This is a genomic window from Sphingomonas sp. (genome assembly GCF_029239295.1).
GTDB lineage: Bacteria > Pseudomonadota > Alphaproteobacteria > Sphingomonadales > Sphingomonadaceae > Sphingomonas.
Genome location: NZ_JAQZBC010000005.1, coordinates 52,168 through 250,040, shown reverse-complemented (window position 1 = coordinate 250,040; position 197,873 = coordinate 52,168). Strand labels below are relative to the sequence as shown.

General features: G+C 66.4%; 192 protein-coding genes, 3 tRNA genes and 2 pseudogenes (1 of these 197 running past the window's edge). 111 read left to right on the top strand and 86 right to left on the bottom strand.

What is annotated here, in order from left to right; translation table 11 throughout:
* Window positions 1-197: 197 nt before the first annotated feature.
* From K0S66_RS07185 to K0S66_RS07175, 3 genes and pseudogenes are all read right to left on the bottom strand, one after another.
* Window positions 198-326, bottom strand: a pseudogene (locus K0S66_RS07185) (tRNA preQ1(34) S-adenosylmethionine ribosyltransferase-isomerase QueA); the annotation flags it as partial.
* 6 nt (window positions 327-332) lie between these two features.
* On the bottom strand, window positions 333-1,088 hold the full coding sequence (locus tag K0S66_RS07180; RefSeq protein WP_301074654.1) for an NYN domain-containing protein: 756 nt from the start codon (window positions 1,086-1,088) through the stop codon (window positions 333-335).
* A 195-nt stretch (window positions 1,089-1,283) separates the two neighbouring features.
* Window positions 1,284-1,359 (bottom strand) — tRNA-Thr (locus K0S66_RS07175).
* Between the two features lie 160 nt (window positions 1,360-1,519).
* Between K0S66_RS07175 and K0S66_RS07170 the strand changes: the two are divergent.
* A pseudogene (locus tag K0S66_RS07170) lies at window positions 1,520-2,140 on the top strand (hypothetical protein); the annotation flags it as partial.
* A gap of 282 nt (window positions 2,141-2,422) precedes the next feature.
* Window positions 2,423-7,042, top strand: coding sequence for an NAD-glutamate dehydrogenase domain-containing protein (locus K0S66_RS07165; RefSeq protein WP_301074653.1), 4,620 nt, complete (start codon window positions 2,423-2,425; stop codon window positions 7,040-7,042).
* 119 nt (window positions 7,043-7,161) lie between these two features.
* Here the strand turns inward: K0S66_RS07165 and K0S66_RS07160 are convergent, their stop codons facing one another.
* The 8 genes from K0S66_RS07160 to K0S66_RS07125 all read right to left on the bottom strand — a co-directional run bounded on the left by K0S66_RS07160 (window position 7,162) and on the right by K0S66_RS07125 (window position 14,810).
* Window positions 7,162-8,163 carry an NADPH:quinone oxidoreductase family protein gene (locus K0S66_RS07160; protein ID WP_301074651.1) on the bottom strand — a complete coding sequence of 334 codons (1,002 nt, stop codon included), beginning with the start codon at window positions 8,161-8,163 and terminating at the stop codon, window positions 7,162-7,164.
* Entirely contained in the window at window positions 8,126-8,752 is a 627-nt protein-coding gene (gene leuD, locus K0S66_RS07155; RefSeq protein WP_301074650.1) for a 3-isopropylmalate dehydratase small subunit, read from the bottom strand. Before leuD ends, K0S66_RS07160 begins: the two co-directional genes overlap by 38 nt.
* 124 nt (window positions 8,753-8,876) lie before the next feature.
* Window positions 8,877-10,307: a 3-isopropylmalate dehydratase large subunit gene (leuC, locus tag K0S66_RS07150; protein WP_301074649.1), complete on the bottom strand. Its 1,431-nt coding sequence runs from the start codon at window positions 10,305-10,307 to the stop codon at window positions 8,877-8,879.
* Between the two features lie 109 nt (window positions 10,308-10,416).
* On the bottom strand, window positions 10,417-11,058 hold the full coding sequence (locus K0S66_RS07145) for a CoA transferase subunit B (protein ID WP_301074648.1): 642 nt from the start codon (window positions 11,056-11,058) through the stop codon (window positions 10,417-10,419).
* Window positions 11,058-11,912: an HAD family acid phosphatase gene (locus K0S66_RS07140; protein WP_301074647.1), complete on the bottom strand. Its 855-nt coding sequence runs from the start codon at window positions 11,910-11,912 to the stop codon at window positions 11,058-11,060. Before K0S66_RS07140 ends, K0S66_RS07145 begins: the two co-directional genes overlap by 1 nt.
* A complete protein-coding gene (locus tag K0S66_RS07135) occupies window positions 11,909-12,637 on the bottom strand; it encodes a CoA transferase subunit A (protein WP_301074646.1) in 729 nt (242 codons plus the stop codon). Before K0S66_RS07135 ends, K0S66_RS07140 begins: the two co-directional genes overlap by 4 nt.
* A 154-nt stretch (window positions 12,638-12,791) precedes the next feature.
* Complete coding sequence (locus K0S66_RS07130) at window positions 12,792-13,442, bottom strand: HAD-IA family hydrolase (RefSeq protein WP_301074645.1); 651 nt, start codon at window positions 13,440-13,442, stop codon at window positions 12,792-12,794.
* 72 nt (window positions 13,443-13,514) lie between these two features.
* Entirely contained in the window at window positions 13,515-14,810 is a 1,296-nt protein-coding gene (locus K0S66_RS07125; RefSeq protein ID WP_301074644.1) for a M20/M25/M40 family metallo-hydrolase, read from the bottom strand.
* A gap of 172 nt (window positions 14,811-14,982) precedes the next feature.
* Between K0S66_RS07125 and K0S66_RS07120 the strand changes: the two genes are divergently transcribed.
* The 4 genes from K0S66_RS07120 to K0S66_RS07105 all read left to right on the top strand — a co-directional run bounded on the left by K0S66_RS07120 (window position 14,983) and on the right by K0S66_RS07105 (window position 18,389).
* Window positions 14,983-15,414 carry a hypothetical protein gene (locus K0S66_RS07120; protein WP_301074643.1) on the top strand — a complete coding sequence of 144 codons (432 nt, stop codon included), beginning with the start codon at window positions 14,983-14,985 and terminating at the stop codon, window positions 15,412-15,414.
* The gene (locus tag K0S66_RS07115; protein WP_301074642.1) at window positions 15,415-16,155 is read left to right on the top strand and encodes a TorF family putative porin; all 741 of its coding nucleotides are present in this window, start codon (window positions 15,415-15,417) and stop codon (window positions 16,153-16,155) included. It abuts the gene before it with no gap.
* Window positions 16,156-16,279: 124 nt separating this feature from the next.
* Entirely contained in the window at window positions 16,280-17,413 is a 1,134-nt protein-coding gene (locus K0S66_RS07110) for a nitronate monooxygenase (protein WP_301074640.1), read from the top strand.
* 190 nt (window positions 17,414-17,603) lie between these two features.
* Window positions 17,604-18,389 carry a GGDEF domain-containing protein gene (locus K0S66_RS07105; protein ID WP_301074639.1) on the top strand — a complete coding sequence of 262 codons (786 nt, stop codon included), beginning with the start codon at window positions 17,604-17,606 and terminating at the stop codon, window positions 18,387-18,389.
* A 13-nt stretch (window positions 18,390-18,402) separates the two neighbouring features.
* Here the strand turns inward: K0S66_RS07105 and K0S66_RS07100 are convergent, their stop codons facing one another.
* Window positions 18,403-19,161, bottom strand: coding sequence for a molybdopterin-binding protein (locus K0S66_RS07100; RefSeq protein ID WP_301074638.1), 759 nt, complete (start codon window positions 19,159-19,161; stop codon window positions 18,403-18,405).
* Between the two features lie 53 nt (window positions 19,162-19,214).
* Here K0S66_RS07100 and map point away from each other — a divergent pair, with 53 nt between their 5' ends.
* The 4 genes from map to glnA all read left to right on the top strand — a co-directional run bounded on the left by map (window position 19,215) and on the right by glnA (window position 24,448).
* A complete protein-coding gene (map, locus tag K0S66_RS07095; RefSeq protein WP_301074637.1) occupies window positions 19,215-20,042 on the top strand; it encodes a type I methionyl aminopeptidase in 828 nt (275 codons plus the stop codon).
* Window positions 20,043-20,187: 145 nt separating this feature from the next.
* A complete protein-coding gene (locus K0S66_RS07090; protein ID WP_301074635.1) occupies window positions 20,188-22,401 on the top strand; it encodes a PQQ-dependent dehydrogenase, methanol/ethanol family in 2,214 nt (737 codons plus the stop codon).
* A 204-nt stretch (window positions 22,402-22,605) separates the two neighbouring features.
* Window positions 22,606-22,944, top strand: a complete 339-nt coding sequence (locus K0S66_RS07085; RefSeq protein ID WP_301074633.1) for a P-II family nitrogen regulator — start codon at window positions 22,606-22,608, stop codon at window positions 22,942-22,944.
* 91 nt (window positions 22,945-23,035) lie between these two features.
* The gene (glnA, locus tag K0S66_RS07080; protein WP_301074632.1) at window positions 23,036-24,448 is read left to right on the top strand and encodes a type I glutamate--ammonia ligase; all 1,413 of its coding nucleotides are present in this window, start codon (window positions 23,036-23,038) and stop codon (window positions 24,446-24,448) included.
* 118 nt (window positions 24,449-24,566) lie between these two features.
* Here glnA and K0S66_RS07075 read toward each other — a convergent pair whose 3' ends face one another.
* The 4 genes from K0S66_RS07075 to K0S66_RS07060 all read right to left on the bottom strand — a co-directional run bounded on the left by K0S66_RS07075 (window position 24,567) and on the right by K0S66_RS07060 (window position 29,937).
* On the bottom strand, window positions 24,567-26,177 hold the full coding sequence (locus tag K0S66_RS07075; protein WP_301074631.1) for a helicase HerA-like domain-containing protein: 1,611 nt from the start codon (window positions 26,175-26,177) through the stop codon (window positions 24,567-24,569).
* A 123-nt stretch (window positions 26,178-26,300) separates the two neighbouring features.
* Window positions 26,301-27,839, bottom strand: coding sequence for a Do family serine endopeptidase (locus K0S66_RS07070; protein ID WP_301074675.1), 1,539 nt, complete (start codon window positions 27,837-27,839; stop codon window positions 26,301-26,303).
* Between the two features lie 125 nt (window positions 27,840-27,964).
* Entirely contained in the window at window positions 27,965-28,834 is an 870-nt protein-coding gene (locus tag K0S66_RS07065; RefSeq protein ID WP_301074630.1) for a protease modulator HflC, read from the bottom strand.
* Window positions 28,831-29,937: a protease modulator HflK gene (locus K0S66_RS07060; RefSeq protein ID WP_301074629.1), complete on the bottom strand. Its 1,107-nt coding sequence runs from the start codon at window positions 29,935-29,937 to the stop codon at window positions 28,831-28,833. Before K0S66_RS07060 ends, K0S66_RS07065 begins: the two co-directional genes overlap by 4 nt.
* 71 nt (window positions 29,938-30,008) lie before the next feature.
* Here K0S66_RS07060 and K0S66_RS07055 point away from each other — a divergent pair, with 71 nt between their 5' ends.
* The 3 genes from K0S66_RS07055 (at window position 30,009) to K0S66_RS07045 (ending at window position 33,099) form a co-directional block, all read left to right on the top strand.
* Entirely contained in the window at window positions 30,009-30,959 is a 951-nt protein-coding gene (locus tag K0S66_RS07055) for an Mrp/NBP35 family ATP-binding protein (RefSeq protein WP_301074674.1), read from the top strand.
* Between the two features lie 69 nt (window positions 30,960-31,028).
* The gene (locus tag K0S66_RS07050) at window positions 31,029-31,463 is read left to right on the top strand and encodes a CoA-binding protein (protein WP_301074628.1); all 435 of its coding nucleotides are present in this window, start codon (window positions 31,029-31,031) and stop codon (window positions 31,461-31,463) included.
* A gap of 172 nt (window positions 31,464-31,635) precedes the next feature.
* Window positions 31,636-33,099 (top strand): MATE family efflux transporter, encoded by a 1,464-nt coding sequence (locus K0S66_RS07045; protein WP_301074673.1) that lies wholly within the window; start codon window positions 31,636-31,638, stop codon window positions 33,097-33,099.
* A 67-nt stretch (window positions 33,100-33,166) separates the two neighbouring features.
* On the opposite strand, the gene K0S66_RS07040 is transcribed toward K0S66_RS07045, so the two are convergent.
* Window positions 33,167-34,066: a YegS/Rv2252/BmrU family lipid kinase gene (locus tag K0S66_RS07040; protein ID WP_301074627.1), complete on the bottom strand. Its 900-nt coding sequence runs from the start codon at window positions 34,064-34,066 to the stop codon at window positions 33,167-33,169.
* A 79-nt stretch (window positions 34,067-34,145) separates the two neighbouring features.
* On the opposite strand from K0S66_RS07040, the gene hemB reads away from it, so the two are divergent.
* Genes hemB through K0S66_RS07025 form a run of 3 tightly spaced genes read left to right on the top strand, consistent with a single transcriptional unit; the run spans window position 34,146 to window position 37,858 of the window.
* Window positions 34,146-35,138: a porphobilinogen synthase gene (hemB, locus tag K0S66_RS07035; protein WP_301074626.1), complete on the top strand. Its 993-nt coding sequence runs from the start codon at window positions 34,146-34,148 to the stop codon at window positions 35,136-35,138.
* The gene (locus K0S66_RS07030; protein WP_301074624.1) at window positions 35,135-35,656 is read left to right on the top strand and encodes a GNAT family N-acetyltransferase; all 522 of its coding nucleotides are present in this window, start codon (window positions 35,135-35,137) and stop codon (window positions 35,654-35,656) included. Before hemB ends, K0S66_RS07030 begins: the two co-directional genes overlap by 4 nt.
* A gap of 15 nt (window positions 35,657-35,671) precedes the next feature.
* On the top strand, window positions 35,672-37,858 hold the full coding sequence (locus tag K0S66_RS07025) for a fused MFS/spermidine synthase (RefSeq protein ID WP_301074623.1): 2,187 nt from the start codon (window positions 35,672-35,674) through the stop codon (window positions 37,856-37,858).
* A gap of 7 nt (window positions 37,859-37,865) precedes the next feature.
* Here the strand turns inward: K0S66_RS07025 and K0S66_RS07020 are convergent, their stop codons facing one another.
* The 4 genes from K0S66_RS07020 to K0S66_RS07005 all read right to left on the bottom strand — a co-directional run bounded on the left by K0S66_RS07020 (window position 37,866) and on the right by K0S66_RS07005 (window position 41,630).
* Complete coding sequence (locus tag K0S66_RS07020; protein ID WP_046409928.1) at window positions 37,866-38,081, bottom strand: hypothetical protein; 216 nt, start codon at window positions 38,079-38,081, stop codon at window positions 37,866-37,868.
* Between the two features lie 66 nt (window positions 38,082-38,147).
* Window positions 38,148-39,401 carry an N-succinylarginine dihydrolase gene (locus K0S66_RS07015; protein WP_301074622.1) on the bottom strand — a complete coding sequence of 418 codons (1,254 nt, stop codon included), beginning with the start codon at window positions 39,399-39,401 and terminating at the stop codon, window positions 38,148-38,150.
* A gap of 16 nt (window positions 39,402-39,417) precedes the next feature.
* Window positions 39,418-40,434 carry an arginine N-succinyltransferase gene (locus K0S66_RS07010; protein ID WP_301074621.1) on the bottom strand — a complete coding sequence of 339 codons (1,017 nt, stop codon included), beginning with the start codon at window positions 40,432-40,434 and terminating at the stop codon, window positions 39,418-39,420.
* Window positions 40,431-41,630, bottom strand: coding sequence for a hydrolase (locus tag K0S66_RS07005; protein WP_301074620.1), 1,200 nt, complete (start codon window positions 41,628-41,630; stop codon window positions 40,431-40,433). The genes K0S66_RS07010 and K0S66_RS07005 overlap by 4 nt, the downstream gene beginning before the upstream one ends.
* A gap of 154 nt (window positions 41,631-41,784) precedes the next feature.
* Here K0S66_RS07005 and ndhC point away from each other — a divergent pair, with 154 nt between their 5' ends.
* From ndhC to K0S66_RS06915, 18 genes are all read left to right on the top strand, one after another.
* A complete protein-coding gene (gene ndhC / locus K0S66_RS07000; RefSeq protein WP_301074619.1) occupies window positions 41,785-42,159 on the top strand; it encodes an NADH-quinone oxidoreductase subunit A in 375 nt (124 codons plus the stop codon).
* Between the two features lie 2 nt (window positions 42,160-42,161).
* Window positions 42,162-42,728, top strand: a complete 567-nt coding sequence (locus tag K0S66_RS06995) for an NADH-quinone oxidoreductase subunit B (protein WP_046410043.1) — start codon at window positions 42,162-42,164, stop codon at window positions 42,726-42,728.
* Entirely contained in the window at window positions 42,725-43,576 is an 852-nt protein-coding gene (locus tag K0S66_RS06990; RefSeq protein ID WP_301074618.1) for an NADH-quinone oxidoreductase subunit C, read from the top strand. The genes K0S66_RS06995 and K0S66_RS06990 overlap by 4 nt, the downstream gene beginning before the upstream one ends.
* On the top strand, window positions 43,573-44,850 hold the full coding sequence (locus tag K0S66_RS06985) for an NADH-quinone oxidoreductase subunit D (protein ID WP_301074617.1): 1,278 nt from the start codon (window positions 43,573-43,575) through the stop codon (window positions 44,848-44,850). Before K0S66_RS06990 ends, K0S66_RS06985 begins: the two co-directional genes overlap by 4 nt.
* Complete coding sequence (locus K0S66_RS06980) at window positions 44,850-45,545, top strand: NAD(P)H-dependent oxidoreductase subunit E (RefSeq protein ID WP_301074616.1); 696 nt, start codon at window positions 44,850-44,852, stop codon at window positions 45,543-45,545. The genes K0S66_RS06985 and K0S66_RS06980 overlap by 1 nt, the downstream gene beginning before the upstream one ends.
* Window positions 45,542-46,861 (top strand): NADH-quinone oxidoreductase subunit NuoF, encoded by a 1,320-nt coding sequence (nuoF, locus tag K0S66_RS06975; RefSeq protein WP_301074615.1) that lies wholly within the window; start codon window positions 45,542-45,544, stop codon window positions 46,859-46,861. Before K0S66_RS06980 ends, nuoF begins: the two co-directional genes overlap by 4 nt.
* On the top strand, window positions 46,861-48,861 hold the full coding sequence (gene nuoG / locus K0S66_RS06970) for an NADH-quinone oxidoreductase subunit NuoG (protein WP_301074614.1): 2,001 nt from the start codon (window positions 46,861-46,863) through the stop codon (window positions 48,859-48,861). The genes nuoF and nuoG overlap by 1 nt, the downstream gene beginning before the upstream one ends.
* Window positions 48,858-49,907: an NADH-quinone oxidoreductase subunit NuoH gene (gene nuoH / locus K0S66_RS06965; RefSeq protein ID WP_301074613.1), complete on the top strand. Its 1,050-nt coding sequence runs from the start codon at window positions 48,858-48,860 to the stop codon at window positions 49,905-49,907. The genes nuoG and nuoH overlap by 4 nt, the downstream gene beginning before the upstream one ends.
* A 2-nt stretch (window positions 49,908-49,909) precedes the next feature.
* On the top strand, window positions 49,910-50,395 hold the full coding sequence (gene nuoI / locus K0S66_RS06960) for an NADH-quinone oxidoreductase subunit NuoI (RefSeq protein ID WP_301074612.1): 486 nt from the start codon (window positions 49,910-49,912) through the stop codon (window positions 50,393-50,395).
* 39 nt (window positions 50,396-50,434) lie between these two features.
* Complete coding sequence (locus K0S66_RS06955) at window positions 50,435-51,046, top strand: NADH-quinone oxidoreductase subunit J (protein WP_301074611.1); 612 nt, start codon at window positions 50,435-50,437, stop codon at window positions 51,044-51,046.
* Entirely contained in the window at window positions 51,043-51,357 is a 315-nt protein-coding gene (gene nuoK, locus K0S66_RS06950) for an NADH-quinone oxidoreductase subunit NuoK (protein WP_301074610.1), read from the top strand. Before K0S66_RS06955 ends, nuoK begins: the two co-directional genes overlap by 4 nt.
* Window positions 51,358-51,364: 7 nt before the next feature.
* On the top strand, window positions 51,365-53,464 hold the full coding sequence (nuoL, locus tag K0S66_RS06945; RefSeq protein ID WP_301074609.1) for an NADH-quinone oxidoreductase subunit L: 2,100 nt from the start codon (window positions 51,365-51,367) through the stop codon (window positions 53,462-53,464).
* Window positions 53,465-53,582: 118 nt separating this feature from the next.
* Entirely contained in the window at window positions 53,583-55,157 is a 1,575-nt protein-coding gene (locus K0S66_RS06940) for an NADH-quinone oxidoreductase subunit M (protein WP_301074608.1), read from the top strand.
* On the top strand, window positions 55,157-56,617 hold the full coding sequence (gene nuoN / locus K0S66_RS06935; RefSeq protein ID WP_301074607.1) for an NADH-quinone oxidoreductase subunit NuoN: 1,461 nt from the start codon (window positions 55,157-55,159) through the stop codon (window positions 56,615-56,617). Before K0S66_RS06940 ends, nuoN begins: the two co-directional genes overlap by 1 nt.
* Entirely contained in the window at window positions 56,584-57,363 is a 780-nt protein-coding gene (locus tag K0S66_RS06930; protein ID WP_366520788.1) for a biotin--[acetyl-CoA-carboxylase] ligase, read from the top strand. The genes nuoN and K0S66_RS06930 overlap by 34 nt, the downstream gene beginning before the upstream one ends.
* 11 nt (window positions 57,364-57,374) lie before the next feature.
* Entirely contained in the window at window positions 57,375-58,175 is an 801-nt protein-coding gene (locus tag K0S66_RS06925) for a type III pantothenate kinase (protein WP_301074606.1), read from the top strand.
* A gap of 219 nt (window positions 58,176-58,394) precedes the next feature.
* Window positions 58,395-60,032: a ribonuclease J gene (locus tag K0S66_RS06920; RefSeq protein ID WP_301074670.1), complete on the top strand. Its 1,638-nt coding sequence runs from the start codon at window positions 58,395-58,397 to the stop codon at window positions 60,030-60,032.
* A gap of 6 nt (window positions 60,033-60,038) precedes the next feature.
* On the top strand, window positions 60,039-60,326 hold the full coding sequence (locus tag K0S66_RS06915) for a DUF1467 family protein (protein WP_301074605.1): 288 nt from the start codon (window positions 60,039-60,041) through the stop codon (window positions 60,324-60,326).
* 91 nt (window positions 60,327-60,417) lie between these two features.
* Here the strand turns inward: K0S66_RS06915 and K0S66_RS06910 are convergent, their stop codons facing one another.
* Window positions 60,418-62,724, bottom strand: a complete 2,307-nt coding sequence (locus tag K0S66_RS06910) for a hypothetical protein (protein WP_301074604.1) — start codon at window positions 62,722-62,724, stop codon at window positions 60,418-60,420.
* An 84-nt stretch (window positions 62,725-62,808) separates the two neighbouring features.
* On the opposite strand from K0S66_RS06910, the gene K0S66_RS06905 reads away from it, so the two are divergent.
* The 4 genes from K0S66_RS06905 to K0S66_RS06890 all read left to right on the top strand — a co-directional run bounded on the left by K0S66_RS06905 (window position 62,809) and on the right by K0S66_RS06890 (window position 66,793).
* Complete coding sequence (locus K0S66_RS06905; RefSeq protein WP_301074603.1) at window positions 62,809-63,102, top strand: Hpt domain-containing protein; 294 nt, start codon at window positions 62,809-62,811, stop codon at window positions 63,100-63,102.
* 65 nt (window positions 63,103-63,167) lie between these two features.
* Entirely contained in the window at window positions 63,168-64,355 is a 1,188-nt protein-coding gene (locus K0S66_RS06900) for a hypothetical protein (protein WP_301074602.1), read from the top strand.
* A gap of 24 nt (window positions 64,356-64,379) precedes the next feature.
* Window positions 64,380-65,453: a hypothetical protein gene (locus K0S66_RS06895; RefSeq protein WP_301074601.1), complete on the top strand. Its 1,074-nt coding sequence runs from the start codon at window positions 64,380-64,382 to the stop codon at window positions 65,451-65,453.
* Complete coding sequence (locus K0S66_RS06890; RefSeq protein ID WP_301074600.1) at window positions 65,450-66,793, top strand: HAMP domain-containing sensor histidine kinase; 1,344 nt, start codon at window positions 65,450-65,452, stop codon at window positions 66,791-66,793. The genes K0S66_RS06895 and K0S66_RS06890 overlap by 4 nt, the downstream gene beginning before the upstream one ends.
* 32 nt (window positions 66,794-66,825) lie before the next feature.
* Here K0S66_RS06890 and K0S66_RS06885 read toward each other — a convergent pair whose 3' ends face one another.
* The gene (locus K0S66_RS06885) at window positions 66,826-68,604 is read right to left on the bottom strand and encodes an AcrB/AcrD/AcrF family protein (RefSeq protein ID WP_301074599.1); all 1,779 of its coding nucleotides are present in this window, start codon (window positions 68,602-68,604) and stop codon (window positions 66,826-66,828) included.
* 114 nt (window positions 68,605-68,718) lie between these two features.
* Between K0S66_RS06885 and K0S66_RS06880 the strand changes: the two genes are divergently transcribed.
* Together K0S66_RS06880 and K0S66_RS06875 are read left to right on the top strand one after the other, a co-directional pair.
* The gene (locus K0S66_RS06880; RefSeq protein ID WP_301074598.1) at window positions 68,719-69,141 is read left to right on the top strand and encodes a GtrA family protein; all 423 of its coding nucleotides are present in this window, start codon (window positions 68,719-68,721) and stop codon (window positions 69,139-69,141) included.
* A 1-nt stretch (window position 69,142) separates the two neighbouring features.
* Window positions 69,143-69,871, top strand: coding sequence for a class I SAM-dependent methyltransferase (locus K0S66_RS06875; RefSeq protein WP_301074597.1), 729 nt, complete (start codon window positions 69,143-69,145; stop codon window positions 69,869-69,871).
* A gap of 62 nt (window positions 69,872-69,933) precedes the next feature.
* On the opposite strand, the gene K0S66_RS06870 is transcribed toward K0S66_RS06875, so the two are convergent.
* On the bottom strand, window positions 69,934-70,377 hold the full coding sequence (locus K0S66_RS06870) for a hypothetical protein (protein ID WP_301074596.1): 444 nt from the start codon (window positions 70,375-70,377) through the stop codon (window positions 69,934-69,936).
* Between the two features lie 194 nt (window positions 70,378-70,571).
* Here K0S66_RS06870 and K0S66_RS06865 point away from each other — a divergent pair, with 194 nt between their 5' ends.
* Window positions 70,572-71,738 carry an iron-containing alcohol dehydrogenase gene (locus tag K0S66_RS06865; protein ID WP_301074595.1) on the top strand — a complete coding sequence of 389 codons (1,167 nt, stop codon included), beginning with the start codon at window positions 70,572-70,574 and terminating at the stop codon, window positions 71,736-71,738.
* Window positions 71,739-71,766: 28 nt separating this feature from the next.
* Here the strand turns inward: K0S66_RS06865 and K0S66_RS06860 are convergent, their stop codons facing one another.
* The 6 genes from K0S66_RS06860 to K0S66_RS06835 form a co-directional block, all read right to left on the bottom strand.
* Window positions 71,767-73,026: an MFS transporter gene (locus K0S66_RS06860; protein WP_301074594.1), complete on the bottom strand. Its 1,260-nt coding sequence runs from the start codon at window positions 73,024-73,026 to the stop codon at window positions 71,767-71,769.
* 100 nt (window positions 73,027-73,126) lie between these two features.
* Window positions 73,127-74,143, bottom strand: a complete 1,017-nt coding sequence (locus K0S66_RS06855; RefSeq protein ID WP_301074593.1) for a glycosyltransferase family 2 protein — start codon at window positions 74,141-74,143, stop codon at window positions 73,127-73,129.
* A gap of 21 nt (window positions 74,144-74,164) precedes the next feature.
* Window positions 74,165-75,607: a M48 family metalloprotease gene (locus K0S66_RS06850; protein WP_301074592.1), complete on the bottom strand. Its 1,443-nt coding sequence runs from the start codon at window positions 75,605-75,607 to the stop codon at window positions 74,165-74,167.
* A gap of 86 nt (window positions 75,608-75,693) precedes the next feature.
* The gene (locus K0S66_RS06845) at window positions 75,694-77,514 is read right to left on the bottom strand and encodes a DUF885 family protein (RefSeq protein WP_301074591.1); all 1,821 of its coding nucleotides are present in this window, start codon (window positions 77,512-77,514) and stop codon (window positions 75,694-75,696) included.
* A 106-nt stretch (window positions 77,515-77,620) separates the two neighbouring features.
* A complete protein-coding gene (locus K0S66_RS06840; RefSeq protein ID WP_301074669.1) occupies window positions 77,621-79,726 on the bottom strand; it encodes a bifunctional (p)ppGpp synthetase/guanosine-3',5'-bis(diphosphate) 3'-pyrophosphohydrolase in 2,106 nt (701 codons plus the stop codon).
* A 112-nt stretch (window positions 79,727-79,838) separates the two neighbouring features.
* Window positions 79,839-80,198, bottom strand: coding sequence for a hypothetical protein (locus K0S66_RS06835; RefSeq protein WP_301074590.1), 360 nt, complete (start codon window positions 80,196-80,198; stop codon window positions 79,839-79,841).
* 157 nt (window positions 80,199-80,355) lie between these two features.
* Here K0S66_RS06835 and K0S66_RS06830 point away from each other — a divergent pair, with 157 nt between their 5' ends.
* Window positions 80,356-80,829: a helix-turn-helix domain-containing protein gene (locus tag K0S66_RS06830; RefSeq protein WP_301074589.1), complete on the top strand. Its 474-nt coding sequence runs from the start codon at window positions 80,356-80,358 to the stop codon at window positions 80,827-80,829.
* Between the two features lie 24 nt (window positions 80,830-80,853).
* Here K0S66_RS06830 and K0S66_RS06825 read toward each other — a convergent pair whose 3' ends face one another.
* The gene (locus K0S66_RS06825; RefSeq protein WP_301074588.1) at window positions 80,854-81,579 is read right to left on the bottom strand and encodes a dienelactone hydrolase family protein; all 726 of its coding nucleotides are present in this window, start codon (window positions 81,577-81,579) and stop codon (window positions 80,854-80,856) included.
* Between the two features lie 114 nt (window positions 81,580-81,693).
* Here K0S66_RS06825 and gpmA point away from each other — a divergent pair, with 114 nt between their 5' ends.
* The 3 genes from gpmA (at window position 81,694) to K0S66_RS06810 (ending at window position 84,090) form a co-directional block, all read left to right on the top strand.
* Window positions 81,694-82,380, top strand: coding sequence for a 2,3-diphosphoglycerate-dependent phosphoglycerate mutase (gene gpmA, locus K0S66_RS06820; RefSeq protein WP_301074587.1), 687 nt, complete (start codon window positions 81,694-81,696; stop codon window positions 82,378-82,380).
* A gap of 34 nt (window positions 82,381-82,414) precedes the next feature.
* A complete protein-coding gene (gene rarD / locus K0S66_RS06815) occupies window positions 82,415-83,332 on the top strand; it encodes an EamA family transporter RarD (protein WP_301074586.1) in 918 nt (305 codons plus the stop codon).
* 83 nt (window positions 83,333-83,415) lie between these two features.
* A complete protein-coding gene (locus tag K0S66_RS06810) occupies window positions 83,416-84,090 on the top strand; it encodes an NAD(P)H-dependent oxidoreductase (RefSeq protein ID WP_301074585.1) in 675 nt (224 codons plus the stop codon).
* A 36-nt stretch (window positions 84,091-84,126) separates the two neighbouring features.
* Here K0S66_RS06810 and K0S66_RS06805 read toward each other — a convergent pair whose 3' ends face one another.
* Window positions 84,127-85,374 (bottom strand): putative DNA modification/repair radical SAM protein, encoded by a 1,248-nt coding sequence (locus K0S66_RS06805; protein WP_301074584.1) that lies wholly within the window; start codon window positions 85,372-85,374, stop codon window positions 84,127-84,129.
* Window positions 85,375-85,451: 77 nt separating this feature from the next.
* Between K0S66_RS06805 and K0S66_RS06800 the strand changes: the two genes are divergently transcribed.
* Complete coding sequence (locus tag K0S66_RS06800; protein ID WP_301074583.1) at window positions 85,452-86,705, top strand: hypothetical protein; 1,254 nt, start codon at window positions 85,452-85,454, stop codon at window positions 86,703-86,705.
* Here K0S66_RS06800 and smc read toward each other — a convergent pair.
* From smc to ispG, 4 genes are all read right to left on the bottom strand, one after another.
* Window positions 86,647-90,045 carry a chromosome segregation protein SMC gene (gene smc, locus K0S66_RS06795; RefSeq protein WP_301074582.1) on the bottom strand — a complete coding sequence of 1,133 codons (3,399 nt, stop codon included), beginning with the start codon at window positions 90,043-90,045 and terminating at the stop codon, window positions 86,647-86,649. The two genes, K0S66_RS06800 and smc, sit on opposite strands and share 59 nt — an antisense overlap.
* Window positions 90,046-90,091: 46 nt before the next feature.
* Entirely contained in the window at window positions 90,092-91,687 is a 1,596-nt protein-coding gene (locus K0S66_RS06790; RefSeq protein WP_301074668.1) for an acyl-CoA dehydrogenase family protein, read from the bottom strand.
* Window positions 91,687-92,910 (bottom strand): acetyl-CoA C-acetyltransferase, encoded by a 1,224-nt coding sequence (locus tag K0S66_RS06785; RefSeq protein ID WP_301074581.1) that lies wholly within the window; start codon window positions 92,908-92,910, stop codon window positions 91,687-91,689. The genes K0S66_RS06790 and K0S66_RS06785 overlap by 1 nt, the downstream gene beginning before the upstream one ends.
* A gap of 247 nt (window positions 92,911-93,157) precedes the next feature.
* Window positions 93,158-94,282: a flavodoxin-dependent (E)-4-hydroxy-3-methylbut-2-enyl-diphosphate synthase gene (ispG, locus tag K0S66_RS06780; protein WP_301074580.1), complete on the bottom strand. Its 1,125-nt coding sequence runs from the start codon at window positions 94,280-94,282 to the stop codon at window positions 93,158-93,160.
* Between the two features lie 71 nt (window positions 94,283-94,353).
* On the opposite strand from ispG, the gene K0S66_RS06775 reads away from it, so the two are divergent.
* The 4 genes from K0S66_RS06775 to K0S66_RS06760 all read left to right on the top strand — a co-directional run bounded on the left by K0S66_RS06775 (window position 94,354) and on the right by K0S66_RS06760 (window position 98,310).
* Complete coding sequence (locus K0S66_RS06775; RefSeq protein ID WP_301074579.1) at window positions 94,354-94,875, top strand: DUF1993 family protein; 522 nt, start codon at window positions 94,354-94,356, stop codon at window positions 94,873-94,875.
* A gap of 73 nt (window positions 94,876-94,948) precedes the next feature.
* Entirely contained in the window at window positions 94,949-96,112 is a 1,164-nt protein-coding gene (locus tag K0S66_RS06770; protein ID WP_301074578.1) for an acyltransferase family protein, read from the top strand.
* A 28-nt stretch (window positions 96,113-96,140) separates the two neighbouring features.
* Window positions 96,141-97,310, top strand: a complete 1,170-nt coding sequence (locus K0S66_RS06765) for an acyltransferase (protein WP_301074577.1) — start codon at window positions 96,141-96,143, stop codon at window positions 97,308-97,310.
* Between the two features lie 64 nt (window positions 97,311-97,374).
* Entirely contained in the window at window positions 97,375-98,310 is a 936-nt protein-coding gene (locus tag K0S66_RS06760) for an isoaspartyl peptidase/L-asparaginase family protein (protein WP_301074667.1), read from the top strand.
* Window positions 98,311-98,349: 39 nt separating this feature from the next.
* Here the strand turns inward: K0S66_RS06760 and K0S66_RS06755 are convergent, their stop codons facing one another.
* The 13 genes from K0S66_RS06755 to K0S66_RS06695 all read right to left on the bottom strand — a co-directional run bounded on the left by K0S66_RS06755 (window position 98,350) and on the right by K0S66_RS06695 (window position 109,069).
* Entirely contained in the window at window positions 98,350-99,255 is a 906-nt protein-coding gene (locus K0S66_RS06755) for a flagellar motor protein MotB (RefSeq protein WP_301074576.1), read from the bottom strand.
* Between the two features lie 3 nt (window positions 99,256-99,258).
* On the bottom strand, window positions 99,259-100,122 hold the full coding sequence (motA, locus tag K0S66_RS06750) for a flagellar motor stator protein MotA (protein ID WP_301074574.1): 864 nt from the start codon (window positions 100,120-100,122) through the stop codon (window positions 99,259-99,261).
* 97 nt (window positions 100,123-100,219) lie between these two features.
* Window positions 100,220-101,113 (bottom strand): flagellin, encoded by an 894-nt coding sequence (locus tag K0S66_RS06745; protein WP_301074573.1) that lies wholly within the window; start codon window positions 101,111-101,113, stop codon window positions 100,220-100,222.
* Window positions 101,113-102,450 (bottom strand): flagellar hook-associated protein FlgK, encoded by a 1,338-nt coding sequence (gene flgK / locus K0S66_RS06740; RefSeq protein ID WP_301074570.1) that lies wholly within the window; start codon window positions 102,448-102,450, stop codon window positions 101,113-101,115. Before flgK ends, K0S66_RS06745 begins: the two co-directional genes overlap by 1 nt.
* A 14-nt stretch (window positions 102,451-102,464) precedes the next feature.
* On the bottom strand, window positions 102,465-102,845 hold the full coding sequence (locus K0S66_RS06735; protein ID WP_301074568.1) for a rod-binding protein: 381 nt from the start codon (window positions 102,843-102,845) through the stop codon (window positions 102,465-102,467).
* A complete protein-coding gene (locus K0S66_RS06730) occupies window positions 102,842-103,954 on the bottom strand; it encodes a flagellar basal body P-ring protein FlgI (RefSeq protein ID WP_301074566.1) in 1,113 nt (370 codons plus the stop codon). Before K0S66_RS06730 ends, K0S66_RS06735 begins: the two co-directional genes overlap by 4 nt.
* Window positions 103,955-104,005: 51 nt before the next feature.
* The gene (locus tag K0S66_RS06725; protein WP_301074666.1) at window positions 104,006-104,692 is read right to left on the bottom strand and encodes a flagellar basal body L-ring protein FlgH; all 687 of its coding nucleotides are present in this window, start codon (window positions 104,690-104,692) and stop codon (window positions 104,006-104,008) included.
* Between the two features lie 14 nt (window positions 104,693-104,706).
* Complete coding sequence (gene flgG / locus K0S66_RS06720) at window positions 104,707-105,495, bottom strand: flagellar basal-body rod protein FlgG (protein WP_301074564.1); 789 nt, start codon at window positions 105,493-105,495, stop codon at window positions 104,707-104,709.
* Between the two features lie 30 nt (window positions 105,496-105,525).
* The gene (flgF, locus tag K0S66_RS06715; RefSeq protein ID WP_046407769.1) at window positions 105,526-106,278 is read right to left on the bottom strand and encodes a flagellar basal body rod protein FlgF; all 753 of its coding nucleotides are present in this window, start codon (window positions 106,276-106,278) and stop codon (window positions 105,526-105,528) included.
* A 71-nt stretch (window positions 106,279-106,349) separates the two neighbouring features.
* A complete protein-coding gene (locus K0S66_RS06710; protein WP_301074560.1) occupies window positions 106,350-107,594 on the bottom strand; it encodes a flagellar hook protein FlgE in 1,245 nt (414 codons plus the stop codon).
* Window positions 107,595-107,635: 41 nt separating this feature from the next.
* Window positions 107,636-108,313, bottom strand: coding sequence for a flagellar hook capping FlgD N-terminal domain-containing protein (locus tag K0S66_RS06705; RefSeq protein WP_301074557.1), 678 nt, complete (start codon window positions 108,311-108,313; stop codon window positions 107,636-107,638).
* A gap of 3 nt (window positions 108,314-108,316) precedes the next feature.
* Entirely contained in the window at window positions 108,317-108,727 is a 411-nt protein-coding gene (gene flgC, locus K0S66_RS06700; RefSeq protein ID WP_301074555.1) for a flagellar basal body rod protein FlgC, read from the bottom strand.
* Window positions 108,728-108,730: 3 nt separating this feature from the next.
* Window positions 108,731-109,069, bottom strand: a complete 339-nt coding sequence (locus K0S66_RS06695; RefSeq protein WP_301074553.1) for a flagellar basal body protein — start codon at window positions 109,067-109,069, stop codon at window positions 108,731-108,733.
* Between the two features lie 249 nt (window positions 109,070-109,318).
* Between K0S66_RS06695 and K0S66_RS06690 the strand changes: the two genes are divergently transcribed.
* From K0S66_RS06690 to K0S66_RS06645, 10 genes are all read left to right on the top strand, one after another.
* Complete coding sequence (locus K0S66_RS06690) at window positions 109,319-109,984, top strand: MotA/TolQ/ExbB proton channel family protein (RefSeq protein ID WP_301074551.1); 666 nt, start codon at window positions 109,319-109,321, stop codon at window positions 109,982-109,984.
* Entirely contained in the window at window positions 109,981-110,499 is a 519-nt protein-coding gene (locus tag K0S66_RS06685) for a flagellar motor protein MotB (protein WP_301074550.1), read from the top strand. The genes K0S66_RS06690 and K0S66_RS06685 overlap by 4 nt, the downstream gene beginning before the upstream one ends.
* On the top strand, window positions 110,496-111,014 hold the full coding sequence (locus tag K0S66_RS06680; protein ID WP_301074548.1) for a flagella basal body P-ring formation protein FlgA: 519 nt from the start codon (window positions 110,496-110,498) through the stop codon (window positions 111,012-111,014). Before K0S66_RS06685 ends, K0S66_RS06680 begins: the two co-directional genes overlap by 4 nt.
* Window positions 111,015-111,128: 114 nt before the next feature.
* The gene (gene flgM, locus K0S66_RS06675) at window positions 111,129-111,359 is read left to right on the top strand and encodes a flagellar biosynthesis anti-sigma factor FlgM (protein WP_301074546.1); all 231 of its coding nucleotides are present in this window, start codon (window positions 111,129-111,131) and stop codon (window positions 111,357-111,359) included.
* Window positions 111,346-111,654, top strand: coding sequence for a flagellar protein FlgN (locus tag K0S66_RS06670; protein WP_301074544.1), 309 nt, complete (start codon window positions 111,346-111,348; stop codon window positions 111,652-111,654). The genes flgM and K0S66_RS06670 overlap by 14 nt, the downstream gene beginning before the upstream one ends.
* Before the next feature lie 151 nt (window positions 111,655-111,805).
* Window positions 111,806-112,675 carry a transglycosylase SLT domain-containing protein gene (locus K0S66_RS06665; protein ID WP_301074543.1) on the top strand — a complete coding sequence of 290 codons (870 nt, stop codon included), beginning with the start codon at window positions 111,806-111,808 and terminating at the stop codon, window positions 112,673-112,675.
* A gap of 5 nt (window positions 112,676-112,680) precedes the next feature.
* On the top strand, window positions 112,681-114,780 hold the full coding sequence (gene flhA / locus K0S66_RS06660) for a flagellar biosynthesis protein FlhA (RefSeq protein ID WP_301074541.1): 2,100 nt from the start codon (window positions 112,681-112,683) through the stop codon (window positions 114,778-114,780).
* Complete coding sequence (locus tag K0S66_RS06655; RefSeq protein WP_301074539.1) at window positions 114,777-115,523, top strand: FliA/WhiG family RNA polymerase sigma factor; 747 nt, start codon at window positions 114,777-114,779, stop codon at window positions 115,521-115,523. The genes flhA and K0S66_RS06655 overlap by 4 nt, the downstream gene beginning before the upstream one ends.
* A gap of 139 nt (window positions 115,524-115,662) precedes the next feature.
* Window positions 115,663-116,370, top strand: coding sequence for a guanitoxin biosynthesis heme-dependent pre-guanitoxin N-hydroxylase GntA (gntA, locus tag K0S66_RS06650; protein WP_301074537.1), 708 nt, complete (start codon window positions 115,663-115,665; stop codon window positions 116,368-116,370).
* Window positions 116,363-116,953, top strand: a complete 591-nt coding sequence (locus K0S66_RS06645) for an urea carboxylase-associated family protein (protein ID WP_301074535.1) — start codon at window positions 116,363-116,365, stop codon at window positions 116,951-116,953. The genes gntA and K0S66_RS06645 overlap by 8 nt, the downstream gene beginning before the upstream one ends.
* A gap of 132 nt (window positions 116,954-117,085) precedes the next feature.
* Here the strand turns inward: K0S66_RS06645 and K0S66_RS06640 are convergent, their stop codons facing one another.
* On the bottom strand, window positions 117,086-118,093 hold the full coding sequence (locus tag K0S66_RS06640) for a flagellin (RefSeq protein WP_301074533.1): 1,008 nt from the start codon (window positions 118,091-118,093) through the stop codon (window positions 117,086-117,088).
* A 415-nt stretch (window positions 118,094-118,508) separates the two neighbouring features.
* Between K0S66_RS06640 and K0S66_RS06635 the strand changes: the two genes are divergently transcribed.
* The 18 genes from K0S66_RS06635 to fliS all read left to right on the top strand — a co-directional run bounded on the left by K0S66_RS06635 (window position 118,509) and on the right by fliS (window position 134,926).
* On the top strand, window positions 118,509-119,789 hold the full coding sequence (locus K0S66_RS06635; protein WP_301074532.1) for a sigma 54-interacting transcriptional regulator: 1,281 nt from the start codon (window positions 118,509-118,511) through the stop codon (window positions 119,787-119,789).
* Window positions 119,786-120,151, top strand: a complete 366-nt coding sequence (fliE, locus tag K0S66_RS06630) for a flagellar hook-basal body complex protein FliE (RefSeq protein WP_301074530.1) — start codon at window positions 119,786-119,788, stop codon at window positions 120,149-120,151. The genes K0S66_RS06635 and fliE overlap by 4 nt, the downstream gene beginning before the upstream one ends.
* A 1-nt stretch (window position 120,152) precedes the next feature.
* Entirely contained in the window at window positions 120,153-121,847 is a 1,695-nt protein-coding gene (gene fliF, locus K0S66_RS06625) for a flagellar basal-body MS-ring/collar protein FliF (RefSeq protein WP_301074528.1), read from the top strand.
* Window positions 121,844-122,854 carry a flagellar motor switch protein FliG gene (gene fliG, locus K0S66_RS06620; protein ID WP_301074526.1) on the top strand — a complete coding sequence of 337 codons (1,011 nt, stop codon included), beginning with the start codon at window positions 121,844-121,846 and terminating at the stop codon, window positions 122,852-122,854. Before fliF ends, fliG begins: the two co-directional genes overlap by 4 nt.
* Complete coding sequence (locus K0S66_RS06615; protein ID WP_301074524.1) at window positions 122,847-123,581, top strand: FliH/SctL family protein; 735 nt, start codon at window positions 122,847-122,849, stop codon at window positions 123,579-123,581. Before fliG ends, K0S66_RS06615 begins: the two co-directional genes overlap by 8 nt.
* A 57-nt stretch (window positions 123,582-123,638) precedes the next feature.
* The gene (locus K0S66_RS06610; protein ID WP_301074523.1) at window positions 123,639-124,967 is read left to right on the top strand and encodes a FliI/YscN family ATPase; all 1,329 of its coding nucleotides are present in this window, start codon (window positions 123,639-123,641) and stop codon (window positions 124,965-124,967) included.
* Window positions 124,960-125,376 (top strand): hypothetical protein, encoded by a 417-nt coding sequence (locus tag K0S66_RS06605; RefSeq protein ID WP_301074521.1) that lies wholly within the window; start codon window positions 124,960-124,962, stop codon window positions 125,374-125,376. Before K0S66_RS06610 ends, K0S66_RS06605 begins: the two co-directional genes overlap by 8 nt.
* 42 nt (window positions 125,377-125,418) lie before the next feature.
* The gene (locus K0S66_RS06600) at window positions 125,419-127,611 is read left to right on the top strand and encodes a flagellar hook-length control protein FliK (RefSeq protein ID WP_301074519.1); all 2,193 of its coding nucleotides are present in this window, start codon (window positions 125,419-125,421) and stop codon (window positions 127,609-127,611) included.
* A 20-nt stretch (window positions 127,612-127,631) separates the two neighbouring features.
* Window positions 127,632-128,246: a flagellar basal body-associated FliL family protein gene (locus K0S66_RS06595; RefSeq protein ID WP_301074518.1), complete on the top strand. Its 615-nt coding sequence runs from the start codon at window positions 127,632-127,634 to the stop codon at window positions 128,244-128,246.
* Window positions 128,247-128,306: 60 nt separating this feature from the next.
* Window positions 128,307-129,191, top strand: coding sequence for a flagellar motor switch protein FliM (locus tag K0S66_RS06590; protein ID WP_301074516.1), 885 nt, complete (start codon window positions 128,307-128,309; stop codon window positions 129,189-129,191).
* On the top strand, window positions 129,188-129,490 hold the full coding sequence (fliN, locus tag K0S66_RS06585) for a flagellar motor switch protein FliN (protein WP_046407812.1): 303 nt from the start codon (window positions 129,188-129,190) through the stop codon (window positions 129,488-129,490). The genes K0S66_RS06590 and fliN overlap by 4 nt, the downstream gene beginning before the upstream one ends.
* 9 nt (window positions 129,491-129,499) lie before the next feature.
* The gene (locus K0S66_RS06580) at window positions 129,500-129,769 is read left to right on the top strand and encodes a flagellar biosynthetic protein FliO (protein ID WP_046407814.1); all 270 of its coding nucleotides are present in this window, start codon (window positions 129,500-129,502) and stop codon (window positions 129,767-129,769) included.
* Window positions 129,770-129,885: 116 nt separating this feature from the next.
* Complete coding sequence (fliP, locus tag K0S66_RS06575; protein ID WP_301074665.1) at window positions 129,886-130,647, top strand: flagellar type III secretion system pore protein FliP; 762 nt, start codon at window positions 129,886-129,888, stop codon at window positions 130,645-130,647.
* Window positions 130,648-130,716: 69 nt separating this feature from the next.
* Window positions 130,717-130,989 carry a flagellar biosynthesis protein FliQ gene (gene fliQ, locus K0S66_RS06570; RefSeq protein ID WP_046407818.1) on the top strand — a complete coding sequence of 91 codons (273 nt, stop codon included), beginning with the start codon at window positions 130,717-130,719 and terminating at the stop codon, window positions 130,987-130,989.
* A gap of 69 nt (window positions 130,990-131,058) precedes the next feature.
* The gene (fliR, locus tag K0S66_RS06565; RefSeq protein ID WP_301074511.1) at window positions 131,059-131,832 is read left to right on the top strand and encodes a flagellar biosynthetic protein FliR; all 774 of its coding nucleotides are present in this window, start codon (window positions 131,059-131,061) and stop codon (window positions 131,830-131,832) included.
* Window positions 131,825-132,958, top strand: coding sequence for a flagellar type III secretion system protein FlhB (locus K0S66_RS06560; protein ID WP_301074510.1), 1,134 nt, complete (start codon window positions 131,825-131,827; stop codon window positions 132,956-132,958). Before fliR ends, K0S66_RS06560 begins: the two co-directional genes overlap by 8 nt.
* 70 nt (window positions 132,959-133,028) lie before the next feature.
* The gene (gene fliD / locus K0S66_RS06555; RefSeq protein ID WP_301074508.1) at window positions 133,029-134,528 is read left to right on the top strand and encodes a flagellar filament capping protein FliD; all 1,500 of its coding nucleotides are present in this window, start codon (window positions 133,029-133,031) and stop codon (window positions 134,526-134,528) included.
* Window positions 134,528-134,926: a flagellar export chaperone FliS gene (gene fliS, locus K0S66_RS06550; RefSeq protein ID WP_301074506.1), complete on the top strand. Its 399-nt coding sequence runs from the start codon at window positions 134,528-134,530 to the stop codon at window positions 134,924-134,926. Before fliD ends, fliS begins: the two co-directional genes overlap by 1 nt.
* A gap of 30 nt (window positions 134,927-134,956) precedes the next feature.
* Here fliS and K0S66_RS06545 read toward each other — a convergent pair whose 3' ends face one another.
* The 5 genes from K0S66_RS06545 to argH are packed head-to-tail and all read right to left on the bottom strand — an operon-like array spanning window position 134,957 to window position 139,537.
* A complete protein-coding gene (locus K0S66_RS06545; RefSeq protein WP_301074504.1) occupies window positions 134,957-135,907 on the bottom strand; it encodes a CorA family divalent cation transporter in 951 nt (316 codons plus the stop codon).
* Window positions 135,904-136,683, bottom strand: coding sequence for an NAD(P)-dependent oxidoreductase (locus K0S66_RS06540; RefSeq protein WP_301074502.1), 780 nt, complete (start codon window positions 136,681-136,683; stop codon window positions 135,904-135,906). Before K0S66_RS06540 ends, K0S66_RS06545 begins: the two co-directional genes overlap by 4 nt.
* Window positions 136,680-137,936, bottom strand: coding sequence for a diaminopimelate decarboxylase (lysA, locus tag K0S66_RS06535; RefSeq protein WP_301074501.1), 1,257 nt, complete (start codon window positions 137,934-137,936; stop codon window positions 136,680-136,682). The genes K0S66_RS06540 and lysA overlap by 4 nt, the downstream gene beginning before the upstream one ends.
* Window positions 137,937-137,939: 3 nt before the next feature.
* A complete protein-coding gene (locus tag K0S66_RS06530; RefSeq protein WP_301074499.1) occupies window positions 137,940-138,173 on the bottom strand; it encodes a hypothetical protein in 234 nt (77 codons plus the stop codon).
* Entirely contained in the window at window positions 138,170-139,537 is a 1,368-nt protein-coding gene (gene argH, locus K0S66_RS06525; protein ID WP_301074664.1) for an argininosuccinate lyase, read from the bottom strand. The genes K0S66_RS06530 and argH overlap by 4 nt, the downstream gene beginning before the upstream one ends.
* Window positions 139,538-139,664: 127 nt before the next feature.
* Between argH and K0S66_RS06520 the strand changes: the two genes are divergently transcribed.
* Entirely contained in the window at window positions 139,665-140,159 is a 495-nt protein-coding gene (locus tag K0S66_RS06520; RefSeq protein ID WP_301074497.1) for a TlpA disulfide reductase family protein, read from the top strand.
* 12 nt (window positions 140,160-140,171) lie between these two features.
* Here K0S66_RS06520 and queA read toward each other — a convergent pair whose 3' ends face one another.
* From queA to K0S66_RS06500, 4 genes are all read right to left on the bottom strand, one after another.
* Complete coding sequence (gene queA, locus K0S66_RS06515; protein ID WP_301074496.1) at window positions 140,172-141,197, bottom strand: tRNA preQ1(34) S-adenosylmethionine ribosyltransferase-isomerase QueA; 1,026 nt, start codon at window positions 141,195-141,197, stop codon at window positions 140,172-140,174.
* A gap of 178 nt (window positions 141,198-141,375) precedes the next feature.
* Window positions 141,376-143,121 carry an amidohydrolase family protein gene (locus tag K0S66_RS06510; protein WP_301074494.1) on the bottom strand — a complete coding sequence of 582 codons (1,746 nt, stop codon included), beginning with the start codon at window positions 143,119-143,121 and terminating at the stop codon, window positions 141,376-141,378.
* A gap of 101 nt (window positions 143,122-143,222) precedes the next feature.
* Window positions 143,223-144,125, bottom strand: coding sequence for a 3-keto-5-aminohexanoate cleavage protein (locus K0S66_RS06505; protein ID WP_301074493.1), 903 nt, complete (start codon window positions 144,123-144,125; stop codon window positions 143,223-143,225).
* A gap of 75 nt (window positions 144,126-144,200) precedes the next feature.
* Window positions 144,201-145,952 (bottom strand): amidohydrolase family protein, encoded by a 1,752-nt coding sequence (locus K0S66_RS06500; protein WP_301074491.1) that lies wholly within the window; start codon window positions 145,950-145,952, stop codon window positions 144,201-144,203.
* Between the two features lie 94 nt (window positions 145,953-146,046).
* On the opposite strand from K0S66_RS06500, the gene K0S66_RS06495 reads away from it, so the two are divergent.
* From K0S66_RS06495 to K0S66_RS06435, 13 genes are all read left to right on the top strand, one after another.
* Window positions 146,047-146,766 carry a nitroreductase family protein gene (locus K0S66_RS06495; protein WP_301074489.1) on the top strand — a complete coding sequence of 240 codons (720 nt, stop codon included), beginning with the start codon at window positions 146,047-146,049 and terminating at the stop codon, window positions 146,764-146,766.
* A gap of 68 nt (window positions 146,767-146,834) precedes the next feature.
* Window positions 146,835-147,737, top strand: coding sequence for a heme o synthase (locus tag K0S66_RS06490; protein ID WP_301074487.1), 903 nt, complete (start codon window positions 146,835-146,837; stop codon window positions 147,735-147,737).
* Window positions 147,734-147,868 carry a hypothetical protein gene (locus K0S66_RS06485; protein ID WP_301074486.1) on the top strand — a complete coding sequence of 45 codons (135 nt, stop codon included), beginning with the start codon at window positions 147,734-147,736 and terminating at the stop codon, window positions 147,866-147,868. The genes K0S66_RS06490 and K0S66_RS06485 overlap by 4 nt, the downstream gene beginning before the upstream one ends.
* Window positions 147,868-148,413 carry a cytochrome c oxidase assembly protein gene (locus K0S66_RS06480; RefSeq protein ID WP_301074485.1) on the top strand — a complete coding sequence of 182 codons (546 nt, stop codon included), beginning with the start codon at window positions 147,868-147,870 and terminating at the stop codon, window positions 148,411-148,413. The genes K0S66_RS06485 and K0S66_RS06480 overlap by 1 nt, the downstream gene beginning before the upstream one ends.
* Before the next feature lie 40 nt (window positions 148,414-148,453).
* Entirely contained in the window at window positions 148,454-149,374 is a 921-nt protein-coding gene (locus K0S66_RS06475) for a cytochrome c oxidase subunit 3 (RefSeq protein ID WP_301074483.1), read from the top strand.
* A 142-nt stretch (window positions 149,375-149,516) separates the two neighbouring features.
* Window positions 149,517-150,125: an SURF1 family cytochrome oxidase biogenesis protein gene (locus K0S66_RS06470; protein ID WP_301074481.1), complete on the top strand. Its 609-nt coding sequence runs from the start codon at window positions 149,517-149,519 to the stop codon at window positions 150,123-150,125.
* Between the two features lie 139 nt (window positions 150,126-150,264).
* The gene (thrC, locus tag K0S66_RS06465; RefSeq protein ID WP_301074479.1) at window positions 150,265-151,662 is read left to right on the top strand and encodes a threonine synthase; all 1,398 of its coding nucleotides are present in this window, start codon (window positions 150,265-150,267) and stop codon (window positions 151,660-151,662) included.
* 120 nt (window positions 151,663-151,782) lie between these two features.
* Complete coding sequence (locus tag K0S66_RS06460) at window positions 151,783-153,309, top strand: peptide chain release factor 3 (protein WP_301074478.1); 1,527 nt, start codon at window positions 151,783-151,785, stop codon at window positions 153,307-153,309.
* A 61-nt stretch (window positions 153,310-153,370) separates the two neighbouring features.
* Window positions 153,371-153,550: a hypothetical protein gene (locus K0S66_RS06455; RefSeq protein ID WP_301074476.1), complete on the top strand. Its 180-nt coding sequence runs from the start codon at window positions 153,371-153,373 to the stop codon at window positions 153,548-153,550.
* 6 nt (window positions 153,551-153,556) lie between these two features.
* Window positions 153,557-154,741 carry an NAD(P)/FAD-dependent oxidoreductase gene (locus K0S66_RS06450; RefSeq protein WP_301074473.1) on the top strand — a complete coding sequence of 395 codons (1,185 nt, stop codon included), beginning with the start codon at window positions 153,557-153,559 and terminating at the stop codon, window positions 154,739-154,741.
* A 112-nt stretch (window positions 154,742-154,853) separates the two neighbouring features.
* Window positions 154,854-156,728 (top strand): signal peptide peptidase SppA, encoded by a 1,875-nt coding sequence (gene sppA, locus K0S66_RS06445; protein WP_301074663.1) that lies wholly within the window; start codon window positions 154,854-154,856, stop codon window positions 156,726-156,728.
* A complete protein-coding gene (locus K0S66_RS06440; RefSeq protein WP_301074472.1) occupies window positions 156,725-157,153 on the top strand; it encodes a hypothetical protein in 429 nt (142 codons plus the stop codon). The genes sppA and K0S66_RS06440 overlap by 4 nt, the downstream gene beginning before the upstream one ends.
* Window positions 157,150-157,758 carry a GNAT family N-acetyltransferase gene (locus tag K0S66_RS06435; RefSeq protein WP_301074470.1) on the top strand — a complete coding sequence of 203 codons (609 nt, stop codon included), beginning with the start codon at window positions 157,150-157,152 and terminating at the stop codon, window positions 157,756-157,758. Before K0S66_RS06440 ends, K0S66_RS06435 begins: the two co-directional genes overlap by 4 nt.
* Before the next feature lie 15 nt (window positions 157,759-157,773).
* Here K0S66_RS06435 and K0S66_RS06430 read toward each other — a convergent pair whose 3' ends face one another.
* Both K0S66_RS06430 and K0S66_RS06425 read right to left on the bottom strand, forming a co-directional pair.
* The gene (locus tag K0S66_RS06430) at window positions 157,774-158,400 is read right to left on the bottom strand and encodes a trimeric intracellular cation channel family protein (protein WP_301074468.1); all 627 of its coding nucleotides are present in this window, start codon (window positions 158,398-158,400) and stop codon (window positions 157,774-157,776) included.
* A 98-nt stretch (window positions 158,401-158,498) separates the two neighbouring features.
* Window positions 158,499-159,107: a hypothetical protein gene (locus tag K0S66_RS06425; RefSeq protein ID WP_301074467.1), complete on the bottom strand. Its 609-nt coding sequence runs from the start codon at window positions 159,105-159,107 to the stop codon at window positions 158,499-158,501.
* A 105-nt stretch (window positions 159,108-159,212) separates the two neighbouring features.
* On the opposite strand from K0S66_RS06425, the gene glpX reads away from it, so the two are divergent.
* Window positions 159,213-160,184 (top strand): class II fructose-bisphosphatase, encoded by a 972-nt coding sequence (gene glpX, locus K0S66_RS06420; protein ID WP_301074465.1) that lies wholly within the window; start codon window positions 159,213-159,215, stop codon window positions 160,182-160,184.
* 41 nt (window positions 160,185-160,225) lie between these two features.
* Window positions 160,226-160,960, top strand: a complete 735-nt coding sequence (locus K0S66_RS06415) for a CPBP family intramembrane glutamic endopeptidase (RefSeq protein WP_301074463.1) — start codon at window positions 160,226-160,228, stop codon at window positions 160,958-160,960.
* An 88-nt stretch (window positions 160,961-161,048) separates the two neighbouring features.
* Here the strand turns inward: K0S66_RS06415 and nusG are convergent, their stop codons facing one another.
* From nusG to K0S66_RS06390, 5 genes are all read right to left on the bottom strand, one after another.
* Window positions 161,049-161,585, bottom strand: coding sequence for a transcription termination/antitermination protein NusG (gene nusG, locus K0S66_RS06410; RefSeq protein ID WP_301074461.1), 537 nt, complete (start codon window positions 161,583-161,585; stop codon window positions 161,049-161,051).
* A gap of 22 nt (window positions 161,586-161,607) precedes the next feature.
* Complete coding sequence (gene secE, locus K0S66_RS06405; RefSeq protein ID WP_301074459.1) at window positions 161,608-161,805, bottom strand: preprotein translocase subunit SecE; 198 nt, start codon at window positions 161,803-161,805, stop codon at window positions 161,608-161,610.
* Window positions 161,806-162,029: 224 nt separating this feature from the next.
* A tRNA-Trp gene (locus tag K0S66_RS06400) sits at window positions 162,030-162,106 on the bottom strand.
* Between the two features lie 37 nt (window positions 162,107-162,143).
* Window positions 162,144-164,492 (bottom strand): EAL domain-containing protein, encoded by a 2,349-nt coding sequence (locus K0S66_RS06395; RefSeq protein ID WP_301074458.1) that lies wholly within the window; start codon window positions 164,490-164,492, stop codon window positions 162,144-162,146.
* A gap of 92 nt (window positions 164,493-164,584) precedes the next feature.
* Window positions 164,585-165,496 (bottom strand): glutathione S-transferase family protein, encoded by a 912-nt coding sequence (locus K0S66_RS06390; protein WP_301074456.1) that lies wholly within the window; start codon window positions 165,494-165,496, stop codon window positions 164,585-164,587.
* 125 nt (window positions 165,497-165,621) lie between these two features.
* On the opposite strand from K0S66_RS06390, the gene K0S66_RS06385 reads away from it, so the two are divergent.
* The gene (locus K0S66_RS06385) at window positions 165,622-166,782 is read left to right on the top strand and encodes a serine hydrolase domain-containing protein (protein WP_301074454.1); all 1,161 of its coding nucleotides are present in this window, start codon (window positions 165,622-165,624) and stop codon (window positions 166,780-166,782) included.
* Between the two features lie 6 nt (window positions 166,783-166,788).
* On the opposite strand, the gene K0S66_RS06380 is transcribed toward K0S66_RS06385, so the two are convergent.
* Window positions 166,789-167,874 (bottom strand): phosphotransferase family protein, encoded by a 1,086-nt coding sequence (locus tag K0S66_RS06380; protein ID WP_301074453.1) that lies wholly within the window; start codon window positions 167,872-167,874, stop codon window positions 166,789-166,791.
* Between the two features lie 99 nt (window positions 167,875-167,973).
* Here K0S66_RS06380 and K0S66_RS06375 point away from each other — a divergent pair, with 99 nt between their 5' ends.
* Window positions 167,974-168,681 carry a TetR/AcrR family transcriptional regulator gene (locus K0S66_RS06375; protein WP_301074451.1) on the top strand — a complete coding sequence of 236 codons (708 nt, stop codon included), beginning with the start codon at window positions 167,974-167,976 and terminating at the stop codon, window positions 168,679-168,681.
* On the opposite strand, the gene K0S66_RS06370 is transcribed toward K0S66_RS06375, so the two are convergent.
* On the bottom strand, window positions 168,656-169,735 hold the full coding sequence (locus K0S66_RS06370) for a GNAT family N-acetyltransferase (RefSeq protein ID WP_301074447.1): 1,080 nt from the start codon (window positions 169,733-169,735) through the stop codon (window positions 168,656-168,658). The two genes, K0S66_RS06375 and K0S66_RS06370, sit on opposite strands and share 26 nt — an antisense overlap.
* Before the next feature lie 78 nt (window positions 169,736-169,813).
* Between K0S66_RS06370 and K0S66_RS06365 the strand changes: the two genes are divergently transcribed.
* The 4 genes from K0S66_RS06365 to K0S66_RS06350 are packed head-to-tail and all read left to right on the top strand — an operon-like array spanning window position 169,814 to window position 174,187.
* On the top strand, window positions 169,814-170,263 hold the full coding sequence (locus K0S66_RS06365) for a DUF2721 domain-containing protein (RefSeq protein ID WP_301074445.1): 450 nt from the start codon (window positions 169,814-169,816) through the stop codon (window positions 170,261-170,263).
* Between the two features lie 21 nt (window positions 170,264-170,284).
* Window positions 170,285-171,445, top strand: coding sequence for an MBL fold metallo-hydrolase (locus tag K0S66_RS06360; protein WP_301074662.1), 1,161 nt, complete (start codon window positions 170,285-170,287; stop codon window positions 171,443-171,445).
* Window positions 171,445-173,895 (top strand): ATP-dependent helicase HrpB, encoded by a 2,451-nt coding sequence (gene hrpB, locus K0S66_RS06355; RefSeq protein ID WP_301074444.1) that lies wholly within the window; start codon window positions 171,445-171,447, stop codon window positions 173,893-173,895. Before K0S66_RS06360 ends, hrpB begins: the two co-directional genes overlap by 1 nt.
* 10 nt (window positions 173,896-173,905) lie before the next feature.
* Window positions 173,906-174,187, top strand: coding sequence for an ETC complex I subunit (locus K0S66_RS06350; RefSeq protein ID WP_301074443.1), 282 nt, complete (start codon window positions 173,906-173,908; stop codon window positions 174,185-174,187).
* Between the two features lie 104 nt (window positions 174,188-174,291).
* On the opposite strand, the gene K0S66_RS06345 is transcribed toward K0S66_RS06350, so the two are convergent.
* The 7 genes from K0S66_RS06345 to thpR form a co-directional block, all read right to left on the bottom strand.
* Window positions 174,292-175,197, bottom strand: a complete 906-nt coding sequence (locus K0S66_RS06345; protein WP_301074441.1) for a hemolysin family protein — start codon at window positions 175,195-175,197, stop codon at window positions 174,292-174,294.
* Window positions 175,198-175,707: an rRNA maturation RNase YbeY gene (gene ybeY / locus K0S66_RS06340; RefSeq protein WP_301074439.1), complete on the bottom strand. Its 510-nt coding sequence runs from the start codon at window positions 175,705-175,707 to the stop codon at window positions 175,198-175,200.
* 57 nt (window positions 175,708-175,764) lie between these two features.
* Window positions 175,765-176,787, bottom strand: a complete 1,023-nt coding sequence (locus tag K0S66_RS06335) for a PhoH family protein (protein WP_301074436.1) — start codon at window positions 176,785-176,787, stop codon at window positions 175,765-175,767.
* A 124-nt stretch (window positions 176,788-176,911) separates the two neighbouring features.
* The gene (miaB, locus tag K0S66_RS06330) at window positions 176,912-178,234 is read right to left on the bottom strand and encodes a tRNA (N6-isopentenyl adenosine(37)-C2)-methylthiotransferase MiaB (protein WP_301074433.1); all 1,323 of its coding nucleotides are present in this window, start codon (window positions 178,232-178,234) and stop codon (window positions 176,912-176,914) included.
* Between the two features lie 10 nt (window positions 178,235-178,244).
* Entirely contained in the window at window positions 178,245-178,979 is a 735-nt protein-coding gene (locus tag K0S66_RS06325) for a lysophospholipid acyltransferase family protein (RefSeq protein ID WP_301074431.1), read from the bottom strand.
* Entirely contained in the window at window positions 178,976-180,535 is a 1,560-nt protein-coding gene (locus tag K0S66_RS06320) for an MFS transporter (protein ID WP_301074428.1), read from the bottom strand. The genes K0S66_RS06325 and K0S66_RS06320 overlap by 4 nt, the downstream gene beginning before the upstream one ends.
* A 55-nt stretch (window positions 180,536-180,590) precedes the next feature.
* Window positions 180,591-181,133 (bottom strand): RNA 2',3'-cyclic phosphodiesterase, encoded by a 543-nt coding sequence (thpR, locus tag K0S66_RS06315; RefSeq protein WP_301074425.1) that lies wholly within the window; start codon window positions 181,131-181,133, stop codon window positions 180,591-180,593.
* A gap of 132 nt (window positions 181,134-181,265) precedes the next feature.
* Between thpR and K0S66_RS06310 the strand changes: the two genes are divergently transcribed.
* The 4 genes from K0S66_RS06310 to K0S66_RS06295 all read left to right on the top strand — a co-directional run bounded on the left by K0S66_RS06310 (window position 181,266) and on the right by K0S66_RS06295 (window position 183,911).
* Window positions 181,266-182,012: a Bax inhibitor-1/YccA family protein gene (locus K0S66_RS06310; RefSeq protein ID WP_301074423.1), complete on the top strand. Its 747-nt coding sequence runs from the start codon at window positions 181,266-181,268 to the stop codon at window positions 182,010-182,012.
* Window positions 182,013-182,115: 103 nt separating this feature from the next.
* Window positions 182,116-182,925 (top strand): transglutaminase family protein, encoded by an 810-nt coding sequence (locus K0S66_RS06305; protein ID WP_301074422.1) that lies wholly within the window; start codon window positions 182,116-182,118, stop codon window positions 182,923-182,925.
* Between the two features lie 40 nt (window positions 182,926-182,965).
* Entirely contained in the window at window positions 182,966-183,187 is a 222-nt protein-coding gene (locus tag K0S66_RS06300; RefSeq protein ID WP_366520786.1) for a hypothetical protein, read from the top strand.
* Between the two features lie 172 nt (window positions 183,188-183,359).
* The gene (locus tag K0S66_RS06295) at window positions 183,360-183,911 is read left to right on the top strand and encodes a hypothetical protein (protein ID WP_301074661.1); all 552 of its coding nucleotides are present in this window, start codon (window positions 183,360-183,362) and stop codon (window positions 183,909-183,911) included.
* A 16-nt stretch (window positions 183,912-183,927) separates the two neighbouring features.
* Here K0S66_RS06295 and K0S66_RS06290 read toward each other — a convergent pair whose 3' ends face one another.
* The 3 genes from K0S66_RS06290 to K0S66_RS06280 form a co-directional block, all read right to left on the bottom strand.
* The gene (locus K0S66_RS06290) at window positions 183,928-184,680 is read right to left on the bottom strand and encodes an extensin family protein (RefSeq protein ID WP_301074420.1); all 753 of its coding nucleotides are present in this window, start codon (window positions 184,678-184,680) and stop codon (window positions 183,928-183,930) included.
* Window positions 184,680-185,438, bottom strand: a complete 759-nt coding sequence (locus K0S66_RS06285) for an NUDIX domain-containing protein (RefSeq protein WP_301074419.1) — start codon at window positions 185,436-185,438, stop codon at window positions 184,680-184,682. Before K0S66_RS06285 ends, K0S66_RS06290 begins: the two co-directional genes overlap by 1 nt.
* 146 nt (window positions 185,439-185,584) lie before the next feature.
* Window positions 185,585-185,660 (bottom strand) — tRNA-Ala (locus tag K0S66_RS06280).
* A gap of 276 nt (window positions 185,661-185,936) precedes the next feature.
* Here K0S66_RS06280 and K0S66_RS06275 point away from each other — a divergent pair.
* From K0S66_RS06275 to K0S66_RS06265, 3 genes are all read left to right on the top strand, one after another.
* Entirely contained in the window at window positions 185,937-186,782 is an 846-nt protein-coding gene (locus tag K0S66_RS06275) for an SWFGD domain-containing protein (RefSeq protein WP_301074417.1), read from the top strand.
* Complete coding sequence (locus K0S66_RS06270; RefSeq protein WP_301074415.1) at window positions 186,749-187,060, top strand: DUF2171 domain-containing protein; 312 nt, start codon at window positions 186,749-186,751, stop codon at window positions 187,058-187,060. Before K0S66_RS06275 ends, K0S66_RS06270 begins: the two co-directional genes overlap by 34 nt.
* 131 nt (window positions 187,061-187,191) lie before the next feature.
* Window positions 187,192-188,178 carry an NADP-dependent oxidoreductase gene (locus K0S66_RS06265; RefSeq protein ID WP_301074414.1) on the top strand — a complete coding sequence of 329 codons (987 nt, stop codon included), beginning with the start codon at window positions 187,192-187,194 and terminating at the stop codon, window positions 188,176-188,178.
* Window positions 188,179-188,282: 104 nt separating this feature from the next.
* Here the strand turns inward: K0S66_RS06265 and K0S66_RS06260 are convergent, their stop codons facing one another.
* Window positions 188,283-189,200, bottom strand: a complete 918-nt coding sequence (locus K0S66_RS06260) for a neutral zinc metallopeptidase (protein ID WP_301074412.1) — start codon at window positions 189,198-189,200, stop codon at window positions 188,283-188,285.
* A 153-nt stretch (window positions 189,201-189,353) separates the two neighbouring features.
* Between K0S66_RS06260 and K0S66_RS06255 the strand changes: the two genes are divergently transcribed.
* Entirely contained in the window at window positions 189,354-190,139 is a 786-nt protein-coding gene (locus K0S66_RS06255) for a 3-hydroxybutyrate dehydrogenase (protein WP_301074409.1), read from the top strand.
* A 42-nt stretch (window positions 190,140-190,181) separates the two neighbouring features.
* The gene (locus K0S66_RS06250; protein ID WP_301074407.1) at window positions 190,182-190,814 is read left to right on the top strand and encodes a DUF4893 domain-containing protein; all 633 of its coding nucleotides are present in this window, start codon (window positions 190,182-190,184) and stop codon (window positions 190,812-190,814) included.
* A gap of 18 nt (window positions 190,815-190,832) precedes the next feature.
* Here K0S66_RS06250 and K0S66_RS06245 read toward each other — a convergent pair whose 3' ends face one another.
* The 3 genes from K0S66_RS06245 to K0S66_RS06235 all read right to left on the bottom strand — a co-directional run bounded on the left by K0S66_RS06245 (window position 190,833) and on the right by K0S66_RS06235 (window position 193,502).
* Window positions 190,833-191,489, bottom strand: a complete 657-nt coding sequence (locus tag K0S66_RS06245) for a hypothetical protein (RefSeq protein ID WP_301074404.1) — start codon at window positions 191,487-191,489, stop codon at window positions 190,833-190,835.
* A gap of 190 nt (window positions 191,490-191,679) precedes the next feature.
* Window positions 191,680-193,275, bottom strand: a complete 1,596-nt coding sequence (locus tag K0S66_RS06240; protein ID WP_301074402.1) for an isocitrate lyase — start codon at window positions 193,273-193,275, stop codon at window positions 191,680-191,682.
* A 71-nt stretch (window positions 193,276-193,346) separates the two neighbouring features.
* Window positions 193,347-193,502, bottom strand: coding sequence for a hypothetical protein (locus K0S66_RS06235; RefSeq protein WP_164518819.1), 156 nt, complete (start codon window positions 193,500-193,502; stop codon window positions 193,347-193,349).
* A 172-nt stretch (window positions 193,503-193,674) separates the two neighbouring features.
* On the opposite strand from K0S66_RS06235, the gene K0S66_RS06230 reads away from it, so the two are divergent.
* The gene (locus tag K0S66_RS06230; RefSeq protein ID WP_301074400.1) at window positions 193,675-195,060 is read left to right on the top strand and encodes a short-chain fatty acyl-CoA regulator family protein; all 1,386 of its coding nucleotides are present in this window, start codon (window positions 193,675-193,677) and stop codon (window positions 195,058-195,060) included.
* Between the two features lie 28 nt (window positions 195,061-195,088).
* Here the strand turns inward: K0S66_RS06230 and K0S66_RS06225 are convergent, their stop codons facing one another.
* From K0S66_RS06225 to K0S66_RS06210, 4 genes are all read right to left on the bottom strand, one after another.
* Window positions 195,089-195,730: a L,D-transpeptidase family protein gene (locus K0S66_RS06225; protein WP_301074399.1), complete on the bottom strand. Its 642-nt coding sequence runs from the start codon at window positions 195,728-195,730 to the stop codon at window positions 195,089-195,091.
* An 82-nt stretch (window positions 195,731-195,812) separates the two neighbouring features.
* Entirely contained in the window at window positions 195,813-196,757 is a 945-nt protein-coding gene (locus K0S66_RS06220; RefSeq protein WP_301074398.1) for an aldo/keto reductase, read from the bottom strand.
* A complete protein-coding gene (locus K0S66_RS06215; protein ID WP_301074397.1) occupies window positions 196,754-196,948 on the bottom strand; it encodes a hypothetical protein in 195 nt (64 codons plus the stop codon). The genes K0S66_RS06220 and K0S66_RS06215 overlap by 4 nt, the downstream gene beginning before the upstream one ends.
* Entirely contained in the window at window positions 196,948-197,301 is a 354-nt protein-coding gene (locus K0S66_RS06210) for a hypothetical protein (protein WP_301074396.1), read from the bottom strand. Before K0S66_RS06210 ends, K0S66_RS06215 begins: the two co-directional genes overlap by 1 nt.
* A 160-nt stretch (window positions 197,302-197,461) precedes the next feature.
* Between K0S66_RS06210 and K0S66_RS06205 the strand changes: the two genes are divergently transcribed.
* On the top strand, window positions 197,462-197,873 hold the beginning of the coding sequence (locus K0S66_RS06205) for a metalloregulator ArsR/SmtB family transcription factor (protein WP_301074395.1). It continues 572 nt past the right edge of the window; 412 of the gene's 984 nt are visible here — the first part of the coding sequence; the start codon lies at window positions 197,462-197,464; its stop codon lies off the right edge, out of view.

Here is a 197,873-nt window from a genome sequence, read left to right as displayed (position 1 = left end):
GTCGATGCTGCCAGGCGGGTTGTGCAACACCGCCCCGAGGGGCACCATACCAACCCCGGACTCCAGTTATGACTGGTAGAGCTTTGGGGAGCACGTCATAGACTACCGGCCCACTCCCGGCCATCGTCCCAAGTCTGACACGCTAGAAGGGAAGGCTCTTCCGGAAGTCACCCGCCGGCTACCCACTGGAAGGTACGCTATCGAAAGAGCAGCGACGCGTAGCTGCAAGAGTAGAAACACGAGCCATTATCGATGGCGTGGGCGTAGGCGTCTTTTATCCTATCGAGCCCCATAAGGGTCGATACCATCACGAACAACGTCGATCTTCGCTATCAGGACTCCGGGAATCCCTTTGCGCGTATGTAAACAACTAGGTTGTCTCGCCTGACTTCGAATGTGCCGAGTTTCTCGATCAACGTCACCAGCTTCGAACAACCGTAAGTTCTAGGATCGAAGTCAGGCATCAGCGCGCAAACGCGCGCGCCGACTGCCCCGAGAGAGTACCAGCCATTCATATCTTCCAGTTGGCTCAACGCGGTCCGGATGTGGCCGGCGGCAGCGCTAGGAGGCTGCTTCGACGATGCAGGCTCTGCCGCTGCCGTGTTCTCAACCGAAGGTAGGGGCGTCTCCGGCTTCACCACCGGAGCAAGGTTCTCTGTGTAGATGAAGCGCTTGCACGCCTTCCGAAAGCTCTCCGGCGTTTTTCGCTCGCCGAAGCCGTAGACATCAACGCCCTGTTCGCGAATGCGGGAAGCCAACCTCGTGAAGTCGCTGTCTGATGAGACGAGGCAGAAGCCATCAAAGCGACCCGTGTGAAGCAGGTCCATCGCATCGATGACCAGGGCGATGTCGGACGCATTCTTCCCCGTTGTGTTTGCGAAGTTCTGGTGAGGCACGATGGCGTAGGAGGACAGAACGTCGGACCACCCTTTCAACCGCATGCCCGAGAAATCGCCGTAGATGCGGCGGACGCTCGCCTCGCCGATGGACGCCACCTCCTCAAACAGCCCCTGCAGGACCCGCGGCGATGCGTTGTCGGCATCGATCAGGATCGCGAGCTTCAGAGGACGGTCATGTTCACTTGCCATGCCGCGTCTTAGAAGCGTCGAACTAACGACCGGTTTCGATTGTGCGCGCATAATCAATGCGACGGTCAGGTGCCCTTACTGGCGCTGGTCCATCCTACTGAAAGACGTCCCAGCGAGGACCCACGTGGGCTCCCAAGCCAAAGCGCTTTCGCTTCAGTCGCCGCCGTTTCCCTTGTGGAAGTGCCATAAAGAAGGTGGTGCCGCTTACAGGACTCGAACCTGTGACCCCCGCATTACGAATGCGATGCTCTACCAGCTGAGCTAAAGCGGCACGGCGCTCTGGCGAGCGCGCTGGAAGCGGGCGCCTAGCAGGGGTTGCCGCATGGCGCAAGTGGCCGTCGCGGCGGGCATGTGTTGCGGCGTATTTACGCCCTCTTTACCATGGTCGGGGCACAATGATGGTCGGACAACAGGTCCAAAGGGATGGTGGCATGGATATCCGCGGCGTGGATCGGTCTGGCGCAGATCGGGGCAATGATCCCACCGATGGCGGGATCGGCGAAGCGACGATCGCGATCGGCGCTGATGAGCGGCGCATGCATGTGCGCGCCTACAATCACTGGGTGTCGCTGCTGAAGGGTAGCGCCTATCCGCTGATCGATGCGCTCGATCCGGCCGGCAACATGGATTTCGGCGCGCATGGCGTGCTTCTGGATTTTACCAGCGGGCTCGATGATCCCGTCATCACCTTCCTGGGCGACGCGCTGCGTGAGGAATGCGGCGTCGACCGCGCGATCACCCGAATCGGCCAGGTGCCGGCGCGCTCGCTGCTGTCGCGCCTGACCGACCATTATCTGAAGATCATCGCGAACCGCGCGCCGATCGGCTTCGAGGCCGAATTCGTCAGCACGCGCGGCCACAACACGCTGTATCGTGGCATCCTGATGCCCTTCTCCTCCAACGGCGACACGATCGATTTCGTGTACGGCGTGATCAACTGGAAGGAGATCGTCGGCGCCGAGGAGCAGGCGATGCTCGCCGCGGAGCTCGACGCCGCCGTGCGATCGGCGCCGCGCCACGAGGTGATCGGTGCTGTGTGGGCGGACGGGCCGGGTGCCTCGCGTGGCGGCGAGATGGAGGCGACGGCCACTCGCGCGCCGCTCGCGACGCTGGCGCTCGATCTTCCTTCCGCCGCGGACCAGATGGTCGTGCTGCTGGCCAAGGCGCGCGGTGATGGCATGTTCGACGTGGTCGGCGGCGTGGGCGATGACGCCGACCTGATCGGCCGCGTGTCGGCGGCGATCGGCTGAGCTTTCCTCCCGAAGCTGTTGATAACGCCTTTAGCGGCTTAACTGGGGTTGAGCCATTCGGCGGGGCGGCGCATAGGCCCGGCCATGTCGAAAGCTTCGATGAAGGCGCTGACGCAAGCGCTAGCCGAGCAGCTCACAAAGGGCGCTCTCCCCGGGGAACTGGACGGGTTCGGTCCTGACGAGCAGATGGAGGCGGCCGCCTTCCTTGCCGCGACCGCGCAGACCCGCGCGGCGGGGACTGCGGCGGTCACGCTGGAGCAGCTGCCGGGCGAGGGTCCGCAACGGCGGATGCGGCTGGCCATCGTCAATGACGACATGCCCTTCCTGGTCGATTCCATCGCCGCGATGATCGGCGCGCATGGACTGGCGATCGACCGGATCATTCACCCGGTGGTGCCGGTGCGGCGCGACGCCGATGGCGTGCTGGAAAGCGTGGACGACGCGGGCAACCGCGAATCCATGATCTATATCGAAACCGAGCGTGCCGATGCGCGCGAGCGACGTGAACTGGTAGACGATCTGACGGCCGCGCTGGCCGATGTACGAGCAGCAGTGGCCGATTGGCGCCGCATGCAGGCAACGCTGGCGGCCGACGCCGCCAGCATCGAGGATACCGGCGGCGATTCGGAAGGCGCCGCGCTGATCCGCTGGTTCCTGGACCGACATTTCACTCTGCTGGGCCACGAACGCTGGCTGGCGGACGGCGGCACCGATGGCGAGCCGCTGGGCATCAGCCGTAACGATCATGAGCCGCCGCTGCTGGCGGAGCGATCGCGGCGCTTGGCGATGGACTATTTCACCAGCGGCAAATCAGCGCCGCTGATGCTGAAATCCAGCCTGCTGTCGCCGGTGCACCGGCGTGTGCCGCTTGACCTGATGGTGGTCCCGATCCGGCGCGGCGCGGCGGTTATCGGCCTGTCGATCCATGCCGGCCTGTGGACGTCGGCTGCGCTCAACGCGCCGCCGCGCAGCGTGCCCGTTCTGCGGCAGCGATTGTCCGACCTGGAGGCAAAGCTGGGCTTCGATCCGCTCGGCCACACCGGCAAGGCATTGACCCATGCGCTGGCGACGCTGCCGCATGATCTGGTCACCGCCGTGGCGGCGGAATCGGTGGAGGAACTGGCGCTCGCGGCGATGAGCCTTGCCGATCGGCCACGGCCGAAGCTGGTGCTGGTCCGCTCGGCGCTGGGGCGGCATCTGTTCGCCTTCGCCTGGGTGCCGCGCGACGATCTGTCGACCGCCCGCCGAGTCGCGATCGGTGACATGCTGGCGGAGGCGGCGAACGGGTCGATCCTGAACTGGTCGATCGCGCTGGAGGACGGCCACGTCGCGCTGCTCCGCTACACGATCGACCTGCGCCAGGCAGGTGTCGTTCCCGACGTCGCCCCGCTCGACATCCGGCTCGAGAAGATGGTGCGCGGCTGGGAGCGTGATGTGGAGGCCGCGCTGGCCGAGCGGATCGCCCCTGCGCGGGCGGCCCGGCTCGCCATCCGGTGGGCCGGTGCCTTCCCGCCCAACTACCGTAACCTGTCGACCGCGGAGGAAGCGGCGGAGGACGTGCTGCGCGTCTCCGATCTGGCGGACGAGCACGACCGTGGGGTGCACATCTATCCACCGGCACCCGGCGACGATCACCGGCTGAAGATCTACAAGTCGCACGGCGCGCTTTCGCTTTCCGAGGCCGTGCCGGTGCTGGAGAATTTCGGCTACCGCGTCATCGGCGAGCTGCCGACCCGCCTGCGCGACGACAGCGACAGCTTCGTTCACGACTTCATGGTCCAGCCGCAGGGCGATGTCGCGAACATCGATCGAGCGGTGCTGGAAGGTGCGATCACCGCGGTGCTGAAGGGCGCGGCCGAGAATGATGCGTTCAACCGGCTGATGCTGGTGGCGGGCCTGACCCCGTCGGCCGTGCTGCTGTACCGCGCCTGGTTCCGCTATCTGCGGCAGGCGGGCATGGCTTACGGCCTGACGACGGTGGCCGACGCGCTGGGCCGGGCACCCGTGCTGGCGAAGGCGCTGATCGATCGCTTCACGCTGGCGCATGATCCCGCCGCGACTGGCGATGTCGAGGCGATCGACGCGGAGATTGCCGCCGGTCTCGACGCGATCGTGGCGATCGACGACGATCGTATCCTGCGCGCGTTCAAGGCAGTGATCGCGGCAACGCTGCGCACCAACGCCTTTGCGCCGGCAGCGGCCGAGGCGCTCGCGTTCAAGCTCGACAGCAGCCGTATTCCGGGTCTCCCGGCGCCGCTGCCGTGGCGCGAAGTGTGGGTCTATTCGCCGCGGGTGGAGGGTATCCACCTGCGTTCCGGCCCGGTCGCGCGTGGCGGCCTGCGCTGGTCCGACCGGCGCGACGACTTCCGCACCGAGATCCTGGGTCTGATGAAGGCGCAGCGGGTGAAGAATGCCGTCATCGTGCCGACCGGCGCGAAGGGTGGCTTCTATCCAAAGCAGCTGCCCAACCCGGCGGCGGACCGCGATGCATGGCTGGCGGAAGGCACCGAAAGCTACCGCATCTTCATCCGCACGCTGCTGTCGATCACCGACAACATCGTGGCCGGCAAGGTGGTGCATCCCGAGGGCGTGCGCGTCCATGACGGCGAGGATCCGTATTTCGTCGTCGCCGCCGACAAGGGCACCGCGACCTTCAGCGACGTTGCCAATGCGATCGCGCAGGAACGTGGCTTCTGGCTGGGCGACGCTTTCGCCAGCGGCGGCAGCCACGGCTATGACCACAAGGCGATGGGCATCACGGCGCGCGGCGCCTGGATATCGGTGCAGCGGCACTTCGCGGAGCGCGGCGTCGACGTGCAGAGCCAGTCGATCCGCGTGGTCGGCTGCGGCGACATGTCGGGCGACGTGTTCGGCAACGGCATGCTGCTGTCGAAAACGCTGAAGATCGTGGCGGCGTTCGATCACCGGCACATCTTCCTTGATCCCGATCCCGATCCGGCAGCCAGCTGGGCAGAGCGGGACCGGCTGTTCAAGCTGCCACGATCGAGCTGGGAGGATTACGACAAGGGTCTGATCTCGGCCGGCGGCGGTGTCTTCTCGCGCAACGCCAAGACGATCCGCCTGACGCCCGAGGTAAAGGCCGCGCTCGACATCACCGTCGACGAGATTGATCCGACGGCGCTGATCTCGGCGATCCTGAAGGCGCCCGTCGACCTTATCTGGTTCGGCGGCATCGGCACCTATGTGAAGGCCGCGGCGGAGAACAATGCCACCGTCGGTGACCCTGCCAATGATCGGCTGCGCGTCGATGCGGAGGATCTGCGCGCGACGGCGATCGGCGAGGGGGCCAATCTTGGCGTCACACAGGCCGCGCGTATCGCGTTTGCGGCCAAGGGTGGCCGGATCAACACCGACTTCATCGACAATTCGGCCGGCGTCGATTGTTCGGATAACGAGGTGAACATCAAGATCGCGCTGAACCGCGAGATGGCCGAAGGGCGCCTGACGTTCGACGATCGCAACACGCTGCTGGGTGCAATGACCGACGATGTCGCGCACCTCGTGCTGGAGGATAACCGCCTCCAGACGCTAGCATTGTCGATCGCCGAGCGCGGCGGCGTGCGCGCCATTCCCAGCTACGTCCGCGCGATCGAGATCTTCGAAGCGGCAGGCCGGCTGGACCGCCGCGTCGAGGGGCTGGCCGCGAATGCCGACCTGCTGCGGCGCGCGGCCGAAGGCGCCGGGCTGACCCGCCCGGAGCTGGCGGTGCTTCTGTCGACGGCGAAGCTCGCGCTTCAGGATGCGATCGAACAGGCAGGGCTGGGCGCGGACGCGCTGCTCGAGCCGGATCTGCGTGCCGCCTTCCCGGCGGCGATGCAGGAGCAGTTCGGCAAGGCGATCGACGAGCATCAGCTGCGCGGTGAGATCGTCGCCACGAAGCTGGCCAACCGCATGGTGAACCGCATCGGCCTGCTCAATCCGTTCGAGCTGGCGGAAGAGGAGGGCGCGGCGCTCAGCGACGTGGCGGCCATGTTCGTTGTCGTGGAACGGTTGTTTGACCTGGGCACGCTGTGGCGCGACATCGAGACCACGGCTATGTCGGAGGACGGCCGCCTCGCGCTGTTCGAAGGTGTGGCGCGTGCCGTCCGGTCACAGATCGCCGACCTGCTGCGCGTGGTCGATCCGGGTACGCTGCCCGGCGACGTGCTTCAGCGGATCGGCGGCGGCGTCGCCAAGCTGGAGGGACAGGCCGGCGAACTGCTGCTGCAGGAGGCGCGCGCCGCCAGTGCACGGATGGCGGAATCACTGGCGGCAGTGGGTGCGCCTGCCACGCTGGCGGCGCGGGTCGTCCGGTTGCACGAGATGGACGGCGCGATTGGCCTCGTCGATCTCAGCGGCCGGAACCGTACCGACGAGACGAACCTGACCCGCGCTTACACGCGGCTCGGCGCGGCACTGGGCATCGACTGGGCGCAGGCAATGGCGGCGCGGCTGGTGCCGGCGGACCCGTGGGAACGCCTGCTGGTGGCTGGCCTCGTCCGCGATTTCGAGCAGATGCGGCTCGATTTCCTGGCGCGGGAAGGCCGCAGTGATGCCGACGCGGTGGACGCATGGCTGGCGGAGAACGAAGCGCCTGTCGCCCGCTTCTCCGCGGTGGTGAGCCGTGCCCGTGGTGCCGCTGCGCCAAGCGCGGCGATGCTGGCTCAGGTCGCCAGCCAAGCCCGCGTTCTGCTGGGTCGCTGATCCGCAAAAAAAGCCCCTCCTCTTCGTGAGGAGGGGCTTTTCAATGCCGTGGCAGCATCAAGGGTGCCTGGATGCGCGACATGCCAGCGCACCGTTGCTGATGCGCGGGCGCGTCGGCCCTAGTCGGCGACGCGAACCACCAGCTTGCCGATCGCAGCGCGGCCTTCCATCTTGGCAATCGCATCACCACCGCGGTCGAACGGGAACACTTCCGTCACCTTGGGTGCGATCTTGCCCTCGGCCCAAAGGTCGAACAACTGCTTGATGCTGGCGCGGTTCTTCACCGGCTCGCGCGCGGCATGGGCGCCCCAGAAAACGCCGCGGATGTCGCAGCTTTTCAGCAGCGTCAGGTTCAGCGCGATCTTCGGAATGCCAGCCGGGAAGCCGATCACCAGATAACGGCCCTCCCATGCGATCGAGCGTAGTGCGGGCTCGGCATAATCGCCGCCCACCGCGTCATAGATCACGTCGAAGCCGTTCTTGCCGGCCTTTTCCTTGAACACATCGGCCAGCGCCTTGCTCTCGTCCTTGGAGAAGGGCGCACGGCCGTAGATGATCACATCATCGGCGCCGGCATCGCGCACTGCCTGGGCCTTCTCCTCGCTCGAGACCGCGCCGACGACACGGGCGCCGAATGCCTTGCCGAGTTCAACGGCCGCCAGACCGACGCCGCCGGCGGCGCCCAGAACAAGCAGGTTGTCGCCGGCCTTGATGTTGCCGCGGTCGACCAATGCATGGATCGTCGTGCCATAGGTCAGCAGCATCGCGGCGCCTTCCTCGAACGAGCGCGCGTCGGGAATGGCATAGATGTTGTCGGCCTTCAGCGCGATCTTCTCGACGAGGCCGCCGTTGCCGGTGTTACCCATCACGCGGTCGCCGGGCTTCCATGCGGTCACGCCCTCGCCGACGCTCTCCACGACACCCGACACCTCGCCACCCGGCGCGAATGGGCGGGGCGGCTTGAACTGATATTTGTCCTGGATGATCAGCACATCGGGATAGTTGATCGCGCAGGCCTTCACCGCAACGATCACTTCACCAGCCTTGGCGACGGGATCGGGAAGCTCCCCGATCTCCAGCGTTTCAGGTCCGCCTGGCGCCCTCGACAGCAATGCTCGCATTCGTCTCTCCCGCAATCCACGGACGATGCTCATCAAGCATCGTCTCGTATTTCGAAATCGCGGTATCCCTTGCCAGCGTCAGGCCGACCTCGTCCAGCCCCTCCATCAGGCACTGGCGACGGAATGGGTCGAGTTCAAAGGTGAAACGATCCTGAAAGGGCGTAGTCACGGTCATCGTTTCAAGATCGATGGTGATCTCTTGCGTCTTCGCAACCTCGATCAGTCGGTCCACCGCCTCCTGCGGCAGAACAACGGGTACGATTCCGTTCTTGAACGCGTTGCCGGAAAAGATGTCCGAAAAGCTCGGCGCGATCACAGCCTTGATGCCCATGTCGCCCAATGCCCAGGCGGCGTGTTCGCGGCTGGACCCGCAGCCGAAATTGTCACCCGCGATCAGGATCGGGCTGCCGGCGTAGGCTGGATCGTCGAAGATGTTCCCCGGCTGCGCTCGCACCGTTTCGAACGCGCCGCGGCCAAGGCCGGCGCGTGTGATGGTTTTCAGCCAGTGAGCGGGGATGATGACATCGGTATCGATGTTCTTTGCGCCCCACGGATAGGCTTTGCCTGAAACGGTACGAACGGGCTCCATCAGCGCTGCTGTACCTTCACCAGCGCGCTTGGCTTGGCGATCGCGGTATAGGCTGCGACCCCGCTAAGCAGTGATCCTGCGATCAACAGGACGAATACCTTCTTCATGTAACCAAGCCCCTGTTTTAACCCATCAACTCGCGAACGTCGGCGAGGTGCCCCGTGACTGCTGCCGCGGCGGCCATTGCGGGGGATAGCAGATGTGTACGCGCGCCGGGCCCCTGTCGGCCAACGAAATTGCGATTGGACGTGGAGGCGCATCGCTCGCCCGGTGGCACCTTGTCAGGGTTCATCGCTAGGCACATCGAACAGCCCGGCTCGCGCCATTCGAAGCCAGCGGCGGTGAAGATGCGGTCGAGGCCTTCCGCTTCGGCCTGCCGCTTCACCAGCCCCGATCCGGGGACGACCATCGCGCGCACGCCCGCCGCCACGCTACGCCCCTGCGCGACCGCCGCGGCGGCCCGCAAATCCTCGATCCGGCTGTTGGTGCATGAACCGATGAAGACGTGCTGGACCGGCACGTCCTGCAGGCGGGTGCCCGGCGTCAGCCCCATATAGTCAAGCGACTTGCGCGCCGCCTCTCGCTTCGATGGATCGGCGAAGCTGTCGGGTTCAGGCACGGTGTCAGTGATCGAGACCACATCCTCCGGGCTGGTGCCCCAGGTCAGCGCAGGCGCGATCTGAGAGGCGTCGATCACGACGGTGCGATCGTAGGTTGCGCCGGGATCTGTGACGAGCGTGCGCCACCATGCCACTGCCTTGTCCCAGTCCGCGCCCTTCGGCGCCTTCGGCCTGCCCTCGATATAAGCGAAGGTGGCGTCGTCAGGTGCGATCATGCCAGCGCGCGCACCCGCCTCGATCGACATGTTGGCGACGGTCAGCCGGCCCTCGATCGACATCTCGCGGATAACGTTGCCGGTATATTCGATGACATAGCCGGTGCCGCCGGCCGCACCGATCCGGCCGATGATTGCCAGAATGACATCCTTGGGCGTCACGCCAAAGCCGAGCGTGCCCTCGACACGGACTTCCATCGTCTTGGACGGGCTGAGCAGCAGCGTCTGAGTGGCGAGCACATGCTCCACTTCGCTGGTGCCGATGCCGAACGCGAGTGCGCCCAGCGCACCATGCGCGGAGGTGTGGCTGTCACCACAGACGACGGTGGTGCCGGGCAGGGTGAAGCCTTGCTCAGGCCCGACCACATGGACAATGCCCTGCTCGGCGGCGAGCGCATCGATGTAAGGCACGCCAAACTCCGCGACATTGCGGCGCAGCGCGCTCAATTGTGTCGCGCTGTCGGCATCAGCGATCGGCAGCTCACGCCCCTGATCGTCCACTCGCGCCGTAGTGGGCAGGTTATGATCGGGAACCGCGAGCGTCAGATCCGGGCGACGCACCTGCCGCCCAGCAACGCGCAGCCCCTCGAACGCCTGTGGACTGGTAACCTCATGAACGAGGTGGCGATCGATATAGATCAGGCACGTGCCGTCGCCGCGACGTTCGACGACGTGTGCAGCCCATACCTTTTCGTACAATGTTTGTGGACGACTGGCCATGACGGGCGGCCTTTAGCCGCAGTGGCGCAACAAATGGAAGAGCGAACGGGGCTGTTCTGCACAAAGATTGCGCAGAACGGACCGCTGTTCGCCAGCCAAACGTCGCGGATCAGAGGCCGACGTCGTAGCCAGCAGTCGTTTTCTGCGCGATTTCCTCAACCGTCACGCCCGGTGCCAGCTCCACCAACCGGAAGCGGCTCTGATGGTCAGGGCGCTGGAATACGGCGAGGTCCGTGACGATCATATCGACCACATTCTTGCCCGTCAGTGGCAGCGTGCAGGCTGGGATGAACTTGGGGCTGCCATCCTTCGCCACATGCTCCATCACCACAATGATCTTCTTCACGCCGGCCACCAGGTCCATGGCGCCGCCCATCCCCTTGATCATCTTGCCGGGAATCATCCAGTTGGCGATGTCGCCATTCTCCGCCACTTCCATGGCGCCCAGCACGGTCAGGTCGATGTGGCCGCCGCGGATCATGGCGAAGCTTTGATCGGAGCCGAAATAGACGCTGCTGGGTAACTCGCTGATCGTCTGCTTGCCCGCGTTGATCAGGTCAGGATCCTCGTCTCCCTCGTAAGGGAAGGGACCGATACCGAGCATCCCGTTCTCGCTCTGCAGCGTCACGGTCATGCCATCGGGTATGTTGTTGGCGACCAGCGTCGGAATCCCGATGCCCAGGTTCACATAATAGCCGTCGCGCAATTCCTTTGCGGCGCGCGCCGCCATCTGATTGCGATCCCACGCCATTACTTCGCTCCTTGCATGTCGGTCCAGCGCTTGCCGGCCGGAAACGTGTCGTCCCAGTTGCTGCCCAGGCCAGTGCCATAGACAGGATTGGGGAGGATGAACCAGCTTCTGCCCCAGCGGCCCGCATAGGCCGGCGACGAGGCGGCGGCGCGTCGTGCCGCTGCCGTTCCGTCCAGCGCGTCGGTGAAATCGCCGATCTGGTCGCCGCCCAGCGCCAGAACGCACCAGCGCGCGGCGATGGCACGGCGGCGGCCGTCCTTTGCCGATTTGTCGTTCACATCGCCCTTGAGGAACAGGGTCTCGCCATGGCGGAATGCGCCAAGTCCAACGTTCGCAAGCGCCTCTGCGGTCGGCCCGGCAGATGCGGCGTTTCGGTTGCTGTTGATGATCGGGGTCACACCCATCGCGCGCAAGGACGCAAAGGCACTGGCGGCGCCCGGCGCCGCCGCTATCTTGTCAGCGCCGCTTGCCTCCCACCTGGTCCAGCGTGCGGCGTCGAATGGGGCGCCGGTCACCGCATCGTTATATTCATAGCCCAGGTTCAGGATCGCCGTTTCATCCATGTCGAACACGGCGGCATAGGGCTTGTCACCGCAGGGCGCCGGCGTGGGCGTACCGGCCGAGTTCGGCAGCAGGATGGCGGATTCGGCTGGGCGCCGGCCGGCGACGCGCACCCGAACGTTGTCGACCAGCGCATTATAGGCCTGTTCGCTGAGCGCGGCGGCCTCCGCCGAGCCATAGAGATATTGCATTGCGCCCGGCACCGCGCCCGGCCGTGGGTCGCCGGCCGGCGCAGGCACGGTCGCGCATCCTGCCAGCGATGCGGCAGCGACAAGCGCCAGGATTTTCTTCACGCCGCGGCGCCAGCGGGGCGCGGCCGAGTCATCAGGAACTCGATCTTCTTGTCATAAGGGGCGCCGACGATCAGGCGATTGACGTAGATGCCGGGCAGGTGGGTCGCATCGGGATCAAGACTTCCGACGGGCACGATCTCCTCCACTTCGGCGATGCACACGCGGCCAGCGGTGGCCATCGGCTGATTGAAGTTGCGCGCCGTCTTTCGGAAGATGAGGTTGCCGCTTTCGTCGGCTTTCCACCCCTTGATGATGCTGAGATCGGCATTGATCCCCCGCTCAAGAATGAACTCCTCAGGCCCGTTCGGGCCGTCGAAGAGCTTCACTTCCTTGCCCTCGGCAACCAGCGTGCCGACGCCGGTCTTGGTGTAGAAGCCAGGAATCCCCGCGCCGCCAGCACGGCACCGCTCGGCCAGCGTTCCCTGGGGGCAGAATTCCACTTCCAGTTCGCCCGACAGATACTGACGTTCGAACTCCTTGTTCTCGCCGACGTAGCTGGAGATCATCTTCTTGATCTGGCGCGTGCGCAGCAGCTTGCCGAGCCCTTCGCCATCAATGCCGGCATTGTTGCTGGCGACGACGAGATCCTTCACGCCGGACGCCTGAATAGCGTCGATCAGGCGTTCTGGTATGCCGCAGAGGCCAAAGCCGCCAGCGCAGATCAACATCCCGTCATGCAGCAAACCATCGAGGGCCGCCGCGGCATCGGGATAGAGCTTTTTCATGACACGCCGCCTCTTTTCGCTGGTGTGCGCCGGTTAGCGTCTGGGTGAAGGGGCTTCAAGGCGAGCCGCCCGTCAGGGGGTGCAGAAAAGGCGGCTCCGGGCCGGTCGATCAAGGCAATCGATGCCCGACCGAACGGCACACAGAAGCTGTTTATCAGAACACCGCGCGATCGACGCCCAGGGCGTCCGCCAGATCGGTCAGCGCCTGCGATTCATCGTTCACCTTGATGGCGTGAATGCCGAGCGCGGCCGCCGGCTTGCAGTTGATGCCCAAGTCATCGAGGTACACGCAGTTTTCCGCCGGCTTGCCCAGCGTATCCAGCATCATCTCGTAGATGCGCGGATCAGGTTTGCGAATACCGACCTTGCTGGATTCGATCACGTGATCGAAGCGCGCCATGATCTCGGCAACCTTTGCCGCCTTCTCGGCGCTGCGCGACATGCCGGCACCTTCGCCTGCAGGCACGTTGTTGGTGATGCAGCCAAGGCGATAACCGTTACGCTTCAGCCAATCGAGCGCATGCACCATGCGCGGCCGAATGTCGCCAGAGAGCAGGAGGAGCACATCCTCACCGCGCAGTTCATGGCCCAGCGCCATTGCCTCTTCCGCAAACTTTGCGTCAAAGCCCGTCGCGTCGATCTCCGCCCGTTCGAACAAGGCCCAGGCATTTTCATCAGGGTTGGTCGAGTTGATCTGCCGGATCAGATCATGCGGCAGCCCCCGCTCACGCTCGAGACGATTGAAGGCCTCGAACGGCGAAGAGGTGATCACCCCGCCGAAATCAAAGATGACGGTATCGCGCATGAAGTGGTCCTTAGCGGTGGTGAAGAGAGATCGAAGGGTGGCCAGCGGGTCGCTAACGCGGCGACGCCCCGCTTATTTCCCGCGTGGCTGCGCCGCGAGCCGGGAGATCAACACGGCGCTGCGCAGCGCCTGACGGGGCAAGCTGCTGAGGTCGACCCATTCGCCGACCGCATGCGCACCTCCCCCGGCGACCCCCATGCCGCCCAACGTGACAGCGTCGGCCGCGACAAAGCTGGAATCCGCCGCACCCCTTTTGGCAGGGTCCATCTCCAGCATCTCCGCCAGGCCGAGGTCACGATTGACGCCGTTCAGCTGGTTCATCAGCGCGCGGTTCGCCTCGGTCGGCGGCATTGAGGGATAGCCTTCGAAGAAGCGGATCGATGCGTCGGTTCCGGGCAGGTGACGTGCCACGATCGCCGTCATCGCCGCCTTTGCCTTTGCATCCTGCTGCGGGGTGAGGCTGCGCAGATCGCCTCGCGCCACGGCACGGGCGGGGATTACATTGGTCTTCCCCTCTGCTGTACCTTTAACGCCAGCGTCATCGAGGGCGGCAGGGGTGCCGCCGACGACAACACTGGCATTGTAGGTGAGGTTCGGTTCAGCCAGCGTCCGCCGGAACTCGTCCAGGATCCGCGCCATCTCGTACACCGCGCCATAACCCATCGACGCGTTGAAGATGCCGCTGGAATGGCCGGTCGTTCCCGTCGTGACCAGCTCCCAATTGGTGGAGCTTCGCCGTGCCGTCGTGGCATATTCCTGCGTGCCATCGCGCGCGACATTCTCATATTCCAGCGCGATATCGGCCCATTTTCCGGCGTCGATCAGATCACGTCGGGCGTCCTCCAGCGGGGCGCCGGTCTTCTCCTCATCGCCGGTCAGCACGATCTTGATATCGGCGTTCCGAAGCGTGCCCGCGGCCTGCATCGCGCGCAGCGCCGCGACGATCACGACCAGCCCGCCCTTGTCGTCCCCGACGCCGGGACCGGTGACCCGATCGCCCTCGCGCTGCCAGCCGGTGAACGGGCTGTCCGGTTCGAACACGGTGTCGAGATGGCCGATCAGTAGGATGCGCTTGCCGCGGGCATTCCCCTTGTGTGTCGCGACGATGTGGCCCGCGCGCCCGGTCTTCGTCATATCCACCCAGTCGACGGTGAAGCCGAGTGGTGTCAGTTCGGCGCGCATCATCTCGCCGACCGCCTTTACCCCCGCAAGATTGAGGCTGCCGGAATTCTGCCGAACCAGCTTTTCCAGCAGAGCCTCGTGGCGAGGCGCTTCGCCGGCAACGACATCCTGCATCCGTTTTTCGGGTGCGCTGGTCGCGGCGGTGGCAAGAAGGGCGAGGGCGGAGACGGCGATGCGCAGGATCATGGACGGGGGCTAACAAAGCGGCCGCGCCGTGAACAGGGTGGGTGTATCAATTCGTTGCAGAGGGACCGGTCCATTGAACCGCCGGCTGCGCTGGGTCATTGGAGCCGTGCCGCGCAGGTCGGTGCGGCAGTACGATCGGGCACAAAGCCCGACGCACCGCAGGAGACCGAACATGAATGTTGCCATCCTTGCCGGGCTGTTGCTCGGCTCGCCTCAGGCAGAGGCACACCGTATCGAGATCGACCATCGCGGACAGCGAGTCGAGGTGACGTATCAGGGCACCGCCGACGTCTCGCACAAGCAGATCGGCACCGTGGGCGCTGCCGGGCGCGCAAGTACGCTGCGTTGTGCGTGGCGCGCGAACGTCAGCGTTGCACGTGAGGCGCGTAGCGCCGCCGGGCATGTGCTGGCGCGATCGATCACCGCCGAGGCGCCGATAGCCGGAAGCCGTCCGGGCTGGTGTTCGGGCCAGCGCGACGCCATCGCACAGGAAGTTGCAGCGCGCCGTGGTGAGGTACGCGAACATGTGCTCGCGGTGGCCGAGCGGGATCGCGAGATGCTCGCGCTTGAGCTCGACACGGCCCACGCTGCGGGGCGCAGCTAAATGCGGGCAGTCGGGATCATCACGGCCGCTGGCCTGTGTGCCGCGGCCGCACCCGCCTTTGCCCAGACAGGGTTCGGCGGAAGCGTCGAGATTGCGACGGACGAGCGGCGTCGCGGCATCAGTTGGAGCGATGGAGAGGTGGCGCCGGCAGCTAGCGTGCGCGCCGGCATTCCGTTCGGACTGGATCTGGGCGTGCGGGCCACCGCGACGCGGGGCGATCCGCGGCATGGCGGCGCGGATGCGGTCTTCGACGTCACTGGCGGGTTCACGCGGGACATCGGCGGCGGGCTGCGGCTCGACGGCTTTGTGGCCGGCCACCTGTTCGCCGGAGCCAGAGGCGGGATGGATTATGTGGAAGGCGGGCTTGGTGCCAGCTACGCGCTTGGCCCGGCAGAGATCGGTGTCGATGCGCGTTATGCGCCCAGCCAATCGGCGATCGGCGGCGACAACCTGTGGATCGGCGCGCGGGCCCGTCTCGGCATTCCGGCGACGCCCTTCACCGTGAACGCTTCGCTCGGGCATTCCTCGGGCAGCGTCGATGACTGGCACCGCGCCGCGCGGCTGCGGCCCGGCGGCGACTATACCGACTGGTCGCTGGGCGTCGATCACATCACAGGGCCATTTAGCGTCGGCGTGCTGTATACCGGCACCGACATCGATGATCGCACACTGGCGTCACCGTTCGCCAATCCGCGTCATACCGGCGACAAGGTGAGCGCGCGGGTGGCGTTCAGCTTCTGACATCGTGCGCGGGTCTTCAGCCTGCTGAATGGCGGCTGCATTCCCGCGCAGGAATCGCATCGAAGACCTTTTCTTCCCCGGCCGAAACGGCAACAAAGCTGCAAAACACCGTGGGAGAAGATGAATGAAATCGCCAATCTGCGCGATGCTGGGCGTCGATTTTCCGCTGCTCGCCTTCAGCCATTGTCGCGATGTGGTGGCGGCGGTCAGCCGGGCGGGTGGCTTTGGCGTTCTGGGCGCAACCGGGCACACACTGGAAAGCCTAGAGACCGAGCTCGCGTGGATCGACGCGCATGTCGACGGCAAGCCTTACGGTCTCGATGTCCTGATTCCGGAGAACCTCGCGACGGGTGGGGCGAAGGGGCTGACCCGGGCCTCGATCATGGACAAGGTGCCGGCCGAGCATCGCGCCTTTGTCGGCGAACTGGCGCAAAAGCATCATTTCTCGATGCCGGAGGAGCGTTCCGACAGCAACGCGCCGGCCCCGTTCGACCCCAACCTGGCGCTGGCGATGCTCGATGTCGCGTTCCGCCATCCGATCAAGCTGATCGCCAATGCGCTGGGCGTTCCGCCGCAGGCGATGATCGACATGGGACGCGAGCGCGGCGTTCCCGTCGCGGCGTTGGTCGGTGCGAAGGAACATGCGCTGCGACAGGTGGAGGCCGGGGTCGATATCCTGGTGGTTCAGGGCGGCGAGGCGGGCGGCCATTGCGGCGAGGTGTCAACCATGGTGCTCGTGCCGGAGGTGATCCGCGCGCTGGAGGCGCAAGGAAAGCGTGTGCCGATCCTCGCGGCCGGTGGGATCATGACGGGGGCACAGATGGCCGGCGCCATGGCGATGGGGGCGGACGGCGTGTGGACCGGATCGGTCTGGCTCGCGACGCCGGAGAGCGAATGCTCCGACGTCTTCCGGGAGAAAATGGTTGCCGCCACGTCGCGCGATACAGTGCGGTCGAAGAGCCGCACGGGTAAGCCGTCGCGCCAGTTGCGCTCGGCATGGACGGATGCATGGGATGGGCCGAATTCACCTGGCCCGCTGCCGATGCCGTATCAAAGCCTGATTAGCGAGCCAGCGATCCGCGCCTGTGACGTCGCCGCGCAAAAAGGCGATCCGGCGGCCCGCGACATGGTCACCTATTTCGTCGGGCAGGGTGTGGGCCTGGTCGATCAGGTCCGGCCTGCCGGACAGGTGGTGCAGGACTTCAAGCTGGAGTTTGCCGAATCGGTTGAGCGGATGATGGGCCTGATCGACGGCTGACTCGGCCGGTCGTATTCGGCTGTATCCTCGTCCGGTCGTCAATCTTTGAGTAAGGTGCGCGTTGCCAAGGCTGATTGGCGACGCTGATGCCGGCGTCCGGACGGAGGATAGGGCCCGTATGCGCTTGTACCAGGCAAGCTCATTCATTTTCCCGCGAAGCCTGCAACTGCGGATTTTCGCGGTCTGCTTCGTGTCGACTCACCTGCCGCTCCTGGGCTTTGTTGCCTGGGCGGCGGTGACTCACCGCCTCGACCTGACGGGATTGCTGGTCGTGATCGGGGCGACGGTGCTGGGGCTGGCAATGGCGTTGGCTGGCATCTTCGCATTGCTCGCCCCCATTCACCTCGCGGCCAAGGCACTGGACGACGCCGAAGAAGGACAAGTGCCAAGCGTGCCATTGGTGTCGGGAAACGATCTTGCGGCGCGGCTGCTCGCCGGCATCAACCGCGCGGCGCAGGCGACGGCGGAGCGGATGCGCTCGCTCAATCGGGAGGCTAGCCAGGATCCGCTGACCAGCGTGCTCAACCGGCGTGGCCTGTTGGCGCAACTCGACGCGATGCCGGAGCATCATACGGCTGGTGCGTTGGCGCTGGTGGACCTCGACCATTTCAAGCTGGTCAACGACTTGCTGGGGCACGAGACGGGAGATCGGGTGCTGCACGATTTCGCGCACATGCTGGTTGCCGCGGTGAGGCGGACGGACATGGTCGCACGGTGGGGCGGCGAAGAATTCCTGATCTACTTTCCGGGCGCGACAGAGGCGGTCGCACAGGCCGTGCTGATGCGGATCGCGGAGCGGCTGCGCGCCGATCCGCTGGCGCATGTCGGCGATCGGCCGCTCAGCTTTTCCGCCGGTACCACCGCTGTCTCTCGCTCTACGTTCGAGGAAGCGACACGGCGCGCTGACGCCGCGTTGTACGAGGCGAAGCATCGCGGGCGCGCGCGCATTCTGAGCAGTGCCGAACTGCGCGGCTGATCCGCGCCGTTTTTTAGATCCCGTCCGGAAAGACGGTGTGGCCGGCTGCTTCGAGCGCCGCTGTCAGATCCATGATGCAGGCATCGACCGCGGCCGGGTCTGACGAGCGCACCACGAAATTGGCGCCGGTACGCCCGTCGCGGAAGAAGGGATAGCTGCCGATCGCCACGCCGGCATGGGCCCGCTCCGCGGCGCTCAACAGGTCTGCAATCTCGCTCTCGGCGACCCAGCAGCCGATCTGCCGGCTAACGACGGGCCTGCCTCCCTCAAGCGTGCCGGTCAGCGCGTCGAGCATCCCCGCCGTTATGTTGGGCACACCGGCCATGATGAAAATGTTGGCGACGTGGATGCCGGGTGCGCCCGACATGCGGTTCTCGATCAGGCTGGCGCCTTCCGGCACGCGCGCCATGCGCAGCCGCGCGTCGCTGATACCGCCGCGCGCGGCATAATAGCGTTCCAGCACAGCCACAGCCTTGGGGTGATGGATGACACCTACGCCCAGCGCGGCGGCGATCGCGTCCACCGTGATGTCGTCATGGGTCGGCCCGATGCCGCCGGTGGTGAACAGATAGTCGTTGCGAGCGCGCAGCGTGTTCACTGCCTCCACGATCGCGTCCTGCCGGTCGGGCACCACGCGAACCTCGACCAAGCGAATGCCCTGAACGTTGAGCCATTGCGCGATCTGCGCGACATTCTTGTCCTGCGTGCGCCCGGAGAGAATCTCGTCCCCGATCACCACAAGAGCGGCGGTCCAGATGCGTTCGCTGTTCATGCGGTACGGGCATAGCCTCGCAAAAGTGCGCCCGTCACGCTATATCCGCGGGCATGACCGAATATGTGACCGTGACCAGCGATGCGCCGCTGGGACGCAATGGAGCGATCAAGCTTCATGGACCCGACGCCTTCGCCGGCATGCACGCCGCAGGCAGGCTGGCCGCTGAAACCCTGGACATGATCGTGCCGCACATGGTGCCCGGCGTGACCACGGCGGAGATCGACCGGCTGGTGTATGACTTCATCACCAGCCGCGGGGCGGTGCCGGCGACGCTTGGCTATCGCGGCTACACGCATAGCTGCTGCATCTCGATCAACCATGTCGTGTGCCACGGCATCCCTAGCGAAAAGACGCTGAAGTCGGGCGATGTCGTCAATGTCGACGTGACCCCGATCGTCGATGGCTGGCATGGCGATTCGTCGCGCATGTACCTGATCGGTGACGTGCCGCTGAAGGCCCGGCGCCTGGTTGACGTCACCTACGAGTGCCTGATGCTCGGCATCGAGCAGGCCAAGCCCGGCAACACCATGGGCGACGTCGCCCATGTGATCCAGCGTTATGCCGAATCTCACCGCTATGGCGTCGTGCGCGATTTCTGCGGGCACGGCTTGGGCCGCCTGTTCCATGATGCGCCGGAGGTGGTGCATGTTGGCCGCCCGGGTACCGGCCCCGAACTGAAGCCCGGCATGATCTTCACGATCGAGCCAATGATCAACATCGGCCGCCCCGACGTGAAGCTGCTCGACGATGGCTGGACGGCCGTGACGCGCGATCGGTCGTTGTCGGCGCAGTTCGAGCATTCGATCGGCATTACCGAGGACGGGTGCGAGATCTTCACCGTCTCCCCCGCCGGCCTGCATAAGCCACCCTACTTCTGACCTGACGATAGCGCCGCACCTTTCGGGCCGGCGCCGCCTGGCCGTGATCACCTGTCCATTGTGACAGGTGATCGCCACTTCCCTTCCGAACCAACCTGCGTCAGTCTCCCGTCCAAAGCCTCAGCGAGGGGCGGGGGAGAGGAAGATGCGGCTTGGTTATGCGCTGATCGCGGCGCTCGCGCTGTCTGCGTGCAAGGCGGGGACACCCACCGAGAAAGCACCCGATCGCGCTGCTACCACTGGGGTGGGCAAGGTCGACGCCGCGCTGCTGACTACCGGTGGCGACGGCCGCGACTGGGCAATGGCTGGCTTCAACTATCAGGAGCAGCGCTTCTCCCCGCTGACGCAGATCAACGCCGGCAATGTCGGGCAGTTAGGTCTCGCCTGGTATGCCGACATGCCCGATGCGCGTGGACAGGAAGCGACGCCCGTCGTCATCGACGGCAAGCTCTTCGTCACGGGGCCCTGGTCGAAGGTATTCGCCTATGACGCCGGCACCGGACAGAAATTGTGGGAATATGATCCGGGTGTCGACAAGCAGAAGGGCGTGGAAGCGTGCTGTGATGTCGTCAATCGCGGCGTCGCGGCTTGGAAGGGGCGCTTGTACGTCGGGACGATCGACGGGCGGCTGATCGCGCTGGACGCTGCGACGGGCAAGCCTGACTGGTCGGTCCAGACCACCGACAATTCAAAGCCGTACACCATCACGGGCGCGCCGCGCGTCGTGAAGGGGATGGTGATGATCGGCAACGGCGGCGCCGAGTTTGGCGTACGCGGCTACGTCACCGCCTATAACGCCGCGACGGGCGCGAAGAAGTGGCGCTTCTACACCGTTCCCAACCCGACCGGCGCGCCCGATGGCGAGGCGAGCGACGCGGCGATGGCAAAGGTCGCACCGACCTGGTCCGAAAACGGTCAGTGGAAGCAGTCCGGCGGCGGCGGCACGGTGTGGGATTCGATCGTTTATGACGCCGAGCTCGATCAGCTGTATCTTGGCGTCGGTAATGGCTCACCCTGGAACCACGGCCTGCGGAGCGAGGGGAAGGGTGACAACCTCTTCCTGTCCTCGATCGTCGCGCTGAAGCCCGATACCGGCGAATATGTCTGGCACTATCAGGAGACGCCGGGCGAGACGTGGGATTTCACCGCGACGCAGCCGATCAATCTCGCCACGCTCAACATCGGCGGCCAGCAACGCCGCGTGTTGATGCAGGCGCCCAAGAACGGATTCTTCTATGTCGTCGACCGGACGAACGGGAAGCTGATCAACGCCGGCCAGTTTATCCCCGGCGTCAATTGGGCGACCGGTTATGACCTGAAGTCCGGGCGTCCGATCGAGAACCCGGAGGCGCGCTATTACAAGACGGGCAAGCCGTTCGTGGCGACGCCCAGTGCCATCGCCGCGCACAATTGGCAGCCGATGAGTTTCAACCCGAACGTCGGCCTCGCCTATATCCCGGCGCAGATCGTCGGATCGGCCTATCTCAATCCTTCATCGCCGCTCGATCAAGCCAAGCCGCTCGGTTTCAATGTCGGCCAGGATCTTGGCAATGCGATGTACCCGCGTGATGCGGCGGCGGTAAAGCAGGCGATCGCCGGTGCCACCGGCCGTCTCGTCGCCTGGGACCCGGTCGCCAACAAGGCGCGCTGGACCGTCGATTATGCGACGCCGTGGAACGGCGGCACGATGACGACCGCGGGCAATCTCGTCTTCCAGGGGACGGCCTTGGGCGAGTTCCGCGCCTATGCCGCAGATACCGGCAAGCAGCTTTTCTCCTATCCGGTCGGCACCGGAATCATGGCGGGCGCCTCCACCTTCATGATCGGTAACGACCAATATGTCGCGGTGCTTGCCGGGCGGGGTGGCGCGCTGCCGCTGTCGATCGGCTATGCGATCGGCAAGGCGCGGGACGTGCCCAACGTGCCGCGCCTCTTGGTGTTCAAGCTGGGCGGCAAGGTTCAGTTGCCTGGCACCCAGCCGCAGGATTCGACGCCGGTGACGTTACCCGAGAACAAGGCAACGCCGCAGCAGGTGGCGCAGGGGCAGGCGCTGTTCGGTCGCTATTGTCAGGTCTGCCACGGCGCCAGCGCGGGAGGCGGCGGGGTGCTGCCGAACCTGCAGCGTTCGGCCACGCTCGGCGACCCGGACACGTGGAAGGCGATCCTGATCGACGGGATGCTGAAGGACCGCGGCATGGTGAGCTTCGCCAAGGTGCTGACGCCGGAACAGGCGCAGTTGATCCGCCTCTATGTCATCGATGAGGCGCATTGGGCGCAGCAGAACCTCGCCAATACGACCAAGGCCGTTACGCCCAAGCCGGGAGCTGGCGCGTCGCCGGTTCCGACCGGGGTTCGCTGACGGGACGGCTGCCGCGGCGCAAAGGCGTGCGCGGCGGCAGTGCCTTGGAAAGCAGCAATTTTCGCCGCCTGCCTGATTATTGGGCGGCGTTTCTCGAGGATGCGGGCCGAGTCGCTGCCTTGCCCTTCGTGGCTCCGGCTGGCACGTTCGATGCAAGCACCAGACATCGGGGCGAGGGTTCTAACCAGGGGTGGACGTTTCCGCGTGAAGAAGATCGAAGCGATCATCAAGCCGTTCAAGCTCGATGAGGTGAAGGAAGCGCTGCACGAAGTGGGCGTGTCCGGAATCACGGTGACCGAGGCCAAGGGATTCGGACGGCAGAAGGGCCACACCGAATTGTATCGCGGCGCCGAATATGTCGTCGACTTCCTGCCCAAGGTGAAGCTCGAGGTCGTCGTCGAGGATGGCCTAGTCGAACGCGTGGTGGAGGCGATCGCCCATGCCGCGCAGACGGGCCGTATTGGCGACGGGAAGATCTTCGTCATCCCGGTCGAGACGGCGATGCGCATCCGCACTGGCGAGCGCAACGACGACGCGATCTGAACCCTTTTCAACCAGTCCGGCGTAGAATCGGACTGCCCCGGCATCGAAAAAGTCCTGGCCAGCCAGGAACCCGCAGAGGAAGATCAGAGCAATGGCAACGACCGCCGCAGACGTCATCAAGCGTATCAAGGAAGAAGAGATCGAGTGGGTCGATCTTCGCTTCACCGACCCCAAGGGCAAGTGGCAGCACCTGACCATGGTCGCCAGCGTGATGGGCGAGGACGAGTGGACGGACGGCCTGATGTTCGACGGATCGTCGATCGAAGGCTGGAAGGCGATTAACGAGAGCGACATGATCCTGAAGCCGGATCTGGACGCGATCTACACCGATCCGTTCTCGGCAACGCCAATGCTGATCGTGTTCTGCGACATTCTCGAGCCGTCGACCGGCGAGGGCTACACCCGTGACCCGCGCACGACGGCGAAGCGTGCGGAGGCCTATGTCGCCTCCACCGGGATCGGCGACACGGTCTATGTCGGTCCGGAAGCCGAGTTCTTCATGTTCGACAACGTGCAGTTCGATACGAACTACGCCGAGTCCTACTTCAAGATCGACGATATCGAGCTGCCGACCAACACGGGCCGCGCTTATGAGGGCGGCAACCTGGCACACCGGCCGCGGGCCAAGGGCGGCTATTTCCCGGTTGCGCCGGTCGACAGCGCTGTCGATATCCGCGGCGAGATGGTATCGACCATGCTCGAAATGGGCCTGCCGTGCGACAAGCACCACCATGAGGTGGCGGCTGCGCAGCACGAACTGGGGCTCACCTTCGGCACGCTGACCACCACCGCCGACCGCATGCAGATCTACAAGTATGTCGTGCACCAGGTTGCGCATGCCTATGGCAAGTCGGCGACCTTCATGCCCAAGCCGATCAAGGAAGATAACGGCTCTGGCATGCACACGCACTTCTCAATCTGGGAGAAGGGCAACCCGCTGTTTGCCGGCAATGGTTATGCCGGGCTGAGCGATACCTGCCTCTATTTCATCGGCGGCATCATCAAGCATGCCAAGGCGATCAACGCCTTCACCAACCCGACCACCAACAGCTACAAGCGGCTGGTGCCGGGCTATGAGGCGCCGGTCCTGCTCGCCTATTCGAGCCGCAACCGCTCGGCCTCCTGCCGTATTCCGTACGGCACGGGCGCGAAGTCGAAGCGCGTCGAGGTGCGCTTCCCCGACGCGATGGCGAACCCGTATCTGGCTTATGCCGCGCTGCTGATGGCGGGCCTGGACGGTATCCAGAACAAGATCCATCCCGGCGATGCGATGGACAAGAACCTGTACGATCTGCCGCCGGCCGAACTGGCCGAGGTGCCGACGGTCTGCGCTTCGCTGCGTGAAGCACTCGACAGCCTGCTGGCAGATCACGACTTCCTGCTCAAGGGCGACGTGTTCACCAAGGATCAGATCGAGGCGTATGTCGAGCTGAAGTGGGCCGAAGTTGCACGTTGGGAAATGACCCCCAGCCCGGTCGAATACGACATGTATTACAGCGCATAAGGACCCGGCCGCCGCTCATTCCCAACTGGAATGGGCGGCGGCTAAGTTCCTGATTGTGTAACGAATAAAGGGCGTCCGACAGCACCGGGCGCCCCTTTTCGTGAGCTCGCGGCGGGGGCTAGCCCCGGAACAGTCCGCCGAGTACGCCGCGCAGCACCGACCCCACCAGATTGCCGGACGACTTGCGCCGCGTGCTGCCGCCGAACACTTGCTTGCCGATCTCATTCGCCACTTGCCGGCCGATCGACGAGCCCGCGGCGCGGGTCGCGGAGTCCATGGCGCGGCCCCAGGGCGATGATCCGGCCGCCCGCTGTTCCGCGATCCGGGCCCGTTCGGCGGCCTTCGCAGCACGTGCCTCGTCCTTGGCGCGGATCGCTTCAGCCCTTTTCATGTCACTTTCGGCCTTGGCCTGCGCTGCTGCGGCCGCAGCCTCCGCGCCCTTTGCAGCGAGCAATTCTTCCGCTGACTCACGGTCGATGAGCGTGTCGTAACGGTCGCCGATCGCATCGGTCGTGACAATCATTTCACGTTCGTTGGACGCGAGCGGTCCGACCCGGGTCTGGGGCGGACGGATCAGCGTGCGGGTGACGGGGGAGGGCGCGCCATCGGGCTGGAGGAGCGACACCAATGCCTCGCCGATCTGCAATTCGGTGATCGCAGCGGCAACATCGACGCCTGGATTGGCGCGGAAGGTCTCAGCGGCGCTTCGCACCGCCTTTTGATCGCGCGGGGTGAAGGCGTTCAGCTTGTGCTGGATGCGGTTGTTGAGCTGCCCTGCGACGGCGTCGGGGATGTCGATCGGGTTCTGGGTGATAAAATAGACGCCGACCCCCTTGGAGCGGATCAGGCGCACGACCTGTTCGATCTTGTCGACCAGCGACGAAGGCGCGTCATCGAACAGCAGATGCGCTTCGTCGAAGAAGAAGCAGAGCACGGGACGGTCGGGATCGCCGATCTCCGGCAGCGTCTCGAACAGCTCCGACAAGAGCCACAGGAGGAAGGTCGCGTAGAGCTTGGGCGCGGCCATCAGTTTGTCGGCGGCGAGCACGTTGACGACACCGCGCCCGCGATCATCGGTACGCATGAAATCGGCGAGGTCGAGCGCCGGTTCGCCGAAGAAGCGATCGGCGCCCTGGCTGCGCAATTGCATCAGCGAACGCTGGATCGCGCCGATCGATTGCTTGGAAACATTGCCATAGCGGGTGGTGAGTTCCGCCGACCGATCGGCGCAATGGACCAGCATGGCCTGAAGGTCATCGAGATCGAGGAGGAGCAGACCATCCTCATCGGCGAGGTGGAAGGCGATCGTCATCACGCCTTCCTGCACCTCGTTCAGGCCGAGCAACCGGGCGAACAAGAGCGGGCCCATTTCCGAGATGGTCGTGCGAACAGCGTGACCCTGTTCCCCGTACAGATCCCAGAGCTGAACCGGCCGGTCGTCATAGGCCCAGCTTGTGTCGCCGATCGCCGCCGCGCGTGCGGCAAAGGCGGCGTGTGTCTTGCCCTGCGGTGAGCCAGGCATCGCCAGGCCGGCGAGATCGCCCTTCACATCGGCGACGAAGCAGGGGACGCCGGCGGCGGAAAAGCCCTCAATGATGCCCTGCACCGTCACGGTCTTGCCCGTGCCCGTCGCGCCGGCGATCAGGCCGTGCCGGTTGGCGCGCCTGAGGTTCAGATATTGGGGCGCCTCGCCGCCCTGACCAGCGCCAATGAAGATGCCGTCGCTCATGCTGCCTTCCGATCCTGCCGCGGGGTATGTAGCCCAAGTGCCGGGACGCGCGCGAGCGCCGTCCAAACAAAAGGGGCCCCGCACCATGGTGCGAGGCCCCGGATATTCATTCGACGGCTTAGGTTACTTGACCTTCACCGCGATAAAGGCCGGCGGGTTGCGCCCGCGGACGACCGACAGAAGCACCTGCGGGCGATTGGCCGACTTGGCCGCCTGAACGCCGCGGGCAAGATCAGCCGCCGTGCGCACCGGCGTCGAATTGATCGACACGATCACGTCGCCGCGGCGCAGCTTGCGGCCCGCGTCGCTGGACGGATCAACAGCCGAGATCACGGCGCCCTGCACCGTCGAGTCAACGCCGACCTGACGCGCGATCGCCGGGGTTAACGGCTGAACCGTCACGCCGATGCCGTTCGAGGCCGGAACGGCGGCGCCATCCTCCGAATCCTCGCCGAAGGTGTCGTCACCGCCGCCGAGCTGCTGAGCGAGCTGCTCCTCGTTCGGACGCACCGTCGTGGTCACCGTGACCGTGGTCGGCTTTCCGTCACGGATCACATCGAGCCGTGCCTGCTGGCCCGGTGCGACATTGGCGACGAGATAGGACAGCGTCGTTTCCGGCGTGACCTGCTCACCGTTTACGCGCGTCACGACGTCGCCGGCGCGCAGACCGCCCTTGGCAGCCGGACCACCCGGTTCGGCGCGAGCGATGATCTCACCCGAGTTCTTCGGCAGGCCGAGCGCTGCGGCGATATCGTCGTTCAGCGGCTGGATCGTCACGCCGATATAGCCACGCTGAACGGGCTTGCCCTTCATCAGCGTGTCGATGATCGGCTTGGCGTCCTCCGCCGGGATGGCGAAGCCGATGCCGATGTTGCCGCCCGACTGCGAGAAGATCTGGCTGTTGATGCCGATCACTTCGCCGTTGAGGTTGAACATCGGGCCACCCGAGTTGCCCTGGTTGATCGAGGCATCGGTCTGGATGAAGCGATCATTGGCGCCGCCCTGGCCGGTGACGCGATGCACCGCCGAGACGATGCCGGCAGTGACCGTGCCGCCCAGGCCGAACGGATTGCCGATCGCGACGACCCAGTCGCCGACGCGGGCGCGAGCCGAATCGCCGAACTTCACATAGGGCAGCGGACCCGGCGCATCGATCTTCAGCAGCGCGAGATCGGACGCGGTATCGCGGCCAACCAGCTTCGCCACATATTCCTTGCGGTCCGGCAGCGTGACGCGGATCGCCTCAACGGTTGCCTGCCGGTTGCCCGGAGCGACGACGTGGTTGTTGGTGACGACATAGCCGTCCGGCGAGATGATGAAGCCCGAGCCGAGCGACTGCGCCTCACGCGTGATCGGCGCGCCATTCTGCCCGCCACCACGACCACCGAACTGCCCGAACAGTTCGGCGAACGGCGTGCCGGCGAACGGATTGGTGGGCTGCGCCACCGTCACCTTTTGGTCGGTCGAAATGTTGACAACCGCCGGCTGAAGCTTCGCGACCAGGTCGGCAAAGCTCATCGGCGCCCCGGCACGCGGTGCCGATGCCTGCATCGTCCCCGGCTCGTTCTGCGCGCTCTGCGCAGAGGCAGGGTGCTGCAAGGCAAGCGAAGCGGCAGTGCCGCCGAGGAGAAGAGCGCCAGTAAGCGCATAGGCGTAACGCACGATCGTCATGTTCCTCTCGTTTGTCCGGCGCGACCGGACCCAAAATCTCAATGCCGCCAAAACCATGAACGGCGTTTGAATATGAACGAACCGGACGCTTTCCCGTTGCGCGCGGGCAAACAGGGTTAGCGGCCGTTGAATTCCTTCAGATAGGCATTGTCGCGGCTCATTATAATATTGGTCGAACCTTCCGGACGCGCGCCACCGTCAGCACCGAAGGTATGACGATAGGACTGCATTGCGCGATAGAAGTCGTAGAACTTGGGATCCTTGCTGAACGCCTCAGCATAGATCTTGGCCGCACGCGCGTCGGCCTCGGCGCGTACGATCTGTGCCTGCTTCTGGCCCTGGGCGCGAATGGTGTTCGCTTCCTGCTGACGCGCGGTGCGCATCCGCTGCAACGCGCTGTCGAGCGGGCTGCCGTCGGGCAGGTCGGCGTGCTTGATCCGCACATCGACGATCGCCGCGCCATATTGGCGTGCGTCGCGCTGTAACGAGGCCTGGATCGCGTCCATCACCTTGCCACGTTCAGGGCTGAGCAGGACGGAGAAGGGCACCTTGCCCAATTCGTTGCGCAGCGCCGTGCCGAGCAGCGGGCGAAGCTGATCTGCCACCCGCTCCTCGGTGTTCGACGTGCTGCCGGTGGAAGTGACGGCGCGCAGCGGATCGACGATGCGGAAGCGCGCGAAGGCGTCCACGTTCAGCCGCAGCTGATCGGTCGACAGCACCAGCGTATTGTCGAGATCGGCGTCGAGCACGCGCTTGTCGATCCAGACGATCTTGTCGATGAACGGCACGCGCGCGATCAGGCCGGCGCCGGTGCGGCCGATGACCTGATCGTTCTGCCACTGGTTCACCAGCCGGATCGGATTGTTGAGGCGAAGGATCACCGCCTGCTTCGTTTCCGGCACGATCGCGAAGCTGGCGGCCCCGACGATCACCGCACCGAGCGCGGCGAACCCGACCGCGACGGGATTGCGGAACAGCGTGCTCATCGGCCAGCCTCCGCCGTCGGGGCGGGCGTGGGCTGCGTCACTTCGGTCTGCGGCTCGGTCAGCTTGCGCGCGCGGTCGAGCGGCAGCAGCGGCGCCACGCCGGGAGTTTCAACAATCGTCTTGTCAGTCTTGGCCAGCACGGCCTCCATGGTTTCGTAATACATGCGGCGGCGGGTAACCTCGGGCGCGAGGCGATATTCCTCGAACACCTTGTCGAAGGCAGCGGCCTCACCCTGGGCGCGGGCGATCACCTGCTCCGAATAGCTGCGCGCATTGTTGAGATTGCCGACCGCTTCCTGCTGGGCCGCGGTGACGGCGTTGAAATCGTCGATCAGGCTGGCGGGCGCAGCGGCCTGACGGATCGACACGCCCTGGACGCGGACGCCGGCGTGATATTCGTTCAGGATCTGCTGCATCATCTGGGCGACGCGCGCCTCGATGTTGGTACGGCCGGCACCGATCGCCTCGTTCAGCGTGGTGGTGGCCAGCACCGCGCGCATCGCGCTTTCGGCGGTAGCGCGAACGGTTTCCTCGGGATCCTTGATCTCGAACACGAAGTCGCGCGGATTATCGACGCGCCAACGCACAGTGTAGGCGAGGTCGAGGATGTTCTGATCGCCGGTCAGCACATTCTCGCTGCCGTCGCGCGGGAATTCGTCGACACGGACCGCCTCCACGTCGACCTTCTGCACCGACACGAGCGGTGCGGGCAGGGTGAGGCGAATGCCCGGATCAAGTTCACCCGAATAGCGGCCCAGGAACGTCACGACGCCGCGCTGCTGCGGGCCGATCTGGTGGACCGAGGTGAAAAGGATCCATGCGGTCACGATCAGCACAGCGCCGATCATCCACAGGCTGCGCGGGTTGGCGCCGAGCGGCATCTGCGGGCCGTTGCCGCCGCCCGAGCCACCGCCGCGCGCGCGCTTCAGAAACTCGTCAAGCGCGGTCGCTTTTGGTGCGCCCTTGCGGCCGCCGGGCGGCACTGCCCAAGGGTTCCGGGCGCCACCATTGGTGTCGTCGTTGCCGCCGTTGCCCCATGGGCCGTTGGAGGAATCGTTCATCAGGATCGGCGGTCGGCGCAGCCACTGCGGCATCATGGTCATAGTGTCTTTATAGGTGCGCGACGCGCGAAAAACAGTGCCCAGCGGCCATGAAGGGCGTATCGGCCGCCGCCATGGACGAGAATGAGGCAAAACAGGCCGTTGCGGCCGTGGCCGGCAATCGGGCGAGCGTACGGGTCGAAGGCGAGCGGATCGGCGTCGTGCTGGACGCAACGGGGCTCGATGCGAAAGCGCGCGATGCGATGGAGGCGGCGGTGCGCATGGCGATCGGCCCCAACGGCCGCGTCGTGGTGACGGCAGAACGCGCCGCACGCCGGCTGATCGCGGTGGCGAGCGGCAAGGGCGGGGTCGGCAAGTCGACGGTCGCTGCCAATCTGGCGATCGCGCTGCGCGGGGCAGGGCGGCGCGTCGGGCTGGTCGATGCGGACATCTATGGCCCGTCGCAGCCGCGGCTGATGGGCGCGGAGGGCGAGCGGCCGCAGGCGAAGGACAAGGTGCTGCTGCCGGTGCCGACCCCTTATGGCGTGCCGATGCTGTCGATGGGGCAGCTGATCGAGCCGGGCAAGGCGATCGCGTGGCGCGGGCCGATGGCGGCGGGCGCGCTTGGCCAATTGGTCGAGGCGGACTGGGGCGCCACCGACACGCTGGTACTGGATCTGCCGCCCGGTACCGGCGACGTCCAGCTGACGATGATCCAGAAATATCGTCCGGCCGGCGCCGTGATCGTGTCCACGCCGCAGGACCTGGCGCTGATCGATGCGACACGCGCGATCGATTTGTTCAACAAGGCGGGCATCCCGATCATCGGCCTGATCGAGAACATGGCCGGCTATATCTGTCCGCATTGCGGGGAGATTTCGGATCCGTTCGGCCGCGGCGGGGCGGAAACAGCCGCGCGTGACCTGGGCGTGCCGTTCCTGGGCCGTATCCCGCTGACGATCGATATCCGCACCGCTTCCGACGCGGGCCAGCCGCCGGCGGTGCGACCGGACGACACGGTGTTCCGCCCATTGGCGGAGGCAGTGGTGCAGTGGCTGGAAACCAGCGGCGGCGGCGGGCGTTAGAAAGGGACCGATCGTGCCGTATGCATCCTGGCTGCGGCACGAGCGGACCATCCCACGAAAGGCCGTTTCATGCCGCTGACCGCCGATTCCGACATCAAGGCGCTGCTCGAAGAAACCCGCACCATCGCGCTGGTCGGTGCCTCCGACCGGCCGGATCGGCCAAGCTATGACGTGATGAAGAAGCTGCAGGATCACGGCTATCGCGTGATCCCGGTGAACCCACAGATCACCGGCGAGCATGTGCATGGCGAATATGTCTTTCGCGAGCTGTCGCAGATCGGCGAGCCGATCGACATCGTCGATATCTTCCGCCGACCGGAAGCGGCGGGCGAGGCGGTGGACCAGGCGATTGCGGCAGGGGCCAAGGCGGTTTGGATGCAATTGGGCGTGGTAAACCATGAAGCCGCCGCGCGCGCCGAAAAGGCGGGGCTGATGGTGGTCATGGACCGGTGCCCGGCGATCGACATTCCCCGCCTGGGCGTGGCGCCAATCACCACCGACTGACCGGGCGGCTGCCGGCGGGTCAGCACACCCATGGCGGCGAGTGATATCAGACACCGGTATCGCTGATCGTCGTTTCAGCGCCGCTGCGGGCTTGTCGCGCGGCGCGTGATACCGCAAGAGATAGGACATGACCGGCGACAAGCCGGCGCCAGCGTTGAGGGAGCGGGGCGAGATGGATGAACCGGTCGCCCATGTGCACGGCCGCCCCGGTCAGCGTGATCTGACGACCGGGCCGATCGGATCGGCGCTGCTGATGTTCGCGCTGCCGACGCTGGCCTCCAACGTCCTGCAATCACTGAACGGATCGATCAACGCGATCTGGGTCGGCCGTTTCCTGGGCGAAGGCGCGCTGGCCGCGACGTCGAACGCCAATATCATCATGTTCCTGATGTTCGGCGCGGTTTTTGGCTTCGGCATGGCTGCGACGATCATCGTCGGGCAAAGCTGGGGCCGCCGCGATGTCGATGCCGCGCGCCGCGCGTTCGGCTCGGCGATCGGACTGGTGCTGCTGGGGTCGATCACGGTGGGCGCGCTGGGCTGGGTCTATGCGCCGCAGATCCTGATGGCGCTGGCAACACCGACTGACGCGTTCGAGCCGGCGCTGGATTACCTGCGCGTCATCTTCCTCGCGCTGCCGCCGTCGATGCTGCTGGTGCTGATGTTCATGGGGCTGCGCGGCACCGGGGATTCGGTGACGCCATTGTGGTTCATGGGGCTGGCGGTGCTGATCGACGCGGCGATGAACCCGCTGCTGATCGCCGGGATGGGCCCGTTCCCGCGCATGGGGATCGCAGGTTCTGCCACCGCGACGCTGATCGCCAACATCGTGGCGCTGGGCGCGCTGGTGGCGTGGATTGCGTGGCGCGACCTGCCGCTGCGGCTGAAGGGGGCGGAGATCCGCTATATCCTGCCCGAGCCGACGCTGGTGCGCACAATCGTCGGCAAGGGCGTGCCGATCGGTGCGCAGATGCTGGTGCTGTCGGTCTCGGCGCTCGCCATGGTCGGGCTGGTCAATCGCAACGGGATCGACACCGTCGCCGCCTATGGCATCGTTCAGCAACTGTGGGGCTATGTGCAGATGCCGGCGATGGCGATCGGCGCCGCCGTGTCGGCGATGGCCGCGCAGAACATCGGCGCCGGGCGGTGGGACCGGGTCGCCCGGATCACGCGCGCCGGGATCATCTACAACGTCGCGATCACCGGGATCACCGTGGCGCTGGTGCTGTCGCTGGACACCGTCATCATCGGGCTGTTCATTCCGGGCGCAAGCGCAGTGCTGCCGATCGCGCAGCATATCAACCTGCTGGCGACCTGGGGCTTCATCATGTTCGGCGGCACGATGGTGCTGTTCGGCGTGATCCGCGCCAATGGTGCGGTGTGGGGCCCGTTGGCGATCATGACCATCGCCATGTTCCCGGTGCGCCTCGGCGTCGCCTTCGCACTGTTGCCGATCATCGGTTCGGACGCCTTGTGGTGGAGCTTCCCGGTGGGGTCGGGCGCCAATCTGATCCTGGCGGCGCTGTATTATCGTTTTGGCCGGTGGCGTGAGGGCGGGTTGCTGGTGCCGGAAAGCCATTCGGACGAGCGCAGCCATGCGGATATCGAGCCCGCCGGCAGCCTGAAGCCGGTTCCCTGACGTTCGTTCCCTGAAGTGCGTTCTCTGGAGGGCGTTCCCCGGCGCTGATCCGCTTGGCCTGGGGCGGTCAGCCGTGCGGCGTATCGGGATCGCGCGGCGCCATGACACGGATCACCCCGGCCGCGATCCTGGCCCGCACCGGCGTATGCGCCAGCACCTCGCCGTCGATCGAGATCGGCAGGCTGGGGCGCGTTTCCACCTTCAGATCCTTGCCGCTGAAGGTGATCGTGTCCTGATGCCGCGCCTCCATCCCGAAGAAGCTGGTAAACCAGTTCTTGAGCAGCGTGCGGCGGTAGCGCCCGGTGACCGCCTGGACGACGATCTGCCCCGAATCTACATGCGCCTCGTCCACCAGCCAGGTGCCGCCGTGATAAGGGCCATTGGAGATGCGCACTTCGACGACGCGCATCCGTTTTTCCTCCACCCCGTCGTCGACGGTGAGGATGAACGGGCGGAAGCGCAGATATTGCAGCGCTGCCCAGCCGAGATAACCAACGCGGCCGAGGAACTTCTTCAGATGATGCGGCACCGTCTCGGCAATCTGCGGCGACAGCCCCATTGCTGCGCAATTGGCGAAATAATCATTGTCGATCATGCCAAGGTCGATCCGCCGCGGTGTGCCGTTCGCCAGCACCTCGATCGCGCCGTCGATATCGAGCGGCAGGCCGAGAGTACGGGCAAAGCTGTTGGCGGTGCCGAGCGGCAGCACGCCCAGGATCACATCCTCGCCGACCAGTCGGTCCACCAGCCCGCTGACCGTGCCGTCGCCGCCGCCCAAAATTACCAGATCGGGCTTTTTCGCCAGCGCGGCGTCAATCGTCTGCTCCAGTTTGTCGGGATCCTCCACGGCATGCGCATCGACCGGATAGGGAAGCGCCTCCAGTCGCTTGCAGGCACGTCGGAACAGTTTCTGTCCCTTGCGTGACTTGGCGTTGACGATCAGGGCGGCGGACCGAACTTCGCTCATCACGCCGCAAACGCACGACTTGCGGTTTCGCCCCCGTAACACTTGCACAGCCAGTCGGCGCGGCGCACATGCCGTGGCCATGCACGCCTCCTTTCCCGCTCTTCGCCTTCGTCGTACCCGCGCCGCCGACTGGAGCCGCCGCCTGCATCGCGAGACGACGCTGACCCCGGCCGACCTGATCTGGCCGCTGTTCATCGCCGACGGGGAAGGCGTCGAGGAGCCGATCGCGAGCCTGCCGGGCGTGTCGCGCTGGTCGGTGGACCTGATCGTTGAGCGCGCCCGCGAGGCGCAGGCGCTGGGCATCCCGTGCCTAGCCTTCTTCCCCAACACGCCGGCGCATCTGCGCAGCGAGGACGGGCGCGAGGCGCTCAATCCCGACAATCTGATGTGCCGCGCGATCCGTGCAGTGAAAGACGCGGTCCCCGATATCGGCATCCTGACCGATGTCGCGCTGGATCCTTATACCGCGCACGGCCATGACGGACTGATCGATGCGGCGGGTTATGTGCTGAACGATGCCACGGTGGAACTGCTGGTCGGCCAGTCGCTGAACCAGGCCGCGGCGGGCGCCGATATCATTGCGCCGTCGGACATGATGGACGGACGCATCGGCACGATCCGCACCGCGCTGGAGGCCACGGGGCACGCCAATGTCCAGATCATGGCCTATGCCGCCAAATATGCCAGCGCCTTCTACGGTCCGTTCCGTGACGCGGTGGGCAGCCGGGGGCTGCTGAAGGGCGACAAGAAAACGTACCAAATGGATTACGCCAACGCCGAGGAGGCGCTGCGCGAGGTGGCGCTGGATCTGGCCGAGGGGGCGGACAGCGTGATGGTGAAGCCGGGGCTGCCGTATCTCGATATCGCGCGGCGGGTGAAGGAACGCTTCGAAGTGCCGGTGTTCGCGTACCAGGTGTCGGGCGAATATGCGATGATCGAGGCGGCGGTCGCGGCTGGCGCGGCGGATCGCGACGCGATGGTGATCGAAACGCTGACTGCCTTCAAGCGCGCGGGCTGTTCCGGGGTGCTGACCTATCATGCCGTTCATGCCGCGAGGCTCCTCGCCGCGTGATCGAAACCGATCGCCTGATCCTTCGCGTGCCGGAGGCGCGCGACCGTGCGCCGCTGCATGCGATGTGGGCGGATCCGGCGGTGATGGCCGATCTTGGCCCGGTGAAGTCCGAAGCCGACAGCGATGCCGCGCTGCGCAGGCATGCGAGCTACGCGCCGCTCGGCTTTCTCGCGGTGGTGCATCGCGATCATCAGGAGACGATCGGCTTTTGCGGGCTGAAGCCGGGCGCGCCCGACACGCCGATCGCCGGCATGCTCGAAATCGGGTGGATGCTGGCGACGCCATATTGGGGCGCGGGCTATGCGTTGGAGGCGGCGAGCGCGGTCATCGCCTGGGGCTGGCGCGAGCGGCACGAGGACGCGATCGTGGCGATCACCGCACGGCAGAATGACAAGAGCCGCGCGCTGATGACCCGGCTGGGCATGGCGCACGACCCCGCGCTGGATTTCGACCATCCGCTGTTCGCGGCGGAGGATCCGCGGCGTGACAGCGTGACCTATCGGATCACGCGACCGTGATCGATCGTCCGCACCATGGCTGAGCCGCAGCGCACAGGACGTGCGCTTTATGTCCTGACAATCCTGGCGGGATCATTTCTGCTTTTCCTCGTTCAGCCGATGGTGGCGCGGATCGCGCTGCCGCGGCTCGGCGGGGCGCCGGCGGTGTGGAATTCGGCGATGCTGGTGTACCAGGCGCTGCTGCTCGCCGGCTATGGCTATGCCCATGCGCTGGGCAGGTTGCCGGTGCGACGGCAGGCGGCGGTTCACCTGGGCTTGCTGGCGCTGGCCAGCCTGTGGCTGCCGATCGGGGTGCTTGGCTGGGCGCTGCCGAGTGGCACCGCGCCCGAACTGTGGGTGCCCTGGCTTCTGGCTGCCTCGATCGGGCCGCTGTTCGTGGCGGTATCGGCGCAGGCGCCGCTGATCCAGCGCTGGTTCGCGGCGGCGCGGCCGAGCGAGGACCCCTATCGGCTGTATGCCGCGTCCAACCTTGGCAGTTTTGCTGGCCTGCTCGCCTATCCGCTGCTTGTCGAGCCGCTCGTGTCGGTCGCTGGCCAGCGCTGGCTGTGGACCGCGGGATATCTGCTGCTGATCGCGCTGGTTGCCTCAATCGGCTGGCGCCTGCCCGACGCGGCGGCGCAGCGCGCGACGGCGGTGGCGGACGAGGGGCGGCCCGGCTGGCGACGCGTGGCGCTGTGGATCGCGCTGGCGCTGGTCCCGTCAGGGCTGATGCTGGCGACATCGACCTATATCACCACTGACATCGTGGCGATGCCGCTGCTGTGGGTGCTGCCGCTGGGGTTGTACCTGCTGAGCTTCAGCATCGCCTTCGCCGATCGACGCGAGCCCGCCGACTTCATCACGCGGATCGCGCCGATCACGATCATCCTGTTCGGCGGGGTGATGATCGGCGGATTTCAGCTGCAGCCGGCGTTCGGCCTGCTGCTGGCGCTGACGCTGCTGTTCATGGTCGCGGTGGCGCTGCACACCGCCATGTACCGGCTGCGCCCGGCGCCCGAGCGGCTGACCGGTTTCTACCTCGCCATGTCGGTGGGCGGTGCGCTCGGCGGATTGTTCGCCGGATTGATCGCGCCCGCGCTGTTCGACTGGACGTGGGAATATCCGCTGCTGATCCTGGCCGCCGGCGCGCTGGTGCCGCAGGCGTTCCTGCTGCCGGGGCTGCAGGGACTGTGGCGGCGGGGCCGGGGAGTGCCGGCGCTGGTCGTCGTGGCGGCGGTCTGCGCGTTGCTGCTGATGCTGCGCCAATGGGGGCCGACGGCGTGGTTTGGTGAGCATCGTACGGGATTGATGTTTGCTGCCATCGCGGTGCTAGGGCTTGCATCGATCGGTGCACGGTCGGCCTACGTCACCGTGCTGGGGATATCGCTGCTGCTGTTCGGCGGGATCAACGCGCTGCGCATCACCCTGGCCGGCGATATCCGCACGCGCAGCTATTTCGGCGTTTATACGCTGTCGGAGCAAAACGGCGAGCGGACGCTGGCGCATGGCACGACGGTGCACGGGGTGCAGCTGCTGGGATCGCCCGAGCGCGAGCAGCAGCCGACGACCTATTACACGCCATCCTCGGGCGTCGGCCGGGCGCTGACCATCGCGCCCGCGCTGTACGGCCTCGAGGGACGGATCGGCGTGGTCGGATTGGGGACAGGGACGCTCGCCTGCTATGCGCTGCCGACGCAATATTGGACGTTCTTCGAGATCGATCCGGTTGTCGCCGACTTGGCGCGTACGCGCTTCTCCTTCCTGCGCACCTGTACGCCCGATGCCAAGACCGTCATCGGCGACGCGCGCGTGTCGATCGCCGCGGCCAAGCCGCAATCGTTCGACCTTCTGGCGCTGGACGCCTTTTCATCCGACGCGGTGCCGATCCACCTGCTGACCAAGGAAGCCTTCGCCGATTACGGCCGGGCGCTGCAGCGACGCGGCCTGCTGCTGGTCCATATCTCCAACCGGTACATGGACCTGACCCCGATCGTGGCCGCCGCCGCGCGTGCGGGAGGGTGGCAGGCAATCGAGCTGATGGACCGGCCGCCGCTGAACGAGGACGAGGCGTCGCTGTCACACTGGATCGCCCTGTCGCGCGACCCAGCGGTGCTGCGCGCGCTGAAGGGCTATGGCACTGGCTGGGTGGCGATCGACCAGGCCGGCGCGGACCAAGGGTGGACCGACGATTATGCGTCGATCCTGCCGCTGCTTCACCCCTGAGGCGGAATTATTCGGCGCTCCGTTCGACCGAGTCGAGGATCCGCGCGCCGGCCATGAAGACGGCGATCGGGCAGACCGAGAAGAGCAGCCAGCCGGCGGGGCCGGGATAATCCTGCAGGTAGTGAACGCCGCGTTCGGTGGCGCCGAGGCCCAGGCCGTAAATGACGACAAAGGCTTCGAATTTGGTCTTGATCGTGAAGAGGCGAGCGAGACGAGCGAACATGGCGGCTGTAGCAGCAAGAACCGGACCAGCGGCGGAAAACCGCCAAATCCGGCGTCGACACAAAGGTTAATTGTCAATTAACCTTACAAGATCGAGCGCTTCATGAAGCGCGCGATGCGCCTGATCGACTTGGCGGAGCAGCGCGGGGTCGCCGATCCGGTCGAACGCAATCGCCTCTGGCCAATCAGTGGAAACGACATCGGCGATCAGGTCCAGCTTTGCTGCGTCGACCATGAAGCGCGGATCGACTGTCGCGGGATCGCACACCACCCGCAGCCGTAGACAGGCCGGGCCGCCGCCATTGGCCATGGATTCGCGGACATCGACCACCTCCACGGCACGGATCGGGCCATTGCTGGCGAGGTGATCCTGCAACCACGACCAGACGGGGGCGCTATCGCGCGCCTCGCCGGGCACGATCAGCGTCTGCGATCCGCCCGGCACGCTGACGAGCTGCGCGTTGAAGATATACGATTGGATGGCCTCGGCCAGACTCACCTTGGCGTCTGCCACCTCGACGATCTCCACCTCCGGCATCAGGCGGCGCAGGTCCGCGTAGAAGGAGGCGGGGTCGGCGAAGGCACGTTCATGCGTGAAGAGCGTGCGTTCGTTGGCGACGGCGACGACATCGTTATGAAACGCGCCGGCGGCGATCGCCTCCTCCGATTGCTGGACGAACAGGGTGCGCGCGGGATCAAGGCCATGGCCGCGTGCGATCGCCTCACTTGCTTCGCGGTGTTGCCGCGCGGGAAAGGGGCCGCCTGTCTCGCCATAGACGAAGACCTCAACGCCGGGCGCGTCGTGCGTGGTGCACAGCCGCATGTGGTTGGCCGCGCCCTCATCCCCAAACGGCGCGGGGACGGGTGGGTGAACGAAAAAGTCGCTCGCGGCAAAAGCAAGGCGAAGCTGCGCCAGCGTCGTCGGCCATTCGTGGCTGCGGTGGGGCATGGTGACGAGGTTGGCGACGGTCAGATGACAGCGGCGGTCGGCGCAGTCGGCCGCCGGCGAGACGGTGGCGGCATTGGCCGCCCACATCGGCGAGGCGGAGAAGGCGCGCGCCTGGAGATGCGGCGCGGCGTGGCCATAGTCGCTGTTAAGTGAGCCGAGCCAGCGGTGGTTGGGGCGAGGGTGCGGCAACAGCACGCCCTGTGCCAGCCCGAGCGCCAGATTGCGGCGCATTTTCTCTATCCCCTGCAGCGCGGCGGCGCGGGGGTGCGAGGTGGCGCCGGCGTTCCGCGAGGCGGCGAGATTGCCGGGGCTGAGGCCGGCGTAATTGTGGCTGGGGCCGACGATGCCGTCGAAGTTGACCTCCTGGATCATGCGCGGGCCGCCCTGATCAGATCCGCGCGACGTGCAGAACGCGCGCGCACTCCTGCGCATCGATCGCCGTCGCGCAGGCGGTGTCGAGCATCACGCCCGCATCGTGCGGCGCAACCGAACCAAAGGCGCAGCGAAAATCGGACAGGCGGCCAGTCGCCACCAGTGATTCGGTGCCGCCGACGACATCGCTGCCGACCACGGTCGCCTCCGCTGCCTCCCGCACAGAGCGTACCGCGTCGATCCGCGCCGTCATGGTCGGTCCGCCATCGAAGATGTCGATATATTTTTCGAACGCGAACCCTTCATTCTCGAGCATCCGCATCGCGGCGCGGCCGGAGGGGTGGGGCAGGCCAATCGCGGCACGCGCGCTTTCGGAAAGCATCGCGGTATAGATGGGGTGCTTGGGCATCAGATCGGCGATGAACTGGTGCCCGTTGATCGCATTGAAGGCGTCCGCCTCCTGGAAATTCATCCCGAAGAAACGCCCGGCGAGCCCGTCCCAGAAGGGCGAGCCCCCGGCTTCGTCGATGACGCCGCGCAGTTCCGCGAGCACGCGATCGCCGAAGCGCGCGCGATGCGCCTTGATGAAGAGGTAGCGGCTGCGCGCGAGCAGCAGTCCGAGGCCGCCGGCGCGTTCGCCCGGGTGGAGGAAGAGGCCGCCGACCTCGCTCGATCCCTCGAGATCGGTGGTGAGCGCCAGCATCTCCGCACGGAAGGTGCGGTCGAGTTCGCGGCTATGCTGGGTCAGCGTGCTGATCCGGTAGCTGTAGAAGGGATGCTTCTGGCCGACCTGCGTGAAGATCTGGCAGGTTCCGCGCACGTCGCCGGTGGCGGTATTTTCCAGGATCAGGACGAAGAGTTCGTCCTCCACCGTCGGTTCGTCGCGTGCGAAGGCGGCGTGGCTGCGATCCAGCTTCATCTTCAGGGCGCGTCGGTCGGGAGGCAGGTTGGTGAATCCGCCGCCGGTCAGCTTCGCCATCTCATAGAGATGCGCAAGATCCTCATCACGTGCTGCCCGGACAACAAACGTCACAAACCCTCCTTCGCCAGTCGCAAGATGGTGACGGCCGACAGCGCGGCGCGTTCGGCCAGGCTGTCGACGATCAGGAATTCATCGGCGGAGTGAATTGCGCCCCCGCGCACCCCCATGGTGTCGATGACGGGCGTTCCCGTCGCCGCGATATTGTTGCCGTCGCACACCCCGCCGGTGTCGCGCCAGGCAATCGGCAGGTCGAGATCGGCGCCGCTCCGCCGCACCAGTTCGAACAGGCGCGCCGCCTGCGGGTCGATCGGCTTGGGCGGGCGATTGAAGCTGCCGTGCACCTCGACCCGAACGTCGTGAGCTGCACTGACCGTCGCGACCGCGGCGTCGATCGCCTGCCGGGCGCGCGTGATCTCCTCCGCATCGCGGGGGCGGAAATTGACGCGCAGGACGGCGAGGTCGGGCACGACATTGTTGGGGCCGCCGCCATCGATGCGCGCCGGATTGACCGACAGCCGCGGACCTTTCGCCGCGTCCAGCGCGAGCGCGATGGCGGCGGCGGCGACGATGGCGTTGCGGCCATCCTCCGGATTGCGACCGGCATGCGCCGCGCGGCCCCGCACGACGATGGAGAAATTGCCCGTGCCGCCCCGCGCGCCGGCGAGCGTGCCATCGGGCAGGGCGGGCTCATAGGTCAGCGCGGCGAGCTTCCCTCGTGCGGCCTGCTCGATCAGCGGAGCCGAGGAGAAAGAGCCGGTTTCCTCGTCCGAATTGATGACGACATCATAGCCGATCGGGCAGCCGACCGCCTCGATCGCCTCCAGCGCCGCGATCATCACCGCGAGGCCGCCCTTCATGTCGGCGACGCCGGGGCCGTTGATCGTGCCGTCAGGCCGGTCGACCAAGGTCTGGAACGGGTGATCGGCGGGATAAACCGTGTCCATATGCCCGGTCAGGAGCAGTCGCCGGGGGGCATCCGGCCGCACGACGAAGTGAAGATGCCGGCCGTGCACGACCGGGCAGACGCCGCCGTCGATCGCCACGCGCTCTGCCAGGGCAGGTTCCACCACCGTCAATGTACCGGGCAGGCCAGACAGCGCGTCGGCGAGCAGATCGGCGACGATCGCCAGCCCCGCCAGGTTTCCCGTGCCGCTGTTCACCGCCGCCCACTGCCGGGTGCGCGCGAGCATCGGCGACTGAGCGGCACGCCGCACCGCTTGTTCCTCGACCGGGGTCAGCATTGTCATCAATTGCGGCTGCTAGCGGATGCAGCGAGCATCGACCACCCCGGCAACCTGCGAGTGATTCTCAAGGGTCCACGCCTTGCCCCGAGGGGCTGCCGGGCCTAAAGCGGCGGCGAATTTTTCATTCGCACGTGCGAGAGCAGCCTGAGAAAGCGCCATGGTCGACCTGTCGCAATATCTGCCTATTTTGATGTTCCTGGCGATTGCGCTGCTTTTGTCGGCGGCGTTCGTCTTCCTGCCGATGGCGGTGTCGCGAGTCACCGGATCGTACAAGCCATCGGTCGAAAAGCTCAGCGAATATGAGTGCGGCTTTCCCGCGTTCGAGGATAGCCGCGCGCAATTTGACGTGCGTTTTTATCTAGTTGCGATCCTTTTTATCATCTTTGATCTCGAAGCCGCGTTCCTATTTCCCTGGGCGGTAAGCGTGTTCGATCTCGGCTGGACCGCCTGGATCAGCATGATGATCTTCATTGGCGAGCTCGCCCTCGGGCTCGTCTACGCCTGGAAGACAGGCGCACTGGATTGGGAATGACCATGCACTCCGGCCCCGTTGAATTGCCGCGCGACGCTCGCGCGATCTCCAGTGGGACGGGCCTCGTTCAGCCCGATCCCGGCTTCTTCAACGATCTGAATGGCGAGCTGACCGACAAGGGCTTCCTTGTCACGTCCACGGAAGAGCTGTTCCAGTGGGCGCGTACCGGCTCGCTGTGGTGGATGACGTTCGGTCTCGCCTGCTGCGCGGTGGAAATGATCCACGTCAACATGCCGCGCTATGACCTGGAGCGTTTTGGCGCCGCGCCGCGCGCGTCCCCGCGCCAGTCGGACGTGATGATCGTCGCCGGCACGCTGTGCAACAAGATGGCCCCGGCGCTGCGCCGCGTGTACGATCAGATGTCGGAGCCGAAATACGTCATCTCGATGGGCTCGTGCGCCAATGGTGGCGGCTATTACCATTATAGCTACAGCGTCGTGCGCGGCTGCGATCGCGTGGTGCCGGTCGACATCTATGTCCCGGGCTGCCCGCCGACCGCCGAGGCGCTGCTGTATGGCATCATGCAGCTGCAGCGGAAGATCCGCCGATCGGGGAGCATCGAACGGTGAGGGCGCCCGCACCCCGCTGGGCGGCCGAGCTCAACGGCGCGACGCTGGAGGCGGCGCGTGCCGCCATTCCGCAGGGGCTGGTCGATGCGTTCGAGCATGTCGGCGAGATCCAGCTGCACGTTCACCGCGACTATCTGGTCGCGGCGCTGACCGCGCTGCGCGACACGCCGGGCCTTGAATATCAGCAGCTGATGGACATCGCCGGGGTGGATTATCCCGATCGCGGCGAGGAGCGGTTCGAGGTGGTCTATTGCCTCCTCTCGCTGACCCGCAACCATCGGCTGCACGTCCATGTCGCCGCCAGCGAGGACACGCCAGTGCCGACGGTGACCGACCTGTGGCCGGTTGCTGGCTGGTATGAGCGCGAAGTGTACGACATGTACGGCGTGCTGTTCGCCGGCAATCGCGACCTGCGCCGGATCCTGACCGATTATGGCTTCCGCGGGCATCCGCAGCGCAAGGACTTCCCGCTGACCGGGTTCGTCGAGATGCGCTATTCGGAAGAGGCGAAGCGGGTGGTGTACGAGCCGGTGAAGCTGGCGCAGGATTTCCGCACGTTCGATTTCACCAGTCCCTGGGAAGGCGCCGAATACGTCCTGCCGGGTGACGAGAAGGGCGCTGCGCTGCCCGAGGCGAAGGGTGCGCCGACGCCGCTCAACGCCGATGCGATCCGCAAGGCCGACGACAATCAGAGCGCTACCAAGCCGGCGCAGGCGCCGAGCGAGCCCTACGCCAAGAAGGATGCGACGAGCACCGCCCAGACCGGTGCCGGCAACCCGCATCCGCACGCGACTCCGAAGCCATCCGACCCCGACGTCGTTCCCGGCAAGGGAGGGCAGAACCAATGACCGATTTCCCAACGCTCGATAAGGTCGTCGACGCCGAGGTCGATCCCGCCGTCGCCAAGGCGGTCGGCGTGCTTGACGGCGCACATGACACGCACGGCGACGTCGCGATCCAGAACTACACCATCAACTTCGGCCCGCAGCATCCCGCGGCGCACGGCGTGCTTCGGCTCGTCATGGAGCTGGACGGCGAGATCGTCGAGCGGATCGATCCGCACGTCGGCCTGCTTCACCGGGGCACCGAGAAGCTGATCGAGTACAAGACCTACGCACAGGCGATCCCGTACTTCGATCGCCTCGATTACTGTTCGCCAATGTGCATGGAGCACACCTTCGTGCTCGCGATCGAGAAGCTGCTCGATCTCGAAGTGCCGATCCGCGCGCAATATCTTCGCGTGTTCTTCGCCGAGCTGACGCGCATCAAGAACCACATGCTGAACCTGGGCAGCCATGTGATGGACGTCGGCGCGATGACGCCGAACCTGTGGCTGTTCGAGCTGCGCGAAGATTGCATGAACTTCTATGAGCGTGCGTCGGGCGCGCGCATGCACGCGAATTACTTCCGCCCGGGCGGCGTTCACCAGGACGTGCCGCTGAAGCTGCTGACCGACATTGCCGAATGGCTCGACACGCGCCTGCCGCAATTGTTCGAGGACGCGATCAGCCTCGTCGCCGACAACCGCATCTTCAAGCAGCGCAACGTCGATATCGGCGTGGTGTCGCGCGATGACGCGATCCGCTGGGGCTTCTCGGGTCCGATGATCCGTGGCGCTGGCGTGCCATGGGATCTGCGCAAGTCGCAGCCGTATGACGTGTACGACCGGATGGATTTCGACATCCCCGTCGGCACCAAGGGCGATTGCTACGATCGCTTCATGGTGCGCGTCGAGGAGGTCCGTCAGTCCGCGCGGATCATGAAGCAGTGCCTGGCGGAAATGCCCGAGGGGCCGATCGCCAGTCTCGATCGCAAGGTCGTGCCGCCCAAGCGTGGCGAGATGAAGCAATCGATGGAAGCGCTGATCCATCACTTCAAGCTCTACACCGAAGGCTATCACGTGCCGGCGGGCGAAGTGTACGTCGCGACGGAAAGCCCGAAGGGTGAGTTCGGTGTCTACCTGGTGTCCGATGGCACCAACAAGCCGTACCGCTGCAAAATCCGTCCGACCGCCTTCAGCCACCTGCAGGCAATGGATTTCATGAGCCGCGGCCACATGCTCGCGGACACCACCGCGATCCTGGGCGCGATGGATATCGTTTTTGGTGAATGTGACCGCTGATGGCTGACGCACCCCAGATCCCTGACGAGGCAGAGGTTCGCGCCCGCTGGAACAATTTCCAGTGGACCGACGAAAACCGCGAGAAGCGCAACGCCATTCTCGCCCGCTACCCGGCCGGCCGTGAACAGTCCGCATCGATCCCGCTGCTTGATCTGGCGCAGCGCCAGGTCGGGGCGGAGACGAATACGCAAGGCTGGTTGCCGATCCCGGTGATCGAGTACGTCGCACGCGAGATCGGCGTGCCGTATATCCGCGTGCTCGAGGTCGCGACCTTCTACACCATGTTCAATCTGGCACCGGTTGGCCGTTTCCACGTGCAGGTGTGCGGCACGACCCCGTGTATGCTGCGCGGGTCGGATGATGTGCTGGCGGCATGCAAGAACAAGGGCCTGATCAAGGGCAAGACCACGCCCGATGGCCTGTTCACGCTGACTGAGGTCGAGTGCATGGGCAATTGCGCCTCTGCCCCGATGGTCCAGATCAACGACGATAATTTCGAGGATCTTGACTACGATCGCACCGTCGCGATCCTTGATGCGCTGGCGCGCGGCGAGCAGCCGAAGGCGGGCACGCAGGAGCCCGGCCGTCACACGGTCGAGCCGCTGGGCGGGCCGACGACGCTGACCGCAATGGTCAACGAAAACCACGATTACCGCAACGAGTGGAACACGTCGTCGGTGGGAGCGAGCGCATGAGCGTGATCACGTCCCTGACGGACAAGGACCGGATCTTCACCAACCTGTACGGCTATCAGCCGTGGACGTTGCAGGCGGCGCGCGGCCGCGGCGATTGGGACAATACCAAGGCGCTGCTGGAGCTTGGCCAAGACAAGATCATCGACGTGATCAAGGCGTCCGGCCTGCGCGGTCGTGGCGGCGCCGGCTTCCCGACCGGCACGAAGTGGTCGTTCATGCCCAAGACGCCGAGCCCCGAGCGGCCTAGCTTCCTGGTCATCAACGCCGACGAATCCGAGCCGGGTTCGTGCAAGGACCGCGAGATCATCCGCCACGATCCGCACAAGCTGATCGAAGGCGCGCTGGTCGCCGGTTTCGCGATGCGCGCGCGTGCGGCGTACATCTACATCCGCGGTGAATATATCCGCGAGGCAGAGACGCTCTTCGCCGCGGTGCAGGAAGCGTATGACGCCGGCCTCGTCGGCAAGAACGCCTGCGGTTCGGGCTACGACTTCGACGTCTTCGTCCACCGTGGCGCTGGCGCGTACATCTGCGGCGAAGAAACCGCGATGATCGAAAGCCTGGAAGGCAAGAAGGGTCAGCCGCGCCTGAAGCCGCCATTCCCGGCCGGGGCCGGCCTTTATGGCTGCCCGACAACGGTCAACAACGTTGAAAGCATCGCGGTTGCGCCGACGATCCTGCGGCGCGGCGCTGAATGGTTCGCCAGCTTTGGCGCGGAGAACAACCGCGGCACCAAGCTGTTCCAGATCAGCGGCCATGTCGAAAAGCCCTGCGTCGTCGAGGAATCGATGAGCATCCCGTTCCGCGAGCTGATCGAGAAGCATTGTGGCGGCATTCGCGGCGGGTGGGACAATCTGCTCGCGGTTATTCCGGGTGGTTCGTCGGTGCCATTGGTGCCAGCGAAGGACATCATGGATGCGCCGATGGACTTCGACGGCCTGAAAGCGGTGGGCTCCGGCCTCGGCACGGCGGCGATCATCGTCATGGACAAGTCGACCGACATCGTCCGCGCGATCAGCCGCATCTCGTACTTCTACAAGCACGAGAGCTGCGGCCAGTGCACGCCGTGCCGTGAGGGTACCGGCTGGATGTGGCGTGTGATGGAGCGGCTGCGCACCGGTGACGCCGAGATCGGCGAGATCGACATGCTGCAGCAGGTCACCAAGCAGGTCGAAGGTCACACCATCTGCGCGCTGGGCGACGCGGCTGCCTGGCCGATCCAGGGTCTCATCCGCCACTTCCGCCCCGAGCTGGAACGCCGCATCACCGAACGTAAGGGCGGCGATCTCGCCCCCATGCAGGAAGCTGCAGAGTAATGCCAAAGCTGAAGGTAGACGGGATCGAAGTCGAGGTGCCGCAGGGCGCCACGGTGCTGCAGGCGTGCGAGATCGCCGGCAAGGAAATCCCGCGTTTCTGTTATCACGAGCGGCTGTCGATCGCCGGCAACTGCCGCATGTGCCTGGTCGAGGTGAAGCCCGGACCGCCCAAGCCGCAGGCGTCGTGCGCGCTGCCGGCGGCGGACAATCAGGAAGTCTTCACCAACACGCCGATGGTGAAGCACGCCCGCGAGGGCGTGATGGAATTCCTGCTGATCAACCACCCGCTCGATTGCCCGATCTGCGATCAGGGCGGCGAGTGCGATCTGCAGGACCAGGCGGTCGCTTATGGACGTGGTCACAGCCGCTTCCAGGAGAACAAGCGCGCCGTCACCGAGAAGTACATGGGTCCGATCGTGAAGACGGTGATGACCCGGTGCATCCAGTGCACGCGCTGCGTCCGCTTCGCCGAGGAAGTGTCGGGCGTGGAAGAGATCGGCGCGCTGTACCGCGGCGAGAACATGCAGATCACCTCCTACCTCGAGAAGGCGGTGACGAGCGAGCTGAGTGGCAACGTCGTCGACCTGTGCCCGGTCGGGGCACTGACGTCGAAGCCCTATGCGTTCGAAGCGCGCCCGTGGGAGCTGAAGAAGACGCTGACGATCGACGTCATGGACGCGGTCGGCACCAACATCCGCCTCGACAGCCGTGGCCGGCAGGTGCTGCGCGCGCTGCCGCGGGTGAATGACGACGTCAACGAGGAGTGGGCGACCGACAAGACCCGCCATGCGGTGGACGGCCTGGTGCGTCGCCGGCTCGACCGCCCCTATGTACGGCGCGACGGCAAGCTCGTTCCGGTCACCTGGGACGAGGCATTTGCCGCGATCGCCGAGGTCGCGAAGACGGCGGGAAGCAGCGTTGCGGCAGTCGCCGGTGATATTGTCGATTGCGAGACGATGTTCGCGGCCAAGGCGCTGCTGGGATCAATGGGCTCGTCGCTTCTCGAAGGACGGCAGACAGGCATGGACTACGACACGTCCAGCCTGGCGGCGGTGAATTTCAACACCACCATCGCCAGCATGGAGCGTGCCGACGCGATCCTGCTGGTGGGCACGAACCTTCGCTGGGAAGCCAGCCTGGTCAACACGCGCGTGCGCAAGGCGATCAAGCGCGGCGCGAAGGTGTTTGCGATCGGCCCGGAAACGGACCTGTCGTACAAGGTCGAGTGGCTGGGCCAGGATCTGTCTATCCTCGCCAACCTGCCTGAGGCCGTGACCGAAGCATTCGGCAAGGCCGAGCGGCCGGCGTTGATCGTCGGCGGCGGCGCGCTGAAGCATGCGCATGGCGCAACGCTGGAGCTTGCCAAGTCGCTGAACCTCGTACGCGACGGCTGGAATGGCTATAATGTCGTGCATTTCTCGGCCGCGCGGATGGGCGGCCTGATGCTCGGCTATGCACAGAAGGCCGGTATTTCGGCGCTTTACGACGCAAAGCTCGCCTTCTTCCTCGGTGCCGACGAGTGCGATTTCACGCGCTTCACCGGCTTCAAGGTCTATGTCGGCCATCATGGCGACAAGGGTGCAGCAGCGGCGGATGTCGTTCTGCCGGGCGCGAGCTATGCCGAAAAGTCGGGCACTTATGTGAACCTGGAGGGCCGCGTTCAGCGTGGTAATCGCGCGGTGTTCGCACCGGGCGATGCACGCGAGGACTGGACGATCTTCCGCGCGCTTTCGGAAAAGCTCGGCTCGGTGCTGCCGTTCGATACGATGGACGAACTGCGCGCCGCGATGGCGCTGGATTGCCCGGAACTCGCCAATGAGGGCCTGGTGACCTTTCCCTGGTCGCCGCCGTCGCTCGATACCGCTGCACAGGGCGTGCTTGAGGGATATCCGATCAAGGATTTCTACCTCACCAACGCAATCTGCCGCGCGTCGCCGACGATGCAGCGTTGCTCGGCTGAACTGGTGCACGGCGAAACCTTCGCGGAGGCCGCGGAATGACCGCCTTCTTCAACACCACGCTGGGCCTTTCGTACGACTGGGCCTGGTTCCTGGCGACGCTGGTCGGCATTCTCGTGATTGCGCTGCCGCTGATGCTGGCCGTCGCGATGATCATCTACGCCGATCGCAAGATCTGGGCGGCGATGGCGCTGCGTCGCGGCCCTAACGTAGTCGGTCCCTTCGGCTTGCTGCAGTCGTTTGCCGACGGCCTGAAGGTGTTCCTGCAGGAAACGATCGTACCGGCAGCGGCCAATCGCGGCCTCTTCATCCTGGCGCCGATCATCACCTTCACCGTGGCGCTGATCGTCTGGGCGGTGGTGCCGTTCGACCTGGGCGTCGTGCTGGCGGACATCAACGTCGGCCTGCTGTACGTTCTCGCAGCCTCGTCGCTCGGCGTATACGGGATCATCCTGGCGGGCTGGTCGTCCAATTCGAAATATCCATTCTTCTCCGCCATCCGCGCCGCGGCGCAGATGGTGAGCTATGAAGTCGCGATCGGCTTCGTGCTGATCTCGGTCATCCTGTGGGCGGGTACGTTCAACCTGACCGGGATCGTCGAGGCGCAGCGCGGCGTGCTGGGAACGCCGATCAACGGCTTCTTCCTCAATCCGCTGCTGTTCCCGATGGCGATCGTGTTCTTCATCTCGGCGCTGGCCGAGACGCAGCGCGCGCCGTTCGATCTGACCGAGGCGGAATCGGAACTCGTCGCCGGTTACCAGACCGAATATTCGTCGATGAGCTTCGCGCTCTACTGGCTCGGCGAATATGCCAATGTGATCCTGATGTGCGTGCTGAACGCGACGCTGTTCTGGGGCGGTTATCTGCCGCCGTTCGACTGGGCGCCGCTTTACTACGTGCCGGGTATCATCTGGCTGTTTGCCAAGACGCTGTTCTTCTTCTTCTGCTTCAGCTGGGTGAAGGCGACGGTGCCCAGGTACCGTTATGACCAGCTGATGCGGCTGGGCTGGAAGGTGTTCCTTCCGCTGTCACTGTTCTGGGTATTTCTCGTGTCGGGCGTGCTGATGCTCTACCGGGTTGGGATCTGACGATGGGTATCGCTTCGACGATCAAAGCCTTCACACTCTGGGAGTTCGTGAAGGCTCACGCCTTGACCTTGAAGTATTTCTTCAAGCCGAAGGCGACGATCAACTATCCGTTTGAGCGCAACCCGCTCTCGCCGCGGTTCCGCGGGGAGCACGCGCTGCGTCGCTATCCCAATGGCGAGGAACGCTGCATCGCGTGCAAGCTGTGCGAGGCGGTCTGCCCCGCGCAGGCGATCACGATCGAGGCCGAGCCGCGCGACGACGGTAGCCGCCGTACGACGCGCTACGACATCGACATGACCAAGTGCATCTACTGCGGGCTGTGCCAGGAGGCCTGCCCGGTGGACGCGATCGTCGAGGGGCCGAACTACGAATTCTCGACCGAGACCCGCGAGGAGCTGATCTACGACAAGGCAAAGCTGCTCGATAACGGTGATCGCTGGGAAAGCGCGATTGCGGCAAACATTGCCGCGGACGCGGCATATCGATAGGCGGCGCGCGATGATTCAACGGCTTTTCCAGGTGTCGGCATGATCCAGGCCCTCGCCTTCTACCTTTTCGCGATCGTGGTGCTCACGTCGGGCGTGATGACGATTGCCTCGCGCAATCCGGTGCACAGCGTGCTGTGGCTGATCCTGGCGTTCTTCAACGCCGCCGGCCTGACGGTGCTGGTCGGTGCCGAGTTCATCGCGATGCTGCTGGTCATCGTGTACGTCGGCGCGGTCGCCGTGCTGTTCCTGTTCGTCGTCATGATGCTTGACATCGACTTCGCCGAGCTGCGCGCTGGTTTCGTGCGCTATTTCGGCATCGGCCTGATCCTGGCGGTGGCGCTGGTGTGCGAGATCATCATCGGGATCGGCGCGTGGAGCGAGGGCGGCGTCGACCTGGCCCGTCGCGGCGCGCCGATTGACCCGACGATCCCGAACATCCAGGCGATCGGAAACCTGCTGTACACCCGCTACCTCTTCGTCTTCGAAGCGGCCGGCCTGGTGCTGCTGGTTGCCATGATCGGTGCGATCGTGCTGACCCATCGTCAGCGCCAGGGAGTTCGCCCGCAGAATATCGCGCAGCAGATCGCGCGCCGTCCGCAGGACGCGACGCGCAATGTGCGGCCGGAAATCGGACAGGGGGTGCAGCTGTGAGTGGCGGAGTTGGTCTGGTCCACTATCTCGTCGTGGCAGCACTGCTGTTCACGACCGGGGTGCTGGGCATCTTCCTCAACCGGAAGAACATCATCGTCATTCTGATGGCGATCGAGCTCATCCTGCTGGCGGTGAACATCAACCTGGTCGCCTTCTCCTCAGCGTTGGGCGATCTGGTCGGTCAGGTCTTTGCGATGTTCGTGCTGACGGTTGCTGCCGGTGAGGCGGCGATCGGTCTGGCGATCCTCGTCATTTTCTTCCGAGGCCGGGGCTCTATCTCGGTTGATGATCCCAGCCGGATGAAGGGCTGAACGACCCGTGACATCGATCCTCTTCATCGTATTCCTGCCGCTGCTTGCGGCGATCATCGCTGGCTTCGGCAACAAGTCGATCCCAGGCGCGGTTGCCAAGGGCGTGACCACTGGCGCACTGTTCATTTCGTGCGCGTTGTCGTGGCCGATCTTCCTCGGCTTCATGTCGGGTGGGCTCAGCGCCAGCGTCACGCCGGTGCTGCACTTTCTCACCTCTGGTACGTTTGACGCGTCGTGGACGCTCCGCGTCGATGCGCTGACCAGCGTGATGCTGGTGGTGATCACCAGCGTCTCTGCGCTCGTTCACCTTTATAGCTGGGGCTATATGAGCGAGGACCCGGATCAGCCGCGGTTCTTCGCCTATCTGTCGCTGTTCACTTTCGCGATGCTGATGCTGGTGACGGCGGACAACCTGATCCAGATGTTCTTCGGTTGGGAAGGCGTCGGCCTCGCCAGCTACCTGCTGATCGGTTTCTGGTTCAAGAAGCCGAGCGCGCAGGCCGCTGCGATCAAGGCGTTCGTCGTCAACCGCGTCGGTGACCTTGGCTTTATGCTGGGTATCTTCGCAACCTATCTGGTGTTCGACACGGTTTCGATCCCCGCCATTCTGGAGATGGCGCCGGGCATGGCCGGATCGACGATCGGCTTCCTTGGCTATCGTTTCGACACCATGACGGTGATCTGTTTGCTGCTGTTCGTCGGCGCGATGGGCAAGTCGGCACAGCTCGGCCTCCACACCTGGCTGCCGGACGCGATGGAAGGCCCGACCCCGGTGTCGGCGCTGATCCACGCGGCGACGATGGTCACCGCTGGTGTCTTCATGGTCTGCCGCCTGTCGCCGATGTTCGAAGCATCGCCGACAGCGCTGTTGGTGGTCACCGGTGTTGGCGCGGCGACCTGCCTGTTCGCTGCAACGGTCGGCACCACGCAGACCGACATCAAGCGCGTGATCGCTTATTCGACCTGTTCGCAGCTGGGCTACATGTTCTTCGCCGCGGGCGTCGGCGCCTATGGCGCGGCGATGTTCCACCTGTTCACGCATGCCTTCTTCAAAGCGCTGCTGTTCCTCGGCGCCGGCTCGGTCATCCATGCGATGCACCATGAGCAGGACATGCGGTTCTACGGTGGGCTGCGGAAGCATATCCCGATCACCTTCTGGGCGATGATGCTGGGCACGCTCGCCATCACCGGCGTGGGCATCTACGGGATCGGCGGCTTCGCCGGCTTCCACTCGAAGGATGCGATCCTTGAAGTGGCCTGGGCATCGGGCCGCGGGCAGGGCGCCTTCTGGGTGGGCACGTTCGCTGCGCTGCTGACGAGCTTCTACTCGTGGCGGCTGATGTTCCTGACCTTCTGGGGCAAGCCGCGCTGGGCCGGGTCGGAGCATATCCAGCACGCCGTGCACGACCATCACCACGATCATCCGGTCCATGACGCGGACGATCACGGTGCCGAGGCGCATGGCGGCGGCGTTGCGCACGAGGATGCCGGCCATTCGCCGCATGCCCACGGCGCGGACGCTGAAGAAGTGCCCACCGGTACCGCTGGCTATCATCCGCATGAAAGCCCGCTGTTCATGCTGATCCCGCTGATTGTCCTATCGATCGGCGCGGTGTTCGCCGGCTTCGTGTTCCATTACTGGTTCATCGAACCGGAGGCGGGCGAAGCGTTCTGGCGTGGCTCGATCGCGTTCAACGAGCATCTGGCGCATGAAATGCACCAGGTTCCGTTGCTGGTGAAGTTGGCGGCGACCATCGTCATGATCATCGGTTTGGCCCTCGCGTGGACCGCCTACATCTGGCGGACGGACATCCCGAAGCGCTTCACCACGACGTTCGACGTGCTGTACAACTTCATCGCTCACAAATGGTATTTCGACGAACTGTACGACCTGTTGTTCGTGCGCCCGTCCTTCGCCATCGGCCGCTTCCTGTGGCACAAGGGTGATGAAGGGACGATCGACCGGTTCGGTCCGAACGGATCGGCGTGGATCGTGGCTCAGTCGAGCCGCGTCGCGGGCCGGATCCAGACGGGATACGTCTATACCTATGCGTTCGTGATGCTGATCGGCCTTACCGCCGCTGCAACCTGGGTGATCGCAGGATGACCCAGCACGCTTCTTTCGTTCGCGCTGAGCCTGGCGAAGCGCTGTACTTCTTCACCCCGTTCGAAGGGGCAGGGCTGGGCGTCGTAGCGTCTCGCCCGAACGGTCTGTTGGGGGCGAAGTGACCGGTTTCCCGATCCTTTCCATGATGCTTGCGATCCCGGCCCTTGCAGCGATCGCCTGCTTCTTCCTGTCCGCTCAGAGTGCGCGCTGGCTCGCCCTGGCGGCGACGCTCGCCGATCTCGCCTTGGGCGTGATCCTGTGGCTGAGCTTCGACATCGGCGGAGCACAGTGGCAGTTCGTCGAATATGCGCCGGTGTTCGGGCGGTTCGCCTGGGCGCTGGGCATCGACGGGTATGCCCTGCTGCTCATCATGCTGAGCGTGTTCCTGATGCCGATCTGCATCGGGGCGTCGTGGCAGGCGATCGAGAAGCGCGTGCCGGAATATATGGCGATGTTCCTGCTGACCGAGGTGCTGATGATCGGCACCTTCGCGGCGCAAGATATTTTCCTGTTCTACATCTTCTTCGAAGCCGGCCTGATCCCGATGTTCCTGATCATCGGCATCTGGGGTGGCGCGAACCGCATCTACGCGTCGTACAAGTTCTTCCTGTACACGCTGCTCGGCTCGCTGCTGATGTTCATCGCGATGCTTTACATGAGCATCACCGCCGACACGACGTCGATCCCGGCGCTGATGAACTATGACTTCCCACCGGATGTTCAGACGTGGCTGTGGCTGGCGTTCTTCGCCTCCTTCGCGGTGAAGATGCCGATGTGGCCAGTTCACACCTGGCTTCCCGACGCACACGTTCAGGCGCCGACCGCCGGCTCCGTGATCCTGGCGGGCGTGCTGCTGAAGCTGGGCGGCTATGGCTTCCTGCGCTTCAGCCTGCCGATGTTCCCGGAGGCGTCCGAATCGCTGGTGTGGCTGGTGTTCGGCCTCAGCGCCGTGGCGGTGATCTACACCAGCCTCGTCGCGCTGGTGCAGTCCGACATGAAGAAGCTGATCGCTTATTCGTCGGTCGCGCACATGGCGATCGTGACGATCGGCCTGTTCGCGTTCAACGCGCAGGGCATCGAGGGCGCAATGCTGGTGATGCTGGGCCACGGCCTTGTATCGGCCGCATTGTTCCTGTGTGTTGGGGTCATCTATGACCGCCTGCATACCCGTGAGATTTCGCGCTACGGCGGCCTCGCCAACAACATGCCGCGTTACGCGGTCCTGTTCCTGCTGTTCACCATGGCCTCGATCGGTCTGCCGGGCACCAGCAACTTCCCGGGCGAACTGCTGGCGCTGATGGGCACGTACCAGGTGTCGACCACGATCGCCCTGCTGTGCACCACCGGCATCATCCTGGGTGCAGCGTACATGCTGTACCTGTACCGCCGGGTGGTGTGGGGTGAGATCAAGTCGGAGGAGGTTCGCGCGATGCCGGACCTGTCGACGCGCGAACTGTGGTTGCTGGCCCCGATCGCTGCCGTCGTCCTGTGGATGGGCGTATATCCGGAAAGCTTCATCGCCCCGATGCGCGCCGACACCGAGCGGCTGATGGCGCGCATCGAGCGTGCGAAGCCGGCCGGTGATTCACTGCCGACGCCGGGCACCGGTGTGGCGCCTGCCGCGCATGGTGCCGGCCATGCGGCCACTGGTTCTTCTGCTGCTGTATCTGACGCCCATGGGGAGGCGCATTGATGGACTACGCATCGCAGGTCGCGATGACCCTTCCCGAGATCGTGCTGGCGCTGGGTGCGTTGGCATTGATGCTGGTGGCTGCGTGGGGCGGCCCGGCGTCGACGCGCGCGGTGTCGTGGACGGCCGTGGCAATCTTGGGCGGCGCATGCCTGGCGCTGATCGGGCCGGCCACCAACGGCGGCTCCGCATTCGACGGCATGTATCGCGCCGACGCCTTTGCCGGTTTCTCCAAGGTGCTGATCTATCTGACGGCAGCGGTTGCCATCCTGCTGGCCCCGCGTTTCTTCGAGCGCACGGCCGGTGATGACTTGCGTCCGGAATATCCGGTCCTGATCCTGCTGTCGGCGATCGGCATGGGCGTGATGGTGTCGGCGGGCGACCTGCTGACGCTGTACATCGGCCTCGAGCTGCAGAGCCTGGCGGCCTATGTTCTCGCCAGCTTCATGCGGCAGGACCAGCGGTCGGCAGAAGCAGGCCTCAAGTATTTCGTCCTGGGCGCACTGGCGAGCGGGATCCTGCTCTATGGCATCAGCCTGGTGTACGGCTTCACCGGTTCGACCATGTTCGACGAGATTGCAGGCGCCTATGCGTCGGCGCCGTTGAGCGGCGATGGCCGATCGATCGGTCTGATGTTCGGCCTGGTGTTCGTCTTTGCGGGCATCGCCTTCAAGATCAGCGCCGTGCCGTTCCACATGTGGACGCCGGATGTCTATGAAGGCGCCCCGACGCCGGTCACCGCATTCTTCGCATCCGCGCCGAAGGTTGCCGCCATGGGCCTCGCGGTCCGTGTCGCGATCGAAGCGATGGGCCCGGCGGAGGACCAGTGGCGCCAGATCGTGATCTTCGCCGCGCTGGCCTCGATCATCTTCGGTGCGGTTGCTGCTATCGGTCAGAGCAACATCAAGCGGCTGTTGGCCTACTCGTCGATCAACAACGTGGGCTTCGCACTGATCGGTCTGGCTGCGGCCACGCCTGAAGGTGTCGCTGCGGTCCTGACCTATATGACGATCTACGTCATCATGACGCTGGGCTCGTTCCTTGTCGTGCTTCAAATGCGCACGCCTGAGGGGCAACCGGTAGAGACGCTCGAGTCGCTGGCGGGTCTGTCGCGCACGCGGCCGTGGCTTGCGGCTGGCCTAGCGATCTTCATGTTCAGCCTGGCGGGTATTCCGCCGCTGTTCGGCTTCTGGGCGAAGTTTGCGGTGTTCGATGCGGCGGTTCGCGCCGGCCTGTTCCCGCTGGCCGTCATCGGCATCGCGGCGAGCACGATTGGCGCCTATTACTACCTGCGCGTCGTCAAGACGATGTACTTCGACGAGCCCACCGTGCCGTTTGGCGAGGGTGATAAGCTGGAAGGTGGCATGATCGCCTTCGCCGCTGTGGCGGTGTCGCCGCTAGGCTATCTGGCGATCCCGCTGCTGAGCGCGTGGACGATGAACGCGGCGCAGGCACTGTTCTGACGGTCACAGACCGTGAGGGCGGGGTGGTGAGCGCCGCGGACAAGGGACTCGTTCGGACGATCGCCGAGACGGGTTCCACCAACGCCGACGTACTCGCCCTCGCCGCGGCCGGCGCCCCGGAAGGGAGCTGGCTGCGGGCTGAGCGGCAGACCGCCGGGCGCGGCCGACAGGGGAAGCCATGGAGCTCCCCGATCGGCAATCTCTACGCGAGTACGCTGGTTCGGGCGCGACCGGGTGATCCGCCCGCCGCTTCGCTTGCGCTGGTATGTGCGGTGGCGCTGGCGGAGACGATCACGTCGCTGGGGTGCCCAGCGGTCACGATCAAATGGCCCAACGACCTGCTGTTGGATAACGCCAAGCTGGCGGGCATCCTGCTGGAGCGGCATGGCGATGCTATCGTCGCCGGCTTTGGCGTGAACCTCGCCAGCCATCCGTCGATCGAGGGGCGGGCGACCGCGAGCCTTGCCGGGCGCCTGTGGGTCCATTCCGCGGCCGAGCTTTACGAGCATCTCGTTGCTGACTTCGCGACCTGGCTGGATATCTGGCGCCGCGAAGGACTGGCGCCCGTCATCTCCCGCTGGGAGCGGCAGGCGCATCCGAGCGGTACGCCGCTGATCGCCAATCTGTCGGACGGCTCCTCCGTACCCGGCAAATATGATGGTCTGGCGAGTGACGGCGCGTTACGGCTGCGCTTGGCGGACGGTACCGCGCGTGTCATTCACGCGGCCGACGTGTTCCTGGTGTAGGAGAGGGAATAATGCTGCTCGCGGTGGATGCGGGAAATACCAACGTGGTGTTCGCGCTGATCGCGTCGCGGCCGCAAGGCGGGCGTGAAATCCGTGCCCGGTGGCGCATCGCGACCGATCCGCGCCGCACCGCAGATGAATATGCGGTCTGGCTGAGCCAGCTGCTGGCGCTCGAAGGGTATCAGCGTAGCGACGTCGACGGGGTGATCATTTCCACCGTCGTGCCGCGCGCGCTCCACAACCTGGAAGTGCTGTCGACCAAATATTTCGGCACCGACGCGTTGATCGCTGGCCGGGCGCCGGTTGAATGGGGCGTCGCGCTGGACGTGGACGAACCGCAGAGCCTGGGCGCCGACCGAGCGGTCAACACGATCGCCGCCCATGCGCTGCATCCTGGTGACCTGATCGTGATCGACTTCGGCACCGCGACGACGCTGGACGTGTCCGATTTCAACGGGGCGTATAAGGGTGGCATCATCGCACCCGGGATCAACCTGTCGCTCGACGCGCTGGTCAACGCTGCCGCGAAGCTGCCGCGGATCGCGATCGAGGCGCCGAAGGGCAACGTCGGGGTGATCGGCCGCAACACCGTCGATCAGATGAATATCGGCATCTATTGGGGCTATATCGCGATGATCGAGGGGCTGGTCGATCGGATGAAGGCGGAGATCGGCCGGCCGGCAAAGGTGATCGCGACCGGCGGCCTAGCCACCTTGTTCGAGCAGCACACTGATGTGTTCGACGCGATCGAGCCCGATCTGACGATCCAGGGGCTGGCGATCATGTGGGAGCGCGCCCATATCGCTGCCTGAGCTTTTTGGCGGCTGAGGGGATCGTTGCCCGCCTGGCGAGACGCCGGTGGTGAGACGATGATCCCTTCTGGGCTGCACGGTTACGGCGCTTTCGACACCGGTCGGAGCGCCACGAGATTGGGGAAGGCCTCCCCCAGATTTGAAGGCCATTTGAAACAGGCGTGCATGGCGCGCCTACCCGTCGGGCGAAGGCCCGAGGGGCAGTGAAGGATTGAGACCATTTCCAAGAAGAACGAACTGCTGTTCTGCGCCCTCGGCGGCTCAGGCGAAATCGGAATGAACGTGAACCTGTACGGCCATGATGGCCGGTGGGTGATGGTGGATTGCGGCGTTACCTTTGCCGACCATCAATATCCGGGGATCGACCTGGTCCTCCCGGACCTGGGCTTCATCGAGGATCAGCTCGATACCCTCGACGGCATCGTGATCACCCATGGGCATGAAGATCACATCGGGGCGCTGCCGTACCTCGCCGATGATCTGGGCGTGCCGATCTATGCCACGCCGTTCACCGCGGGCCTGATCCGGCACAAGCTGGAGGAGGAGCGGATCGCGGATCGCGTGAAGCTGCGTGTGATTCAGCCGGGCAACGCCTTTCGCGTCGGACCGTTCGGGTTCGAATTCGTCCCGATGTCGCATTCGATCCCCGAAGCCAATGCGCTGGTGATCGATACGCCGGCAGGCCGGGTGTTCCACACCGGCGATTGGAAGCTGGATGCAGCCCCCGTCATCGGCACGCCTGCCTCACCCGAAGAGCTGAAGGCGATCGGTGATCGCGGCATCGACGTACTGGTGTGCGATTCCACCAATGTCCTCAATGCCGAGGCGTCGGGGTCGGAAAGTACCGTCCAGACCGGCCTGATGGAGGCGATCTCCAGTGCGCGTGGCCGGGTGGTCGTGACCACCTTCGCCTCCAACGCGGCGCGCCTGCACACGCTGGGCCAGGTGGCCGTGGAAACCGGACGTGCGCTTTGTGTCGCCGGCCGCTCGCTCGACCGGATCATCAAGGTGGCGCGCGCCTGCGGCTATCTGAAGCAGTTTCCGGACACGGTTACCCCGGATGTGGCGATGCGCCTGCCGCGCGATAAGGTGCTGATCGTGGCGACCGGCGGGCAGGGCGAGGATCGCGCCGCGCTGGCGCGTATCGCGACCGGCAACCATCCGATCCGGCTCGATTCCGGCGATACGGTCGTCTTTTCGTCCAAGCAGATCCCCGGCAACGAAGTGGCGATCGGCCGGATCCAGAACGCGCTGGCAGGGCGCGGCGTGAAGATGGTCACGGAGAAGCAGGCGCACGTCCATGTTTCCGGCCATCCGGGTCAGCCCGAGCTGGAGGCGCTATATGGCTGGCTCCGCCCGCGGATTCTGGTGCCGGTGCATGGCGAGATGCGCCACCTGATGGAGCAGGCGCGCTTCGGCTTGTCGAAGGGGATTCCAGAGGCAGTCGTGCAGACCGATGGCGACATCGTCCGGCTGGCGCCGGGCAAGCCCACGAAGATCGGCAATGCGCCGGTCGGCCGCCTGGTGTTGGACGGTGATGTCATCCTTCCCGCCGATGGGGGCACGATCAACGAGCGCCGCCGGATCAGCCTTCACGGCCAAATCTCGGTTGCGGTAGCCGTGGGCAAGAACCGCCGCCTCGCCGGCGCGCCGAGGGTCAGCCTGCAGGGCATTCCGGTCGAAGAGGAGCGCGCGGCGTTCATCGCCGACGCCGAAGATGCTGCCGCGGAGGCAGTATCGGGCAATGCGCGCGACCTGGATCGCCTGCGGGAAGACGTCCGTCTGGCGGTGCGCCGCTGCGCCACGCGCTGGACCGGCAAGAAGCCCGTCGTAGATGTCATGGTGCTGGAGGTCTGACGAGCGATGAACTGGACGTCGGCCCTGGCGATCTACATCCTGTTCTGGGCCTTTTCCGTCTTTCTCGTGCTTCCCTTTGGTGTTCGCACCAGTGAGGAGGCCGGGCAGGATCATGTGCCCGGGCAGGCGGAGAGTGCACCACATGAGTTCGCCGCCGCCCGCACGGCGATCCGCGTGACGATCGTGGCGACGGTGCTGTTCGTGTTGTTCTACGCCAACTATCTGTTTGGGTGGATCACGCCCGACATGGTCGACATGACCAAATACGGCATCGGCACCTCGACCGTCGATTGACATAGAAAAGCCCAGGAGCGGATCGCCGCTCCTGGGCTTTTTCATGATCCCTGCCGGTTAGCCTGTCTGCCTAGTCGGGCAGGCGCCGGTCTCAGCGAAGTCGTTCGATCGCCTGCGCGAGCGCGACGTAGAGCTTGCCCATGTCGGACGAGAGCAACGTCACACCCAGCGGCGAGCCGTCGCGCTGCGCCAGGATGATGCGCAGCATGGCCTCGAAATCGTGGATGTAACGGTTCACCTGATCGCGGAACTCGGCGTCCTCGTCATACAGGGCAGCGATTTCACGGTGTTCGACGTCGCCCAGCAGGCGGACAGCACGACGGGTGAAGACGCCCCGGTCGCCCTTCAGATAAGCGGCCCATGCGCTGTCGGCGACGTCCGTGGCGAAGTTGCGCGTGATGTCGATCGCTGCCGAGTTGAGCGCGTCAATCAGCACCGCGGCACGCCGCGCGAAGCTTTCCTGTTCCTGCTGCTCACGCTCGGTACGCGCGGTATCGATCCGCTCGTCCACCGCGACGGTCAGCGCATGGATCGCCTGCAACTGCTGGTCGAGACGGGCCGCGGCCTGCGTCGCGGCACCGACGGCGGCGTCCGCGGTCGTTGCGATCTGTGCGATCTGCTTGTCCAGGCCAGCGTCGACGGCACGACGCAGCGCTGCGGCGCCAGACTTTTCGAGCGCGTCAGCGGCCTCGGGAACGACGCGGGCGAGCACTTCGCGCGCATGCTCGGCCGCCTGCGTCGCCGTGTCGCGGACGCGCAGCAGCATTTCGATCAGGCGCGGCGCTGCCTCTTCGGCGAAGCGGTTCGCACGATCGGCGGCTTCGTCGACCATCTGCCCCATGGCATCGGCCTTCGCGCGGCCGGTATTCAGCGTATCGAGCAACGTTCCAGTGATCGAATCAACGTTGCTACGCTGTTCGGCGATCACCTGGGCAATCGCCTCAATCGCCTCGTGCGTGCTTTCGGCCGCAGTGACGAGCGCGAGCAGCTCGGGCTTGGCCGCGACCACCACCGCTTTCGCGGCAACGACGCGGTCGTCGAGGCGGTCGACCGCTGCGGGCAGCGTCTCGTCGATCTCGCGCGCGGCTGAATCGAGTGCAAGCAGCAAGGTCTCGGTCGTCTCGATAGCGCGGCCCGCCATCGCGTCGCCCGCCGCCAGCGCCTGTGTCATGGCATCGGCAGAGCCGCCGAGTGCGGAGATCGACGCGGCCAGCATCTGCGAGCGTTCAACACCCTGCTGATGCAGGCGCGCGAGCCGATCCTCGATGCCGCCAAGCGCCGCCTGAAGATCGCCGATCAACCCGTCGCTGGCGTGCCGCTGCTTGTCCAGCCGTTCGGTGATGCGGTCGATCACGACTTCGATCACCCCGATCCGCTCAGCCAGCGATTCAGCGCTTTCGCGCGCTGCGGTGTCCAGCGCGGCCTGGTTGGTGCCGACCATCGCCAGCATGGCGTCGGCCTGCGCCGCAATCCCCTTGCGCGATTCGTCGATTGCCTGCGCCGTGCGGTCGAGAAGGGCGTCCACGGCGGACGACATCTCACCGGTGACAGCTTCCAATCGCGCACCGGCGGTTTCGCTGGTCGCCTCCATCCGGCCGATATGCGCCGCGAGCTTCTGCGCCGCTCCGCCGGCGACCGCCTCCGCCTCACGCCCACGTTCGGTCAGCGCCACGATCTGTGCGTCGAGTGCTGCGGCCTGCTGCCCGGCGGCAAGCCCGGCATTCTCGATCCGTGTGGTCAGCCCTTCGGCCTCACTCTGCGCCTTGGGCATGGTGGCGAGCAGCACCGAGAGGCTGTTCTGAGCAGTCGTCGCCGCCTCCGCCAGCGAGCGGGCGTGGACGTCGGCCTGGTCGATCTCTTCGGAAAGACCGCGCCCGATCGAGGAAAGACGCGCGGTGGCGCTGTCGCCCAGGGCGCTCAACTGACGCGCCTGTTCGGCCAGCTTGTCACGATTGGCATCAAGCGCCGCCGACAGCGAGGCGACGGTGCGTTCCAGCGCAGCGGCCTCTTCGCGCATCGCAGCAGCGGTTGCACCGAACCGGTCGGCCTCGGCGCGGCTCGTGCGTAGCGCCAACAGCCAGACGATCCCTGCGAGTGCCGGGACCGAGACAAGCGCCGCGCCGAATTGCGCCAGGTCGAGCGCAGACATGCCCGCCAAGTCATTGCGGGCCAGCCACAGCACCAGCGCGACCCAGACCAGCGATCCGCCGACCAGCGCGGCCGGCCCGATCGTCCGCCAGGGCGATACAGGCTCCACCCCATCGGGCAGATACGTTTCTTGTTGATCTTCCACGGCGACCTGCTCGGCGATCACGGCTGGAGCTTCCTCCATGTTGTGCATTGCTGCATCGCTGGGTTTACGCGTGCGCATGTCGATGATCGTCGGGCCCCCGGTCATTCCCGCAGGTGTATCACGAATTCATGTCGCTCAAAGCAAATAGCGGCAACCTGCGATTAAGCGTTGCATGCTAGCGGCCTGTGCATGGCCGTTGATCCCGGAGCTATCGATGCCGCGCTTGCCGCAGCGGTCGGCGACGATCCGGTGCTGATCGCCGAACTGCGCGCTGCCTTCGTTGATAGCGCGCGAGCCGGGCTGACCGCCATAGAGGCGGCAGAGGATGACGGGACGTGGCGTGCAGCGGCATGGCGGCTGAAGGGGCTGGCGGCGAGTTTCGGTGCGATCCGCCTGGCGGCGCTGGCGACTGAGGCTGCGGGCAAGCCCGCTGGTGATGGGCAGATGGTCAAGCAACTGCGCCAGCTGATTGCGCGATTGTGAGCCGCGCAGCGTAACCCGCGCGGTTGGCGATTGCCCCGATCCGGTACTGACCGTAACAGCGCCCGATGCTCACAGGGCTGATCTTCGCCGTACAGGAAGCCGACGACCGGCCCGGCACGCTTGCCGCAACCTTGCCCTTCGCCGGCATGACCGTTGTGGAATATCAGGCGCGCCTGCTGATCGCCGCCGGCGCGGCGCAGATCGTGGTGGTCGTTGCGCGTGTTACCCCGGAGTTGCTCGGCGCAGTGGCGCGGATCGGCCGTCGGGGCGTCACGGTGGATACGGTGCGCAGCGCAGCCGAAGCTGCCGCTCGCCTCCATCCGCTGTCTCACCTGCTGGTGCTGGCCGATGGGTTGGTCACGACCGAAGCGATTCTTCATCCAATCGCGCGCGAGGCCGGCGATGTTCTGCTGGTGGCGGCGGAAGACGAGGCCGACCCTGCTTATGAGCTGATCGGCGGCGGGGACGCCTGGGCCGGGATCGCCCGATTAGATAGCCGGCACTTGGGCGACGTAGCGGCGATGCCGCGCGACTATGACGTGCAATCTGCGCTGCTGCGTGTGGTAGCACAGTCAGGCGCCCTTCGCCTGCAGATGCCCGATGATGAGCGCGGCAACGGTCATGGCATCGAGCGTCGCCGTGACACGCTGGAAACGCGGAGCCGGTCGGTGGTGAGTGCGGCGATCGCCGCGCGCTCCGGCTGGTTCCAGCGGTGGATCGTGCGGCCGGTTGCCCGCGCCTGCTTGCCCGCCCTGATGCGCCGCCATGTGCCGAGCGCCGCGATGGTAGCGGGCGCGGCGCTTGTGTCGGGGGGTGGGCTCGGGGCGCTCGGCGCGGGGCACGCGAGCGTGGGCCTGCTGCTGTCGTTGCTGGGCGTGATCGCGGCCACGATCGCCTCGAGTTTTGCCTGGTTACGGGATGAAGAGATGCTGGCGCGCGTCGCCAATGCGCTGGCGCTGGGTGTGCCTGCAATAGCGGCGCTGGTGCTGGGGCGAGCGATCGATGCCGAAACGGGGGAGATGACGGCGCTGATCGTCGCCCTGGCGCTGGTCACCGCGGGTGCATTGGGCGCCCGGGCGATTTCGGAGCATCGCCCGCTGTTCTGGGGTGATCCGTCGGCCTATCTTCTGGTGCTGGCGATTTGCACCGTACCGGGATGGCCGATGATCGGGCTTGTCCTGGCGGCGATATACGCCACGGCGACGCTGGCGATGGCAATCGAAACATTACGCGCGCGCTTAGCAGCGCCTTAACGTCGCCCGCGCTAGGGGAGACGCATGTCGGTCGATTCTCTTGAAGGCGCGCCGGGCCTGACGTCGGATGCCGCTGCCCTGCTCGCGCGCGCCGCGATGGCCGACCGTGCCGCTGGCGGGCATCTCGCCGCAACGATCGACGACCTGTTTCTGCCTGACGAGCAACGGCTGGATGACCGCAGCCGCGCTCGACTAGGCGCGCTGCTGCGCTCCACGATCGAGGCGACCGGCGCTGCAATTCACACGCGATGGTGCTCCGAACGGGGCGTGCCGCGCGATGTGGTGTTCGATCCTGCGAAGGTGCTGGAGCGCCTGGTTGTATCGGGCGTTCTGCGAGATCCCGAACTGATCGATGAACTGCTCGGACGTGCGCGCCAGGATCTGCTGGGGGAGGCGTTGCGCGCCAATCGGCCGCCGGGCGCGCAGGCCGCGCTGTTGAGCCAGCTCGCGGAGAGTGACGATCAGGCGACCGCCGCGGCGGCCCAGGCCTATCGGCTGGCCGAACATCGATCCCGCCAATGCGAGACGTCGCCGGGCGAGATGCTGCCGCCAGCGCTGAACCGGCGCGTTACGTGGTATGTCGCCGCCGCTTTGCGCCCGGATCTGAGTGGGGAGGCGAGCGCCACCGATCGATCGGTCGCCGACGCTGCGGAGCACCATCTGCGCTCCTGCGAGACGGCAGTGGGCCTGGACGCGAGAGCCGCGGACCTGGGGCGGTTGATCGATCACGACCCGGACGCAACGGCGGTTTTGCTGGCGGCAGCGATCGAGGATGGGGCCGTGGCGCTATTCGTCGCGTTGCTCGCGAACCGGACGGGGATCAGCCAGCGTGACATCCGCGCGCTTACGCTGGACCGGGCGGGCGAGCGATTGTGGCTCGCGCTTCGATCGCTCGACATCGACCGTCCCGGACTTGCGCGCATCGGTTATGCGCTCGGGGAGGCGGATCCGCGCCGCGACCTGGAGACGTTTGCCAGCGCGCTCGACACGATCGTGGCCGTTCCTGCTTCGGTTGCTCACGCAGCGATCGCGCATCTCGCGCTCCCGGCGGACTATCAGGCTGCGCTTCGCCTGATCGATGGCAGGGAGCTGCCGTGATCGAAGGCATCACCATGTCCGCCCGGGTTGATGCGGCCGATCGGTTGATCGACGCCGATCCCGAGTTCGCGACGCTGAACGAGCGCGCAGGTGGCGCGCTGGGGCGTCCGCCTGCCAATCCGCAGATTGCCGCGATGGTGCGATTGTCACGGCGGCTGCAGATCCCGCTCGCCCGCGCCGTGACCATTGCCGACATGGACGTCGATCTCGATTGCTGGGTTCGCGTCGCGCCGGGCGAAGGCGAGACGAGGCTGACCATTTCGCCGATGCGCGAACGGGCGGCGTGGCGCCCGGTGCAGCCGGTGATGGCGGTTCCGCCGCCCGCCGGAGCGGATTGGACGTGGGATGTCGATGCCGGCCTTCGGCTTCAGCGATTGGCCAGCGAGGCAGCGCAGCGGCACGGCATCGATATGGCCATGGCGCTGGGCCAGCCGCTGACCCGGCTATTCACGCTGGAAAGCGATCCGCACGGGGCCCTGCCCCTGCTGGAGGCGGTAGCCTCTGTCGATGACTTTGCGGACCAGCCGGCAGTGCTGACGACGAGTGGCGACCGGGTCATCCTTGCCGGACATGTACGGCGGGATCGTGGCGGCGCCTTTGCCGGGTTCGCAGGCGCGACGTTCCTGTGCGGTGCCAAGCCGAGTGCCAGCGGAGCAGCCAACGCGGGCATGGATGGCGCGTTCAACCACCGGCTCGATCGTATCCTGCGCGCGCCGCTTGGCCGGATCGTCGCCAATGCGGACAGCATCAACGCCGGCATCGAGGGTCCTATCGACCCGCAATATGCCGATTACGCCGCCGATATCGCGAGCGCGGGGCGGCATTTGATGGGACTGATCGACGATCTTGCCGATATCGAGGCGATCGAACGAGCGGACTTTACGGCCGAGGCCGGCACCGTCGACCTGGCCGATGTGGTGCGCCGCGCCGCCGGGCTGCTGGCGGTTCGCGCCGCTGACGCCGGCGTTACGATCGATCGGGCAGGCCTGGATCAGCCGCAACATGTGCGTGGCGAGTTCCGGCGCATCTTGCAGATCATGGTCAACCTGATCGGCAACGCGGTTCGCTATTCACCGCGTGATGCCACCATCTGGCTTCGCCTGCAGCGCGATGGCGATCATGTATTCGCGATCGTTGCGGATCAGGGGAAGGGCATCGCCGTCGAGGACCACGAGCGGGTCTTCGCCAAATTCGAACGGGTTGACACGAGCGAGCCGGGCGGCAGCGGGCTTGGCCTCTACATCGCCCGCCGCTTAGCCCGCGTGATGGGGGGCGACCTGACCGTAGACAGCGCACCCTGCGAGGGCGCCCGCTTCGTACTGAGCCTTCCGGCGGTCTAACGAGGCGCGCGCCGGACGCGGCATGAGACAGCTTAGCTGATGCGGAACAGCCGCAGCGGGGAGCCCTTGGGCATCGGCACGGGGGTCAACCAGTCGAATGTCTCGCCATGTGCCAGTCGGTCGTAGAAGCCGCCGGGCGCACGATCGCGATAGACCGTCGATTCCGCCATGTTCGGGCAGACGAGCATCAACGTCGCGCCATGCCGCTTCATGATCGCGCGCGCTTCCTCAGGGGAGCGTTTGAAGGCGTGGTGGACGTCGAGGATCGCGTCCCCATTGCGATGATAGGGCCCGGCGATTGCATTGTGGTGCGTCAGCGTGATCAGCCGCGGCCCTAGATCGACAAAGGTGAAGATCGTCGTCGGCGGAAGACGATTGAGCGGGTTCATTGCCGGCATGGTGAGGCACAGGCCGGTCGCGCGATTAACACGCTTCACATAAGGCTTCGGCACGTCGATCGGCAGCGTGCGCAGTAGCAAGGAGGCGAACATGCCCGAGATGACGACAAAGACCGCGCCCGTGGCAAACAGCCGGACGAACATCGAACGCTGCCCCAGCAACCAGGGCAGCACGATCCAGGCAAGCGCGGTGACGCCCGGGATCGCCATCAGCTGGGCAGCCGGGCCGCTGCGCACCTGCCACAGCAGCATCATGACGGAGAATAGTGCAAACAGGCCAACGCAGGCCCAGCCGATCAACGTCGGGCTGCGTCGAGCGCGCCAGATGGCGATTCCGGCACCGATCAGACCCATCGTAGGCAAGGCAGCAAGCGGGAAGCCGGTGCGGAAGGAATGCCGGTAAATCGGCTTCGCCTCCCGCACGTTGCTGAGCCAGCTGGCGTAAAGTTCGTCCGAGACCTGTTCGGGACGTTGCAGGCATTGGGGGAACAGACCCGCGAAGCCGCCAGCGATCACCGCACCGGCGACCGCTGCCATGGTGAAGCGGATCGCGCGTTTTTCGGGTGAGACGATAGCGAGCAATGTCAGCAGCGCGCCAGCGGCAACAAAGACGCTGAGCCAGATTGGGGTGAGCGCGTCGCAGCGCATCACCCGGTTCGCCTCGGATGCGAAAAGAAGATAACCAGCACCGCATCCGCCGCCGAGCGCAATGGCGTACCCCAGCAGGCGACGCCGCTCATCGGCGTCCCACACCCAGCGCAAGGTGATGATCGCGCCTGCCATCGCGCAATAGGGCAGCATTTCCAGTCCGATGGTGAGCGACAGCGCGCTTGCCAGACCGACGGTGATGCCGCCGCGCGGGCCGTCGGGGTCGCACAGGCCGGCGACCGTCAGGCTCAACATCGCCAGCTGCCAGCCGTGATGATCGATGCGGTCGGGCATGAACATCATCAGCGCGACCGTCGATCCCATCAGGAACACGATCGCCAGTGGCCAAGCAACGGGGGAGACGAGGCGCCGCACCGTCGCGCCTAGACCGATCAGCGTGATGCCCAAAGGCAGCAGCGGGGCGATGCCACACGCCAGCTTTTCCGCCTCGGCCACGCCGACGAAGGGACGCAGCAGCAGGATCAGACCCGCGATCGGCAGGTCGACGATCCGCGACCAGTGAATGTCGAAGCCGACCGGCGGGTTGAGGCGGTAGTTGCGCAGATCGTACCAGCCCTGGCCATCAATCAGCGCGCGGACCTGCATCAGCCGCATATTGTCGTCGGTATCGCCCAGCGACAGCCAGTGGATCGCCGCCCAGCGCTTCCACACATAGAACACCGCGATCACGATCCAGGCGATCGTGGTCAGCTTGATCCAGTGCCGGTCCAATTCGGCGGACAGGGAGGGGGGCAATCTGTTCACGGGGCTTTCCTCGCCGACCGCAGGCCATTAGACGCCCGCGACATTCTTCCGGTTCGGCCCGGGCGGGCGATCGGTGGCGCCCGCCTCTACCCGAGGCGGCACAAAGGGCAAGGCGTGGACGCTGTTCGCAACAAGTTCGGCTCGGCAGGAATGCGCGAAACCTTCTGGCAGCTGGTGCGGTTCGGCATCGCTGGCGGATTGGCGACGGCGCTATATGCCGTCGTCTATTCGCCGCTCGCTGCGTTCAAGATCACGTCCGAACAGGTCGCCAACATCGCCGGTTACATGGTGGCAATGCTGTCGGGATATGTGCTGCACAGCAAATGGAGCTTTCGCGGGCATGGTGCCTCGGCGAAGGCATCAGCGCCCAAGTTTTTCGCGGTCTCGCTGGTCAGCTTTGCGGTCAACACCTTCTGGGTGTGGTTGCTGACTGACGATGCGATCCTGGCTGGGCCGTGGTGGTGGCCGTTGATCCCTATCGTGCTGGTGACCCCGCTGGTCACCTTCTCACTCAACCGTCTGTGGGTATTTTCCTGATATGGATCGCCGCGTCTACGACCGCATGGCCGAACATGATTCCACCCACTGGTGGTATCGCGCGCGCCGCGACATCCTGGCCGATTATCTGACGCGCGAGGGGCGGCTGCCAAAGGACGCTCGGATCCTGGAGATCGGGTGCGGCACGGGGCACAATTTGCCAATGCTGGCGCAGTTCGGCCGCGTCGACGCGATCGAGATCGATCCGGCGGCGCGCGACGTGGCGAGCCAGCGGCTGGGCAAGCCCGTTGGCGAGTCGCCCTTGCCGGCGCTCCCTGGCGTGCCGGACGCGCATTACGACCTGATCGCCGTGCTGGACGTCGTCGAGCATATCGAGGACGACGTCGCCGCCTTGCGCGCGATGCGGGCGCGGCTGGCGCCGGGCGGCAAGATCCTGATCACCGTCCCGGCCCATCAATGGATGTGGAGCGCGCATGACGTGGTGAACCACCACCACCGCCGCTATTCCAAGACGACGCTGGCCAAGGCGATTGAGGACGCGGGGCTTCGGCCACGCACGCTGGGCTATTTTAACTCGCTGCTGTTCCCGCTCGCCGCCGGCGCGCGGATCATGGGCCGGCTGACGGGGCGCGAGGACAGCGACGATACGCCGCCTGCCGCGCCGCTGAACGCGCTGTTCGAGAAAATCTTCCGGTTGGAGCGGCACATGGTCGGCCGGGTGCCGATGCCGCCGGGCGTCTCGATCATTACCTTGGCGGAACCGGCCTGAGAGCCGGCCTGGCGGCATCATCACCCCGGGTACTGCGCCGGGGTGATGATGGCCATCTCACCTCACCGCGGCGGTGTTGCATCCTGCGGATCGGACGTGGTGGTCGTTCCCTGCGGGCTTGCCGTCGTGGTGCCGCCGGCGCGCGGCCGTGACTGTGGCGACATCGTCGTCGGCGTGCGACGGCTGGTGCCGGTCTGCACCGCTGGCGTGTCGCTGGTCGCGTCCGGCATCGACTGACGATCGGTCGTGCTGCCGGGGACGCGACCCGGCGCGCTGCCCTGCGGCCCCATCATGCCGCCATGCTGCCCATGCTGATCCATGCTGCCGCCGGTCGTCCCGCCCGCGCTGGTGCTAGGCGTTCCCGTCTGGCCCGTCATCGTACCGCCCGGTGACGTCGTCTGGCCGGCGGTGCCGCCAGCGAATCCGCCCTGCGCGGTGGATGATTGTGCCGTCGCCGTGGTGGGCAGCAACAGCGCTGCTGCGCCAAGCATTCCCAAGTAACGCATTGTGCCTCTCCTTATAGATCACGCTTCAACGGGAGGGAGGTCGATGACGTTCCTGTGGAGCAAAGGTAAATCGTCTTGATCCATTTGTAGTTATGCCGTTGGATCAGGCTGTAGGTAGCGCAGAGCGCGCTGCGTTCCTGCGGCTGCATGTCCTATTCGCGGGAACATTGCTGTGCCGGGCAAGGAGAGGCAAGATGACGATCGCCGCCATAGCATTACCCCGCCTGCTGCATGTCGGGGGTGGTGCTTCGGGTCGACTGCCGGAGGTGCTGGCGACGCTTGGGCTCTCCCGGCCGCTGATCGTCACTGATCCCTGGCTGCTGGAATCGGGCGCGGTTGGCAGATTGGTCTCGGGTCTGGACAGCGCCGGCATCGCACACCGCCTGTTCGCGGACACCGTCCCGGACCCGACAGTGGCATCGGTGCAGGCGGGGCTCGGCTGTCTTAATGCCGGTGATCACGACTGCGTGGTCGGGTTTGGCGGCGGCAGCCCGATCGACACGGCCAAGGCGATCGCGCTGCTGGCGAGACACGGCGGGGCCATGGCGGATTACAAGGCGCCGCATGTGCAGGACGCGCCCGGCCTGCCGATCATCGCCATTCCGACAACGGCGGGCACGGGGTCGGAAGCCACCCGCTTCACCATCATCACCGACGAAAGCACCGACGAGAAGATGCTGTGCGCAGGGCTGGCGTACCTGCCCATTGCTGCGCTTGTCGATTACGAGCTGACGTTCAGCATGCCGGCGCGATTAACCGCCGACACCGGGATCGATTCACTGACCCATGCGATCGAGGCCTTTGTCTCGCGCCGGGCGAATCCGTTCAGCGACGGCATCGCGCTGCTTGCGATGCGCGCGATCTCGCCCAACCTGCGCCGTGTCTATGCCGATCCCGGCGATGGACCAGCGCGCGAGGCGATGATGCTCGGCGCGACGCAGGCGGGGATCGCGTTTTCCAACAGTTCGGTCGCGCTGGTGCATGGCATGAGCCGGCCGATCGGAGCGCATTTCCAAGTGCCGCATGGCTTGTCGAACGCGATGCTGCTGCCGGCGGTCACCCGATGGTCGGCGCCAGCGGCGCTGGGCCGCTATGCCGCCTGTGCCCGGACGATGGGCGTCGCCGACGATGGTGAGGGCGACCAGTTGGCGGTCGCTCGGCTGCTGGAGGAGCTTGCCGCGCTCAACCGTGATCTGGCGGTGCCGGGGCCGGCGGCCTGGGGCATTGATGCCGACCGCTGGCATGTGTTGGTGCCGACGATGTGCGCGCAGGCGGCAGCATCAGGATCGCCAGCCAACAATCCGCGCGTGCCCGATGCCGATGCAATGGCGGAGCTTTTTGCGGAGGTGTGGGCCAGCTGATCGCGTGGACCAGCCGGCCGCCCTGCCATCAGTGGGCGAGCACCGGCGGCGCGGTGCCATCGTCTGCCTTGTCCTCATCGATCGCCACGACGCGCGGCAGGATCAGCTGGATCGCGGCGAGCGCGACCAGATAGGTCAGCGAGCAGACGAGGAACATCGGCAGATAGCCACGACCGGTGTCGAGGGACCAGCCGGCGAACTCGATCATCGCCATGCCCGACAGATTGCCCGCAAAGGCGCCAATGCCGATCGCCGAGCCGACGATGCGGGCCGGGAAGATGTCCGTCGTCAGGCCGAACAGATTGGTCGAGAACCCCTGGTGCGCAAAGAGGCCGAGGCCCAGGATTCCCGCTGCGACCCAAGCGCTGTCGACACCCACCAGCAGCGGGATCGGGACGATCAGCAGCGCATAAACGAGCATCGACGTCTTGCGTGCGGCATTGACGCTCCACCCGCGGCGCATCAGCCGTGAGGGAAGGAAGCCGCCGCTGAGCCCGCCTAGTGCTGCCATGAAGTAAACAAACGCGACCGGCAGCCCCAACGTGCCCTGCGACAGGCCGAACGTGCGGTGGAACATGTCGGGCATGAAGAACAGGAGGAACCACCAGACCTGATCCGTCAGCGCCTTGCCAAGGATCACAGCCCATTGACGGCGATCCTTCAGTAGGCTGCTCCAGGCGATCTTGGGCGCCGCAGCATCGCGCGCGGCGTTGGGCTGCTCCGGAATGCGCATCATCAGCCAGGCGACGACCCAGATGAGGCCGAGGCCGCCGGCGATCAGGAACGTCGCCTGCCAGCCCCACATCAGCGCCATGACCGGGATCAACAGCGGTGTCAGGATCGCGCCGACGTTGGGCGCGATGCCGACCAGGCCCAAGGCAACGGAGCGATCCTTCGCCCCGAAATAGGTCGCCGCGGTCTTCACCGCGGCCGGGGTGCCGATCGACTCCGCTGCGCCCAGGACTGCGCGCGACGTGACAAAGCCCGATACCGTCGTGGCAAAGGCGTGGGCCATGCCAGCAAGGCTCCACACGCCAACGCCGATGGCGAAGCCCCAGCGCAGGCCGATTTTATCGATGAACCAGCCAGTGCCGAGGAACGCGAGCGCCGCCGCGAACTGGAAGGCGGAGGCCATGTGGCTGTAATCGCGATCCGACCAGTCGAATTCCGCCTGAAGCGTCGGCTTCAGCAGCGCCAGGATTTGGCGGTCGACATAGTTGAGCACGATGGCGACGAACACCAGCCCAAGCACGATCCAGCGGCGCCGATCAGCGGTTGTCGTCGTCACAGGCCAGTTCCCCTCTTACCAGCCCGACCGATAGGATACCGTTGTCATATCTTCAATCGGGTAACGGCGGATCGTGGCGATCGAGCTGGCGGCCGGTCGCTCAGTCAGTTTTCTCGCCGGCGATTTCGTGCGCTGGAATGCGGGTACGTTCAGCCTGGAAACCCAGCGTGGCGCGGCGGTGCACCGTGCCGGCAATATCGGCGACCAGATAGAGCGGGCGGCGCTTCGATTCGATGTACAGGCGGCCAAGATATTCGCCGATCATGCCCAGCACGAACATCTGTACCGCGCTCAGCACTGTCACCACCAGCATGGTCGATGTCCAGCCCTGCACCGGATTGCCCTCGAAATAGCCCCAGGCAATGTAGAACAGCAGCAGCAGCGCCAACCCCGCCAGTGCGACGGAGGCATGGCTCGCGAAACGCAGCGGCGCGGTGGAGAAGCCGGTGACCGCATCGAATGCGAGCCGCAGCATCTTCGACAGCGGATAGTTGGTCTCACCCGCCAGCCGCTCCGCTCGGTCATACGGGAAGGGAACCTGTCGAAAGCCGATCCATGCGACCATGCCGCGGATGAAGCGCGCCTGCTCTGGCAACGACAGAAGCGCGTCGAGGGCGCGGCGGCTCATCAGGCGGAAATCGCCCGTGTCGAGCGGGATCGGCGTATCGGTCAGCCGATCAAGCAGACGATAAAAGGCCGCGGCGGTGGCCTTCTTGAACAACGTCTCGCCGGCGCGCTTGCGGCGAACGGCATATACGACATCGGCGTTTTCGCGCGCCATCGTGGCGCGCAGTTCCCCCAGCAGCTCGGGTGGATCCTGCAGATCGGCGTCGATGATCAGGATCTGCTCACCCGAACACAAGTCGAGGCCCGCGGTCAGCGCCAGTTGATGGCCATGATTGCGCGACAGGTTGATCGCGACGAGCCGCGGATCGGTGGTCGCCAGATATTGCATGATCGCCCAGCTGTCGTCGCGCGAGCCATCGTTCACGAGCACGATCTCGTGATCGTCGCCTACGGCGGCGTGGGCGGCAGCCGACACGCGTTGATGCAGCAGCGGCAGCGTGTCGGCTTCGTTGTAACAGGGGATGACGATCGAAAGGGCAGGGCGGTGCATGCGCGCCCCGTTACAGGATGCTCAGGCCTCCGTCACGACCTTCACGAGCATACCGGGGCGCAGCGTAGCGTCATCATCCAGTCCGTTCAGCGTGACGAACCTGTCGCGCTGGGCATCGGTATAGGCCATCTGGCGCGACAGGCTGTCGATCGTATCGCCAGCCTTCACCGTCATGATCCGCAGCTTCTTGCCGCGCACGCGCGCCGCCTCCTGTGCGGTGATCGGCGCTACACTTTCGATCAACGGCGTGAACGGCCCGATGCCGCGCCCAGCTGGCGTGACGATGGTCCAGAAGTAGGTTGCAGAGGGGAAGCGATAAGCAAGGACGGTGGCGTCGACAGCCTGGCCGTTCGCACTCGCGCGTACCGTCGAATAGGCATAATCAAGGCCATTGGCGCGGCCCGCCTGCGCCGTTGGCGCGGCGTTCGCCCCGAGGCTCCGGAATTGCTGCGCGACGAATCCGGGAAGATCGCTGGTCGCAGCCGCCGCCTTGAACTGCGCTTGTCCGCCGGTTCCTGCTACCGTGACGGCATCACTGCCGTTAGCGATGCGATAGCCGACAGGCGCGGTGAAGCGCAGGCGCATGACCGGGTGCACGAACGTCTGGCCAGTCACCACGCCCTGGCGCGGATCATCGTCATAGAGGAGGCCATCGAGCCGGCGCAGAAAGGCGGTGTCCTGTGTCATCTGGCCAGCCGCTTTGCCGGTCTGCTGCGCCAGTTGCCGCGCCCGCATGACGCGTTCCCGGCTGTTGGGGTGTGTCGATGCCCAGGTTGGGGCGCCGGTCTGTTGGCCCGACAGGCGCGCCGTGAGGCTGGTGGAAGCGCCGAGCTGCTCGAGCATGTCGGCAGCGGCATAAGGGTTGTAGCCCGCTGCCGCGATGTAGCGAACGCCGAGCGCATCGGCAGCGTATTCCTGATCGCGGCCGTATTTCAGCGTGTAAAGTTGCGCGGCGCTGCGCGCACCGGCGCCAGCAAGTTGTCCGATCGCGCTGTTGCCGGCGACTGCGCCGACCACGCCAGCCAAGATTGATCCGATGCCGGCCGTGCGCTGACGCCCCGTGGAGTGGCGGGCGGCGACATGGCCGACCTCATGCCCCATCACGCTGGCGAGCTCCGCCTCGCTGTTCATCAGCGCGAGAAGCTGGCGCGTCACGTACACATAGCCGCCGGGGATGGCGAAGGCGTTCTCGACCGGCGAGTTGAGCAGGGCGACGGTGAAATCGCCCTGTGCGTTGGACAGGCCCGATTGTACCGCGACCCGCTTGCCCACCTGTTCGACATAGGCGGCCTGTGGGCCATCATATTTGCCGCCGAACTCCGCCAGCAATTGCGGGTTCGCCTCGGCTCCCTGCGCCTTGTCGCTGGCGGAGATTGACCGTGCCTGCGCGTGGGCAGCGACAGGCACGGTGACGGCTACCGTGGCGGCGGGAAGGGCGAGGGAAACGGAAAGCAGGCGAGACATGCGGGGCAGGTTCCTTTCGGTCCTGTCCTACGCCATGATCCCTGAACGGTTCCATCGCACGCCGCCCTCCCCCGGGCGGGCGTGGCTCAGGCGGCGCGCGCCTGCTCCTCCACCAGCCGCTGCAGGATAGTCAGCGGGACCGCGCCATATTGCAGCACCTCATGGAACTGCCGCAGGTCGAACTTGTCCCCACGCAGCTTCTGCGCCGTCTCACGGGCGCGCACCCAGGCGGCGTGACCCACCTTGTAACTGCACGCCTGGCCCGGCTGGGTGCAGTAACGCTCGATCTCACGCTGCGACCGTGGACGCGCGAAGCCGACGGTTTCGACCATGTAATCGGTCGCCTGATCTCGGGTCCAACGCTTGGTGTGGATGCCTGTGTCGATGACGAGGCGCGCGGCGCGAAACAGATAGCTCTGCAGGAAGCCGGCACGCTCCAGATCGTCGGCATAGCCGCCCAGTTCGTCGGCCAGGCTTTCGGCATACAGCGCCCAGCCTTCGCTATAGCCGCTGAAGAAGCTGAGGTTGCGTAGCAGCGGCTGCGGCGCCTTTTGCGCGATCGAGATCTGCAGGTGATGGCCCGGCACGCCTTCGTGATAGGTGAGGCTGGGCAGCGAATATTTCGGCCAGTCGCCGACGTTCTTGAGGTTGATCCAGTAGATCGCCGGGCGCGACCCATCGAGCGCGGCGCGGCTGTAATAGCCGTTCGAGGCGCCGTCTTGGATGTCGACCGGCACTGCGCGAATGTCGAGCGGCTCGCTCGGCGGGTTGAGGATCGCCTGACCCAGCTTCGCCGTCATCGCGGCATTGCCCTCGTTCAAGCCCTTGATCAGCGCCGCCCGGCCTTCCGCGGTGTCAGGATAGACCTGTTCCGGCCGCACATTCAGCTCGTTCAGCCGTGCGCCGACATTGCCGCGGGTGAGGCCCTGCTTCCGCAGGATCGTGTCGAGCTGAGCGGTGATCTCGGCCACCTGGTCGAGGCCCATCTGGTGCACTTCCGCGGGCGTATATTTGGTGGTGGTCGCCTGCTCCAACGCCGCGGCGTAGATGGCGTCGCCCTGCGGCACGTCCCAAATGCCGGCAGTGCTGCGTGCCTTCGGACGCAGCGCCTTGATCAGCGCGATCTGGCGATCGAGCGCAGGATAGATGTCGGCTTCAACGATCTTGGAGGCACGCGCCTGCCAGTCACCGTTGATGTTCTTGGCCGCCGCCCGCTTCGCCACCGATTGCGCGAGGCCGCTCTCGGCCGCTGCCTGGCCGCGCAGCTTCGCCATCTGGCCGAGCGTCAGGTCGAGCGAGAAGTCGGGAGCGAGATAGCCGCGCGACGCCTCTTCCTTCTGGTTCGCCGTATCCTGATCGAGCCGCTTGGCAAAGGCGCCGAGCCGGTCGAGATAAGCCTCGCAGTCCGCCGCGTTGTTGATCGTATGCGACGAGTTCAGGAAGTCGGGCGTCGAGAAGTAGCTGCCACCCTGCTGGAAGATGGTGAAGGGGCGCTGTACCCCGTCCAGCTTGAAGCGATCATAAGGGACCGCCCGGCTTTCGAGCGAGTACAGGATCACTTCGCGGTCCAGCTTCGAGCGGGTCGACAGCGAGGCGGGATCAACGGCGCGGATCGCGGCAATCGCCTGCTTCAATTCGGTGCGCGCGGTAGCCTTGCCGGCCGCGGACTGATCGGTCAGCCGGTGCTTGAGCGCAGCGTTCGCGCCCTTGTCCATGCCGAGTGAGGTCGCGAGTTCGGGCGAGCGCTGGAGCGTCTGGGCGAACACCTTGTCAAACAGGCTGTTGAGCTGCGCATCAGCCGGGTTGGTGGCGCCGCCGGCGGCAACGGTTTGCGCGCGGAGTGCTTCTGGCACGAGGGCGAAGACGGAGGCAGCGCTTGCCGAGGCAAGGAAGGAACGACGATCCAAGTGCTTGGGCCTTTCGAGAGGAGGGCCGGCCAACCTTAAGCAAGGCAGTGATGATGCCGCAAGTGGCGGCTGCGCACCGAGAGGCGCGCGGCCGCCATTGGTGAGGTCAGACCCGCTCGGCCGCGTTCACGGCGTCGGCGGCGCGCAGCGCAGCGATCAGGCGCATCAGCTGGTGTGCGTCATGCACCTCCACATCGATGACATTGGTGTGGAACTGGGTGTCGCGTGTATCGAGGCGCAGGTTGATGATATTCGCCTTGTGCTGGCCGATGATCGTTGCAAGCACGCCCAGCGCGCCGGGCTCGTTCTTCACCTCGACCGACACGCGCGCGGTCGCGCCTTCGGTCTTGTTGCCCCATTTGACGTCGATCCAGTCGGTCTCCTCGTCGGACCGCTCGGCCAGTTCGGCCAGCGTCGGGCAATCGATGCGGTGCACCTCAATCGAGGCGTCGGGGCGGCGCAGGCCGACGATGCGATCACCCGGCACCGGGTGGCAGCACTCGCCCAGTTCATAGGCGACGCCCGGCGCCAGCCCCTCGATCGAGATCGCGGACGATTGCGGCGGCGAGTGCGCGAGGTCGGCACCCGCGGAGCCCGGCATCAACGCTTCCATTACCTGCGCATCGGTCAGCGTTCGCCTGGCGATTGCCTGCATCAGCGTCGCCTCATCAGCCAGCTTCAGGCGCGGCAAGGCGTGGCTTAACGCGTCGGCACCCAGCGGCGCGGGCAGGCGGGCGACGATATCGTCGTACAGCTTGCGGCCGAGCGCGATTGTCTGTTCGCGCTCCACCTGACGCAAGTGACGGCGGATCGCGGCCAGCGCCTTGCCCGTGATCGCAAAGTTCAGCCAATTGGGTTGGGGGGTTTGCGCTTTGGAGCGCAGCACCTGCACCTGGTCGCCATTTTCGATCACCGTGCGCAGCGGCACGACGCGTCCGTTGATCTTCGCGCCGACCGCCTGGTCGCCCAGATCGGTGTGGACAGCATAAGCGAAATCGATCGGCGTCGCGCCCTTGGGCAGCTGGATCAGCTCACCTTTCGGCGTGAAGGCGAAGATGCGATCCTGGTACATCGCCATGCGGGTATGTTCGAGCAACTCCTCTGGGCTGCCCGCCGTATCGAGGATCTCGACCAGGTCAGCGATCCAGCCCTGCTGCGTCTGCCGGCTGATCGTCTCGCCCTGCTTATATGCCCAGTGCGCGGCGAGACCGAATTCCGCCTCCGCATGCATCTGCTCGCTGCGAATCTGGATTTCCACGCGCTGGTTTTCGTCGTGGATGACGGTGGTGTGCAGCGAACGGTAGCCGTTGCGCTTGGGCGTCGAGATGTAATCCTTGAACCGCCCCGGGACCATCGGCCAGCGGCGGTGGATATGGCCAAGCGAGACGTAGCATTGGTCCTCGTCCTTCACGATGGCCCGGAAGGCCATGATGTCGGACAATTGCTCGAAGTTGATGTGGCGTTCCTGCATCTTGCGCCAGATGCTGTAGGGATGCTTTTCGCGGCCGGAGACCTCGGCTTCGATGCCGTGGCGCGCCAGCAGGTCCTTCAGGCCCCGCTTGATCTTCTCGATCCGGTCGCCGCCCCCGGCCTGGAGCTGCTGCAGGCGGCGCGTTATCGATTCATAGGCTTCCGGCTCGAGCTGCTGGAAGGCGAGCGTCTGCATCTCCTTCATGAACTCGTACATGCCGATCCGCTCGGCGAGCGGGGCGTAGATATCCATCGTCTCGCGCGCGATGCGCTTGCGCTTGTCCGGATTCTTGATGTGGTGGAGCGTGCGCATGTTGTGCAGCCGGTCGGCCAGCTTGACCAGCAGCACGCGAATGTCGCCGGACATGGCGAGAAGGAACTTGCGCAGGTTTTCCGCTGCGCGCTCGCTTTCGGTCTGCGCCTCGATCTTGGACAGCTTCGTCACGCCGTCCACCAGCCGCGCGACATTGTCGCCGAAGATCTGGCGGATCTGCTCGCTGGTGGCGACCGTGTCCTCGACGGTATCGTGAAGGATCGCGGTGGCGATCGTCTCATCATCCAGATGAAGTTCGGTCAGGATGCCGGCGACTTCGATCGGATGGCTGAAATAGGGGTCGCCGCTGGCCCTTTTTTGCGTGCCATGGGCGTTGACCGAAAACACATAGGCGCGATTAAGCAGCGCCTCGTCTGCCTCTGGGTCGTATTCAAGGACCCGGTCTACAAGTTCATATTGCCGCAACACGGCATCGACTTGAGCAGCCGCCCCGCGCTTTGCAACAGAAAACACAGGATAAACGAAAAGGGCCCACCTCAGGGGAGGCAGGCCCTTCTCCGTTTATCGGCGGGAGCGCCGATCAGTTAGCAGGAGCAGCGTTCGCGCTCGCCTTGGCAGCGACAGCCTTGCCGCCCTTCGCCTTGGCGTTGCAGGTGTCGAGCGCGGCGGCATCAAACGACTGACCGTTGGCGCTGAAGCCGCTCAGCGCGCCGGTGCTGCGGGCGACGAGCTGGCACGCCGCCATTTCACGCATCGGCGCATTGGTGGCGACATAGGCGCCGTCACGAAGCTGCCACGCGGTGTCACGGGTCATCAGCACGGTCTTGGTTGGGGTCTCGGCCGGGGTGGCGATGTAAGCGCCGTTGGGCTGCGCCTGGGCGCCGAACGCCGCCAGCAATGCTGCGGAGGCGAGAACGGACTTGGCAAGGATGCGAATCATGATGGGCTCTCCCATAAACCTAATGCGTTCCATCTAAATGCTGCGAAAGCGAGTTTCAATAGACAACTCGCATGTGCGAGTTGCGATCGGCAACTTTTATTTGGTACTCGGCTGATGGGGCGCGATGCGCTACCTTGTTGTGTGAGAAGGAGTATCAATGGCTGAGTTGCGCGAGCCGCTAGCGGAGTGCAGTCTTCCCGCCGCGCTGGAATCGATGGGAGAGCGCTGGGCGTTCCTGATCCTCCGTGCGGCCTTCAACGGATTGAAGCATTTCGAGGAGTTTCAGTCCGAACTCGGTATTGCCCGCAACATCCTTGCCAATCGCCTCGCGCGCTTCGTCGATCACGGCATTATGGAGCGTCGTTCCTTGATCGAGGATCGGCGAAAGATCGCCTACCATTTGACCGACAAGGGCTATGCGTTGCTGCCGACGATGGTCGCGCTGCGGCAATGGGGGGAGAAGTGGGAAACCGGCTGTCCGGCGTTCCCGATCCTGGTGGATGCGCGGGACAATCGGCCGATCCAGCAGGTGGCCGTGCTCAGCCACGACGGCCGCGCGCTCGGGAAGGGCGACATGCACTGGGCGCTGCCCGGCGACCTGGAAGCGCCGGAGCGTACCGCCGCCGGATGATGCCGGCGGCGCCGAGAACGCGGATTAGATAAACAGTTCGGCCAGGAAGTCGCTCATCGCCTTCCAACTGCGCCGGTCGGCATTCTCGTCATAGCCGAAGCCCGGGGTGCGGCCCGCCGGCACGGATGCATCCGTAAAGGCGTGACCGGCATGGCCATAGGCGTGGATCTGCCAATCGGCGTGGTTGTCGGTAAGCTCCCGGCCAAGTGCGACCATCGTGTCGGGCGGGCAGAGCGGGTCTTCCCAGCCATGACAGACCAACAGCTTTGCCGTGATCGGATCGGCATTGGCATAATCGGGCCGGTCATAAACGCCGTGGAAGCTGACGCCGCCCAGTATCGGTAGCCCGGCGCGCGCCATGTCGAGCACGCATTTGCCGCCAAAGCAGAAACCGATCGCCGCCAGCCGCGCCGGATCGACCGCCGCAAAGCCGCTAAGCGCCGTGAGCGAGGCGGTCAGCCGGTCGCGCAACAGGCCACGGTCGGCGTCCAACTCATCCATGAACTCCGAGACGTTGCTGCTCTCGCGTGTCTTGCGCCGACCTTGGCCGAACACGTCACAGGCGAGCGCGACATAGCCGAGCTTTGCGAGATCCTCTGCCTTTTGGTTGTCAGCTTCCTTCTGCCCCAGGATATTCGGGCAGACGAGGACGCCCGGCCGCGGCGTTTCGACCTCATCCTCCCAGGCGATCACGCCTTCGAACGGGCCACCGGGACCATCATACACCAGGGTCTGCCGCACGATCGCCATCGAGAATCTCCTTCGCGGCGAACTTAAACCTTTCCGCGCGCGCTTGTCGAAGGGCGCTTCCACTCTCTAACAGCGCGCCAAACGCACAGGCGTCATTGCCAACGGGAGATATCGATGCCCAAGCTCGTCCTGATCCGCCACGGCCAGTCGGCCTGGAACCTCGAAAACCGCTTCACCGGCTGGTGGGACGTCGACGTCACGGAGAAGGGCGCCGCAGAGGCGACTGCTGCGGGCGAGCTGATGGCCGCGAAGGGCCTCGACTTCGATCTCACCTTCACCTCGCTTCAGACGCGCGCGATCAAGACGCTGAACCTGGCGCTGGAGGCGATGGGGCGTTTGTGGCTGCCGACCGAGAAGCATTGGCGGCTGAACGAGCGGCATTATGGCGGGCTGACCGGCCTCAACAAGGCGGAGACCGCCGCCAAGCACGGGGAGGAGCAGGTGCACATCTGGCGCCGCAGCTTCGATATTCCGCCGCCCGCGGCTGAGGCAGGCAGCCCGTATGATCTCAGCAATGATCGCCGCTACGCCGGGATCGACATTCCCGCGACCGAGAGCCTGAAGGATACGATCGCCCGCGTCCTCCCCTATTGGGAAGAGCGGATCGCGCCCGCGCTGAAGGATGGGCAGCGCGTGCTGATCTCCGCGCATGGCAATTCGCTGCGTGCGCTCGTCAAGCATCTGTCGAATATTCCGGACGACGAGATCACCAGTCTGGAAATCCCGACCGGCCAGCCGATTGTCTATGACCTGGACGATGATCTGCGCGCGCTCGATCGCTACTACCTCAACGAACGCTGACCTCTACCGCCCCCAAGACAGAAGGCCGCCTCGCATGACTGACAATGGTGCGCGCGGCGGCCTGCTGCTCGGGCTGGGCGCCTACACGCTATGGGGCGTGCTACCGCTCTACTTCCGCCTGCTCGCGTCGGTGCCCGCGCTCGAAGTGCTGGCGCAGCGAGTGATATGGTCGCTGGTCCTGTTGGTGCTGGTTGTCAGCGTGATGCGTCGCTGGCGGGCGATCCGAACCGCGGTCAATGCGCGCACGGTTGCGATGCTCGTTGCCAGTGCGGTGCTGATCGGGATCAACTGGCTGATCTATATCTGGGCGGTCAACAACGGACAGACGCTGGCGGGAAGCCTCGGCTATTTCATTAACCCGCTGGTCAATGTGGCACTGGGCGTCGCCGTCCTTGGTGAGCGGCTGCGCAAGTGGCAGGGAGTCGCGATTGCGGTAGCTGCGCTCGGCGTCATCATCATGGCGGTGTTCGCGCTGAACACGCTATGGATCTCGCTGACGCTCGCGGCGTCGTTCGGCGTCTATGGCCTAGTGCGAAAGGTGGTGGCGATCGATTCGCTGGGCGGTCTGCTGATCGAGACGCTGCTGCTGGCACCACCGTCCATCGCCTATGTGCTGATCGCCGCCGCCAATGGCACCGGCGCCATGGGGCGCAGCGTGTCGATCGACGCACTGCTCGTCGTCCTCGGTGTCGTAACGGCGCTGCCGCTGCTGATGTTCGCCGCTGCCGCGCGCCGGCTGCCTTATTCGGTGCTGGCGCTGCTGCAATATGTTGCTCCGACGCTGCAGTTCATCGTTGCGGTGGCGATCTTTGGCGAGCCGCTGCGCCCGCTGCACCTGTTCGTGTTCGGCCTGATCTGGATCGGATGCGCGATCTTCGCCTGGGATAGCGTCCGGGCGAGTCGCACCGCGCGGCGCGAGGCCCGCGACCGGATCGCCGCCGCCTCTTCCTGAGCGATCGCGGACAGGCACAGGTTCGCTCGCGGGGGCTCCCGTGCTAACGGCGTGCTTCAGGCAAGCACAATGAAGGTACGGACATGAACAGCCCGGATTCGACAACGATCCGCCACCATCTGGTCTTCGCCAATCCGAACCGCACCAGCTTCGACGGCCAGATTGTCGACACCTATGTCGAAACGGCGCAGCGTCTGGGCCAGGACGTCGTGGTTCGTGACCTCTACGCCATGGGCTTCGACCCTGTGCTGCGTAACGAGGAGCGTCCGATCGAGGGCGATGGGCAAGTGGCGCCCGATGTTGCGACCGAACTCGAATATCTGGGCACCGCGGACATCCTGGTCCTGGTTTACCCGATCTGGTTCGCGCTGCCCCCCGCGATCCTGAAGGGCTATGTCGATCGCGTCCTGGGTTCCAACTACAGCTTCCGCGACGTGCAGCAGCAATCGGGGCACCCCGCGCTGAAGGGCAAGCCGCTGCTGTCGTTCAGCACGTCCGGCACCTCGCTCGCCTGGCTCCACCAGAAGGGTCAGGTCGGATCGCTGCGCGAGATCTTCGATGCCTATCTGTGGCAGGGGCTGGGCATGCAGCAGGCCGAACATATCCGGATCGACTCCGTCGTCCCGGGAATGAAGGCCGAATATGCCGCCGAACAGCTGGAACGGGTGCGCTCAACCGTTGAACGTACCTGCGCGAAGTTGCTGAGCGATCGCCACTCGGCGCGGACCGCCTCGGTGATGCAGGGCACGCGAGACTGATCGCTGCTCCTTTCCGCGGTGTAGCGGCAGGGCGGATCAGGCGGCGAACAGTTCCAGCTGTTGCTTCTTGGGGGCGACAAGCGGCTTCAACTCCGCCTTGTCGGTCAGCGCGACGGGGCGCCAATCCTCGGCGATGATGAAGGGACGAATTTTCGCGATCGACACCGTCAGCCGAGCCACGTCATCCAGCCGCAGCCGTCGCCATCTGCGGCTGGTGAGGATGTTAGCGACTGCCTTCGTCCCCAGGCCGGGAACGCGCAGCAGCATTTCGCGAGGCGCGCGGTTCACGTCAATCGGGAAGACATCGCGAAACTTGAGCGCCCAGGCGAGCTTTGGATCGATGTCGAGCGGGAGCATGCCGGTCTTGTCATCGGCTGCGGCGACCACTTCCATCGGCTTAAAACCATAGAAGCGCATCAGCCAGTCTGACTGATAAAGCCGATGCTCACGCATCAACGGCGGGCGCTGCAGTGGGAGCACGGCCGAAGCGTCCGGAATAGGGCTGAAGGCGGAATAATAAACGCGGCGCAGATCAAAGCGATCGTAGAGCGTTGCAGCCTTGGTGACGATGTCGCCATCAGTGGCGGCATCCGCGCCAACGATCATCTGGGTCGACTGACCGGCCGGCGCGAAAGTGGGGGCGGACTTATACCGCTGCTTGGCGTCGCGCGTGTCGAGAATCGATGATTTTAGCCCGTTCATGGCGCCTTCGATCCGGCCGTTGTCCTTTTCTGGCGCCAGCCGCTTCAAGCCGCTCACCGTTGGCAGCTCGACATTGATCGACATGCGGTCGGCATAGAGGCCGGCCTGATGGATCAGCTCGGGATCGGCATCCGGGATCGTTTTGAGGTGAATATAGCCGCGGAAATGGTGATCCTCGCGTAGTGACCGCGCGACCTCGACCAGTTGCTCCATTGTGTAATTGGAGGAGGCGATGATGCCCGAGGAAAGGAACAGTCCCTCGATATAGTTGCGTCGGTAGAAGGAGAGGGTGAGGTTCACGACCTCCTGCGCCGTAAAGCGCGCGCGCCGCACGTTCGAGCTCTTGCGGTTGATGCAATAATGGCAGTCGAAGATGCAGCTGTTCGTCAGGAGGATCTTCAGAAGGCTGATGCAACGGCCATCGGGCGCATAGGCGTGGCAAATGCCCATCCCCTCGGTTGATCCCAAACCCTTGCCATCGCGCGAATTGCGTTTCGTGGTTCCCGATGAGGCGCAGGAAGCATCATATTTCGCTGCATCCGCAAGGATTTCCAGCTTCTGTCGGACATCGAGCTGCGCCATCTGTTCTGTATAAGTTCCGCTTTGCCGCTTGTCGACCGGTGATCGACGCTGTCACAATCCAGGGCTACCGCATGACCATGCACTCACGTCGTCTTGAGATCTTTGGCCCGTATCTGCTGCTGCTCGCGACCTGCGTCGCCGGCTGGTGGTTCAAGGCGCATTGTGGCGCATCGTGGATCGGCGACGAGCAATATATCACCGGCTGTTATTCGGATGCGGTGCCCTTTTGGGGGCTGCGCGGCGTGGCTGCGGGGCAGATCCCCTATGTAGAGGCGCGGATTGAATATCCGGTGCTGACTGGCGCGCTGATCTGGGTGGAAGGATTGATCGCCCGCGCGATCGGCGGCGCGGGGGCGGATGCGGCGGATTTCCTGTTCGTGGTCGCTTTGGTCAACACGGTGCTGGCGTTTGCCGTGCTGCGCATGATGGAGCGGGCAGGCGTGCCGGCCAGCCGGCGTTGGTGGTGGGCGGGCGCGCCGCCGATGGTGCTGTATCTGGGACATAATTGGGACATGCTGGCGGTGGCGCTGGCGGTGGCGGCGGTGCTGGCCGCGCGCCGGGGCGAGGCGCTGAGCGCTGCTGCGCTGGCGGCGATCGGCACCGCGGCGAAGCTGTTTCCCATTTTGCTGCTGCCGTTGCTCGGCCTCCAAACGTTGCTGCGCGGGGGCGAAAGCTGGCGGGAGCGGATAAGATCGGCCTGTATCATGACCGTGGTGGCCATCAGCTTTTGGGCGATGCTCAACGTACCTGTCGCGGTGCGGTCGTTTGACCATTGGAGCGAATTCTACACGTTCAGCCGCGAACGCGGCGGGACGGCCGCCGCGGTCTGGGAGATCATGGCGGCGCAAGGCTGGTGGGCGAGCGACATCGCCGCCCGCAACCTGTGGTCGTTCGTCGCCTTTACCGGCGGCGCGGCGGCGATCGTGCTGCTCGGATGGCGGCGGCACGGCGGACAAGCCTGGGTGCTGTTCACCCCGGTGCTGGCCTGGTTCCTGCTGACCAACAAGGTCTATTCGCCGCAGTTCGACCTGTGGCTGTATCCCTTCCTGTTGCTGACATCGCGGCGGCTATGGCCCGTCGCATGGTTCGTGGCCGGCGATCTGGCGGCCTATTGGGCGGAGTTCTGGTTCTTCGCGTCGCCCGGTGGCGGCGGCATGGGGGTGACGCAGGCGCACATCGCGATCGCGGCGGCGTTCCGGGCAGCAGCGATGCTGTGGATCATCGTGGATGCGGTGCGCAGCCCGGCGCCAGAGTGGCTGACGGCGCGGGCACTTACTCCGCCGCCAGCAACGTCTCCGCAGCCTGAAGGTCGACCGAGACCAATCGGCTGACGCCGCGCTCGATCATGGTGACGCCGAACAGGCGGTGCATGCGGCTCATCGTGACGGCATTGTGGGTGACGATGAGGTATCGCGTATCCGTCTCTCGGCTCATTCGGTCGAGCAGGTCGCAGAAGCGTTCGATATTGGCGTCGTCGAGCGGGGCGTCGACTTCGTCCAGGACGCAGATTGGCGCGGGGTTGGTGAGGAACAGGCCGAAGATGAGCGCGACGGCGGTGAGCGCCTGTTCGCCGCCGGACAGTAGCGTTAGCGACTGGAGCCGCTTGCCGGGCGGTTGGGCCATGATCTCCAGCCCCGCCTCGAGCGGATCGTCCGAATCGACCAGTTCGAGATGCGCCTGCCCGCCATTGAAGAGCGTGGTGAAGAGACGGCGGAAATGGCCGTTCACTGCCTCGAACGCGGCGAGCAGGCGCTGGCGCCCCTCACGGTTCAGCGTGCCGATCGAGCCGCGCAGGCGGTTCACCGCCTGGCCAAGTTCCTCGCGTTCGGCGGCATTGCCGCTGGCCCCAGCCTCAAGCTCCGCCAATTCCTGTTCGGCGACGAGATTGACCGGGCCGATCCGCTCCCGATTGCGGGTCAGCTTGTCGTGCGCGGCGGCTTCCTCCTGCGGAGTGCGGACGTCGGAGACGGCAAAATCGACCTTCTCGGGAAGGACGGGGGCGGGGCATTCGAACCGCTCACCCGAGACGCGGCCGAACTCGACGCGGCGAAGCTCCTGGCTTTCGGCGCGGGCAGCGGCACCGGCACGCGCCTCGCGCGCCTCGGCCAGAGCCTCGCCGGCGCGGCGGGCGGTCTCCTCGCTCTGCCTTAACGCGGCCTCGGCAGCGCGTTCGGCTGCGGCGGCTTCGTCAGCGGTCTTGCGGGCAGCGTCATGCTCGGCGTCGGCATCGGCGATGGCGGCGGCGAGTTCGTCGGGGCGCGCAGCGATGGCGCCGGTTTCGGCGGCGATCTCCGCCTCGCGCTTGCCCATGTCGGCAATCCGCCGGGCCGCGTCGCCGGCGCGGGCGCGCCAGCTTTTTACATCGGCCTGTGCGGCGGCGAGGCGGGTGCGGGCGTCCTCCCCGGCGCGTTCGGTCGCGACGCGGGCGGCGCGCGCCTCGGCGACAGCGGCGCGGCGGTGCTCGGCCTCGCGCTGGAGCGTGGTGACCGTGGCGACGGTGGCGGTGGTATCGGGCAGCGCCGTGAGAGCCGCGGCGGCGGTTTCGTGGTCGCGCGCGGCTTCGTCGCGTTCGGCTGCGGTCCGCGCAGCGCGGGCGTCGAGGTCGGCACGAAGGCCGGCCAGCCGCTCGATCTGCGCGGCGGCGCGGTCCTGCCGCGCGCGGGCGTCCCGCGCGCGCGCGTCGGCGCGGGCGAGCTGTTCGCGCGCGGTGCGCGCCGCGGCGCGGGCAGAGGCGATCGTCGCTTCCTCGCGGGCAAGATCGGCTTCGGCCACTGCCACGCGGTCGCGGGCGGCGGGGAGCGCTTCGTCGATTGCGGCAAGGCGGTTGAGGCGTTCGAGTCGCTCGGCGGCCGCAGCGCCGCTTTGTCTTGCCACATAGCCGTCCCAGCGGCGGAGCTGCCCGGCGCGGGTGACGAGGCGTTCGCCGGGCGCGAGGGTGCGCTGATCGTCGGTGTCGAGGACGATGATGTGCGCGAGTCGGGGCCCAAGCAGCGGCGGAGCGGTGACGTGGTGGATGAGGCGGCCGGGCGGGGCGCTCGCACCTCCATCAGCGGTGGCGACGTCATCCGACCAATAAGCGTTCGCTTGATGATCGAGCCCGACTTCGAGGTCGTCCCCTAGTGCGGCGGCGAGCGCGCGTTCGTAGCCGGGGGCGGCGCGAACGTGATCGAGCAGGCGGTCGCGGCCCTTGCGTTCGGTGGCACGGCGGAGCGCTGCGCCTTCGCTTTCGAGCGCGGCGAGATCGGCGCGGGCGGCGGCACGGGTGGCCTGCGCTGCGTCTCGTGCGGTGATGGCGGTGCGTTCGGCCGATTCGGCTTCGGCCTGGGCGGCGCGGGCGCCTTCTGCTTGTTGCAGGGCGGTGGCTAGCGTGGCGCCGGCAGTGTGGCGATCATGCTCGAGCGGCGCGGCGTCCCCGAGCGCGGCGAGTTGCTGCGCGACCTGCGCCACCTCCCGCTGGGCGCGATCGAGCCGCGTGCGCGCGGCGGCGGCGGCAGCATGGGCGACGCGGGTGTCGGCAGCTTCGGCGGCCTGGCGGGCGAGCGCTTGGGCGAGCGCGACCTCGGCGTCGCGGGCGAGCCGTTCGACATCGGCGAGCGCGGCCTCGCGGGCGGGCAGGTCGGCCGCGGCACTGGCGATGGCGGCTTCCAGCGCCTTGCGCTCGGCATCGAGCCGGGCGAGCGCCTCGGCGGCGTCATTGGCGAGAGCGCCCTCGCGCGTGCGATCATCGGCAATGCGAGCGGCGGCCTGGGCCAGTTCGGTTAGGCGGCGGTTGGTGGCCTGTTGCTCGGCATGGAGGGCGGCGAGTTGGTGGGCGATCTCGCCGCTGCGGTCGCGCGCGTCGAGCGCGGCGGTGCGCGCGGCGGCGAGCGTTTCGGTGGCCTGCACCTGCGCGCCGGCGGCCTGTTGCTGGAGAAGGTTGGCCTCTTTCACGCGCGCCTCGGCCGCCGCCGCCTCAGCCTTGGCCAGATCGGCCGCGGTGGCTGCTTCACGCCAGCGGGCGAAGATCATCCGCGCCTCGGCGACGCGGATCTGGATGGACAGGAGACGGTATTTTTCCGCCTGACGCGCCTGGCGGCGAAGCGCGGCGGCGCGCGCTTCCTGATCGGCGATGACTTCGTCGAGGCGCTCAAGATTGGCTTCGGTCGCGCGCAGTTTCTGCTCGGCGTCGCGGCGACGGACGTGAAGGCCAGCGATGCCGGCGGCTTCCTCCAGCATGGCGCGCCGGTCGGTCGGCGTCGCGGCGATCACCGCGCTGATCCGGCCCTGGCTGACGAGCGCGGGCGAATGCGCGCCGGTGGCGGCATCGGCGAAGAGCAGCGACACGTCCTTGGCGCGCACGTCCTTGCCATCGATGCGATAGGCGCTGCCGGCGCCGCGTTCGATGCGGCGGACGACCTCGGTTTCCGCGCCGTTCACCTCGGCGAGCAGCGACACTTCGGCGAAGTCACGCGGCGGCCGGGTCGCGGTGCCGGCGAAGATCACGTCTTCCATGCCCGCGCCGCGCATCGATTTCGCGCTGTTCTCGCCCATCGTCCAGCGTAGCGCTTCGAGCAGGTTGGACTTGCCGCAGCCGTTGGGGCCGACGACGCCGGTCAGCCCCGGCTCGATCCTGAGATCGGCCGGGTCGACAAAGCTTTTGAAGCCGGAAAGGCGCAGCCGCTTGATCTGCACAGTCGCGCCGTCTTGGCGCGATCAGCGGCGGTTGCGCAAGGGGGCGTCAGTTCCGCTGCGAGATGAGGCCGCGTGCAATCACCTGCGCCTGGATCTCCGCCGCGCCCTCGAAGATGTTAAGGATGCGCGCGTCGCACAGGATGCGGCTGATCTCAAATTCCAGCGCATAGCCGTTGCCGCCGTGGATCTGGAGCGAGGCATCGGCATTGCTCCACGCCGCGCGGGCGGCGAGCAGCTTCGCCATGCCGGCCTCGATATCGCAGCGCTTGCCCGAATCCTTGGCGCGGGCGGCGGCATAGGTGAGCTCGCGCGCGGCGATGAGATCGACGAGGCTCATCGCGAGCTTATCGGCGACGCGCGGGAAGTGGATGATCGCGCGGCCGAACTGCTGGCGGTCGAGCGCGTAGCTGAGGCCAAGCTCGAGCGCGCGGCGGGCAACGCCGACGGCGCGCGCGGCGGTTTGGATCCGCGCGCCCTCGAAGGTGCGCATCAATTGCTTGAAGCCCTGACCCTCCTCGCCGCCGAGCAGGGCATCGGCGGGGGCGGCCATGCCGTCGAACGAGAGCGCATATTCGCGCATCCCGCGATAGCCGAGCACCTCGATCTCGCTGCCCGACATGCCGGGGGCGGGGAAGGGATCGCTTTCGGTGCCGCGCGGCTTGGGGACGAGCAGCATCGAGAGGCCGGCATAGCCCTTCGCATCCGGCAGCGTGCGGGCGAGCAGGGTCATGAGGTCGGAGCGGCTGGCGTGGGTGATCCACGTCTTGGCGCCGTCGATCCGCCACATGTCGCCATCCCCATCAGGGGCGGCGCGGCGGGCGCGGGTCTGGAGCGAGCCTAGGTCGCTGCCGACATTGGGTTCGGTGAAGACGGCGGTGGGGAGCACTTCACCGCTGGCGATGCGCGGCAGCCATTCGGCCTTTTGCGCTTCGGTGCCGGAGCCGGCGATCAGCTCGCCGGCGATTTCGGAGCGGGTGCCGAGCGAGCCGGCGCCGATCCAGCCGCGCGACAGCTCCTCGGTGACGATGCACATGACGAGTTTCGAGAGGCCGAGGCCGCCGTAACTCTCGGGGATGCAGACGCCGAAGGTGCCGAGCTGCGCCATGCGCGCTACGGTGGCGTCGGGGATCAGATCGTTGGCGAGGTGCCAGCCGTGGGCGTGGGGCAGGATCTCTGCATCGGTGAAGCGGCGGAACTGGTCGCGGATCGCGTCCAGCTCGGCATCATGGAGCGTTTCGCTGGGCCATTCGCCGGCGGCGAGCCGATCGACCAGCGCGCGGCGGTCGGCGGCGGCGTCATGGTCGAGCAGGTCGGCGCAGGCGTCGGCGAGGGTGCGCGCGGCGGCGGCGAGGCCGAGGTCGGCGGGGCGGAACAGCTCGTTCTGGCCCATCGGCAAGCCACCGACGAGCTGGGCGATGCTTTCCTGAAAGGCGAGACGGGCGACGAGGGTGTTCGCCTCACCCGTGTTGCGATCCGCCCAATCGGCCACCGCCTCGAGCGCGGCGACGGTGGTGGCGACCCAGGCGAAGCCGTGCGCGGCGCGCTGTTCGGTGTCGATCGGCGCGGCGTCGAGCCGGGCCGCGAGGGCGGCACGGGCGTCGTCGCGATAGCGTTGCGCCGCCGCCAGTGCCTGCCCCAGCATCATGCGCGCTCGAAGATCGCGGCGATGCCCTGGCCGCCGCCGATGCACATCGTCTCAAGGCCATAGCGGCCGTCGCGGCGGACGAGCTCGCGGGTCAGGTTGGCGAGGATGCGGCCACCGGTGGCGCCGATCGGGTGGCCCAAGGAGATGCCCGAGCCGTTGACGTTGAGGATCTCGTTGCGGCTGTCGTCCCGGCTCCAGCCCCAACCCTTGAGGACGGCGAGCACCTGCGGCGCGAACGCCTCGTTCAGCTCGACGAGGTCGATGTCGGACCATGAGAGGCCGTTGCGGGCGAACAGGCGCTCGACCGCAGGCACCGGGCCGATGCCCATGCGCGAGGGGTCGCAGCCGGCGGCGGCCCAGCTGTGGAACCAGGCGATCGGCTCGAGCCCGAGCTCTTCCAATTTGTCCTCGGCAACGACGAGGCAGGCGGCCGCGGCGTCATTCTGCTGGCTGGCGTTGCCGGCGGTGACGACGCCGCCTTCGAGCGGGCGCAGCTTGCCGAGCGAGTCGAGCGTCGCATCGGGGCGGAAGCCTTCGTCGCGGTCGAAGACTACGGACTCACCCTTCTTCTGCGGTACCGAGACGGGGACGAGCTCGTCGGCGAACAGGCCCTTTTCCCAGGCGGCGGTGGCGCGCTGATGCGAGCGGACGGCATAGGCGTCGGCCTCCTCGCGGCTGATGCCGTAATCCTTGGCGAGATTCTCGGCCGTCTCGATCATGCCGCTGATGACGCCGAAGCGCTCGACTGGCTGGCTCATCAGGCGGCCGCGGGTGAGGCGATCGTGGATGGTGAGGTTACCGGCGCGCACGCCCTTGCGGATGTCGGTGGTGTAATGTTCGACGTTGGACATGCTTTCGCAGCCGCCGGCGACGACCACGTCGCTAACGCCGGTCTGCACCATCATCGCGGCGTCGATCACCGCCTGAAGCCCCGAGCCGCAGCGACGGTCGAGCTGATAGCCCGGCACCTCGATCGGGAGGCCCGCGGCGAGCCACGCCCAGTGACCGATCGCCGGCGCCTCGCCATTGCCATAGCCTTGCGCGAAGACAACGTCGTCGACGCGGCTCGGATCGATCTTGGTGCGCTCCATCAGCGCCTTCAGGATCGTCGCGCCAAGCTGGCCGGCGGTGAGCGAGGAGAGGCTGCCGCCGAACTTGCCGACGGCGGTGCGGATCGGGGCGACGATGGCGGCGCGGCGCAGGCCGGTGCTTTGGGTCATGGCTTCATCTCCTGCTGGGGGCAGGGGAGCATGGCGGCACGCGCCGCATTCACGGCGGTATCTGCCCGAACGATGGCGCGGGAATAGCCGCCCTTCATCATGCTCTCCTTATCAGGGCGAGCGAGTATCGGATGCGACCGGCGGTTTCAACCGCACGGATCTGTTTTCACTGGGCTGAAAAGTAGAGGTGGCCGGATGACACACATTGAGGACGGCGCCCGGCTGGTCGCCGCACGCCGCCGCCATTCTATTCCGCAGCGACCTTTGCTGCCTCGCCCGCTGCCTCGATCTCCGCGGCCTTCGCCTCGACCAGGCGGACGATATGGTCGATCATTCCTTCGTCCTGCACGACGTGATCGGTGACGCCCGAGAGATAGACCATGTGCTTGCCATTGCCGCCGCCGGTGAGGCCGATGTCGGTTTCGCGTGCCTCGCCCGGGCCGTTGACGACGCAGCCGAGGACGGAGAGCGACATGGGGGTGCGGATGTGCTGGAGCCGTTCCTCGAGGGTCTGGACGGTGCGGATCACGTCAAAGCCCTGTCGCGCGCAGCTGGGGCAGCTGACGACGCGCACGCCGCGATTGCGGATGCCGAGCGATTTCAGGATTTCGAACCCGACGCGGACTTCTTCCTCGGGCTCGGCCGACAGCGAAACGCGGATCGTGTCGCCGATGCCGTACCAGAGCAGCGATCCGATCCCGATCGCGCTCTTCACTGTGCCGCCGACGAAGCCGCCCGCCTCGGTGATGCCCAGGTGCAGCGGGCAATCCACCGCTTCCGCCAGCTGCTGATAGGCAGCGACGGCGAGGAACACGTCCGATGCCTTCACCGCCACCTTGAATTCGTGGAAGTCGCGGTCCTGCAGCAGCTTGATGTGATCAAGCGCGCTTTCGACCAGCGCCTCGGGGCAGGGTTCGCCGTATTTTTCGAGCAAGTCCTTTTCCAGGCTGCCGGCGTTGACGCCGATGCGGATTGCGCAGCCATTCGCCTTCGCGGCGTTGACGACTTCGTTGACGCGATCGGCCGAGCCGATGTTGCCCGGATTGATCCGCAGGCACGCCGCGCCCGCATCCGCCGCCTCAAGCGCGCGCTTATAGTGGAAATGGATGTCGGCGACGATCGGCACGCGCGCGGCGCGGACGATCTGCTTCAGCGCGGCGGTGGATTCGACGTCCGGGCAGCTGACGCGGATGATGTCCACGCCCGCTTCCTCGCAGCGGCGGATCTGATCGATCGTCGCGCGTGCATCATCCGTCGGCGTGTTGGTCATCGTCTGCACGGTGACGGGCGCATCGCCGCCGACGGGCACGTCGCCGACCATGATCTGGCGGCTGACGCGGCGGTGAATATCACGCCAGGGGCGTAGGGACATCGGGGGGCTTCCTATCGGCTTTGGCCTCGATATAGCGGGTCGCACACATAAACAAAACGTGGGGCAGGACGATGACACTTTCGCTGTACGACGCGGTCATCCCGTCGAACATCCAGATCCTGGGCGCGATCGACCGCCTGCTGGACAAGGCGGAAGTGTTCGCCGCCGAGAAGGGGATGAGCGCGGCCGAGCTTATCGACGCGCGCCTGGCACCCGACATGTTGCCGTTCGGCTATCAGGTGAAATCGGTCGCGGAGCATTCGATCGGCGGGGTCGAAGGTGTGCGCGGCGGCAATTTTTCGCCCAGCATGGCACCGTGGCCAACCGATTTTGCGGGGCTGCACGAGCGCATCCGCGGCGCGATCACCGCGCTGGAAGCAGTCGACCGGGCAGAATTCGATGCGCTGGTCGACAAGGACACGCAGTTTTCGATGGGCGAGCTGCGCATGCCCTTCACCGGCGCGCAGTTCCTGCTCTCCTTCTCGCAGCCCAACTTCTATTTCCACGCGACGACGGCCTACGGGATCCTGCGCGCGCAGGGGATGAAGATCGGCAAGCGCGACTTCCTGGGGGCGCTGCGCATGAAGCGGTGAAGCGTACCGCGCGGGCACGGTATCGGCATCAGCAACGTTTCGTAATATCTCGGTTGCGCTATAGCGGAGCGCCATGGACCACGTCGCGCCCGCTGTGCGCCATTATGGAATCGACTGGCTGCGCATCGGCGCGTTCGGGCTGCTGATCATCTACCATGTGGCGATGGTGTTCGCGCCATGGCCGTGGGTGGTGAAATGGCCCGAGACGTTCCCGTCGTTGATCGTGCCGATGGTACTGCTGACGCCGTGGCGGATCCCGTTGCTGTTCGTCGTGGCAGGCTTTGCGACACGGCGGCTGATCGCGCGCATGCCCAGCCTCGGCGCGTTCGCGCAGCAGCGCAGCCTGCGCCTGCTGGTGCCGCTGGCGTTCGCCATGCTGGTGCTGTTGCCGCCCGAACTATGGGTGCGGATCCGCCTGTCGGGTGATCCCGAAGGTCTCGCCGCCTTCTGGCTGGGCGATTACTGGCGCCCGTTGACGCAAAACGGCCGCGGCTTCCCGCAATGGGAGCATATGTGGTTCGTGGTATATTTGTGGGCCTACACCATGGCGCTCGCGCTGCTGCTGACGCGGGTCGGTGCCGGGCGCATCCAGGCGTGGTTCGAGCGGCTGGCGGTAGGACGGCGGATCATCTGGGTGCCGATGCTGGCGCTGGCGAGCGCCAAGGTCGCGTTGATGTTCGTGGTACCGGAGACGCAGGGACTGACCACCGACTGGGCGGGCCATGCGAGTTACCTGCCGCTGTTCCTGTTCGGCTTCGCACTGGGCGGGTCGACGACGCTGTGGCGCGCGATCAGTAGGCACTGGACCGGCGCGCTCGTCATCGCCGCGCTTTGTTCACTGTTCGTGATCTGGGTCGAGCTGCGTTACCAGGGGGCGGCCGCGCCGAGCCATGCGCTGATGGCGGCGGATCGCGCGGCACGGCTTGCCATGGCGTGGGGCGTGATCATCGCGCTGCTGCGGCTAGCCGATGGTGTGCTCAATCGCGATCATCCGCTGCGCCAACCACTCGCGGAGGCCGTGTTCCCGGCCTATCTGATCCATCACCCCGTGCTGGTCGTGCTGGCCTGGGCGATCCCGTCCTGGGGCATGAGCGCACGCGAAGGCTTTGTCTTCCTGCTGAGCGCCACCGCTGCCGCCTGCGCCGCCGGTTACGTGATCGGTCGCGACATTCCCTGGCTACGCCCGCTGATCGGCCTTGCGCCGGCGAAACCCGGCCCGGCGCGGCGGCTGGCCTAGCGGTAGCCGCCCTGCTAGTTGCCCGGCGATGCAGCGGCACTACGGCCTCGACTGGCTTCGGATCGGGGCGTTTGCGATCCTGATCCTGTATCATATCGGCATGGTTTTCGTGCCGTGGGGCTTTCACGCGAAGCTCGCCGCGGAACAATGGGTGACGGTGCCGATGATGCTGTCGAACCCGTGGCGATTGTCGCTGTTGTTCCTGGTGTCGGGCTATGCCAGCCGGGCGCTGTTCGTGCGCCATACCGGGCCGTGGCCGTTCGTGCGCAACCGCACCGCGCGGCTGCTGATCCCGCTGATCTTCGGCATGGCGGTGATCGTGCCGCCGCAGCCATGGGTCGAGCTGGTGACGCAGCATGGCTGGACGGGCGGTTTCCTGGCGTTCTGGAGCAGCGACTATTTCGCGTTTCGCCGGGTCGACGGCATCTTCCTGCCAACCTGGAACCACCTGTGGTTCGTTGCTTATCTGTGGGTCTATACGCTCGCCTTTACCGCGCTGCTGACGGTCACGCCGCGCAGCGCAAGCGCCGCGGCGCAGCGCGTGTTCGAGCGGCTGTTCGGCGGTGTCGGCGCGCTGATCCTGCCGATGGCGTGGCTGATGCTGGTCAGCGGCGTGCTGTTCCCCGGCGCGCGCGAAACGCACGAAATGGTGGGCGACTGGGTTGCCCATGCCACCTATTTCCCAATGTTTGCGCTTGGCTACGCGATGGCGGGCAGCGAACGGATGATCGCCACCTTCGCCCGGTGGTGGAAGGTGACGGCGCTGGCGGCGCTGCTCGCGTTCCTGACCGTGGCTGCGATCCAGATCGTCTTTGCCGGCTATCGCGTGACGCCGCGCCCGTTCGGCACGATCTTCAGCCTGGCGCGCGGGGTGCAGGGCTGGATGACCATCGCGGCGCTGATCGGCATCGCGGAGACATTCTGGAACCGCGACCATCGCTGGCGCCCGATGCTGACCGAGGCGGTGTTCCCTTTCTACATCATCCACCAGACGATCATCGTGGTCGTCGCTTATTGGCTGCTGCTCGCCGGCTTGCCGCTCGCGCTGGATTTCGTGATCCTGGTGGCGGCGACGGTGGCGGGCTGCTGGGCCTTTTACCTCGGCGGCCGCCGCGTGCCGTGGCTGCGCCCGCTGATCGGCCTGCGGCTGCACCGCCCGCGGGCCGGCATTCCTGATCCTCGCCCTGCCATTGTCTGACGAAAAAAGGATTCTCATGCGCCTGTTCCTGCCCGTTCTTGCCGCCCTGCTTGCAACCCCCGCCATGGCGCAGGAGGCGCCGCGCTGGTCGCTTGCGATCCATGGCGGTGCCGGGGTGATCGAGCGCGACAAGCTGACACCCGAGCAGGACAAGGCAATCCGCGCGGCGCTGAGCCAGGCGCTGGCGGCAGGATCGGCGGTGCTCGACAAGGGCGGCAGCGCGCTGGATGCGGTCGAGGCCGCGATCCACGTGCTGGAGGATGACCCGCATTTCAACGCCGGGCGCGGCGCGGTATTCACCTGGGACGGCCGCAACGAACTGGACGCGGCGATCATGGATGGGCGCACGCGGGCGGCCGGCGCGGTTGCGGGGGTTACCGGCACGCGCCATCCCGTCAGCCTGGCGCGCGCGGTGATGGAAAAGAGCGATCATGTCTTCCTGGCGGGCACCGGCGCAGACGCCTTTTCCCGCGCGCAGAAGCTGGAGCAGGCCGATCAGAGCTGGTTCGCGACGCCTGAGCGGCGGCGGCAGCTGGAGACGCTGAAGGCAAAGAAGCTGTCAGCGATCGACGTCGATCGCAAATATGGCACCGTCGGCGCGGTGGCGCGCGACGCGAGCGGCCATGTCGCGGCGGCAACATCGACCGGCGGCGTCACCGGCAAGCGCTGGGGCCGGATCGGCGACGCACCGGTGATCGGCGCGGGCACCTATGCCGACGATCGGGCCTGTGCGGTTTCGGCGACAGGCGCCGGCGAATATTTCATCCGCGAGGGCGTGGCGCATGAGATCTGCGCGCGCATCCGCTTCAAGGGCGAGAGCCCGCAAGTCGCGGCCGATGCGGTGATGGCCGAAGTGCAGGGGCTGGGCGGTGACGGCGGCGTCATCGTCAACACGCCGTCGGGCGCCACGGCCTGGAGCTATAACACGCCGGGCATGTATCGCGGGCGGGTGAGCGCCGGCGGTGCGCCGACCGTGGCGATCTATCGCGACGAGCCCTGATCGAAGCGTGACGGGTGCCGGCCGGGCACCCGTTGCCGCTTACTGGCCGAACGAGCCGGCGCGATAGAGCAGGGTGATGGCGACGCGGCGATTGCGCGGGTCCATCGGATTGCTGGTGATCATCGGCTCGCGATCGGCCACGCCCTCGATCCGGTGGAAGCGGCTTTCAGGAATGCCGCCGCGCGCCAGCCGGCGGCGTGTCGCCTCGGCGCGGCCCGTTCCCAGGATCCAGTTGTTCATCGCGCGCGGATCGCCAAAGGGCAGGCTGTCGGTATGGCCGCGGATCATGATCGGGTTCTGCGTTTCGCGGATCCCTTCAGCCACCATGCCGATCAGCGCCGACGCGTCGCTTTCCAGCGCCGTCGTGCCGAGCGCGAACATCGAATAATTGGCGTCATCGACCAGATCGATGCGCATGCCGCTTGGCGTCATCGTGAAGCGGATGTGCTTGGCGAGCTTTGCCAGGCCCTGCCGCTCGCGCAGTTGCTTTTCGACCTGCTGCTTCAGCTTGGCGAAGTTCTTCCGGTCCTCCGCCGCGATCGCCTGACGGCTGCGCAGCGAACCCTTGGTGCCGGTGCCGACCTTTTGGCCGCCGCCCGAATCGCTGTGCGCGACGATCATCGGCAGGCGTGAATTGCCGTCGTGCGGGCCGCTCTTTTCCTGGGTGGTGACCGAATCGCCGCCCAGCAGGCCGCTGCCGCCGATGCCCAGCGACTTGGTGTTGAGGATGGTCGGCGCAAAATAGTCGGCGATGCCCTTGCGCTGTTTCTCCGTGGTCGCGCCGAGCAGCCACATCAGGAGAAAGAACGCCATCATCGCGGTGACGAAATCGGCATAGGCGACCTTCCAGGCGCCGCCGTGATGGCCGCCGTGGCCCTCGATATAGATCTTCTTGACGATGATCTTGGGCGGCTGATTGCTGCCATGGGGAGCGCGCGCGGCCATCGCTTACTTGCCCCGAAGGCCGTCGAACACCTCGGCAAAGCCGGGCTGGTTGGTGTGCGCGATGCCCGAACGGGCGGCCTCGATCACCAGCGGCTGCGGGTGGCCGTGGAGCGAGGCGATGATGATCTGCTTCACCACATGATAAATGGCGGCATCGGCATCGATCACCTGCTTCAGCCGTGAGGCGAGCGGGCTGACGATGCCATAAGCGAGCAGCACGCCCAGGAACGTGCCCACGAGCGCAGAGCCGATCATCCCGCCGAGCACCGTGGGCGGCTGATCGATCGAGCCCATCGTCTTCACGACGCCGAGCACGGCAGCGACGATGCCCAGCGCGGGCAGGGCGTCGGCGAGCGAGGTCAGCGTGGTGTGCGGGCCCTCAACCTCATGATGGTGGGTCTTGATGGCGTTATCCATCACCTCTTCGACGGCATGGACGTCGAGCGTGCCGGAGGAGACGACCACCAGCCGCAGCGTGTCGGCGACCAGATTGACCAGGGTGTGATCGGCCAGCAGGCGCGGATATTCGGCGAAGATCGCGGAGGATTGCGGATCCTCGACATGCGGCTCCAGCGCGATCGGGCCTTCCATGCGCAGCATTTTCATCAGCTTGCTGACGAGGAAGATGACGTCGAGGTAATCCTGCTTCTTGTACTTGGGGCCCTTGAACACCTTGGCGAGGCCGCCGCCGACCGCCTTCAGCTCCTTGCCCGAGTTGCCGATGATCAGCGCGCCGGCAGCGGCGCCGCCGATGATCAGCATTTCGTGTGGCAGGGCGTGGAGCACAGGACCCAGCGAACCGCCCGTGAAGGCAAAGCCGCCGAAGACCATGGCTATAAGAACAACAAGGCCGATGGCGGCGAACATCTTTATCCCCGGACGCTACATAAGGTGCTATCTTTGAAACGACCGGCCGGCGGATTTCTTTACTGGAAAAATGGCGCCCGTAGCGGGCGCCTGGACGTCAGCGCAGATAGCTGAACAGCGACAGGCTGGAGAGCTTCGAGAAGCTCGCCTGCGTCGCCTGCAGGATCGTCATGGTTTTCTGAAGCTGGACGATCGTCTCGGTCGGATCGGCGTCCTCGATATCGGCGCGGACCATCTCCCGATCATCGGCAGCGGTCTTCAGCTGAGCGGCCTGCAAGTCGACGCGCACTTCGCGCGCGCCGAGCGATGCCTGGGTCGCCGTCACCTGATCGGCGACGGTGTTGAGCGTATCGACGGCGCCGTCGGGGATCGGTTCGTCGGCGCGCAGCGCGGCGATGATGGCCGCCATCGCGGTGCCGAGATCGTCGCCATCCTTCACCGCGAGAAATTCGCGTGCGTTGACCGTCGCCTCGACCGTCTGGCCATCGCCGATCGGCATCGCTGCGGCCTTGCCCTCGGCAAAGCCGAGCGCGCCGGTGGCGCCGGCCGTGACGGCGGGGCCATCGTCCTTGCCGCCAAACAGCGGCAGGCCGCGCGCATCCTTGCCGTTCGCCAGTGTGACGATCGATTCCATGATGCTCGCCAGCTCGGTCGCAATCGCCTGCTTGGCGGCCGGCGAGTTGGTGCCGTTGCGTCCCTGGATCACCAGTTCGGAGGCGCGCTGCAGACGCTCCGACATGCTGGTCACGCTGCTGCCGGCCTGTTGCAGGGTGGCCTGCGCCAGTTTGACGTTCGCAAGATCCTGCGCGCCATCGGCATTGGCGCGGTTGATCCCCTGCAGCCGCTGGTATCCGACGCTGTCGTCCGACGGCGCCAGCAGTTTCTTGCCGGTCGAGACCTGTTCGTTCAGCCGATCGAACTGCGCCTGCAGCTTCTGCATCGACGCGCTGGAGCGATTGTAGAACTGGTTGGTGGAAAGATTGACGCTCATCAGCGGATATCCAGCAAGGTCTGGAAGGTGTCGCGGGCGACCGAGATGATCCGGCTGGACGCCTGATACGCCTGCTGGAAGCGCAGCAGGTCGACTGCCTCGCGATCCAGATCGACGCCCGAAATCGTGTCCCGCGCCGCGATCGCGCCGTCGTGGATCGCTCCCTGCGCGTCAGCGACGATGCCGCGCGCCTGAATGGCTGCGGCGTTGGTGGAAACCATGCGGCCGATCGTGCCTTCGAACTCGGCGCCCGTGCGGAGCGATTCGAGCGCCGCCAGATTGCCGTTGCCGCGCGTTCCCTCGTCCGGCGCCGCCGCTGCGATCCCGCGCGGATCAGTCATCGTCATGGTGATGTCAGTTGGGGAGCCGCCGACAGTGAACATCGGCGTGCCAGCGGCATTGTCCAGCGTGCGGCCGTTACCCTGCACTGCGTTGACGCCGGCGACGAAGCTCGTGGCCAGTGCGTTCAGCTCAATGCGCGCGCCGGCGAGCCGCTGCGCACCGTCGACCACCCCGCCGAGTGCGCCGCCCTGCGGCGTCAGCACCGACACATCGTCTCCGTTGGTGACGGCAAAGGCAACCGTACCCTCGGCATTGCGGGCGTAGCTGACTGTGGCGACCTGACTGCCGCTGACGAGCATCGTTCCGGCGCCAGCGCCAGCACGCACCGTCGCGCGACCGGCCGGATCATAAGTGGCCGAAACATCGACGAGGCTGCTCATCTTTTCGAGAATGGCGTCGCGCTGATCGGCCAGGTTCACGGCGGCGTTGGTGCCGGGCACAGCGCGGCTGAGGCCGTCATTCACCTTCGCCAGCGCCTGCGACAGGCTGTTGAGATCGGCGACGCCGCCATCGGCGGTCGCGTCCAGTTCGGCGGTCGCGTTGGAGAGTGCAACGCCGGTGGCGGTGAAGGAGGCGGCGAGCGCGTTGGCCTGTTCCAGCATCACTGCGCGCGGCGCGGTCGCAGTAGGATCGGCGGCGACGCCCTTTGCGGCGTTGAAGAAGGCGGTGAGGCGGCCCTCTAGGCCGGCGCCGGTGAGCGACGACTGGATCCGGTCCATCCACACGCCGCCCGCCTCGGTCCGTGCCAGATCGGCACCTGCCGTGCGAACGGCGGCGGCCTTGAACTGGTCGGCTGCGCGCGTCACGCCCGTGACGAAGACGCCGTGGCCGGTCGCGCGGCCGGTTGTCCCGGATGCGCTGCTGATCTCCGTCGTCGTGATCGTACGGCGCGAATAGCCCGTCACCCCGGCGTTCGCGATGTTCTCCGACACCACGCCAAGGGCGGTCTGATTCGCGCGGACGCCAGATGCGCCGATGGAAAGAAGGTCGCTCACGACGCCCTTTTGGATCAGTCGTGGTTAAGGCGGGGTTGAAGATCCGCGGGTGGTTCCACGACTTTTTCGCCGTCGTTCTGATTTTCCGCCGCTGTTGCCGAAAGGCCACGTGAGAGGAATTCGGTCATGGCCTCGCCGATGCCCAGCGGGGTGTGCTTCGCCATCTGCTGCACCATTTTCTGGTCCTGCATGTCGCGGAAGGTGTCGATCGCCTGGCTGTCAAACAGTGGCTCCGCCAACTTTGCCGCGCGCATCGACTTCAGCATCATGCCGGTGAACACCGCCTCGAATTGCTGGCCGGCGGCCTTCAGGTTGTCGGCGGTTGCCTGGCGCTTCAGGCCCGAATCGATCCCGGTGGTGCCGGAAATCCGCCCGATCTGGCTGGGGCCGCTCACAGGACGATCAACTCAGCCTTGAGGGCGCCGGCTTCCTTCAGCGCCTCGAGGATGGCGACGAGATCCGCCGGGGAGGCGCCGATCGCGTTCACCGCCTTGACGATGTCGGCAAGCTTGGGGCCGGGGGCGAGCAGGAACATCGGCCGCTTCTCCTCATCCACCGCGACGCCAGACTGGCGCTCAAGCGCGGTCTGACCCTGGCTGAAGGGCGCGGGCTGGCTGACGCGCTGATTCTCGTCGATCCGCACCGTCAGTTTGCCGTGAGTCACGGCCGCCGGGCCGACGCGCACCGCCGAATTGATAACGACGGTGCCAGAGCGGGCGTTGACGATGACCTTGGCGGGCGGCTCTGCCGAAACGACGTCGAGGTTCTCGATGGTCGACATCAAGGTCGCGCGCACGTCAGCGCCGACAGGGGCGCGCACCGCGACGGAGACGGCATCGACCGCCTGCGCCACGCCGAAGCCGAGGCGCTGGTTGATCGCCGCCGCCACATTCTGTGCCGTAGTGAAATCCGCGCGCTGGAGATTGAAGGTGAGGTTCGGGGCATCGGCAAAGCCGGTGGCGACCGCGCGTTCCACCGTGGCGCCTTCGGGGATACGGCCGGTGGAGGGCGTGTTGACGACGATCTGCGACCCGTCCTTGCCCTCTGCGCCGAGGCCGCCGACCGCCAGGTTGCCCTGCGCCATGGCGTAGATCTGGCCATCGGCACCCAGCAGCGGGGCCATGATCAGGCTGCCGCCACGAAGCGACTTGGCCTTGCCCATCGATGACACGGTGATGTCGATCCGCTGGCCCGGCTTCGCAAAGGCAGGGAGCTCGGCCGTGATCAGCACGACCGCCGCGTTCTTCAGCCCCTGGTTCGCGTTGGGCGGCAGCTGAAGGCCGAAGCGCGAGGCGACCGCCTTCATCGACTGAACGGTATATTCGAGGTTGTCGTCGCCCGTGCCGGGCAGGCCGACCACCACGCCATAGCCGGTCAGCTGGTTCGACCGGATGCCCTGGAAGCCGCCGAGATCCTTGATCCGGTCAGCCGAGGCGGGCGCCGCGACGATCAGCGCTGCAAGAAGCAGGGCAGGGAGGGCGAGGAGGGTGCGGAACATGGTCATGATGCTCGCTTCTGGGGCAAACGTGGTTAATTCGGCGCTAAGTGGCCGCGATCAGAATGGGCTTACCACCTGGAAGAAGCGGCTGAGCCAGCCCTGACGGCCGGCGCGCGCGACGTCGCCCTTGCCCGTATAGGCGATCTGGGCATCGGCAACGCGCGTCGAGAGCACGCGATTGTCGCGATCCACGTCGGCGGTGCGCACCAGCCCCTTGATCTGGACGAATTCGTCGCCGCGGTTCAGCGTCACGCGCTTCTGGCCCTGAACCAGCATCGTCCCGTTGGGATAGACCTGTGCCACGGTGACCGAGATCTCGCCCGACAGCGAATTGGCCTGGCCGGCGGTGCCGGTGCCGTTGAAGTTGCGATTGCCGCTGACGGTGGCGTCGGTGGTGTTGAACAGGTTGAGCGGGCCTGTCGTGGGCGGGGTGATGCCGAAGCCGCCGCCCGAATCGAGCTTCGAGGTTGACGACTTGGACGCGGCGGTCCGCTCGACCAGCACGATCGTCAGCGGATCGCCGACGCGCCGGGCGCGCCAGCCCTCGTGCAGCGCGGCATAGCCATCCGCCACCTGGAAGATCGCGCCGGTCGCGGGTGCAGGCGCAGGAGCCACCGGCGCGGGATGGACCGCGCTGAAATCCTCCGCCGGTGCCTTCTTGCCGAACAGGCCGGCGTGGGCGGGCGTGACCAGCAGCGCCGCACCGGAAAAGGCGGCGACGAGCGGGAGCGTGCGGATCGTCATGATGCGGCGGGCCATCAGATGTTCTGATTGACGTATTTGAGCATCTCGTCGGTCGCCGAGATCATCTTCGAATTGACCTCGTAGGCGCGCTGGGTCTCGATCATGTCGACGAGTTCCTCGACGACGTTGACGTTCGACGCCTCCAGCATTCCCTGGCGGATCTTGCCGCGGCCGTCCTCGCCGGGCACGCCCATGTTGGCGGTGCCCGATGCGCCGGTCTCGACCAGGTAATTGTCGCCTATCGACTGGAGCCCGGCGGTGTTGGGGAAGCTGGCGACCTGGATCTGCCCGAGGTTGGACGATTCCGCCTGGCCCGGGATCGTCGCCGAGACGGTGCCGTCCATGCCGATGGTGATCGCGGTGGCATTCTCGGGCACGTTGATGCCGGGCATCACCTGATACCCCTCCGACGTGACCAGCAGGCCCTCCGGCGAGCGCGAGAAATTGCCTGCGCGGGTGTAGCCGAGCTGCCCGCCGGGCAGCTGCACCTGAAAATAGCCGTCGCCGTCGAGCGCCATGTCGAGGCTGTTGCCGGTGGTGGCGAGCGAGCCCTGCGTGTCGATCCGCGCCGTGCTCTGCACGCGGACACCGGTGCCCAGGTTCAGGCCGGTCGCGTACTTCGTTTCCTGCGTCGACTGTGCGCCGGGCGCGGTGATCACCTGGTAGCTCAGCGTCTCGAACGCCGCGCGATCACGCTTGTACCCGGTGGTATTCACGTTCGCGAGGTTGTTCGAGATCACCCGCATGCGCGTATCCTGGGCGTCGAGCCCGGTGCGCGCGATGTGCATGGCGGCGGTGGTCATGGTCTAATTCCTTCTAATCGCGCGCGGGGCTTAGCCGGGCATCCGCATGACGGAGGCGGCGCCTTCGTCCATGGTCTTGGCTTCCTTCAGCAGGTTCGCCTGGACCTCGTAGCTGCGCTGGTTCTCGATCATGTCGACGAGCACCTGGGTCATGTTGACGTTGCTCTGTTCGAGCGTGCCGGACGCGATCTTGGCGTCCATGTTTTCCGGCAGCACGCCGCCGCCGCGCACGTGCATCAGATTGTCGAGGCCCTTCACCGTGGACGAGCCGCGATCCGACACCAGCTTCAGCTTGTCGATCACGGTGACGTCGGTGGCGGCGCCGCCCTGCGGGACGATCGAGATCGAGCCGTCGGACCCGATCGACAGCGAATTGTAAGGCGGGATGGTGATGGGGCCCCCCGACCCCATCACCAGATAGCCGTCGCCCGTCTGCAACGTGCCCGATGCGGTGACAGTCAGGTCGCCGCGGCGCGTATAGGCTTCGGTGCCGTCGGGCGCCTGTACCGTCAGCCAGGTGTCGGCATCGGTCAGCGCCACGTCGAGATTGCGACCGGTCTGGATCATCGCGCCGACGCTGCGGTCGGCATCGGTGACTTCCTGCGCGGCGGGCGCACGCGCATCGAAACGCGCGCCGCCGCCCTTCAGCTCGATCCGGTCGAACACCACGCGGTCGGCGCGAAAGCCCGTCGTGGAGGCGTTTGCCATGTTGTTGGCGATGGCGGCCTGCGCCGCCATGTGCGCCTTGAGGCCCGTCGCCGCCGTGTAGACCAGCTTGTCCATGGTTCGATCGATCCAAAGGTGTTCCGTTCACGCCGAGGCGCAGACGGAACACAGCAAGAGTCAGGCCAGAATTACGCGCGGATGTTGAAGATCGTCTGCGAGATCTGGCTGGAGGTATCGAGCGCCTTGGCGTTCGCCTGGAAGTTGCGCTGCGCGGCGATCAGCTCGACCAGCTCCTCGGTGATGTCGACGTTTGATCCCTCGATCGTGCCCGACATCAGCTTGCCGAAGCCGTTCTCGTTCGCGGCACCCATGGTGGCCGTGCCGGACAGGCCGCTGGCGCTCCAATATTGCCCGCCGTTCTGGCGCAGACCGGTCGGGTTGACGAAGTTGGCCAGCGCAACCTTGCCCAGCTTCACCGCGTCGCCGTTTGAATAGCTGGCGGTGATGATCCCGCTGTTGTCGACGGTGATGCCGGCGAACTCGCCCGGCGCGGCGCCATTCTGTGACCGCGATGCGACGCTGAACGGCTGCTTGGCCGCGGTCGTGCCGGTCATGTCAAAGCTGATGGGCGCGCGGGTCGCCTCGCCAGCCTCGGGGAAGGCGAGCGTGAAGGTGCCGCCGCCCAGCAGATTGCCGCTGGAGTCGAACGCGATGTCGGTGCCGCCCTCGTTCATTTCCACGTCGCCGACGAAGCTGTGGACGGTCCATTCGCTGGCGGTGCTGGTCGCATCGGCCGGCGCCTTGCGGACGAAGTAGTTGGTCAGCGTCTGAGGGTTGCCGGCCGCGTCATAGATGGTGGTGGTCGTCGCGCTGCCGTAGCTGGCGGGGTTGGTACGGGCGAATTCGACGTCGGAGGCGGCGGCGCCGGCGTTCAGGTTGGCCTTGAGCGCCAGCTTGCTGGTCGCAGTGGCCGCCCCGCTGGTGTCGGGCACGCGCACGTCGATGAGGGTGCCAGCGCCCGGCACGGTGCCGTCGGTTTCGACCGCATAGGCCTGCAGCCGGCTGCCCTGCGCGTCGGTGATGAAGCGGTTCGGATCGACGCCGAAGCTGCCGTTGCGGGTATAGGCGATGGTGGTGCCGCCCGGTGCGGTGGTCTTAACCGGGAAGAAGCCGTCCCCGGCAATGGCGAGGTCGAGCGACGAGCCGGTCGTCACCAAGCTGCCCGCGCTGAACATCTGCTTGTTCTGCGCCAGTGCGGCGCCGGACCCGGTCAGGCGGCGCGGGTCGTTGGTGAAGTTCGACGCCATGATGTCGGTAAATTCGCTGCGGCTCTTCTTGAAGCCGTTGGTCGAGACGTTGGCGAGGTTGTGCGAGATGGTCGACATGTCGGTCTGCGCAGCCTGGAGACCGGAAAGCGAAGTGTAGAAGGACATCGAGGTAACTCCTGGAACGTGGGATAAGGTGAGGGGAGAGGTCAGCCGATCTGGCGAACGGCGGTGGCGGGAACCTCACCGATCCCCGGCAAGGTCAGGGCGGCAGCGCCGCTGGTGGTGGAAACGGAGGTAACCGGCGCCCAGACGAGGCTGGTGGCGGCAACCGAGCGGCTGCCGTCATTGGCGCTGATGCTGACGGTGAAGGGACCAGCGCCGGCATCCGCGCCGGCGGCGGTCTTGCCGTCCCAGTCGTAGCTGACCGAGCCCGCCTTCTGCGCGCCCAGATCGGCGCTATGCAGCAGCTGGCCGTTGGCATCGGAGATCGCGACGGTGACGTTGCTGGCATCGGCGCCAAGCTCGATCGCGCCGGCAATCCCGCCCGACGCGCGGCCGTAAGCGACATTGCCCGGCGTCAGCACGGTGCGGCCGACATAGCTGACGGCATCCTGCATGCTGGTCGCCCCCAGCTTGTCGGCGATCGCCTTCAGCGTGGAGCCCATCTCGGTGATGCCGGCGAGCGAGGAGAATTGCGCCATCTGCGCAACCATCTGGGTGTTGTCGACCGGATCGAACGGATCCTGGTTCTTCATCTGCGCCGTCATCAGCTTCAGGAAATCGGCCTGCCCCATCGTTGGTGACTTGGTGGCCGCGTTCTTCGCTGCGGTGTTGGCGGTGCTGATGCCCAGATTGCCCAGCGTTCTGTCAAAGGAGGTCGCCATCTATCAGCGCCCCAGCTTCAGCGTGTCGACGATCAACGACTTGGCGGTGTTCATCACCTCCACGTTGTTCTGGTAGCTGCGCGCGGTCTCCATCATGTCGACCAGTTCCCGCGTCTCGTCGACGGCGGACTGGTAAACATAACCGTCGGCGTCAGCCATCGGGTTGTTCGGATCGCTGATCTTCACCGGCTCCTCACCCGCGGTCACGACGCGCTCGACATTGACGGTGGCCATGCCGCTCGCCTGATCGAATTGCGTGCGGAACACCGGCTTCATCGTGCGATAGGCGGTTTCCGAAGATCCGCTGACGGCGCCCGCATTGGCGAGGTTCGACGCGGTGGTGTTCATCCGCACCAGCTGCGCGGACATCGCGCGGCCGGCGACCTGGAAGATCGAAAGTGGCTGGTTCGCCATGGGTTATTCTCCCTTCAGCGCACGGGTGAGCTGATTGATGCGGCCGTTCAGGAACGACAGCGTGCTCTGATACTGGACCGCGTTCTCGGCGAAGGCGGTCTGCTCCTTGCTGAGCTCGACCGTGTTGCCGTCCATCGAGGGGGAATCGGGCGTGCGGTACAGCGTCGCCTGCTCGATCCCGCCCTGCCGTTCCACCGAGGCAAGCGCCTGGTTGAAATCGATGTCCTTTGCCTTGAAATTGGGCGTGGAGGCATTGGCGATGTTGGACGCGAGCAGGTTCATCCGCTGCGCCCGAACCTCGAGCGCTGCGCCGTGAACCCCGAAAAGACTGCCGTTGGCCATTGGCCTGAAATCTCCTGCACGAGCCTGTGCGCGCAGTATCCAGCAAGGTGTGTGCCACTTCGTCCTGCCGGTCAGCGGCAGCCGGGCCGCAGGAGAGGGGCGGCAAGATGTTGCCGGGCGGCCGGCAAGGCTTGCCGGATGACCCGGGGCTGCCGGCAATCGGTGCCGGCCGGTTGCGCACGATCGCCTTCTGGCTACGCGAGCGCGTAGCCAGAACTGAACTGGCCCGGCGCTTGCGTAGGCGCGACCATGGACTTCGGCACCTTCCTCGATCCTGCGGCGCTGGCGATCGTCGGCGGCGGCACGATTGCTTCGGCGATCCTGCGCAGCCCGGCACGCGATCTGGCGCGCGCCGTCGGCTCGCTGCGGACCTTGCTGCGCGGCCCGTTCAGCGCCGATCCGCTGGTGGAGCAGATTGCGGCGCTTGGCCGGATCGCCAAGCGTCACGGCGCCATGGCGCTCGACCGGTCGGTGATTGCCGATCCGGATGTCGCCGCGGCGATTGCGGACATCGTTGACGGTCATTCGCCAGCGCAGGTTGCCGGACGCCTGCAGCATCTTCGCCGCGCGCGGATCGAGCGGCACGTGACGGTAGCGGATATGTGGGCCGGGATGGCCGAGGCCGCGCCCGCGATGGGCATGGTCGGCACGTTGATCGGCCTGGTCGCGATGTTTGTCCAGATGACCGATCCGCAGGCAATCGGCGGCGCCATGGCGGTGGCACTGCTGGCGACGCTGTATGGCGCGCTGCTGGGCAATCTGGTCGCCATGCCGATCGCCACACGGCTGCGCACTGCCGCACGCGTCGAGGCGTTCGAGCGTCAGCGACTGGAGGCGCCGCTCATTGCCCTGGCGGAGCGCGAGCAACCGCAATCGATCAGCTTTTCACCCCTGCGCAGGACCGAGGCGGCATGACACACGCCGACGAATTTCCCGCGGCGGTAGCCGTCCGGCCGCTGTGGCTGGTCACGCTCGCCGACCTGGCGCTGCTGCTGGTCGGCTTCTTTGTGCTTCTTCAGGCCAACCAGAAGCTCGATCGCGAGGCGCTGGTGCAGGGCATTCGTGCCGGCTTCGGCGTTGCCAGCCAGCCTGTGCGACCCGATCCGCTCCCGCTTGCCGCAGCTGGCATGTTCGGTTTCGCACCGGGATCGGCGCAGCTGCCATCTTCTCCGCGCAGCCTGCTCGCCTGGGCGCGCGAGGCCACGCGTGATCCGCGCGTGACGTTGCGCGTCACCGCTGCCGTCGATGGATCCGCGGCGGATGTGGATCCATCGACGGGCAGCGCGGCAGTGCTGGCTGCCGATCGCGCCCGTGCGGTTGCCGCCGTGCTCGCCCCGGTGGCGGACGGCCGCCTTGTTATCCTGACCGCTGACCGGCCCTCGCGCCGGCAAGTGGTCGTCACCCTATCCTTTACCGGAGAAACCATGTGATCGCGCTCGCCCTGGCGCTCGCCGCGCCTGCCACCGCTACCGCACATCAGGACACAACCGCGCTCGACAAGGCGGTGGCCGCCTTTGCCGGGCGATCGATCGGCGAAGACGGCGGCCCGCGCGCCGCGATCGACTCCCGCCTGCGGCTGAAGCAATGTTCCACGGTGGCGCTGTCGTGGCGCACCGACGCGCATGATGCGGTGGTCATATCCTGCGCCGCGCCGGAATGGCGATTGTTCGTGCCGATCCGCATGCCTGCCGGGGCGACTGTCGTGACGCGTCCCGGCACTGCGGCGGCGGTACCCACAGCGACAGCGGAAAAGATCATCAAGCGCGGCGATCCGCTGGTGATCGAGGCTGGCTCCGGCGGCTTTTCGATCACGCGTGAAGGCGTGGCGATGGCAGATGCCGGGGAGGGACAGCGCCTGATGGTGCGGGTCGAAGGTGGCAAGATGCCGGTACAGGCCGTTGCCGTCGCGCCCGGCCGTGCCACCCTGCCGGGCTGGGCGGAATGAAAAAAATCCTAAAGGCGCCTGCGTTCTTGCCGTTTATGTCGGTGGGATCGAGGCGCAACGGGGATTTTTATGGTCGAGCCGATTGGGACAAGACCACGCGATCGGGTCGCTGGAGTGTCGCGTGTAGCGACGCCGGCAGCTGCCGCCAGCGTGACGAAGCAGCCGCAGGCGGCACCGACGCCGACCGTTGCCGCGCAGTTGGCAGCGTCTGCGCCGGTCGACGTGGAGCGCGTGGCGCGGATCAAGGAAGCCATTGCAAAGGGCACCTTTCCGCTTTCTCCCTCCACCATCGCCGACGCGCTGATCGCCGCCCGCTACGAATGGATGTCGAATGACAAGGCGTGATGCCCTTATCCGCGTGATCGACACGCTGCACGGCGAGATCGCCGCGCTGAAGGCGAACAATGTGGCCGAGCTGGAAAAGGCGACCTCGGCAAAGCTGGTCGCGATCGAGACGCTGCGTGGCCTAGGCGAAGGCCCGGCCGGCCCCGAGCTGCGCGACCTTGCCGATGAGGCGAACCGCCTCAACGACACATGCCGCATCTATGTGAACCTGATGGCCGCCAACGTGCGTCGCCGCCTGCAGCTGCTGACCGGCGAGGACAATAGCGCCTATCGCCGGGCGCCTGCCTACGCCTGAACCTTAGCTCGTCGCGGTGGTGGTCTGCCGCCTCGTGACGGCGGCACCATGCTATTACCTCTTCGTGCCCTTGATCCCCCAATAGGCGCACTCGGTATCTGGCACACTCCTTGCTGATCATCCCTGCGAACAGGGAAATGTCTCAGCACCGATGACCGTCAACGCTCTCAATGCCGCCGCTGGGCGGGTGCAGACCGCGATCCAGCGGGCCGCTGCCAAGACCGGGATCGATTTCGATTACCTGCTTGGCCAGGCGAAGGTCGAAAGCGGCTTCAACGCGACGGCGCGTGCGCGCACCTCATCGGCGACTGGCCTCTACCAGTTCATCGAGCAGAGCTGGCTCGCGGTGGTCAAGAACCACGGTACCGAGCATGGCATGGGCTGGGCCGCAGACGGCATTCAGCGCAATTCCGCTGGCCGGTTGACGGTGAGCGATCCCGGCCTTCGCCGTGCGATCCTCGACCTGCGCAACAACCCCGAAGCCGCCTCGCTGATGGCGGCCGAACATGCCTCCGACAACAAGGACGCGTTGGAGGCGAGCCTGGGCCGTGCAGCGACCGGCACTGACCTGTACATGGCGCATTTCCTGGGGCTGGGCGGGGCCAAGCAATTCCTGAAGGCGATGCAGGTGTCGCCCGATCGCGCCGCCGCAGGCATGTTCCCCGCCGCTGCCGGCGCCAACCGCAACGTCTTCTTCAATCGTGACGGCTCCGCCCGCTCGTTGTCCGAAGTGTACGAGCGTTTTGGCGCGAAGCTGGGCGATGGTGCCGGCCCTGCCGGCAGCACCGGCAATACCGGCAATTCGTTGCCGCGGCTGCAATTCGCCGCCCAGATGCTCGATATGGAGGGCGCGACGGTGATCACCGGCGCCAACCAGTCCGCGTCCGACGCGATGAGCTGGGCCACCGCCGCCATGGGCCGCACCGCGAATCAGGCGTCGGCGCAGGCGGCCAATCTGCTGCGCCCGTCGCCGGATAATGCGCGGCTGGCGTACATGATGCTCGCGCGGATGGGGGGCTGATCCCGATGAAGCTTCTCGCCAGTTCGCGCCAGGCGGCACTGCCGGCCGCGATCCTGCTGCTCGTGCTCGTCATGGTCGTGCCGATCCCGGCCTTCCTGCTCGACATCTTCTTCGTGGCCAATATCGCGATCAGCCTTGCGGTGCTGATGGTCGCGTTGAACGCGCAGAAGCCGCTCGATTTCTCGTCCTTCCCGACCGTCCTCCTCTTCACCACGCTGTTCCGCCTGGGCCTGAACGTGGCCTCGACCCGCGTCGTGCTGGTGCACGGGCATGAGGGCGAGGCCGCCGCCGGCCATGTGATCGAGGCGTTCGGCAGCTTCCTGATCGGTGGCGATTACATCGTCGGCATCTTCGTCTTCGCGATCCTGATGATCATCAATCTGATCGTGGTGACGAAGGGCGCAGGCCGCGTCTCCGAAGTGTCGGCGCGCTTCACGCTCGACGCGCTCCCCGGCAAGCAGATGGCGATCGACGCCGATCTGAACGCTGGCCTGATGACGCCCGACGAGGCGAAGAAGCGCCGCGTCGAAGTGGCGACCGAGGCCGATTTCTACGGTTCGATGGATGGTTCGTCCAAGTTCGTGAAGGGCGACGCGGTCGCCGCGATCCTGATCCTGGCGGCAAACATCATCGGCGGCCTGATCCTGGGGCCGGTCAGCCACGGCCTGTCGATCGCGGAAGCGGCCAAGACCTACACGCTGCTCGCGATCGGTGACGCATTGGTCGCGCAGCTGCCGTCGCTGATGCTGTCGATCGCCGCCGCCGCGATCGTCACCCGCGTGTCCTCCGAGAAGGACCTGGCCGGGCAGATCGGCAGCCAGTTCGGATCCCCGCGCACCTGGACGCCGGTGGCCGGCATCCTTGGCCTGCTGGGCATCATGCCGGGCATGCCGCACCTCGTGCTGCTGCCTGCTGCTGCGCTGGCCGGCTTCACCGCGTGGAAGCTCCACAAGATCGCACAGCGCCCCGCGCCGATCGAGGAAGTCGCTGCGCCCGAGCCGGTCGACCAGTCGCGCATCGGTTGGGAAGAAGTAACCGATGGCATGATGGTCAACCTCGACATCGGCTACGGCCTCGTGCCGCTGGTCGATGAGCGGAAGGGCGCGCCACTGATGGGCCGGATTACCGGCGTCCGGCGGCAGCTGTCCAAGGAACTGGGCTTCGTCGTGCCGCAGGTGAAGGTGCGCGACGATATCAACCTGGCGCCCTACACCTATCGCCTTCTCGTTGGCGGCGTGGTCGTCGGCGAGGATCAGGTGTCGCCCGAAGAGATGCTGGCGCTCGACACCGGTACCGGCTTTGGCGAGCTCCACGGCAAGAAGGCGAAGGATCCGACCTTCGGCCTCGACGCGACGTGGATCGCACCGGGTGATGCCGATGCCGCGACGGGCGCGGGCTATCTGGTGGTCGACAGCGGAACCGTTATCGCCACGCATCTCAACCACGCGCTGGGCCAGAATGCGGCCGACCTGCTGGGGGCGGACGAGGTCCAGGCGCTGCTCGACGGGCTGAAGGAGCGCAATCCGCAGCTCGTCGCCTCGATGGTGCCGCAGCCGCTGTCGCTCACCACGCTCACCAGCGTGCTGAAGGCGCTGCTGAACGAAGGCATCACGCTGAAGGAATTCCGCCGCATCGCGTCGGCCGTCGCGGTCGTCGCGCAGCGGACGCAGGACGCCGAGGAAATCGTCGAGCTGATCCGCCCCGAACTCGGCCCGCTGATCATTCAGAAACTGTGTGGCGTGCGGGAGCCGCTGCGCGTGATGACGCTGGAGGGGGGGCTGGAAGGCCTGCTTGGCCAGGCGATACGCTCTGATCCGTCGCGCCGCCATGTTGTCGAACCCGAACTCGGCCGCCGCATCGTCGATGCGCTGCAGCGCGCCGCCCAGCCGATGATTGCCGAGGCCAAGCCTTTCGCGCTCGTCGTGCAGCCCGCGATCCGCGTCGCGATCCGCAAATTGGTCAAAACCTGTCTGCCGGACACCCCTGTCATGAGCTTCTTTGAAGTCCCCGAAGACAAGGCCGTCGAGGTCGTCGCCGTGATCGGCGCCAACGATACGCACCCGGCCATCGGTGCGGGCCAGCCGCAGATGGCGGTGGCGGCATGAGCGCGATGCCGATGGCTTCGGCCTTCGCGGACGCGACGCCGCTGACCTATTCGCCGCGCCAGCGTGCGCGCGATGAAGGCGCGCTGGTGCGCGAGCATCTGCCGCTGGTCCGCCGGCTGGCGTGGCACGTCCATGGCAGTGTTTCGACCGCGATCGAGGTGGAGGATCTGGTGCAGACCGGGCTGGTCGCGCTGGTCGAGGCCGCCGGATCGTTCGAGGATCGCGGGCAGGTGACATTCAAGCAATATCTCACCACCCGACTGCGCGGCGCGATGATCGACGAGCTTCGCCGCCATGCCGCGATGACGCGCGGCGCGATCAAGCGGCGGCGTGATTATGCCCGCACCGTGCAGACGCTGACCGGCGAGCTTGGCCGCGCGCCCAAGGACGACGAAACCGCACGGCGGCTGGGGGTTACGGTGGAGAAGCTGCGCCTGGATTATGCCGCGGCCCAGGCGGTGAAGTTCGATTCGATCGACGAAGTCTATGCCGATGACCAGCCGTGGTTTGCCAGTGAGGAGCCAAGCGCGTTCGACCTGCTGGCCGAGGGGCAGCAGCGTGATCGGCTGATCGCTGCGATCGCCGCCCTGCCGGAGCGCGAGCAGATGGTGATCCAGCTGTATCACGTCGAGGAACTGAACCTGGACGAGATCGGCGAGGTGCTTGGGGTCGGCGCGGCGCGCGTGTGCCAGATCAAGAGCGCTGCCCATGCAAAGCTGAAGAAGGCGCTGCTGCGCGGCTGAACGCCGCCGCGGGTGGCCGGGCGGACCCTCGGCAACAGGTGATCCGCCGCTGTTAAGCGGCCGGGCGAAGCAAGGCTCTTGATCGAGATCAAATGGTTATCCGGGAACGCGCGCGCCCGCTGGCGCGTATCTCCGACCGATGCCTCAACCCGCTACACCGTTATTCCCCTGGCGCCATGAGGATCAGGATCGATTCGAGCGCCTGCTCCAGGTCCATGTCGAGGATCGTCTGTTCCCGTGCGTCGGCGCCAAGGCGGCGCTGGCGAAAGGGACGCTGAACGTCCTTGCCTGTAACCGCATCGACAGCGGCTGGGATGATCTGCGCATCCACGATGGTCTGCTGCGCTTTGCCGCCGCCTATCGTGAGGAACCGACGCTGTTCCGCAGCTTCGCCGTGGTCTTCAACGGTCCCGAGGATCTGGATGAGCCGACGTTCGAGCAGGCGCTGTGGGATCGCATCCAGTCACTGTCCGACAAGGACGTCTGGCGCGGCCAGGAATATGACCAGCGCGTCAGCCACGACCCGGAGGACCCGCATTTCTCGCTGAGCTTCGGCGGGGAGGCGTTCTTCGTTGTGGGGCTTCACCCTCATTCGAGCCGGCCGGCGCGGCGCTTTGCCAAGCCGGCGCTGGTGTTCAACCTGCACGACCAGTTCGAGATCCTGCGCGCGGAGGGCCGGTACGAGGGGATGCGTGAGAAGATCTTGGTGCGCGACGAGGCGCTGGCCGGATCGCGCAATCCGATGCTCGCGCGCCACGGCACCGCGAGCGAGGCACGGCAATATAGCGGCCGCGTCGTTGATGACGCCTGGGCCTGCCCCTTCCATTATCGCGGTACGGATGACTGAAGCGACACGGATTCCCGAACGAAGCGGCACGGCCTTTCGCCTCGACAAGGGCGCCATTCTCGAAGTGATCGACCCGATGGGAGTGCAGGTGTCCGACCTGCTCGCCTTCAACGCCGATGACGTGGGGGAGGCGATCTCCTCGGGGCGGACGTTCGACTATGCCGAGACGATCTACCTGACGACCGGCCATGTGCTGTATTCCAACCGATCGCGCCCGATGCTGGAGATCATCGCCGACGATGTCGGGCGGCACGATTTCCTGCTGACCCCGTGCAGCTATGACACGTTCCGGCATTTCTACCCGGACAAGCCGCTGCACCGCGGCTGCTTCGGCAACCTGGCGGAGGCGCTGGCGCCTTATGGCGTGAGCGAGGACATGATCCCGTGCGCGTTTAACTGTTTCATGAACGTGCCGGTGAACGGCGAGACGGGGAAGCTGGAGGTGTTGCCGCCGATCAGCAAGGCGGGCGACAAGATCGTGTTCCGCGCGGCGATGGACCTCGTCATCGGCCTGACCGCCTGTTCCGCCTATTCGTCCAACGGCGGCAGCTTCAAGCCGATCGATTACCGGATCGTGGGCTAGGGCGAACGCCGCTTCGCCGCATAAGGAAAAACCCGGCGGCCGCTTGGGCCACCGGGTTCCTCGTCTTCTCTGCTGCGCCGAGCGGAGCGGCACCCGCACCCATGTGGGGGCGGTGCCGGTGCCGCTCACGGATCAGCCGAGAAGCTTCATCACGCCCTGCTGCGACTGGTTGGCCTGCGCCAGCATCGCGGTCGACGCCTGGCTCAGGATCTGCGCCTTGGCGAGGTTGGTCGATTCGGTGGAGAAGTCCGCGTCCTCGATCTGGCTGCGAGCGGCCGTCAGGTTGGTCGCGTTGGTGGTCAGGTTGCTGACCACCGAGCTCAGGCGGCTCTGGCTGGCGCCGAGGTTGGCGCGAGTGGTCGCCACGGACTTGAGTGCCTCGTCGAGCGTGTCGAGCGCGGCCTTCGCGTTCGCCGCGGTGGCGCCCGAGATGTTGAGGCCGACGATGGTGGCGCCGCCGCCAGCGGGCGGATCCACAGGGTCAGCCGGATCTGCGGGGTCAGCCGGATCTGCAGGATCGACCGGATCTGCAGGATCGACCGGATCTGCGGGATCAACCGGATCAGCAGGATCGACCGGATCAGCCGGATCAGCCGGGGTGGTCGCAGCCGGCAGATTGTACGAAGTCGTTCCCGTCACCGCCGACAGGTTCAGCGCCGAGAAGTTCATCGAAACGGTGTTGCCGTTCTCCGAACCGACCTGAACGTCGACCGTCTTCGCCTGAGAGCTGAACAGCGCGTTGCCGTTGAACTTGGTGTTCTTCAGCACGTCGTCGATCTGTGCGGTCAGGGCCGAAACCTCAACCTGCATGTTGTTGCGGTCGTCGGAGCTGTAGGTGCCCGAGGCAGACTGAACGGCCAGTTCGCGGATGCGCTGCAGCATGTTGCTGACTTCGTCGAGCGCGCCCTCAGCGGTCTGTGCCATTGCCGAACCGTCATTGGCGTTGCGGATCGCCTGGTTCATGCCGCGGATCTGCGAGGTCATCGACTGGCTGATGGCGAGGCCGGCGGCGTCGTCCTTGGCCGAGTTGATGCGCTTGCCGGTCGACAGGCGCTCCATGGCGCTCGACAGGGCGTTGTTGGCTGCCTTGGAAGCATTGGCGGCGCGGTGCGACGCGATGTTGGTACCGATAACGGTCATGGGTTCGTTCCTTTGTGTCTACGACCGCCCCGCCGCCCCCAGAGCGGAGGGCCGAGCCGTCGCCATACGAAACGGCCAAGGTGCGGAAGCCTTTAGAACTTTTTTGCGCTGCTCCCCGGATCGGTTCTGCACTGCCCCAAACACTCGGCGCCAGCAGCTGCCGGTTGCCGCCGGCCGGCAAGATCTGGCCGCTCTTCCGGCAAGGCGGCAAGCACCTGCCCGGGAGGGTCCCTCACGTGCAGGTTCGCGCACGCGCCGGCCTGCGCGCGCGCTCATCCGCGCCGCGCGGGTGCATTCGGGCGCGTTCAGGCGCGCGCGGCACGCACCCGGAACAATTTTGCCGGCCGGCTGCCGGTTCAACAGGTCGTTAACCAAATAACCCGTAGAGGCATGGTCATTCCGTGGGGGAAAACTTTTGCGCTCGATCGTTCCGTCCGCTGCCGTTGCTGATTCGCATGTCACTCTGGTTTCCTCGCTTCGCGCGCAGGGCTTTGTCGTCGGCGCGTCATCGGGGCGTCCGCAGCCCAACACGGCGTGGCTGATTGCGGAGGGTGAGGCGTCGCCGGTGCCGGCCCGCACCGTCATTCTGTCACGCGGCGCCGCCCAGGTTACCCCGTTTCGCGACGGCGCTCCGGCGCGGTTGAGCTTCGATCATGCCGACGCCGTCGTCGGCAACGCCTTCGCCCGCGCGCTCGCTGGCGGGCCGGAGCTTCCCACGGCGGCCGATCCCGAGACGCTTGCGCTGTTCGCGCTGGCGGAGCGTGTTGCCGCAGCGGACATCACCGTCCTGATCAACGGGCCGACCGGCACCGGCAAGGAAGTGCTGGCGCGCGCGATCCACCGCAATTCGGGGCGTGCAGATGGTCCGTTCATCGCGATCAACTGCGCAGCGCTGCCCGAGACCATGCTGGAGGCGATGCTGTTCGGCCATGTGAAGGGCAGCTACACCGGCGCTTCGTCGGGGGGCGAGGGCTTCTTCCGTGCGGCGAACGGCGGCACCATCGTGCTGGACGAGATCGCCGAAATGCCGCTGCCGCTCCAGGCGAAGCTGCTGCGCGTGCTGCAGGAGCGTGAGGTGGTGCCGATCGGCGCGACGCATCCGGTGCCGATCGACGTTCGCGTCGTCGCGTGCGCCAACCGCGATCTGCAGGAGGAGGTGGCCGCCGGCCGCTTCCGCGCCGACCTTTACTACCGCCTGTCGGTTTTTCCGCTCACCACCCGCGCACTGGCCGATCGTGCGCAGGACGTACCGGCGCTCGCCGCGACGATGATCCTGCGCCATGCTGGCGTCCGCCCGATCGTGCCCTGGCCCTCCCACGAGGCGATTGCGAAGCTGGTCGCGCATGACTGGCCGGGCAACGTCCGCGAGCTGGAGAATGTCATCCAGCGCGCCCTGCTGTTCTGTGGTGGCGACACGATCGAGGCCGATCACATCATGTTCGATCGCGCCAGCGCGCCGCGCCCGTTCGTCTTTGCCGACGAGCCCGCAGCACCGGGCGCGACGACGCTGGGATCGGTGGTCCAGCTGTCCGAATTTGCCGCGATCCGCGAGACTTTGAAGGCCTGCGGCGGAAATCGTATCGAAACGGCCCGCCGCCTCGGCATTTCGGAACGAACCTTGCGTTACCGTCTCGCGAAGGCGCGCGAGCAAGGTGAAGAGATCGCCGCGCCGCATGATCGGAGACTGACGGCATGAGCGGTGTTGGTGGTGTAGGCGGCGTCGACAGGGTGATGGCGCTTCGTGCCCAGATCCTGGAGCGCAACGCCGCGCTGAGCCGGGCGAACGCGACGGCGGCGGTGGCGACATCCGCCCCGGTGGCAGGATCGCAGCCCGCACAGGGCAGCTTTGCCGCGACAATGGAGAACGCGCTCCAGTCGGTGAACGCCACGGCGCAGAAATCGTCGGCGCTCTCCGAAGCCTATGAGCGCGGCGAAACGGTGGACATCGCGAAGGTGATGCTCGCCCGTCAGGAAGCGTCGGTCGGCTTCGAAGCGACGCTTCAGGTGCGCAACAAGATCCTGTCCGCGTACAAGGACATCATGAGCATGCCGGTCTGACATGGCTAACGCACTCGCCCCTTCGAACCCGATCATCCCGGAACGCTTCGCCAACCCGTTGAAGCAGATCCAGGGTGTGTTCGCGCAGCCCGCGGTCCGCCGCGCCGGCCCGATGGCGTTGATGGTCAGCCTGATCGGCGCGTCGGCACTCGCGTGGTCGGCCCTGTCCGCGCCGCCGCAGAAGATGCTCTATTCCGGCCTGCCGGACGCCGACAAGGCTGCCGTAACCCAGGCGCTGTCCGCCGCCAGCATCGACAGCAAGGTCGATGACGCGACCGATGCGGTGACCGTCAACGAGGAGGATTACTCCCGCGCGCGGCTGCTGCTCGCCGGCCAGGGCCTGCCCAAGGCAGCGCCGGGTGGCTACGCCATTCTCGATCAGCTGCCGATGGGCGTCAGCCGCGCCGTCGAGGGCGAGCGCCTGCGCCAGGCGCGCGAGACCGAGCTTGCCCGGTCAATCCAGGAGCTCGACGTCGTCACCGAGGCGCGCGTGCATCTTGCGATGCCGGAATCCAGCGTATTCGTGCGCGACAACGCCCAGCCCAGCGCCTCCGTGGTCGTGAAGCTGCAAGGCGGCCGTGCGCTCAGCGAGGCGCAGGTACAGTCGATCATCAATCTCGTCGCATCATCGGTGCCCGGCATGAAGCCGGAAGCGGTGACCATCGTCGACCAGATGGGCGGTCTTTTGTCCAAGGCGGGTGGCGCGGGCCAGAGCGGCACCGAACAGCGCATCGCGTTGCAGCGCCAGGTGGAGGAAAAGTACCGTACGCAGCTGGTCCAGCTGCTGACGCCGCTGATCGGCGCGGGCAATTTCACCGCCGAGGTGCAGGCCGACGTCAACATGGACGAAACGTCCGCGACGCGTGAAAGCTATGACAAGGAAGGCGCATTGCGCGCCGAAACCGGCAATTGGACCGGCAATCAGGCGGGCGATGGGCAGGCTCCCGGCGGAATTCCGGGCGCGCTCAGCAATACGCCGCCACCTGCCGCCTCGCTCCAGCAGCCGCAGGCCGCGACGGGCGCGAACGGCCAGCCGGCGGCGCCGGGTCAGCCGGTCGCCGGCGGCGCAGCGCCGAACCCGAACAAGCAGTCCGACCAGTTCGCCCGCTCCTATGACCTGGGTCGCGAAGTGTCGGTCACGCGCGCTGCACCTGGTGCGGTGAAGCGCCTGTCGGTTGCCGTGCTGCTGCGTGAACCCGAGAAGGGCAAGCGTACCGCGATGGAGATCAACCAGATCACCGAGCTGGTTCGCTCCGCGGTTGGCTATGATCAGGCACGCAACGATCAGGTGACGGTGATCAGCCGCAAGTTCGCTGGCGAGGCGGATGCGGCGAATGACGGCCCCGCCTGGTACGATAACAGCTGGATGCCGGTGATCGCCCGCAACCTGACCGCCGTGGTGATCGCGCTGCTGGTGTTGCTGCTCGGCGTGCGCCCGCTCGCCAAGGCGCTGATGAAGAAGAAGGAAGAGGTTGAGGCAGCGCCGCTTGCGCAGCTCGGCCTCGGTGCTGAGGGCGACAATGGTGAGGGCGTCGTGGGCGGCGAAATCGCCGTCGCTCCCCCGGTCACGCTGGACGAGATCGAGGCGAGCCGGAATTATGACGAGCGGATCGGCAAGGTGCGCGGCTTCACGCGCGACAATCCTGCTCGCGCTGCGCTCGCCGTGCGCGACATGATGAAGGCGACTGCGCAGTGAGCGAAATCGCCCTTCGCACCTTTTCCGGGACGGAGCGTGCCGCGGTGCTGATGATGCTGGTCGGCGAGGAGGAGGCGGCGGCCATCCTCCAGAAGCTGGAGCCGGACGAGGTGCGCGAGCTTGGCCGTGCGATGTACACCGTCGCCGATGTCAGCGAAGCCGACGTTGAGGGCGTGCTCGACGATTTCGTCGGCCGTGCGCGGGAGCGGACCGGGATCACCTTTGATCCCAAGCCCAAGATCGAGGCGGTGATGCACCGCGCGCTGGGGCAGGAGAAGGCGGAAAGCGTCCTCGCACGGATCACCCCGCCGGAGGCCGCGTGCGAGATCGAATTGCTCGACTGGCTCGACGCGACCGACATCGCGGCGATGATCGAGAAGGAGCATCCGCAGGTCTGCGCGCTGCTGATCGCCAACCTCGATCCCGCGGTCGGCGCGCAGGTGCTGGAATTGCTGCCGGATGCGGCGCAGCCCGAGATCCTGCATCGCATCGCAAAGCTCGGCCCGATCACGCCCGAGGCGGTCGAGACGCTGCGGACGATGATCGGCAGCCGCGCGGTCAGCGCCGCGCAGGGCACGCAGGTGAAGCTGGGCGGCACGCGCGAGGCGGCGAAGATCCTTCAGGGCGCCCGCAAGGCGACCGAGCAGCGCGTCATGCCCAAGCTGTTCAAGCTGGACAAGGAAACCGCGCGGGCGATCGAGGAGGCGATGTTCGTCTTCGACAACCTGCTCGACATGGACGACAAGAACCTGGGTACGTTGATCCGCAACATCGACAGCGACATCCTCACCCGCGCGCTGAAGGGCGTGGATGAGGCTGCGCGCAATCGCTTCCTCGGCTGCATGTCGGCGCGTGCAGCCGACGGCATCCGCGACGAAATGGAAGCCCGCGGCCCGATGCGCCTGTCCGAGGTGCTCGACGCGCAAAAGGCGATCATCGCCATCGCCCGCAACTTGGCCAAGGACGGCACGATCATGATGGGTGGGGGCGAAGACGATTATGTCTGAGCCAGCAGCCAATGTATTCGTCGCCGGTTTCGCACCGCGCCAGGACGATGCGGCGGTCCGCCTGCAGCGGGTGTTCGCCGACCGGCAACCCGGGTTTGCGCCTGGCGACCTGATCGCGCGGATCGAGGAGGCGTTCTCTGCTTCGTCGCAGCCGCACGGCACGCCGCCGCAGCAGCCCGAGGTTGCCCCGGAATCGTCCGACATTGATCCTGCCGCTGCGGCGATCGCCGAGGTGCCGCCGGTCGATCCAGTGGTGGAGGCGCACCAGTCAGGCTTTGACGCTGGCTATGCTGCGGCCCACGCGGAACATGTCGCCTCGGCGGCGCGCGACGTGGCGATGATCGAAGGGATCGTCGCCGCGCTAAAATCCGACGACCGGATCGATCGTGAGCGGATCGCGCGGCAGCTGCGGCAGACGGTGCTTCGCCTGGTCAGCGGGCTGATCGGACAGACCGGCATCTCGGGCGATCTGCTCGCCGGGCGGGTCGAAGCGGCCGCGGAGCTTTTGGCGGACCAGTCGGAAAGCGCCATCCTGCGCGTGAACCCCGACGATGTCGCGCTGCTCGACGGGCGTTTGCCGGACACGATCTTCGCCGTGGGGGACGCCAGCCTGACGCGCGGGACGTTCGTTCTCGAGGCCGCTTCCACCATTGTCGAGGATGGTCCCGAACTGTGGCTGGAGCAGCTCACCAGCGCGCTCGACAAGGTCGCCGTCCCCGCGCTTTGACCCCTCGCATTGCCGCCGGCGATCGTGCCGGCCGGCGCCCGCTTTCCAGGATCGTAGATGCTCAACCGCTTCACCGCCGACTATCTGGATGCGCTGGGCAACGCCGATTTCCGGCCGGCGGCCAAGGTTGCCGGTCGCCTGGCTTCCTATGACGGTTTGCTGATGGAGGCCGTCGGCCTGACCCTGCCGGTAGGCACCGTCTGCCGGATCGGTGACGCGGGGGTTGGCGTGGAGGCGGAGGTGATCGGTTTCCGCAACGGTCGCACCTTGCTGATGAACCTCGGTGGACCCGCGGCTTTGCTGCCGCAAATGCCGGTTCGCCCGACCGGGGCACCAGGCGAGGCGGAGGTCGGCGAAGCGCTGCTCGGCCGCGTGGTCGACGGTGCCGGCAAGCCGATCGACGGCCTTGGCCCCATTCGCGGCGCTGGTCGCTGGCCGCTCGCGGGGAAGCTTCAGTCGCCGCTTGATCGGGGCCGTGTGCTTGAGCCCCTGGACGTGGGCGTGCGCGCGATCAACGGCCTGCTGACGATCGGCAAGGGCCAGCGTGTTGGCATCATGGCCGGTTCGGGCGTCGGCAAATCGGTTCTGCTCGGCATGATGGTGCGTGCCGCCAAGGCCGATGTAATCGTGATCGGCCTGATCGGTGAACGTAGCCGCGAAGTCGCCGACTTTCTTGAAACCAAGGTGGCGGGCGAGGCGCGCCAGCGTTCGGTCGTCGTCGCGGTGCCGGCCAATCATTCGCCGGTGCTGCGCATCCGCGGCGCGCTGCGCGCCACGGCGATTGCTGAGGCATTTCGTGACGAGGGCAAGAACGTCCTCCTCATCATGGATTCCCTGACCCGCGTGGCGCATGCTGGCCGTGAGATCGGCCTTGCGCTGGGCGAGCCGGCGTCGGCGCGTGGCTATCCGCCATCTGCCATTGCGATGCTGCCCAATCTGATCGAGCGTGCCGGCACGGACGTGAACACCGGCGGCGCGATCACCGCGATCTACACCGTGCTGGCCGATGGCGATGACGGAAACGATCCGGTCGTCGATTCCGCGCGCTCGATCCTCGACGGCCATATCGTGCTGAGCCGCGCACTCGCCGAACACGCCGTGTATCCGGCGATCGACGTGTCGAAATCGGTCAGCCGCGTGATGACCGACATAGCGGGCAAGCCGCACGTTCAGGCCGCCCGTGTTCTGCGACGGCATCTGGCGACCTATGAAGAAAATCGTGATCTGGTGCTGATGGGTGCCTATCGCGCGGGTGCCGATCCGGCGATTGACGCGGCCATTGCCTACCACCCCGCGGTGATGGAATTCATCCGCCAGGATGCCGATGCCAGCGTGTCGCTCGACGACGCCGTGACCGAGCTGACCGGTGTGTTCGGCGATGGATAACAAGAAGCTACAGCGCCTTCACCGCGTCCGCACTCTCCAGCTCGGCATGGCGCGCGCCGCCGAATCGCGCGCGCAGGAACAGGTCGCGAGCGAGACCGCGCTGTCGCAGCGCATTGCCCAGCTCGCTTCGGCGGTTGCGCCCGGGCCGGGGGCAGGGGCAGGCGTCTCCTTCGCCGCGATGGCGCATTATCGCGAGAAGCTGCACCGCAATGCCGAGGTCGTCGAGAATCGCGTGCGTAACGCAGCGACCGAGGCGGATCGTGCCGCCGAAGCGACCCGTTCGGCCAAGCGCGACCAGACCGCGGTCGAGAAGCTGATCGCGCAGGGCGAGGCGGAGGCGGCATTGCGCGCCATTCGCGCGCTGCAGGATGCGCCACCGACGCGCAAGGTTCGGCACGATCCTTGCTGATTGTTCCGTCGGTTATTCCCTGACGAGCGACCGACAACCACAATGACGTTGATCTCCTTCCACTCCCACGCACCATCAGGCGCTGCGCTTACCGGCGTGGCGCCGCTCCCGGGTGCCGTGCCGGTGTGGCCGGGGGCAGGTTCGGTCGCCAATGTCGGGGCAGGCACGGGCGACGCGGCGCTATTCGCATCGCTGTTGCCGATCCCGGCGGTGCTCGGCGCCTCCCCCGGCATGTCCCGGCAAGAGGATGCGGGGGGCGGCAAGACCTTGCCGGCAAGCTCCGGCAACGATGACCCGACGTCAGATGGCTTGTTGGCGCCATGGATGATGACGTCGTTCTGGCAGACGGTGCCGCTTGCGGCCGCGCCTGCGCCCGGCGCGACGAACGGTGGTGCGAGTACCGACCTTGCGGTCGGCGAGCGGCTGACATCTGACGTTTACGCGACGCGCGGCGCCGGTGCGCCGGTGGCCGCCGCGCCAGCATTGCCGTCGCCAGCGGTGGCCGATGAGGTGGACATCGGTGCAGTGGCGACCGCGCCAGCGATCGTGACGCCATTGCCCGTTGCCGACACCGTTCAGCAGCCGGCCGCGACGCGCGCGTTGGCAGTTCCGACGGCATTGGCGACTGGGAAGGCCTCATTGCTCGCATCCGTAGCCCTCCCCGCCGGGGAGGTGACAGCCATGCGCTCGCCTGACGCTGCTGCCACTCCCGCGCGACCTGACGTGTCGACGGCATTAGTAGAGCCGCTCGAATCGGTTGGCGTCCGGGCGGCGGAGTTGCCGATTATGCGCTCGGTCGACGCTTCGTCGGTATCGATGCCGCCAGAGCTGCCGACATCACCAGTTGATAACGCGGTCACTGGCCAGACGGTGGTCACCACCGCAGTACGGCCGTCGCTTGACACTACGCCCGCGCCAGAAGCGAGCGTGCCTCCAGCCGCGCCGGAAGCCCAGCGCCAAATCTCGAGTGTTGCGGTACATGCCGCAGACCCTCCGGTGCCGATCAGCGACACTGCATCGCTGCCACCGATGGCGGCGGTGACGATGCCGGCGCAGGCGCAGGTTGACGCTGAGCCACTCGCGCGTCCCGCTGTGATGCTGGCGCCCGCCCAGCAGCCGCAGGCAGCGTCGCTCACGGTTCAACAAGTCGAGCCTGGCGCGGATACGGTGGCTCCGGCGGTAACCCGCCCGCAATTGTCTCGCAGTCGCCAGTTCGACCCGATCGTCTCGCCGCTTGCAGTGGTGCCAGTACGCCTGCCGCAGCAGGCGAGCGTCACCATCGATATACCCGTATCAGGCATGCGCGGGGTGGCGCCGTCGCAGCCCTTGTCCGCAATGAACAGCGTGCCACCGCAGCCGCTTGCTGTGGCTGCATCGATCGCTGTCCCACCGCTGGTCTCGCCTGCGGCACAAGCGACGGCACCGGTACCCGTATCGGCCGGCGCAGCGCCGGACGCGCAGGCGCCTGCTGTCACGCCGCTCGCCTCGCCTGCGGCACAAGCGACGGCACCGGTACCCGTGTCGGCCGCCGCAGCACCTGTCGCGCAAGTGCCTGCTGTCACGCCGCTCGCCTCGCCTGCGGCACAAGCGGCGGCACCGGTGCCCGTGTCGGCCGGCGTAGCGCCTGTCGGGCAAGCGCCTGTCGTCGCGACGCCTCAGCCGCAACCACTCGCACCCACCGTTCCGGCGATTGCGCCTGCTGCGCAGGTTTTCGCGGCCGCCATCCATCAGGCGGTCCGCGACGAGTTGCGGATCGAACCCAATGGGCCCGCGCTCGCGCCGCTTGGCGCCATGCCCGCTGATCTTTCGACAGGTTCTGCCGCCGGAGCCGGCGCGGTCGTCATGACGAACAACGACTGGGCCATGAAGATGATCGGCAGGATCGAAATGCTGCGCGACGCGCTCGATGCGGCCGATACCAGCATCCGTCTTATTCCCGACAAGCTGGGCGCGATCGATGTGTCGCTTCGGCGGGATGGCGACGCCGTGACCGTTCAGATGACCGCACAGGCGCCCGAAACACGGCAGCTGCTGGCTGAGGCACAGCCAAAGCTGGTCGAGCTTGCGGAAGCCCGCGGACTGAAGCTTTCGGCGCAACTGGGCGAGGGGAGCGGCACAGGGCAGCACCAACACCAGCAACAGCGCGCGTCCCCCGGGGCGCCTTCCACCATCAAGGGATCGGCCAGTGCCGCCACCAGCGGCGACGCGGCGGCATCCGACGAACGTATCGCGTGAACACCAGGGGCGTTTGATCAATGAGTGACAAGGAACAGGCTGAGCCCAAGAAGAAGGGCAAGCTCGGCAAGATCATCGTGCTGGCGGTCGGCGGCCTCGTGCTTGTCGGCGGCGGCGTTGGCGCAGGCCTTTACGCGGCCGGATCCGGCATGGTCGGGGGCGCCGCGCATGTGGCGGATCCGAACAAGCCGAAGCTCGTGCCCAAGAGCGAGCAAAAGGCGCCGGAGGGTGCTGGTAGCGAAGGCAGCGGTCATGGCGGCGGCGAAGAGGCGAGCCATGACGGGCAGCCGACGCCGGACGGCATGGGCGGGGAGCCTTATGCGTCCAATTACTATGCGCTGGAAAAGGAGTTCACCGCCAACCTCCAGGAGTCGGTGCACTTCATCCAGGTCGGCATCGCCATCTCCACGCCCTACGACGAGAAGGTCATCCAGAACATCAAGGCCAACGACATCGCGATTCGCTCGGCGATCCTGATGACGCTGGGCGACACGACCGAGGACCAGGTCTTCACCTCGCAGGGCAAGATGGCGCTGGCCAAGCGGCTGGTCGCATCAATCAACACGACGCTGAAGCAAAAGGAAGGCTTTGGCGGCGTTGGTAACGTCTACTTTACCAATTTCGTTGTTCAGTGAACGTGCATGGTTAACGGCACGTCCTCCTCCCCGCGCGAACGGCGCGAGCGATCCCGCGCAATGCCGGTTCAACTCGGCGTGCTCGGACAGGCGAAGCTCAATCCGTTCGGCGATCTGCACACGCTGCAGCATCTCTCGGCGCGTCTCGCCCGGGGCATGCGCGGCGTGTTCGAGCCGCTGTTGCGCGACGAGGTGCGGGCCTGGGCGGAGCCGCTGTCGGTACAACGGTTCGCCGACTATCGCGCGGAGCGGCCCGACAAGCTGACCGCGTGGCTGCCGATGGGCATGGATGATCGCACCGCGCTGCTGGTGCTGGACGGCAAGTTCGTGCTCGAACTGCTCGATCTGTTCTTCGGGGGCACCGGCGCCGCGCCGGCCGAGTTGCCGCGCGAATTCTCCCCCGCCGCCGAAGCGATGGTCGGGCGGCTGGGCCAGATGATCGCCCGTCCGCTGACGGCCGCCTGGGAACCGCTGGCGCGTGTCAGCTTCTCGATTGGGCGGTGCGAGGCGAATGCCTCGATGTTGTCCGATTTCGACGGTGAGGACGCGATGATCGTGACCCGCTTCGGCATCGCGCCGGGGCAGGGCAAGCCAGCCTTTGTCGATGTCGTCTATCCGGTCACGGCGCTGAAGCCGCACGGCACCGCGCTGACCGGCAAGGTCGTCGCCAAGGCTGCGGCGGAGGATGCGCTGTGGCAGACCGCGCTCACCCGCGCGGCAATGAACATCCGCTTCCCGGTGCGCTCGGTCCTCGCGGAGCCGACGATCCGCCTGTCGAAGTTGATGTCGCTTCAGCCCGGTGACGTGATCCCGATCAGCTTTGGCCAGGATGTGCCGGTGATGGTCGGCAACGATCGCCTTGGCACCGGCACCGTGGGCACGTCGAATGGCCATGCCGCAATCAAACTGACCTCGCTCGCTTCTCTCGAAGGATTGACCCAGTGAACGACATGAGCGGCGGTTTCCCGCCAAAGGACATGGGCGACGGCGCCCTGGCGGCGAACTTCCGCCTGTTGCAGGACGTCGACGTAAAGCTGACGGTGGAGATCGGCTCCACCCAGCTGACGCTGCGCGAATTGCTGGCGCTCGGCGAATCGAGCGTGATCGAACTCGATCGTCAGGCCAATGAGCTGCTGGACGTCTTCGTCAACGGCACACTGATCGGCCGCGGCGAAGTCGTGACCGTGGGCGACCGCTTCGGCGTGCGCATGACCGAGCTCGTCAATCCCGACAAGCGCGGCTGATCCACCGCGATGATGTGGTCCTACATCCTGAAGCTGATCGTCCTGCTGCCGCTGGTGTGCGGTCTGATGATCGGGTGCCTGTATCTCTGGCGCCGGCTCGAAAGCCGGATGCCGGGCCGTACCGACACGCGCCTCATCAACGTCAAGGAAACGATGATGATCTCGCCCGGGCTGCGGCTTGCTGTGGTGGAGTTCGAGGGCAAGCGGCTGCTGGTATCGGTCGGTCGTGGCGGAGTGACGCTGGTTGATCGCGCGGATGCGCCCCGGACCCTGTCGTGAGCGTCACGCGCATCGGCAACGGGCCGGCCCTGTTTCGCGACGCACGGCGCCCGCGTCCAGCCGAATTTCCCTGGGGCAAGGTGCTGCTGATCGCCTTTGCATTCCTAGTAGCCGCCATGGTCGCCATGCCCGCACTGGCACAGGGCGCGCCGGTTGCGCCTGCGCCGCCGGCGTCCGCCGCACCGGGCGCGGGCGACGCGATCGATCGCGCGCTGGGGCAGCTGGGTGGCGGCGCGAACGGTTCGGGATCGATGTCGCTGTCGCTGCAGGTGCTCATCATCATGGGCCTGCTCAGCATCCTGCCGGGCATCCTGCTGATGATGACCAGCTTCACCCGGATCATCATCGTGCTTTCGATCCTGCGCCAGGCGCTGGGCCTGCAGCAGACGCCGCCCAACCAGGTGCTGATCGGCCTCAGCCTGTTTCTGTCGTTCTTCGTGATGGCGCCGGTCATCAACCAGATCAATACGACCGCGATCCAGCCTTATGCGGCGGGACAGATGGGCGGGACTGATCTGATCAAGACCGCCGGCGCGCCGCTCCACGCCTTCATGGCGAAGCAGACGCGGGTTAAGGACGTGACGATGTTTGCCGAAATGGCAAAGTCCGGCCCCTATGCCAGCCCCAACGACATTCCTTATTCGGTGCTGCTGCCCGCCTTTGTGACCAGCGAGCTCAAGACGGCATTCCAGATCGGCTTCCTGATCTTCCTGCCGTTTCTGGTGATCGATCTGGTCGTGGCGACGGTGTTGATGGCGCTTGGCATGGCGATGCTGAGCCCGACGATCATCTCGCTGCCGTTCAAGCTGCTGCTGTTCGTGCTGGTCGATGGCTGGGCGTTGACGATGGGTAGCCTCGCCAACAGTTTCGCCACCTAGCCCGCGGCAAAATAGTGCGTTGCTCGCGTACAGCGCCCCCACGGCACAGGTGAGAAGTCGGAATTCAGCATGGTAGACGCAGATTACTTCCTGACCGTGGCGAACCAGACGCTCTGGGTGCTGGCGCTCGCCGCGGCTCCGATCCTGATCCCCGCGCTCGTGTCGGGCCTGATCCTGGGCATGATCCAGGCGGCAACCTCGATCCAGGAGCAGACCCTGAGCTTCGTGCCCAAGTTGATCGTGGTCGGCCTGTCGCTGGTGATCTTCGGTGCGATGATCCTCGGGCTGCTCAGCGATTTCACTGTCTCGATATTCGAACGTATTCCGGACCTGGTGCGCTGAGCCGGTGAGCCGCGCCGTGATCCTGTTTGTCGTCGCCGCGGGCGGCGCGCCGGGCAGGGCGGCTGAATCATGCTAGGGTTCGGCCTCTCGATCGAGCCGCAGCTATGGGCGCTGATCTTCGTCATGGTGCGCGTCGGCGCGGCCTTTGTCGCAGCGCCAGTGTTCGGCAACGTGTCGGTTCCGCTTCAGGTACGCGTAGTGCTCGCCGGCGCGGTTGGTGTGCTGGTGCTTGGGATGCACGACGTGACGCCCCCGCCGCAGGTGTTCGCGGTTGCGACGTTCCTGGCCATCGCGGCCGAGGCGCTGGTCGGGCTCGCGCTCGGCTTCATCCTCCAGATCGCCTTTGCCGCGCCGCTGATCGCGGGCGAGGTGATCGGCGGATCGATGGGGATCGGCTTTGCCAATATGATCGATCCCAATTCCGGGCGCTCTTCGCCAGCAATCGGCCAGTTCCTGTCGATCCTGCTGACGTTGCTGTTCCTGTCGATCGACGGTCACCTCGTCCTCGTCGATACCGTTGCGCGCAGCTACACCGCGCTGCCGCCGGGCGCCGCTTGGCTCGCGCCCGGCCAGTTGCGCGATATTGCGCTGTTTGGCGGCTACGCTTTCTTCGCCGGGCTGCTGCTCGCGCTGCCGGTGGGTTTTCTTTTACTCTGCCTTAATCTGGTCGTCGGTATGATCTCGCGGTCGGCGCCGGCGCTGAACCTGTTCTCGATCGGTCTGCCGGCCAGCCTGGCTGTCGGCGTGATCGCGATGGCAGCGGCGTTCCCGGCGATGGGCGATTACATGCTGGTCATCGTGCGCGAGGGCCTGGAAGCGGCACGGAGCCTGGTACTTGGCTGATGAGTTCGGCGAAAAGACAGAAGCCCCGACACCCAAGCGTCTGAAGGACGCGCGGAAAAAGGGTGACGTTCTCAAATCCCGAGAGTTCGCGACCGCAGCCGTCGCGCTCGCCGGTGTGGCTTGGCTCGTCTTCTTCGGCCCGTCGCTGGTCGCCGCCTGCAAGGGTGTGATGGCCGAAAGCTTTCAGTTTACGCGCGGCGACGTGGAGGATTTCCAGCCGTTCCGCCCGCTTGCCGCCGCCGGATGGAAGCTGTTGCCGGCATTCGGCACCCTGTTCGCGATCGTGGTAGCGGCCGGAGTGGCCAGTCAGGCTGCGCTTGGCTCGCTCCAGTTCAATGCCGGCCTGCTGGCGCCGAAGGGCAATCGCATCAATCCAGCTTCCGGGCTGAAGCGCATATTCGGCATGAACGGCTGGATCGAACTGGGCAAATCGTTGCTGAAGGTGGCGTTGCTGGGGTCGATCGGCGCATGGTTGCTGATGAGCAGTGCGCGAACGACGCTGGGGCTTGCGCGCGCGGATCTGGGCGCCGCGGTGGACGCTCTCGGCGGGACCCTGACGACGCTGATGATCGTGATGTCGATGGGTCTGGTCGCGATCGCGTTCCTCGACGTGCCGCTGCAGATTTTCCAGCGCATGAAGAAGCTGCGCATGTCCAAGCAGGAGCAGAAGGACGAGCATAAGGAGAGCGAGGGCAATCCCGAGATCAAGGCGCAGATCCGCGCCCGCCAGCATGCGATGCTGTCGCGCTCCACCCGCGGGGCGGTAGCGGAAGCGCATGTGGTGCTGACCAACCCGACGCATTTCGCGGTCGCGCTACGCTACGATCGCGGGCGCGATTCGGTGCCAGTGGTCGTGGCCAAGGGCCGCGGCGCAACCGCGCTCGCGATCCGCGAACTTGCCGGTGAGATGGCGGTGCCGATCCTTGAGTATCCGATGCTCGCGCGTGCGGTCTATTACACCAGCCGCGAGAACCAGGAGGTCCGCGATGATCTCTACATGGCAATCGCGACCGTATTGGCGTTCGTCTTCAACCTGAATGCCGCCGCTGGCGGGCAGGCGCCGCTGCCCCCGATCGATGTCCCGGCGGGTGCGCGCTTCGACGAAAACGGCGCGGCGCTACACTGAGGCGCCTATCAAGCCGCACCGCTCAGGATGCGCTAAAACTTCGCTCAGGGCGGTCGTTTAAGAAGGCAACATGACCACCGTCTCCAGCACCGGCGCCACGCCCACCCCGTCCCCGACGCCGAGCACGACGAGCGTCACGAAGTCGGCGGCCAGCGCGCTGCTGACCTCGCTCAACACCGGCTCCGGGGTGGATACCGATACGTTGGTAACCAGCCTGGTGCAGGCGCAATTCGCCGCCAAGAACGCGGCGATCACCGCGCGTTCCGAGAAGCTCACGGCGCAATTATCGGGCGTGTCGACGCTCAAGAACATGATCACCGATTTCACCGCCGCGCTGGAGACGCTGGTGAAGGGCGGAACGCTGCAGTCTCAGCCGGTCAGCTCCAACAGCAGCATATTGTCGGCGACGCCCATCTCGGGCGCGAAGCTGACGGGGTTCAACGCCAGCATTGGCGTCGATCGGCTCGCCACGGGTCAGGCGGCGGTTTCCAAGGCGAGTGTGGCGAGCAAGACCGAAGTGTTGGGTTCCGGCACGTTCGTGCTGAAGGTCGGCACAGCGGTGCTCGATCCCCAAACGGGCGAGATGACAGGGGTGTCCACCACGGGCGACCCGATCGAGATCGAGGTAAAGGACGCATCGATCACTTCGATCGCTGCAGCGATCAACGCGCGCAAGGCGGGGGTGACGGCTTCGGTAGTCACCGACGCAGACGGCCGCGCCTATCTGTCGCTGAAGGGGGATACCGGCAGCGCCAAGGCATTCACGCTGGAGACCTCGATCGATCCGTCGACGAAGCTGGCGCAGTTTGCGGTCGGCCCCACGGGTAGCGGCATGACGATCACCAGCACGGCCGGTAATGCAGTGCTGACAGTTGATGGCGTCAGGGTGGAGCGCCCCTCCAACAGCGTTACCGACCTGATCGACGGCGTGAAGCTGGATCTGTTGACGACATCCACGGTTCCGGTTTCGCTGACGTCGAGCACGCCGACGACCGCCCTTACCAACGCGGTCGAGGATTTCGTCTTCACCTACAATCAGGTGCTTGCCGAACTGAAGAAGCAGACCGATCCGATCTCGGGCGAACTGCGCAACGACAGCGGCGCCAAGAACATGCTCGCTAGCCTGAAGTCGCTGTCCTTGCGTGAGATCCTGCCCGGTGCCGCACCGGGTAGCCCGCGAACGCTGGCCGAGATCGGCGTGGGCACCAATCGTGACGGTACCTTGTCGGTCAACAGCGAGAAGCTGACCCGCGCGATCAACCAGTTTCCTGGTTCGCTGGAGGCGATGTTCTCCAATTCCTCCGACGGCACGGGTGTGCTGGCCGCGATGAATTCCATCAAGTTGAACGCGACCAGCACGCTCTACGGCCTCGGCGCATCGACCACCCGCTACAACCAAGCGAAGAGCGATCTGGTCGATCAGCAGGACAAGCTGGAACTGCAGCAGGAAAAGATGACGACGCGGCTGACGCAGCAGTTCGCGTCGATGAACGCGCGCGTTGCGGCGTACAAGTCGACGCAGACCTTCATGGAAAATCAGATCAAGGCGTGGACCAAGGGCGATAATTGATGGCGTACGCGTCCGCCCTACTGCGCGATCCCGCGCAGACCTATCGTCGTATCGACCTCGCCGGCCGCACCGCCAATGCGGACGGTCCGGCGCTGGTTCAGCTTCTCTACGAGGAGCTTTGCCAGGCGCTGCGCGTCGCCGCCTGGGCGGCGGAAAACCGCAAGTTTGCGGTCAAGAGCGAGCGGGTCACGCGTGCGACCGCAATCCTGTTCGCGCTGGAAGCAAACCTTGATTTTGAACGCGGCGGTGAGGTCTCCGTCACCCTCGGCCGGCTCTACGCTGGCGCGCGCAAGCAAGTGATCGAGGCAAGCCTGGGGCATGACGGCAAGCCGTTTCGCGACGTCGCCGACACGCTGTCCGAAATCGCAGAGGCATGGCGCGCCGCTCGCGCCGCGTGACCGAGGGAGCTCGTCGGCAGGTGCCGCCTTCTAGCGTAGCCAGTGGCGCGCCATGAACCACGCGACGACGGCCAGGGAAATGGCAACGCACAGGCCGATAATGGCGTCGAATGCCCATGGCTGCTGCGCGAACCACAATCCTTCGACGTTCATGCCGTATAGGCCGGTGATGAAGGTGAGCGGCAGGAACACCATCGCCACGATCGAGATCATCAGGCTTCGCTGATCGAGCTGTTCGGCGCGAAGATCGGTCAGCGCCTCGTGCATCAGGCTTGCTCGTTCGCGGATGGCCTCCACTTCCTCCGCCATGCGTGCGGCGCGATCTGCCGCTGCCAGCAAGTGCGCGCGGTCATCCGGCTGAAGCCAGTCGCCATCCAGCTTTGCCATCTGTTCCAGCGCCGCGCGCTGCGGGTTGAGGAAGCGTCGGTAACTGATCGCTTCCACCCGCACCCGGGTGACGTTCCGGCGCAGCGCGAACACCTTCTTGGCATCTAGCTGCTGCTCGCAATCATCGAGATCGTCGCCCAGGTCAGCCACCACGGGGTCGAGATCGGCGGTGATCGCGGTCGCGAAGGCAGCGATCAGATCACCGGGATCGCGCACCCGGCCCCCCGATACATCCTGTTCCACCACGTCGAGCGCCAGCAAATGCTTACGCGTGACCGAGATCACCCGCCCCTTCGTGATCCAGATACGTACCGACGCGAGCATGTCGGACGAATCCATCTCCTCGTCGGTGCGGCCGCGCAGATTCAGAAAGGCGCCATTGTCGATAGCGTCGCAGCGCGGGCGAGTTTCCTGTGCGGTCAGTGGATCGACGATATAGTCGGGCAGCTTGGCCTCATCGCGCAGCCATGCCTGCGCATGTTCGGCGGTATCGGTCAGGTGGACCCACACGAGCGGTGCTTCGCTGGCCAGCGCATCGCGAACGGGGACCTTGCTCGCCTCGTCATTCTCGAGGCGGTAGCCAAAGCCGCTCACGCCATTCTCACGTCGACTGTGAGCCCAGGCAGGGCGGCAGTAGGGACCGCGCAGGCAAGGCGGTCCGCATCGGCGCGCGCGCGATCGAGGATCGCCGCGGGTACGTCATCGCCATGCGTCACCCGATCTGCGTTCGCCAGCAGCCGCGCCTGGCGCAGCGTCAGATCGTCGGGATCGGGGGAGGCCAGGATCATTCGCTCGACACGACGTTCTCTGGCGTCGGAAAGTTCCCGCCCCGGGGGCAATGCTTCGCCGGCAGCAAAGTCCGCCAATAGGTCCAGCGCTCCGCCCGGCGCCAAGGCGCTCGCAATCGCTCGCCGCCGCGGGGTCGCATCGGGGTAGCGCGCGCGCCACGCACTGCGGGCCGCGTAAAGCGCATCCGCCAGCCGCCCCAGGTTCACCGGCAGCAGTCCCTCGAGCCTCTGGCGCAGCGCCGCCGCCAGGCCGGCCGAGGCGCCGCCAGTGCCGATTGCAACCAACACGGGATTGCGGTCGACGATCGCCGGCAGGGTGAAGTCGCACAGCTCGGGCCGATCGACCGCATTGACCAGAATGCCGCGTGCCTTCAGCCGTGCAACCGCGGCTTCATCATCGACGACGATTGCCAGTCGCGGGTCGAGGCTGTCCTGCGCCGGTGCACGCTCGTGTTCGGCCAAAATGACCGCGCCGGCGCGCTCCAGCAGGCGCCTTTTGGCCGCTGCTGCCTCCCCGTCGCCTACCAGAATCACCGCACGGCCGTTTAGCCGCACAAAGATCGGCAGGCTGTGGAGGGTCACAACCAGTCCGGTACGCGCTCGGCAGCGAGGATCGTCTCGGCCGAAATCCGGTCTGCGACCACCGCGTAGCGATCGCCGTCGACCAGCACTTCGGGCACCAGTGGGCGTGAGTTGTACGTCGACGCCATGGTCGCGCCATATGCCCCGGCAGTGCGGAAGATCGCCAGATCCCCGGACCGTACGGCGTCAATGTCGCGATCGCGCGCGAAGGTGTCGCCCGTTTCGCACACGGGGCCTGCGATATTGGCGACCATCCGCTCACCGGTCGGGCGTACGGCGGCAAAGTCATGCCACGCATCATACAGCGCCGGGCGCGCTAGGTCGTTCATCGCCGCGTCCACGATGACATAGGGACTAGTGACCCCCGGCTTTACCCAGATCACCTCGGTCAGCAGCACGCCGGCATTACCGGCGATCACCCGGCCTGGCTCGAACATCAGCGTTACGTTCCAGTCGCGTGTCACCCGCGCGACCATGGCGCCGAAATCGGCGGGGTCGGGGGGGACATCGCCGTCCTTGTAGGTGACGCCCAGACCGCCGCCGAGATCGACGTGGGTGATCGTGTGCCCAGCGGCGCGCAATTCGGCGACAAAGGCGCCGATCCGCTCGAATGCTGCCTCTAGCGGTGCCAGGTTCAGCAACTGCGAGCCAATATGGATCGCCACGCCGCGCAGGTTCAGCCCATCCAGCTGAGACAGCCGACCGAAGATGCCGGCCGCCTCGTCAATCGCCACGCCGAACTTGTTCTCGCGCTTGCCGGTCGAAATTTTGGCGTGCGTGCCGGCATCGACATCCGGATTGACCCGCAGCACGGCACTGGCGGTCTTGCCGCGTTCCGCGGCCAACTGCGCCAGCACAACGCCTTCCTCTTCCAGCTCGATGTTGAACTGCCCGATCCCGGCCTCGATCCCGCCGATCAGCTCCGCGCGAGTCTTGCCCACGCCCGAAAAGACGATGTCCTTGGCCGGCATTCCCGCAGCCAGTGCGCGTGCCATCTCGCCACCCGACACCACGTCGGCGCCATAACCCTCACGCGCCAGGACGTTGAGCACCGCGATGTTCGGGTTCGCTTTCACGGCATAGGCGACGTGGACCTTCGCCACGCCTTTCAGCCCGTCACGGAAACGGCGGGCCTGATTGCGCAAGGTGCTGGCGGAATAGACATAAACCGGCGTTCCCACCTCTGCCGCGATGCGCGAGAGCGGGACGGCTTCACAGTGAAGCTCGCCGTTGACTAGAGCGAAATGGTCCATTGGTTACCTTGGCGGGAGATCGAATTCGTCGCTGCGACGCTGTTCTGAATTGCGCAGCACTTCGTCGCTGCGGCCCGGGCGGGCCTGGGGCGAGGGGGTCAGGAGCTCTGCCGGAGTTGGCGTTGCCGTCGCACCATAAGGGGCGACGGGCAGGCGTTCCCCCTCCGCGGGGCGCAAGCCGCGCGAAGAGCCGCAGGCGCTCAGCAGGGCGGCGGCAAGAAGGATAGCGGCTCTCATGCCAGTGCCTCCCGCGCTTCGCGAACGGCCGCGCGCACATTGTCCGGAGCAGTGCCGCCAAAGCTCGTCCGGCTGGCGACTGATGCGTCGACGGAAAGGACGTCGTAAACGCGACGGTCGATCCGCGCGTCAATCGCGACGAGATCCTCGATCGGCAATTGATCGAGCCGGACGCCTGCCGCTTCGGCGCGCGCCACGGCGCGGCCGGTGATGTGATGCGCTTCGCGGAACGGGATGCCGGCCTCGCGGACCAGCCAGTCGGCGAGGTCGGTCGCCGTGGCAAAGCCGCTTTCTGCCAGCGCCCGCATCCGATCGGTGCGGAAGGTCGCGCTTTCCACCATGCCCGTCATCGCGGCAAGGCAGAGGCCAAGCAGGTCGTGGCATTCGAAAACCGGCGGCTTGTCGTCCTGCATGTCCTTTGAATAGGCCAGCGGGAGCCCCTTCATCGTCACCATGAGGCTGACTAGGCACCCGGTGATGCGCCCTGCGTGGCCCCGAACCAGCTCCGCCGCGTCGGGATTGCGCTTTTGCGGCATGATGGAGCTGCCGGTCGACCATTGGTCGCTGAGCGATACGAAGCCGAACGGCTGCGACGCCCAGAGCACGAACTCCTCGGCCAGCCGCGACAGGTGAAGCGCGCATTGCGCGGCGCAGGTGAGATACTCGATCGCGAAGTCGCGGTCGGACACGGCATCAAGCGAGTTGCGGGTTGGACCGTCAAACCCCAGCGCTGCGGCCGTCGCGTGACGATCGACCGGGAAACCCGTGCCGGCGAGGGCGGCGGAGCCGAGCGGCGACTGATTCATGCGGACGCGCGCGTCGGTAAAGCGGCTGACGTCGCGGCGCGCCATTTCGACATAGGCCATGAGGTGATGACCGAGCGTCACCGGCTGCGCAGACTGGAGATGCGTGAAGCCAGGCATGACGCTTGCGGCATGTTCATCGGCGCGATCCAGCAACGCGCGCTGGAAAGCGGCAAGCGCGGCAAGTGTCTGATCGATCGCGTCGCGCACCCAGAGGCGGAAATCGGTCGCGACCTGATCGTTGCGGCTGCGCGCGGTATGCAGGCGGCCGGCAGTGGGCCCGATCGCCTCGGCCAGCCGTGCTTCGGTCTGCATGTGGATGTCTTCAAGCACGAGGTCTTCGGCGACACCAACCTCTTCATAATGCGCCTGAACAGCCTCAAGCCCGCGTGCGATCGCCGCCGCATCATCGGCGCCGATGATGTTCTGCTTGGCGAGCATCGCGACATGCGCTTGGCTCCCGCGGATGTCCTGCCGCCACATTCGCTTGTCGAAGGGTATGGAGGCATTTATCTCGCGCATGACCGCGGCCGGCCCTTCGGCAAATCGTCCGCCCCACATCTGGTTGGAACCGCTCATGTCTTCGCGCTCGGGAACTGTCTTTCTCCTTGCGGCCGCGCTCGCAGCCTCGGCCTGCGATAAGCAAACGCCCGCCGGTGAGCAAGCGAACGTCGCTGCCACCAACGGCATGAGCCCGGACGAGGTGACGTCGGACGAGGTCGTCGGAAACAAGCCCGCAGGCAGTGTCGCAGGGAAGATCGACCGGTCGCATCAGGGCGAAGCGGCGCCGACCGTCACCTTCTTCGATCCGGCGGGCAAGAAGATCAGCCTGGCGGACTTTCGCGGGAAGCCCGTGCTGCTGAACCTGTGGGCGACCTGGTGCGCGCCCTGCATCAAGGAAATGCCCAGCCTCAACGCTGCGGCGGCGATTGCGGGCGACAAGGTGCATGTTCTGGCGGTCAGCCAGGACATGCAGCGCGAAAAGGTCGCGCCGTTCTTTGCCGAGCAGCGCCTGACGCGGCTGGTGCCCTATGTCGATCCGGACCTTGGCCTGAGCCTGGCCTATAAGGCGAACCTGCCAATGACGATCATGCTGGACGCCAATGGGCGCGAGCTTTGGCGGGTGAGCGGCGCGAAGGATTGGGCCGACGCCGAGTCGACCGCCCTGATCGCCGCAAGCTGACCCGGTCAGCTGTCAGGGGAGCAGCAGCGAGGCGTCGCCATAGGAGTAGAAGCGGTAGCCATGCGCGATCGCATGCGCATAGGCCCCCTGCATCCGCTCCAGCCCCATCAGCGCCGAAACCAGCATGAACAGCGTCGAGCGGGGGAGGTGGAAGTTGGTCAAGAGACCGTCGACCCCGCGGAAGCGATAGCCGGGCGTGATGAAGATCGAGGTATCGCCCTCGAACGGCCTGATCGCGCCATTCTGATCGGTGGCGCTTTCGATCAGGCGAAGCGAGGTGGTGCCGACCGCAATCACCCGGCCGCCGGCCGCGCGCACGGCGTTCAGGCGATCAGCGGTCGGCGCGTCGATCCTGCCCCATTCGGCATGCATCTGGTGGTCGGCGGTATCCTGCGCCTTCACGGGCAGGAAGGTGCCCGCACCGACGTGAAGGGTGAGGGTGGTGTGGGCAATTTCCGCGGCATCGAGTGAGGCCATCAGATCAGGCGTGAAATGCAACGCGGCGGTCGGCGCGGCGACGGCGCCGGCCTCGCGCGCGAACATCGTCTGATAATCGTCTGCGTCGCGTGCATCGGTCGGGCGCTTCGCCGCGATATAGGGCGGCAGCGGCATGCGACCGGCACGCTCCAGCAGCAACTCGACGGGTTCGTCGCCGGCGAAGTCCAGCGCAAAGCTGCCGTCCTGCGCGCGGTCGCTGGCGACTGCGGTTACCCCGGCGCCGAAATCGATCGTGTCGCCGGGGCGCAGCCGCTTGGCATTGCGGATAAAGGCACGCCAGCGGCGCGGCCCCTCTCGCTTGTGCAGCGTGGCGCCGATCCGTGCCTCGCCGCGCGTTCCTTCAAGCTGCGCCGGAATGACGCGCGTGTCGTTGAAGACCAGGATGTCGTTCGCGCGCAATTCGCTGGGCAGGTCGGACACGATCCGGTCACGCGTCGTCGCGCCGTCGAGCACCAGCAGCCGAGCGGAATCGCGCGGCGCGGCGGGGCGCAGCGCGATACGCTCTGCGGGAAGATCAAAATCAAAAAGGTCGACGTTCATATCTGGCGGCGCTGTCCAACATGGCGGGGCGGCGATCATGGTCGCCGGACGGCGGCGCGCCGGCGCGATCGTCGCCGGCAGCAGCCTCGCCGCTCGCCTATGCCGCCGGCCGACCGGAAGGCAAGGGCCGCTATAGCCGGGCGCGCCTTGCCTGCCGATGCACCGGAAGCGCTTCGACTCAGCTCAAAGTGCGAGCGCCGCGTACCAAGCGGCCCGGGGTGCGCCCGGTCCATTCCCCGCGCGCGAAGGTCGGGACGCCGGACTTCACGGTCCATTCGTAGCCGCGCGGTTGCTGGAGGAGGCGGGTGCCGCCGGCGGGCAGATCCTGCACGATTTCGGGCGGGGCAAGCGCAAGGTCGTCGAGCGCGATCACGTTGAGATCGGCGAGATAGCCGGGCGCCAGCACGCCGCGATCGTGCCAGCCGACATGCGCGGCGTTCTTCTGGCTGTAGCCGTGGACCAGCGATTCGATCGGGGTGCTGAGGCCCGCCTTGTTGCCGCGCGACCAGAGCGCAAGCGTCGTGGTGGGGAAGCTGCCGTCGCAAATGGTGCCGCAATGCGCGCCGCCGTCAGACAAGCCGTAGAGCACATGATTGCCGGTCATCATGCCGTGTACATCGTCCAGATTGCCGCGGGCGTAGTTGATCAGCGGCATGTACAGCAGGCGCCGTCCGCCTTCTTCCATCAGGGCGTCGTAGACATAGGCAGCGGGATCAACATTGGCGCGCGCGGCCTCTGCGGCGATCGACTGGCTTTCGTGCGGTTCGTAGTCGACCGGGTCGGTCATCCGGAACATGCGCGAAAAACCGCGTGTGATCAGCGCGATAAAGCCTTCGCTGGCGTGGAAGCCGGCATGTTCGGCGAGGATCGCAGAGCGCACGTCGGGATCGGCCAGCGCCTCGAGCCGCGCATCGACGGTGGCGCTTTGCGAGGCGATGCGGCGGTAGGTTCCGGATACGACGAACGGGTTGGTGGTGGAGGCGAAGGAGAGGATCGCGCCGATCGGCCGCGGCGCGACCTGCGCGCTGACCGGAAGGCCGTCGGCAACCATCTGATCAATCTCGCGGTAAATGCTTTTCCAGCGATCGGGCGCGTCGTCGGTCTGCTGCACGGTGAAGGAAACGCGGCGGCCGCTGGTGGTGGCGAGGCGGCGAATCAGCTGGAGCTCGGCCGCCGCAAAATCATCGTCGGCAGTGAGATAAGCGTCAGAAATCAACTGGATGACGCCCTTGCCCGTGGTGCGCAGCGCGGCGGCGATGCCGAGCAGTTCGGGATCCTCGGCCGTCAGCGTGCCGATGTTGAGCCCGTCGCGGCTGCGGTGGGCGTGGGTGCGCGAGGTGGAGAAGCCGAGCGCGCCGGCCTCCATCGCCTCGGCGGTCAGGCTGGCCATGCGATCTATTTCGCCCTGCGTCGGGCGGGCCAGATGGTCACCGCCGCGATCGCCCATGACGTAGGCGCGAAGTGCTGCGTGGGGCATGTGGGCGCCGAGATCGATGGTATATTCACGCTCGCTCAAGGCATTGAGATAATCGGGAAAACTCTCCCAATTCCACGTCAGCCCCTCCGCCAGCGCGGTGCCGGGAATGTCCTCGACCCCTTCCAAAAGCTGGATCAGCCAGTCGTGTTTGTCGGCGCGGGCGGGGGCGAATCCTACGCCGCAATTTCCCATCGCGGCGGAGGTGACGCCGTTGATCGAGGAGGGGGCCAACACACTGTCCCAGGAGACCTGGCCGTCGTAGTGGGTGTGAATATCGACAAAGCCGGGGGTGACGATGCAGCCATCGGCGTCGATGGTTTCACGTGCTGTTCCAGACACTTGGCCCACAGCGACGATCGTGTCACCCCGCACCGCGACATCGCCGCGGTAGCGGGGGGCGCCGGTGCCATCGACGATGGTGCCGTTCTTCACCAACAGATCGTACATGTGGCCTCTCCTGGAATCGTGATGGGGTCAGTCCGGCCTGTTGCCGGAGAACATTGGCCTGTCTGCGGAGACGATTGGCCACGTCTGATACGGGGCCGGCCTCATCGTGGCAGGCCGAGAATTTGGCTCGCCTGTTCGGGCGTCGCGATAGGGCGGCCGGCCTGTTGCGCGAACGAAACGAGCTCGGCGATCAGCTCCAGATTGCTTGGGCGACGCTCGCCGCCGAAATCCTCCAGCCCGACACGGACGTGGCCGCCGCGTTCGATCGCCAGCTTCGCCAAGCCGGTTTCGACGACGCAATCGCCGATTGCGGCGACTGCCCAGGGGAGCGACGAGCCCTCAAGCATTTCGAGATAGGCATCGAGCGCTTTCTCGGTGGGCGGAAGCCCAAAGGTGACGTTGCTGCGTTTTCCATCGAGGAAATTGTAGCGGCCGCCGAAATAGAGCTTCACGAAGGTGCCGGCGGGGAGCCGGCCGGCCTGTTCATAGGCCAAAGTGGTGCGCAGCCAGCCCGGTTCGTAGATCGCTATTGCCGGGCCGAGGCGTTCCTGTTCGTGGAGATCGGCGAGCCAGGCGATGTCGCGGTAGGTGGTGGCGTAGAGCACCGAGGCGCCGGGGAGGCCGTCGGGGCCGTGCGTGCCGAGGTTGACCGAGCCGGGATCGAACGCGCCCATCCGCACGCCGGCTCGGGCAAGGCCACGATAATGGCCGAAGCGCGCCTCCACGTCGGGGCCGGTGGCAACGGTGCCCCACAGGATCGCGTCGGGCCGAGCCGCGAGCACGGGGGCGTAGGCCTCCATATAGCGGTCGACCGCGGCGTCGCCGGTCATGTCCATCCGCTCGATATGCGTGTGAACGATCGCGGCGCCGGCCTCCATCGCGGCCAGCGCCCCGCTGGCGAGTTCCTGCGGGCTGACCGGGACGTTGGGATTGCGCGCCTTGGGCGTCGCGCCGTTCAGCGCGGCCTCGATGATGAGCGGCGGCATGTCAGATCCGCCCGCCATCAGGCCCCGTCCGATCGGTATGCCATGCGCCGTTAGACGAGCGTGACGCCGCCATCGCCGGGAAGGTGGCGAGCATCAGGCAGCGACCGCCTGTCGCCCCGCGCCGGCGGCAGGGGCGGGTGCCGGCTGACGACCGCGGATGAGCTTGCCGGGGAGGGCGTCGGTGGCCTCGCCGTGCTGATAGATCACCTGGCCCGACTTGATCGTGGCGATATAGCCGGTCGCCTTCTGCATCAGGCGGCGGGCGCCGGTCGGCAGGTCATAGACCATGTACGGCTTGCCGAGTTCGAGCTGGTCGAAATCGATGACGTTGACGTCGGCGAGATAGCCGGGCGCGAGCAGGCCGCGATCCGCCAGCCCGACGGCAAGCGCGGTGTCGCGGGTCTGCTGCTTCACCGTGTCGGCGAGGTCGAGCAGCGGCCCGCGGGTGCGATCGCGGCACCAGTGCGTCAGCATGAAGGTGGGCAGGCTGACGTCGCAGATCGCGCCGACATGCGCGCCGCCATCCGACAGGCCCGACAGCGTGTTCGGATTGGTGATCATCGCGTGGACGTTGTTGAGGTTGCCTTCGACGTAATTGTGCATCGGGAAGAACAGGAAGGCGCGGCCCTCGTCCTCGAGCAGCGCGTCATAGACCAGTTCGTCGGGGTGGACGCCAAGCCGCTCGGCCTCGGCGGCGAGGCTGGTCGAGGGATCGGGTTCATAGTCCACGCGGTCGGTGATGCGGAACATCTTGTGCTGCGCGCCGGCGACCGAATTGACGAAGGGGTGATCCTTCTCTGGCATTTCGGCGATCAGGCGGGCGCGGAAGTCGGGATCGCGCATCCGGGCGACCTTCTCTGCCAGCGGCAGGTCCGCGATCTCGCGATAGCTGGGGCGGCTGATGAACGGGTGAACCGAGCCCTGCAGCCCGAGCATCAGCCCGACCGGGCGGCCGGCGATCTGCGCCTTCAAGGGGTAACCTTCCGCGACTGCGGCATCGAGGCGTTGAGTCAGTTCGCGCCACTGGTTGGGAACGACATCGGCCTGGACCATCGAGAAGCTCAACGGCTGACCGGCGATCTGCGTCAGATCGCGTACCAGGCTGAACTCCTCATCCATTTCCTGGAAATCGGACACCCATTGAAGGACGCCCGAGCCCGCATCGGCAATGCCGCGGGCGATCGCCTCCATCTCCTCGCGCGCGGCGCGGACGGTGGGGGTGAGATCGCCATCGGCGGTGCGGTGGACCATCGTGCGGGTGGTGGAGAAGCCGAGCGCACCGTCGCGCAATGCCTGCGCGGTCAGGCGGCGCATTTCCTCATTCTCTTCCGGCGTCGCCGGATCGCGGTTCGCGCCGCGCTCGCCCATCACATAGACGCGCAGCGCGCCGTGCGGCACCTGCACGGCGACGTCGATGTCGTGCGGCAGCTTGTCGACCGCATCCATATATTCGCCGAAGCTTTCCCACTCCCACGACAGCCCTTCGTGAAGCGCGGCACCGGGGATGTCCTCCACCCCCTCCATCAAGCGAATCAGCGTGTCGTGATCCTGCGGGCGGACCGGCGCGAAGCCGACGCCGCAATTGCCCACGACGACGGTCGTGGCGCCGAGCGTCGAGGACGGGTCCATGCGCGAGGCCCAGGTGATCTGGCCGTCATAATGGGTGTGGATATCGACCCAGCCGGGGGTGACGAGCTTTCCGGCGGCGTCGATTTCGCGGCGAGCCGGGCCGCTGACGGTCCCGATCGCGGCGATGCGATCGCCGGAAATCGCCACATCGCCGCGGTAAGGGGCCGCGCCCGATCCATCTACGATCGTGCCGCCCCGAATGATCAGGTCGTACATCGTGCCTCTCCATCATCTGGTCTTTTGCCGGTGATGGTGACTTCGCGGCGCCGGTGAGGCAAGGAGATTCGAACAAGTGACTTAGGAGCGGGTGATGGCGACGACGGCAATGGCGGCGACAAACGGGCAGGCAAATGCAGGGTCCAGCGACAGCGACAGCGACACGCTGGAGCGGCTGCTGCGCGAGCGGCGCTCGGTGCGCGGGTTCAAGAAGGATCCGGTGCCCGCCGAGCTGCTGGAGCGGGTGATGGAGATGGCGCAGCTGGCGCCGTCCAACTGCAACGTCCAGCCGTGGACCGCGCATGTCGTGTCGGGCGACGCCGCGGAGCGGATGCGCAATGTGCTTCACGATGCTGCCAAGTCGGGCACCAAGATGACCCCCGATTTCCCGCTGACCGGCGCCTATCCGGGCCATTATCGCGGGCGCCAGATCGATGCCGCCAAATCGCTGTTCGCGGCGACCAACGTGGCGCGCGAGGATGTCGCAGCGCGGACCGAATCATTCCTGCGCAATTTCCGTTTTTTCGATGCGCCGCACGCCATGTTCCTGTTCATCCCGGCCTGGGCGGGGATGCGCGAGGCGGCCGATTGCGGGATGTATGCGCAATCGTTCATGCTGGCGCTGACCGCGAACGGGCTTGCATCGTGCGCGCAAGGAGCGCTGAGCCACCATGCCGAGATCGTGCACCGCGAGCTGGGCGTCGGCGACGACCACAAGCTGCTGTTCGGCATCGCCTTTGGCTATGAGGATCCGGCGCATCCGGCAAACAGCGCACGCACCGTTCGCGACAAGGATCACGTGCTGCACGGCTGATCGCCGAGCATCGCGTGCATCCGCACTTTCCCCCCGCGCGACAAGAGACTATGTCCGCCCCCAGTTCCATGACTCCAGCTAGCCCCCTTTTGCCGCCTGCCGACTGGCGGGACTTCCTCGCGCTGACCAAGCCGCGCGTGCTGACCCTGGTGGTTTTCACCGGGCTGTGCGGCATGCTGGCCGCGCCAGTGACGATCCATCCCGTGCTCGGCTTCACCGCGATCCTGTGCATTGCGCTGGGGGCGGGGGCGGCGGGCGCGCTGAACCAATGGTATGAGGCGGATATCGACGCGGTGATGAAGCGGACGATGGGCCGCCCACTGCCGGCGGGACGGATGGAGCGCCAGTCGGCGCTTCATTTCGGGGTCGGCCTGGGGGCGTTCTCGGTCATCCTGATGGGCCTGGCGCTGAACGTCGCGGCGGCGGCGATCCTGGCCATCTCGATCCTGTTCTATGTCCTCATCTATACCGTCTGGCTGAAGCGCCGGACGCCGCAGAACATCGTGATCGGCGGGGCCGCAGGCGCGTTTCCGCCGCTGATCGGCTGGGCCGCGGCGACGAGCGATGTCGCGCTGCTGCCGCTGCTGCTGTTCATGTTCGTGTTCCTGTGGACGCCGCCGCACTTCTGGGCGCTCGCGCTGTTCGTGAAGACCGATTACGCCAATGCGGGCGTGCCGATGCTGCCGGTCGTCGCCGGCGAGAAGGTGACGCGGCACCAGATCGGCCTGTACACCATCCCGATGGCGATCGTGGCGGTGGCGCCGTGGCCGCTGGGCCTGACCGGCGCGATCTATGGCGTGGTATCGAGCGCGATGACGGCGTGGTTCGGCGTGCTGGCATGGCGCGTTGCCCGGCGCACGACGGCCCCGAACGACGACAAGATGCTGCCTGAAAAGGCGCTGTTCAAATTTTCCATAGTGTATCTCTTTGTAGTGTTTGGCGCGCTTGTCGCCGATCGGTGGGTAGCATGATTGATGATCGGGACCTGATCCAGCGCCGGCAGAAAAGCCGCGCGATCGTAATGGCGGTCCTGCTGGGCGCGTTCGTGGTGCTGGTGTTCGCCATCTCCATCGTGAAGATCAGAGAGGGTCTCGCGCACTGATGTTGGCACGTATTTCGGGCAAGGGGCGGACCGCCGCCTTTGCCGTGCTCGGCCTCCTGTTCATGACCGGCCTCGCCTTCGCCAGTGTCCCGCTGTACCGCCTGTTCTGCCAGGTGACCGGGTTCAACGGCACCACGCAGCGCGGGCTGACCGCGCCCGGCGCCGTCAATGGCGAGATGAAGATCGACTTCGACGCCAACACCAACGGCAAGCTGCCGTGGCGCTTCACGCCCGAGCAGCCGAACCAGCGGGTGGTGATCGGCGCGCGCAACATGGCGTTCTTCACCGCGACGAACCGCGCCGCCGTGCCGACCACCGGCACCGCCACGTTCAACGTCACGCCCGGCCAGGCCGGGCAGTATTTCACCAAGATTGAGTGTTTCTGCTTCACCGAGCAGACGCTGAAGCCCGGTGAGACGATGCGGATGCCCGTCATCTATTTCGTCGATCCGAAAATCCTTGAGGATCCCGATACGCGGGATATCGAGACGATCACGCTCAGCTATACGTTTTACCCGGTAGATTCGGGCAAGCCGTCCAGCTAAGCGAACGCAAAACACAGGGTACCAACAGGGGAAGAGCCCGATGGCCGGCGCCAAGAACCACGATTACCACATTCTCCCACCCGATCCCTGGCCGATCATCAGCTCCTTCTCGGCGCTGGCAATGGCGGCTGGCGGCATCATGTGGATGCACGGAGGCCATGTCGACAAGCCGAACGGCGGCGGCTGGCTGTTCCTGGCCGGCCTGTCGGCCGTGCTGTTCTCGATGTTCTGCTGGTGGCGCAACGTCATCCGCGAAGGCCGCGCTGGCGATCATACGCCGGTGGTGCAGCTGCATTTCCGCTATGGCATGATCCTGTTCATCGCCTCCGAGGTGATGTTCTTCGTCGGCTGGTTCTGGGCCTATTTCGATTTCGCGCTGTTCCCCGATGCGATCGTCTTCGTCGACGGCGCGGTGGAACGCGTGACCGAGGGTGCGGCGCTGGCCGCGCAGTGGCCGCCCAAGGGCATGGAGGTGATCAACGCCTTTGAACTGCCGCTGCTCAACACGCTGATCCTGCTTCTGTCGGGCACCACGGTGACCTGGGCGCACCATGCGCTGATCCACAACCAGCGCGGCGGCGAGAAGCGTGGCCTGTGGGGCATGATCGGCGTGGGCGACCGCGACGGCGTGCTGAAGGGCCTGTGGCTGACGGTCGTGCTGGGCCTGATCTTCAGCGCGGTGCAGGCATATGAATACATGCACGCGCCGTTCCCGTTCAAGGGACTGAACTATGGCGCCGCATTCTTCATGGCGACCGGTTTCCACGGCTTCCACGTGGTGGTCGGCACGATCTTCCTGATCGTCTGCCTGATCCGCGCCTATAAGGGTGACTTCACGCCCAAGGCGCACTTCGGCTTCGAAGCGGCAGCCTGGTACTGGCACTTCGTCGACGTGGTGTGGCTGTTCCTGTTCGTCTCGATCTACATCTGGGGCGGCTGGGGCGCACCGGTCCACGGCTGACCACCCAACCGATCCGCGTGATCGACAAGCAAGCGGGCGTGGCTCCACCGGAGCCGCGCCCGTTCGCGTTTCGGGGTGCCGCCAGCCCCACCATGCGATGCGTCCTTGCCAGCGGGGGCAGTGACAAGGCAGGGCGGGCGGCATGAGGCGGCTGCCGATCATTCCCACCATCATCGTCGCGCTGGCGGTTGCCACGATGATCGGCCTTGGCCTGTGGCAGCTGCGCGTGCGCCTGCCGCAAAAGGAGGCGCAACTGGCGCAGCTGGCGGCGAACCCGTCGCGCGCGGCCGTGCCGTTCCCGACCGAACCGGACGATTCCCTGCTGTTCCGCCCCAGCGTGGCGCAATGCGACAAGGTGACCGGGATCACCCGCGCGGGTGCCGGCAACGCGGGCTATCGCCTGATCGCCACCTGCATCACCCGCGGCGGCGGCGCGCCGATCAAGGTGCAATTGGGCACCACGCGCGATCCCACCCGGATGGTCGACTGGCGCGGCGGCACGGTGCGCGGCTGGATCAGCCATGCGCCCGACCAGACGCCGCTGATCGCCACGCTGTTCCGCCGCCGGTCGCAGGAGATGCTGCTGGTCGCCGCTGCACCGGCCGAAGGGCTGGCCGCGAACAGCCGGCCCGACGTCGGCCTCGTCCCCAACAACCATCTGGCCTATGCCGGGCAATGGTTCTTCTTCGCCGGGATCGCGGCGCTCATTTACCTGATCGCGCTGCGCCGCCGGCTCGCCACGCGACCCTGAGCCGGACGCAGGGCGGCGGCGGAGCGGGGCGACAGCAACTTGCGCGTGTCGCTGAAGCGGCCACGGCAAAGCTGATATACCCGGCGCGCAAGGAGGCGAGAGTTGCGGCCCCACCGGCGCGCGGCTAACGCGCTTGCTCATGCGGTACATCAGCACTCGCGGGGCGGCACCGACGCTCGATTTTCGCGGCGCCACGCTCGCGGGGCTTGCCTCCGATGGCGGGCTGTACGTGCCCGATCACTGGCCAACGCTGACGCCCGAGCAGATCGCCGGCATGGCGGGCCTGTCCTATGTCGATACGGCAGTCGCGGTGATGGCGCCGTTCATTGGCGATTCGCTGAGCCAGGAAGAGCTGCGCGCATTGTGCACACAGGCCTATGGCCGCTTCTCGCACGCCGCCGTCACGCCGCTGCGCCAGCTGGACCACGACCAATGGGTGCTGGAGCTGTTCCACGGCCCGACGCTGGCGTTCAAGGATGTGGCGCTTCAACTGCTGGGGCTGTTGTTCGAGCGGTTCCTGAAGGATGACGACGGCGCGCCGCTGACGATCGTCGGGGCGACGAGTGGCGACACCGGCTCCGCCGCGATCGATGCCGTCGCCGGGCGCGAGAAGATCGACATCTTCATGCTCCACCCCGCCGGCCGCGTCAGCGATGTGCAGCGCCGGCAGATGACGACGGTGCGCGCGCCCAACGTCCACAACATCGCGATCCGCGGCGATTTCGACACCGCGCAGGCGCTGGTGAAGGCGATGTTCAACGACCCCGCCTTTTCCGGGCGGTTCCGGCTGAGCGCGGTCAATTCGATCAACTGGGCCCGGCTGACGGCGCAGGTGGTGTATTATTTCTACGCCGCGGTCCGGCTGGGCGCGCCGGGGCGCCCGATCGCGTTCAGCGTACCGACGGGCAATTTCGGCGATGTCTTCGCCGGCTATGTCGCCGCGCGGATGGGCCTGCCGATCGAGCGGCTGATCGTGGCGACCAACGTCAACGACATCCTTCACCGCGCGCTGTCGCAGGGGGATTATTCCTCCGCCACGGTGGTGCCGACGGCGACCCCGTCGATGGATATCCAGGTATCGTCCAATTTCGAGCGGCTGCTATTCGACCTGGGCGGTCGTGACGGCGTGGCATTGGCGAGCCAGATGCAAGGCTTCGAAACGTCGCGCGCGATGCGGCTGACCAATGCACAGCATGGCGGCGCGGCGACGCATCTGGTGAGCGCCAGCGTCGATGCCGACGGCATGGCCCTGGCGATGCGCTGGGCCAACGAACATGGCGGCGACCTGATCGACCCGCACACCGCAATCGCGCTGTCCGCCGCGCGCGCGTCATCGTTCGGTTGCCCGATGGTCACGCTGGCGACCGCGCATCCGGCGAAATTCCCCGAGGCGGTGGAGCGCGCCACCGGCCGCAGCCCGGCGCTGCCGACGCGCGTCGGCGATCTGTTCGAGCGCGAGGAATCGTTCGTGACGCTGGACGCTACCTTTGACGCGGTGAGTGCCTATATAGCCGAGCGCGCGACTCCGCGTTCCTGACCCTTCTGCCGTTCGCATGTTGAAGGGGCGTGCCAGACACGCTCCGATCGGCTGCGTGCCGCGCGGGGTCTGCCCGAACCGCGAAGTCGCTGCGCGCCCTTACGTTCGCAGGATTCATTGATGCCATCCCCCCGCCGTACCTTTGCGATCATCTCGCACCCTGACGCCGGCAAGACCACGCTGACCGAAAAGCTGCTGTATGTCGGCGGCGCGATCCATCTGGCAGGCGAGGTGAAGGCGCGCGGGGCAAACCGGCGCGCACGATCGGACTGGATGAAGATCGAGCAGCAGCGCGGCATCTCCGTCACGTCCTCCGTCATGACGTTCGAGAAGGACGGCGTGTTCTTCAACCTGCTCGACACGCCGGGCCACGAGGATTTCAGCGAGGACACGTACCGCACGCTGACCGCGGTCGATTCGGCGGTCATGGTGATCGACGCCGCGCGCGGCATCGAGGCGCAGACGCGCAAGCTGTTCGAGGTGTGCCGGCTGCGCAACGTGCCGATCATCACCTTCGTCAACAAGGTTGACCGCGAGGGGCGGCCGGTGTTCGAGCTGCTCGACGAAATCGCCGACATGCTGGCGCTGGATGTCTGCCCGATGAGCTGGCCGGTCGGCATGGGCGGCACGTTCGAAGGCGTGCTGGACCTGAAGACCAACCGCATCAGCCGCCCCGACGGCGACAGCCGCACGTTCCAGGGCCGGGTCGAGGATGCGCCCGAGCTGCCGCCGGCGATCGCCGAGGAAATCGAGCTGGCGCAGGCGGGCTATGCCGCGTTCGATGCCGAGGCGTATCGCGCCGGCGACCTGACGCCGGTCTATTTCGGGTCGGCGCTGAAGGATTTCGGCCCGGCCGAGCTGATCGCCGCGCTGGCGGACTATGCGCCGCCGCCGCGCGCGCAGCCGGCGGAGCCGGCGCCGGTGCAGCCGGACGAGAAGGACGTGACCGGCTTCGTCTTCAAGGTGCAGGCGAACATGGACCCGCAGCACCGCGACCGGATCGCGTTCATGCGGCTGTGCTCGGGCACGTTCAAGCGCGGCATGAAGCTGACGCCGACGGGGCATGGCAAGCCGATCGCCGTCCATTCGCCGATCCTGTTCTTCGCGCAGGATCGCGAAATCGCCGACGAGGCCTTTCCGGGCGATATCATCGGCATTCCCAACCACGGTACGCTGCGCGTCGGCGACACGCTGAGCGAGAAGCCGGGGGTGCGGATCACCGGGCTGCCGAACTTCGCGCCGGAAATCCTGCGCCGCGTCGCGCTGAAGGACCCGACGAAGACCAAGCAGTTGCGCAAGGCGCTGGACGATCTGTCCGAAGAGGGCGTGATCCAGGTGTTCTATCCCGAGATCGGATCGAACTGGATCATCGGCGTGGTCGGACAGCTCCAGCTGGAAGTGCTGCTGTCGCGGCTGGAGGCGGAATATAAGGTCGGTGCCAATCTGGAGCCGTCGCCCTATGATACCGCTCGGTGGATTTCGTCGAGCGACCCCGCGGCGCTGAAGGAATTCACCGATCTCAACCGCGGCGCGCTGGCCAAGGATCGCGACGGCAACCCGGTGTTCCTGGCGAAAAGTGTTTGGGAAGTCGGCTATATCGCCGATCGCTATTCCAAGGTGACGTTCGCGGCGACGCGCGAGCGGTGACACACGCCGGCATCCCGCGAGCGGGATGACGGTGAAGGCTGGATAGAGTAGGAAAGACGCCATGGCCGAACGCTTTGAACGACATCGCCAGCCGTGGCGGCAGGACGAGATCCAGAAGCTGCACACGCTGGCCAAGAAGGGCATGGCGCTGAAGGCGATTGCCAAGGCGCTGACCCGCAGCGAGGAATCGGTGAAGGAGCAGGCGAAGCGCGACGGATTGTCGATCGCCAAGCTGCACTGATCGAACGTGACCGCCACTGATTACGACGCGATCGTGCTGGGTGCCGGCGCGGCGGGGCTGATGTGCGCCGCGGTCGCCGGGCAGCGCGGCCGGCGCGTGCTGGTGATCGACCATGCCGAGAAGGCGGGGAAGAAGATCCTGATTTCCGGCGGCGGGCGGTGCAATTTCACCAACGTCGGTACCGCGCCCGATCGCTTCCTGTCGGCCAACCCGCATTTCGCGCGCTCTGCGCTGGCGCGTTACACCCCGGCCGATTTCCTGGCGCTGGTCGAACGGTACGGGATCGCGTGGCACGAGAAGACGCTGGGGCAATTGTTCTGCGACGGCTCCGCGCGGCAGATCGTGGCGATGCTGCTCGACGAATGCGCGAAGGGGCAGGTGGATTTCGTGCTCGGTCGCCCGGTGGGGGCGGTGGAGCATGGCCCGGACGGCTTTCGCGTCGCGATCGGCGCGGGACGCGACGGTCCGGTCACGGCGCCCGCGCTGGTGGTGGCGACCGGCGGCCCTTCGATCCCCAAGATGGGGGCCACCGGCTTTGCCTATGATCTGGCGCGCCAGTTCGGGATGAAGGTGGTGGAGCCGCGCCCCGCCCTGGTCCCGCTGACGCTGGGCGGGGACGATCCGTTCCGCGCGCTGGCGGGAGTGGCGACCGAGGTGGTCGCGCGCGCGGGCAAGGCGGCATTCCGTGAGGCGATGCTGTTCACCCATCGGGGGCTCTCCGGACCGGCGATCCTGCAGGTGTCGTCCTATTGGCGGCATGGCGACCCGATCATCGTCGACCTGGTGCCCGATCGGGGCGAGGGGTGGCTGCGCGACGCAAAGCGCGCGACCCCGCGGATGGGCGCGGGCAAGCTGCTGGCGGGTGCGCTGCCGCAGCGGCTGGCCGATGCGCTGGCCGACAATCTGGGGCTGCGCGGCGAGCTGGCGAACCTTGCCGATGCGAAGCTGGCGGCGGCCGAGCAGGCGCTGGCGGGGTGGCGTTTCGTGCCCAATGGCAGCGAGGGGTTCGCCAAGGCCGAAGTGACGGTGGGGGGCGTATCGACCGCCGACCTGTCGTCGCAGACGCTGGAATCGCGCAAGGTGCCGGGGCTGTATGTGATCGGCGAGGCGGTCGACGTGACTGGCTGGTTGGGCGGATACAATTTCCAATGGGCGTGGGCGAGCGGCTGGGCGGCGGCGCAGGCGCTGTGAAGCGCGGCGTTTCGGGGCGGGACAGCCGCTGGCGCCGCCTTCGTGCGGACGCGTATTGCTGATGCCATACACCATCGGCTAGATCGATCGACGATTATCCCGGGAAAACATGATGAAGCTGGTTCGCGGCGCGTGGAAATTGCTGGTCGGCATCAAGGACGCGCTCGTGCTCGTCGCGATGCTGCTGTTCTTTGCGCTGCTGTTCGCCGCGCTCAATTCGCGGCCCAGCGCGCCGACGATCAAGAACGGCGCGCTGGTGCTGGCGCTGAACGGCCCGATCGTCGAGCAGCCCGAGGACGTGCCGCCGCTGGCGGTGGTTTCGGGCCAGCAGATCGGCCAGCAATATCGTCTGCGCGACGTGGTGCGCGCGATCGACGCGGCGAAGGATGATTCGCGCGTCAAGGCGATCGTCCTCGACCTTGACCGCTTCGGTGGCGGCTATCCGGCGATCCTGGGCGAAGTGGCCGATGCGCTGGTCCGCGCGCGGCAGGCGGGCAAGCCGGTGCTGGCCTATGCCACTGCCTATACCGACGGCGGCTATCGCCTGGCGGCGGCGGCGAGCGAGATCTGGACCGCGCCGCTGGGCGGGGTGGCGCTGTCCGGACCGGGTGGCAGCCGGCTGTACTATAAGGGGCTGATCGACAAGCTGGGCGTCGACGTTCACGTTTTCCGCGTCGGCAAGTTCAAGTCGGCGGTCGAGCCGTACACCCGCACCGACGAGAGCCCGGAGGCGCGCGCCGCGTCCGAGGCGCTGTACGGATCGCTGCTGGAGCAGTGGAAGCAGGGAGTGGCAAGCGCCCGGCCGAAGGCGCAGATCGTCCGCTGGCTGGAGCAGCCGGCGCAGCTGGTGCAATCCGCGCGGGGTGACGTGAGCAAGGTCGCGCTGGCGACCGGCATGGTCGACAAGATCGGCGATCGGCTGGCGTTCGGGCGCCGCGTGGCCGAGCTGGCGGGCACCGAGAGCGGCAAGCCCGCTGGCTGGTTCAACCAGATCAAATATGACGCCTATGTCAGCGCCAACCCGCTGCCCACGGGCGGCGACATCGGCGTGGTGACCGTCGCGGGCGAGATCGTCGACGGCAAGGCATCGCCCGGCACCGCGGGCGGCGAGACCATCGCCAAATACATCCTCGACGGGCTGGCACAGAAGAAGCTGAAGGCATTGGTCGTCCGGGTCGATTCGCCGGGCGGATCGGTAATGGCGTCCGAGCAGATCCGTACCGCGGTGCTGCAGGCGAAGCGACAGGGGCTGCCGGTCGTCGTGTCGATGGGTGGGCTGGCCGCGTCGGGCGGCTATTGGGTGTCCACGCCGGCCGATGTCATCTTTGCCGAGCCGTCGACGATCACCGGATCGATCGGCATTTTCGGCGTCCTTCCCACGTTTGAAAAGACGCTGGCCAAGATCGGCATCACCACCGACGGCGTGAAGCTGACGCCGCTGGCGGGGCAGCCGGACCTGCTGGGCGGGCTGAACGAGCAGACCGACGTGGTGCTGCAATCCACCATCGAACATGGCTATCGCGAGTTCGTCAGCCTGGTGTCGCAATCGCGCAAGCTGCCGGTGGCACGCGTTGACGAGATTGCGCAGGGGCGTGTGTGGGACGGCGGCACCGCGCGGCAGATCGGCCTGGTCGATCGCTTCGGCACGTTGAACGACGCGATCAAGGAAGCGGCGCGCCGCGCCAAGCTGGACCCCAATACGGCCAAGCCGGAGTATCTGGAGAAGAAGCCGACCTGGGCCAGCCAGCTGGTGCAGCAGATCGGCAGCCGCGACGATGACAGCGGCGCGGCACCGGCCGATGCGCTGGCGCGCATGGGCTGGGAACAGCGCCAGATGCTGGCGCAGGCGGCGGGCGATGTGCGCCGGCTGGCGATCAGCGGCGGCGTACAGGCACGTTGCCTGGAGTGCGGCGGGCTGGGGCCGCAGCAGGCCACCGCCGGTGATGCCCGGCTGCTCGACCTGCTGCTGGCGCGGTTCGGCCTGTGATCGTGCTGGGCGCGCTGCTGCTGCAGGCGGCCGCGCCCGCCGCGCCGACGGCGAGCCCGGCGGCACCGCCCGTGTCGGTGCAGCCGGCGTCGCCGCGCACCCTGTCGGGGCGGTTCACCTGCGATACGATCCTGTATGAGGTGCAGCTGACCGCGGCGCCGCTCGCCGGCACCAGCGTGATGATCGATCGGCTGACGATCGGCGGCAGGCCGGTCGATGCCGGCGTGCTGGCGGAGGTACGACGCATGGCGGCGCGATTGTCCGACGCGCAATCGCTCGACGTGCGCTGCCGCAGCGACGGGACGGGCGAGATCAGCATTTATGGGACCCAAGCGTCGGCCGGCGGGCCATCGCGCCGGGCGCGGTTGCGCGGCATCCTGGAAGGCGGGCGCATCAGCGCGCTGACGGTGGCGGTTCAGCGGTGACGCTGACGATCCGGGCAGCGCGTCCTGATGATGCGGCGGCGATTGCCGGCATCTATGCCCCGTTCGTGAGGACCGGCGTCGTGTCGTTCGAAACCGAGGCCCCGGATGCGGCGCAGATGGCGGCGCGCATGACCGGCACTGATGGCCTGTATCCCTGGCTGGTGGCGACGCAGCGGGGGGCCGCGGGAACCAGCGAGGTCGGGGAAGGCGAGGAGCTGATGGGCTATGCCTATGCCGGCCGCTTTCGCGAACGGGCGGCGTATCGCCATGCGGTGGAAACGTCGATCTATCTGGCGCCGGCAGCGGAAGGGCGCGGGATCGGGCGCCGGTTGTACGATGCATTGTTGCAGACGTTGCGGGTGCAGAACTTCACCCAGGCGATGGGCGTCATCACGCTGCCCAATGCGCGATCCGTCCGGCTGCACGAGGCCGTGGGCTTTCGCTACATCGGCACACTGGGGGCGATCGGCTACAAGCTGGATCAGTGGATCGACGTTGGCCTGTGGCAATGCGCGCTGAGCGAGCAGGACGCGCCGCCACAGGAGCTCCGGCGCTTTGCCGACGTCGGCCCTCAGCCGCCGCCGGGCGAGCCGCTCACCTGGTAAGCCGGAGGGGCGCGATCATCGCCGCCCGCGATAGGCGGGCAGATGGATCTGCCAATGGATCGCCGCGGCGCGCAACGCAAAGCCGGCCGAGGCGCCGATAATTGCCGCGATCCAGCCCGGCAGCGCCAGATAGGTCAGCCCGACGTACAGCGCGGCGGCGAGCGCGGCGGCGGTGACGTAGAGTTCGGGGCGCATCAGGATCGAGGGTTCATTGGCGAGCACGTCGCGGATGATGCCGCCAACGCACGCCGTGACCACCCCCATGACGAAGGCGGGGACGGGCGGCACGCCATAGCCGATCGCCTTTGCCGCGCCATATACCGCATAAGCGGCGAGCCCGGCGGCATCGAACCAGTCGAGCGCCTGCCCGCGCCACCAGCGTTCGGGGGTGACCCAGATCAGCAGGCCCACCGCCAGGCATACCGTGGCCGCACGGCTATCGACGATCCAGAACACCGGCGCGCCGATCAGCAGGTCGCGCAGCGTTCCGCCGCCGACGCCGGTGATCAGCGCGAAGAAGAGCAGCGTCACCATCGTCTGCCCGCGCCGCGTTGCCGCGAGCGCGCCTGATGCGGCAAAGACCGCAAGACCCGCTAGATCGAACCAGGGGGCAAAGGCGGGAAGGATGGTGTCGGGCTCCATGTCCCGATCGGGCTAGCAGATCGGCGCGGGGCGGGGGAGGGCATGTGGCGCTCGCGACCGCGTTCTGGACGCGCGTTCTGGACGCGCCGATGCGGGGCTCAATCGCCGCGCCAGGCGTCGAGCGCGTCCTCATAGTCACCGCGCGCGGCGAGCCGGGCGCGGTCGAGCCTGGTGCGTTCCTCCGCCTGCTCCTTTTCCAGCGCGCGGCGGCGGGCGGCGAGCGCCTGCTCCTCGCGCCGGAGGGCGTCGCGCTGCGCCTTGTGCCGTGCCTCGGCCGCCTCGATCGCAGCCTCTGCCTTGTCCAGCGCGGCGCGGCTCGGTTTCGGCTTTGGCTTTGGCGCAGGCTTAGCCTTGGGCTTGTTCTTGGCCTTGGGCTTCGCTTTCGCGGATGGGGCCGCTTTTCGCGTTCCGGAGGCCTGATCGCTGCTCTCGTCCCTGCCCCCATCCCTGCCTTCGTCCTTGCTTGCGCGACGTTTGACGGGTGGCAGATCGGTCGCGTCGGCCATGGTGCGTGCGACCCGGATCACCTCTCCCGGGCGGTCGAGCGGGGCGGCGATCAGCGCCGGGTCAGTGACTTGTTCGGCCAGCCCGCGCGCAAACAGATTGGCGCTGCTGCCCCACGCCGCGAGCGCCGCCTTCTGGCTGGGCGCGGCGACATAGGCATCGTGGAATCCCGCCGGGGTGCGATAAACCTTCAGCTTCGCCATGCGTTCACTTGTCGCGCGCCCACGGTCAGCCGGCAAGCGGCGTCTCGACACGGTGGCGGTACATGCCTATCGCGTCGGCGAAACAACGATTTTTTGGGGGATTGAATGCCGACAGCCAGCAAGGTGCTCGACCGCGTTCTAGTGCTTGAAATGGTGCGCGTGACGGAGGCAGCGGCAATTGGTGCCTCTACCCTGATCGGGCGCGGCGACGAAAAGGCGGCCGACGCGGCCGCCGTCGAGAAGATGCGCGAGGCGCTGAACACGCTCGACATCGACGGCACGGTGGTGATCGGTGAGGGCGAGCGCGACGAGGCGCCGATGCTGTACATCGGTGAGAAGGTCGGCGCGGCGCAGGGCACCGGCCCGCGGATCGACATTGCGCTCGATCCGCTGGAAGGAACCACGATCTGCGCCAAGGGTGGCCCCAACAGCCTGGCGGTGCTGGCGATCGGCGAGGAAGGCTGCCTGCTCAACGCGCCCGACGTGTACATGGAAAAGCTGGCGGTCGGCCCGGGTCTGCCCGAGGGCGTGATCGACCTGGACAAGTCGCCGACCGAGAATGTGAAGGCAGTCGCCGCGGCCAAGGGATTGCAGCCCAACGAGATCATCGTGTGCGTGCTGGATCGCCCGCGCCACGAGAAGATGATCGCCGAGCTGCGCTCGATCGGCTGCGGCGTGGTGCTGATCGGCGACGGTGACGTTGCCGGCGTGATCGCCACGACCGATCCCGACACGACGATCGACATGTACATGGGATCGGGCGGGGCGCCGGAAGGCGTGCTGGCCTGCGCCGCGCTGCGCTGCGTCGGTGGCCAGTTCAAGGGCCGGCTGCTGTTCCGCAACGAGGACGAGCGCGCGCGTGCCCGCAAATGGGGCATCACCGACCTCGACAAGCAATACGACCTGAAGGAACTGGCCAAGGGCGACTGCATCTTCGCGGCGACCGGGGTGACCGACGGATCGCTGCTGGAAGGCGTGAAGCGCAAGGGCAAGATCATGACCACCGAGAGCGTGGTGATGCGCGCCTCGTCCGGCACGGTGCGCTGGGTGAAGGGTGAGCACCGGCTCGACCGCTGATGCGGCGCGCGTGACCGGGCTACGGTGAACCGGGCGCGCTGATGCTGGCAGCGGTACTGCTGGCGGCGGCGATCGCGCTGATCGTCCATGGCGTACGGAGCCGGCGCAGCATCGCCGCGCGAATTGCGCGTGCGGTGCGCGGCGACTCCCTGTCGCGGCCCCGCGCGTCGATCGGCTGGGCCGCGGGCATCGGCGGCATGTATGGCGCGACCTCGCTGGTCGCGCTGGCGCTGATCGGCCGGATCGATGCGGTGGCCGTGCTGCCGCCCGAGCTTCACGGCGCCTTTGGCATTCTTCCCCTTGGCGGCGCGGCATTGCGCGAGACAGCGCTGGCGATCGGCGGCGGCTTCATGCTGGGTGCGGGGTTGCTGGCGGTATCGCTATGGCGCCGGTGGCGTGTGATCGGCCCCACCTACCGCTCGCCAGCGATCGCCCGGACGCGCCGCGAGACCGGCGCTGCCTTCGTGCTGGCGGCGACCGCCGGGATCGCCGAGGAATTGTTCTTTCGCCTGACCGTGCCGCTGCTGGCCGCCATCGTCACCGGCAGTGCGGCGCTGGGCTGCGTCACAGGCTGGATGCTGTTCACGCTGGCGCATCTGTATCAGGGGCGCGGCGGGATGATCGCGGTCAGCCTGGTCGGTGCGGGCCTGGGATGGCTGTACCTGTCGACCGGGCTGTTATGGGCAGCGATGCTGCTGCACGCGGTGGTCGACGTGAATGCGCTGATCGTTCGGCCATGGCTGGAGCGCCGCTTCGGGCGGGCAAGCGAACGATGAAGGAAGCGCGGGCAGCGCGGTAGTGACCGGCGCTGCGAAAGGCGCCTTCCCGCCTGCCGCATGGGCAGGGGGAAGGCGGACCTTGCGATTACTTGCTGCGCTCGACCTGTTCGAAGTCGAGTTCGACCGGGGTGGCGCGACCGAAGATCGACACCGACACCTTGACCTTGGCCTTGTCGAAATCGAGCTCCTCGACCGTGCCGTTGAAGCTGGCGAACGGACCGTCGAGCACCTTGACCGAATCGCCGATCTCGAAATCGACCTTGATCTTGGTCTTCGGCGCGGCGGCGGCCTCTTCCTTGCTGTTCAGCATGCGGGCGGCTTCCGCCTCGCTCACTGCCTGCGGCTTGCCCGACGAGCCCAGGAAGCCGGTGACCTTCGGGGTGTTCTTGACGAGGTGATAGACCTGATCGGTCATCTCGAGCTTGGCGAGCACATAGCCCGGCATGAACTTGCGTTCGACCTGAACCTTCTTGCCGCGACGCGCTTCCTGCACCGTCTCGGTCGGCACTTCGATGCGCTCAACGAGCTGCTCGAGGCCCATACGGGTCGCCTCGGCCATGATCGAGTCGCGAACCTTGCCCTCGAAGCCCGAATAAGCGTGGATGATGTACCAGCGTGGCATGTTGCGGGCGCGTCCTTTTTTCTTACTTGGCCAGGCTGAGCAGGGCGTTGACGATCGCGTTGAAGACCGTGTCGACGCCAAGGAAGAAGAGCGCCAGGATCGTCGTCATGATCATCACCATGACGCCGGTCATGATCGTTTCGCGCCGGCTCGGCCAGACGACCTTCTTGGTCTCGGCGCGAACCTGGTTGATGAATTCGATCGGGGACGTCTTCGCCACGTGCCTTAGCCTTTAAAATCGTTCGATACCGAAAACGGGGCATAAGCCTTCTACCGCTTCCCTGGAGGGAAACGGTGAAAAAGCCGTCCGCGCTGTCGGATGCGTCCAGCGAAATAGCGATGCGCGCCGGCAAGAGCAAGGGCGCAGGGCATAGTAGGGGAAAGCGATGTCCAGCGGGGCGCGCGGGAAAGCAACGCGCCGGTCATGGGGCCGGACGGGATGCTTGGCAGGGGAGCTCGGATTCGAACCGAGGGCCTTCGGTTTTGGAGACCGACGCTCTAACCAGCTGAGCTACACCCCTGCAGCGACACGGCCCTTAGCGACCCGCGCGCGACTGTTCAAGCGGCACGAAAGGCGGGCTTCGTGCGGTCCGCGAGCGCGCGTGCCTCGACCACCGGCAGCGGCCGCCCGAAGTAGAAGCCCTGGATCTTCGAGCAGCCGAGCGCACGGATCAGCGTCAGTTCGTCGGACGTTTCGACGCCCTCGGCCGTGGTCGCCATGCCCAGGCTGCCGGCGAGTGCCACCACCGCGCGGATGATCGCCAGCGCCTCCGGCACGCCCTTCGCCGCCGCGGTGACGAAGCTGCGGTCGATCTTGATCGACGAAAAGCGGGTGCGCGACAGATAGCCGAGCGAGGAATAGCCGGTGCCGAAATCGTCCAGGCTGAGCCGGACCCCCAGCTCCAGAATCCGGTCCAATACCTTCACCGCGCCGGTACCCTCGCGCATGAAGACGCTTTCGGTGACCTCAAGCTCAAGCCGGTGAGGCGCCAGCTTCGTGCTGGCGAGCGCGCGGGCGACGACGGCGACGAAATTGGGATTGTGCAGCTGTTCGGGCGACACGTTGATCGCGATGCGCACGTCCTCGGGCCATTTGGCAGCCTCCTCGCAGGCGGTGCGCACGACCCATTCGCCGATCGGGCCGATGAGCTGCGTTTCCTCCGCGATAGGGATGAACTTGGCGGGCGAGATCGTGCCGAATTCGGGATTGTGCCAGCGCAGCAGCGCTTCGAACCCCGCCAGCCGCTCGGTCGTGGCGTCGACGACGGGCTGGTAATCGAGCTGCAACTCGCCGCGATCGAGCGCCTTGCGCAGCGCGATCTCGAGTACGCGGCGCTCCTCCGCATCGACGTGCAGCTGCGGCTCATAGGCGTGGAAGACGCCGCCGCCGGCGTCCTTCGACCGGTACAGCGCCAGATCGGCCGAGCGAATCAGCGTTTCGGCGGTGCGCCCGTCGCGCGGCGAGGTGGCGACGCCGACTGACGCGCCGATGTAGAGCGTGTGCTGATCAACCTCATAGGGTTGCGACAGGGTGTCGATGATCGTGCGCGCAAGCGATTCGACCCGCTTGGGATCGCTGGCGTCATTGACCACCACCGCGAACTCGTCCCCGCCGAGCCGGCCGATCAGTTCATTGTCGTTGATCAGTTGGCCCAGCCGTTCGGCGACGCGGCCGAGCAAGCGGTCGCCGATCGGGTGGCCGAGCGTGTCATTGACCGCCTTGAACCGATCGAGATCGATCATCATGAATGCCGCGCGGCCGCCCCAGCGTTCGGCGTCGGCCAGCGCGCGACCCAGCGCCTCGTTGACGTACAGACGGTTGGGTAGGCCGGTCAGTGCGTCGAAGCGCGCAAGACGATTGATCTTGTCGGCCGAGGCGCGCTGCTCGGTCACGTCCGAGCCGACGCCGCGAAAGCCGACGAAGCGGCCCGTTTCATCGAAGCGCGGGCTGGCGGTGATTTCCCACCAATGCTGCGTGTCGCCGACCACCACCGGCAGCACGAGATCGCGGAATGGCTCGCGCCGCTTCAGCTTGTCGGCGAGCAGCCGGAGGCCGGGCGCGAAATCGCCGGTTTCCCAGCTGGGCCTGGCGAGCGCCTTGAGCAGCGACACGCCTTCCAGCTGGTCGGGGGTATGGCCGAGCGCCTGGGCAACGCGGGCGCTGACCCGGCAGAGCCGGCGCTGCGCATCGGTTTCCCACAGCCAGTCGGCGCGGGCGTCCTCGAACTCGCCGAGCAGCAGGCTGACGGTCTCATTGCTTTCGGACAGGTTCAGTTCGATCGCGCGCAGCATCACGTGGAACCGGGCACGGGTAATACAGGCGGCGATCAGCAGCACGGCGAAGATCATCGTGGCGAGCGCCGGCATGACTGCCTGCTGGAGCAGCAACAACAGCATGGCGGCGGCCGCCACCCCGCCGATGAAGGTGAGCGCAGCGAGGACGAGCGGTGCCGTCGCGAACGCGGCGGCCGTCATCAGCACTGACAGGATCATCCACAAATCGAACGTCGCGGCGGGCGCAGTTGCGGCAAAGACGAGCGGCGGGAAGCTCCAGATCGCGGCCAGCCCCAGCCCCTCGAGCGCGGTGTCGCGCAGCTCCTGCAAGGAGGCGTTGCCCTCCGCCAGATGCCCGGTGTTTAGGCGGCGAAGCGTCACCAGCGTGGCGACGACGACCAGCCCGACGAACCAGGTCGCGATCCACCAATGCGGCACGCCATGATCGAACAGGATGGTGACCGCGACGGCGCCCGACAGATTCGCGGCGAGCAGAAACAGCGCGAGTCGCCGCCCCACGAACAGCTGGGTAGCGCGCAGGCGGCTCCACAAGGCAGGGTCCTGCCCCTCCCGAATCCCCAGCAGCTGCCATAGCGACACGGAGGGATAACCGGGGGTGAGCGGGATCTTCACGGCACCCCGGTTACGCCGTCAGGGTTTATTTATCGTTGCCGACGCGGCCGTTCCGCATCTTTCCGCCATTCACTGGCGCTGCGGCGCAAGATTCAGCTGGTGGTGGTCAGTGCAAAGCCGAGACGCGGCAGGTGGACGACGACCGACCCGACACGATCGTCCTCCCGCGCGATCGACCAGTGATGCGGGGACGAGCCGACGAGTCGCCCGGCAACCGGATCGCGCCCGTAGTCCGTGGCGGAGACCGTCACGTCCTTGCCCGCCATCGCCCGGTCCGCCGGATCGACGCTGACTGGTGCCGGCGTCGAGGTGCGGGCGGTCTCAAGCGCGTCCTCCCGGCTGCCGATGCGTCGATCGCCGTGCCCGATCGCCACGACTCGATCGTACCAAGGAGACAGGAACGGCAGGTCGAGGAACGCCTCTGCCGCGGGCGCATGAAAGGAGCGCACGAACCACAGATTGTAGAAGGCATTGGCGTCGGCGAGCCCCGGTCGGTCGCCTGCCACGAAGGCGCGACCGTCGGCGAGCTGCTCGCTGATCAAGGCGGCATGACTGCGCAGCTGCGCAGCCATATAGGGGACGGCGGCGGCCATCGCCTCGGGGTTGAACGGCGCGCCGCTCAATTTCTCGCGGTCGGCGCGAAAGGCCGGATCGACCTTGTCGCCAAGACCACCGAAGATAACGCCCACCGCGGCCTGGAAGAACGAGCGGTCGGTCCATTGCGCCAGCGCCTGATCCAGCCCGGGATTGCCGGCCGGGAACAGCGACGGCGTTGGATAGCGGCGTTCCAGCTCGGGCACGATCAGCACGCTGTCGCAGTAAATGTCCGCGCCGATCTGCATCACCGGAATGCGGCGATAAGCGCCGGTGAGCGCGAGCAGATCGGGTTTCGGCATGATCACCGGCTGATCAACCGCGGTCCAGGCGAGTTGCTTGATCCCCAGGCACACACGCACCTTTTCGGAAAAGGGCGAGCTGTCATACTGATGCAGCAGGATGGTCATGGCGGTCCTCTCCGGTTGCTGCTCGTGTGTGGCAGCATGAGCGGCAGGATTACCGTTGTGCACAATTAAGTCGATCGTTTTCTGTCGCGGAAGCGGGCGCGAAGGTAGAGGGGGGAGAAGGGCCGATGCTGCTGATGATGCTGGCTGCTGCGAGTGAACCGATGGCGAGCGTGCGGGTGGCGTTCGACACCGCGCAGGTGAGCGCGATCGACCAGCGCGGGGTTGCCGATGCCACGACCGGCCGGGCGGTCACGGCGGACGATCCGGTGCGGATCGCCTCCATCTCCAAGCTGGTGACCGCAATCGGGGTGATGCGGCTGGTGGAGCAGGGGGTGCTGAACCTAGATGCCGACGTATCGCACCTGCTGGGGTGGCGGCTGCGCAACCCGCGCTTTCCCGACGTGCCGATCACGCTACGCCTGCTGCTGTCGCACCGTTCCAGCCTGACCGACAATGCCGGTTATCTGATCGCGCTGGACGAGGGGGTCGAGGGGGCGGTCGCCGATCCGAAGGCGTGGGACGGCCAGCATGCGCCGGGGCAGTTCTTCCGCTACACCAACCTCAACTTTCCGGTGGTGGCGAGCGTGATGGAGCGTGCCACCGGCGAGCGGTTCGACCGGCTGATGCAGCGGCTGGTGCTGGCGCCGCTGAAGCTGGATGCGTGTTTCAACTGGGCGACGTGCAGCACCGACGCGAAGGCGCGGGCGGTGGTGCTGTATGAGGCGGGAAAGCCGGTGCTCGACGAGCAGGCGTTCATCGCCGGCTGCCCGGTGACGCCGGCGAAGGACGGGAGCTGCGACCTAACCACCTGGCAGGCGGGGCGTAACGGCGCCTTGTTCTCGCCGCAGGGCGGGCTGCGTATTTCGATGCGGGGTCTGGCGACGATCGGCCGGCTGCTGCTGAGCGACGGGGCGGTGGACGGCGTGCGGCTATTGTCGCCGGCATCGATGCGCGTGCTGACGACGCCCGAATGGACCTTTGACGGCAGCAATGGCGTGCAGAATGAGGAGGCCGAAAGCGGCGTGCGGGCGGGTGGGTTCAACTGCCGCTATGGCTTGGCGGTGAGCTTTACCGCGACGCCGCTGCCGGCCTGCCGCGATGATCCGGTGGGCGATGCGCGGGCACGGATCGGCCACGCGGGGGAGGCCTATGGCCTGCGATCGGGCCTGTGGGTCGATCGGGCAGCCGGCACGGGCGTCGCCTATTTCGCCACCAATGTGTCGCCCGAGCCCGGCGTGCGATCGGCGCTGACCCGCACCGAGGAGAAGCTGGCGCGGAGCGAATAGCGTGCGCTACAGCAGCGGCTTGTCGATCCGCCGCAGCGCGCGGTCGAACAGCGAGATGGTGTGCCCATGGAGCGCGTCGCCGATCGGCTTGGGCGTCAGACCGGCGCAGGCGCGGGCATGGCTTCCCTCGAGGATCGCGCCAAGCTTGAAGGGGGCGAGCACGGTGTACCAGCGCGCCTCGGCGGCGGTGCGGCCGGTGGCGGCGAGATAACGGTCGGCGATCTCGGCGAGCGAGGGAAAGCCGTCCCACGGCGTGACCGACAGCCGCGGGCTGTTTTCGTCAGGGTCGCGCCAGGTGGCGGTCAACCACCCGAGGTCGAGCAAGGGATCGCCGCGGCTGGCGAGTTCCCAGTCGACGATCGCGGCGAGCGCGGGCGAATCCGGCCGGTACATGACGTTCGACAGGTGATAATCGCCGTGGATCAGCCCCGGCTGCATCGTCGTCGGGCGGTTTGCCTCCAGCCAGGCGCAGATCGCATCGACATCGGGCAGCGCCTCCAGCCCGGTCCAGCCGTCGAACTTGGCATAACCCTCCAGCTGCGCGCGCCAGCGCGGCACCTGCCGTTCGAGCCAGCCGTCGAGCTTGCCCAGATCGTCCAGCCCCGCCTCATGCGGGTCGATCCGCGACAGTGCCACCGCGCCGTCGACGATCGCCTCGCCCATCTGGCGGCGCACGTCGGCGCTTTCGGCATGGAAGGCGGGCAGGCCGACGGTGGCGTTGAAGCCGTCGATCGGCTCCATGAGGTAGAAGGCGGTGCCCAGCACGGCGGGATCGCCCTCACCGGCGATGAAGCCGGGGTGCGGCACGTCCGACCCGGCCAGCGCGGCGAGCACCTTCATCTCGCGACGCATCACCTCGTCGCTTTCAGGGCGTGGGCGGCGCGGCGGGCGGCGCAGGACATAGGTGCGGCCGGCGCGATCGAAGCGCAGCAGGATATTCTGGGTGCCGCCGCCCAGCGTCTGGGCGCCGGTGATCGGGCCGTCGCCGAGCCCCTGGCGGTCCATCCAGCGCGCAAGCACGTCGAGATCGATGAGTTCCGCCCACGCCTCACGGTCATGCGCCAGTGCCGCCATTCTCTCCCGCTCCGCCATTGTTAAGTCGGTCGCATTACCATGGCCGGGGTGCCCGGGCGCGTCAATCTAAGCCATGTGACTTGAACCGCGGGCGCGCTTGGCCGATGGTCCTGCCGCATGAACCTGGTGCGTCCCCCATCCGCCGGCCGCGGCGGCTCCACCCGTAACGAACTGAAGCGCGCGGCACGCCGCCTGTTCGCCGAGCGCGGCATTGCCGCGGTGGGCATGCGCGAGATCGTGGAGGCGGCCGGCCAGCGCAACGCCGCTGCCGTCCATTATTATTTCGGCAGCAAGGACGATCTGCTGCGCGAACTGGTGGTCGAGGGTGCCGACCTGATCGATCACCTGCGCATGACCATGCTGGACGAGGCGGAGGCGAAGGGTGAGTTGAGCCTGCGCGACGTGGTGCGCGCGCTGGTCGTGCCCAATGCCGAATTGCATGGCGAGACGGGGGAGGGCGAAACCTACTTCCGTTTCATGACCAGCATGCAGACCGAGCGGCGGCAGATGTTCGACGAATGGGCAGGCGGCGAACATTCCGAGGGCTATGTGCGCTGCCTGGCGCATTTCCATCGGCTGCTGGCGCACCTGCCGCATGCCCTGGTCAACCAGCGGCTGCTGTTCGCCGGCCTGTCGCTGCGCACGTTGCTGGCCGGGCGCGAGGCGGCGCGCGATGCGGGCGCCGGGCCGGACCACCCCTATTGGGGTGAGCCGGTGGCGCTGGACGGGATGATCGATGCGGTGGAGGCGATCCTGATCGGGCCGGCGCGGACCGACGATCCCGCCGTTGCCGCCAGCGCTAGCGTCGCTGCCACGCCAGCCTGACCAGCGGCGCCAGTGCGGCGGATGCGCCGGGGCGGATCAACAGGAAATCGCGGATGAGCGGGCCGGCGGCGGCGCCGATCGTCCGCTTGTACCCGCTGTCCCCCGCGCCCCAATCCACCCGCGCGATGCCGCGAGCCAACGCGTCCACGAGGTTGCGATAATAGAGCAGCTTGCCCGGCGAATGCTTGCCGAAGGCGGGATCATAGCTGTTGGCGATGGCATATTTCAGCTCGTCGGCATCGAGATCGAAGGAGAAGGCCGCCGGGCGGCCGTTCACCGTCAGCAGCGCGGCGCGAAACATGCCCGCCAGCACCGGATCGGCCGCGGCGGCGCGCCAGAAGGCGCCATGACCCGACCGGGTGAATTTGGCGTCGCGCCCGTCGGTGCGGCTGTTGATCCAGCTGGTCCATTCGATCGCCGCCAGATCATCGAACGAGGCGGGCCAATCTGCACCGGTCAGGAACGACCAGTTGAGCGCGCCATGTTCCGCCAGATGCTTTTCGTGGAAGCGGTTCTTGCGCAGCGTCGAATTGCGCGGCCAGATCCCCTCCGCCTGGGCGGCGGCCATGTCGAGCAGGAAGCTGGTGGCGATGGTGCGATCGATCACTTTCCAGCCGCGTGCGCGCGCCGCGTCGATCAGCGGCGATGCCGCCGGGTCGCCATCGTAGACGGGGCCGATGCGCAGCACGCGTACCTCGCGTGCCAGTGCGTCGAGCAGTGCGTCGAGCGCAGAGGGCGCGAGATCGGCCGCCGCCGGGAAGCTGCGGAAGGGCCAGAAGCTGCCCGGCACCGCGGCGAGCCGGGCCACGCGCGGCCCCACCGTGCGCAGTGGCAACGCAATGACGGGCATCCCGCCCGCCTCCACCACGATCGTCCGCACCGGGCCGCCGTAGGTGTCCACCGCGGCGGCGAACCACGCGCGTCGCAGAAAGGCGTGGCTGGCGGGAGCCGCGGCGGCAACATGGTCGATCGCGGAGGGCAGCCCCTCCGCCACGCGGACATGCCACGGCTCCGGCGCACGGTCGATTCGAGCACGCGAGACATGGCTGGTCATTGCCGCGCCCTATCCTGATCGAAGTTACCAAGCCATTGCTGCTTGTTGCGCTGGCGCGAACAGGCCAGATCAACAGCGATGCCCTATTCGCCCGAAGTTCTCACCATCGCACAGACCATCCAATTGTCCGTGAGCCCCGTGTTCATGCTGGCCGGGATCGGCGCCTTGCTGAACGTGCTGGCCGGGCGATTGTCACGCGTGGTCGACCGGTCGCGCAGCCTGCAGGTGCTTCACCCGCGCAGCAGCGGCCCGGAGCATGACCGCCATGTGATGGAATTGCGGCTGCTGGCGCGGCGGATGAACAACATCAACCACGCGCTGTTCCTGGCCGTATCATCCGCAGTGATGACCTGCCTGGTCGTCGCGCTGTTGTTCGTCGCGGTGCTGGCCGGACTGCACATCGGCCAGTATCTGGCGGTGTGTTTCATTCTGGCGATGGTTCTGCTGATCGCCAGCCTGGTTCTGTTCATGGTCGAAGTTCACATGTCCGTTCGCGCGATACGGGTGCCAGACGAATTGCTGCGCTGAGGAGCTGACGCGTTGAGGACGATTTTGAAGGCGGTGGGGACGGGCGTTCTGTTCCTGGTGATCGGCGGACTGCTGGCGATCACCATCGTGCCGCGGTTCCTGGACCGGATCTATTATGAGGGGCCGGCAAGCGGCCATTTCGATGGCGCGCGGTTCTTCAATCCCGACGGAGATGCCGATACCGTTCGGCCGCCGACCGGTGGCAGCCGCGGTGGATTCTTCTGGCGATACCTGACCGGCGGCGACGGGCGACCCGCCTGGCCGACGCAGGTGCCGGTGACGCAGGACAAGCCGCTGCCGCGCGTCGAGGGCGATCGGATGCGGGTCACCTGGATCGGGCACGCCAGCGTGCTGGTGCAGACGCAGGGGCTGAACATCCTCACCGACCCGATCTGGTCGGATCGCGCCGGGCCGTTCGGCTTCGGCCCCACCCGGGTGACTGCGCCCGGCGTGCGGTTCGAGGATCTGCCGAAGATCGACCTCGTGCTGGTTAGCCACAATCACTACGACCATCTCGACAAGGCGACGCTGGCGCGGCTGTGGCAGCGTGACCGGCCGCGGATCGTCACCAGCCTCGGCAATGACAGCGTGATCGGCCAGGCGGGCGTGCCGGCCGCCGCGCTCGACTGGGGGCAGTCGATCACGGTGAAGCCGGGCGTCGCAGTGGCTGTTTCGCGCAATCACCATTGGGGTAGCCGATGGTTCAGCGATCGCAACCGGGCGCTCTGGTCCTCGTTCGTCGTCAAGCTGCCGGGCGGCAATCTGTTTTTCGCCGGTGACACCGGCTTTGGTGACGGCCAATGGCCGCGCGAGGCAGCGGTGCATGGCCCGGTGCGGCTGGCGCTGATCCCGATCGGCGCGTTCCGCTTCGTACCGGGGCAGATGGGGACCGGCAGCCATATCGGCCCGGCCGATGCCGTGCGCGTGTTCGACCGGCTGGGCGCGGCGTATGCGATTCCGATCCACTGGGGCACGTTTCGTTTGAGCTATGAGGGGCGCGAGACGCCGCCCCGGATGCTGGACGCAATCCTGCGGCAGACCGGTGGCGATCCGGCGCGCTTTGCCGCGGTGACGGTGGGCGCGCCGGTCGAGGTACCGGCCTACACGCCGCCGACGCGCCGGCCGGACGAGGCGCTGATCGATGCGGCGCTGCGATCGCCCGAGGTGACGGCGCTGCCCTGATGGCCGACGACCTGCCGATCCACGCCGTCCTGCCCGACCTTCTGGACGTGCTGCGCGACCGATCCGGCGCGGTGCTCGTCGCGCCGCCAGGGGCGGGGAAGACGACGGCGGTCGCGCCGGCGCTGCTGGCGGAGGATTGGTGCACCGGCGAGGTGCTGTTGCTGTCGCCACGGCGGCTGGCGGCGCGCGCGGCGGCGGAGCGGATGGCGGCGCTCGCGGGCGAGCCGGTGGGGCAGACGTTCGGCTATTCGACGCGGCTCGACACCAAAAGATCGGCGAAGACCCGCGTCACGGTGGTGACCGAGGGTATTTTCACCGCCCGAATCCAGCGCGATCCTGAGCTGGCCGGCGTGTCCGCCGTGCTGTTCGACGAAGTGCATGAGCGCAGTCTGGATGGCGATTTCGGGCTGGCGCTGGCGCTCGATGCGCAAGCCGGGCTGCGCGAGGACCTGCGGCTGGTGGCGATGTCGGCGACGCTCGACGGGGCGCGCTTCGCCGCGTTGATGGGCGGCGCGCCGGTGATCGAGAGCGAAGGGCGAAGCTGGCCGCTGACATTGCGGCACATCGGGCGGACGCACGACCGGATCGAGGATGCGGTGGCATCGGCAGTGCGGCACGCGCTGAGCGAGGCGGAAGGCGGGGTGCTCGCCTTCCTGCCGGGGGTGGCGGAGATCGAGCGGACGGCGGAGCGGCTGGAAGGTCTGCCCGGCGTCGCGCTGCATCGGCTGCACGGCAGCCTCGATCCCGCCGCGCAGCGCGCCGCGATCCGCGCCGAGCCCGACGGGCGGCGCAAGCTGGTGCTGGCGACGTCGATCGCGGAAACCAGCCTGACGCTCGACGGCATTCGCATCGTGGTGGATTCCGGGCTGGCGCGGCGGCCGCGTTACGACCGCGCGGCGGGGATGACCCGGCTGGTGACCGAACGCGCGAGCCAGGCTTCGGCGAATCAGCGCGCCGGTCGCGCAGCGCGGCAGGGGCCGGGCGTCGCCTATCGCCTGTGGGAGGAAGCCGCGACCGCCGGGCTGCCGCGTTTCGACCCGCCCGAGATCATGGAGGCGGACCTGTCGGCGCTGGTGCTGGCCAGCGCGATCTGGGGCGTCGCCGATCCGCGCGACCTGTCGTGGATCGACCCGCCCCCCGATGCGGCGGTCAGCGAGGCGCGCGCGCGGCTGCGTGCGCTGGACGCAATCGATGACGACGGCCGGCCGACCGCGCATGGCCGCGCGATCGCCGCGCTGCCGATGCCGCCGCGACTGGCGCACATGCTGGTGCGCGCGGGTGAGATGGGGCTGGGCGGCGTAGCGGCGGAGGTCGCGGTGCTGCTGGGCGAGCGCGGGCTGGGGGGCAATGACCCCGATCTGGAGCTTCGGCTGCGGCGTTGGCGGGGCGATCGATCGCCCAAGGCGCAGGCGGCGCGCAAGCTGGCCGAGCGTTGGGCGCGATCGATGCCGGCGGCCACCAGCGCGCCGCCGGCGTCGGGCAACGGCGTGGCGGTGGCGATCGCGCTCGCCTTTCCCGACCGCGTGGCGCGGCGGCGCGACGCCAGCGGCGAACGCTGGGCCTCCGTCGGCGGACGCGGGTTCAAGCTGGACCCGACATCGTCGCTGGCGCGCGAGCCATGGCTGGCGGTGGCGGAAACGCAGGGCATGGCGGCTGGCGCGCGCATCCTGTCGGCGGCGGCGATCGACGAGGAGACCGTGGCGGCGCTGTTTGGTGAGCGCATCGAAACGCGACGCCTCGCCGAGTTCGACCCTGCGACGGGCGGTGTCCGGCCGCTGCGCGAACGGCGGCTGGGCGCGATTCGGCTGAGCAGCGGACCCGACAGCAGCGCCGATCCGGCCCAGATCGAGGCGGCGCTGGTGGAAGGCGTGCGGACGCATGGGCTGGCGCTGCTGCCGTGGCATGCAGGGGCGGCGGCGTATCGCCAGCGCGCGCTCTATGCCGGGCTGCCGTTCGACGACGAATCGCTGCTGGCCCGGCTGAACGACTGGCTGCCGCCGCTGGTCGCCGGGCGGCGGCGGCTGGATGCGATCCCACCGAGCGCGTTGATCGATGGCCTGTGCGGCCTGCTGAGCTGGGACGAGCAGCAGCGCATCGATCGCATGGCGCCGTCCCATTTCACGAGTCCCGCCGGCAGCAGCCATGCGATCGACTATGGCGCGGAAGGTGGCCCCCGCGTCGAGCTGCGCGTGCAGGCATTGTTCGGGCTGGCCGAGCATCCGACGGTGGGGACCGCGCGCGTCCCGCTGGTGCTGTCGCTCACCTCGCCCGCTGGCCGCCCGATCCAGACGACGCGCGACCTGCCGGGTTTCTGGGCGGGAAGCTGGGCCGCGGTGGCCAAGGAAATGCGCGGCCGGTACCCGCGCCATCCGTGGCCCGACGATCCCGCCGCGGCGGCCGCGACGCTGCGGACGAAAAATGCCGATGCAAGAGCGCGCGGTTCGCGGTAAGGGCAGGGCCATGTCGACCGCCCGTATCTTTCAGCGCCCGAAGAACGCCATGCAATCGGGCAGGCACCGCACCAATCTGTGGCAGCTCGAGATCCCGTCCGACGATCCCAAGCGCCCCGATCCGTTGACCGGCTGGGCCGGCGGCGCGGACACCCGCGAGCAGGTGAACCTGTCCTTCCCGACGCTGGAAGCGGCCGTCGAATATGCCGAGCGCGAAGGGCTTGCCTATACGGTCATCCCGGCGCCGCAGAAGACGCTGAAGCTGCAGAGCTACGCCGACAATTTCCGCTGATTAGCGCCCGCGACGCGGCGCCCCAGGGCGTCGTCTAGCGGGTAAGGACGCACGGCAACCCCGCCGATCGGCCTGATGCAGGCGACCGGCGGGGCGCCGTCGGGTCACTCTTCCTCGGGCTGGGGGCGCGGCGGATGCAGCCGCACGCGATTGACGCGCCGCTCATCCGCGTCGAGCACCTCGATCCGCCACCCGCTCGGGTGATCGATGCAGTCACCCGGTTCGGGCACCCGCCCGGCGAGGGCCGCGGTCAGGCCGCCGATCGTGTCGACGTCGAAATCGGCCTTGTCGAACCGGTCGTCGATCAGCGCGGCGATGTCCTCCAGCTCGGCGCGGGCATCCGCATCCCAGGCGCCGTCGTCGGTCGGCACCAGCAGCGCGGCTGGCGCCTCGTCATGCTCGTCCTCGATCTCGCCGACGATCTCCTCGATCAGATCCTCGATCGTCACCAGCCCCTCAGTGCCGGAATATTCGTCGAGCACGACGGCCAGGTGGACGCGCGTCTGGCGCATGTCGGCGAGCAGATCGAGCGCGCCACGGCTCATCGGCACATACAGCGGCTGACGGATCAGTGCCGTAATCTCCGTCGGGCGCGGGCCGTCACCGGCCAGAATGGCGAACACGTCCTTCAGGTGGACCATGCCGATGATGGTATCCAGCCGCTCGCGATAGACGGGCAGGCGGCTGACGCCAGCGTCGGCGAAGACGTGGATCAGCTCATCGAACGGCGTGCGTTCTTCGACGGCGATGATGTCAGCGCGGGGGACGCCGACGTCGCCCGCATCACGCTCACTGAAATGCAGCAGGTTGCGCACCATCTGCCGCTCCAGCGCGGTCAGATCGCCCTTGGTTTCCGGGCGCTGCTCTTCCTCGTGGCGGTTGATCGCCGCCTCGAGCACTTCGCGGAGCGTGGCCTCTTCGGAATCGCCAAAGATCAATGTGCGCAGGCCGCGCCAGATACTGCCTTCGCCAGGCTCGCCGTTTCCGGCGCTACTTCGGTCCTCGGACACTTAGTCCTCTCGTATAATGTAGGGATCGGCGATGCCGAGCGAGGCGAGCGCATCACGCTCGATCGCTTCCATCGCGTCCCCTTCATCGTCGTTGATGTGATCATAGCCGAGCAGATGCAAGGTGCCATGCACGATCAGATGAGTCGCATGGTCCGCGACGCTGATCCCCCGCTCGGCGGCTTCGGCGGTGCAGACGCCGTGCGCGAGCACGATGTCGCCGAGCAACACCTCGCCGTCGTCCGAATTCTGGCTGACGGTGTCGATGAGGTCGGACTGCACCATCGGGAAGGACAGGACGTTGGTCGGCTTGTCCTTGCCACGATATTGATGATTAAGCTCCTGCACCTCGTCGTTGGTGGTGAGGCGAATGCTGACCTCCACCGTCGCCGGGGCATCCAGAATGGTGCCAAAGGGGGTCGCCCCGATCGCGGCGCGAACCGCGGCGAGGGCGAGCGCCTCCCACTGGTCCTGCGTCCAGGGGACTTCGTGCGAAAGGGCGATCTCGATCATCGAAGCCGTCCGTAGAGCAAAGTGGCGCGTTTGATCAGGCCCAAAATCCGCAATGCGTCAGGCATCGCGTCCTTCATATGCCTCGACGATGCGGCCGACGATAGGGTGACGCACCACGTCCGCTGCGCTGAAGCGGACGAGCGAGATGCCCTCCACCCCCTCCAGCCGCATCGTCGCGTCGGCCAGTCCGCTGGCGGCGACACCGCCGGGAAGGTCGGTCTGATTGGGATCGCCGCACACCACCATGCGGCTGTTCTGGCCGAAGCGGGTGAGGAACATCTTCATCTGCGCCGGCGTGGTGTTCTGCGCCTCGTCCAGGATGACAAAGGCATCGGCGAGCGTCCGGCCGCGCATGAAGGCGATCGGCGCGATCTCGATCTCGCCACTGGCGATGCGCCGCTCCACCTGCTCGGCGGGCAGGCAGTCGTAGAGCGCGTCATAGAGCGGGCGGAGATACGGATCGACCTTCTCCTTCATGTCGCCGGGGAGGAAGCCGAGCCGCTCGCCCGCCTCCACCGCCGGGCGTGACAGGATCAGCCGCTGCACGCTGCCGGTGATGAGCTGCGCCACCGCCTGCGCCACGGCGAGGTAGGTCTTGCCCGTGCCCGCCGGCCCGAGTGCGAAGATCATGTCATTGTGCACCAGCTCGCGCATGTAGTGCGCCTGTGCGGAGGTGCGCGGCACGATGGTCTTCTTGCGCGTGCGGATCATGATGGGAGGCGCACCGCCGCCGGTGCCACCGGTGCCGCTGCCCCGGTCGGCGGCGAAGATGCCATCCAGCGTCGGCTCCGCCGCCATCGCAATGGCAGCGTCGACAAGGCCGCCATCGACATCCTCGCCGCGCTGAATGCGATGATAAAGATCGTTCAGCACGTCGCGCGCCAGCGCCACCTGCTCGGCCGAACCCTCCAGGCCGACGCGGTTGCCGCGCGCCGTGATGTACACGCCAAGCCGGTTTTCCAGCATCACCAGGTTTCGATCATATTGACCGAACAGGGCGCTGAGCAGCTGGGGGCGATCGAACGTCAGTTCGACGCGGCTACGCTCGCCCGGCTGGGCGGCTACGGGCTTGCGGCTCATCGGGCTCCTTGGAAGCGGATCATGTCACCACAATGTGGCAGCGGTGACCGGCGAGTGTAAGCCCCCCTTGTGCTGATTTCGCGCAATCGCCCAGCCGCTTGGCCGGCGCGCGCGGCAGGATCGCTCAGGCGGCGCGGTCGAGCCGGGGAACGGCGATCAGCGAATTGGGGCCGGCCTGCGTCAGCGTGACGGTGACGAGATCGCCAATCGCATAATCGCCGGTGAGCAGCACGGATTGCAGCCACGGCGACTTCCCGAGCATCTGGCCGGGCAGCTTGCCACGCCGTTCAATCAGCACGTCGCAATGCCGGCCAACGCTGGCGGCGTTGAAGGCGTGCTGATCGCGATTGAGCGAGGCCTGCAGCTGCTGAAGGCGATCGACCATCACCGCTTCGGGCACTTGCCCCGACAGATCGGCCGCCGGGGTGCCGGGGCGCGGGCTGTATTTGAAGCTGAACGCCTGGGCATAGCCGACCGCGTCGACCAGGCTCAGCGTGTCGGCGAACTCGGCGTCGGTTTCCCCCGGGAACCCGACGATGAAGTCGCCCGACAGCGCGATGTCCGGACGTACGGCGCGGACCCGGTCGAGCAGGCGAAGGTAGGAATCGCGCGTGTGGCTGCGGTTCATCGCCTTCAGCACGCGATCATTGCCCGCCTGCACCGGCAGGTGGAGGAACGGCATCAGGCTTTCGACGTCGCGATGCGCGTCGATCAGGCCCTGCGCCATGTCGTTGGGGTGGCTGGTGGTATAGCGGATCCGCGACAGGCCGGGGATCCGGTCCATCGTGCGGATCAGGTCATGCAGCCCGCGCCCGTCGGCGTCGGTCCAGGCGTTGACGTTCTGCCCCAGCAGCGTGATTTCGCGCGCGCCGGCATCGACCAGCGCCTTCGCCTCATCAACGATCGCGGCGAACGGCCGGCTGACCTCCGCCCCGCGGGTGTAGGGAACGACGCAATAGGTGCAGAATTTGTCGCACCCCTCCTGCACCGTCAGGAACGCCGTTGGGCCGACCTTGCGGCGCGCGGGAAGGACGCCGAACTTCGATTCCACCGGCATGTCGGTATCGACAGTTGGCAGGCCAGCGGCGGCATCGGCCACCAGCTTTGGCAAATTATGATAGGCCTGCGGGCCGACCACCACATCCACCTTTGCGCGGCGCACGATCTCCGCGCCCTCGGCCTGGGCGACGCAGCCGGCGACCGCGATCATCGGCGCCTCGGCCCCCCTAACGCGACGATTCTTGCGGATGTGGCCAATGTCCGAAAACACCCGTTCGGTCGCTTTTTCGCGAATGTGGCAGGTGTTGAGCACGACCAGATCGGCGTCCGTGGCATCGACCGCGGTCATGCCCTGGCCAGCCATCAGTTCGGCCATGCGCTCGCCGTCGTAGACGTTCATCTGGCAGCCGAAGGACTTGACGGCGAAGGTCTTGGGAGCGGGCTTCATGGTGCCGGCCCTATAGCGAAGCTGCGGCCCCCACGCCACCGGCCGCCGCGATCCGCGCCCGCGCCTCCGCCGCGATTGCCTTGCGCCCCGGATAGTCACGCGGGTCGAATGGCGTGCAGAAGGTCAGCCGAGCGGTGAAGCTGCCGCGCCGTCGCAGCACCCGTGCGGCATGCGCGGTGCCGGGCTCATCGCCGACCCAGGCCAGTTCGCGTGTCGCGTCGCCATAGTCGATCCGCACCGGCTGAACGAGGACGCCCGGCGGCGGCGGATCGAGCACCGCGAGCAGCGGCGCCTTGAACGGGAGCAGCTCCGTCCCGTCACCGGTCGTTCCCTCCGGGAAAACGGTGACCGCCCACGCCTCGGACAGCGCCGCGCGGAGCGTCGCGATCTGCTCGGTCACGGCCATGCGATCCTCGCGCCGCACGAAGATCGTCCGGTTGAGCGTGCACAGCCAGCCGACCAGCGGGACGGCGCGCAGCTCCGCCTTGGCGACAAAAGCGCTTCCGGTCCGCCCGGCGAGGATCGGGATGTCCATCCAGCTCAAGTGGTTGGAGACAAAGACGACGTTGCGTTTCAGCGGAACGCCGGTCGTTTGCCGCCGCGCGCCGATGATCCACCCCATCGCGCCCAGGAACCAGCGCGGCCAGGGGGAAGGGAGGCGCAGCAGCCGCCACAGCAGATGGATCGGCAGCGCCACCAGCAAGGCGACGAGGATCGCCGCCAGCCTTGCCGTCAGGTGGATCAAGCGAGGTCGGGCTCACCAGCGGCGCGTGCGCGGGCCTCACGCGTGCGTTCGGCCTCCGGCACCAGACGGAAGGCGGCGATCGCGGCGGCGAGCGTGATCGGCACGGTGACGAGGAGCGAGAGCATGCCGGTCGACAGGCTGTCGGTCAGCGAGGAGATACGCCCTGCGAGATACGGGCCGAGCGCCAGACCGAGTAGCGTGGTGCCGATGAAATAGGTCGCAGTCGCCGCCCCGCGCATCCGCGGCAGCACCAGATCCTGCGTGGTGGCGGCTGAATTGCCCAGCCCCCAGCTGGCGGTGAACTGACCCAGGAACAGGCAGACGTAGAGCACCATCGGCGTATCGGTGGTGAAGGCGATCGCCAGGAACGGTGCCGGCACCACCGCGCCCAGCGCAACCATGATCAGCCGCCCGCCCGGGTGCTTGGCGCGCATCCGGTCGCCCAGAATGCCTCCCGCGGTCACGCCGAGGAAACCGGACACGGCGCCCAGCCCGCCCAGAATCAGCCCGGCCTCTGCCGGCGTGATGCCCAGATCGCGCATCGCATAGGGCGCTGCCCAGAAACCGGCGGCGTAGCTGAGGAAGGCGTTCAGGCCATACGCAACCACCGTGCACAGGAATGCCGGCGTGCCGACGATCAGCGCAAAGGTCGGCGGATCACGGTGGCGCAGCGCCAGCGCCCAGGAGAAGACCGCATAGCAGCCGATGCCGACCGCCAGCCATTGCGGCAGCGGCTCCCCGATGCTGATCAGCGCAATGACCGCCGCTGCCACCACCGCCAGCCCGATCAGGTTCGTGACGAGCGCGCGGGTGCCCAGCCGGGCCGCGCCGATCAGGGTGAACGGCGGCAGGATCGACATCAGTTCGTTGAAGAATTCGCGGAAGGGTGCCGGATGCGGCGGCTGCGCCAACCCTTCGGAAAGGCCGCGCACCGGCTCACGCAGGGTCGCGATCCACACCGCGAAGACGAGGCCGGGCAAGCCGACCGCGAGGAAGGCGGCCTGCCAGCCGGCGAGCCCGAACGGACCGCCGTTCGGATAGGCCGCATTCCAGTTCTGCACGATCAGCCCGCCGATGAAGAGCGAGATGCCGGCGCCGACGTAAATGCCCGCGGAATAGATCGACAGTGCGGTGCCGCGCAGCTTCTTGGGAAAATAGTCGGATATCAGCGAATAGGCCGAGGGGCTGGCCGTCGCCTCGCCGATGCCCACCCCGATCCGTGCGACGGCAAGCTGCGTGCCGCTTTTCGACAGGCCCGAGAGCGCGGTCATCGTCGACCACAATGCCAGGCCCACGCTGATCAGCCGGACACGGTGCCAGCTGTCCGCCAGCCGGCCGAGCGGAATGCCGAACAGCGCATAGAACACGCCGAACGCGGTGCCGTAGAGGAAGCCGAGATCCTCGTCGCGCAGGTTCAGGTCGCGCTTGATGTCCTCCGCCAGGATCGAGATCACCTGCCGGTCGATAAAGTTCAGGATGTACACGAAGAACAGGATGGCCAGGACGTACCAGGCGTAACCACTGGCGCGATATTCACCGTCCGTGTCGGTCTGCATCCTGCCCCCGTATCATGGTGTTTTTTCGATCGTTGCCGCCGGGCCTAACAGACGATCAGGCGAGGGGCCAGCGTGCGATTGGCTCATAGCTGGCGCCGGCTTGGCCGAGGTGGCTTTCGTACAGGATCAGGTGGCTGAACGCGAACCGCTCGCTGGTCAACGCGGCGTGCCGCGCGAGCCAGGCAGCCACTTCCATTTCCGCCTGCGCGCCGCGGCTGAGCCGCGCGAGCGTGATATGCGGCAGGAAGGCGCGATGCTCCGGCTCCAGACCGACGCGGATCATCGCCTGGTCGACCTTGCGGTGGATCGCCGCCAGCGCATCGTGCGGCGCCACCCCGGCCCACAGCGCCCCCGTGCGCCCGCGCTGCTCGAAGCGGCCGACACCCGACAACGTCACGGTGGGGGCAGGGGCGCTGAGCGTCGACAAGGCGAGCGCCACATCCTCCGCGACCGGGCGATCAACGGAGCCGATGAAGCGGAGCGTAAGGTGGAGTTGCTCGTCATCCTGCCAGCGCGCCGGCAACACCCCGTCCATCGTGTCGATCAGCGCATCGCGAATGGCGGGCGGCGGGCGAAGCGCCACGAACAGGCGGTGCATCAACGGGCTCCCTTGGGCGATAAATCATGTGACGAACTGTTGCTGGAGCGCGCCAAACTTGAACTTTGCGTCCCCGCGCGCAATATTCCGTGGGTATCCGGCCCTTTTGCCGGACGAAGGAGCATATACGAAATGGCCAACTGGTCCGACCCCCGTCCGACCGCGAGCGCGTTCGGCGCGAGCGTACCGGGCACCCGTGGAACGACATATGATGCGGGTCTCCGCAAATACATGCTGTCGGTCTACAATTACATGGCTTCGGGCGTACTGCTCACCGGCATCGTCGCGCTGCTGTTCGCCAGCGGCGGGCGCGAAAGCCTTGCGGCGGCGGTGTTCCTGACCCCCGGGCCGCTGAAATATATCATCATGTTCTCGCCGCTGGCGTTCGTGATGGTGCTGAGCTTTGGCATCAATCGCCTGTCGACCGGCGCCGCGCAGCTGCTGTTCTGGGCGTTCGCGGGCATCATGGGCCTGTCGATGTCGACGATCTTCCTCGTCTACACCGGCTCCTCGATCGCCACGACGTTCTTCGCAACGGCCGTCGCGTTCCTGTCGCTTAGCATCTACGGCTACACGACGAAGCGTAACCTGCAGGCATTCGGCACGTTCCTGATCATGGGCGTCGTCGGCCTGATCGTCGCCTCGCTGCTCAACCTGTGGATGCAGAGCTCTGCGCTGCAGATGGGCATCAGCGCGATCGGCGTGCTGCTGTTCGCTGGCCTGACCGCCTATGACACGCAGCGCATCAAGGAGATGTACGCTCACGTTGCCGGCACCGACATGATGGGCAAGGCCGTGATCATGGGCGCGCTGTCGCTCTATCTCGACTTCATCAACATGTTCCAGTTCCTGCTCTCGTTCCTGGGCAACCGCGAATAAGCGAGCACCATCCGGACTGACCGAGGCTCGGCGGGGAAACCTGCCGGGCCTTTTCTTTTGCCTTCAGCTCCGACCCCTCCGGCCGATGAGGGGGAAAGGCCCCATGCGTCTGTCGATCGACGTTCATCTGGATTACGGCTTTCCCGAGCCCGCCGACGTCCTGTTCCAGGTCGAGGCTGCGGCCACCGCCGACCAGTGGATCGAGCGCGAATCGCTTGTCATCCATTCCGATCACCCGATCCGTGCGCTGCCCGGCGAAGAGGGGATCGGCCAGCGTTGCTGGGCGCGCGGCGACCAGCGGCTGGTGGTCGACTATCAGGCGATCGTCGCGATTTATCGGCCACGGATCGATCTGGCGGCGCTGCCGGAAACGCCGGTGCGCGCGCTGCCGGCGGAGGCGGTGCGATACCTGCTTCCCAGCCGCTATATCGAATCCGATCGGTTCGAGAATTTCGTGCGCGACACCTTCGCCGGCCTGAGCGGCGGCGCGCTCGCAGCCGCGCTGGTCGATTGGGTGCGCGGCCACATGACCTACAGCAACGCCGTCAGCAACGGGCGCAGCAGCGCGCTGACCACCTTTGCCGAACGGCGTGGCGTATGCCGCGACTATGCCCATCTGCTGGTGGCGCTGGCCCGCGCATGCGAGATCCCGGCTCGATGCGTCGGCGCCTATGCGCCGGGCGTCGATCCGCCCGATTTCCACGCGGTCGCCGAACTGTGGCTGGACGGGGGATGGCGACTGGTCGACGCGACCGGAATGGCCAGCGGCGACGATCTGGTACGGGTCGGCGTCGGGCTGGACGCGACCGAAATTGCCTTCATGACGATCTTCGGCGTGGCGACGCTGCAGCGGCAAACGGTGTGTGTGCGCCGGATCGATGATGCTGGCGGCGGGGACCAAGGAACAGGGTAGACAAATCGTTCGTTGAAGATGGGTAACGAAGGAGAGTTCGATGCCCACGCAGCAGCCACCGTCACAGGATGCCGGTCGCGACGAATCAATTGCCGAGCGCTTGAACAAGGACCCGGAGAACAAGGACGCGCAGCTGGACGCTGGCCTGGATGAATCGATGGACGCCTCCGACCCGCCTTCCAACACGCAGCCGGGCAGCAGCGGCGATGCGCCCAAGTCGTCGGGTTATGATGAGGAAGCCGAACGCCAGCGCGACGCCTGATTGTTGCGCCAAAGCCTCACCTGCCGTCATTCTGTAACAAGGCGATGTCGGTTCGTCGCATCCCTTGTTGCAGTGCGACATCGGGCATGGTCGTATCGGCTCCATGATCGGCGTGGCGGACCCGCAAGGGACCGCCCCGCCGATCGCCAACACACGGGCGGGGTGGCGAGCGATGGGCGCGATGATGAGGCCGGCAGAAGGCGCAATGACCCTGGCGGAAATGAAGGAGTTCGCCGGCTTCCCGGCGGCCACCCAGCGCTACATTCGTCGCAGCCTGGACATCGGTCTCGACCGTGAGGACGCGCTGTTCCGCTGGTCGCGCGATATCGTCGAGGCCGCGAGCATCCGGGCGCAGGCGCGCTATTACCGTCGCCTTCCCGACATCCGATCGATGATCCCGCAGGACAGCGGAATCGATGCGGTCGAACAGTTCCTCGCGCCATTGATCGGGCTCAGCGCTTTTGATCTGGGGCAGGGGCGCATCACCAGCTTTTCTGCGTATCGGTTCCTCTACGAACGGCTGATCGGCGCATCGGCACGGCCGTGGCTGCCCGGTGCCTTCTGTTCGGCGGCCGCGCTGCCCCATTTGAACCCAGAATTGCGCCGCGACCTGCTGCAATCGATCAGCGAAGCGGCCGCAACGGCATCGGGCTGGTCCGCGCGCCCGCCGGCGTTTTTTCCATATTGGGTCGAAAAGGTGGAGAGCCCCGCGCTCCCATATTGAGCCGCGCCGCCGCGCGTCAGCGGCATGAACGCCAGCCCATCGCGCCACGGTTCGCCTGATCGAGGTGGAAGTGATCGCGGTGGGCCGCGTTATAATCCGGTGACAGGACGGTCGAGAACAGCTTGCACGCGCCATCACGCACGTCGCGCAGGAATGCCGCCTTGGCGCCGGAATCTTTCCAATCACCCAGCACGCTGATCCGGCTGCCATCGGCGAGGCGGAAGCCAGCAATATCAACGGCATTGGCGGTCGCATGCTGGCTGTAGTCACCACTGCTTCGGCCATAAAGGCGCCGGCAATTGTAGCTGCCGAGATGCTCGATCCGGGTCACTCGCATGCGCAAATGGCGTTCGGCGGCGGGCTGCACCACCTCCCACTGCCACAGCGCCAGCGCGGCGGCGACGGGGCAGGAAATGCCAAGGCTGGCGGGCGCGAAGGGCGTGATGCGCGGTTCGTCGCTGGCGAAGCGCAGGCCATTGTCATAGCCGCAATTCTCGCCCTCGCGCCGCTCCGGCAGAACGGTATAGTCGACGCCGGCGCGGTCGAGCAGCGCCTGGCAGCGGGGGAAATCTTCGCTCAACGCGACCAGCTTTCGCCCGGTGAACAGCCCCGGTGGATGCGCCAAGTCGAGCGGCGCCCAGGGCGTGTCCTGCGGATGCCGCTGCGCCCAGCCATAAACAACGAGTGCCAGAATGAAGAGCAGCGCCAGCGCGACGAGCAGGCGAACGATGCGCCGCACCCGCCGGGCGGCGCGATCCCGCTTGCGCATCAACCCCGCATCGCGCTCGCGATCACCTCGGAGGTGATGGGGTAGCCAGCGTCATCGGGGATGCAAAGATGCTCCTCACCCGCGCGCGTTTCCGACCAAGGGGTTACGGTGCGGATCGGCGTGTCGTTGGCGTGGGCCACGGCATCGGCGAAGCTGGTGAACTGCGCCAGTCGCTCCAGATTGCGCCTCGTGGGGAAGATCACCTCCAGCTTGCCTGCATCGGCATCGTCCAGCACCTGCTGCGCCGTCGACCAGACCAGGCGGACATTCTCCGTCTTGTCGACAGTGGCCACGGGCGCATTGGCAGGCAGCTGCGCCAGGTAGAATCGCGTGTCGAAGATGCGCATGTTGCGATGGGCCGGGCGCCAGCGCGCCCAGGGCACCAATTGCGACAGATCGAGCGTCGCACCCACCGCCGCAAGCGCTTCGGCAAAGGAATCGCCCGCATGCAGTGCGGTGCGCATCCGCACCAACGCTTCGGCACTGGGGATCGACGACAGGCCGATCGGCAAGCCCGCTTCCTCGATCGTTTCACGGATCGCAGCGATGCGTGCTGCGGTTTCGTCGCCGCCGCCATGAAGCGCCGCCATGGCGTGATCGCCGGGATCGATCCGGCCGCCGGGGAACACCATGGCGCCGCCGGCGAAGACCATCGCCTTGGCCCGTTCGACCATCAGCAATTCGGGCGGCCCTTCGGCGGCCTCGCGGAAGATGATCAGGGTGGCGGCGGGAATCGCTTCTGGCAGATCGTCACTCATACGACCGACTTAACGATGCTTGCGCCAGAAAGTCACGCACGAGGGTGCACGAATTGACACGCCGGTGCCGCGATGATCCGTGAAAGCGATACTGGAGAGAGCCGTCGGTATGGCGCGATCGGCGTTCATGGCCGCACATAGGTGGGTGGTGGAGCCGAGGGGAATCGAACCCCTGACCTCTGCAGTGCGATTGCAGCGCTCTCCCATCTGAGCTACGGCCCCGCCCGGTTCCGGCGTAGCCGGAGCGACGCCATTAGCTCGCTCCCGATTACGATGCAACGGCTTCTCGCCGGCCATCAGCGGCGTGCATCGTCGCCATTTCCGCGCCCGGCTTCTTGTCCGATCATTGCTGCCACGCCGATCCGGGCGCGCGATGCGACCCGCACCTCGATGCGCATCCGAAACGACAGGAACATTAGCGTGCGTCGTTGCTTGGTTTGGCAGAGCGATCGGGTCGCAGACACCCGGCGCCGTCCGACACGCAAGGAGTTTCAGGACATGGTTTACGATCGTAACGGCCGAGGTGATCAAGCCGGCCGAGAGCAGGACTATGGCCGCGACTATGGATTGGGCCGCGACTACACTTATTCCAGCGCGCGTGACTATGCGGCTGCCGGCCGGCTTGGGCGTGGCAGCGGTAGCGGCGGGGGCGGTGGTCGCCCGGGCCGCGACGACGATCGCGACTATGTCAGCGATTTCGTCCCCTACGGCGAGCGCGATTACGGCCACGACGCCTATTCGCGGCGCGATCGCGACTACCGCAGCCGGGATGACGACAATGACACGCGCGACTGGAGCGGCGGCTACGGCCGGCGGATGAGCCGCGACGGCGATTATGGCGGCGACCGCTATGGCCGCTCCACCTATGGCCAGTCGCGCGACAGCCGTTGGGATCGTGGCCAGCAGGGCTATGGCGCCAGCGCATGGCAGGGCCGTGACGATTATCGCGGCGCAGGCCAGGGCCGCGGCGGATATGGCGCCTACGGCCGCGATCACGACGATCACCGGCGGCACGACCATTTCGATTGGCACGAGCATCGCGGGCGTCATGCGGGGCGCGGCGGCTACAGCGGCATGCCGCAAGGCTATGACTATGAGGACCGCGGCTTCCTGGCGCGGGCCGGGGACGAGCTTCGCTCCTGGTTCGGCGACGAGGAGGCGGAGCGCCGCCGCGAGGCCGACATGCAGCTGGACGAGCGCGACTATGGTGAGCGCCATGCGCATCACCGCGATTCCGACTATGGATCCTGGCGCCGTTCGCAGATCGCCGCGCTCGATCGCGACTATTGGACGGCAGCCATGTCGGCACGGTGGACAAGGTGCGCGGTGACCGCATCCTGCTGACCAAGAACGATGCCGACGCCGAAGGCCACCATCACTCGATCCCGTCGAGCTGGCTGTCGACCGTCGACACCAAGGTGACGCTGACCAAGACCGCCGAGGAAGCCAAGAAGCACTGGCGGGACGAGGAAAACAGCTCGGCGCTGCATGGCTATGGCGATCGCACCAGCGATCAGGGCCGCACCCAGGCACGCACCGACGGCACCCAGGGTACCGGCGGGGCTGACGGCAAGGACGAGGGACGCACGTCGCTCGATCGGAGCTTTTCGGGCACCTACTGATTGGAGCTAGCTGCCGGCTGTTTCCCCTCTGCAGCCGGCACTAGAGAGCCCGGGCATTGTGCCCGGGCTCTTTGCGTCTGGGGTGTCGCTCATGCATAACCCTGGCGCACAATAGAAACTGGGAGATGATGATGCCACGCGCCTGGACCTTGCGAGCGCGCCCGTCGGGCATGCCGCAGCAAAGCGACTTTGAACTGATCGACCAGCCGTCCGCCCCGCTGGGCGAAAATGAAGTGAGGATTGCCAACCGCTGGCTTTCGGTCGACCCGTACATGCGCGGCCGGATGAACGACGTGAAAAGCTACGTTCCCCCGTTTGCGCTCGGCGAACCGATGCAGGGTGGTGCGATCGGAGAAGTGATCGAGAGCCGGGCCGCCGACGTGCCGGTCGGCACCAAGGTGCAGCACATGATGGGCTGGCGCGAAGAAGCCGTGCTGCCGGCCAGCCAGGTGCAGAAGCTGCCGCCGATCGATGCGCCGGAAGAGGCATTCCTCGGCCAGCTCGGCATGCCGGGGATGACCGCGTATTTCGGGCTGCTCGATGTGGCGCAGGCGAAAGAGGGCGAGGTCGTGTTCGTCTCCGCCGCCGCCGGCGCGGTCGGATCGACCGTGGTGCAGATCGCCAAGGCCAAGGGCATGACCGTCATCGGCTCGGCCGGCGGTGCATCCAAGGCCGAATGGGTCAAGTCCCTCGGTGCCGACAAGGTGATCGATTACAAGGCGGGCAACGTGGTTCAGGCGCTTGCTGATGCCGCGCCGCAGGGGATCGACGTCTATTTCGACAATGTCGGCGGCGACCATCTTGATGCCGCGCTGCTCGCGGCGCGGCTTCATTCCCGCTTCGCCATCTGCGGGATGATCGACATCTACAATGACGGCAAGCCGCAGGCGCTGAAGTATCTGGCGAAGGTGATCGGCGCGCGGATCACCATCAAGGGCTTCCTGGTCGGTGACCATCTGGCGCGTGTGGCGGATTTCTATGCCGACATGGGGCGCTGGGCGGCGGAAGGCCGGTTGCGCCGCGAGGAAACGGTGTTCAACGGGCTGGACGCAACGCCGGACGCGTTCCTCGGCCTGTTCACTGGCGGCAATACCGGCAAGATGCTGGTGAAGCTCTGATCCGATAGGACCGCGCTATCCGTTGTTTGAAGCGGGTGGCGATCAGTACAAAATCAAAGGCCGGTGAGCGCGAAGCGGCGCTCGCCGGCCTTGTTGCGTGGCGGTCAGATCGCGCCGCTGAAAGTGTCGCAGACTGCCGGGTCGCCGCTCTGCAGGCCGCGCTGTAGCCAGGCCTGGCGCTGTGCCGACGTGCCATGGGTGAAGCTCTCGGGCGCGACGCGGCCGGTCGCCTCGCGCTGCAGCGTATCGTCACCGATCGCTTCGGCCGCGCGCATACCCTCCTGCACGTCGCCCGGCTCCATCCGGTTGCGGTTCTGCGCGGCCCAGACGCCGGCATAGCAATCCGCCTGAAGCTCCAGCCGCACCGACAGCGCGTTTCCTTCGGCCTCGCTCGCGCGGGCCTGGAGGCGACGGACCTGTTCGGACGTGCCGGTCAGCGTCTGGATGTGATGGCCGAACTCATGCGCCATCACGTAATATTGGGCGAAGTCGCCCGCAGCGCGGAAGCGCTGCTCCAATTCGTTGAAGAAGCCCGTGTCGATATAGATGCCGCGGTCGGACGGGCAGTAGAACGGGCCCATCGCCGACTGGGCGGCGCCGCATCCCGACTGGCCACGGCCGCTGTAGAAGACGAGCTTGGGCGCCTGGAAAGGCTCGCCCGATCGCGCGAACAGCTGTTCCCAGGTGTTTTCGGCGGAGGAGAAGGCGTTGCACGTCGAACGGGTAACCTCATCGACCGAGCAAGCCGCCGCCGCGCCGCCCTCCGCGCCCGATGGCGCATTGCGTGAGACCTGGGTGTGCGGAGCACTGGTGGTGCCGCCGCCGCCCAGCAACCCGCCAAGATTGCCGAGGCCGCCAAACACCGCAAAGACGATCAACAGCACAACGATGCCGCCACAGCCGAAGCGGCTGCCGACCAGTGGCAGGAGGCCCAGCAGCAGGCCGCCACCGCCGCCGCCGCCGAAGCTCTGACCGCGCTGATCCTCGACGTTGATGTCCTTATCGAAATCGTCGAGCCGCATCGCGGTGTGCCCCCGTGTTGGTCGTATCGTTACCGGTGCGGCATGAATGCGCGAAGGGCTGTCGCGGTTGCACGCGGCGCGCTTGATGCCCTGGGCTCGCCGGCGCATGGCGCATCGGCCGTTCGCGCGGCCGTACCGCACAGGAGATGTCCCATGTTCCTCAAGGGAAAGACAGCGCTGGTTACCGGATCAACCTCCGGCATTGGCCTTGCCTATGCGCAGGCGTTCGCGCGGGCAGGGGCCGCCGTCATGCTCAACGGGTTCGGCGATGCTGCGGCGATCGCGGAGAGTTGCCGCGCGCTGACCGCCGCGAGCGGAGCGCCCGCGATCCACGATCCCGCCGAAATGACCGATCCTGATGCGATCGCCGCGATGGTGGCGCGCTGCCACGCCGAGCTGGGTGGCCCCGATATCGTCGTCAACAATGCCGGGATCCAGCATGTCGCACCGATCGCTGACTTCCCGGTCGACAAATGGGACGCGATCCTGGCGATCAACCTGTCGAGCGCCTTTCACGTGATGCGGGCCGCCGTTCCGCTGATGCGACAGGCCGGCTGGGGGCGCATCATCTCCACCGCCTCCGCGCACAGTCTCGTCGCGAGCCCCAACAAGGCCGCTTATGTCGCAGCCAAACATGGCCTGGTCGGGTTGACCAAGACGGTGGCGCTGGAAACCGCGACCGACGCCATTACCGTGAACTGCATCTCTCCGGGCTATGTCTGGACCCCACTGGTCGAAAACCAGATCCCCGACACGATGGCCGCGCGCGGGATGACGCGTGAGGAGGTCATCAATGACGTGCTGCTCGCCGCGCAACCGACCAAGGCCTTCGTCACCCCCGAACAGGTCGCCGCCTTCGCGCTTTTCCTGTGCCGCGAGGAGGCCGCATCGATCACCGGCGCGAACCTGTCGATGGACGGTGGCTGGACCGCGGCGTGATCAATGGCTAGCCCCTTGATCAAACAGGGAAGGGTTGCGGCAATGAAGCGGGCGGTGGTCGCAGTGATGACGGCGGCGACGCTGGCAGGTTGCGGAGGAAAGCGCGAGCCGGTGTCGGCGGCAACCGCGAGCAGCGTGGCGAACGATTGGCGCCGCGTGGCGACGATGTCCGACCGCGATCGCTTGCGCACCTGGCGCACCGTCTGGCTCGATTCGCTGGGCCGCGCGCGGGCGAGCGGCGCGGCGCGTGAAATCGATGCGCAAGGCGCGCTGTTCAATCCCGACTTCGGCCTGCGCGATCCGATGCCGCCGGCGGGCGACTATCGCTGCCGCGTGTTCAAGCTGGGCGCGAAGGTGACGGGCGGGCGGGACTATGTCGCTTACCCCGCCTATTCCTGCCGGGTCAGCGGCGACGGAGAGGTGAGGCAGTTCGAGAAGACGGCGGGATCGCAGCGTCCGGCGGGCCGGATCTTCCCCCACCGCCCGTCGCGCGCGATCTTTCTGGGCACGCTGGCGATCGGGGATGAGGCCCGCTGGCTGGCGTATGGACGCGACAGCGCGCGCGACCTCGCCGGCATAGTCGATCGCGTTGGCGAGAATCGCTGGCGGCTGGTGCTGCCGCAGCCGGCGTTTGATTCGACGCTGGAGATCATCGAGCTGGTACCGGCGCGCTGACCTGACCGGCGGCTCGCCTTAGCTGACCGGGGCTGGTGCCGGCGGCGGCGTGGTGACTGCCGTGGCCGCGGCCGGGGCAGCAACCGTGGGAAGCGCAGTGGCGGGCGCTGCTGGCGACTGGGCGTCCAGCGCGGCGAGATATTCCTTCCCATGCCGATCGATCAGGGTGACCTGCGCCGCATTGGCCTTCGCCACCGCCTTCAGGAAAGAACGCGGCTTCTTCATCAGATCGGGGAAATCGAGCGAGACGAGGCCCGCGCGGCGCGCCGCCTCTTGCGTGAAGTGGACGCAGTTGCGGGTATTCATACGGTAGGTGCCGTCGCCCTTCTTGTCGTCCCATTCATCGACCAGCTTCAGGATCGAGGCATATTGCGCATCGGTCAGGACGAGCAAGAATTGCGCATCGCTCCCTTCCATGTAGCTGCGCTTGGCGATGTCGATACGGCCTGCGACCGGGCCGAACAGGATTGCGGGCGTCACCGCCTTGGGGGTGAAGCCGTAATTCAGGTCCACCGCCTCTCCCCCCGCCTCGGGCGTGCCGCGCAGCGTGAAGAAGGCGTGCGGGAAGTGGTTGCCGAATTCATGGCTCCAGAAAGTAATCACCACCTGGGCGTGAGCAGGCAGCGCTGTGAGCGACAGCAACAGTGCGAAGGCGGCGGCAGCAAGTCGCGTCATGGAACAATAGTGTCATTCCGCAGGGTCGCCCTCAAGCCGGAAGAACACCGCTCATGCCGCGATCACCATGATCTGCCGCAAATCACCCATGGGAAATGCCCGCCGGTGACGAGCACCGACGGGCATCCTTCCTCCCCAGGAACTTGGTGGCCGGTTCGCTGCGATAAATGCGCGGCGCCGGCCGGGCTTGTCAGGCCGCGAACTGGTTCATCGTGTTATGGGCGCCGCCGGCCTTCAGCGCGGCCTCACCGGCGAAATATTCCTTGTGATCATCGCCGATATCGCTGCCCGACATGTTCTGGTGCTTCACGCAGGCGATCCCTTCGCGGATCTCCTTGCGCTGCACGCCCTTGACGTAGCCGAGCATGCCCGCCTCGCCGAAATATTCCTTGGCGAGATTGTCGGTCGACAGCGCGGCGGTGTGATAGGTCGGCAGCGTGATGAGGTGGTGGAAGATGCCGGCGCGCGCCGCCGCATCCTTCTGGAAGGTGCGGATCCGCTCGTCGGCCTCTGCCGCCAGCGCGCTGTCGTCATAATCGACGCTCATCAGCTTCGCCCGGTCATAGGCGGAGACGTCCTTGCCCGCTTCGACCCAGGCATCGAACACCTGCTGGCGGAAGTTCAGCGTCCAGTTGAAGCTGGGGCTGTTGTTGTACACCAGCTTGGCATTGGGCACGACCTCGCGGATGCGGTCGACCATCGAGGCGATCTGTTCGATGTGCGGCTTCTCCGTCTCGATCCACAGCAGGTCGGCGCCGTTCTGCAGCGACGTGATGCAATCGAGCACGCAGCGGTCCGCGCCGGTGCCTTCGCGGAACTGGAACAGGTTCGACGGCAGGCGCTTCGGACGCATCAGCTTGCCGTCCCGCTCGATCACCACATCACCGCGCAGCGTCGACAGGTCGGTCACTTCCTCGCAATCGAGGAAGGCGTTGTACTGGTCGCCAATGTCGCCCTTTTCCTTGGAGAAGGCGATCTGCTTGGTCAGGCCGGCGCCGAGCGAGTCGGTGCGGGTGACGATGATGCCGTCGTCGACGCCCAGCTCGAGGAAGGCGTAGCGGCAGGCGCGGACCTTCGCGAGAAAGTCCTCGTGCGGCACGGTGACCTTGCCGTCCTGGTGGCCGCACTGCTTCTCGTCCGACACCTGATTCTCGATCTGCAGCGCGCAGGCGCCCGCCTCGATCATCTTCTTGGCCAGCAGATACGTCGCCTCGGCATTGCCGAAGCCGGCGTCGATGTCGGCAATGATCGGCACGACGTGCGTCTCGTAATTGTCGATCGCCTGCGTCAGCCGCTGCGCCTCGATCTCGTTCCCGGCCTCACGCGCATGATCGAGATCGCGGAACATCATGCCCAGTTCGCGGGCGTCGGCCTGCTTCAGGAAGGTGTAAAGCTCCTCGATCAGCGCCGGAACGCTGGTCTTCTCGTGCATCGACTGGTCGGGCAGCGGGCCGAACTCGCTACGCAGCGCGGCGACCATCCACCCGGAGAGGTACAGATACCGTCCCTTGGTGGTACCGAAATGTTTCTTGATCGAGATGAGCTTCTGCTGGCCGATGAAGCCGTGCCAGCAGCCCAGCGACTGGGTGTAGTTCGCGGGATCGGCGTCATAGGCGGCCATGTCGCGGCGCATGATGCCGGCGGTGTAACGCGCGATGTCGAGCCCGGTGCGGAACCGGTTCTGCAGCCGCATCCGCGCGACGGACTCAGCGTCAATCCCGTCCCACGTGCCATTGTAGCTCGCGACGAGCTGGCCGATCTGACTGGTCTGTTCCTGGTAGGTCATGGGTGTTCCTGTCGCGGATGGTGGCACGCGGGATCGATCCCGCACGGAAGGTCGATCAGGCGAGTGATCGGTCAGCCAAGGCGGCCGAGGCGGTGGTACAGGTTCGAGAATTTGGCCGAGCGGGGCTCATCGGCGATCTTCTTGATATACTCGCCGATGGCTTCCTTCATGAGGCCGAAGTCCTCGGTCGAGAAAACGGCGCGGCTGCGCTGCGGGGTAGCGTCCATGGTCGTTCCTCCTGTGTGAATGCTTACAACTGCGATCATAGAAACAGCATCAGCCGGCTATTCACAACGCGATGTACTGGTGATTCGGTGTCATCGGGTCGGGCGAGGCCGCGAGAGCATCTGTGTTGCTGTAAAGAATTGACAAGCGGTTCTCGGGCGATCAGCTTGGGGCATGGCAGAGCGCAAGTTGATGGCGGGGCATGTGGTGCGGCGGCTGCGGCGGCAGCAGGCGCTGAGCCAGGCGGCGATGGCAGAGATGCTGGCGATCAGTCCCAGCTACCTCAATCTCGTCGAGCGCAATCAGCGCCCGGTATCGGCGACCTTGCTGGTGAAGCTGGCCGAGACGTTCGACTTCGATCCGCGCGCGCTGATGGCTGCCGAGCCGGGCGGCGGGCGCGACGCGATGCGGCGGCGGCTGGCCGACCCGATGTTCGCCGACCTGGAGATCGACCGCAACGAGCTGGAGGACTGGCTTGCCGCCGCGCCGGGCGGGGCAGAGGCGTTCGCGCGCGCCTTTGACAGCATGGGGCAGGGGAACGCCACCGCCGCGCCGGCCGATGATCCGGTAGCGATGGTCCGTCGCGAGATCAGCCGATGGCGCAATCACTTCCCCGATCTGGACGCGGCGGCGGAGGCTCTGGCCGATGAGCTGCGGCTGGGGGCCGGCGACCTGTATGGCGCGATCTCCGAACGGCTGCGGGTGAAGCACAGCCTCGCGATCCGCATCCTGCCGGTCGACGTGATGCCTGACGTGCTGCGGCGGCTGGACCTGCACGCCCGCCAGCTTCAGCTATCGGAACTGCTCGATCCCGCCAGCCGCACCTTTGCCGCTGCGTTCCAGCTGGCGCTGATCGAGGCGCGCGGGGAGATTGACGCGCTGGTTACAGGCGCGGGCTTCGGTCAGATCGCCGCGGACCGCCTGTTTCGGCGGCATCTCGCCAGCTATTTCGCCGCGGCGGTGATGATGCCTTATGCGCGCTTCCTCCGCGCATGCGAGGCGACCGGATATGATATCGAGCTGTTGCAGCGCCGCTTCGGCGCGGGGTTCGAGCATGTCGCCCACCGGCTGACCACCCTGCAGCGCGTCGGCGCGCGCGGCCTGCCCTTCTTCATGATCCGCGTCGACCGGGCGGGCCAGTCATCAAAGCGCTACGCCGGGGCAAGCGGTGCGGCGTTGGTGGAAGCGGAGGGACGATGCCCCTTGTGGCACCTCCACCGCGCATTCGATCGGCCCGCGCATCTGATGGTCCAGCTCGTCGAGTTGGAGGATGGCGAGCGGTGGTTGACGATGGCGCGCACCGTGACGCCGCAGGGGCAACGATACGGACTGGTGTCGGCGGAATTCGCGGTCGGGATTGGTGTCGCGGCGGAGCATGCCGGAACACTGGCGGTGGCGCGCGGCTTCGATCTGGCCGGCGCGGCGATGCCGATCGGACTGGGATGTCGCCAGTGCTTCCGTCAGGATTGCCCGCAACGCGCCGCCGCGCCGGCGGGCCGTGCGCTCACGATCAATGAGCGGGAGCGGCGGATCACCGCGCTCACCTTCGCCGGGGATTGATCGGCGGGGCGGGGCAGGGCGGCGGCGTTCAGGCCGCCTTTACCGCCTGCCCAACCTCCAGCGCTTCGCCGCGGGTGACGATCACCTTGTCACCCAGCTTCACCGTGTCGAACAGCTTTTGCGCAAATGGCTTGGGCACGCCGATGCACCCGTGAGTCATATAGCCTTCCGCCACCTCGCTCGCGTGGATGGAGATGCCGTCGTTGGTCATCCGCAGCATATAGGGCATCGGCGCATGATAGATGTTGGACACATGGTCCTTGCTCTTCTGCGTGATCGGATAGACGCCGAGCGGCGTCGGTTTCGCATCCGCGCCGAACAGGACCGCGGCGGCGCCGATCTCATGCCCGTCGCGGAAGACGCTGAGCACCTGCGCGGCAAGATCGACGGTAATGACGATCGTGCCGGTCGCTGGAGCCGCGCTCTCATCCCAATGATGATCGCCCATCTTCAACGGCCCGCTGATCGGCAGGATCGACTTGATCGTATAGGCCGCGTCCTGCTGCGTTGCCGCCGGCGTGGAGACTGGCGCTGCTGCCTGCGCAGGGCTGACAGGCGGGATGATCTGGCTGGCCAGGATGCGCGGCGGCGGCGGACGGGTGGCGGCAAAGGCCACCGAACCCACCGCGACCGCCAGGGCGAGCAGCACGAGTCGGAGTGGCGAAAGCATGGACATCACATAGCACCAAGGCGTTGCGGCGCACTGACGCGATCTGGTTAACGCACCAATGCGCCGGAGGCCTTGCGACCGATCAGATGCCGGCGTTGTTCAATCGATCAAGCTGGTCGCCAGACAGCGTGAGCGTCATGGCGGGGAGCAGATCCTCCACCTGAACAACACTGGTCGCGCTGGCGATCGGGGCGGTGACGCCATCCTGCGCGATCAGCCACGCGAGCGAGATCTGCGCCAGCGTCGCGCCGGTCTCAGCGGCCACACTGTCGAGGGCGTCGAGCACGGCGCGTCCCTTGCCCTCCAGAAGATCTCCCATCCGGCCGCCCCGCACGCTTTTCGACAGGTCGTCCCGCGTGCGGTACTTGCCCGTGAGGAAGCCCGAGGCGAGCCCATAATAGGGCACCACGCCGACATTCTGCTCGACGCAATAATCCTGAAGCTCGCCTTCGAACTTCGTCCGGCTGACCAGATTATATTCTGGCTGCAGCACGTCGTAGCGGGGAAGGCCAGCGGCACGCGCGGCCTCGTTGGCGGATTTCAGGCGAATGGCGCTGAAGTTCGACGCGCCCACGACGCGCACCTTGCCGGCCTTCACCAGCGACGCGAACGCCTCCAGCACGGCTTCCTGCGGCGTATCCTCGTCATCCTGGTGCGCGAAATACAGGTCGATGCGATCGGTGCCGAGCCGCTTCAGCGACGCCTCGCACGCCGCCGCGATCCGTGCGGGGGCCAGCTTCTCGCCGCCCTCGCCGGGGAGCATACCGACCTTGGTCGCGATCAGCACCTGGTCGCGCTTGCCTGAGGCCTTCAGCCATTCGCCGATCATCGCTTCGGATTCGCCACCGCGGTGGCCCGGCACCCAGGCGGAATAGACGTCGGCGGTGTCGATCATCGTCCCGCCGCCGGCGACAAAGGCGTCGAGCACGGTGAAGCTCGCATCGCGATCGGCCGTCCACCCGAACACATTGCCCCCCAGGACGAGCGGCGCGATCTCGAGATCGGAAGAGCCGAGGCGTGTCTTCACTGAACATTCCCGTCGGTCGTGGCGACTTCGTCAAGCCGGATGCTGTTCGCCTCCAGCATCGCTGCCGCCTCGTTCAATTGCTGTTCCTCGTCCGCGGTCACTGCACCCGGCGGTGCCGGGTCGCTCGAACAGGCGGCGGTCAGCAACAAAAAGGGGAGCGCGATGAGCGCTCCCCGAATGTCATTTCGCATCAACGCTTGATCGCATTGCCCGTGTCGGTCAGCGCGTCACCAGTCGCCTCGCGAGCGTCGTCGGCAGCATTGTCGATCGCACGACCCGCGCGATCGGCATCACGCTCCGCCTTCGCGCCAGCACGGTCGGCGCCACGCTCGATATCGTCACCAGCGTTCTCGATCGCCCGCTCGGCCGAGCCAAGCGCGTCCTCGGTAGCCCGATCAACGTCGTTCACCGCATTCTCGGTGGTAGCGCTGACGTCGGAGCCGATCGCATTGGCGGCTTCGGCGCTTTCGTTCTGCGCCTTGGGGCTGCATGCGGCGAGGGCGGCGGCGGTGGCGATACCTGCGGTAATGGCAATGAACTTCATGAACACTCTCCCTGTCGTGGACCCTAGCCGACGCACGGCGTTAGCGGCACAAACGTCCTTTATGCGTTTTGGCTCCGCAACGATCTGCATCAGGAGCAAAGCTGAGGCTTTGTGATCGAATGTTTGACGAGATATAAAGATATCTTTATATCTTTTTCGCGTGACACAAGCGCTTGAGATATTCCGTGCATTGGCCGATTCCTCGCGCTTGCGCATCCTGCGTCTGCTGCGCACGATGGAACTGTCGGTTGGTGAACTTGCCCTGGTGCTGGGGCAAAGCCAGCCGCGCGTCAGCCGCCATGTGAAGATCCTGTGCGACGCCGGCCTGACCGAACGGCGTAAGGAAGGCAGCTGGGTGTTCGTCGCGCTGGGCGCCCCCGCACTGGTCGATCCGGTGGTCGCTGCGATCGATTTCTGGGAAGGTGAGACGCCCGATCGCGAGGGCGCAACCGATGCCGCACGGCTGGCGGCGGTCCGTGCCGACCGCGCCGCCTCGGCGTCACAATGGTTCGAGGCGCATGCCACCGAATGGGATGCGATCCGCTCGCTCCACATCGCCGAGACCGATGTCG

Excerpts from the sequence above, each read along its gene's own strand:
- K0S66_RS06470 (WP_301074481.1), top strand. The coding sequence starts at position 149,517 with ATGAGGCGGCTGCCGATCATTCCCACCATCATCGTCGCGCTGGCGGTT.
- fliD (WP_301074508.1), top strand. The coding sequence starts at position 133,029 with ATGACCACCGTCTCCAGCACCGGCGCCACGCCCACCCCGTCCCCGACG.
- K0S66_RS07115 (WP_301074642.1), top strand. The coding sequence starts at position 15,415 with ATGCGGGCAGTCGGGATCATCACGGCCGCTGGCCTGTGTGCCGCGGCC.
- K0S66_RS06730 (WP_301074566.1), bottom strand. The coding sequence starts at position 103,954 with ATGACCATGTTCCGCACCCTCCTCGCCCTCCCTGCCCTGCTTCTTGCA.
- K0S66_RS07040 (WP_301074627.1), bottom strand. The coding sequence starts at position 34,066 with ATGAGCGAAGTTCGGTCCGCCGCCCTGATCGTCAACGCCAAGTCACGC.
- K0S66_RS07050 (WP_301074628.1), top strand. The coding sequence starts at position 31,029 with ATGCCGCTGACCGCCGATTCCGACATCAAGGCGCTGCTCGAAGAAACC.
- K0S66_RS07130 (WP_301074645.1), bottom strand. The coding sequence starts at position 13,442 with ATGCGCGATACCGTCATCTTTGATTTCGGCGGGGTGATCACCTCTTCG.
- flgC (WP_301074555.1), bottom strand. The coding sequence starts at position 108,727 with ATGGCGAACCAGCCACTTTCGATCTTCCAGGTCGCCGGCCGCGCGATG.
- K0S66_RS07180 (WP_301074654.1), bottom strand. The coding sequence starts at position 1,088 with ATGGCAAGTGAACATGACCGTCCTCTGAAGCTCGCGATCCTGATCGAT.
- K0S66_RS06835 (WP_301074590.1), bottom strand. The coding sequence starts at position 80,198 with ATGATTCGCATCCTTGCCAAGTCCGTTCTCGCCTCCGCAGCATTGCTG.
- K0S66_RS06865 (WP_301074595.1), top strand. The coding sequence starts at position 70,572 with ATGACGATCGCCGCCATAGCATTACCCCGCCTGCTGCATGTCGGGGGT.
- K0S66_RS07145 (WP_301074648.1), bottom strand. The coding sequence starts at position 11,058 with ATGGCGTGGGATCGCAATCAGATGGCGGCGCGCGCCGCAAAGGAATTG.
- K0S66_RS07160 (WP_301074651.1), bottom strand. The coding sequence starts at position 8,163 with ATGCGAGCATTGCTGTCGAGGGCGCCAGGCGGACCTGAAACGCTGGAG.
- K0S66_RS06615 (WP_301074524.1), top strand. The coding sequence starts at position 122,847 with ATGTCTGAGCCAGCAGCCAATGTATTCGTCGCCGGTTTCGCACCGCGC.
- K0S66_RS06855 (WP_301074593.1), bottom strand. The coding sequence starts at position 74,143 with ATGCACCGCCCTGCCCTTTCGATCGTCATCCCCTGTTACAACGAAGCC.
- map (WP_301074637.1), top strand. The coding sequence starts at position 19,215 with ATGACCGAATATGTGACCGTGACCAGCGATGCGCCGCTGGGACGCAAT.
- nusG (WP_301074461.1), bottom strand. The coding sequence starts at position 161,585 with ATGCCACGCTGGTACATCATCCACGCTTATTCGGGCTTCGAGGGCAAG.
- fliR (WP_301074511.1), top strand. The coding sequence starts at position 131,059 with ATGCTAGGGTTCGGCCTCTCGATCGAGCCGCAGCTATGGGCGCTGATC.
- K0S66_RS06475 (WP_301074483.1), top strand. The coding sequence starts at position 148,454 with ATGGCCGGCGCCAAGAACCACGATTACCACATTCTCCCACCCGATCCC.
- K0S66_RS06955 (WP_301074611.1), top strand. The coding sequence starts at position 50,435 with ATGATCCAGGCCCTCGCCTTCTACCTTTTCGCGATCGTGGTGCTCACG.
- K0S66_RS06275 (WP_301074417.1), top strand. The coding sequence starts at position 185,937 with ATGGTTTACGATCGTAACGGCCGAGGTGATCAAGCCGGCCGAGAGCAG.
- K0S66_RS06530 (WP_301074499.1), bottom strand. The coding sequence starts at position 138,173 with ATGAGAGCCGCTATCCTTCTTGCCGCCGCCCTGCTGAGCGCCTGCGGC.
- K0S66_RS06495 (WP_301074489.1), top strand. The coding sequence starts at position 146,047 with ATGGCGACGACGGCAATGGCGGCGACAAACGGGCAGGCAAATGCAGGG.
- K0S66_RS06290 (WP_301074420.1), bottom strand. The coding sequence starts at position 184,680 with ATGCGCAAGCGGGATCGCGCCGCCCGGCGGGTGCGGCGCATCGTTCGC.
- K0S66_RS06260 (WP_301074412.1), bottom strand. The coding sequence starts at position 189,200 with ATGCGGCTCGACGATTTCGATAAGGACATCAACGTCGAGGATCAGCGC.
- K0S66_RS06695 (WP_301074553.1), bottom strand. The coding sequence starts at position 109,069 with ATGGCCAACGGCAGTCTTTTCGGGGTTCACGGCGCAGCGCTCGAGGTT.
- K0S66_RS07060 (WP_301074629.1), bottom strand. The coding sequence starts at position 29,937 with ATGACCATGATGCCGCAGTGGCTGCGCCGACCGCCGATCCTGATGAAC.
- K0S66_RS06415 (WP_301074463.1), top strand. The coding sequence starts at position 160,226 with ATGCTGGCAGCGGTACTGCTGGCGGCGGCGATCGCGCTGATCGTCCAT.
- K0S66_RS06285 (WP_301074419.1), bottom strand. The coding sequence starts at position 185,438 with ATGAGTGACGATCTGCCAGAAGCGATTCCCGCCGCCACCCTGATCATC.
- K0S66_RS06725 (WP_301074666.1), bottom strand. The coding sequence starts at position 104,692 with ATGACGATCCGCACGCTCCCGCTCGTCGCCGCCTTTTCCGGTGCGGCG.
- gpmA (WP_301074587.1), top strand. The coding sequence starts at position 81,694 with ATGCCCAAGCTCGTCCTGATCCGCCACGGCCAGTCGGCCTGGAACCTC.
- K0S66_RS06310 (WP_301074423.1), top strand. The coding sequence starts at position 181,266 with ATGGCCAACTGGTCCGACCCCCGTCCGACCGCGAGCGCGTTCGGCGCG.
- K0S66_RS06875 (WP_301074597.1), top strand. The coding sequence starts at position 69,143 with ATGGATCGCCGCGTCTACGACCGCATGGCCGAACATGATTCCACCCAC.
- K0S66_RS06365 (WP_301074445.1), top strand. The coding sequence starts at position 169,814 with ATGCCCTATTCGCCCGAAGTTCTCACCATCGCACAGACCATCCAATTG.
- K0S66_RS07025 (WP_301074623.1), top strand. The coding sequence starts at position 35,672 with ATGGCTGAGCCGCAGCGCACAGGACGTGCGCTTTATGTCCTGACAATC.
- K0S66_RS06295 (WP_301074661.1), top strand. The coding sequence starts at position 183,360 with ATGGGCGCGATGATGAGGCCGGCAGAAGGCGCAATGACCCTGGCGGAA.
- K0S66_RS06655 (WP_301074539.1), top strand. The coding sequence starts at position 114,777 with ATGAGCGCGATGCCGATGGCTTCGGCCTTCGCGGACGCGACGCCGCTG.
- fliP (WP_301074665.1), top strand. The coding sequence starts at position 129,886 with ATGGTCGCCATGCCCGCACTGGCACAGGGCGCGCCGGTTGCGCCTGCG.
- K0S66_RS06320 (WP_301074428.1), bottom strand. The coding sequence starts at position 180,535 with ATGCAGACCGACACGGACGGTGAATATCGCGCCAGTGGTTACGCCTGG.
- thrC (WP_301074479.1), top strand. The coding sequence starts at position 150,265 with ATGCGGTACATCAGCACTCGCGGGGCGGCACCGACGCTCGATTTTCGC.
- K0S66_RS06505 (WP_301074493.1), bottom strand. The coding sequence starts at position 144,125 with ATGGCGGGCGGATCTGACATGCCGCCGCTCATCATCGAGGCCGCGCTG.
- K0S66_RS06250 (WP_301074407.1), top strand. The coding sequence starts at position 190,182 with ATGAAGCGGGCGGTGGTCGCAGTGATGACGGCGGCGACGCTGGCAGGT.
- K0S66_RS06995 (WP_046410043.1), top strand. The coding sequence starts at position 42,162 with ATGCACTCCGGCCCCGTTGAATTGCCGCGCGACGCTCGCGCGATCTCC.
- K0S66_RS06385 (WP_301074454.1), top strand. The coding sequence starts at position 165,622 with ATGCTGCTGATGATGCTGGCTGCTGCGAGTGAACCGATGGCGAGCGTG.
- K0S66_RS06765 (WP_301074577.1), top strand. The coding sequence starts at position 96,141 with ATGCAGCGGCACTACGGCCTCGACTGGCTTCGGATCGGGGCGTTTGCG.
- fliE (WP_301074530.1), top strand. The coding sequence starts at position 119,786 with ATGAGCGGTGTTGGTGGTGTAGGCGGCGTCGACAGGGTGATGGCGCTT.
- thpR (WP_301074425.1), bottom strand. The coding sequence starts at position 181,133 with ATGCACCGCCTGTTCGTGGCGCTTCGCCCGCCGCCCGCCATTCGCGAT.
- K0S66_RS06770 (WP_301074578.1), top strand. The coding sequence starts at position 94,949 with ATGGACCACGTCGCGCCCGCTGTGCGCCATTATGGAATCGACTGGCTG.
- K0S66_RS06225 (WP_301074399.1), bottom strand. The coding sequence starts at position 195,730 with ATGCTTTCGCCACTCCGACTCGTGCTGCTCGCCCTGGCGGTCGCGGTG.
- flgF (WP_046407769.1), bottom strand. The coding sequence starts at position 106,278 with ATGGACAAGCTGGTCTACACGGCGGCGACGGGCCTCAAGGCGCACATG.
- fliF (WP_301074528.1), top strand. The coding sequence starts at position 120,153 with ATGGCTAACGCACTCGCCCCTTCGAACCCGATCATCCCGGAACGCTTC.
- K0S66_RS07015 (WP_301074622.1), bottom strand. The coding sequence starts at position 39,401 with ATGATCCAGGAGGTCAACTTCGACGGCATCGTCGGCCCCAGCCACAAT.
- K0S66_RS06245 (WP_301074404.1), bottom strand. The coding sequence starts at position 191,489 with ATGACGCGACTTGCTGCCGCCGCCTTCGCACTGTTGCTGTCGCTCACA.
- K0S66_RS06455 (WP_301074476.1), top strand. The coding sequence starts at position 153,371 with ATGGCCGAACGCTTTGAACGACATCGCCAGCCGTGGCGGCAGGACGAG.
- K0S66_RS07120 (WP_301074643.1), top strand. The coding sequence starts at position 14,983 with ATGAATGTTGCCATCCTTGCCGGGCTGTTGCTCGGCTCGCCTCAGGCA.
- K0S66_RS06460 (WP_301074478.1), top strand. The coding sequence starts at position 151,783 with ATGCCATCCCCCCGCCGTACCTTTGCGATCATCTCGCACCCTGACGCC.
- K0S66_RS06430 (WP_301074468.1), bottom strand. The coding sequence starts at position 158,400 with ATGGAGCCCGACACCATCCTTCCCGCCTTTGCCCCCTGGTTCGATCTA.
- K0S66_RS06745 (WP_301074573.1), bottom strand. The coding sequence starts at position 101,113 with ATGAGCGTCAATCTTTCCACCAACCAGTTCTACAATCGCTCCAGCGCG.
- leuD (WP_301074650.1), bottom strand. The coding sequence starts at position 8,752 with ATGGAGCCCGTTCGTACCGTTTCAGGCAAAGCCTATCCGTGGGGCGCA.
- K0S66_RS07165 (WP_301074653.1), top strand. The coding sequence starts at position 2,423 with ATGTCGAAAGCTTCGATGAAGGCGCTGACGCAAGCGCTAGCCGAGCAG.
- K0S66_RS06375 (WP_301074451.1), top strand. The coding sequence starts at position 167,974 with ATGAACCTGGTGCGTCCCCCATCCGCCGGCCGCGGCGGCTCCACCCGT.
- K0S66_RS07020 (WP_046409928.1), bottom strand. The coding sequence starts at position 38,081 with ATGTTCGCTCGTCTCGCTCGCCTCTTCACGATCAAGACCAAATTCGAA.
- K0S66_RS06825 (WP_301074588.1), bottom strand. The coding sequence starts at position 81,579 with ATGGCGATCGTGCGGCAGACCCTGGTGTATGATGGTCCCGGTGGCCCG.
- K0S66_RS06870 (WP_301074596.1), bottom strand. The coding sequence starts at position 70,377 with ATGCGTTACTTGGGAATGCTTGGCGCAGCAGCGCTGTTGCTGCCCACC.
- K0S66_RS06500 (WP_301074491.1), bottom strand. The coding sequence starts at position 145,952 with ATGTACGACCTGATCATTCGGGGCGGCACGATCGTAGATGGATCGGGC.
- K0S66_RS06760 (WP_301074667.1), top strand. The coding sequence starts at position 97,375 with ATGGCGCAGGAGGCGCCGCGCTGGTCGCTTGCGATCCATGGCGGTGCC.
- K0S66_RS06895 (WP_301074601.1), top strand. The coding sequence starts at position 64,380 with ATGTCGGTCGATTCTCTTGAAGGCGCGCCGGGCCTGACGTCGGATGCC.
- K0S66_RS07075 (WP_301074631.1), bottom strand. The coding sequence starts at position 26,177 with ATGAGCGACGGCATCTTCATTGGCGCTGGTCAGGGCGGCGAGGCGCCC.
- nuoH (WP_301074613.1), top strand. The coding sequence starts at position 48,858 with ATGACCGCCTTCTTCAACACCACGCTGGGCCTTTCGTACGACTGGGCC.
- K0S66_RS06520 (WP_301074497.1), top strand. The coding sequence starts at position 139,665 with ATGAGCCCGGACGAGGTGACGTCGGACGAGGTCGTCGGAAACAAGCCC.
- K0S66_RS06425 (WP_301074467.1), bottom strand. The coding sequence starts at position 159,107 with ATGGCGAAGCTGAAGGTTTATCGCACCCCGGCGGGATTCCACGATGCC.
- K0S66_RS06580 (WP_046407814.1), top strand. The coding sequence starts at position 129,500 with ATGATGTGGTCCTACATCCTGAAGCTGATCGTCCTGCTGCCGCTGGTG.
- K0S66_RS07135 (WP_301074646.1), bottom strand. The coding sequence starts at position 12,637 with ATGAAAAAGCTCTATCCCGATGCCGCGGCGGCCCTCGATGGTTTGCTG.
- nuoG (WP_301074614.1), top strand. The coding sequence starts at position 46,861 with ATGCCAAAGCTGAAGGTAGACGGGATCGAAGTCGAGGTGCCGCAGGGC.
- K0S66_RS07125 (WP_301074644.1), bottom strand. The coding sequence starts at position 14,810 with ATGATCCTGCGCATCGCCGTCTCCGCCCTCGCCCTTCTTGCCACCGCC.
- ybeY (WP_301074439.1), bottom strand. The coding sequence starts at position 175,707 with ATGATCGAGATCGCCCTTTCGCACGAAGTCCCCTGGACGCAGGACCAG.
- K0S66_RS06230 (WP_301074400.1), top strand. The coding sequence starts at position 193,675 with ATGGCAGAGCGCAAGTTGATGGCGGGGCATGTGGTGCGGCGGCTGCGG.
- sppA (WP_301074663.1), top strand. The coding sequence starts at position 154,854 with ATGAAGCTGGTTCGCGGCGCGTGGAAATTGCTGGTCGGCATCAAGGAC.
- K0S66_RS06755 (WP_301074576.1), bottom strand. The coding sequence starts at position 99,255 with ATGGCCGCGCGCGCTCCCCATGGCAGCAATCAGCCGCCCAAGATCATC.
- glpX (WP_301074465.1), top strand. The coding sequence starts at position 159,213 with ATGCCGACAGCCAGCAAGGTGCTCGACCGCGTTCTAGTGCTTGAAATG.
- argH (WP_301074664.1), bottom strand. The coding sequence starts at position 139,537 with ATGTGGGGCGGACGATTTGCCGAAGGGCCGGCCGCGGTCATGCGCGAG.
- K0S66_RS06645 (WP_301074535.1), top strand. The coding sequence starts at position 116,363 with ATGACTGAAGCGACACGGATTCCCGAACGAAGCGGCACGGCCTTTCGC.
- K0S66_RS06640 (WP_301074533.1), bottom strand. The coding sequence starts at position 118,093 with ATGACCGTTATCGGTACCAACATCGCGTCGCACCGCGCCGCCAATGCT.
- K0S66_RS06710 (WP_301074560.1), bottom strand. The coding sequence starts at position 107,594 with ATGTCCTTCTACACTTCGCTTTCCGGTCTCCAGGCTGCGCAGACCGAC.
- K0S66_RS06305 (WP_301074422.1), top strand. The coding sequence starts at position 182,116 with ATGCGTCTGTCGATCGACGTTCATCTGGATTACGGCTTTCCCGAGCCC.
- K0S66_RS07045 (WP_301074673.1), top strand. The coding sequence starts at position 31,636 with ATGGATGAACCGGTCGCCCATGTGCACGGCCGCCCCGGTCAGCGTGAT.
- fliS (WP_301074506.1), top strand. The coding sequence starts at position 134,528 with ATGGCGTACGCGTCCGCCCTACTGCGCGATCCCGCGCAGACCTATCGT.
- K0S66_RS06985 (WP_301074617.1), top strand. The coding sequence starts at position 43,573 with ATGACCGATTTCCCAACGCTCGATAAGGTCGTCGACGCCGAGGTCGAT.
- K0S66_RS07055 (WP_301074674.1), top strand. The coding sequence starts at position 30,009 with ATGGACGAGAATGAGGCAAAACAGGCCGTTGCGGCCGTGGCCGGCAAT.
- leuC (WP_301074649.1), bottom strand. The coding sequence starts at position 10,307 with ATGGCCAGTCGTCCACAAACATTGTACGAAAAGGTATGGGCTGCACAC.
- K0S66_RS06705 (WP_301074557.1), bottom strand. The coding sequence starts at position 108,313 with ATGGCGACCTCCTTTGACAGAACGCTGGGCAATCTGGGCATCAGCACC.
- gntA (WP_301074537.1), top strand. The coding sequence starts at position 115,663 with ATGCCTCAACCCGCTACACCGTTATTCCCCTGGCGCCATGAGGATCAG.
- K0S66_RS06215 (WP_301074397.1), bottom strand. The coding sequence starts at position 196,948 with ATGCGAAATGACATTCGGGGAGCGCTCATCGCGCTCCCCTTTTTGTTG.
- K0S66_RS06350 (WP_301074443.1), top strand. The coding sequence starts at position 173,906 with ATGTCGACCGCCCGTATCTTTCAGCGCCCGAAGAACGCCATGCAATCG.
- K0S66_RS06265 (WP_301074414.1), top strand. The coding sequence starts at position 187,192 with ATGCCACGCGCCTGGACCTTGCGAGCGCGCCCGTCGGGCATGCCGCAG.
- K0S66_RS06335 (WP_301074436.1), bottom strand. The coding sequence starts at position 176,787 with ATGAGCCGCAAGCCCGTAGCCGCCCAGCCGGGCGAGCGTAGCCGCGTC.
- flgG (WP_301074564.1), bottom strand. The coding sequence starts at position 105,495 with ATGACCACCGCCGCCATGCACATCGCGCGCACCGGGCTCGACGCCCAG.
- K0S66_RS06670 (WP_301074544.1), top strand. The coding sequence starts at position 111,346 with ATGACAAGGCGTGATGCCCTTATCCGCGTGATCGACACGCTGCACGGC.
- K0S66_RS06480 (WP_301074485.1), top strand. The coding sequence starts at position 147,868 with ATGTTGGCACGTATTTCGGGCAAGGGGCGGACCGCCGCCTTTGCCGTG.
- K0S66_RS06900 (WP_301074602.1), top strand. The coding sequence starts at position 63,168 with ATGCTCACAGGGCTGATCTTCGCCGTACAGGAAGCCGACGACCGGCCC.
- K0S66_RS06590 (WP_301074516.1), top strand. The coding sequence starts at position 128,307 with ATGCCGGTTCAACTCGGCGTGCTCGGACAGGCGAAGCTCAATCCGTTC.
- K0S66_RS06905 (WP_301074603.1), top strand. The coding sequence starts at position 62,809 with ATGGCCGTTGATCCCGGAGCTATCGATGCCGCGCTTGCCGCAGCGGTC.
- K0S66_RS06595 (WP_301074518.1), top strand. The coding sequence starts at position 127,632 with ATGAGTGACAAGGAACAGGCTGAGCCCAAGAAGAAGGGCAAGCTCGGC.
- hemB (WP_301074626.1), top strand. The coding sequence starts at position 34,146 with ATGCACGCCTCCTTTCCCGCTCTTCGCCTTCGTCGTACCCGCGCCGCC.
- K0S66_RS06980 (WP_301074616.1), top strand. The coding sequence starts at position 44,850 with ATGGCTGACGCACCCCAGATCCCTGACGAGGCAGAGGTTCGCGCCCGC.
- K0S66_RS06785 (WP_301074581.1), bottom strand. The coding sequence starts at position 92,910 with ATGACCCAAAGCACCGGCCTGCGCCGCGCCGCCATCGTCGCCCCGATC.
- K0S66_RS06790 (WP_301074668.1), bottom strand. The coding sequence starts at position 91,687 with ATGCTGGGGCAGGCACTGGCGGCGGCGCAACGCTATCGCGACGACGCC.
- nuoI (WP_301074612.1), top strand. The coding sequence starts at position 49,910 with ATGGGTATCGCTTCGACGATCAAAGCCTTCACACTCTGGGAGTTCGTG.
- K0S66_RS06915 (WP_301074605.1), top strand. The coding sequence starts at position 60,039 with ATGAACTGGACGTCGGCCCTGGCGATCTACATCCTGTTCTGGGCCTTT.
- glnA (WP_301074632.1), top strand. The coding sequence starts at position 23,036 with ATGGCAACGACCGCCGCAGACGTCATCAAGCGTATCAAGGAAGAAGAG.
- K0S66_RS06255 (WP_301074409.1), top strand. The coding sequence starts at position 189,354 with ATGTTCCTCAAGGGAAAGACAGCGCTGGTTACCGGATCAACCTCCGGC.
- K0S66_RS06610 (WP_301074523.1), top strand. The coding sequence starts at position 123,639 with ATGCTCAACCGCTTCACCGCCGACTATCTGGATGCGCTGGGCAACGCC.
- K0S66_RS06600 (WP_301074519.1), top strand. The coding sequence starts at position 125,419 with ATGACGTTGATCTCCTTCCACTCCCACGCACCATCAGGCGCTGCGCTT.
- K0S66_RS06235 (WP_164518819.1), bottom strand. The coding sequence starts at position 193,502 with ATGGACGCTACCCCGCAGCGCAGCCGCGCCGTTTTCTCGACCGAGGAC.
- K0S66_RS07065 (WP_301074630.1), bottom strand. The coding sequence starts at position 28,834 with ATGAGCACGCTGTTCCGCAATCCCGTCGCGGTCGGGTTCGCCGCGCTC.
- K0S66_RS06605 (WP_301074521.1), top strand. The coding sequence starts at position 124,960 with ATGGATAACAAGAAGCTACAGCGCCTTCACCGCGTCCGCACTCTCCAG.
- K0S66_RS07005 (WP_301074620.1), bottom strand. The coding sequence starts at position 41,630 with ATGACAATGCTGACCCCGGTCGAGGAACAAGCGGTGCGGCGTGCCGCT.
- K0S66_RS06810 (WP_301074585.1), top strand. The coding sequence starts at position 83,416 with ATGAACAGCCCGGATTCGACAACGATCCGCCACCATCTGGTCTTCGCC.
- K0S66_RS06830 (WP_301074589.1), top strand. The coding sequence starts at position 80,356 with ATGGCTGAGTTGCGCGAGCCGCTAGCGGAGTGCAGTCTTCCCGCCGCG.
- K0S66_RS06685 (WP_301074550.1), top strand. The coding sequence starts at position 109,981 with ATGACACACGCCGACGAATTTCCCGCGGCGGTAGCCGTCCGGCCGCTG.
- rarD (WP_301074586.1), top strand. The coding sequence starts at position 82,415 with ATGACTGACAATGGTGCGCGCGGCGGCCTGCTGCTCGGGCTGGGCGCC.
- motA (WP_301074574.1), bottom strand. The coding sequence starts at position 100,122 with ATGTTCGCCGCCATCGGCCTTGTTGTTCTTATAGCCATGGTCTTCGGC.
- flhA (WP_301074541.1), top strand. The coding sequence starts at position 112,681 with ATGAAGCTTCTCGCCAGTTCGCGCCAGGCGGCACTGCCGGCCGCGATC.
- fliQ (WP_046407818.1), top strand. The coding sequence starts at position 130,717 with ATGGTAGACGCAGATTACTTCCTGACCGTGGCGAACCAGACGCTCTGG.
- miaB (WP_301074433.1), bottom strand. The coding sequence starts at position 178,234 with ATGAAGCCCGCTCCCAAGACCTTCGCCGTCAAGTCCTTCGGCTGCCAG.
- K0S66_RS06910 (WP_301074604.1), bottom strand. The coding sequence starts at position 62,724 with ATGACCGGGGGCCCGACGATCATCGACATGCGCACGCGTAAACCCAGC.
- K0S66_RS06380 (WP_301074453.1), bottom strand. The coding sequence starts at position 167,874 with ATGGCGGAGCGGGAGAGAATGGCGGCACTGGCGCATGACCGTGAGGCG.
- K0S66_RS06370 (WP_301074447.1), bottom strand. The coding sequence starts at position 169,735 with ATGACCAGCCATGTCTCGCGTGCTCGAATCGACCGTGCGCCGGAGCCG.
- K0S66_RS06300 (WP_366520786.1), top strand. The coding sequence starts at position 182,966 with ATGCCCACGCAGCAGCCACCGTCACAGGATGCCGGTCGCGACGAATCA.
- ndhC (WP_301074619.1), top strand. The coding sequence starts at position 41,785 with ATGGTCGACCTGTCGCAATATCTGCCTATTTTGATGTTCCTGGCGATT.
- K0S66_RS06510 (WP_301074494.1), bottom strand. The coding sequence starts at position 143,121 with ATGTACGATCTGTTGGTGAAGAACGGCACCATCGTCGATGGCACCGGC.
- lysA (WP_301074501.1), bottom strand. The coding sequence starts at position 137,936 with ATGGACCATTTCGCTCTAGTCAACGGCGAGCTTCACTGTGAAGCCGTC.
- K0S66_RS06800 (WP_301074583.1), top strand. The coding sequence starts at position 85,452 with ATGCACTCACGTCGTCTTGAGATCTTTGGCCCGTATCTGCTGCTGCTC.
- K0S66_RS07090 (WP_301074635.1), top strand. The coding sequence starts at position 20,188 with ATGCGGCTTGGTTATGCGCTGATCGCGGCGCTCGCGCTGTCTGCGTGC.
- K0S66_RS07110 (WP_301074640.1), top strand. The coding sequence starts at position 16,280 with ATGAAATCGCCAATCTGCGCGATGCTGGGCGTCGATTTTCCGCTGCTC.
- K0S66_RS07100 (WP_301074638.1), bottom strand. The coding sequence starts at position 19,161 with ATGAACAGCGAACGCATCTGGACCGCCGCTCTTGTGGTGATCGGGGAC.
- hrpB (WP_301074444.1), top strand. The coding sequence starts at position 171,445 with ATGGCCGACGACCTGCCGATCCACGCCGTCCTGCCCGACCTTCTGGAC.
- K0S66_RS06805 (WP_301074584.1), bottom strand. The coding sequence starts at position 85,374 with ATGGCGCAGCTCGATGTCCGACAGAAGCTGGAAATCCTTGCGGATGCA.
- queA (WP_301074496.1), bottom strand. The coding sequence starts at position 141,197 with ATGAACGTCGACCTTTTTGATTTTGATCTTCCCGCAGAGCGTATCGCG.
- K0S66_RS06210 (WP_301074396.1), bottom strand. The coding sequence starts at position 197,301 with ATGAAGTTCATTGCCATTACCGCAGGTATCGCCACCGCCGCCGCCCTC.
- nuoF (WP_301074615.1), top strand. The coding sequence starts at position 45,542 with ATGAGCGTGATCACGTCCCTGACGGACAAGGACCGGATCTTCACCAAC.
- K0S66_RS06925 (WP_301074606.1), top strand. The coding sequence starts at position 57,375 with ATGCTGCTCGCGGTGGATGCGGGAAATACCAACGTGGTGTTCGCGCTG.
- K0S66_RS06240 (WP_301074402.1), bottom strand. The coding sequence starts at position 193,275 with ATGACCTACCAGGAACAGACCAGTCAGATCGGCCAGCTCGTCGCGAGC.
- K0S66_RS06850 (WP_301074592.1), bottom strand. The coding sequence starts at position 75,607 with ATGTCTCGCCTGCTTTCCGTTTCCCTCGCCCTTCCCGCCGCCACGGTA.
- K0S66_RS06390 (WP_301074456.1), bottom strand. The coding sequence starts at position 165,496 with ATGACCATCCTGCTGCATCAGTATGACAGCTCGCCCTTTTCCGAAAAG.
- K0S66_RS06690 (WP_301074551.1), top strand. The coding sequence starts at position 109,319 with ATGGACTTCGGCACCTTCCTCGATCCTGCGGCGCTGGCGATCGTCGGC.
- K0S66_RS06490 (WP_301074487.1), top strand. The coding sequence starts at position 146,835 with ATGACTCCAGCTAGCCCCCTTTTGCCGCCTGCCGACTGGCGGGACTTC.
- K0S66_RS06775 (WP_301074579.1), top strand. The coding sequence starts at position 94,354 with ATGACACTTTCGCTGTACGACGCGGTCATCCCGTCGAACATCCAGATC.
- K0S66_RS06485 (WP_301074486.1), top strand. The coding sequence starts at position 147,734 with ATGATTGATGATCGGGACCTGATCCAGCGCCGGCAGAAAAGCCGCGCG.
- K0S66_RS06665 (WP_301074543.1), top strand. The coding sequence starts at position 111,806 with ATGACCGTCAACGCTCTCAATGCCGCCGCTGGGCGGGTGCAGACCGCG.
- ispG (WP_301074580.1), bottom strand. The coding sequence starts at position 94,282 with ATGTCCCTACGCCCCTGGCGTGATATTCACCGCCGCGTCAGCCGCCAG.
- nuoN (WP_301074607.1), top strand. The coding sequence starts at position 55,157 with ATGGACTACGCATCGCAGGTCGCGATGACCCTTCCCGAGATCGTGCTG.